At 64.1% G+C, this 230,686-nt stretch carries 186 protein-coding genes, 3 tRNA genes and 18 pseudogenes (2 of these 207 running past the window's edge); 55 read left to right on the plus strand and 152 right to left on the minus strand.

From position 1 onward, the window contains the following. The 17 genes and pseudogenes from IPM73_10460 to IPM73_10540 all read right to left on the minus strand — a co-directional run. Nucleotides 1-125, minus strand: the beginning of a protein-coding gene (locus IPM73_10460; GenBank protein ID MBK8918450.1) for a hypothetical protein. It extends 1,798 nt beyond the left edge of the window; 125 of the gene's 1,923 nt are visible here — the first part of the coding sequence; the start codon lies at nt 123-125; its stop codon lies beyond the left edge, outside the window. Then, a complete protein-coding gene (locus IPM73_10465) occupies nt 125-1,231 on the minus strand; it encodes a hypothetical protein (GenBank protein ID MBK8918451.1) in 1,107 nt (368 codons plus the stop codon). The genes IPM73_10460 and IPM73_10465 overlap by 1 nt, the downstream gene beginning before the upstream one ends. Continuing rightward, nucleotides 1,224-3,206 carry an HAD-IIB family hydrolase gene (locus IPM73_10470; GenBank protein ID MBK8918452.1) on the minus strand — a complete coding sequence of 661 codons (1,983 nt, stop codon included), beginning with the start codon at nt 3,204-3,206 and terminating at the stop codon, nt 1,224-1,226. The genes IPM73_10465 and IPM73_10470 overlap by 8 nt, the downstream gene beginning before the upstream one ends. 2 nt (nt 3,207-3,208) lie before the next feature. Further along, nucleotides 3,209-3,808, minus strand: coding sequence for an NADAR family protein (locus tag IPM73_10475; protein ID MBK8918453.1), 600 nt, complete (start codon nt 3,806-3,808; stop codon nt 3,209-3,211). A gap of 350 nt (nt 3,809-4,158) precedes the next feature. Further along, nucleotides 4,159-4,235 (minus strand) — tRNA-Pro (locus tag IPM73_10480). A 141-nt stretch (nt 4,236-4,376) separates the two neighbouring features. Next, nucleotides 4,377-4,646, minus strand: a pseudogene (locus IPM73_10485) (MerR family transcriptional regulator). Continuing rightward, nucleotides 4,630-4,932 (minus strand): integration host factor subunit alpha, encoded by a 303-nt coding sequence (locus IPM73_10490; GenBank protein MBK8918454.1) that lies wholly within the window; start codon nt 4,930-4,932, stop codon nt 4,630-4,632. Before IPM73_10490 ends, IPM73_10485 begins: the two are co-directional and overlap by 17 nt. Before the next feature lie 12 nt (nt 4,933-4,944). Further along, nucleotides 4,945-7,320 (minus strand): phenylalanine--tRNA ligase subunit beta, encoded by a 2,376-nt coding sequence (locus IPM73_10495; GenBank protein MBK8918455.1) that lies wholly within the window; start codon nt 7,318-7,320, stop codon nt 4,945-4,947. Beyond that, nucleotides 7,317-8,360: pseudogene (pheS, locus tag IPM73_10500) on the minus strand (phenylalanine--tRNA ligase subunit alpha). The gene IPM73_10495 and the pseudogene pheS overlap by 4 nt, the downstream one beginning before the upstream one ends. Nucleotides 8,361-8,525: 165 nt before the next feature. Next, a complete protein-coding gene (gene rplT, locus IPM73_10505) occupies nt 8,526-8,885 on the minus strand; it encodes a 50S ribosomal protein L20 (protein MBK8918456.1) in 360 nt (119 codons plus the stop codon). Between the two features lie 25 nt (nt 8,886-8,910). Then, nucleotides 8,911-9,093 (minus strand): 50S ribosomal protein L35, encoded by a 183-nt coding sequence (gene rpmI, locus IPM73_10510; GenBank protein MBK8918457.1) that lies wholly within the window; start codon nt 9,091-9,093, stop codon nt 8,911-8,913. A gap of 83 nt (nt 9,094-9,176) precedes the next feature. Next, entirely contained in the window at nt 9,177-9,707 is a 531-nt protein-coding gene (infC, locus tag IPM73_10515; protein MBK8918458.1) for a translation initiation factor IF-3, read from the minus strand. A gap of 27 nt (nt 9,708-9,734) precedes the next feature. Continuing rightward, nucleotides 9,735-11,650, minus strand: a pseudogene (gene thrS, locus IPM73_10520) (threonine--tRNA ligase). Between the two features lie 133 nt (nt 11,651-11,783). After that, a tRNA-Val gene (locus IPM73_10525) sits at nt 11,784-11,860 on the minus strand. 232 nt (nt 11,861-12,092) lie between these two features. Beyond that, nucleotides 12,093-12,599, minus strand: coding sequence for a hypothetical protein (locus IPM73_10530; protein ID MBK8918459.1), 507 nt, complete (start codon nt 12,597-12,599; stop codon nt 12,093-12,095). Next, entirely contained in the window at nt 12,596-13,168 is a 573-nt protein-coding gene (locus IPM73_10535) for a hypothetical protein (protein ID MBK8918460.1), read from the minus strand. Before IPM73_10535 ends, IPM73_10530 begins: the two co-directional genes overlap by 4 nt. Continuing rightward, a complete protein-coding gene (locus IPM73_10540; GenBank protein MBK8918461.1) occupies nt 13,150-13,494 on the minus strand; it encodes a PilN domain-containing protein in 345 nt (114 codons plus the stop codon). Before IPM73_10540 ends, IPM73_10535 begins: the two co-directional genes overlap by 19 nt. Before the next feature lie 107 nt (nt 13,495-13,601). On the opposite strand from IPM73_10540, the gene IPM73_10545 reads away from it, so the two are divergent. Beyond that, a complete protein-coding gene (locus IPM73_10545; GenBank protein MBK8918462.1) occupies nt 13,602-14,402 on the plus strand; it encodes a type I secretion C-terminal target domain-containing protein in 801 nt (266 codons plus the stop codon). 148 nt (nt 14,403-14,550) lie between these two features. On the opposite strand, the gene IPM73_10550 is transcribed toward IPM73_10545, so the two are convergent. The 36 genes and pseudogenes from IPM73_10550 to gyrA all read right to left on the minus strand — a co-directional run bounded on the left by IPM73_10550 (nt 14,551) and on the right by gyrA (nt 53,771). Further along, nucleotides 14,551-15,717 (minus strand): nucleotide sugar dehydrogenase, encoded by a 1,167-nt coding sequence (locus tag IPM73_10550; GenBank protein MBK8918463.1) that lies wholly within the window; start codon nt 15,715-15,717, stop codon nt 14,551-14,553. A 78-nt stretch (nt 15,718-15,795) separates the two neighbouring features. Then, nucleotides 15,796-16,596, minus strand: coding sequence for a 3'-5' exonuclease (locus tag IPM73_10555; protein MBK8918464.1), 801 nt, complete (start codon nt 16,594-16,596; stop codon nt 15,796-15,798). Nucleotides 16,597-16,717: 121 nt separating this feature from the next. Further along, nucleotides 16,718-17,616, minus strand: a pseudogene (gene cysM / locus IPM73_10560) (cysteine synthase CysM). After that, complete coding sequence (gene rfaD / locus IPM73_10565) at nt 17,609-18,607, minus strand: ADP-glyceromanno-heptose 6-epimerase (protein ID MBK8918465.1); 999 nt, start codon at nt 18,605-18,607, stop codon at nt 17,609-17,611. Before rfaD ends, cysM begins: the two are co-directional and overlap by 8 nt. A 54-nt stretch (nt 18,608-18,661) precedes the next feature. Further along, a pseudogene (gene rfaE1 / locus IPM73_10570) lies at nt 18,662-19,667 on the minus strand (D-glycero-beta-D-manno-heptose-7-phosphate kinase). Nucleotides 19,668-19,700: 33 nt separating this feature from the next. After that, a pseudogene (gene lapB, locus IPM73_10575) lies at nt 19,701-20,875 on the minus strand (lipopolysaccharide assembly protein LapB). Then, the gene (locus IPM73_10580) at nt 20,872-21,141 is read right to left on the minus strand and encodes a LapA family protein (GenBank protein MBK8918466.1); all 270 of its coding nucleotides are present in this window, start codon (nt 21,139-21,141) and stop codon (nt 20,872-20,874) included. The pseudogene lapB and the gene IPM73_10580 overlap by 4 nt, the downstream one beginning before the upstream one ends. 88 nt (nt 21,142-21,229) lie before the next feature. Next, nucleotides 21,230-21,511 (minus strand): annotated as a pseudogene (locus tag IPM73_10585) (integration host factor subunit beta). Next, nucleotides 21,511-23,145: pseudogene (gene rpsA, locus IPM73_10590) on the minus strand (30S ribosomal protein S1). The pseudogenes IPM73_10585 and rpsA overlap by 1 nt, the downstream one beginning before the upstream one ends. 210 nt (nt 23,146-23,355) lie before the next feature. Beyond that, nucleotides 23,356-25,202: pseudogene (locus IPM73_10595) on the minus strand ((d)CMP kinase). A gap of 29 nt (nt 25,203-25,231) precedes the next feature. Then, nucleotides 25,232-26,980 (minus strand): annotated as a pseudogene (locus tag IPM73_10600) (polysaccharide biosynthesis protein). A 58-nt stretch (nt 26,981-27,038) separates the two neighbouring features. After that, nucleotides 27,039-27,659 (minus strand): sugar transferase, encoded by a 621-nt coding sequence (locus tag IPM73_10605; GenBank protein MBK8918467.1) that lies wholly within the window; start codon nt 27,657-27,659, stop codon nt 27,039-27,041. Beyond that, entirely contained in the window at nt 27,643-28,590 is a 948-nt protein-coding gene (locus IPM73_10610) for an SDR family oxidoreductase (protein MBK8918468.1), read from the minus strand. The genes IPM73_10605 and IPM73_10610 overlap by 17 nt, the downstream gene beginning before the upstream one ends. After that, on the minus strand, nt 28,587-29,351 hold the full coding sequence (locus IPM73_10615) for a glycosyltransferase family 2 protein (protein MBK8918469.1): 765 nt from the start codon (nt 29,349-29,351) through the stop codon (nt 28,587-28,589). The genes IPM73_10610 and IPM73_10615 overlap by 4 nt, the downstream gene beginning before the upstream one ends. After that, nucleotides 29,344-29,907, minus strand: coding sequence for a class I SAM-dependent methyltransferase (locus IPM73_10620; protein ID MBK8918470.1), 564 nt, complete (start codon nt 29,905-29,907; stop codon nt 29,344-29,346). Before IPM73_10620 ends, IPM73_10615 begins: the two co-directional genes overlap by 8 nt. Beyond that, nucleotides 29,904-30,632 (minus strand): glycosyltransferase, encoded by a 729-nt coding sequence (locus tag IPM73_10625; GenBank protein MBK8918471.1) that lies wholly within the window; start codon nt 30,630-30,632, stop codon nt 29,904-29,906. The genes IPM73_10620 and IPM73_10625 overlap by 4 nt, the downstream gene beginning before the upstream one ends. Nucleotides 30,633-30,970: 338 nt before the next feature. After that, entirely contained in the window at nt 30,971-32,125 is a 1,155-nt protein-coding gene (locus IPM73_10630; protein MBK8918472.1) for a glycosyltransferase family 4 protein, read from the minus strand. Next, the gene (locus IPM73_10635) at nt 32,125-33,345 is read right to left on the minus strand and encodes a hypothetical protein (GenBank protein ID MBK8918473.1); all 1,221 of its coding nucleotides are present in this window, start codon (nt 33,343-33,345) and stop codon (nt 32,125-32,127) included. Before IPM73_10635 ends, IPM73_10630 begins: the two co-directional genes overlap by 1 nt. Before the next feature lie 96 nt (nt 33,346-33,441). Then, nucleotides 33,442-34,614 (minus strand): acyltransferase, encoded by a 1,173-nt coding sequence (locus tag IPM73_10640; protein ID MBK8918474.1) that lies wholly within the window; start codon nt 34,612-34,614, stop codon nt 33,442-33,444. A gap of 10 nt (nt 34,615-34,624) precedes the next feature. Continuing rightward, on the minus strand, nt 34,625-35,377 hold the full coding sequence (locus IPM73_10645) for a class I SAM-dependent methyltransferase (protein ID MBK8918475.1): 753 nt from the start codon (nt 35,375-35,377) through the stop codon (nt 34,625-34,627). A 146-nt stretch (nt 35,378-35,523) separates the two neighbouring features. Further along, the gene (locus IPM73_10650; protein ID MBK8918476.1) at nt 35,524-37,086 is read right to left on the minus strand and encodes a hypothetical protein; all 1,563 of its coding nucleotides are present in this window, start codon (nt 37,084-37,086) and stop codon (nt 35,524-35,526) included. Beyond that, complete coding sequence (locus IPM73_10655) at nt 37,076-38,638, minus strand: hypothetical protein (protein MBK8918477.1); 1,563 nt, start codon at nt 38,636-38,638, stop codon at nt 37,076-37,078. The genes IPM73_10650 and IPM73_10655 overlap by 11 nt, the downstream gene beginning before the upstream one ends. After that, the gene (locus IPM73_10660; protein ID MBK8918478.1) at nt 38,635-39,369 is read right to left on the minus strand and encodes a hypothetical protein; all 735 of its coding nucleotides are present in this window, start codon (nt 39,367-39,369) and stop codon (nt 38,635-38,637) included. Before IPM73_10660 ends, IPM73_10655 begins: the two co-directional genes overlap by 4 nt. Then, complete coding sequence (locus IPM73_10665; protein ID MBK8918479.1) at nt 39,366-40,271, minus strand: dihydrodipicolinate synthase family protein; 906 nt, start codon at nt 40,269-40,271, stop codon at nt 39,366-39,368. The genes IPM73_10660 and IPM73_10665 overlap by 4 nt, the downstream gene beginning before the upstream one ends. 13 nt (nt 40,272-40,284) lie before the next feature. Next, nucleotides 40,285-41,013 carry a hypothetical protein gene (locus tag IPM73_10670; protein ID MBK8918480.1) on the minus strand — a complete coding sequence of 243 codons (729 nt, stop codon included), beginning with the start codon at nt 41,011-41,013 and terminating at the stop codon, nt 40,285-40,287. Continuing rightward, nucleotides 41,010-41,963 (minus strand): hydroxyacid dehydrogenase, encoded by a 954-nt coding sequence (locus IPM73_10675; protein MBK8918481.1) that lies wholly within the window; start codon nt 41,961-41,963, stop codon nt 41,010-41,012. The genes IPM73_10670 and IPM73_10675 overlap by 4 nt, the downstream gene beginning before the upstream one ends. Beyond that, on the minus strand, nt 41,960-42,829 hold the full coding sequence (locus IPM73_10680) for a methyltransferase domain-containing protein (GenBank protein ID MBK8918482.1): 870 nt from the start codon (nt 42,827-42,829) through the stop codon (nt 41,960-41,962). The genes IPM73_10675 and IPM73_10680 overlap by 4 nt, the downstream gene beginning before the upstream one ends. Before the next feature lie 19 nt (nt 42,830-42,848). Beyond that, nucleotides 42,849-43,997 carry a UDP-N-acetylglucosamine 2-epimerase (hydrolyzing) gene (gene neuC, locus IPM73_10685; protein ID MBK8918483.1) on the minus strand — a complete coding sequence of 383 codons (1,149 nt, stop codon included), beginning with the start codon at nt 43,995-43,997 and terminating at the stop codon, nt 42,849-42,851. After that, on the minus strand, nt 43,994-45,001 hold the full coding sequence (locus IPM73_10690; protein ID MBK8918484.1) for an N-acetylneuraminate synthase family protein: 1,008 nt from the start codon (nt 44,999-45,001) through the stop codon (nt 43,994-43,996). The genes neuC and IPM73_10690 overlap by 4 nt, the downstream gene beginning before the upstream one ends. Nucleotides 45,002-45,012: 11 nt before the next feature. Next, nucleotides 45,013-45,971: pseudogene (locus IPM73_10695) on the minus strand (GDP-L-fucose synthase). 13 nt (nt 45,972-45,984) lie between these two features. Continuing rightward, a pseudogene (gene gmd / locus IPM73_10700) lies at nt 45,985-47,070 on the minus strand (GDP-mannose 4,6-dehydratase). Nucleotides 47,071-47,072: 2 nt separating this feature from the next. After that, on the minus strand, nt 47,073-47,942 hold the full coding sequence (locus tag IPM73_10705; protein ID MBK8918485.1) for a prephenate dehydrogenase/arogenate dehydrogenase family protein: 870 nt from the start codon (nt 47,940-47,942) through the stop codon (nt 47,073-47,075). Continuing rightward, nucleotides 47,942-49,028 (minus strand): annotated as a pseudogene (locus IPM73_10710) (histidinol-phosphate transaminase). Before IPM73_10710 ends, IPM73_10705 begins: the two are co-directional and overlap by 1 nt. 9 nt (nt 49,029-49,037) lie before the next feature. Then, nucleotides 49,038-50,129 (minus strand): prephenate dehydratase, encoded by a 1,092-nt coding sequence (gene pheA, locus IPM73_10715; GenBank protein ID MBK8918486.1) that lies wholly within the window; start codon nt 50,127-50,129, stop codon nt 49,038-49,040. Further along, complete coding sequence (gene serC, locus IPM73_10720) at nt 50,126-51,220, minus strand: 3-phosphoserine/phosphohydroxythreonine transaminase (protein MBK8918487.1); 1,095 nt, start codon at nt 51,218-51,220, stop codon at nt 50,126-50,128. The genes pheA and serC overlap by 4 nt, the downstream gene beginning before the upstream one ends. After that, nucleotides 51,220-53,771, minus strand: a pseudogene (gene gyrA / locus IPM73_10725) (DNA gyrase subunit A). The gene serC and the pseudogene gyrA overlap by 1 nt, the downstream one beginning before the upstream one ends. A gap of 100 nt (nt 53,772-53,871) precedes the next feature. Between gyrA and IPM73_10730 the strand changes: the two are divergent. The 4 genes from IPM73_10730 to IPM73_10745 all read left to right on the plus strand — a co-directional run bounded on the left by IPM73_10730 (nt 53,872) and on the right by IPM73_10745 (nt 57,384). Then, nucleotides 53,872-55,221, plus strand: coding sequence for a TRZ/ATZ family hydrolase (locus IPM73_10730; GenBank protein MBK8918488.1), 1,350 nt, complete (start codon nt 53,872-53,874; stop codon nt 55,219-55,221). A 44-nt stretch (nt 55,222-55,265) separates the two neighbouring features. Continuing rightward, nucleotides 55,266-55,949, plus strand: a complete 684-nt coding sequence (locus tag IPM73_10735; GenBank protein MBK8918489.1) for an OmpA family protein — start codon at nt 55,266-55,268, stop codon at nt 55,947-55,949. Nucleotides 55,950-56,036: 87 nt separating this feature from the next. Continuing rightward, a complete protein-coding gene (gene ubiG, locus IPM73_10740; protein MBK8918490.1) occupies nt 56,037-56,735 on the plus strand; it encodes a bifunctional 2-polyprenyl-6-hydroxyphenol methylase/3-demethylubiquinol 3-O-methyltransferase UbiG in 699 nt (232 codons plus the stop codon). Beyond that, nucleotides 56,728-57,384, plus strand: coding sequence for an HAD-IA family hydrolase (locus IPM73_10745; GenBank protein MBK8918491.1), 657 nt, complete (start codon nt 56,728-56,730; stop codon nt 57,382-57,384). The genes ubiG and IPM73_10745 overlap by 8 nt, the downstream gene beginning before the upstream one ends. Before the next feature lie 24 nt (nt 57,385-57,408). On the opposite strand, the gene IPM73_10750 is transcribed toward IPM73_10745, so the two are convergent. The 4 genes from IPM73_10750 to IPM73_10765 form a co-directional block, all read right to left on the minus strand. Beyond that, nucleotides 57,409-60,717, minus strand: a complete 3,309-nt coding sequence (locus tag IPM73_10750) for an EAL domain-containing protein (protein MBK8918492.1) — start codon at nt 60,715-60,717, stop codon at nt 57,409-57,411. A gap of 67 nt (nt 60,718-60,784) precedes the next feature. Further along, nucleotides 60,785-62,791: an acyl CoA:acetate/3-ketoacid CoA transferase gene (locus IPM73_10755; GenBank protein MBK8918493.1), complete on the minus strand. Its 2,007-nt coding sequence runs from the start codon at nt 62,789-62,791 to the stop codon at nt 60,785-60,787. Nucleotides 62,792-62,927: 136 nt separating this feature from the next. Then, complete coding sequence (locus IPM73_10760) at nt 62,928-66,737, minus strand: PAS domain S-box protein (GenBank protein MBK8918494.1); 3,810 nt, start codon at nt 66,735-66,737, stop codon at nt 62,928-62,930. 31 nt (nt 66,738-66,768) lie between these two features. After that, nucleotides 66,769-67,833 carry an ABC transporter substrate-binding protein gene (locus IPM73_10765; protein ID MBK8918495.1) on the minus strand — a complete coding sequence of 355 codons (1,065 nt, stop codon included), beginning with the start codon at nt 67,831-67,833 and terminating at the stop codon, nt 66,769-66,771. Nucleotides 67,834-67,958: 125 nt separating this feature from the next. Here IPM73_10765 and IPM73_10770 point away from each other — a divergent pair, with 125 nt between their 5' ends. Then, a complete protein-coding gene (locus tag IPM73_10770; protein ID MBK8918496.1) occupies nt 67,959-68,363 on the plus strand; it encodes a flagellar basal body-associated FliL family protein in 405 nt (134 codons plus the stop codon). Between the two features lie 465 nt (nt 68,364-68,828). On the opposite strand, the gene IPM73_10775 is transcribed toward IPM73_10770, so the two are convergent. Next, entirely contained in the window at nt 68,829-69,173 is a 345-nt protein-coding gene (locus IPM73_10775; protein MBK8918497.1) for a hypothetical protein, read from the minus strand. A 123-nt stretch (nt 69,174-69,296) separates the two neighbouring features. On the opposite strand from IPM73_10775, the gene modB reads away from it, so the two are divergent. Together modB and modC are read left to right on the plus strand one after the other, a co-directional pair. Beyond that, entirely contained in the window at nt 69,297-69,980 is a 684-nt protein-coding gene (modB, locus tag IPM73_10780) for a molybdate ABC transporter permease subunit (protein ID MBK8918498.1), read from the plus strand. Further along, a complete protein-coding gene (gene modC, locus IPM73_10785; protein MBK8918499.1) occupies nt 69,977-71,059 on the plus strand; it encodes a molybdenum ABC transporter ATP-binding protein in 1,083 nt (360 codons plus the stop codon). Before modB ends, modC begins: the two co-directional genes overlap by 4 nt. 107 nt (nt 71,060-71,166) lie before the next feature. Here the strand turns inward: modC and IPM73_10790 are convergent, their stop codons facing one another. Then, entirely contained in the window at nt 71,167-71,418 is a 252-nt protein-coding gene (locus IPM73_10790; GenBank protein MBK8918500.1) for a hypothetical protein, read from the minus strand. A 174-nt stretch (nt 71,419-71,592) separates the two neighbouring features. Here IPM73_10790 and IPM73_10795 point away from each other — a divergent pair, with 174 nt between their 5' ends. Beyond that, nucleotides 71,593-72,177, plus strand: a complete 585-nt coding sequence (locus IPM73_10795; GenBank protein MBK8918501.1) for a cytochrome c oxidase subunit 3 family protein — start codon at nt 71,593-71,595, stop codon at nt 72,175-72,177. After that, the gene (locus IPM73_10800) at nt 72,174-72,467 is read left to right on the plus strand and encodes a hypothetical protein (protein ID MBK8918502.1); all 294 of its coding nucleotides are present in this window, start codon (nt 72,174-72,176) and stop codon (nt 72,465-72,467) included. Before IPM73_10795 ends, IPM73_10800 begins: the two co-directional genes overlap by 4 nt. Nucleotides 72,468-72,493: 26 nt before the next feature. Here the strand turns inward: IPM73_10800 and IPM73_10805 are convergent, their stop codons facing one another. From IPM73_10805 to IPM73_10865, 13 genes are all read right to left on the minus strand, one after another. Beyond that, a complete protein-coding gene (locus tag IPM73_10805; protein MBK8918503.1) occupies nt 72,494-72,721 on the minus strand; it encodes a hypothetical protein in 228 nt (75 codons plus the stop codon). After that, nucleotides 72,718-73,428 carry a hypothetical protein gene (locus IPM73_10810; GenBank protein ID MBK8918504.1) on the minus strand — a complete coding sequence of 237 codons (711 nt, stop codon included), beginning with the start codon at nt 73,426-73,428 and terminating at the stop codon, nt 72,718-72,720. The genes IPM73_10805 and IPM73_10810 overlap by 4 nt, the downstream gene beginning before the upstream one ends. Nucleotides 73,429-73,526: 98 nt before the next feature. Continuing rightward, nucleotides 73,527-74,642: an AFG1 family ATPase gene (locus IPM73_10815; protein MBK8918505.1), complete on the minus strand. Its 1,116-nt coding sequence runs from the start codon at nt 74,640-74,642 to the stop codon at nt 73,527-73,529. A 116-nt stretch (nt 74,643-74,758) separates the two neighbouring features. Further along, the gene (gene lpdA / locus IPM73_10820) at nt 74,759-76,183 is read right to left on the minus strand and encodes a dihydrolipoyl dehydrogenase (protein ID MBK8918506.1); all 1,425 of its coding nucleotides are present in this window, start codon (nt 76,181-76,183) and stop codon (nt 74,759-74,761) included. 74 nt (nt 76,184-76,257) lie between these two features. Continuing rightward, complete coding sequence (gene odhB / locus IPM73_10825; protein ID MBK8918507.1) at nt 76,258-77,496, minus strand: 2-oxoglutarate dehydrogenase complex dihydrolipoyllysine-residue succinyltransferase; 1,239 nt, start codon at nt 77,494-77,496, stop codon at nt 76,258-76,260. A gap of 24 nt (nt 77,497-77,520) precedes the next feature. Then, nucleotides 77,521-80,358 (minus strand): 2-oxoglutarate dehydrogenase E1 component, encoded by a 2,838-nt coding sequence (locus tag IPM73_10830; GenBank protein ID MBK8918508.1) that lies wholly within the window; start codon nt 80,356-80,358, stop codon nt 77,521-77,523. Nucleotides 80,359-80,467: 109 nt separating this feature from the next. Beyond that, nucleotides 80,468-81,766, minus strand: coding sequence for a citrate (Si)-synthase (gene gltA / locus IPM73_10835; protein ID MBK8918509.1), 1,299 nt, complete (start codon nt 81,764-81,766; stop codon nt 80,468-80,470). A 77-nt stretch (nt 81,767-81,843) separates the two neighbouring features. Next, on the minus strand, nt 81,844-82,086 hold the full coding sequence (locus IPM73_10840) for a succinate dehydrogenase assembly factor 2 (protein ID MBK8918510.1): 243 nt from the start codon (nt 82,084-82,086) through the stop codon (nt 81,844-81,846). Between the two features lie 110 nt (nt 82,087-82,196). Further along, nucleotides 82,197-82,907: a succinate dehydrogenase iron-sulfur subunit gene (locus IPM73_10845; protein ID MBK8918511.1), complete on the minus strand. Its 711-nt coding sequence runs from the start codon at nt 82,905-82,907 to the stop codon at nt 82,197-82,199. 12 nt (nt 82,908-82,919) lie between these two features. Beyond that, nucleotides 82,920-84,704, minus strand: a complete 1,785-nt coding sequence (sdhA, locus tag IPM73_10850; protein MBK8918512.1) for a succinate dehydrogenase flavoprotein subunit — start codon at nt 84,702-84,704, stop codon at nt 82,920-82,922. Between the two features lie 2 nt (nt 84,705-84,706). Next, nucleotides 84,707-85,054 carry a succinate dehydrogenase, hydrophobic membrane anchor protein gene (gene sdhD, locus IPM73_10855; protein ID MBK8918513.1) on the minus strand — a complete coding sequence of 116 codons (348 nt, stop codon included), beginning with the start codon at nt 85,052-85,054 and terminating at the stop codon, nt 84,707-84,709. Beyond that, nucleotides 85,051-85,437, minus strand: coding sequence for a succinate dehydrogenase, cytochrome b556 subunit (gene sdhC / locus IPM73_10860; protein MBK8918514.1), 387 nt, complete (start codon nt 85,435-85,437; stop codon nt 85,051-85,053). The genes sdhD and sdhC overlap by 4 nt, the downstream gene beginning before the upstream one ends. Before the next feature lie 129 nt (nt 85,438-85,566). Beyond that, the gene (locus tag IPM73_10865) at nt 85,567-86,322 is read right to left on the minus strand and encodes a GntR family transcriptional regulator (GenBank protein ID MBK8918515.1); all 756 of its coding nucleotides are present in this window, start codon (nt 86,320-86,322) and stop codon (nt 85,567-85,569) included. A 174-nt stretch (nt 86,323-86,496) separates the two neighbouring features. On the opposite strand from IPM73_10865, the gene IPM73_10870 reads away from it, so the two are divergent. After that, a complete protein-coding gene (locus tag IPM73_10870) occupies nt 86,497-87,483 on the plus strand; it encodes a malate dehydrogenase (GenBank protein ID MBK8918516.1) in 987 nt (328 codons plus the stop codon). Between the two features lie 59 nt (nt 87,484-87,542). On the opposite strand, the gene IPM73_10875 is transcribed toward IPM73_10870, so the two are convergent. Together IPM73_10875 and IPM73_10880 are read right to left on the minus strand one after the other, a co-directional pair. Beyond that, on the minus strand, nt 87,543-87,977 hold the full coding sequence (locus IPM73_10875) for a DUF302 domain-containing protein (protein ID MBK8918517.1): 435 nt from the start codon (nt 87,975-87,977) through the stop codon (nt 87,543-87,545). A gap of 626 nt (nt 87,978-88,603) precedes the next feature. Beyond that, nucleotides 88,604-90,853 (minus strand): TonB-dependent receptor, encoded by a 2,250-nt coding sequence (locus IPM73_10880; protein MBK8918518.1) that lies wholly within the window; start codon nt 90,851-90,853, stop codon nt 88,604-88,606. A gap of 567 nt (nt 90,854-91,420) precedes the next feature. Between IPM73_10880 and IPM73_10885 the strand changes: the two genes are divergently transcribed. Next, a complete protein-coding gene (locus tag IPM73_10885) occupies nt 91,421-92,113 on the plus strand; it encodes a hypothetical protein (GenBank protein ID MBK8918519.1) in 693 nt (230 codons plus the stop codon). A gap of 48 nt (nt 92,114-92,161) precedes the next feature. After that, nucleotides 92,162-93,130 (plus strand): hypothetical protein, encoded by a 969-nt coding sequence (locus tag IPM73_10890; protein ID MBK8918520.1) that lies wholly within the window; start codon nt 92,162-92,164, stop codon nt 93,128-93,130. Nucleotides 93,131-93,293: 163 nt separating this feature from the next. Here IPM73_10890 and IPM73_10895 read toward each other — a convergent pair whose 3' ends face one another. The 7 genes from IPM73_10895 to IPM73_10925 form a co-directional block, all read right to left on the minus strand. Continuing rightward, nucleotides 93,294-94,127, minus strand: coding sequence for an HDOD domain-containing protein (locus tag IPM73_10895; GenBank protein ID MBK8918521.1), 834 nt, complete (start codon nt 94,125-94,127; stop codon nt 93,294-93,296). Nucleotides 94,128-94,235: 108 nt separating this feature from the next. After that, complete coding sequence (gene pip / locus IPM73_10900) at nt 94,236-95,198, minus strand: prolyl aminopeptidase (GenBank protein ID MBK8918522.1); 963 nt, start codon at nt 95,196-95,198, stop codon at nt 94,236-94,238. A 2-nt stretch (nt 95,199-95,200) separates the two neighbouring features. After that, nucleotides 95,201-95,818, minus strand: a complete 618-nt coding sequence (locus IPM73_10905) for a response regulator transcription factor (protein MBK8918523.1) — start codon at nt 95,816-95,818, stop codon at nt 95,201-95,203. A 26-nt stretch (nt 95,819-95,844) separates the two neighbouring features. Next, nucleotides 95,845-97,203 carry a HAMP domain-containing protein gene (locus tag IPM73_10910; GenBank protein MBK8918524.1) on the minus strand — a complete coding sequence of 453 codons (1,359 nt, stop codon included), beginning with the start codon at nt 97,201-97,203 and terminating at the stop codon, nt 95,845-95,847. 161 nt (nt 97,204-97,364) lie between these two features. After that, the gene (locus IPM73_10915; protein ID MBK8918525.1) at nt 97,365-98,069 is read right to left on the minus strand and encodes a TonB family protein; all 705 of its coding nucleotides are present in this window, start codon (nt 98,067-98,069) and stop codon (nt 97,365-97,367) included. Next, a complete protein-coding gene (locus IPM73_10920) occupies nt 98,056-99,003 on the minus strand; it encodes a quinoprotein relay system zinc metallohydrolase 1 (GenBank protein MBK8918526.1) in 948 nt (315 codons plus the stop codon). The genes IPM73_10915 and IPM73_10920 overlap by 14 nt, the downstream gene beginning before the upstream one ends. Then, the gene (locus IPM73_10925) at nt 99,003-99,764 is read right to left on the minus strand and encodes a quinoprotein dehydrogenase-associated SoxYZ-like carrier (GenBank protein ID MBK8918527.1); all 762 of its coding nucleotides are present in this window, start codon (nt 99,762-99,764) and stop codon (nt 99,003-99,005) included. The genes IPM73_10920 and IPM73_10925 overlap by 1 nt, the downstream gene beginning before the upstream one ends. Before the next feature lie 382 nt (nt 99,765-100,146). On the opposite strand from IPM73_10925, the gene IPM73_10930 reads away from it, so the two are divergent. Beyond that, nucleotides 100,147-101,928 (plus strand): PQQ-dependent methanol/ethanol family dehydrogenase, encoded by a 1,782-nt coding sequence (locus tag IPM73_10930; protein MBK8918528.1) that lies wholly within the window; start codon nt 100,147-100,149, stop codon nt 101,926-101,928. A gap of 158 nt (nt 101,929-102,086) precedes the next feature. On the opposite strand, the gene IPM73_10935 is transcribed toward IPM73_10930, so the two are convergent. Genes IPM73_10935 through IPM73_10945 form a run of 3 tightly spaced genes read right to left on the minus strand, consistent with a single transcriptional unit; the run spans nt 102,087 to nt 105,139 of the window. Beyond that, the gene (locus tag IPM73_10935) at nt 102,087-102,575 is read right to left on the minus strand and encodes a c-type cytochrome (protein ID MBK8918529.1); all 489 of its coding nucleotides are present in this window, start codon (nt 102,573-102,575) and stop codon (nt 102,087-102,089) included. Between the two features lie 18 nt (nt 102,576-102,593). After that, nucleotides 102,594-103,226, minus strand: coding sequence for a pentapeptide repeat-containing protein (locus IPM73_10940; protein MBK8918530.1), 633 nt, complete (start codon nt 103,224-103,226; stop codon nt 102,594-102,596). Between the two features lie 44 nt (nt 103,227-103,270). After that, nucleotides 103,271-105,139: a methanol/ethanol family PQQ-dependent dehydrogenase gene (locus tag IPM73_10945; GenBank protein ID MBK8918531.1), complete on the minus strand. Its 1,869-nt coding sequence runs from the start codon at nt 105,137-105,139 to the stop codon at nt 103,271-103,273. A 248-nt stretch (nt 105,140-105,387) separates the two neighbouring features. Here IPM73_10945 and IPM73_10950 point away from each other — a divergent pair, with 248 nt between their 5' ends. The 3 genes from IPM73_10950 (at nt 105,388) to IPM73_10960 (ending at nt 107,851) form a co-directional block, all read left to right on the plus strand. Continuing rightward, nucleotides 105,388-106,698 carry a sensor histidine kinase gene (locus IPM73_10950; protein ID MBK8918532.1) on the plus strand — a complete coding sequence of 437 codons (1,311 nt, stop codon included), beginning with the start codon at nt 105,388-105,390 and terminating at the stop codon, nt 106,696-106,698. Then, nucleotides 106,695-107,342 carry a response regulator transcription factor gene (locus IPM73_10955; GenBank protein ID MBK8918533.1) on the plus strand — a complete coding sequence of 216 codons (648 nt, stop codon included), beginning with the start codon at nt 106,695-106,697 and terminating at the stop codon, nt 107,340-107,342. Before IPM73_10950 ends, IPM73_10955 begins: the two co-directional genes overlap by 4 nt. A 119-nt stretch (nt 107,343-107,461) precedes the next feature. Continuing rightward, nucleotides 107,462-107,851: a c-type cytochrome gene (locus IPM73_10960; GenBank protein ID MBK8918534.1), complete on the plus strand. Its 390-nt coding sequence runs from the start codon at nt 107,462-107,464 to the stop codon at nt 107,849-107,851. A 200-nt stretch (nt 107,852-108,051) separates the two neighbouring features. On the opposite strand, the gene IPM73_10965 is transcribed toward IPM73_10960, so the two are convergent. Then, a complete protein-coding gene (locus IPM73_10965) occupies nt 108,052-109,896 on the minus strand; it encodes a sigma-54-dependent Fis family transcriptional regulator (protein MBK8918535.1) in 1,845 nt (614 codons plus the stop codon). A 605-nt stretch (nt 109,897-110,501) separates the two neighbouring features. Here IPM73_10965 and IPM73_10970 point away from each other — a divergent pair. Then, nucleotides 110,502-110,819, plus strand: a complete 318-nt coding sequence (locus IPM73_10970; GenBank protein MBK8918536.1) for a c-type cytochrome — start codon at nt 110,502-110,504, stop codon at nt 110,817-110,819. A gap of 272 nt (nt 110,820-111,091) precedes the next feature. Here IPM73_10970 and IPM73_10975 read toward each other — a convergent pair whose 3' ends face one another. The 3 genes from IPM73_10975 to pedF all read right to left on the minus strand — a co-directional run bounded on the left by IPM73_10975 (nt 111,092) and on the right by pedF (nt 113,034). Then, nucleotides 111,092-111,628 carry a cytochrome b gene (locus tag IPM73_10975; GenBank protein MBK8918537.1) on the minus strand — a complete coding sequence of 179 codons (537 nt, stop codon included), beginning with the start codon at nt 111,626-111,628 and terminating at the stop codon, nt 111,092-111,094. A gap of 94 nt (nt 111,629-111,722) precedes the next feature. Further along, nucleotides 111,723-112,565, minus strand: a complete 843-nt coding sequence (locus IPM73_10980; protein MBK8918538.1) for a transporter substrate-binding domain-containing protein — start codon at nt 112,563-112,565, stop codon at nt 111,723-111,725. Then, complete coding sequence (gene pedF / locus IPM73_10985) at nt 112,555-113,034, minus strand: cytochrome c-550 PedF (protein ID MBK8918539.1); 480 nt, start codon at nt 113,032-113,034, stop codon at nt 112,555-112,557. The genes IPM73_10980 and pedF overlap by 11 nt, the downstream gene beginning before the upstream one ends. A 202-nt stretch (nt 113,035-113,236) precedes the next feature. On the opposite strand from pedF, the gene IPM73_10990 reads away from it, so the two are divergent. After that, nucleotides 113,237-115,243 (plus strand): sigma-54-dependent Fis family transcriptional regulator, encoded by a 2,007-nt coding sequence (locus IPM73_10990; protein MBK8918540.1) that lies wholly within the window; start codon nt 113,237-113,239, stop codon nt 115,241-115,243. 33 nt (nt 115,244-115,276) lie between these two features. On the opposite strand, the gene IPM73_10995 is transcribed toward IPM73_10990, so the two are convergent. Beyond that, nucleotides 115,277-118,309: a response regulator gene (locus IPM73_10995; GenBank protein MBK8918541.1), complete on the minus strand. Its 3,033-nt coding sequence runs from the start codon at nt 118,307-118,309 to the stop codon at nt 115,277-115,279. 216 nt (nt 118,310-118,525) lie between these two features. On the opposite strand from IPM73_10995, the gene IPM73_11000 reads away from it, so the two are divergent. After that, on the plus strand, nt 118,526-119,515 hold the full coding sequence (locus IPM73_11000; GenBank protein ID MBK8918542.1) for a CoA ester lyase: 990 nt from the start codon (nt 118,526-118,528) through the stop codon (nt 119,513-119,515). A 9-nt stretch (nt 119,516-119,524) separates the two neighbouring features. Next, a complete protein-coding gene (locus IPM73_11005; protein ID MBK8918543.1) occupies nt 119,525-120,247 on the plus strand; it encodes a pseudouridylate synthase in 723 nt (240 codons plus the stop codon). On the opposite strand, the gene IPM73_11010 is transcribed toward IPM73_11005, so the two are convergent. Continuing rightward, complete coding sequence (locus tag IPM73_11010; GenBank protein ID MBK8918544.1) at nt 120,241-120,681, minus strand: CBS domain-containing protein; 441 nt, start codon at nt 120,679-120,681, stop codon at nt 120,241-120,243. The genes IPM73_11005 and IPM73_11010 overlap by 7 nt on opposite strands. 192 nt (nt 120,682-120,873) lie before the next feature. Here IPM73_11010 and IPM73_11015 point away from each other — a divergent pair, with 192 nt between their 5' ends. The 7 genes from IPM73_11015 to IPM73_11045 all read left to right on the plus strand — a co-directional run bounded on the left by IPM73_11015 (nt 120,874) and on the right by IPM73_11045 (nt 130,639). Continuing rightward, a complete protein-coding gene (locus IPM73_11015) occupies nt 120,874-121,464 on the plus strand; it encodes an excisionase family DNA-binding protein (GenBank protein ID MBK8918545.1) in 591 nt (196 codons plus the stop codon). Beyond that, nucleotides 121,461-122,615 (plus strand): hypothetical protein, encoded by a 1,155-nt coding sequence (locus IPM73_11020; GenBank protein MBK8918546.1) that lies wholly within the window; start codon nt 121,461-121,463, stop codon nt 122,613-122,615. The genes IPM73_11015 and IPM73_11020 overlap by 4 nt, the downstream gene beginning before the upstream one ends. Nucleotides 122,616-122,641: 26 nt before the next feature. Beyond that, complete coding sequence (locus tag IPM73_11025; GenBank protein ID MBK8918547.1) at nt 122,642-123,031, plus strand: response regulator; 390 nt, start codon at nt 122,642-122,644, stop codon at nt 123,029-123,031. Between the two features lie 18 nt (nt 123,032-123,049). Next, nucleotides 123,050-125,953, plus strand: a complete 2,904-nt coding sequence (locus tag IPM73_11030; protein MBK8918548.1) for a CHASE domain-containing protein — start codon at nt 123,050-123,052, stop codon at nt 125,951-125,953. 16 nt (nt 125,954-125,969) lie between these two features. Continuing rightward, on the plus strand, nt 125,970-126,770 hold the full coding sequence (locus tag IPM73_11035) for a hypothetical protein (GenBank protein MBK8918549.1): 801 nt from the start codon (nt 125,970-125,972) through the stop codon (nt 126,768-126,770). Between the two features lie 103 nt (nt 126,771-126,873). Then, complete coding sequence (gene prsT, locus IPM73_11040; GenBank protein MBK8918550.1) at nt 126,874-129,660, plus strand: PEP-CTERM system TPR-repeat protein PrsT; 2,787 nt, start codon at nt 126,874-126,876, stop codon at nt 129,658-129,660. Between the two features lie 175 nt (nt 129,661-129,835). After that, on the plus strand, nt 129,836-130,639 hold the full coding sequence (locus tag IPM73_11045) for a PEP-CTERM sorting domain-containing protein (GenBank protein ID MBK8918551.1): 804 nt from the start codon (nt 129,836-129,838) through the stop codon (nt 130,637-130,639). Nucleotides 130,640-130,896: 257 nt separating this feature from the next. Here IPM73_11045 and IPM73_11050 read toward each other — a convergent pair whose 3' ends face one another. From IPM73_11050 to hemN, 8 genes are all read right to left on the minus strand, one after another. Next, a complete protein-coding gene (locus tag IPM73_11050; protein ID MBK8918552.1) occupies nt 130,897-131,391 on the minus strand; it encodes an ankyrin repeat domain-containing protein in 495 nt (164 codons plus the stop codon). 276 nt (nt 131,392-131,667) lie between these two features. Further along, a complete protein-coding gene (locus IPM73_11055) occupies nt 131,668-132,546 on the minus strand; it encodes a hypothetical protein (protein MBK8918553.1) in 879 nt (292 codons plus the stop codon). A gap of 168 nt (nt 132,547-132,714) precedes the next feature. Beyond that, the gene (gene selD, locus IPM73_11060; protein MBK8918554.1) at nt 132,715-133,770 is read right to left on the minus strand and encodes a selenide, water dikinase SelD; all 1,056 of its coding nucleotides are present in this window, start codon (nt 133,768-133,770) and stop codon (nt 132,715-132,717) included. Continuing rightward, nucleotides 133,767-133,973, minus strand: a complete 207-nt coding sequence (locus IPM73_11065) for a heavy-metal-associated domain-containing protein (GenBank protein ID MBK8918555.1) — start codon at nt 133,971-133,973, stop codon at nt 133,767-133,769. The genes selD and IPM73_11065 overlap by 4 nt, the downstream gene beginning before the upstream one ends. Nucleotide 133,974: 1 nt before the next feature. Further along, nucleotides 133,975-135,882 carry an EAL domain-containing protein gene (locus IPM73_11070; protein ID MBK8918556.1) on the minus strand — a complete coding sequence of 636 codons (1,908 nt, stop codon included), beginning with the start codon at nt 135,880-135,882 and terminating at the stop codon, nt 133,975-133,977. A 211-nt stretch (nt 135,883-136,093) separates the two neighbouring features. Beyond that, nucleotides 136,094-138,247, minus strand: coding sequence for a cadmium-translocating P-type ATPase (gene cadA / locus IPM73_11075; GenBank protein ID MBK8918557.1), 2,154 nt, complete (start codon nt 138,245-138,247; stop codon nt 136,094-136,096). 21 nt (nt 138,248-138,268) lie between these two features. Then, nucleotides 138,269-138,940 carry a sulfite exporter TauE/SafE family protein gene (locus IPM73_11080; GenBank protein ID MBK8918558.1) on the minus strand — a complete coding sequence of 224 codons (672 nt, stop codon included), beginning with the start codon at nt 138,938-138,940 and terminating at the stop codon, nt 138,269-138,271. Between the two features lie 71 nt (nt 138,941-139,011). After that, nucleotides 139,012-140,406 (minus strand): oxygen-independent coproporphyrinogen III oxidase, encoded by a 1,395-nt coding sequence (hemN, locus tag IPM73_11085; protein MBK8918559.1) that lies wholly within the window; start codon nt 140,404-140,406, stop codon nt 139,012-139,014. A gap of 85 nt (nt 140,407-140,491) precedes the next feature. Here hemN and fnr point away from each other — a divergent pair, with 85 nt between their 5' ends. Further along, entirely contained in the window at nt 140,492-141,235 is a 744-nt protein-coding gene (gene fnr / locus IPM73_11090; protein ID MBK8918560.1) for a fumarate/nitrate reduction transcriptional regulator Fnr, read from the plus strand. Here fnr and IPM73_11095 read toward each other — a convergent pair. The 7 genes and pseudogenes from IPM73_11095 to IPM73_11125 all read right to left on the minus strand — a co-directional run bounded on the left by IPM73_11095 (nt 141,220) and on the right by IPM73_11125 (nt 148,137). Next, entirely contained in the window at nt 141,220-141,603 is a 384-nt protein-coding gene (locus IPM73_11095) for a SirB2 family protein (protein MBK8918561.1), read from the minus strand. The two genes, fnr and IPM73_11095, sit on opposite strands and share 16 nt — an antisense overlap. After that, entirely contained in the window at nt 141,600-142,781 is a 1,182-nt protein-coding gene (locus IPM73_11100; protein ID MBK8918562.1) for an NnrS family protein, read from the minus strand. Before IPM73_11100 ends, IPM73_11095 begins: the two co-directional genes overlap by 4 nt. Further along, nucleotides 142,781-144,079, minus strand: a complete 1,299-nt coding sequence (locus tag IPM73_11105) for a hypothetical protein (protein ID MBK8918563.1) — start codon at nt 144,077-144,079, stop codon at nt 142,781-142,783. The genes IPM73_11100 and IPM73_11105 overlap by 1 nt, the downstream gene beginning before the upstream one ends. A gap of 169 nt (nt 144,080-144,248) precedes the next feature. Next, a complete protein-coding gene (locus IPM73_11110) occupies nt 144,249-144,479 on the minus strand; it encodes a DUF2249 domain-containing protein (protein MBK8918564.1) in 231 nt (76 codons plus the stop codon). After that, nucleotides 144,476-144,921, minus strand: a pseudogene (locus IPM73_11115) (hemerythrin domain-containing protein). Before IPM73_11115 ends, IPM73_11110 begins: the two are co-directional and overlap by 4 nt. Before the next feature lie 95 nt (nt 144,922-145,016). Continuing rightward, a pseudogene (locus IPM73_11120) lies at nt 145,017-146,275 on the minus strand (nitronate monooxygenase). A 116-nt stretch (nt 146,276-146,391) separates the two neighbouring features. Then, on the minus strand, nt 146,392-148,137 hold the full coding sequence (locus IPM73_11125) for an alpha/beta fold hydrolase (GenBank protein MBK8918565.1): 1,746 nt from the start codon (nt 148,135-148,137) through the stop codon (nt 146,392-146,394). Between the two features lie 182 nt (nt 148,138-148,319). Here IPM73_11125 and IPM73_11130 point away from each other — a divergent pair, with 182 nt between their 5' ends. Continuing rightward, nucleotides 148,320-148,763, plus strand: a complete 444-nt coding sequence (locus IPM73_11130) for a universal stress protein (protein MBK8918566.1) — start codon at nt 148,320-148,322, stop codon at nt 148,761-148,763. Nucleotides 148,764-148,943: 180 nt separating this feature from the next. On the opposite strand, the gene IPM73_11135 is transcribed toward IPM73_11130, so the two are convergent. Together IPM73_11135 and IPM73_11140 are read right to left on the minus strand one after the other, a co-directional pair. Beyond that, entirely contained in the window at nt 148,944-149,921 is a 978-nt protein-coding gene (locus IPM73_11135) for an IS5 family transposase (protein MBK8918567.1), read from the minus strand. A 318-nt stretch (nt 149,922-150,239) separates the two neighbouring features. Then, nucleotides 150,240-150,740: a hypothetical protein gene (locus IPM73_11140; GenBank protein ID MBK8918568.1), complete on the minus strand. Its 501-nt coding sequence runs from the start codon at nt 150,738-150,740 to the stop codon at nt 150,240-150,242. Nucleotides 150,741-151,329: 589 nt separating this feature from the next. Between IPM73_11140 and IPM73_11145 the strand changes: the two are divergent. Both IPM73_11145 and ftsH read left to right on the plus strand, forming a co-directional pair. Then, nucleotides 151,330-152,268, plus strand: a pseudogene (locus IPM73_11145) (TerC family protein). Between the two features lie 101 nt (nt 152,269-152,369). Next, nucleotides 152,370-154,160 carry an ATP-dependent zinc metalloprotease FtsH gene (ftsH, locus tag IPM73_11150; protein MBK8918569.1) on the plus strand — a complete coding sequence of 597 codons (1,791 nt, stop codon included), beginning with the start codon at nt 152,370-152,372 and terminating at the stop codon, nt 154,158-154,160. An 18-nt stretch (nt 154,161-154,178) separates the two neighbouring features. Here the strand turns inward: ftsH and IPM73_11155 are convergent, their stop codons facing one another. Further along, nucleotides 154,179-155,078 (minus strand): LysR family transcriptional regulator, encoded by a 900-nt coding sequence (locus IPM73_11155; GenBank protein ID MBK8918570.1) that lies wholly within the window; start codon nt 155,076-155,078, stop codon nt 154,179-154,181. A gap of 119 nt (nt 155,079-155,197) precedes the next feature. On the opposite strand from IPM73_11155, the gene IPM73_11160 reads away from it, so the two are divergent. The 3 genes from IPM73_11160 to IPM73_11170 all read left to right on the plus strand — a co-directional run bounded on the left by IPM73_11160 (nt 155,198) and on the right by IPM73_11170 (nt 156,486). After that, on the plus strand, nt 155,198-155,383 hold the full coding sequence (locus IPM73_11160) for a hypothetical protein (GenBank protein MBK8918571.1): 186 nt from the start codon (nt 155,198-155,200) through the stop codon (nt 155,381-155,383). Nucleotides 155,384-155,479: 96 nt separating this feature from the next. Continuing rightward, nucleotides 155,480-156,061 carry a phosphatase PAP2 family protein gene (locus tag IPM73_11165; GenBank protein ID MBK8918572.1) on the plus strand — a complete coding sequence of 194 codons (582 nt, stop codon included), beginning with the start codon at nt 155,480-155,482 and terminating at the stop codon, nt 156,059-156,061. Continuing rightward, complete coding sequence (locus IPM73_11170; GenBank protein ID MBK8918573.1) at nt 156,058-156,486, plus strand: diacylglycerol kinase; 429 nt, start codon at nt 156,058-156,060, stop codon at nt 156,484-156,486. Before IPM73_11165 ends, IPM73_11170 begins: the two co-directional genes overlap by 4 nt. Here IPM73_11170 and IPM73_11175 read toward each other — a convergent pair. The 4 genes from IPM73_11175 to IPM73_11190 form a co-directional block, all read right to left on the minus strand. Beyond that, on the minus strand, nt 156,465-157,085 hold the full coding sequence (locus tag IPM73_11175) for a hypothetical protein (GenBank protein ID MBK8918574.1): 621 nt from the start codon (nt 157,083-157,085) through the stop codon (nt 156,465-156,467). The two genes, IPM73_11170 and IPM73_11175, sit on opposite strands and share 22 nt — an antisense overlap. A 122-nt stretch (nt 157,086-157,207) precedes the next feature. Further along, nucleotides 157,208-158,074: a hypothetical protein gene (locus IPM73_11180; protein ID MBK8918575.1), complete on the minus strand. Its 867-nt coding sequence runs from the start codon at nt 158,072-158,074 to the stop codon at nt 157,208-157,210. 215 nt (nt 158,075-158,289) lie between these two features. Next, complete coding sequence (locus IPM73_11185; GenBank protein ID MBK8918576.1) at nt 158,290-159,522, minus strand: hypothetical protein; 1,233 nt, start codon at nt 159,520-159,522, stop codon at nt 158,290-158,292. Next, a complete protein-coding gene (locus tag IPM73_11190; GenBank protein MBK8918577.1) occupies nt 159,467-160,810 on the minus strand; it encodes a DUF11 domain-containing protein in 1,344 nt (447 codons plus the stop codon). The genes IPM73_11185 and IPM73_11190 overlap by 56 nt, the downstream gene beginning before the upstream one ends. Nucleotides 160,811-161,194: 384 nt before the next feature. On the opposite strand from IPM73_11190, the gene IPM73_11195 reads away from it, so the two are divergent. After that, a complete protein-coding gene (locus IPM73_11195; GenBank protein ID MBK8918578.1) occupies nt 161,195-164,827 on the plus strand; it encodes a PAS domain S-box protein in 3,633 nt (1,210 codons plus the stop codon). Between the two features lie 890 nt (nt 164,828-165,717). Beyond that, entirely contained in the window at nt 165,718-166,014 is a 297-nt protein-coding gene (locus tag IPM73_11200) for a hypothetical protein (GenBank protein ID MBK8918579.1), read from the plus strand. 192 nt (nt 166,015-166,206) lie between these two features. Here IPM73_11200 and IPM73_11205 read toward each other — a convergent pair whose 3' ends face one another. The 6 genes from IPM73_11205 to IPM73_11230 all read right to left on the minus strand — a co-directional run bounded on the left by IPM73_11205 (nt 166,207) and on the right by IPM73_11230 (nt 170,361). After that, nucleotides 166,207-166,527, minus strand: a complete 321-nt coding sequence (locus IPM73_11205; GenBank protein MBK8918580.1) for a hypothetical protein — start codon at nt 166,525-166,527, stop codon at nt 166,207-166,209. Between the two features lie 367 nt (nt 166,528-166,894). Beyond that, nucleotides 166,895-167,050: a hypothetical protein gene (locus tag IPM73_11210; protein MBK8918581.1), complete on the minus strand. Its 156-nt coding sequence runs from the start codon at nt 167,048-167,050 to the stop codon at nt 166,895-166,897. 26 nt (nt 167,051-167,076) lie between these two features. Next, on the minus strand, nt 167,077-168,387 hold the full coding sequence (gene hflX / locus IPM73_11215; protein MBK8918582.1) for a GTPase HflX: 1,311 nt from the start codon (nt 168,385-168,387) through the stop codon (nt 167,077-167,079). A 39-nt stretch (nt 168,388-168,426) separates the two neighbouring features. Then, entirely contained in the window at nt 168,427-168,789 is a 363-nt protein-coding gene (locus IPM73_11220; GenBank protein ID MBK8918583.1) for a hypothetical protein, read from the minus strand. Nucleotides 168,790-168,951: 162 nt separating this feature from the next. Continuing rightward, nucleotides 168,952-169,155, minus strand: coding sequence for a cold-shock protein (locus IPM73_11225; protein MBK8918584.1), 204 nt, complete (start codon nt 169,153-169,155; stop codon nt 168,952-168,954). Between the two features lie 849 nt (nt 169,156-170,004). Continuing rightward, nucleotides 170,005-170,361 (minus strand): hypothetical protein, encoded by a 357-nt coding sequence (locus IPM73_11230; GenBank protein ID MBK8918585.1) that lies wholly within the window; start codon nt 170,359-170,361, stop codon nt 170,005-170,007. 293 nt (nt 170,362-170,654) lie between these two features. Between IPM73_11230 and IPM73_11235 the strand changes: the two genes are divergently transcribed. Beyond that, nucleotides 170,655-171,032: a hypothetical protein gene (locus tag IPM73_11235; GenBank protein ID MBK8918586.1), complete on the plus strand. Its 378-nt coding sequence runs from the start codon at nt 170,655-170,657 to the stop codon at nt 171,030-171,032. 248 nt (nt 171,033-171,280) lie between these two features. On the opposite strand, the gene IPM73_11240 is transcribed toward IPM73_11235, so the two are convergent. The 6 genes from IPM73_11240 to IPM73_11265 form a co-directional block, all read right to left on the minus strand. Then, nucleotides 171,281-171,955, minus strand: coding sequence for a transposase (locus tag IPM73_11240; GenBank protein MBK8918587.1), 675 nt, complete (start codon nt 171,953-171,955; stop codon nt 171,281-171,283). A gap of 73 nt (nt 171,956-172,028) precedes the next feature. Next, complete coding sequence (locus IPM73_11245) at nt 172,029-172,529, minus strand: hydrogenase maturation protease (GenBank protein ID MBK8918588.1); 501 nt, start codon at nt 172,527-172,529, stop codon at nt 172,029-172,031. A 33-nt stretch (nt 172,530-172,562) separates the two neighbouring features. Further along, a complete protein-coding gene (locus IPM73_11250) occupies nt 172,563-174,086 on the minus strand; it encodes a Ni/Fe hydrogenase subunit alpha (GenBank protein MBK8918589.1) in 1,524 nt (507 codons plus the stop codon). Between the two features lie 132 nt (nt 174,087-174,218). Beyond that, complete coding sequence (locus IPM73_11255) at nt 174,219-174,773, minus strand: NADP oxidoreductase (GenBank protein MBK8918590.1); 555 nt, start codon at nt 174,771-174,773, stop codon at nt 174,219-174,221. After that, nucleotides 174,773-175,477 (minus strand): (2Fe-2S)-binding protein, encoded by a 705-nt coding sequence (locus tag IPM73_11260; protein ID MBK8918591.1) that lies wholly within the window; start codon nt 175,475-175,477, stop codon nt 174,773-174,775. Before IPM73_11260 ends, IPM73_11255 begins: the two co-directional genes overlap by 1 nt. Next, nucleotides 175,474-177,333 (minus strand): NAD(P)H-dependent oxidoreductase subunit E, encoded by a 1,860-nt coding sequence (locus IPM73_11265; protein MBK8918592.1) that lies wholly within the window; start codon nt 177,331-177,333, stop codon nt 175,474-175,476. The genes IPM73_11260 and IPM73_11265 overlap by 4 nt, the downstream gene beginning before the upstream one ends. 285 nt (nt 177,334-177,618) lie before the next feature. Between IPM73_11265 and IPM73_11270 the strand changes: the two genes are divergently transcribed. Both IPM73_11270 and IPM73_11275 read left to right on the plus strand, forming a co-directional pair. Continuing rightward, nucleotides 177,619-179,034: a bifunctional enoyl-CoA hydratase/phosphate acetyltransferase gene (locus IPM73_11270; protein MBK8918593.1), complete on the plus strand. Its 1,416-nt coding sequence runs from the start codon at nt 177,619-177,621 to the stop codon at nt 179,032-179,034. Then, complete coding sequence (locus IPM73_11275) at nt 179,034-180,209, plus strand: acetate/propionate family kinase (GenBank protein MBK8918594.1); 1,176 nt, start codon at nt 179,034-179,036, stop codon at nt 180,207-180,209. Before IPM73_11270 ends, IPM73_11275 begins: the two co-directional genes overlap by 1 nt. A gap of 85 nt (nt 180,210-180,294) precedes the next feature. Here the strand turns inward: IPM73_11275 and IPM73_11280 are convergent, their stop codons facing one another. Both IPM73_11280 and IPM73_11285 read right to left on the minus strand, forming a co-directional pair. After that, nucleotides 180,295-180,819, minus strand: a complete 525-nt coding sequence (locus IPM73_11280; GenBank protein MBK8918595.1) for a hypothetical protein — start codon at nt 180,817-180,819, stop codon at nt 180,295-180,297. Nucleotides 180,820-180,826: 7 nt separating this feature from the next. Then, the gene (locus IPM73_11285; protein MBK8918596.1) at nt 180,827-181,177 is read right to left on the minus strand and encodes a hypothetical protein; all 351 of its coding nucleotides are present in this window, start codon (nt 181,175-181,177) and stop codon (nt 180,827-180,829) included. Between the two features lie 261 nt (nt 181,178-181,438). Between IPM73_11285 and IPM73_11290 the strand changes: the two genes are divergently transcribed. The 4 genes from IPM73_11290 to IPM73_11305 all read left to right on the plus strand — a co-directional run bounded on the left by IPM73_11290 (nt 181,439) and on the right by IPM73_11305 (nt 187,755). Further along, entirely contained in the window at nt 181,439-182,389 is a 951-nt protein-coding gene (locus IPM73_11290) for a hypothetical protein (GenBank protein ID MBK8918597.1), read from the plus strand. Between the two features lie 204 nt (nt 182,390-182,593). Continuing rightward, nucleotides 182,594-185,503, plus strand: a complete 2,910-nt coding sequence (locus IPM73_11295; GenBank protein MBK8918598.1) for an adenosylcobalamin-dependent ribonucleoside-diphosphate reductase — start codon at nt 182,594-182,596, stop codon at nt 185,501-185,503. A 606-nt stretch (nt 185,504-186,109) separates the two neighbouring features. Beyond that, entirely contained in the window at nt 186,110-186,445 is a 336-nt protein-coding gene (locus IPM73_11300) for a transcriptional regulator (protein MBK8918599.1), read from the plus strand. Beyond that, nucleotides 186,442-187,755, plus strand: coding sequence for a HipA domain-containing protein (locus IPM73_11305; protein MBK8918600.1), 1,314 nt, complete (start codon nt 186,442-186,444; stop codon nt 187,753-187,755). Before IPM73_11300 ends, IPM73_11305 begins: the two co-directional genes overlap by 4 nt. A gap of 386 nt (nt 187,756-188,141) precedes the next feature. On the opposite strand, the pseudogene IPM73_11310 reads toward IPM73_11305, so the two are convergent. The 3 genes and pseudogenes from IPM73_11310 to rnr form a co-directional block, all read right to left on the minus strand. Then, nucleotides 188,142-189,605, minus strand: a pseudogene (locus IPM73_11310) (N-6 DNA methylase). Nucleotides 189,606-189,620: 15 nt separating this feature from the next. Beyond that, nucleotides 189,621-190,355 (minus strand): 23S rRNA (guanosine(2251)-2'-O)-methyltransferase RlmB, encoded by a 735-nt coding sequence (gene rlmB, locus IPM73_11315; GenBank protein ID MBK8918601.1) that lies wholly within the window; start codon nt 190,353-190,355, stop codon nt 189,621-189,623. Nucleotides 190,356-190,438: 83 nt separating this feature from the next. Beyond that, entirely contained in the window at nt 190,439-192,979 is a 2,541-nt protein-coding gene (rnr, locus tag IPM73_11320; protein MBK8918602.1) for a ribonuclease R, read from the minus strand. 39 nt (nt 192,980-193,018) lie between these two features. Between rnr and IPM73_11325 the strand changes: the two genes are divergently transcribed. Further along, nucleotides 193,019-193,103: transfer RNA gene (locus IPM73_11325), tRNA-Leu, on the plus strand. 129 nt (nt 193,104-193,232) lie between these two features. On the opposite strand, the gene IPM73_11330 is transcribed toward IPM73_11325, so the two are convergent. Beyond that, nucleotides 193,233-193,952 carry a Crp/Fnr family transcriptional regulator gene (locus tag IPM73_11330; protein ID MBK8918603.1) on the minus strand — a complete coding sequence of 240 codons (720 nt, stop codon included), beginning with the start codon at nt 193,950-193,952 and terminating at the stop codon, nt 193,233-193,235. Between the two features lie 20 nt (nt 193,953-193,972). Here IPM73_11330 and IPM73_11335 point away from each other — a divergent pair, with 20 nt between their 5' ends. Continuing rightward, the gene (locus tag IPM73_11335) at nt 193,973-194,665 is read left to right on the plus strand and encodes an SRPBCC family protein (GenBank protein MBK8918604.1); all 693 of its coding nucleotides are present in this window, start codon (nt 193,973-193,975) and stop codon (nt 194,663-194,665) included. A gap of 142 nt (nt 194,666-194,807) precedes the next feature. On the opposite strand, the gene IPM73_11340 is transcribed toward IPM73_11335, so the two are convergent. The 19 genes from IPM73_11340 to IPM73_11430 all read right to left on the minus strand — a co-directional run bounded on the left by IPM73_11340 (nt 194,808) and on the right by IPM73_11430 (nt 213,541). Then, the gene (locus IPM73_11340) at nt 194,808-196,115 is read right to left on the minus strand and encodes an adenylosuccinate synthase (GenBank protein ID MBK8918605.1); all 1,308 of its coding nucleotides are present in this window, start codon (nt 196,113-196,115) and stop codon (nt 194,808-194,810) included. A gap of 6 nt (nt 196,116-196,121) precedes the next feature. Then, nucleotides 196,122-197,276 carry an ATP phosphoribosyltransferase regulatory subunit gene (locus IPM73_11345; GenBank protein MBK8918606.1) on the minus strand — a complete coding sequence of 385 codons (1,155 nt, stop codon included), beginning with the start codon at nt 197,274-197,276 and terminating at the stop codon, nt 196,122-196,124. Further along, a complete protein-coding gene (locus tag IPM73_11350) occupies nt 197,273-197,458 on the minus strand; it encodes a DUF2065 domain-containing protein (protein ID MBK8918607.1) in 186 nt (61 codons plus the stop codon). The genes IPM73_11345 and IPM73_11350 overlap by 4 nt, the downstream gene beginning before the upstream one ends. Beyond that, nucleotides 197,455-198,351, minus strand: coding sequence for a protease modulator HflC (gene hflC, locus IPM73_11355; GenBank protein MBK8918608.1), 897 nt, complete (start codon nt 198,349-198,351; stop codon nt 197,455-197,457). The genes IPM73_11350 and hflC overlap by 4 nt, the downstream gene beginning before the upstream one ends. Next, nucleotides 198,348-199,649 (minus strand): FtsH protease activity modulator HflK, encoded by a 1,302-nt coding sequence (gene hflK / locus IPM73_11360; protein ID MBK8918609.1) that lies wholly within the window; start codon nt 199,647-199,649, stop codon nt 198,348-198,350. Before hflK ends, hflC begins: the two co-directional genes overlap by 4 nt. A gap of 42 nt (nt 199,650-199,691) precedes the next feature. Next, on the minus strand, nt 199,692-200,834 hold the full coding sequence (gene hflX, locus IPM73_11365; GenBank protein ID MBK8918610.1) for a GTPase HflX: 1,143 nt from the start codon (nt 200,832-200,834) through the stop codon (nt 199,692-199,694). 57 nt (nt 200,835-200,891) lie between these two features. Beyond that, a complete protein-coding gene (gene hfq, locus IPM73_11370; protein MBK8918611.1) occupies nt 200,892-201,131 on the minus strand; it encodes an RNA chaperone Hfq in 240 nt (79 codons plus the stop codon). A gap of 67 nt (nt 201,132-201,198) precedes the next feature. After that, nucleotides 201,199-202,530: a ribosome biogenesis GTPase Der gene (gene der, locus IPM73_11375; GenBank protein MBK8918612.1), complete on the minus strand. Its 1,332-nt coding sequence runs from the start codon at nt 202,528-202,530 to the stop codon at nt 201,199-201,201. A gap of 34 nt (nt 202,531-202,564) precedes the next feature. Next, a complete protein-coding gene (bamB, locus tag IPM73_11380; protein MBK8918613.1) occupies nt 202,565-203,716 on the minus strand; it encodes an outer membrane protein assembly factor BamB in 1,152 nt (383 codons plus the stop codon). A gap of 11 nt (nt 203,717-203,727) precedes the next feature. Continuing rightward, nucleotides 203,728-204,381 carry a tetratricopeptide repeat protein gene (locus IPM73_11385; protein ID MBK8918614.1) on the minus strand — a complete coding sequence of 218 codons (654 nt, stop codon included), beginning with the start codon at nt 204,379-204,381 and terminating at the stop codon, nt 203,728-203,730. A 5-nt stretch (nt 204,382-204,386) separates the two neighbouring features. After that, nucleotides 204,387-205,676, minus strand: a complete 1,290-nt coding sequence (hisS, locus tag IPM73_11390; protein MBK8918615.1) for a histidine--tRNA ligase — start codon at nt 205,674-205,676, stop codon at nt 204,387-204,389. Then, a complete protein-coding gene (gene ispG, locus IPM73_11395) occupies nt 205,673-206,899 on the minus strand; it encodes a flavodoxin-dependent (E)-4-hydroxy-3-methylbut-2-enyl-diphosphate synthase (protein ID MBK8918616.1) in 1,227 nt (408 codons plus the stop codon). The genes hisS and ispG overlap by 4 nt, the downstream gene beginning before the upstream one ends. Before the next feature lie 6 nt (nt 206,900-206,905). Beyond that, nucleotides 206,906-207,859, minus strand: coding sequence for a helix-turn-helix domain-containing protein (locus tag IPM73_11400; GenBank protein ID MBK8918617.1), 954 nt, complete (start codon nt 207,857-207,859; stop codon nt 206,906-206,908). Continuing rightward, nucleotides 207,856-208,620, minus strand: coding sequence for a type IV pilus biogenesis/stability protein PilW (gene pilW / locus IPM73_11405; protein MBK8918618.1), 765 nt, complete (start codon nt 208,618-208,620; stop codon nt 207,856-207,858). Before pilW ends, IPM73_11400 begins: the two co-directional genes overlap by 4 nt. 38 nt (nt 208,621-208,658) lie before the next feature. Further along, on the minus strand, nt 208,659-209,750 hold the full coding sequence (rlmN, locus tag IPM73_11410; protein MBK8918619.1) for a 23S rRNA (adenine(2503)-C(2))-methyltransferase RlmN: 1,092 nt from the start codon (nt 209,748-209,750) through the stop codon (nt 208,659-208,661). Nucleotides 209,751-209,820: 70 nt separating this feature from the next. Then, nucleotides 209,821-210,249 (minus strand): nucleoside-diphosphate kinase, encoded by a 429-nt coding sequence (gene ndk / locus IPM73_11415; protein ID MBK8918620.1) that lies wholly within the window; start codon nt 210,247-210,249, stop codon nt 209,821-209,823. Nucleotides 210,250-210,389: 140 nt separating this feature from the next. Continuing rightward, nucleotides 210,390-211,673: a TRAP transporter large permease subunit gene (locus IPM73_11420; protein MBK8918621.1), complete on the minus strand. Its 1,284-nt coding sequence runs from the start codon at nt 211,671-211,673 to the stop codon at nt 210,390-210,392. Continuing rightward, nucleotides 211,670-212,452, minus strand: coding sequence for a TRAP transporter small permease (locus IPM73_11425; GenBank protein ID MBK8918622.1), 783 nt, complete (start codon nt 212,450-212,452; stop codon nt 211,670-211,672). Before IPM73_11425 ends, IPM73_11420 begins: the two co-directional genes overlap by 4 nt. An 84-nt stretch (nt 212,453-212,536) precedes the next feature. Continuing rightward, the gene (locus IPM73_11430; protein MBK8918623.1) at nt 212,537-213,541 is read right to left on the minus strand and encodes a TRAP transporter substrate-binding protein; all 1,005 of its coding nucleotides are present in this window, start codon (nt 213,539-213,541) and stop codon (nt 212,537-212,539) included. 141 nt (nt 213,542-213,682) lie between these two features. Between IPM73_11430 and IPM73_11435 the strand changes: the two genes are divergently transcribed. The 6 genes from IPM73_11435 to IPM73_11460 all read left to right on the plus strand — a co-directional run bounded on the left by IPM73_11435 (nt 213,683) and on the right by IPM73_11460 (nt 220,687). After that, nucleotides 213,683-215,665: a PAS domain S-box protein gene (locus tag IPM73_11435; GenBank protein MBK8918624.1), complete on the plus strand. Its 1,983-nt coding sequence runs from the start codon at nt 213,683-213,685 to the stop codon at nt 215,663-215,665. After that, nucleotides 215,662-216,258 (plus strand): response regulator transcription factor, encoded by a 597-nt coding sequence (locus tag IPM73_11440; GenBank protein ID MBK8918625.1) that lies wholly within the window; start codon nt 215,662-215,664, stop codon nt 216,256-216,258. The genes IPM73_11435 and IPM73_11440 overlap by 4 nt, the downstream gene beginning before the upstream one ends. A 161-nt stretch (nt 216,259-216,419) precedes the next feature. Further along, nucleotides 216,420-216,746, plus strand: coding sequence for a thioredoxin TrxA (gene trxA / locus IPM73_11445; protein MBK8918626.1), 327 nt, complete (start codon nt 216,420-216,422; stop codon nt 216,744-216,746). A gap of 132 nt (nt 216,747-216,878) precedes the next feature. Then, nucleotides 216,879-218,138 (plus strand): transcription termination factor Rho, encoded by a 1,260-nt coding sequence (rho, locus tag IPM73_11450; protein ID MBK8918627.1) that lies wholly within the window; start codon nt 216,879-216,881, stop codon nt 218,136-218,138. Between the two features lie 640 nt (nt 218,139-218,778). Beyond that, nucleotides 218,779-218,997, plus strand: a complete 219-nt coding sequence (gene rpmE / locus IPM73_11455) for a 50S ribosomal protein L31 (protein MBK8918628.1) — start codon at nt 218,779-218,781, stop codon at nt 218,995-218,997. A gap of 58 nt (nt 218,998-219,055) precedes the next feature. Then, nucleotides 219,056-220,687, plus strand: coding sequence for a hypothetical protein (locus tag IPM73_11460; protein MBK8918629.1), 1,632 nt, complete (start codon nt 219,056-219,058; stop codon nt 220,685-220,687). 4 nt (nt 220,688-220,691) lie between these two features. Here the strand turns inward: IPM73_11460 and orn are convergent, their stop codons facing one another. Continuing rightward, nucleotides 220,692-221,255, minus strand: a complete 564-nt coding sequence (gene orn, locus IPM73_11465; protein ID MBK8918630.1) for an oligoribonuclease — start codon at nt 221,253-221,255, stop codon at nt 220,692-220,694. A 47-nt stretch (nt 221,256-221,302) separates the two neighbouring features. Between orn and IPM73_11470 the strand changes: the two genes are divergently transcribed. The 3 genes from IPM73_11470 (at nt 221,303) to IPM73_11480 (ending at nt 226,448) form a co-directional block, all read left to right on the plus strand. After that, the gene (locus tag IPM73_11470) at nt 221,303-222,571 is read left to right on the plus strand and encodes a M48 family metallopeptidase (GenBank protein MBK8918631.1); all 1,269 of its coding nucleotides are present in this window, start codon (nt 221,303-221,305) and stop codon (nt 222,569-222,571) included. Between the two features lie 37 nt (nt 222,572-222,608). Beyond that, entirely contained in the window at nt 222,609-223,475 is an 867-nt protein-coding gene (rsgA, locus tag IPM73_11475; GenBank protein MBK8918632.1) for a ribosome small subunit-dependent GTPase A, read from the plus strand. Between the two features lie 129 nt (nt 223,476-223,604). After that, nucleotides 223,605-226,448, plus strand: coding sequence for a PAS domain S-box protein (locus tag IPM73_11480; GenBank protein MBK8918633.1), 2,844 nt, complete (start codon nt 223,605-223,607; stop codon nt 226,446-226,448). Nucleotides 226,449-226,648: 200 nt separating this feature from the next. On the opposite strand, the gene IPM73_11485 is transcribed toward IPM73_11480, so the two are convergent. Both IPM73_11485 and IPM73_11490 read right to left on the minus strand, forming a co-directional pair. Next, nucleotides 226,649-229,696 carry an EAL domain-containing protein gene (locus IPM73_11485; protein MBK8918634.1) on the minus strand — a complete coding sequence of 1,016 codons (3,048 nt, stop codon included), beginning with the start codon at nt 229,694-229,696 and terminating at the stop codon, nt 226,649-226,651. After that, a protein-coding gene (locus IPM73_11490) for an FIST C-terminal domain-containing protein (protein ID MBK8918635.1) crosses the window boundary here: on the minus strand, nt 229,693-230,686 show its 3' portion. Its footprint extends 86 nt past the window's final position; 994 of the gene's 1,080 nt are visible here — the last part of the coding sequence; its start codon lies off the right edge, out of view; it ends in the stop codon at nt 229,693-229,695. The genes IPM73_11485 and IPM73_11490 overlap by 4 nt, the downstream gene beginning before the upstream one ends.

Below are 230,686 nucleotides of genomic sequence, written 5' to 3' on the forward strand. Positions count from 1 at the left end.
CCACCCTTGAAGGCGTCTTCTGCTAACTTCTCCAGTATCTTCGGAGAGAACAGCCGAACGAATTCGAGGTCTGACGTCGTGCGCTCCGACATGCGTTCCAAGAACGGATTGGTGTGATAGGCCATCAGAATTCTCGATGCCGACTGACGCGTGGAAACAGACCGAAGGGCTTGTACGATTCCGGTCCCCACAGTATGTAGATAGAGTTGTTTGGGGAGTTGTGTGAAAGCACCACCGGCAACGCACAGCCGGCGAAGCCCATACGGGCATCTGACGTCCCCCCTACTTCGATGTGCTTGTCAGTCGCTCTGGCGTCGTAGTAGTCGGCTTTTTCCAGTAGCGCACGGATCTTTAGATCGGGCTCCCGCTTGAGTGAGATTTCTTGTTCGATCGGGCATAGCACCCGCACCTGCAGCGGTTTGTAACCTTTTTCGGACGTAAAGCGTTCGGACCAGTACTCGATGTGATCAATGGCCTGACGGGTGGCGGTATAGAGAAGAAGGAAAACTTCGTAGTGGGATGGGTCCACAAGATCGCCACGATGAAGGCGTTCGAATATCTTCTTGATCTTCCCTTTGAATGCTCGTTTTTCGCTGTCATACCGGATATAAGTATTACCACTCCCGGAAAAATCATCAAGTAGCCAGATTAAGTTGAAACGGGGCTGCTCGAGCTTGAATCCGGAGTCGGAGAGAGAGGCCTTCAATTCCTTGAGCATGTCGTCAGCCTTTTCGTGGCTCAGTTCATAGGCCTGCCATATCTGCTCGTTGGTGATGTCACCACCGCTTGCGCGCCGCAACTCGTTGGTGCGCGCGCCATCGCTCAATCCCAGATAGAGAGACTTGAGTCGAAGCTCCTTGAAGCGAGGATGGCGTGAAATCTTTCCTACGAGATGTGCGGAGATGTCGTGCTCTTCTGAGACGAGACGCATGCGCTCTTGAACAATCAGGTCGGGGTATGCAGTGGTAACCAAGTGGGTGAATTCGGCATCTGAGAAGTACACCAGCCTGCGAGTCACAAGTTCAAGCGCCGCTTCGCGATCATCAGGACTGAACTGGTCGAGCCAAAGTGCCAGGCTCTCGATAAAACGACGCCCCGGCCCAAACCGCTGATAGTGGTCGTATTTATAGTCTGCGAGCAACTGCAACGTCGGTAGGAACAGCGGAGGGGCGTCAAGATCACGCCAGTCCATGACCTTGGCAAGCAGTTGCGCGGCGTTGTGGTCATGCATAGTCGGATGACCCAGTTTGGGTTGGCAGCGAAAGGCGCACAGCAAAAGCTCCCGCACCGTCTTCGATGAGACGTTCCAGATACCAGAGCGAGGCATCCACATCACGTCGATGAGGCGGTGCAAGCTTCCAACCGCGATCGAGCCTGCGCGATGGAACGTCCACACTAAGTGAGAACCTGTGCTCGAGAAGTGCGGAATCGTTACCGGGCCACGCACCTTGGTCCCCCAGCGTCAAAATCTCATAAGGGTCGATCTTGAAATTCTGGATGATGTGCGCGATGAGCCGTGACTTGGTGATTCCGGCAGCCAGTATGTCGACCGAATGTTTGCTCTTAACCATGCTGGAGAGATCAAGACCAGCCTGACGCAGTGCGTCAGCCACGACGAACCACATGTTGTCCGTTGGCAGGCCCTCTCGAAATCGAACGCTAACTTGGTAGGGGTGAGTAGTCTTGTGTTCGTGGATTGGCACGCCGAGAGCCTTTAGGCGCACGATGATTCGCGTGACGTGGCTAAGGAATTCACTGGTCTCCTGTTGTTTGACAGGCGTGGTCGCTGCATCTGCCAGTGAGCCGCCGTTGTAGAGGCCAAGCTGAATTCCCTTCAATACTTCGTTGGGCAGACACTTCTCCAAGCACTCCTGTACAGATCCTCCGCGGCCTGATGCGATGCCGACTACAACTCCCGACCGGACGAGCCGTTCCAGATGATCAAGAATGGCTTTAGGAGGAGTGCTGTCAGTTCTCTGTGAACTGCTTAACGTGCCATCATAGTCGAAGACGACAGCACGAAAGCGCTGCTTCTCCAGCGAATAGATGAACTCATCTTTGGCCCTGCGCATCGAGCCGTGATTGCATGGAGATGGCCATCTTGCGCCAAGCACTTCGTACTTAGATCGCTCTATGCCGTCCACTTCTTCTACAGGGACGGGAATAACATCCTGAAGCTTGATGTAATACAGTTCGCGGCCGAACTGGGGAACCACAGGCCTGCCCGGATCTTGGCCAAGGCAATTGGCGATCGCTGAGACGAGGTACATTTGCGCCACTAGGCCTGCTATCAGGTCGCGTGGCGTAGCGCCTGCAAGTCCCATGGTCAGCGTTGGCACATCGCTAGGGAAGAACGTCTTCATGCTCCCCCAAAGGTCACCGAGTGACGGTTCAGTAAGTGCAATAACCGCACAGTCTTGAGACCGATTGGCAAGCCAAAGATGCCTGCCGTGCGCGTACGACCTTAGATCCGTAAATTGGGTATGTAGCAATGCTGCCTCTGACAGCTTTGATTCCAGGTCAGCAGCGATAGGCTTCAACAGCGGCGAATAGATTACGGTTACAGCGCCACGTGAAACGCATTCAACTACGAATGACTGCGCTTCCGCCACCCAATCCTCCAACGTCTGCGTGCCAATCCGAAGATCAGAAAACTGGGCTGGCAAGTGATCCCGAGTTTGATTCAACTCACCGTATGCACGAGCGAACAACACGGCATCTAGCAGCAAACTGTTCGTCGCGAGATACCCATCTTTTTCGGCAAGTTCGTAGACATGAGTACTGACGTCCGTCAACTGTTCGACCTGGTGCATCAAAGGAGAGTCGGCGCGGTTAGTCACCACATGTACAGGTCGAGCGCTATGCCGGCGGGCGCGCTGCATCGCTTCAACGATGTCCGGATTTTTGCCCTCGGCGGAAATAAGAAATACAGGGCTGGAGGCGGCGAGCGTCGGATTACAAATAATTTCCAACGGTGTCGAAGGCCGGGAGACTCGCCCGGTATAGGCTTCATGGAGGTTACACAGCAGTGAGGCCACCGTAAATGAACCTCCTGACCCCACGCCGATGACGCTGGATTCGCAGGCGCCAGCAATGGCCGCCTTGAGGCGCGATACATCCGCCCCCATGGCAGCACTGTAGGTCGCAGTCAGATTTTGCAGTTCACGGCCGTATTGGGTGAACGGCATTTTGTTGTCGTGAAGCATCGTCAATTTACTTCTGCGAGCTTGTTCTCTTGTCGCGCAGCTTTTCCACGAACTTGTACTTTCTTTTTGCGAGCAGTCAATTTCTCGGCCTGCCTCAACTCCGTCCGAATTTCCATGAGCAACACGCCGAGCATATTGAGCCCCTTGCCCTTTACTTCTCCCCAGGTCCTGTTGACTGGATTGTCCGTGCGGCACGATTCAACCAGCCGCGCTTCGCCAGTAGACAAAAGCAGTGTTCGCAAGTCCTCGTGTTGTGTGTATTTGGCTCGCAGGACTTCGCGCATTCGATCGAATTTTATTTTTGACCAATTCGGAACGATGTCCCATGTATAGAGACCGTGTGCAGCCATTGCCACCAATGAAGGCGTTGGCGCACTCAATATCCATTTGCGCACAGCCTCTTTGCGAGCTTTGCCAGCTTGATACGCGTGCTCTGCCGTCGGAAATTCGACTCCTTCAAATGCGATGGCGCGCCTGAATAAGTTACTAAAGACCCCATACGGTTTCTCATTGGATCGATAGAAATGTATCTCGGTCAAGGGCGGCTGATCTTGCTCGATCAACGATATGGATTGCGCTCGTTCCTTTTTGATTTTGTTCATGTGGATTTTTCCTTCACGGGCGGCGTCAACGGATAAAGATTTCTTTGCCGTGGCAAGCGGCGGAGGAGAGAGTGCAATTATGCCTGCGCAAGAGGGACTGGGAGAGGCGACATTGCGGCGCCTTATCGCCCCCCTACTGTGGAGACGCCCAAAGTCAGTCAGCACCTAGACATACGCAGAATCGGCGGCATCCGGTTGCTACGGCAATTTACAACACTTCACGAAAGCTACAAAAGTGGTCCCATATCAGCCCACGAATCTGTGGGGGGAAATGTGGGGGGAAATTTCAAAAATTGGCACTAGAAAGTACTTAGGCCAATCCGAAGATTGGCCTAAGTACTTGATTCTATTGGTCGGGGCGGCGGGATTCGAACTCGCGACCCCTTGCACCCCATGCAAGTGCGCTACCAGGCTGCGCTACGCCCCGACGAGCCGCGCATTATACCCACAACGCGCCCGGAGTCAAAGGCTGAGAACGTCGATTACGGCGAGGGATTTCGCTGCGCAAGTTAGGGGCTACCGCCACCGGTTCCGGGGCGACGGATACGGGCTCATCCGAGGCAGGATCGTCAAGGCGATTGCGGGCGCCGCTGATGGTGAACCCCTGGTTGTAAAGCAACTCCCGGATACGCCGCACGAGAAGCACTTCGTGGTGCTGGTAATAGCGTCGGTTGCCACGCCGCTTGACCGGCTTCAACTGGGTGAATTCCTGCTCCCAGTAACGCAGCACATGGGGCTTGACGCCACACAACTCGCTCACTTCGCCGATGGTGAAGTAGCGCTTGGCGGGAATGGGCGGAAGTTCTTCTCCGCCCCCAGACTTAGACCTGGGTTCCATCGTAGGCCAGTTCCACGTCGCCCTTCAGTTTCTGGCTGGCGTGAAAGGTGACGACCCGACGTGCGGTGATGGGAATTTCCTGCCCGGTCTTGGGATTGCGACCGGGGCGCTGCGGTTTGTCGCGCAACTGAAAATTGCCGAAGCCGGAGAGCTTGACCCCGTCGCCGGTCTCGAGGGCATTACGAATTTCCTCGAAAAAAGCCTCCACCATGTCCTTGGCCTCGCGCTTGTTCAATCCCACCTTCTCGAACAGAAGATCCGCGAGTTCAGCTTTGGTTAGCGTCATTGTTGTTGTCCATCAGGCGCGCAAGTGAGCGGCATGGTTCCGCTCCAGGAAAAGGGTCATTTGCTGCACAGCAGCATCGACTTCCGAATCTTGCAAAGTGCGTTGAGTATCTTGCATAACTATACGGAACGCAAGACTTTTTTTGTTTTCAGGAACCCCCTTTCCGGCGTACACATCGAACAGTTGGACGTCCTGCACGATGGCCGGAAGCTGCCCTTTCAAGCCATCCAGGAGGGCCTGCAGAATCAGCCCCTGATCCACGACGACGGCCAGGTCGCGCACCACCGGCGGGAACTTGGACACCTCCTGATACACCGGAATCGTGGCCGACTTGACACTGTCCAGTTCGAGTTCGAAGACCACCGGCGAATGGGGAAGGTCATACTTTTGGACCCACTCGGGATGCAATTCGCCAACGACACCGAGTTCATGCCCATCGAGCACGAGGCGGGCCGAGCGCCCAGGATGCAGCGCAGGGTGAGCGGCCTTCTCGAAACGCACGGCACGGGGCGCCAACAGGGCCTCCAGATCACCCTTGACGTCGTAGAAATCGACCTTGCGGCCACCGCTGCCCCAGCCTTCGGGCAAAGCGCCCCCGTAGGCCAGGCCGGCCAGGCGCCAGGGCTGGCGGAAACCGGGCACCGGGCCGCCCTGGGCATCGCGGTGAAAGGTACGCCCGGTCTCGAAAAGGCGAACGCGGCTCTGCTTGCGTTTAAGGTTGGTGACCAGATTGTCCACCAGACCGCCGATCAGGCCGGCGCGCATGACCGCCATTTGGCTGGCGATGGGGTTGGCCAGACGGATCGGGGTCTGATTGTTGGCGAAATCCGCTTCCCAGGATTCTTGCACGAAGGCGTAGTTGACGACCTCCTGGTAGCCCCGATCCACCAGAACACGGCGCAAACCTTGCACCGAGCCCTCGTTTTCCGATTGCGGCAGCATGGACAAGGGACCGCGGGGAGCCGGGGCCGGGATGCTGTCGTAGCCGTGCAGGCGGGCAATTTCCTCGATCAGGTCTTCCTCGATTTCGAGGTCGAAGCGCCAGGTTGGCGGCGTCACCAGAAAATCGTCACCCTCGCGGGTAAAGGGAAGCCCTAAACCGGCGAACAGCCTGCCGATTTGCTCGGCACTGAACGCCATGCCGATGACGCGGACTGCACGGGACGTCCGCAGACGCACCGGTGTGCGCTCGGGCAGCGCCGCCGCGGCCTCGACCACCGGACCGGCAGCGCCGCCACAAATATCCAGAATCAGCCGCGTCGCCCGCTCGATGGCACGTTTGGCGCCACCGAAATCGACGCCTCGCTCGAAGCGGTGGGAGGCATCGGATGAAAAACCATAGCGCCGCGCCCGACCGGCAATCGCCTTGGGCGCAAAGAATGCGGACTCCAGGAAGAGCTCGCTGGTTTCCAGGTTGATGCCGCTTTCTTCGCCCCCCATGATGCCTGCCATGGCCAGGGGCTTGGCGTCGTCGGCGATCATCAGCACGTCGGCATCGATGGCAATGGTCTGCTCGTTGAGCAGCAGCAGTTGCTCGCCGGGGATTGCCATGCGGGCATGAACCGCACCTTCCAACTTGGTGTTGTCGAAAGCGTGCAAAGGTTGTCCCAACTCCAGCATCACGTAGTTGGTGACATCGACGAGGGCGGAAATGGCGCGAATGCCGCTCCGTTCCAGGCGGCGCTTCATCCACTCCGGCGTCGGCGCCTTGGCATTGACGCCCTTGACGATGCGACCGCAGTAGAGGGGGCACGCGTCCGGGGCGTCGAGAACCACGGCGCGGGTGTCGGCGATGGTGGCCGGCACGTCAGGCACTTGCGGCAGTTTAGCCGGCGTGCCGGTGATGGCCGCCACTTCCCGGGCGATGCCCAGGATGGACAGGCAATCGGCACGATTCGGCGTCAGCTTCAGGGTATACAGTGCGTCGTCGAGATCCAGGTAATTGCGAATCTGTTGGCCCAGGGGCGCATCGTCCGGCAGGATGAGCAGGCCGGAAGCGTCTTCGGCGATGCCCAACTCCTTGGGGGAGCACAGCATGCCCGAGGATTCGATGCCGCGGACCTTGGCGGTCTTGATGGCGAAGTCGCCAGGCAACACGGCCCCGGCCAGGGCACACGGCACCCGCAGCCCGGGCGCGACGTTGGGGGCACCGCAGACGATGGTCAGCAGTTCGTCTTCACCCACATCGACCTTGCAGACGTTGAGGCGGTCGGCATCCGGGTGCTTGTTCACCTCGATGACGCGGGCGATGACCACCTTGTCGAAGGGCGGCGCCACCGGGTCCAGTTCCTCGACTTCGAGGCCGGCCATGGTCAGCAGATGGGACAGTTCGTCGCTCGACAGTTGCGGATCGACGAGGGTTCTCAGCCAGGATTCGGAGAATTTCATACGAATTGCCTCAGGAAACGGAGGTCGCCCTCGAAGAAGAGGCGCAGATCATTGACCCCGTAGCGCAGCATGGTCAGGCGGTCGGGGCCGAAGCCGAAGGCGAAGCCGGTACTTTTCCGGATCGATGCCGGCGATGCGCAGCACGTTGGGGTGCACCATGCCGCAGCCGGCAATCTCCAACCAGCGTCCCTCCAGGGCGCCGCCTCGAAAGCCACGTCGATTTCGGCGGAAGGCTCGGTGAAGGGGAAGAAGGACGGTCGAAAACGGACCTTGAGGTCGTCGCTCTCGAAGAAGCGGCGCAGGAAATCAGCCACCACGCCCTTCAGGTCGGCGAAGGAAACGCCTTCCCCGATCCACAGGCCTTCCACCTGGTGAAACATGGGGGAATGGGTGGCGTCGGAATCGACTCGATAGACGCGCCCAGGGGCAATGATGCGAATTTCCGGCATGTGCTCCAGATGGCCGTACTTGGCCACGTGGGCCTGCATGTAGCGAGCCTGGATGGGGCTGGTATGGGTGCGCAGCAGGATGCCGTCCGCCACTTGGCCAGCGTCATCCTGCAGGTAGAAGGTGTCGTGCATCGAACGGGCCGGATGATCCTCCGGCGTGTTCAAAGCCGTGAAATTGTGGAAATCGGACTCGATCTCAGGGCCATCGGCCACTTCGAACCCTATGGAGCGGAACAGCGCCTCGATACGCTCCAGGGACCGCGTCACCGGGTGAAGGCCACCACGGGTTTCCGCTCGACCCGGCAGGGTCACATCGAGGGCTTCCTCGGCCAGGCGCGCCTCCAGGGCGGCCTTGCGGATGGCCTCGCGGCGGGCGTTGAGGGCGACCTCGACCGCTTCCTTGGCGCGGTTGATGGCGGCGCCGGCGGTTTTCTTCTCTTCGGGCGGCAGCTTGCCCAGGCCCTTCAGAAGTTCGGTGATCTGGCCGCTCTTGCCCAGAAAACCGGCCTTGGCCTGCTCCAGGGCATCGGGATCGGAAATGGCGGCGAAGGCCTGTTGCGCTTCGCTGACGATTGAATCGAGATTGTCCATGCTGGGGCCCAACACTTCACGACGGTGGAACAAAAAAGGAGGCTTGCGCCTCCTTTTCGAAATTTCCATGCCGCATTCAGGTCAAGACGGGAAGACGGCGCGCAGACAGTACGGGTTGTACGGCAAGCGACGTCGACAAAGTATTGGCCTGGAGGCGGTGCGGAATCAGGCGCCGAGTTGGGCTTTGGCTTGATTGGCCAAGGCCGCGAACGCGGGCTTGTCGAACACGGCCAGATCGGCCAGAACCTTGCGGTCCACTTCGATGTTGGCCTTCTTGAGGCCGTTCATGAAGGTGCTGTACTTCAGGCCCAGCTCGCGGGAAGCAGCGTTGATACGAGCGATCCACAGGGCGCGGAACTGGCGCTTCCTTTGACGACGGTCACGGTACTGGTACTGACCGGCCTTCATCACCGCCTGCTTGGCGATGCGGTATACGTTCTTGCGACGACCGCGGTAACCCTTGGCCTGGTCGAGAACCTTTTTGTGACGGGCATGCGCCGTTACACCACGTTTGACTCTGGACATCTTCTGTCTCCTTACGCGTAGGGCATCATGGCGCGGACGGAAGCTGCGTCGCGCTCAGAACACCAACGGCACCGCGCAGGTGACGCTTGTTCTTGGTGGTCTTCTTGGTCAGGATGTGGCGCTTGAACGCCTGGCCGCGCTTGATGCTGCCACCGGCGCGGATCGAGAAACGCTTCTTGGCGCTGCTCTTGGTCTTCATCTTGGGCATTTTCTGCTCCTTAATGACATGCCGTCAGGTGGTTCCCGGCGGGAACGCTTCGAGGACCCGTAGGCACTTATGGGTGCTGCAAACTACTTTGTTACGACTTTCTTGGCCGGGGCGATGATCATGATCATCTGGCGGCCTTCCATCTTCGGCATCTGCTCGACCAACCCGAGGGCATCAAGATCGGCCTTGATCCGTTCCAACTGGCGCATCCCGAATTCCTGGTGCGCCATTTCGCGGCCCTGGAAGCGCAAGGTCACCTTCACCTTGTCGCCGTCTTCCAGGAAGCGCGTCATGTTCCTGAGCTTGATCTGATAATCGTTTTCGTCGGTACCGGGCCGCAGTTTGACTTCCTTGACCTGGACCTGCTTCTGCTTGAGTTTCGCCTCGTGGGCCTTCTTGGCTTCCTGGTACTTGAACTTGCCGTAGTCCATGATGCGGCAGACCGGCGGCTTCGCCAGGGGAGCGATCTCGACCAGATCGAGTTCTGCTTCCTCCGCCATTTGCAGGGCGGCTCTGATGCTAACTACGCCAACTTGTTCGCCCTCTTCCCCAATGAGACGGATTTCCGGCACCGTGATTTCTTCGTTGAGGCGATTCGCCTTGTTCTGAGCGATGGTTCAAACTCCCGAAAACGACAAAAGTTAAGCCGTGCCACTTCGCGCCGCGACTTCCCTCCGAAGTCGCTCGATCAGGTCATCAACGGGCATCTGCCCCAGATCCTGACCGCCGCGGGTACGCACGGCCACCAGTCCGGCTTCCTTTTCCTTGTCGCCAACGACGAGCTGATAAGGCAGCCGGTTCAAGCTATGTTCCCGAATTTTATAGGTAATTTTCTCGTTGCGCAAATCGGCATCGGCCCGAAAGCCCGCCTGATGCAGCTTCTGTGCAACATCGGCCGCATACTCGGCCTGTTTTTCTGAGATATTGAGGACCACCGCCTGCACCGGGGCCAGCCAGAGCGGCAAGGCGCCGGCGAAGTTCTCGATGAGGATGCCGATGAAGCGCTCCAGCGACCCCAGAATGGCGCGATGGAGCATCACCGGCGGGCGCCGGGTGTCGTCGCCTGCGACATACTCGGCGCCCAGTCGGCCAGGCATGGAAAAATCCACCTGCATGGTGCCGCACTGCCAGGAACGCCCGATGGCATCCTTGATGTGGAATTCGATCTTTGGCCCGTAAAAGGCACCCTCCCCCGGCAACTCCGTCCATTCCAGACCGGAGGCGCGCAGGCCCTGACGCAGGGCGGCTTCCGCCTTGTCCCACACCGCGTCGGAACCCACCCTGCCCTCCGGACGCAGGGCCAGCTTGACCGCCACCTCGTGGAAGCCGAAATCGGCGTAGACCTTCTTCACCAGGGTATTGAAACCCGTTACCTCGGCCTCGATCTGGTCTTCGGTACAGAAAATGTGGCCGTCGTCCTGGACAAACCCACGTACCCGCATCAGGCCGTGCAGAGCCCCTGAGGCCTCATTGCGATGGCAGGAGCCGAACTCACCGTAGCGCAGGGGCAAATCGCGGTAGGAGCGCAGGTGGGAGTTAAATACCTGGACGTGGCCGGGGCAGTTCATGGGCTTCACCGCGTAATCCCGGTTTTCCGAGGACGTGGTGAACATATTGTCCTTGTAATGCTCCCAATGGCCGGATTTCTCCCACAGGCTCCTGTCGAGAATCTGGGGGCAGCGCACCTCCTGGTAGCCGTTGTCGCGATAGACGGCACGCATGTACTGCTCGATCTCCTGCCACACGGCCCAACCCTTGGGGTGCCAGAAAACAAGGCCCGGCGCTTCTTCCTGCATGTGGAAAGGTCATACTGCTTGCCTAGGCGGCGATGGTCGCGCTTTTCCGCCTCCTCCAGCATGTGCAGGTAGGCCTCCAGATCTTCTTTCTTCGCCCAGGCCGTACCGTAGATACGCTGCAGCATCTCGTTCTTGGCGTCGCCACGCCAGTAGGCACCGGCCACCTTCATGAGCTTGAAAACCTTGAGCTTGGCGGTAGTCGGCACGTGGGGACCGCGGCAAAGGTCGATGAAATCACCCTCCCGGTAGAGGGAAACCTGCTCGCCGGCCGGAATGGCACCGATCAGTTCGGCCTTGTATTTCTCCCCCTGACCGAGGAAGAACTTGACCGCCTCATCCCGCTCCCACACCTCGCGGTTCACAGGAATGTCTTGCCTGGCCAGTTCGGCCATGCGCTTTTCGATGGCTTCCAGGTCCTCCGGCGTAAACGGGCGCTTGTAGGCGAAATCGTAGTAGAAGCCATTCTCGATCACCGGGCCGATGGTCACCTGGGCGTCCGGGAAGAGTTCCTTTACAGCGTAGGCGAGCAGGTGGGCCGTGGAGTGACGGATGATTTCCAGGCCTTCGGCGTCGCGGTCGGTGACGATGGCCAGTTCCACGTCACGGTCGATGAGGAAGGAGGTATCGACCAGTTTGCCATCCACCTTGCCAGCCAGGGCGGCCTTGGCCAGGCCGGCACCGATGCTGGCGGCGACTTCGGCCACCGTCGGCGAATTGGGATAGGAGCGGATGGAACCATCAGGCAGTTTGACGTCGGGCATTTTCCGGGCCTCGGGCAAAAAAAAAGTGCGGGCGAGCCGCACTTTTTTGTTCAACGACAGCGAACTCGATCAGGGCTTCAGAACAGCGGTGCTGCTAGTTCGGAAAGTCATGGAATCGCTCCGTCAAGGAATTTGGTAGGCGCAAGTGGATTCGAACCACCGACCCCCACCATGTCAAGGTGGTGCTCTAACCAACTGAGCTATGCGCCTGAGGAGCCGCGCATTATACGGGAGGAAGGATCGAAGTCAAGCAAGCGATCCCAGGCTTGCTCGACCGCCTGGGGCCGCACGAAATATGCCGGTAGCCGTGCGACTGCCCAACTGGTCATGCCAGGCAGAGCGTCGATAGAGCAAGACCAGCCGCTGAACCGTGGCAACCGGACCCGGCGCCCCAGTGGAACCAAGGGAACAGGAAGGAGCGAGGCCGCCGACCGGGAAGCGCTCAGCGCGCAAACCCGAGCACCTGGCGTTCGCCCAGAGGCTTGTAGATGAACTCCACGTTGGCTTCGCCGATCTTTTCGACGCTGTAGACCCCACTGATCTCGTCGCCGACCGCCACCATGATGTTCCGGTTCTGGTGCGCAAGAAATACGCGCGTCACGCCGTCTTCGGACAGCATCCCCAGATAGCGAAAGGGCAGCGTCGGTGCCGTGGGGGGACTTGGCGGCGGCGGCGGGAGCGGGACGTGCCAACTCTTACTGCGAAACGGATCGACCGTCTGATCGACGGGAAGGGACGGGGGCGCCGCGGGCGGGTGAAACCATGGCGTGGTCGCGGCCACCGCCGCCCTATCGGCCCCCGCTGCGCTCGAGGATCGGCTGGCCCGCGGACGATCCCGGGCCTCCGGCCGGGACAAGGCAGCGTCGTCCTCGACCAGGGCCACGGCGAGCAGGGTGGCCGTCAGCAGGCCTCCAAGGGCCATGCGACGATGCATGGGCGTCAGGGTCATGGCCTTCCGCCCCGGCGGCCGAAGACGACGAAGCGTATCTGGGCTTCCAGACCCGCCGCAGAAACGGCTTCACGCCGCAGGACGACCTCCTCGACCGCCAGGTCCGGGAACTTGGCCCGCGCTGCACTCAGATAGCGACGCAGGTCGAGATAATTCGCCCGGGCAGGAAGATTGAGCACGTAGCGTTCGAGCGGGCTTGCGCCGGATGCGACCAGACGGTAGTCCCCTGACGGCACCTGGACCTGGTTTTCGGCCGCCAGGGTGAGCAGGCTTCCCAGGGTCGCGTTCAACGTTTTCTCTTCCTGGAAGCGCTCGAGCACGCCCTTGCGGGTCGCCGCCGCATCGACCTGACCGTCGGAAGTCCCCAGAGCGTCGCGTCGCACCTGCCGTTCCAGGAGCGCCAGGCGACGCTCGCCAGCTGCAATCGCCGCTTCGGTGCGCGGCACCAGAACGGTGTGCACGGTGGCCGCCCCGAGGGCGAGAACAAGGGCCACAACGGGCACCACGGTGAGGGAGGACACACGATGCCGGAGCCAGGGGTAGACCCGCTTCAGATTGCGCCGTGCCATAGGGCTCCGATCTCAAACACGATGGGTTTTTGCGGGTCGCTCTGCTTGACCTGATGGGAGGCCAGCACGACCTGGGCGAGCGGCGCGCGGCGCAGCGCCTCGACGAAGGCGAGAACGGCGGCCATGTCCTTTGCCTCCCCACTGATGTGCAGCGATTTTTGGGACACGCTGGGGCGAATGGCGGTGAGCGCAACCTCTTCGCTCGTCGCGCCGTCGATCGCCGCGAACAGACGCTCCCAATCGATGGCGATCGCCTGCAAGGCGGCGTTGACCGCCGCAGCCTCCTCCGGCGCCAGGGCGTTTTCCGGCCGGCTTTCGCGCCGCATCCCCTCCTGACGATCCAGACGACGCTGGGCCGCATCGCCGCGGCTGCCCGAGCAGCGCTGCCGATCCCGACGCCGACCAGGGCGACGGCCAGGGCTGCTGGAACGCCCTGCGCGTCGAGCAGGCCCAGGCCCTGCGCAGCTTCGCCAGCGCCCGCGCGGCCGCCGTCGGCGACTCCGACACGCTGCTGATTGGCGATTTCAACGCGTACGGCAAGGAAGACCCGATCCTGGACCTGACTGCCAACGGCTTCGTGGATCAGAGCGAGCGCTTTGAAACCGCGCCCTATTCCTACGTCTTCGACGGCGAGGCCGGCCGCCTCGACCACGCCCTGGCCAGCGCCGGCCTGTCGGCCCAGATCGTGGGCGCCCACCACTGGCCCATCAACGCCGACGAGCCGGCGATGCTCGACTACAACCTGGAATTCAAGCAGCCCGCTTGCGCCACCTGCGGCCCGGACTACTACGGCGCGACGCCTTACCGGTCGTCGGACCACGATCCGGTGATCATCGGCCTCAAGCTGTTGAAGACGGTCAATGGCACGGCCGGCCGCGACACGCTGATCGGGACGGCGGGGGACGACGTCATCACCGGCGGCAAGGGAGGCGACACGCTTGCCGGCGGCGCTGGCGCGGACCATTTCGTTTATACGAGCCTGCAGGAAGGTATCGACAGCATCACCGACTTCGAGCCGGGCCAGGACCGCATCGTCCTCACCCAGCTGCTCGCCTCCCTGGGCATCGGCAGCGCCACTCCCCTGGCCGACGGCTACGTCACCTGCCGGGCAAGCGGCACCGACGCCATGATCGGCATCGACCCGGACGGCCCCGGTAGCGCCGCCATCCGCAACCTCGTCCTGCTGCGCAACCGCAGCTGCAGCGTCGCCGTCCCGGGGAATTTCGACTTCTGATCCCGGGCAGTACGGGTGGCGCTTCGGGGCGCGGCAGTTTCCCTGCCGCGCCCCGGGGGAAGACCACTGGCGTCCGGACGCCCTGCCCCCTTCCCGCCGGCCAGGGCGACGGCTGAGCACAGACGGAGGTCGTTTTTTACGGGGCGCCTCAGTCCTTGCCGAAAAGATCGCGGGTATAGACCTTTTCGGCGACGTCGGCCAGATCCTCCGTCATCCGGTTGGCCACGATCACGTCGGAACGCGCCTTGAATTCAGCCAGGTCGCGCACCACCGGGGAGCGGAAAAAATCAGCACCTGCCAGAACCGGCTCGTAGACGATGACCTCGACGCCCTTGGCCTTGATGCGCTTCATGATGCCCTGGATGCTGGAAGCGCGGAAGTTGTCGGAGCCGGCCTTCATGATGAGGCGGAAGATGCCGACCACCCGCGGGTTGCGGCGCAGGATGCTGTCGGCGACGAAATCCTTGCGCGTGGTGTTGGAATCAACGATGGCGTTGATGAGGTTCTGCGGAACGTCGCGGTAATTGGCCAACAGCTGCTTGGTGTCCTTGGGCAAGCAATAGCCGCCGTAGCCAAAGGAGGGATTGTTGTAATGCTTGCCGATGCGGGGATCGAGGCAGACGCCGTCGATGATCTGGCGCGTGTCGAGGCCATGGGACGCCGCGTAGGTGTCGAGCTCGTTGAAGTAGGCGACCCGCATGGCGAGGTAGGTATTGGCGAAAAGCTTGATCGCCTCGGCCTCGGTGGAGTCGGTCAGGAGCACGGGGGCATCCTTGCGCTCCGCCCCCTGCAGGAGCAGCTCGGCAAAGCGCCGGCCGCGCTCGGAGCGCTCCCCGACGACGATGCGCGACGGATGGACGTTGTCGTAGAGGGCCCGCCCCTCGCGCAGAAATTCCGGGGAAAAGATCAGGTTCGCGCAAGCGGTACGCTCCTGCAGCCGGCGGGTGAAGCCCACCGGCACCGTGGATTTGATGACGACCACGGCCTCCGGGTTGGTGGCCCGCACGTCCGCCACCACCGCCTCCACGGAACTCGTATTGAAGAAATTGCTTTGCGGGTCGTAGTCGGTGGGGGTGGCGACGACGACGTACTCGGCGCCGCGATAGGCCTCCCCGCGGTCCAGGGTGGCCCGGAAGTCGAGGCGACGCTTGGCGAGGAAGTCCTCGATTTCAGGATCCACGATGGGCGAACGGCGTTGCATGAGCATCGCGACCCGGTCGGCATCGATGTCCAGGGCGACGACTTCATGGTGCTGGGCAAGCAGGAGAGCATTGGAAAGGCCCACGTAGCCAGTGCCGACAACGGCGATTTTCATGCTGGATCGACCTCCATGAAGTTCTCCCGGGGTGCGGCCCGGGAGGGCAATGATGCGGCGTACAAGTGCGGCACGGGCCTACGTCGAAGCGTGCTGGAAGGCGGCGAGAAACTCTGCCCAATGGGGCGCTTCGATGGCGGCAAGCTGACGGCGCACGAAGTCGACCTCCGCCGCTTCCTCTTCTGCCTCCAGGTCGCCGCTGAGGCGACGAAAGCGGTTATACACGAGGTAGGTATTGACCACATCGGTCTCGCAATAATCGCGGATTTCTGCCTGCCGCCCCTGCTGCCAGGCCTCCCACACCCGGGCGCCGTCCATACCCACCTTGCCGGGAAAGCCCAGCAGGCGGGCCATTTCGTCCAGGGGCGCGTTGGCCCGCGGCTGGTAGAGGGCCAGCAGATCCATGAGGTCGGTGTGGCGGGTATGGTAGCGGCTGATGTAGTTGTTCCACTTGAAATCGCGGCTGTCGGCGTAGCTGCCTTCGCCCAGATCCCAGTAGCGGGGGGCGCAGACCCCGTGCAGCAGGCCACGGTAATGCAGCACGGGTAGATCGAAACCGCCGCCGTTCCAGGACACCAGGCGCGGCGTGAATTTTTCGATGCCGTCGAAGAAGCGCTGGATGATCTCGCCCTCGCCCTGGGCCGGCTCGGCGAGGGACCAGACGCGGAAGGTCTCTCCCGCCCGCAGGAGGCAGGAGATGGTGACGACCCGATGCAAATGGTGGGGCAGGAAATCGCTGCCGTTGCGCGCCCGGCGCTGCTGGAAGGCAAGTTCGGCCACCTCGGCGTCGGAAAGGGCATCGGGCAGATCGTGAATGCGCCGCAGCCCCTCCACGTCGGGGATGGTCTCGATGTCGAAGACGAGGATGGGTGCGTGCATCACTGGCGCTGGGGTGCCCCGTCCGCCTGGGCTGCCGATGCCCGGGAGACAGGAGGAGGTTTGAGGAAGCGGGCAAGCATGGTCGCGTCCGTCGGCACGGAGGGAAGCGGGAGCCCGCCCATCAAGCCGGGAAGACCCCGGTGGACAGGTAGCGGTCGCCCCGGTCGCAGACGATGGTGACGATGACCGCATCGTCCAGGGCGGCGGCGAGGCGCAGGGCGACCGCCACGGCACCCCCGAGGAGATGCCGGCGAAAATGCCCTCCTCCCGGGCCAGACGCCGGGTCATCGCCTCGGCGTCGGCCTGGCTGACGTTTTCCACCTGATCGACGCGGCTGCGGTCGAAGATTCGGGGCAGATAGGCTTCCGGCCACTTGCGGATGCCGGGAATCTGGCTGCCCTCCTCGGGCTGGCAGCCGACGATGCGTATCGCCGGATTCATCTCCTTGAGGTAGCGCGAGGTGCCCATGACGGTCCCGGTGGTGCCCATGCTGGAGACGAAATGGGTGATCCGCCCCCCGGTGTCGCGCCAAATTTCCGGGCCGGTACCTTCGTAGTGCGCCAGCGGGTTGTCCCCGTTTGCGAACTGGTCGAGGATGATGCCCTTGCCTTCGTCGCGCATCTTTTCGGCCACGTCCCGCGCGAGTTCCATGCCACCATCCCGCGGGGTGAGGACCAGTTCGGCGCCGAAGGCGCGCATGGTCTGGCGTCGTTCCAGACTCTGGTTTTCCGGCATGACCAGGATCATGCGGTAGCCCTTCATGGCGGCGGCCATGGCCAAGGCGATGCCGGTATTGCCCGAAGTAGCCTCGATGAGGGTAGTGCCCGGCCTGATGTCGCCCCGGGCTTCAGCGTGGCGGATCATGGACAGGGCAGGCCTGTCCTTGACCGACCCGGCCGGGTTGTTGCCCTCCAGCTTGGCGAGGACCACGGTGCCGCGGCGCTCGATTTCGGGATCGGGGATGCGGGCCAGACGGACGAGGGGCGTATTGCCGACGTAGTCTTCCAGGGTCTTATACATGGGCCTGCAACCATTCGACGTACTGACTCACCCCTTCTTCGACCGTGGCCATGGGCGCGCTGTAGCCGGCTTCACGCAGGCGGGCTAGATCGGCCTGGGTGAAGGCCTGGTACTTGCCTTTCAAGGCCTCGGGAAAGGGAACGTACTCCAGCAGGCCGCGCTGGCGGATCTCTTCGAGGGTCAGCGGGGCTTCGCCGCCCAGGCGACGACAGCCGTTGACGGTGGCCACCGCCACGTCATTGAAGCTCTGCGCGCGGCCCGAACCGACGTTGAAGATGCCCGATTTTTCAGGATGATCGAGGAAGAAGAGATTGACCTTGGCCACGTCGCCGACGAAGACGAAGTCGCGCTGCTGCTCGCCATTGCCGTAGCCGTGGGAGGCCTCGAAGAGCTTCACTCTGCCTTCGGCGCGCAACTGGTTGAAGTGATGGAAGGCCACCGAGGCCATGCGGCCCTTGTGGGTTTCCCGCGGGCCGTGGACATTGAAATAGCGGAAACCGACCACCTGGGACGACGCCCCGCCGGCCAGGCGCTGGCGCACCACCTGATCGAAGAGGAATTTGGAATAGCCGTAGACGTTGAGCGGCCCCTCGGCCTCCCGCTCCTCCCGGAAGACGCTGCCGCCGCCGTAGGTGGCCGCGCTGGAGGCGTAGAGGAACTGCACGTCCTGATCCAGGCACCAGTCGAGGAGGATGGTCGAATAGCGGTAGTTGTTCTCCATCATGTAGCGGCCATCGCTTTCCATGGTGTCGGAACAGGCGCCCTGGTGGAGGATGGCGTCGATCTCGCCGTCGAAATGGCCGGCCTGGATGCGTTCGATGAAATCGTGTTTGTCCAGGTAGTCGGCGATTTCGCAATCGACGAGATTCTTGAATTTGTCGGCCCGGGTGAGGTTATCCACCGCGATGACGCGGGTCACACCCCGCTCGTTGAGGGCCCGCACGACGTTGGCGCCGATGAATCCGGCCGCGCCGGTGACTACGGTATACATGCTGCTTCTCCTTGGCCGGCCCCAGGGCCGGCGATTGCCTTTTTCCCGCCCCTGTCAGAGGGCCGCTTCGAGTTCCTGGCGGGTGACCACCGCGGTGCCCAGTTTGCCCACGACGATGCCGGCCGCCAGGTTGGCGACGCGAATCGCCTCGTCCCAGGTGGCGCCGGAGGCAATGAGGATGGCCAGGGTGGCGATCACCGTGTCTCCCGCGCCCGAAACGTCGAAAACCTCCCGCGCGCGGGCCGCCTCGTGGATGACCTCGTCGTCGCGGAAGAGGGTCATCCCCTCTTCGCTGCGGGTCACCAGCAGGGCATCCAGTCCCAGGCGGCGGCGCAGTGTCTGGGCTTTGGCGGCCAGTTCGTCCTCGCTGGACCAGCGCCCGACCACCTGGCGCAATTCCCCTCGATTGGGGGTGATGAGGGTGGCTCCGGCGTACTTGCTGTAGTCGTCGCCCTTGGGGTCGACCAACACGGGCTTGTCCGCCGCCCGCGCCAGCCGGATCATGTCGCCGATGTGGGCCAGACCTCCCTTGCCGTAATCCGAGAGCACGACCACGTCGCAATCTTCGACACGGCGCTCGAAATCCTCCAGCTTTTCCCGCAAAACTTCGTGGGAAGGCGTGGTCTCGAAGTCGATGCGCAGCAATTGCTGCTGCCGGCCGATGACGCGCAGCTTGACCGTGGTGTCGATGTGGCGGTCCTACCAGGGCCGCGTCTATCCCCGCTTCCGCCAGCATGCGGGAAAGGCTGCGACCGGCCTCGTCGTCCCCGACCACGGAGAGCAACGTGGTGGAACCGCCCAGTACCGCCGCGTTGCGCGCCACGTTGGCGGCGCCGCCGAGGCGCTCTTCCAGGCGCTCGACCTTGACCACCGGGACGGGGGCTTCCGGCGAAATGCGGCTCACCTCGCCGAACCAGTAGCGGTCTAGCATCACATCGCCCACGACCAGGAGGCGACAACCGGTCAGGGCGTCGAGATTGCGTGTCACCGGCGGTCTCCGGCGCTGCGCAGCAGACCGCCGCCTCCGCCATTTCCGGCGGGGCCGGGGCGCGCCGCGCATCTCAGGGCAATTCCTTGGGGCATCATCATTTTCCTATAGCGTAAGGTCGAATTCCTCGCTGCGTCGGGGCGGATAGGTTTCCCAACCGCCGCAGGCGGGGCAGCGCCAATAGAACTGGCGCGCCTTGAAGCCGCAGGAATTGCACTGGTAACGGGAGAGGCGCTTGGTGTAGCTCTGCACGATGGTCTTGGCCATTTCGAGATCGGCCCGGGTTTCCGGCGCCACCAGGGGCAGGCGGGCACTCATCAGCTTTTCCAGGCCCAGGAGGGTCGGGTTGCGCTGCAATTCGTCGCGCACGAGCCTATAGGCGGCCTCGGACCCACCGGATTCGAGGACCAGTTGATAGACGACGTCGAGCAGGTCGAGGGAAGGATAGCGCTCGAGGTAGCCCCGCAGCAGCGCGATCCCGGCGTCGCGTTGATCCAGGGCACGATAGGTTTCCAGCAGGCGCTGGGCCACCAGGGACAGGTAGGCGGGATCCTGCTGCTCGATGCGCTGCCAGGCCTCGATGGCGGCATCGGGGCGCCCCTTCCTGGAGGAGCAGATCGCCCTTGCAGAAGACTGGCGCGCACGCACTTGCGATTGTGCTGCACGGCGGTTTCCAGAAAGGCCCGCGCGCCATCCGCGCGGGAGCGCATGATCTCGCCTGACGCCAGCTCACAGTAATACTCGGCAATGTCCTTCTGGGAGGCGACGCCAGGCAGTTCCCGCGCGGTGTCGATGGCCTTCTGCCACTCTTTCTCGACCTGATAGATTTCCAGCAGATTGCGCTTGGCTTCCTCGTCCCGGGGAGTGCCCAGAAGGCGGTTGAAGATCTCCTCCGCCCGATCGAGCAGACCGGCCTTGAGGTAATCCTGCCCCAGTTCCAAGAGGGCCTGCAGGCGGAAGGCTTCGTCCAGGTCGGCCCGTTCGATGAGGTTCTCGTGCATGCGGATGGCCCGCTCGGTCTCGCCGCGACGCCGGAACAGATTGCCCAGGGCAAAGTGCAGTTCCACGGTCTGGGGATCGACCTTGGCCACTTCCAGGAAGGAATCGATGGCCTTGTCGGGCTGCTCGTTGAGCAGGAAGTTGAGGCCTTGGAAATAGGAGCGCGGCAATGCCCGGGATTCGTGCACCACCTGACGGATGTCGATGCGGGCGGCGGCCCAGCCCAGCCCAAAGAAGAGCGGGATGAGCAGAAGCTGCCAGTAATCGAAAAAATCGCTCATTGCGGGGCCGGATCCAGCGGGGTGGCTTTGGCCGTCGCGCCTTTCAGACGACGGATTTCCCGCCGCTGGCGGTAGAGAACCCCCACCAGGGACAAGGCCCCCAACAGCCCTCCGGCAGCGAAGAAACTGAGCAGGACGACGACCAGCGGGGCCTGCCATACCTGGCCGAGAACGAAATGCACCACCACCGGTTCCGTATTGGTGACGGCGAAGGCGAGAAGCAAAAGAAGGATGGCAGCCCGCAGGCCCCAGGCAAGCGCTTTCATGACGGCATAAAAAAGGCGGTGGCCTGAAAGCCACCGCCCCGAATCTACCACATTGCGCCAAGACGCGCTTCAGATGGCCTTGTCGACCCTTTTCGCGCAATTCCTTGCCGGCCTTGAAGTGGGGTACCCACTTGGCCGGGACGCTGACCTTGTCCCCCGATTTGGGATTGCGCCCGACGCGGGGGGGGCGGTAATTGAGCGCAAAGCTGCCGAATCCACGGATTTCGATGCGATCACCACGAACCAGGGCTTCGGACATCGCGTCGAGGATCATCTTCACCGCGAAATCGGCGTCCTTGGTCACCAACTGGGGAAATCTCTCCGCCAGCCGGGCGATGAGCTCGGATTTGGTCATGCCTTGCGCCTTCATCAGCCTTGTTGGTTCAGCTTGGCCTTGAGCAGGGCTCCCAGATTGGTCGTGCCGGATGCAGCGGAAGACGTCTCGGAAGCGAGCTTCTGCATGGCTTCATGCTGCTCGGCCTGATCCTTGGCCTTGATCGACAGATTGATACCGCGGGACTTGCGGTCGACGTTGATGATCATGGCTTCGACTTCGTCGCCCACCTTGAGGTGCTGGGACAGATCCTCGATACGCTCGCGGGAGAACTCGGAAGCGCGCAGGTAGCCTTCGGTGTCGCCGTCCAGGCCAACCACGGCACCCTTGGCGTCCACCGACTTGACGGCGCCGCGCACGATGCTGTTCTTCTCGTGGGTAGCGATGAAGTTGGTGTACGGGTCGCCCTCGAGTTGCTTGATCCCCAGGGAGATGCGCTCCTTCTCGACGTCGATGCCGAGAACGACGGCCTCGACTTCGTCACCCCTTCTTGAAGTTGCGGATGGCTTCCTCGCCCGTGGCGGACCAGGAGAGGTCGGACAGATGCACCAGACCGTCGATGGCGCCGGAGAGACCGATGAAGATGCCGAAGTCGGTGATGGACTTGATGGCGCCCTTCACCTTGTCGCCCTTCTTGTGGTTCTGGGCGAACTCTTCCCAGGGATTGGCCTTGCACTGCTTCATGCCCAGGGAGATGCGGCGGCGGTCTTCGTCGATTTCGAGGATCATGACTTCGACTTCGTCACCCAGTTGAACGACCTTGGACGGGTGGACGTTCTTGTTGGTCCAGTCCATTTCGAGAGACGTGCACCAGGCCTTCGATGCCCTGCTCGATTTCGACGAAGGAGCCGTAGTCGGTCAGGTTGGTGACCTTGCCGAAGAGGCGGGTACCGGCCGGGTAGCGGCGGGCGATGCCCACCCAGGGATCTTCGCCCAGTTGCTTGAGGCCCAGGGAAACGCGGTTCTTCTCGGCATCGAACTTGAGAATCTTGGCGGTGACTTCGTCGCCCACGGCGAGCACTTCGCTGGGGTGACGGACGCGGCGCCAGGCCAGGTCGGTAATGTGGAGCAGGCCGTCGATTCCGCCCAGATCCACGAAGGCGCCGTAGTCGGTGATGTTCTTGACGATGCCCTTGACGACGGTGCCTTCCTTCAGGTTTTCCATCAGCTTTTCGCGATCGGCGTCGGCGGTGGCTTCCAGCACGGCACGGCGGGACAACACGACGTTGTTGCGCTTGCGGTCGAGCTTGATGACCTTGAATTCGAGGGTCTTGCCTTCGTAGGGGGTGGTGTCCTTGACCGGACGCATATCCACCAGGGAGCCAGGCAGGAAGGCGCGCACACCGTTGGACATGACGGTGAGACCGCCCTTGACCTTGCCGGTGATGGTGCCGGAGACCAGCGAGCCTTCGTTGAGGGCCTGTTCCAGGAAGTTCCAGGCAGCGATGCGCTTGGCGCGATCGCGGGGAGAGGCGGGTCTCGCCATAGCCGTCTTCAAGCATCTCGATGGCGACCTGGACGAATTCGCCCGGTTGCACTTCGAGTTCGCCCTGGTCGTTGAGGAACTCCTCGACCGGGACGTAGGATTCTGATTTCAGGCCGGCGTTGACCACCACGAAATTCTGGTCGACGCGCACCACCTCGGCAGTGATGACTTCGCCTTGACGCATTTCCTGGCGAGCCAGGGATTCTTCAAAAGTTGAGCAAAGATTCCATTGAGGGAAAGACTCGGAGTTTGCCGCAAAGCGGCGGTTGGTTGATGAACATCGGCGGCCCACGGCCGCCGACACCCTGATCCACCGGGAGCGGTGGAAAGGGGCGGATGATAACCCGGAAAAGGTTTGCGATCAATCGTTTATTGAGCACTCGCCGAGGGGCGCTCACGGCTGCGCCGAGGCGAACCAGGACAATACTTGCTCCACCGCCTGATCGATGGTGAGGCCGTCGGTATCGAGGAGAAAGGCGCCTTCCGCCTGGCAAAGGGGCGCGACGCTGCGCTCGCTGTCCCGGGCATCGCGCGCTTTGAGATCGGCGACGATGCGCTGGGGATCAGCGGCCACCCCCGCCGCGGCCAGTTGCTTCACCCGCCGCTCGGCGCGGACTTCCGCACTGGCGGTGAGGAAGACCTGGAGCGCGGCCCGAGGGAAAACCACCGAGGCCATGTCCTTCCATCCGCGACCAAGCCGGGCGCCCCGGCGTAGGCCCGCTGGCGAAAGAGCAGGGCCTCGCGCACCGCCGGCCAGGCCGCCACCCGGGAGGCGCCGCCGGGAGATGTCTTCGCTGCGGATGGCAGCGCTGACTTCGTCGCCGGCGAGGAAGATTCCACCGTCGGCGAAGCGCGCGTCCAGGCCTGCCGCCAGCGCGGCGACCCCCGCTTCGTCGTCCCAGGACACCCCGCACCGCTTGGCGGCCAGGGCGGTCAGGCGATAGAGGGCGCCGGAATCGAGGTAGGCGAAACCCAGGGCAGCGGCCACCCGCCCGGCGACCGTGCCCTTACCCGAAGCCGAGGGGCCGTCGATGGCGATGACGGGTACCGCCCGCGTGACCGCCTCGAAGCGGGCGAAGTAGTCCGGAAAGGTCTTGGCCACACACTTGGGATCGTTGATGCGCAGCGGCGTCCCGAAAGCGGCCAGGGAGAAGCACATGGCGACACGATGGTCATCGTAGGTATCGATGGCCGCCGCGTGCAGGGGGGCCGGCGTGACGGCGATCCAGTCCTCGCCCTCCTCGACCGTGGCGCCCAGCTTGCGCAATTCCGTGGCCATGGCGACGATGCGGTCGGTTTCTTTCACCCGCCAGCTGGCAATGTTGCGCAGCGTGGTCTTGCCCCAGGCAAAGAGCGCCGTGGTGGCCAGAGTCATGGCAGCGTCAGGGATGTGATTGCAGTCGAGGTCGATGCCGACCAGGCCCGCGGCCGGCGCCCGCGACTCCATCCAGTTGGGCCCGGTTTCCCCCCGATGGCGCCCAGGGCCAGGAAATAGGAGGCTGAGGATGCATCGCCTTCGACATAGATCGTCCCCGGGGAAACGTAGCGGCTTCCGGCAGGTACCGTGAAGCGCTGCCAGCCCTGCCGCTGCACTTCCACGCCAAAACGGCGCATGGTGGCGAGGGTGATTTCGATGTAGGGGCTTGGAGATCAACTCCCCCACCACCTCGACCACGGTTTCCACACCGGTGAGCGGCAGGGCCATGAGCAGGCCGGTGAGAAACTGGCTGGAGACGTCACCGCGCACCCGGACCACACCGCCCGGGCGAATGCTGGCCGGAGCGAGCCGCAGGGGCGGGAATCCTTCGTTCTCGAGGTAGTCCACCTGGGCGCCCAATTGGCGCAGGCCATCGACCGAGGTCGCCGATGGGCCGCTCGTGCATGCGGGCGACGCCGCGCAGGGTATAGTCGCCGCCGGCAGGCAAGCGCCGCCGTCAAGGGCCGGAGGGCGGTGCCCGCGTTGCCCAGGAACAGATCGGCCTGCTTGACCGCGAAGCGCCCGCCGCAACCCGCCACCTGCCAGTGCCCCCCCTCCAGGGCCGTGACGCCCACACCCAAGGTGCGGAGGGCGTCGAGCATGCGTGCAGTGTCGTCGGACGCCAGGAGATCCCGCACCTCGGTTTCCCCTTCCGCCAGAGAGGCGAGGAGCAGAACCCGGTTGGAGATGCTCTTGGAGCCGGGGAGACGGACGGTGCCGGCAGCAGCCGTGCGGCAGGAAAGGTCGAGGTGTTCAGCAGTCACGGGCTACTCCGGAATTCAGGGGCGACCGCTCAGGCCGCGGCATATTCAGGGACAAAACGCTTGAGATCGCGGCGCACTTCCGCCGGAACACGAACCCCGGCCTGAAGCCAGGCGAGAATTTCGGCGTACTCGGCCTCTCCGAGAGCATCGGCAAGGCGGGCGATGCGCAGCTTGGGGTGAGGCGTGGCGAGCGTGGTCTCGTCGTTGGCCAGCAGTTCTTCGTAGAGTTTTTCGCCCGGACGCAGGCCGGTGAAGTGGATGGGAATGTCCTCTTCCGAAAAACCCGACAAGCGAATCATGTCCCGGGCCAGATCGACGATTCGCACAGGCTCGCCCATGTCCAGAACGAAGATTTCCCCCCTGCCCCATCAATCCCGCCTGCAGCACCAGTTGGGCAGCCTCGGGAATGGTCATGAAGTAGCGCACGATGTCCGGGTGAGTGACCGTCACCGGTCCGCCCCGGGCGATCTGGTCACGGAACTTGGGGATCACGCTGCCGTTGCTGCCAAGCACATTGCCAAAGCGGACGGTGACGAACTTCGTCCCGCCTTCGGCCTGGACGGCACGGCATAGACGTTCGGCCAGGCGCTTGCTGGCCCCCATGACGTTGGTCGGGTTGACCGCCTTGTCGGTGGAGATCAGCACAAACCTTCCCACACCCGCCTCTCGCGCGGCCCTGGCCATGGTCAAGGTGCCCAGGGCGTTGGTCCGCACGGCCTGCCAGGCGTTGTCCTGCTCCATGAGGGGCACGTGTTTGTAGGCGGCAGCGTGAAAGATGACGGCAGGCTGCTCCGCCGCAAGGATTTCCGCGACCCGTTCCGCATCCCGGACATCGGCCGCCCAGCAGCGCCGGTCCAGCCCGGGGAATGCGAGGCCCAGTTCCTCGTCGATGCTGTAGAGGGCAAACTCGGACGATTCCAGGAGAACGAGACAGCGAGGCGCAAAGCGGGCGATCTGGCGGCAAAGTTCCGACCCGATGGAGCCTCCCGCACCCGTCACCAGGACGACCTGCCCGCGCAAGAGGTCACTCAGGCCGGCATCATCGAGAGAGACCGCCTCCCGGCCCAGCAGATCTTCGAGTTCGACGCGGCGAATGCTGGAAACCGAGACTCGCCCGGCGAGGAGATCGTCGTAGGACGGCATGGTCATGACGGTCAGCCCGGCTGCAGCAGCGACCTCCGCGGCCTGACGCCGCTCCGCTGCCCGGGCACCGGGCATGGCCATGATGACGTGCTTGACGGAATAGCGCGCAGCAACCTCGGCCAGGGTCGCGAGGGGGGCGAAGACTGGCAGCCCGTGGAGGCGCCTTCCCTGATTTCCCGGCTTGGTACTCACCAGGGCAACGGCGTACCAGGTTCCGCTGCGATTCAATTCGCGCAGGAGCGAATCGGCCGCCTCTCCGGTCCCGAGCACGATGACCGGCTGCCCGCGCATGCGCGCCGGACCATAAAGCCGGTGTTCCTTCCAACTGCGATAGGCGAAGCGGCTGCCCCCATGAACATGATGAGAAGCACCGGGTACATCACCAGGACCGAACGCGGAATGACTCCAGGACGGAAGAACACCACGACCAGCACGACGAGGACAATTCCGGAGAGCACGGCACCCAGAATGTGGCGCATGTCGGACAGGCTCGCGAAGCGCCAGACGCCGCAGTAAAGCCCGAAAGCGTAGAACAACGCGGCGAACAGCGGGACGACCCAAAGCGAAGAGCGCTGGGCGGTCAGCACGAATTCCGGCGGAATCTCAAAATTGAAGCGCAACCAGAACGCCAGCATCCAGGCGACGGCGACGGCCACCAGGTCATGCAGAAAGCGGCTGGCGTTCTCGGATTGCTCATGCTCGTGACGCCGCTCGCTCTTTGGCCATTTGAAAGCCGGGCATTTTATCCCGGATCGGGGCGTCAGAGTTCCGGACACGATCACCGCCCCCACGGCCGGCGACCGTGAGGAAGAGGTACCGGAAATAATTTTTCAGACCGAGGTCGTCGAGCATCCTGCGGTCCGTCTCTGCGAGAAGCCTGGGCGTGGACATGTCGATTCCGCTGACTTGGGCAAGCCCGGTGATACCGGGCCGCGCCTCATAGACCCCGCGCTGGGCCCTCTCTTCGATCAGTTCCTGCTGGCTGAAGAGACAGGGGCGCGGCCCCACGAGGCTCATGTCGCCAGTGAGCACGTTCCACAACTGCGGCAATTCGTCGAGCTTGGTACGCCGCAGGAATCCCCCAAGCCTCGTGATGGCCGCTGCATCGGCAAGATGGGAGGCAACATGCGGCGCATCCGGCCGCATGGTGCGAAACTTGAGCAGCACGAAGGGGCGCTGGTGGCGTCCGACCCGTGTCTGGCGGAAGATCGGCAATCCGGTGTCCAGATACCCGAACGCAAGGATCGCGACCAGCAAAGGGAGCGACACCACGAGCCCGCAAACGGCGAGGATGAGATCAAGAATCCGCGTCACGACTCATCATTTTCTTCAACTGCTCGTCAAGGGTCGTCGGCGGACACCAGCCGAGGAGGCGTTCCGCTTTGGATCCATCGACGACGAGACTACCCAGGAGGCGATCCGCAACCGATGCTTTGCCCAAAACCCGTGCCCCCAGATTCAACCAGGTTTCCGGAATGGAAATCAGGCAAGCACGACCCCCGGCTGCCGCCGCGATCCTGCACAGCAATTCTGGCGTAGATACTGCGTGGCAGTCAGCAACGTGGAAGACTTGATTCGACGCCCCGGGTGAGCGATCTCTGTCGGCACAGAGCGCCACGAAATCGATCAGATTGTCGAGCGCAAGCAGGGAGCGCAGGTTGCGAACTCCGCCCAGGGGAAGCGGCACGCCACTCTGTGCCAGTTTCACCAAGGACGGAAAGTTTCCTCTGACCCCAGGTCCATACACGAGCGGAGGCCTGATCACCACGATCTCCATGCCCGTCTCGCGCCCAAGCGCCCACAGCGCCCCTTCCGCCTCGAATTTTGATAGCGCGTAGGAGTCTTGTGGGTGCGGCCGATCATCTGGCGCGAAGGCACATCCGGGGCGTGTCGTCTCACCACAAACCTTGATTGAACTGAGGAAAATAAACCGCTTCACCCCTGCCTCAGCCGCCTTCCGAGCCAGGCCGGTCGTTCCTTCGACATTGACCGAACGGAATTCCTGCAAGGGATCGCGTGCGCAATCGCGCATTTGATGGACCCGAGCGGCAAGATGAATCACCACGTCAGCGCCTCCAGCCAACGCCAGGGTCCAATCGGTGGTCGGGCCAATATCGCCCACGTCAAGATCTGAGGCCGGACCAACTCCGCGACCAGATCGGATCAGGCTGTGGCCGGATGCAATCAGATGTTTGCACAACGCCGCGCCGACAAACCCGGATGCGCCGGTGACGAGCATCCTCATGCGCGGACCCCGGTACTGGGCAAGCGCCCGAAGTGCTTGAAAAAGTAACGGGCCATGCTCGACAAATGCCAGACCATATAGCGAATTCGCTTCCGGCTGTCCCTGCGGGCTGAATGGATTACCGTCACCCCTGGATGGACAAGCACCCTGAGTCCCGCTTTCCACAAACGGACGCAAAGATCGACATCCTCGTAGTAGAGGAAATACCCTGCATCGAAACCGCCAAGGCGACGAAACGTTTCCGACCGGAACACCAGGAACATTCCTGCCGCCCAGTCGACCGCAATCGGAAGATCCCCTGCCGCAGCCACCAGGCTTTCATCATGCCCAAACGCCTTGCCGAGCAAACCGCTCAGGGTCGGAAACCGGCGCGTACTGTCTTCTCGCCCGCCATCTGGATTGACAACGGCGGGGACCGCCACACCTGTCCCCTGATCATCCAGGACACGAAGGAGAGTCGAAAATGGGTTCGCGAGCAGGCGAACATCCGGGTTAACAACTGCAAAGCAAGGCGTTCTACACAAGGCAAACGCCTGATTGTGATTTGCTCCAAAACCGAGGGGCGCTGAATTGCGGACGACTCGCATACGGGAACGCAGCGAATCCGGGCACGCAATGTCGGGCTCCGGAACGTTCAGCGTGACGATGACCTCCGCAACTTGCGCACATTCCGCGAGATCGGCAAGCAGGTTCGCCACGAGCGATCCCTGTCCGTGACTGACCACTGAGACTGTGACCTGCCGAGTCTCGCCCTCAGACACGCTCGAAGACCCCGTAGAGGCAATATTGGCGCATACGGCGGTCAAGCCAATCGGACCGCAAAGGGGTATAAAACAGCCGACACTTCCTGAAGCCAAGCGCCTCAATGGCGCTTTGCAGAGACTCGGCGGAGTACGCAAGCTTGTGATCCGGATCGCTGGCAAATCCTCGCTTGCCTGGGACCCCTATCAGGAAACGCCCGCCGGGTTGCAACACCCGACGTATATCCACTAGGAGCGCACGTGGGCTCTCCAGATGCTCCAGGACGTTATCGAGAACCACACCTCTAAAGGCCGCGTCAGCGAAGGGGAGTTCGTCCGGAATCATGATCCGGGCATCGAGCCCAAGCCCGCGGCACCACGCTACGGTCGCCGGATTGACGTCTACCCCCACAGTATCGGGACGAAAGCGAAGAAAATCGCCTATGCCACACCCGACATCGAGAACCCGACCGTCTAGATGCCGGCACAACAACGGATAGAGCCAGTAGCGCCGGTATAACCAGCCAATTCGGCTGCGGCCCTTGAGATACTCACAGTAGTCCACGGGCTCGGTCAAGGCGCTTTCTCCAGGATTTCGCGATAGTGCTGCGCTGCATGTTCCTGACGGAATGCAGGCGGGAGCAACGAACATGACGAATCCCGCTTCCTCGAGGCAATTGCCACTTGGGTCAGGGCGTGACCCAGATCGGCATCAGAACAAAACAGGGCACCCGCTTCCGGATTTGCGACCAATTCACCATTTCCGTCCACGTCGCGAAGAACGCATGGCACACCAAGATAAAGAGCCTCCAGGGCGGCCCTGGAAAGGCCCTCAGAGCGCGATGGAAGGACGAAGGCGTCCGCGCCCGCGACCAGTGGATAGGGATTGGCCACCTGCCCGTGAAGATGAACGTGCCTCTGCCAGCCCCGTTTCTCAACCAAGGAATGGACAGAAGCTCTCAACGGACCATCGCCGACCAAATCGAGGTGCCCCCCCGACTCAATCAGCCCCCCCAGAGCCTCAACAAGCAACTCGGGCTGCTTGCGCCGGGACAGAGACCCCACGAAAACCGCGCGGAGAGGCCCCTCGCGCGGGACTGAGCGCTGCCGAAAAGGGTCGAGTGAGGCTTCGTCGACAAAATTTCCAATGACGTCGGCCCGCACTCCGGCAACCCTACGAATTTGCCGAGCCATTGCACTGGTCATCGCAACAACATGATCGAACGAGCGCAGCAGCCAAAGATGGGTCGCGGCCAAGCCGAGTCCGGGCGCACCATAGTCGTGACGGTAATTCTGCGGCAAGTTTCCCCTGACACTTGCACAGATAACAGCGTCAGTCCGACAAAAGCGATTCAGGGTATCTGCCGAAAAACACATCGATATCGATGCGACCCGTGATCGCCCTCCTGCGGCTGCAAGCATCGCGCGATATGCCGCAAGCCGACCCCTCCAGCCGCCAGCCACCTCGGCAAGAGTTACGCGTTCAACCCGATCATCAAGCGCAGCATCAACCCCGGGTCCAGGCTTCAGAAAAACCAGTACGACTCGCCTTGATGGCGCGAGCGCATTCGCCAGAGCACAGGCGCCCTTCACGGGTCCCGTAGGGTGAGGCGAGGGAACGAGGATAAAGAAGCTTCGCATCAAAGACCCCGAGCTGCCTCGAGGATACGTTCGGCACGCCGAGTCCAGGTATGGTGTGCACGATATTGCGCATGGGCGCGTTCCCCGAGGGCGACCGAAAGCCCAGGGCTTCGGGCAACCCGATCCAGGGCGTCGAGCCACGATTGCGGGTCCGCGGGTGGCGCAAGGAGGCAATTGTCGCCGTCGACGAGAATCTCCCGCAGGACCGGAAGATCAGAAGAGAGAATTGGCACACCGGCCCCCAGATATTCGAACATCTTCATTGGCGACATCCAACGCGCCGTGTCGTGGCCCTTCACCCCGATAGAAACGCTTTCCTGATAGGGCATCAGAAGGACATCCATCTGCGCCATGAGCTCCCGCGCGCGGGGGTGCGGAACGTGACCCATAAAAATCAGGTTGCCCAGACGATTACCTAGTCTTCGTTCGTCCAGGTCACGCTCGGTGCCTCCATAGACCAGAAAGAGGCAGTCCGGACGGGCGCGGGAAAGTTGCTCGACAATCTCGATACCGCGGCCGGGATAGAGATGGCCAAAATACCCGCACACCATTCTCCAGGATCCCAACGCCTGGCGAACCTGCTCGCAGAGCGCCGCGCGGCGTTCCCGCGGCGAAATGGGGGTAATACCTTCGGGTGCCGCGTCATGTAGGACCAAGTGGCGACGAGGCTCTACGCCATGGTGGGCATGAAGGTATTCGACGAGGTGGTCCGAAATCGCAATGGTCGTCACCCAAGGACACCGCATCACGGCGCGCTGCATCCACTTGCGCACGCCGCTCTCAAGTTGGTGAGTTTCGAACAGCAGAGGAATGCGATCCAGCACGGCAAGCACAAATGCGGCGTAGAGGTTCCGCGACAGAATGCCCACCTCCCGCCCCTGCTGCCGAACTGCGGCAATCGCGTGGCGTGCGATTCGAAGATTGTCCCCTCGGGTCGAGGTGCTATAGACGGTGTCGAGCCGCAATGCTTTCTGCTCGACACCGTAGGACTCCTTCAGTCCGTCTGCGAGGGCAGCGGCATCCGGGATTGCCCGTTTGGCATAAAGCGAGACCTCGACTCCTGCCCGGCACAACCCGTCGCACTGCCACACCACATGTACAGAATTTGCCGCGCGGGAAGGAAGGATCGAAGGAGAAATATAATGAAAGCGCATCAAGGCAACCTACGTCGGAATCCGTTCCGCAAACCTGGGTGGTAACCGATTCCCGGATAATCGATAAATCCCCACTCATCGATGTGATCTGGATTCAGGGCGATATCGATGCGAGCCAAGGCAAGGATGCGAAACCAACTATCCCAGAGGTCTGACTCTCCCCAGCCTCGGGAATAGACGCTCCAGTGAGTGTGAATGGAATTGTGCTTGTTGCGCTGCAAGGTGATTCCATAACGGAGTCGCTCAGCCAGCAGGGGCATACATCGGCCTGCCGAGATGGCATGGGCGGCAAACCGGCACAAATTCCGGATACTCCGCGGGCGGACATAGACAGATTCGCAAAAACCACCGTCATCGCGCTGGTTGCTTGCGATGCTGGAGGCAGTTTTCACCAGGGTAGAGCGCGTGGCGATATCCTGTAATCTCCCCTCCGGAGTCAGCATGAACACCGCATCGTAGTCATAACACCCGCCGCCCCCGGGATACGGCGCGAAGTGGCCCTCGCGATCAGCCAGTCGCCTCACTGCGACCAAAGCTTCCTCCCGCCGTGGATTTTCCACTCCCAGGTATTCGAGCAGTTCATGTTGGTGGTAACCGTTCTGGAATTGGAGGTGGGTCATCGCCGTGGTTTCTCCCCAAAAGCCGAAACGGTTCATGTGGGCAAGGTGCAGCCTGACCCATTCCTCGATGGCCGCATGGGTATCGATCCCAAGATAATCCCGGGCATGAATCAGAAATATTCCGACAAACATTGCCTGGTTCCCCGATCCAGCGCGTCCTTCCAAACAACCATGGGACCCAAGTTCTAGGCCCACAGGACGCGCCAGTTGTTCCTTGACGAGGTCAGCGAGAGGATCCTGGCGCAGTTCGTCCAGGAGAGCCAGGGCACTCAGAGAGAAGGTCAGCAACTGGCGAAATGGCTTGTCGCCAGTCCTGTCGCCGCATCGTTGCCGTTCAGCCCGCACAGCAACCCGGATGGTCATCGCAAGTTCTTCGGAAGGCAGCGGAAACGGCAACTTCAGGGTATGGCAAAGAAAAACGTAGAAACAACGGGCGTAGGGACTTGGATCGGCGCGTGGGGTTAGACGGAAGTCCTGCGATCCGACTTCGGCACGCGAGAGGAAGCGAGACAGGTCGGACCGAATTTTCCCCAGACTGGCAAGCGCATTGGTGCCGCCTTGTCGTTGAGTTTCTGCTGTCAGAGGCGCTCGAGTATCCATGTGAGGAATGAATTTCGTTTATTGGCTCAGGCGAGCCGGTCTCAGGCCAGGCGGCCGATACCAGCCATGCAACGTCGTGCCGTGGATCACCCTGACCTACACACGTTCTCGCTTGCTAGGCAACGGACCAAGACAGGCCGGGCCGTCTACGCCGTCCGTGCCATCCTCGGATCCTGGACGCATGCGCGACTTGAGCCAATCGTGGCGACGCCGTTCCAGCGGCGCTTCAACGAGCCATGCTGTCAGCCCTGACACCGCGAGTGCGAGAATGCTCACGCACACGAAAGCCGCCAGATTATAGGAGTAGCGGCCCGCGCCCGGGGAGGCCCAGTGCAAAGAATCCGGAACGATCAGCACAAAGAGGTACGCACACAGCCAGTGTAGCAAATAGAGCGGGTATGACATGTGCCCAGCAAACTCGTCCAAAGAACGCAATCCGCCCCCTGCCCGTACATGCATCAGCGTACCCAATATAAGCATCAGACAGGGCAAGGACATGAGGTACGCAAGAGTCACACTCTTGGGATGAACTAGGAAAGCGCAAACAACAATGCCCAGTACACCTGCGACAATTAACGAGTGTCGTCCCCGAAAAACAGCTTCATAGCGCTGCCGCCAGAACCACATCAAGCTTCCAATCGCATAAGGCAAAAGCGCTGCGGGCAGAAAGCTGTAAAGCACCTGGCCCGCCAACGCAACCTCCCCTGCCTTCACGAGACCTCGGGCGTGCCACCAGAGCAGGGGGAACAATCCCCCAAGAAGAACCAACGTAGCCAAGGCAATACGACGGCTGCGTGCGAGGAAGAGGCAGGAGCAGAAGTACATGAGGATTTCGACATCCACCGCCCAGGACGAGGGGCTGAGCGAGACTTGAGTACGTCCAAGCCCGAACGTGGTCTGACCAACGATGAAAATATTGGCGATCCACTCGCCCAGCGCACTCGGATAGCCGAGGGCCGAATTCACCAGGCGAGCCCGGTCGAAATCCTGCGCGGCCCACAACACCAAACAGGTCAAGAACAGGCAGAACCAGTAGGTCGGATAAAGGCGGCGGGCACGACTGAGCAAGAAGCAGGCAAGTCCCCGAACATCCAGTCCATAACGTGTATTGAGGGCAGCGGTCATGAGTAGACCGCTAAGCATGAAGAAACCCCAAACCGCCGCCCCGGCAAAGAATTCGACTCCACCAATGTGCGTGACAACGACAAGCAGCGCAGCAGTCAGGCGAAAAATTCCAAACACGACGTTTTCTCCGATAATCGTACCCAACCCAACATGATCATGAGCAACAGGGCTGCTCGACCGGCCCGATCCGAAACTGCGCAAGGGCCGTGGTTCTGCCATAGGGTGACCCGAGCGCAATTGCGGCGCGCTCCGCAACGTAACGCGGACAACTCCGGAGAAGGCGAAGACCCGAGCAGGGCCGAAGACCGGCTCTGTCTATCAGCGCAAGCAAGGACGAGCGCTGAAACCCGTGCAAATGCTCGAACGGAGAAAGCATGTGCATGGCTTTCCCGTCAAACGGATATCCCCGCCACAGAGCTGTGCCAAGGCGTGCAACATCCGGTACAGAAATACGCAGTACCGTCTGGTCATGACAATACTCCCGCAGGCCACGCAAGCTGCTGACAGGATCGGGAAGATGCTCAAGAACCTGCTCCAGGTTGATGACGTCGAATGTCCGTCCAGCAAGGATACCCAGGCTACCGATAACTTCGACTCCCCCGGCGTCGCGTTGTCTTCCAGCAGACGGCTCGTACGCGGTTACCCGGAAGCCCGCACGCCGCGCTGCCACCGACCAGCGCCCAGCACCGCTGCCATAATCCAGAAGCGTCGGTTGCGGCGCTCCAGTCCTTCCAAGGCGCAACAGCCCTGTCATGGTGGCGAGCATTCTGGAAGTTGGCTGGGTCGATGGCTCCCCCCCCTTAAGACGCCGCCCCTGCGCGTACATCTGGAACAATGCGTCTTGATCTGGCTGCATGTGATGCCAGATGTGGCCACAGCGCCCGCAACGCGCCATATCGAGGGACAAGTCCTGCTCCCAACCGTCCATACAGCCCCCGTATTTTTCACGGCTCAGACGCAGGAAGGACTCGACGAGTAGTTGGTTCCGACGCTGTGGCCATTCTAGTTTCCGAGCGGCGCAGCAAGGGCAGGAGTCCACCGTCACCACACGGATCACGATTGACCGCCCTTAGCGAAGCACCCCTTGAGAATGCCTCTTAACCGCGCGCGATGTGCCGGCGATACCACAAAGCTGAAGGCGAGAATTGCAGCGAGCACTAGCGCGGGCAAGGCGATAGTCACCGTGCCCACCAGCCCCGGCGAGAGGATGGAGAACAATGGAAGCGCCCCCAAGAGAGGCAGAGAGCACAACAAGGGTCGAAGCCAGATCTCACCGTGAAGCGCGAACAGCGAAACGCCGAAATAACTCGCCAATTCCCTTGTCAAGAGCCCGCAGGCTCTGAACAGGTAGGAAATCGCCACGCCACAGGCCATGCCAACTGGTCCAAGCGCATCAATTCCCATCAATACACATCCTATGCTCAAGCCAAGTAGCGCTCCCATCAGTTCCCCTCGTGCAGCAACCCTATGCCGGCCTACGGAAACCAGAATCGTACGTGCCAGAAAGGCAGGAATCGCAGCGCAGTACCCCGCGTAGATCAAAAGGAGGGCAATGTACATCGCCCTGCCACGATCCGGCGAAAGCGCCTCAGCACCGAGCCAAGCGGGCAATGCCACGGGTGCCAGCACGAAGACCGCCACGAAGAGAAACAAGCCCGCCATCAGGGTATACCGGGCAGCGTTGACGTAGATGCTGTGGAGTACCGCTACCTGGTTACTTGCATCCAGCTGGCTCGCCACTGGAGCCATGATCTGATTGGCAATCCCCAGAAACGGGCCGAGGCTGACCACCAGCATCACGGGAAGAGCGACGAGCGCCACAGCATCTGCGCCGACAAAAAACCCCACGAGCATCGCCGACCCCTGGCGCAACAATACGGCGGAAAGTGTGACGATCATGGCGGCCAGACTGATATCAAGCAGAGCACGCATCGCTGCGCGGCGAATCAGTCCGCTCTGAAACAGCGTATATGGAGAGGACCGACCGGCGCAGAGAAACAGAGCCAGCCCCGCCAGAAATGCAGGACCGAATACCGCCAGGGAAAGCGCGATCAAGGCATGGTCCTCGACCATGGTGCAGGCGGCAATGACCAAGGTTACCCGGAGCAGGAGTGCGATTCCATCAACGCCTGCCTGAAGAGCAAATTGATGCTGACTAGCCAGCACACCTATCGCGCTCCTTAAAGGCAGGGTCATCCCGGTCAGCACAAGTGCAATCGTGAGCATCCATGCGCCCTCGGAAGCGGAATCCGGGGGCAATGAAAAAATCTGGGGGAACACCTGTCCGATTGGATAGGCCAAGAGCACGAGCACGAGCCCCATGCCCAGCAGGAGCACGATAGCCGAAGTGGAATGCTCGGAATAGGCTGCTCCATTCCTTTGCGCATGATCGCGAGAAAGAAAGCGCCCGAGGCTGGAGGCGAGCCCGAGCTCAAGCAATTGAAAATGGCTGGCCAGTTGCTGGACAAGCAACCACACGCCCAAGCCTTCGAGACCGAATCTTCGGGTCACGAGGGGAACGCTGACAAGGGCGAAAAGAAGGGTTCCGGCCTGAAGAAGCCAAGTGGCCCCGACATTGATCGCTGAACGCCGCAACCCGGGGAGCTTAGGTCCCATTTCTCTCCGCACGGGCGAGTTCGTCACGGATCCGGCTGCAGCAATACTCGGCGAGCGCCGAATAATCCTGTGCGCGGCGCTCCTCACTGGACAGACCTTCGCGACCCTCGTTGTGGCGCCCAGTCTTGGCAAGCAGGACGCTGTAGAGGTCTACCGGCACGGCACCCAAGACGTTGGCCGCAAAAAAACGTTCCAGAGCATCTTCTTCGAGGCGATAACTTGCAAGGAGGTCCCGTATTTCAGAGGCCGTGGCATGAAGCGAAACAACCTGTCGCACCATCGAGGAAGGCAGATTCCCGTAAGTGGGTATTCCAAAGGTCACCACCGGCTTGCCGAGAACGGCAGCTTCCAGGCCCGTGCTCCCGGAGATGACGGCGACGAGGGCGGCTTGGCCGATCACCGCGTGGGTGGACATCAGCGGGTCAACCATGAGGACATTGGGAATCTCGAGCAGCTTGCGGTAGTAACCGGAGGGGCGAAATCCCAGGGCCCGTGGATGCTCCTTGACGACAAGTTGCATACCAGCCGGCAAACTGAGCGCCAAATGCCGGATGAGCTCGATCTGGTTCTGAAACGGGCGTCCGAACACCTGGAGCGAAACCTCGGGTTCGAAATGCAACGGAAAGAACGTATAGGGGCGAAGCTGAACGAGATCCCGCGCGCCGAGCAGTTTCCCCCGCAGGTGCAATTGAACCCCCATCCAGCGTATCGGTTGAAGGATATGGCCATAGAGGGCGTTAAACATGGCACTCTCGACGTGGTTATCTTGCCCCACGACGGGGTGAAGGCGATTTTTCAGATCCCGTGCCAGGCCCCTGATTCCACCAAAGATACCCCTGAGCGGCCGCAGGCGCGTGGTGGACTTGAGTGCCCCCTCGTAGCGCACCCCGCGTTCCCTGATCCTGACTAGATGGCGTCTGGCAATATCCACCGCCGCCTCGGGCATCCCTTCTGGATCATCAATCCGCCGTGCAATGTGATGTGAAAGATGAATGGCATCATCGTTCAGTGCAACGTAGTTGCCGATCTTGGTGGCTTTGAGCTGCAAATAGGCAATACCCTGGGCCTTGGCAAAGCGATACAGCAGGTAGTCGCCGAAAGTTGACGTTCCAAAGCCAAGGATGAGATCGGGTCTATGGGTATCCAGGAATCCTGCGATGCGCTCAATGGCTTCCTGGATGATTCCGTACATCTGGATGTACGAGAAGCGCGGCCCGTAATCCTGACGCAACTTGCAACGCTTCCCGAAGAAAATGCGGCGATCGGCAAGCAACGCGTTCCACAGTACCGGGTCACCCAGAACGGCCTCCCATCGGCCCAGGGCAGCCCAGTCAGGCTGCCGCCGCAGTCCGTTGCCGGTGATTTCCCATTCCTTGAGCAGTGGGAACGTTCCATCGGCAAGCGCGGCCTCCTGAGATGCCAGGGCATAAAATTCCTGAGAATCTGCGACGTACGCGGAGACTTCGCTCAGGGACAAAGGCGCCTTCAGCATCTCGGAGAGACGCAGGAAGACCCTGAGGTTGCTGCCTTGGGTAACGCCAAGAATCCTCACGACCGCTCCGCGTCCAGCAACCCGTAAGCCCTCAGATCGTCCCGAAAGAACTCGGCGAGGGCCCGGGCCATGGCGAGTTGCTCCGGGCGATCAATGTCGATTTCCATTTCCGGGCGACTGAGGACAAAGCCGCGAATCCTGTGGCCAAAAAAACTGCCCTTGGCGATGGTGCGAGAGACACGAAGGATATAGAAGGAACCGGTATTCGCGTAGCGCGGGACTTCGCTCCTCCGCCTCCGGGGCAGCGGCACCTCGGGTACAAATTGGCCGCCATCCAGACGTCCGCCGAGTTCGTCGTCGAGCCTCAAGGCAAACACGCTATCTGCATCCGGATCACCGGCCATGAGCCCCATCGCTCCCGCAATATCTCCTGGGCAACGGAAGGGGTGGGTAGGCTGGAGCAGCACCAGAAGATCCGGTCTCCGCCCCCGAGCAGCCTCGATATATTCCAGGGCGTGCGCAATAACCATCTGGTTGCTCACCAGAGGATCGCAAAGACTTGCCGGTCTCAGAATTGGATGAGCGCCCCAACTCGCTCCGGAATCAAGCAATTCCTGCGATTCACTACTGACAAAGGTCTCCGCAATTCCGGGAGTATGGAGTCCAGCACGCACCGAATAAACGTACAGCGCCTGACCCCCGACCTCCTGAAGATTCTTGTTCGGAACCCTCTGGGATGTGAGCTTTGCGGGAACCAGGGCAACCGTATAGGGTGCCGACTCGGCAATCATCTACGCGCCCAGTCGAACCCAGACTCGACCAGGATTTCGCGCAAGCGCGTCTTTTCCGTATCGTTGAGTGTCCGGTAAAGCGGATTCACGGCATCGCCGCAAATTCCGCGCAATGAAAGCATGTACTTTTCTTCCGCACAATATTCGCCGTTTTCGGTTCGCGGAAACGAACGGGAAAGTCGGATCATGTCGAACTGCCTCGTCCGAGCCTCATCGAGACGCCCTGCCTTGAAGGCGTCATAGAGCTCGACGAAGCGCTCGGGATAGACCGACGCCTCGCTAGTGGTATGGGCTTCCGCACCCAAGGCAAGCATTTGAAAGAACTGCCCGCCCCCTGCCCCGATGACATCAAAGTCGTCCGAACGGTGCATCAGGGTCAGCGTCAACTCCGAAAGGTTGTAACCGCCTATCTTGATGCCTCCCACGTTGGGATGGCCTTTCACTGCGCGAATGACATTGTCGGGAATCGGCCGCCCACGTTTCGGGTTGTGATACATCCACAACGGAACAGGGAAGCGATCCGCCAAGGTCTCGACGAGGTGAATGAGGCGCGCATCGCCCATCTTCAGGTCGTAGGGGAGAACGTGCAGGCCATGGAGATCGAGGTCGGCGAGTTTGTCCGCATAGTCGAGGATGTCGCCGATGGCCGTCAAACCTGTGCCCACGACCAGGGGAATACGCCCTCGGGCTGCCGCAGCCGTTTCGCGGGCCACCACCAGCCGTTCCTTGACCGACATATTGATGTCTTCGCTCGCCGATCCCAGAACCCACAGGCCCCCAACCCCGGCCTGCACCAGAAAGTCGACAAGCCGGTGAATCCCTTCGACATCCGGACTTCCGCCCGGATGCATGGGAACGACCATCACCGGAACCACACCTTTAAGAAATTGCCTAGTTGCCATCGTGGAAGCCTCGTCAGGGTGAAGGCAAATCGTGACCAGCAGGGTCGCCGATTCGCGTAAAGATGGAGAAATACTCGTAGTCGTCTGCTAGCCTCTCGCCCATAAGCGCCGTCTCCGTGCAGTCGTAACGACCACGCAGGGCCTGCTCAAGGGCTCGCACCGTCGCATGCCGACCGTCGACGACGATGACACGTGGGGGAAAGACCCTCAGTTGTCGAAATACGTCGTCGTTGACCGCATCCTTGCGCTTTACGCCCTCAATTCGAAGTGAGGGGCCGTCGACAAAAATCAAATCGAAGTAGCGATCAGGGACGAGGCCATAGCCAACGGCAGGAACCCCATCCAGCGTTCCGACGACCGGGTCGGCATTGCGCAATTCGAAGTGACTATCGCCCACTTCAATCCCCGCCAGACGCCGCGCGTTGTCTAGCCAGGCTGCACTTTCGTCAATCGACCGCAATTGCCCGCCGTGAGTGCGTACATGGGCGGCAAAGACTGAAGTACTTGAACCCGATCCATATTCCAGAATCGATGTCGGTCTGAAACGCACAAGAATCTGTTGCAGCTGGAAAAGCTTGTAGGGCTGAAAATCATGTCTCAACCCCCCGGCATCGCGGAACTTCCTCAGTACCTCATCGATTCCGGCATAGGCAGGCGTATTTAGCCGTCGGTGGCGCTGATGAATCGCGGCAATGTTCCTGCGGCGCAACCACAGCCCAATGCGTGAAAACGGCCACATCAACGGCCCCTCCCTAGAAACTCCGAGAGTTTCCTAGCCATGAAATCCTCCGCGAGACGCATGGAATCGCCCGTTGCTCCGCCGATGTGTGGCGTTATCAATAGACGGTCTGATGTTCGTGCGAACTCTATCAACGGGTGCCCTCGCAACCAGTCCTCTCCACGCACGGCTTCGCCGGCAAGGACATCAAGAGCCGCCCCAGACAAGCGCCCACTGCGAAGGGCGTCCAAGAGCTCAAATTCATCGATCACTTCACCGCGAGAGGCGTTCACGAGGACCGCGCCTGGCTTCATCATCGAGAACTCGTGTTTCCCGATCAAGCGGTGGCTGGAATCCTGATAGCTTGGCAGCAGACAAACCACGTCCGCGGCTGTGAGGAGGTCGTCCAAGGTCGCCAATACCACATGCGGCGCGTGGGAGACGGGAACGATGTCGCTCGCTATTACCCTCATGCGAAAAGCACGGCCATACTCCGCAACCATACTTCCCAACCGGCCAAGACCCACGACACCGAGTGTCATCCCGGAGATCTGTCGCCCCTTGAATAGATCCCGATCCCAACCGGAGGCCGCAACGTGAGTGGTTGCGGCAGGAATGCGGCGAACCAGTGCCAACAGCAGGCCCCAAACATGCTCCGCCGTGGCTGTTAGACCATCCAGGAAAGTGCGCTCGCCGCGAAGACTGAGCACGGCAATTCCGCGCGCCTTGGCAGCTTCCTGGTCAATATGATTCAACCCGGTCGTCGCGGTAACGATGGCGCGAAGTTTTTTTGCCCGCCCGATGAGCTCTGCGTCAATCATGTGGCCCAGACGCACGATCAAGACATCCGCATCGGTGACACACTGCAATAGTTCGTCCCTGGTGCACTCGATTTCGACAATAGCACCCAAGCTGGCCAGAATTTGTCGCGCCTGCTCCGAATATCCGGCAGGTTCCGCGTTCAATATCTTCATTGGGAATCGAGGGGCTTGCGGAACGCAACCAGAAACGCCTGCCCCATCCGTTCAGAACAGATCCAGCCATGGCGACCGGTGAAAATGCGCCGCAGCGCGAGGACGCCTTCAAAAATCCGCGTCAGCCCCCACTCCAGCGGCGCGGGCAGCAATGAGAAAGGAAACTCCGGGCTATGGCTGACCATGGGCATCGGATACATGCCAAAAATGGTCAGGTCTCCGTAATTCAAGCCCTCCATGGCTTGAACATAGTGTTCCGACCCAAAATCGCTGCGATAGATGGGGGGTTTGGCTCCTTTGGTTTCCCGCCCCCCAAAGGATGCGAAGATTCTGAGAATGCGGTTGATCCAGTTGAAATATCGCTGCACGTTGTCCGGGCGCTCGGGCACCACGTACCCGAGAAACCATCCTCCTGGACGCAATACCCGCAACTGCTCCGACATGACCGGTCGCACATTCTCGAAATGCTCGAGCAGACCGATGCTGAAAGTCACGTCAAAACTATTTTCGGGAAAGGGAAGCTGATTGGCATCACCTGGAACGAAAGTGGCCTTGAGCCCGTGTTGTTCGAAGATACTCCGAGCCGTTTCCAGAACTGCGGGACTGTAGTCAAGAAGCGTCGAGTTCCAGCCCGCATCTGCAAAGTAACTTGAGAGGCTGCCGCGACCACAACCGACCTCAAGGACGTCGCCCCTCCGAAGAGCCAATTCGCCAATAAGCTCCTGGAAAACCTGCCAATGGGAGCGGAAGGCAAGCTGAATCTGGTTCCTGGGACGCTCCCGCGTCCAGTGCGTATAGAGCGCTTCCTTGCGGGTCCGCCAGCTCAGATCGAAGTTACCGGAGTCCCCGGTTGTACGTTGCGACATGGATGTTCCGCTCAACAATTCAGGAATGAAGTATCTTCTGGATCGGAACATCAAGCTCCGCCATCAGATCGGCAATTCGCGACGCACTGCTGCCATCGCCGTAAAGATGGTCGGGCTCATAGCGCCCGTTGGTGAGCTGGCTCAAGATCGCCGCAGTGATTTCGTCTGCATCGTAGCCGACGTCGATGACATTGCGGCCCCGTTCCCGCCGCAGTTGGCGGCTGCCGATATTGATAGTCGGCACCCCGAGGTAAGCCCCCTCCCTGATGCCGCTGGAGGAGTTACCGATCAGGCACGCGGAATGGTTGATCAGCCTGGCGTAGTCCTCGACCGAAAAATTGCGGAAGAAATGTATCGGGGCGTCGCGGTTACGCTCGCGAAACATTCTCAGCCCTTTCGAAATGTCGTCTGACCCCGCGTCGACATTGGGCCAGAGCCAGATCGTCTGGAGGCCGGACCGGTGTACGGCTTCGAGCGTATGGTTGATCTGGGCCAATCCGGAACCAAACTCGGTTGTCACGGGATGCTGTAGCACGACCACATAGGGCTTTGTCGGGTCGATGGTGTGTCCTACGCCACCGTAGCGCGAAAAGAAGTCGTCGGGCATGGCAAGGTCTATGTCAGCAATGGCATCGATGGCCGGGCAGCCCGTGTTGAAGACGTAATCCGGATTTTCCCCCATACCGATAACCCTACGGCGTGACTCCTCGGTAGCGGTGAAGTGGAGATGGGAGAGCTTCGTGATGGCGTGCCGAACGCTTTCGTCGATGGAGCCCGTGACTTCACCACCTTGGGTGTGGGCCACCCTGATGTTCATGTACGACGCTGCAATAGCGGTCGCCATTGTCTCGAAGCGATCGGCAACGGTCAGCACGATATCGGGACGCAGGTTCTCGAACTGAGTGGACAGTTCTAGCACGCCGAGACCAACCGATTTCGCCATGGTCGTCAAATTCTCGCCCTCGACAATGGAATAGATGCGAGACGTCACCTCGAATCCGTCCTGCTCTATGAGGTCAACAACCTTGCCAAAACGGTACAGCAGCGCGGAAGCCCCGACGATCAATTGAAGCTCCAGATCCGGATGCTCCTGGACAGCCCTCATGACGGCCTTGATTCTTCCGTAATTGGCTCTACTCGCGACGACAATACAGACCTTTTTTTTCATTCGAAGTCGCTCTCCAAAATAAAAGTACCCTTCATTAGATCCCGCTTCGCTCTCTTGCCCAAAAGGTCGATGTAACGTGATGGAGCAAGGCCATGGCCGGCAGGCTTCGCCGCCTCAAGATCATGGAACGAAATGGACGTTCCCTGGGGAATATCGCGGGAAGCCGTCAAAGAACGGCCGAATAGACGGCGCATCTGCTCGACCCTGGATACGTCCGATTTGGCCTGAGGATGGGCGCCGGCAAGAGCGATCTGCCTCACTCCCTCGACCAAGATTTTCAGTTCCTCCATCTCCAGTGATGACGACGCATCAGGCCCGAACATGCGGCGATCGAAGGTCCCATGAACCTCAACGAGCTCCGCGCCAAGAGCTACTGCCGCCAGGCTCGGGAAAATGGTCCCAGAATGATCCGACAACCCCACCGGCACGCCATAGCGCTCCCGCAGCAGGGGAATGAGGTTAAGCCCCCATCGTTCCGGAAGCACCGGGTACTCAGAGGTGCACTGCATGACCGTCACCCCCCCCGATGCTGCTCGAAAAAACGCGACCGCTTCATCGAGTTCGTCGAATGTGCTCATCCCGCTGGAGAGGATGACAGGCTTTCCAGTGCGGCGAATTGCCTCAAGTAGAAGGTGATTACCGATATCGCCCGATCCTACTTTGACTCTGGACGCACCGATTTCGTCGAGAACCCGTACTGCCTTCACCGAGAAAGGCGTGCAGAGAAATTCACACCCGACGGATTCACAGTGGCTCTTGATTTCCCGCCACTGAGGGACGGACAACTCCATACGCTTCCAATAGTCGAAACGTGTCGCGTCAACCCGGGAAAACTGGATTCGAAACTCATCGAAACGACTGCTTTCGGCGCCGGCGAAATGCATCTGAAACTTGATTACCGGCGCACCTGTCGACGCAATGGCATCGATGAGGGAGTGCAAAATCCCTACGCTGCCATCATGCGCTTGCCCAATTTCCACGACCACCTGAGGAGTCAAAGCCATTGTTTCCACGATCACGAGTACGCCCGATAGGTTGTCTCAAGCCCACGACACAGCGGTGTCACAGCCTTCCAGCCCAATTCCGCCAATCTTGCGCTGCACATCAGTTTTCTCGGTGTTCCGTCCGGCCGACTGCGGTCGAAGGCAATTTCTCCCGAGTAGGCCACCAAATCACGAATAAAGCCTGCCAGAGCAGCGATGGAGATTTCCTCGCCACTTCCGACATTGATTACTGGAGGAACCCCATGATTGCGGTCGGCGGCGAGCAGGGGCACGAAACGCGCATCGGAGAGATTCATCAGGTACACACAGGCGTCAGCCATATCATCGCTGTAGAGAAACTCCCGCAGCGGCGCGCCGGTTCCCCAAATGGTCACCTTCGGGGCATGGTGCATTTTAGCTTCGTGGAACCGCCGGATGAGCGCCGGAATAACGTGGCTGTTTTCGGGGTGGTAATTATCACCGGGCCCGTAAAGATTGGTCGGCATCACAGCCAGAAATCGCGTGCCGTACTGGCGGTTATAGCTCCAACACATCTCGATTCCAGCAATCTTGGCCAAGGCATAGGGTCGATTGGTTTCCTCGAGCGCACCGGTTAGTAGAGCCTCTTCCCGAATCGGCTGCGGCGCCAGTTTGGGGTAAATGCAGCTTGAGCCCAGGAAAAGCAGGCGCTCGACCCCCGCCTCGTAGGCCGAGTGGATGACGTTCGTCTGAATCGCCAGATTGTCACGGATGAACTGGGCAGGGTAGCGGTTGTTGGCCTCGATGCCGCCGACTCGCGCCGCCGCGAGGAAAACGTACTGGGGACGTTCGTCCGCGAAAAACGAGTAACTGCAGCCTGATCCGTCAGATCCAATTCGGCATGGGTGCGCAAAATGAGTTTGCGGTAACCTAGGGTCTGGAGGCGCCGCGTAAGCGCAGAACCCACCAGACCCCTATGGCCGGCAATATAGATGCGGGCATTGCTGTCCATACGTGGGTCGGGGCTATTCGTGATAATCGTAGGCCGCGTAGCCATGGGTTCGGACCAGTTCGTCGCGCTCGGCACTCTTCAGGTCTTCCCGAACCATTTCAGCCACCAGTTCGACAAATGTAGTCCTGGGAACCCACCCGAGCTTTGCCCGGGCCTTGCTGGCATCCCCCAGCAGGGTTTCCACTTCGGTCGGACGGAAATAGCGTGGGTCCACGCGAACGATGCATTGACCGTCGACAAGACCTCTCTCTTCGCTTCCCAGCCCCTCCCAGGTAACAGACATCCCAAGCTCCGCCGCAGCTAGGCTGACAAAGTCTCGTACTGTGCTGAACGCCGGTGGCGATGACGAAATCTTCAGGCTGCTGCTGCTGCAACATGAGCCACTGCATTTCCACATAATCCCGGGCATGGCCCCAGTCCCGCAGCGCACCGAGGTTTCCCAGATAGAGGCAGTCCTGCAACCCCAGCTTGATGCGCGCCAACGCCCGGGTGATTTTTCGGGTTACGAAGGTCTCGCCACGGATCGGGCTTTCGTGATTGAAAAGGATGCCGTTACAGGCGTAAATGCCATAGGCCTCACGGTAATTGACCGTAATCCAGTAAGCATACAGCTTGGCGACCGCATAGGGACTGCGAGGGTAGAACGGGGTATTTTCGGTCTGGGGTGTCTCGCGGACCAGGCCATAGAGCTCCGAAGTCGATGCCTGATAAAACCTGGTCCTGCGCTCGAGCCCGAGGATGCGGATTGCTTCAAGAATGCGCAGGGTGCCGATCCCATCCGCGTTGGCGGTATATTCGGGCGTCTCGAAACTGACCGCCACATGACTCATCGCCGCGAGGTTGTAAATCTCGTCCGGCTGAACCTGCTGGATGATGCGGATCAGGTTGGTCGAATCGGTGAGATCCCCGTAGTGCAGGATGAAATGCTTGTTCTCGACATGAGGATCCTGATACAGGTGATCGATCCGATCGGTATTGAAGAGCGAGGCGCGGCGCTTCACTCCGTGCACGACGTAACCCTTTTGAGCAGGAATTCTGCCAAATAGGCCCCGTCCTGCCCGGTGACGCCGGTAATCAATGCAACTCTGCGCTCAACCATCGCTAACGCTCTCCCGCCCAGGTCCGCCGCGCCGTCCGGGCCACGACAAACAGTTTTTCGAGGGAGGCGCCGTCCTCGTTCAAAAGGTAATCATGCATGTCCGCCAGGCGCCGGCGGTAGGCGTTCAATTCCACCAGCAGCGCTTCCCGGTTGGCGAGGCAGATGTCCCGCCACATTTCCGGATGGCTGCCGGCGATGCGGGTGAAATCCCTGAAGCCGGATGCGGCAAAGGAAAAGAACAGATCGGCGTCGGCCCGCTCGGCCAGTTCGTAGACCAGGGCGAATGACAGCAGGTGTGGCAGATGGCTCACTGCGGCAAACACCCGGTCGTGGGTTTCGGGCGGAAGTTCGTAGATGTCTGCCCCGCAGAGCGCCCAGGCGCGCTTCACCAGATCCAGCCGCTCGTCGCTGTTTTCCGTCAGGGGCGTCACCACAACTTTCTTGCCTTGGTAAAGGTCTCCTCGGGCGGCGGTGGGGCCGCTGTTTTCCGCGCCCGCGATGGGATGGGCTGGGACGAACTTGCCGATGTGCCCCTTGAAGGCGGCTCGCGCCGCCGCTACCACGTCACCCTTGGTGCTACCGCCGTCGGTCACCGTAGTCGTCGGCCCGAGATAGGGCACGATGCGCTCGAAGATTTCCGGCATCTGAGCGACCGGCGTCGCCACCAAAACCAGATCGGCGTCGCCGACTTCATGGGCAGGGTTGATGCCTGCCCGGTCGATCACGCCGAGTTCCTGGGCCAGTCTCAGGGTAGCCGGGGTACGGCCGAATCCAACCACTTCCTCCACCGCCCCTGCGTCCTTCAGCGCCAGGGCGAAGGAGCCCCCAATCAGGCCGGTGCCGAAGATGACGATCTTGCCGAATTCGGCCATTACTGGGCCTTCCCCAGGGCATCGAGGAAGCGGGCATTCTCCGGCTCCGTGCCGATGGTCACCCGCAGCCATTCGGGCATACCGTAGCCGGCGATGGGGCGGACGATGACGCCCTGACGCAAGAGTATCTGGTTGATGCCGGCGCCGTCCCCGGCCTTGAAGGTCACGAAATTGCCGTGGGAGGGAATGTGCTCGAAACCCAGGCGTTTTAAACCGCCAACGACCTGTTCCATGCCGCGCCGGTTGAGTTCGTAGCTGTCGGCGACGAAGAGATGGTCGTCGAGGGCGGCGACGGCTGCGGCCAGGGCAGGTTGTTGACGTTGAAGGGTTGGCGCACGCGGTTCATCAGATCCGCCACTTCCGGTGCTGCCAGGGCATAGCCCACGCGCAGACCGGCCAGACCGTAAATCTTGAAAAGGTACGGGTCACCACCAGGTTGGGGAAGTCGGCGATCCAGGCTGCCGTATCGACGCGCTCGGCCGGCGGCAGGTATTCGTTGTAGGCCTCGTCCAGGACCACCACCACGTTGTTGGGCACCGCTTCCAGGAGCGCGCGCACTTCCGCATAGGGCAGGAAGGTGCCGGTGGGGTTGTTGGGATTGGCGACCCAGACGATGCGGGTGTCGGGCCGGATGGCGGCGGCCATGGCGTCGAGGTCGTGGCCGTAGTTCCTGGCCGGGACGACGATCAGTTCGGCACCGGCCGACAAGGTCGCGAGGGGGTAGACGGCAAAAGCATGTTGGGCAAAAACCGCCGACCGGCCCGGTGCGAGGAAGACCCGGGCGACGAGGTCGAGGACATCGTTGGAACCGTTCCCCAGCACCACCTGACCGGTGGCGACGCCGCAGCGCTCGGCCAGGGCCTTGATCAGATCGAACTGGTCGGGATAGCGCTCGCTGCCGACAATGGCCGCTTCCACAGCCTTGCGGGCCTTCGGGCTCATGCCCAGGGGGTTTTCGTTGGAGGCGAGCTTGACGATCTTGCTCACCGGAATACCCATTTCCCGGGCCAGGGCGGTGACCGGCTTGCCCGGCTGATAGGGGGAGATGGCGCGGATATAGGGGAGTGCCTGGTCGGCGAGGCTCATGGCAGATACCTAATAGACGGCGACCGGGTAGGAACCCAGCACCTTCAGAAATGCCGCCCGCGCGCCCAGTTCGTCCAAGGCCGATTTCACCCGCGCCTCGTCGCGATGACCGTCGATGTCAACGTAGAACACGTACTGCCACAGCGCCTGCCTCGCAGGGCGTGATTCCAGGCGAGTGAGCGAAACCCCGCTGCTGGCAAAAGGCACCAGCAGATCGTGCAGAGCACCGGTGCGGTTGGTGGCCGACATGATGAGGGAAGTCTTGTCCCGCCCCGAGGGCGCCGCGTCATGCCGACCCAGGACGAGGAAGCGTGTGGTGTTGTTGGGCTCGTCCTCGATGCTGCGGGCCAGGATGGGCAATCCATAGCGCTCCGCTGCCGCCTCGCCCGCGATGGCCGCCGCACCCTCTTCCGCCGCCGCCGTCTGGGCCGCCAGGGAATTGCTGGCCATGGGCACCCGGGGTACTCCGGGCAGATTGCGGTTGAGCCACTCGTGGCACTGGGCCAGGGACTGGGCGTGGGAATAGACCTTGCTCACCCCGGTCAGGCCGGCACAGCGGGTCATGAGGTTCTGATGGATGCGCACCACCACCTCGCCACAGGTCGTCAGGGGCGTCGCAAAGAGCAGGTCGAGGGTACGCCCAACGGCCCCTTCTGTGGAATTTTCCACCGGCACCACGGCGTAGTCCGCGTGACCGGATTCGACCTCACGGAAGACATCGTCGATGGAGCACTGGGAAACGAGGCGTGCCGCGTGGCCGAAATGCTTGGCGGCCGCACTTCCGGTGAAGGAGCCTTCCGGACCCAGATAGGCCACCTCCAGGGGCTTTTCCAGGGAGAGGCAGGCGGACATGATTTCCCGGAAAAACCAGGTGATCTGCTCGTCGTCGAAGGGTCCCACGTTCTCCCCCTGGAGGCGCCGCAGGACCTGGGCTTCGCGCTCTGGCCGGTAGATGTGGCCGGCTTCGCCGTGCCGCGCCTTGATCTCCCCCACTTTTTGGGCGCAATGAGCCCGCCGGTTGAGGAGCGTCAAAAGTTCGCTGTCGATGCCGTCGATCTCGGCGCGGACACCGGCCAGTTCCTGGGAGAGGTCGTCGCTCATGCGTTGCGTCGGGCGAAATCGTTCATGAAATCCACCAGCACGCGCACACCTTCCAGAGGCATGGCGTTATAGAGGGAGGCACGCATGCCGCCCACCGATTTGTGTCCTTTGAGCGAAGCCAGCCCGGCAGCCTTGCTTGTGGCGAGAAAGGCGGCATCCAGTTCCGGGCGGGCGAGGACGAAAGGTACATTCATGCGGGAACGGCAATCGATGTCCACCGGATTCTTGTAGAAACCGCCGGAATTGTCGATGCACGCGTAGAGGAGCCGCGCCTTCTCGACGTTCACCGCTTCCATGCCCGCCAGGCCACCCTGGGCCTTGAGCCACTGGAAGACCAGTCCGGCGATGTAGATGCCGTAGGTAGGCGGCGTATTGAGCATGGAGACGTTTTCCGCCATCACCGCGTAATCCATCACCGTCGGGATATTGGCCGGCGCCCGACCGATCAGGTCGTCACGAACGATCACCAGGGTCAGGCCCGAGGGACCGATATTCTTCTGCGCCCCGGCGTAGATCAGGCCGTACTTGGCGACATCGACCGGCCGCGACAGGATGTGGGAGGACATGTCCGCCACCAGGGGCACGCCGGTCGCTGCCAGGCGGGCATCGTGGACCTCGACGCCGTGGATGGTCTCGTTGGTGCAGAGATGCAGGTAGGCGGCCTGGGGGTCGAGGCGCACCTCCTCCGCCACCGGCAGGCGGGTGAAACCCGTGTTCTCGGTGGACGCCGCGCAGCGCACCGCCCCTTCGCCCATCACCTTCAAGGCTTCCTTGTAGGCCTTTTTGGACCAGGAGCCGGTGAGGATGTAGTCGGCGCAACGCCCCCCCAGCAGATTCATGGGGATCTGGGCGAATTGCTGGGTGGCGCCGCCCTGCAGGAAGAGCACCTTGTAATTGGCCGGAACGCCCATCAGCTCGCGCAGGTCGGCCTCGGCCTGCTCCAGGATGGACATGAATTCCTTACCCCGGTGGCTCATTTCCATGACGCTGCAACCGGCGCCGTGCCAGTCGAGCATTTCCTCCCGGGCCTGGCACAGCACCGCCTCCGGCAGTACAGCCGGACCGGCGCTGAAGTTCCAGATGCGGGCCATTACTCGATCTCCAGGTCGCCTTCCGTTTCGACAACCTTTTCCAGGCCGGCCAACTTCTCCCCCTGGTCCAGCGCAATCAGCGTCACCCCCTGGGTGGCCCGGCCCAGCTCGCGGATTTCCGCCACCCGGGTGCGGATCAGCACGCCGCCGGTGGTGATGAGCATGATCTCGTCCTCGTCGCCCACCAGCTTGGCCCCCACGATATTGCCGTTGCGCGCGCTGGCGGCGATGGCCATGACCCCTGGGTGCCGCGGCCGGAATGACGGAAATCCCCCAACTGGGTACGCTTGCCGAAGCCATTCTCGGTGGCCACCAATACCGTCTGTTGCTCGTTGTCCGCCACCAGCAGGGAAATCACCGCCTGCTTGGCCTGCAGTTTCATGCCGCGCACGCCGCGGGCCTGACGGCCCATGGGACGGACGTCCTCCTCGTCGAACCAGACCGCCTTGCCACCATTGGAAACGAGGACGATGTCGTTCTGCCCGTTGGTCAGCTCGGCGCCCACCAGGTAATCGCCGTCATCCAGCGCCACGGCGATGATGCCGGCCTTGCGCGGGTTGGAGAAGTCGGAAAGCGGCGTCTTCTTGACCGTGCCCATGACGGTGGCCATGAAGATGTATTTGTCGTCGACGAATTCCTTCACCGGCAGGATGGCGTTGATCTTTTCGCCCTCCTCCAGCGGGAAGAGATTGACGATGGGCTTGCCGCGACTGGTGCGGCTGCCCTGGGGCGCCTCGTAGACCTTGAGCCAGTAGCAGCGGCCCCGGTTGGAGAAGCACAGGATGTAATCGTGGGTATTGGCCACGAACAGATGGTCGATGAAATCCTCGTCCTTGATCGCCGCCGCCTGCTTGCCCCGGCCGCCGCGGCGCTGGGCGCGGTAGTCGGAGAGCGGCTGGGTCTTGACGTAACCGCCGTGGGAGAGGGTCACCACCATGTCCTGGGGCGTGATGAGGTCTTCGATGCCCAGTTCCTGGGTATGCAGCACGATCTCGGAACGGCGCGCGTCGCCGAACTGGTCGCGGATGGCGGTCAGTTCCTCGACGATGATGGCGGAAATGCGCTCCGGGCGGGCCAGGATGTCGAGAAGGTCGGCGATCTTCTCCATCACCTCCTTGTACTCCGCGACGATCTTGTCCTGCTCCAGGCCGGTCAGGCGCTGCAGGCGCAGTTCCAGGATGGCTTGGGCCTGGGCATCGGAGAGGCGGTAACCCTGGGCGGAAAGGCCGTACTCCGGGGCCAGCCCCTCGGGGCGGTAGCTGTCGGCCGCGGCCCGCTGCAGCATCTCCTCCACCAGGGCGCTGCGCCAGGTACGCCCCATGAGGCCGCGCTTGGCATCGGCCGGGGTCGGCGCCGCCTTGATCAGGGCGATGATCTCGTCCACGTTGGACAGCGCCACCGCCAGGCCTTCCAGCACATGGCCGCGATCGCGCGCCTTCTTCAGTTCAAACACGGTGCGCCGCGTCAGCACCTCGCGCCGGTGGGCGAGGAAGCATTCCAGCATCTGTTTCAGGTTGAGGAGGCGCGGCTGGCCGTCCACCAGGGCCACCATGTTCATGCCGAAGGTGTCCTGGAGCTGGGTCTGCTTGTACAGGTTGTTGAGCACCACCTCGCCGACCTCACCGCGCTTCAGTTCGATGACGATGCGCATGCCGGACTTGTCGGACTCGTCGCGGATGTCGGAGATGCCCTCGATCTTCTTCTCGTTGACCAGCTCGGCAATCTTCTCGATCAGCGACTTCTTGTTCACCTGATAGGGAATCTCGTCGACGATCAGGGCCTGGCGGTCACTCTTGCCGATGTCCTCGAAATGGGTGCGGGCGCGCATGACGACGCGGCCGCGGCCGGTCATGTAGCCTTCGCGCACGCCCATCACGCCGTAGATGATGCCGGCGGTGGGGAAATCCGGCGCCGGGATGTGCTCGATCAACTCCTCGATGCTCATAGCCGGGTTGGCCAGCAGGGCCAGACAGGCGGAAATCACCTCGTTCAGGTTGTGGGGCGGAATGTTGGTCGCCATGCCCACCGCGATGCCGGCGGAACCATTGATCAGCAGGTTGGGGATGCGGGCGGGGAGGATCAGGGGCTCGTTTTCCGAACCGTCGTAGTTGGGGCCGAAATCGACGGTTTCCTTGTCGATGTCCTCCAGCAACTGGTGGCCGATCCTGGCCATGCGTACTTCGGTGTAACGCATGGCGGCGGCGTTGTCGCCATCCACCGAGCCGAAGTTGCCCTGGCCGTCCACCAGCATGTAGCGCAGGGAAAAATGCTGCGCCATGCGCACGATAGTGTCATAGACCGCCGTATCGCCGTGGGGGTGATACTTACCGATCACGTCGCCGACGATACGGGCCGACTTCTTGTAGGCCTTGTTCCAGTCGTTAGAAAGCTCGTGCATGGCGAAAAGAACGCGGCGATGGACCGGTTTCAGGCCGTCCCGCACATCCGGCAGCGCCCGGCCGACGATGACGCTCATGGCGTAATCGAGGTAGGAGCGGCGCATTTCCTCTTCGAGGCTGATCGGCAGTGTTTCTTTGGCGAATTGATCCATGTGTCTCTCGACGCGCCGTAGCCCGGCGTCGTGTTATTTGGTTGATCTGGGCGGAATTTGCTAGTTTACCACGCCCCACCCCTCAAGACAGAGGCAAGCCGTGACCCGAACCGTCGATCTGCTGATCGAATCCCGCTGGATCGCCCCCGTGGAACCCGAGGGACTGCTTGAGGACCATGCCGTTGCCATCGATGCCGGAAGAATCGTCGCCGTACTGCCCGCGAGCGAAGCCCGCCGCCGCTTCCGCGCCCGGGAGCGGGTCGAACTCCCCGACCACCTGCTCATCCCGGGTCTGATCAACCTCCATACCCACGCCGCCATGAGCCTCCTGCGCGGCCTGGCGGACGACCTGCCGCTCATGGATTGGCTGGAAAAGTACATCTGGCCTGCCGAAGCCGCCTGCGTCTCGGCGGAATTCGTGGCCGCCGGAACGCGGCTGGCTTGCGCCGAAATGCTCGCTGGCGGAATCACCTGCTTCAACGACATGTATTTCTTTCCCGAAGCCGCGGGCCAGGCCGCAACGGAATTCGGGATGCGGGCGGTCCTGGGCATCACGGCCTTCGAGTTTCCCACCGCCTACGGCAGCGATGCCGACGACTACCTGACCAAGGGACTGGCGGCCCGGGACCACTGGCGGGACCACCCACTGGTGCGGTTCTGCCTCGCGCCCCACGCGCCCTACACCGTCGCCGACCGGACCTTCGAACGCATCGCCACCCTGGCCGCCCAACTGCAGATTCCCATTCACTGTCACGTGCACGAAACCCACGCCGAGATCGAGGACAGCCTGACCCGCTTCGGCTGCCGCCCCCTCGCCCGGCTTGCCGCCCTGGGCCTCCTCGGCCCCGGGTTCATCGCCGTCCACGCGGTCCATCTGGCAGCCGAAGAAGTCGCCCTCCTGGCGCGCCACGGCTGCTCGGTCGCCCACTGCCCCACATCCAATCTCAAGCTGGCCAGCGGCATCGCCCCTCTCCCGGCGCTCCTCGCTGCCGGAGTCAATGTGGGTCTGGGCAGCGACGGCGCGGCAAGCAACAACCGTCTGGACCTCTTTGCCGAAATGCGCCTGGCCGCCCTCCTCGCCAAGGGGTCCAGCGGCGATGCCTCTGCCGTCCCCGCACGACAGGCCCTGGCCATGGCGACGCTCAACGGCGCTCGCGCCCTGGGCCTGGAGCGTGAGATCGGCTCCATCGCCATCGGCAAATGGGCCGACCTGTGCGCCGTGGAGCTGTCTTCCCTCAATTCCCGCCCCTGCTTCGATCCGCTCTCCCACCTGGTTTACGTCGCCGGTCGGGAGGACGTTTCCCACGTCTGGGTAGCCGGAAACTGTTGCGTATCCGGCAAACGATTGCTTTCCGTCTCGGCTGGCGAATTGGAAAATTCCGTCCGCCTATGGCAAAATAGGCTGGAAATCCGCCCAGGTTCGCAGGAAATACTGCGAGAACATCGATAAACCAAGGGCGGTTCGATTTTTTAAATCCTTAACGAGGGAAAACGATGATCACCAAGTTCGCCAAGAAATCGGTTGTGCTGGCCCTGATTGCCGGCCTGGGCGTTGCCTCCACCCTGGCCCAGGCCCAGGAGCGCGTCTATGTCATTGACCAGCGCGACGTCGTGGCCCGCAGCGGCTTCGGCCTGTGCTGGCGCACCGGCTACTGGACCCCGGCTGCCGCCGCCAAGGACAAGGCCGGTTGCGAGTGCGACAAGGATCTGCTGCCCAAGGAAGTCTGCTCTCCCACCGCCGCCGCTCCCGCCGCCGCCGCTCCCGCGGCCGCCGGCCTGAAGCCCTCCGGCGAGAAGATCACCCTGGCCGCCGACGCCCTCTTCGACTTCGACAAGGCCGTTCTGCGCCCCGAAGGCAAAGCCAAGCTGGACGAACTGGCCTCCAAGGCCGGCGCCCTCAAGCTGGAAGTCATCCTGGCCGTGGGCCACACCGACCGCATCGGCAAGGACGCCTACAACCAGAAGCTGTCCGAAAAGCGTGCCGCGGCCGTCAAGGAGTACCTGGTCTCCAAGGGCATCGAAGCCAATCGCGTCTACACCGAAGGCAAGGGCGAAAAGCAGCCCAAGACGGGCGACGCCTGCAAGAAGATGGGCGCCGAATCCGGCAAGAACAAGAAGCTGGTCGAGTGCCTGCAACCGGATCGCCGCGTCGATATCGAAATCATCGGCACCAAGTAATCCGCCGCCTGATGGCGCAAAGCCCTGCTCCGGCAGGGCTTTTTCATTTCTGCGGCCCCCCGGGGCCGCCCTACCGGGAAGTTTTCCATGGCCAACGCCGACCCCGCCGAACTCGCCAAGTTCGGTGACCTCGCCCATCGCTGGTGGGATCCGAGCAGCGAATTCAAACCTCTGCACGACATCAACCCCCTGCGTCTCGACTGGATCGACCGCAGCCTCAGCCTGGCCGGCAAGAAAGTCCTCGACGTGGGCTGCGGTGGCGGACTGCTGGCCGAAGGCATGGCCGCCCGCGGCGCCAGCGTCACCGGCATCGACCTGTCGGAGAAACCCTTGGCCGTTGCCCGCCTGCACCTGCTGGAGAGCGGCCGCCAGGTGGACTACCGCCTTATTGCGGTGGAACAACTGGCCGACGAGATGCCGGGCCGGTTCGACGCCGTGACCTGCCTGGAAATGCTGGAACACGTGCCGGACCCGGCCAGCATCGTGGCTGCCTGCGCCCGCCTGGTCAAGCCGGGCGGCCCGGTCTATTTCTCCACCCTAAACCGCAATCCCAAGGCCTACCTGCTGGCCGTCATCGGGGCCGAATATATACTCGGCATGTTGCCCCGGGGCACCCACGATTACACCAAGTTCATCCGCCCCTCCGAGCTTGCGCGTTGGGCCAAGGCCGCGGGTCTTGAACCGGAAGAATTCGCCGGCCTCGCCTACAACCCCCTTACCCGCCGCTACTCCCTGGGCCGGGACACCGCCGTCAATTATCTGGTGCGCTGCCGCCGGGATGTTTGACGCCGTTCTCTTCGATCTCGACGGCACCCTGGCCGACACCGCGCCAGACCTTGCCGCGGCGCTCAACCGGGTGCGCTCGTGCCACGGGCTCGCCCCCGTCCCCCTCACGACACTGCGGCCCCACACCTCCCGGGGCGTCCGCGGGCTGCTGGAAGCCGGCATGGCGGTCGTTCCCGGCGACCCGGAGTACGACCGGCTCGCCGGGGAATTTCTCGACCACTACGCGGCGGCCCTGTGCGTCGATACCCTGCTTTTTTCGGGAATGGACCCCATCCTGGACCGCCTGGAAGCGGAGGGCATTCCCTGGGGCATCGTCACCAACAAGCGCGCCCGCTTCACCGATCCGCTGGTCGCCGCCCTCGGCCTCGCCCACCGCGCCGGCTGCGTCGTGAGCGGCGACACGACCGCCGAGGCAAAGCCCTCGCCGCTTCCCATCCTCCACGCCTGCCGGGCGCTGGGGCGGCAGCCCCGGGCCACGCTCTACGTGGGCGACGACCGGCGCGACATCATCGCCGGCCAGGCGGCGGGGACGGCAACGGCGGCAGCGGCCTACGGCTATCTGGGCGACTCCGGTCCGCCGGAAACCTGGAACGCCGATCACGTCGTGCGCGACACGGCCGAACTCGCAGCAGTCCTGTTCGGCCGTTAGCCACCCCGAACCGGAACCCCGCGTTCAGATCGTCGTGCCGACCTGGAGCGCGATGTCTTCCGCCCGGGCGGGACGACCGTAGAGATACCCCTGCACGATGTCGCAGCCGGCGTCGGCCAGGAAAGCGGCCTGCTCCTTGCGCTCGACGCCTTCGGCCACCACTTCCAGGCCCAGGCTGTGCGCCAGGGCGATGATGGCCCGGGCGATGGCCTCGTCGTTGGCGTCGCGGCCGATGTCGCGCACGAAGGAACCGTCGATCTTGAGCCGATAGACGGGCATCTGCCGCAGGGCGGCGAGGGACGAATAGCCGGTGCCGAAATCGTCCACCGCGAGATAGACCCCTTGGCGGCGCAGTCCTTCGAGGACTTCCAGGGCCGGCCCGGACTGGCGCAACAGGGCCGATTCGGTGACCTCGATTTCCAGCTCTCCGGGGTGCAGGCCCCATTCCGTGAGCAAGTCCGCCACGTCCACCACCAGTTCTTCCCGCTCGATCTGGCGCACCGAAAGGTTGACCGCCACCCGGGGCACCTCGATGCCCTGCACGCGCCAGGCAGCCATCTGCCGACAGGCCTCGCGCAGCACCCAGGCGCCGAGTTCGACGACGAAGCCCATCTCCTCGGCGATGGCGACGAAGCGCGCCGGCGGCACGTCACCCAACTCGGCATTCTGCCAACGCACCAGAGCCTCGACGCCCACGAAACGATGGTCCTCCAGGCGATACATCGGTTGATAGACCAGATACAGTTCGCGCCGCTCGATGGCCGTCCGCAACGCGTTTTCCAGGGTCATCCGCTCCAGGGCGCCCGCCCCTAGGGAAGGCTCGTAATACTGATAGTTATTGCGTCCCAGCTCCTTGGCCTTATACAGCGCGAGATCGGCGTGGCGCAGAAGGGTGTCGATGTCCTCGCCGTCCTTGGGGAAAAGTCCGATGCCAAGGCTGGCCGTCAGGTAGAGGTCGCGCCCCGCCACGGGGAAGGGCTGCGCGAAGATTTCCACCAGCTTGCGCGCCACCGTCGACACGCTGTAGGACGACACCTCGTTCTCCAGGACGATGATGAACTCGTCGCCGCCCACCCGGGCGATGGTGTCGCTGGCGCGTAGCTGGGCGGCCATGGCCCGGGCGGCAAGCTTGAGGATTTCGTCCCCCACCGGATGTCCCAGGGTGTCGTTGATCTGCTTGAAGCGATCCAGGTCCACGAAGATGACCGCAACCCCCTGCCGATCCCGCCGGGCGCGCTGCAAGGCGTGGTCGAGGCGGTCACGCAGCAGCACACGGTTGGGCAGGCCGGTGAGAGGATCGTGGTGGGCGAGATGGTAAAGGGCTTCCTGGGACTCCTTCACCGCCGTGATATCGCTGAACACGGCCACGTACTGGGTGGTCCGCCCCTGGCGGTCGCGGACGGAACTGATGGTCAGCCACTCCGGGTAGATGTCGCCGCTCTTGCGCATGTTCCACAGTTCGCCCTGCCACTGGCCCGTTTCGGCCAGGGAACGCCAGAGCGCCGCGTAAAACTCCGCGTCGTGGCGCCCGGAACGCAGGAATCTCGGGTTGCGGCCCAGGGCTTCGGCCTCGCTGTAACCCGTAATGTTGGCGAAGGCCGGATTCACCGCCACGATGGTCCCGGCCGGGTCGGTGACCACGATGCCCTCACCGGCGGACGCGAACACGCTTGCCCACAGGCGCAGGTTGGCTTCGTTCTCGCGCCGCTCGGAAATATCGCGCACGATGGCCGAAGTCCCCGCCAGATTGCCGTCCGCGTCGTTGATGCGATAGGTCTGCAACTCCACCGGAAACTCGATGCCGTCCTTGCGTCGAAAGGTCTTTTCGTAAATGCCAGAATGCCCGAAAACCAGGACCTCCTCGCCGATGATCTCGGCCTCGGCCTCCGCCCATTGCGCCGGGGTGATGTCCCGGTAGGTCAGCTCGGCCAGTTCCTCCGCCGAATAGCCCAGAAGACCGCGGAAGGCGGCGTTGCTTTCGATGATGCGCCCGTCGATGTCCATGCGGGCATAGCCGTCGAGCATGCTGTCGTAAAGGCTGCGGTAGCGCTCCTCGCTGCGCCGCAGCGACTCCTCGCCGGCCTTGCGCTGGGTGATGTCGCGCCCGATGCCCAGAACCCCGACCAGATTGCCGGCCAGGTCGAACATGGGCGTCTTCACCGTTTCCAGCAAGGCCTTGCGCCCGTCGCTGGCGTAGATGACCTCCTCCTCGTTGGCCCGGGGACCGCCGTGGGCGGCGGCTTCGAGATCCTTGCCGCGGAAGAAATCCGCCAGTTCCCTGGGCACGAAGTCGTAATCCGTGCGCCCCACGATATCGGCCTCGGTGGCGCCGAAAAAGCGCTCGAATTCGTGATTGCACGCCAGATAGACCCCGTCTGCATCCTTGAGCCAAACCAGATCGGGCAGGGTATTGACCAGGGTGCGCAGCAGGCGCCGCTCCCTTTCCAGTTCGACGGTGCGTCGCCGCACTTCACGGCGCGAAAGCCCGATCCAGACCACCATCAGGGCGCCAACCCCCCCTGCCGCCAACAAACCCCAGAGCAGGGACTTCTCCAGGGGTTCGAGATCGACCGGCACTTCCAGCCATTTCTGTTCCAGGCCGCGAATTTCGTCCGCCGAAAGGCGCGAAAAGCCGTTTTCCACCAAGGCCAGGGTCGGCTGATCCCCGGGCCGCACGGCGCGGTGCAACTGCCCGGTAAATAACGAAAAGGCCACGCGGAACTGACGGTGGGCGCCGGCCCGATACAAGAGATACTCGGCCGGCGGACCATCCATGCAGAAAACCTTGACCTCACCGGCCGCCGCAGCGGCTACCAGGTGCTGATAGCTGGGAAAGACGGCCTGACGCTCGGCCCCCGTGGCCTTCAGGCGTTCGACGCAGGCGTCGCCGTCCTTGACCCCCACCACGAAGCCCCGCAGGGATTCGGCATCGACGATGCCGCCGATGCTGCGATGGACATAAACGTTGACCGCGATGGCCGCGTAGGGTGGCGAGAAATCGTAGCGGCCCTCGCGTTCGGGCGTACGGAAAATGGTGTCGATGACGCGAGCCTTGCCGGCGGCGAACTCCTTTTGCGCCGTCGCCCAGTCGGCCCCCGCCAACTCGACCTTGTTTCCCGTGCGGACCTCCCACAGGCGCCAGAGATCGGCGAGATAGCCCTGCAATGCGCCCTTTTCGTCGCGGAACAGGTAGGGCGGGTAATTGTCGTCGGCGATGACCGTCAGCGGTCCCTTGGCGGACTCGTCCGCGCGCAAGGGCGCCACGCCGCCCAATACCGCACAGCCGATCAGAGCCCAGAGCAGCATCCCTGCGATGCGTGCCGCCAATGTCATGTTTTCCCCGCGCCAATGAAAAGGGGCCGTTCACGGCCCCCCAATCGCCCCGAACGTTGTGCCTGGATCAATTGGCCCCCAGGTGGCTTTCCGCCTCGTCCTTGTTTTCGTAAAGATGCGCTATGACCTTCCTCCTAGTCAAGGCCTCGCCCAGTTGAGCGCGCAAAAAGCTGTTGCGCGTGTAACGCGTCACCGCCAGGTAGTAGCGCTCCGTCAGCTCCTTGACCATGGCGATGTAGGGGTCCACGAGTTGTGGCGGGATCGAGAAACGGTCGTAATTGACGACGGCGCAGACGCGGTGCCCCAGGGGCTCGAGATGCTGAGCCACGGCCGCCCGGATACGCAAGATGTCGTCAGGCCCGTGGATCACGAGGCCCTCGAAATTGACGAAGAAGACGTTCCTCTGGGGATCGTAGGACAGCCGCCTTGCGAGGGGAATGTCCAACAGGCCAGGCCGGATGCCCATGGGCTCATCGCGGAAAATGCGGGAATCCATCAGGATCGGGGGACGCGGCATGAGGGGAAGGAAGTCCATACAGTCGAGGATGTCCCTTTGCAGATCGACTCCCGGGGCGATTTCGCACAGTTCCAGGCCTTCGGGCACCAGCCGGAAGACACAGCGCTCGGTGACGTAGAGCACTTCCCTGCCCCACTTCACGGCCTGGGGACCACTGAACGTCCGGTGCTCGACTGCGTGGACGAACTTGCGCGCCTGCCCGTCCTTCAGGATGCGCAGAGCGCCACCCTCCGCCACCACCTCCAGATCGCCGGCGGTGAAGGTTCCCACGAAGACGACCTTCTTGGCGTTCTGGGAAATGTTGATGAAGCCCCCGGCCCCCGCCAGGCGAGGGCCGAATTTGGAGACGTTGAGATTGCCCTCCCGATCGGCCTGGGCGAGGCCCAGGATGGCGAGGTCCAGGCCCCCGCCATCGTAGAAGTCGAACTGGCTGGGCTGGTCGATGATGGCCTGGGTATTGACCGCCGCCCCGAAATTGAGGCCCCCGGCGGGAATGCCCCCGACGACACCGGGTTCCGCAGTGAGGGTCAGGAGGTCGATGATGCGCTCTTCGGCCGCCACGCCCGCCACGCCCTCGGGCATGCCGATGCCCAGATTCACCACCGCATTGGCCCTCAATTCCAGGGCCGCCCGGCGGGCGATGATCTTGCGCTCGCTCATGGGCAGGGCGGGAACGGCAGACATGGGGACCCGAATCTCCCCGGAAAACGCCGGGTTGTATTGCTCGATGAAGGTCTGCATGTGGTACTCGGGCTTCTCGGCCACCACCACGCAATCGACCAGAATGCCGGGAATCTTGACCTGCCGCGCGTTCAGGGAACCCCGCTCGGCAACGCGCTCCACCTGCGCGATGACCAGGCCGCCCGAATTGCGCACCGCCATGGCGATGGCCTGGGCCTCCAGGGTCAGAGCCTCCTTTTCCATGGTCACATTGCCGTCCGGATCGGCCGTGGTACCGCGGATGATGCCGACGTGGATGGGAAAGGCCTTGTAGAACAGGAACTCGTCGCCGTCCAGTTCCAGGCGGCGGACGATGTCGGTCGTCGTCCTGGCGTTGAGCTTGCCGCCGCCGAAGCGGGGATCGACGAAAGTCCCCAAACCGACCCGGGTCAGGGTTCCCGGCTTGCCCGCGGCGATATCGCGGAAGAGATGGGCAATGACCCCCTGGGGCAGGTTGTAGGCCTCGATGCGCTCGGAAATGGCCAGTTCCTGCAACTTGGGCACCAGTCCCCAATGGCCGCCGATCACCCGCCCGATCAGCCCGTCGTGACCGAAGTGGTTGAGGCCCCGGGCCTTCCCGTCCCCCTGGCCGGCCGCATAGACCAGGGTCAGGTTGCGGGGGTGGCCCAGGCCCTCGGGGTCCGCCTGACGCGATTCCAGGAAGGCGGCTTCGATGGCCACCGCGATGTTCTCCGCGAATCCGATTCCGACGAAGCCGCCCGTCGCCACCGTATCGCCATCTCGGATGAGGCGTACCGCTTCCTGGGCGGTGACGACCTTCCCCGCGTCCGCCGCGGTGGCGAGGGCGGCGATCATCGGATGGCTGGCTTGGCTCATGGCGTGTCCTCCTGCCGTCATAATGCCGCAAATGCCGTTCGGGCGGTCCTCTGGTTTACCCTCAGAACCCGTGCATTCCCGCGCTTTGGCGAACCCTGGCTGAGGCGCAGGGGCTCGAGGAATGAGCCTGGAAACCTCAGTTTCCGCCGCCGTCCAGGCGATCCCGGATGGCGCGCACCGCGGCGAGGGCGGCTTCGGTGTCGAAGGCACGCACCAGGTGCAGCAGGGTCGCGCCCTCCTCGCCCAGAGCTTCGAGGAGGAGCGGTTCCGCTTCGGCCGAGAGCCCGTAGGCCAGGAAACCGTCCTCCTCCAGGGAACGCTCCATCTGCACCAGCACGTCGCGCAGGCCGCCCGGTCCTCCGCCGCGGCCGGCAGTCAGCCAGTACAGCAAGCGGGCGAACAGCAGGGCCGGTTCAACGGGTTTGCGGATGAAGTCGTCCATGCCTGCTTCCAGGCAACGGTGGCGATCCTCGTCGAAGGCGTTGGCCGTCATGGCCAGGATGGGAACCTGGCTCCAGCCGGGCAAGCGGCGGATGACCCGGGCGGCCTCCAGCCCATCCATCACCGGCATCTGGACGTCCATGAGGGCCAGGTCGTAGAGCGCACCCCGGGCCCGCTCCACCGCTTCCGCGCCGTCGCCGGCAACCGTGACGGCAAGGCCCGCATGTTCGAGCAGGGCGATGGCGACCTGCTGGTTGACCAGATTGTCCTCGACCAGAAGTATCCGCGCGCCGGAATGGCCTTCCAGCAAGGCTCTTTCCGCTTCGGCAACGAGGTCCGCCTCCATCCGGACCTGGGGCGCGGCAACACGGGCGAAGCGGGCTGTGAGCCAGAATGCACTGCCCTTGCCGGGTTCGCTCTCAACCCCGGCTTCCCCGCCCATGAGGGTGGCGAGCCGCCGCGTGATGGCCAGCCCAAGGCCGGTTCCCCCGTAGCGGCGGGTCGTGGAACCATCCGCCTGCTCGAAGGCACTGAACAATTTTCCCTGCTGCTCCGGGGGAATCCCGATCCCCGTATCCCTCACCGTAAAGCGCACCAGAACACCCTCCGCGTCTTCCTCGACGGGCTGGGCCTCCAGGGTGACGGAACCGGTATCGGTGAATTTGATGGCATTGCCGACGTAATTGATCAGCGCCTGGGACAAGCGGGTCGGATCCCCCCGGAGAACCGTGGTACCCGCCAGTTCCGGTGCCACGGCACTCCGCAGCGCAAGGCCCTTCGCTGCGGCCCGATCGGAAAGCAGGGCGAATACGCCATCCACGAGCGCTGGGACACGGAATTCGGTGGCTTCGAGCACCATTTTGCCGGCCTCGATCTTGGAAAAGTCGAGGATATCGTTCAGCACGTCGAGCAGGTGCACCGCCGAAGCGGCAATCTTCTCCAGTTTTTCCTTGTGGGACGGGTCGGCAACACTGCGCTGGAGCAGATGGGTAAAGCCTACGATGGCATTCATCGGTGTGCGGATTTCGTGGCTCATATTGGCCAGGAAGGTACTCTTGGCGCGGCTGGCGGCCTCGGCGTCCTGGGCGCGGGAGGCCAGGCGGGCGTTGAGCTGGGCGATTTCCCGGGTTCGTTCGACGACCAGGTCCTCCAGGTGGTCCCGGTGGCGCTTCAATTCTTCCACCGCCGCCTTGCGCTCCGAGATGTCGGCGATCACTCCCACCAACCCCATGGAATTTCCTTGCAGGTCGAGCAGACGGCGCCCGGTCAGCCGCCCCCAGAAAACGCTGCCGTCCTGCCTTTGATAACGCCGTTCGAGATCGACGCTCTCGATATGACTCGCCATGAGTTGCAGCATGCGGTCCCGGCTGGCGTCCCTTTCCTCCGGGTGCACCAGCGCCACATACTCCATGCCGATCAGAATGGCGCCTTCGTAGCCGAACAGTTCCCCCATGCGTGCATTGGCGTGGCTGATGCGCCCTTCCATGTCCACCAGGAAAATGCCGACGCTGGACGCGTCGAAGAGCGTGCTGAGGAGCCGCTCCCGCTCCGCCAGCGCCAGTTCGGCGGCGTGGCGCTCGCTGATGTCCTCCTTGACGCCCAGGAAATGAGTCGTGCGACCGGCGCCATCGACCACGGGCGAAATGCGCAGGGATTCCCAATAGAGAATGCCGTCCTTGCGCCGGTTTTGCACCACGCCCTGCCAACTCCGCCCGGCCAGAACGGTTCGCCAGAGATCCTCGTAGACTTCCGGCGGTGTCGCCCCGGAACGGAAGATGCTGGCTTCCCGCCCCCGCAGTTCGCTCGCGGAATAGCCGCTGCTCGCTTCGCAGGCCGGGTTGACATACTCGATGCGCCCTTCGGGGTCGGTGATCACGATACCCACCGGCGACTGCTCCACTGCCGTGGACAATTTGCGCATTTCCTGGGACGACTCGTTCAAACGACGCTCGAATTCCAGGCTTTCGGTCATGTCCAGACCCGAGGCGAGCAAGCCTTCCGCCTCGCCGCCCTCGCCCCGCAGGACGACGGTGGACCAGGCTACCGTGCGACTGACGCCGAAGCGCGTCCGCAGTTCCGTACGTTCGAAACGCCGTTCCGGTGAGCGGGCGGCCAAGGCCGCGACAAAGGCTTGGCGCTGGGCCTCGCGTGTCGCTTCGGGAACGAACTGGGCAAACCAGTCGGCGCCGACAATCTGATCCTCCCCCGCGTGCAGGAGCTGGCAGCCGGCGCGATTGATGCGCAGCACGGTTCCCCGGGGATCCAGCACGAGAATCATGACCCCCGCAACTTCGAGATAGCGCTGGACCAGGGATTTCTCCCGTTGCAGATCCCTGGTGCGGGCCTCGACCTCCCGGGCCAGGGATTCGTGCCACCCTTCCACTGTCGCGGCCATGTCGTTGAAACTCTCGGCCAGGGTGCGCAATTCCTCGCCGCCGCGGATTTCCGCAGTCTGAACCCTGGCGCCCAGGTCGCCGGCGCTGACCCGCCGCGCCGCTTCGGCCAGGGCGCGCACGGGCGCCGTGGCGCGATGGACGATGAGGGCCACCGCCAGGAGCGTGAGAACGAAGCAGACCAGGCCAAAAAAAAGGCCGCGGCGGAACATGTGGTCGGATTTTTCCAGGGCCTCGCCCAAATCGCGGCGCACGACCAGGGTCCACACGTCACCGGCGCCAATGCGCAGCAGGCGATAGGTGGCGACGAAGGACCGCCCTTCGCGCCCTGGCTCGATGAAACTGCCCTCGACGCCGCTACGGGCGGGGGCGCCGTCCGATCCGCCCAGCACCCAGGATTGCGCCGGCCGAAAAAGGGCCAGACCGTGGCTGCCGGCGTCGTAGACCGCGAGGCTGCCGCGGGAACCCAGGATGGTCTCGTCGCTGCGCGAGAGATTCCCCAGCAAACGGCGGACATCGACGTGGGCCACCAGAAGCACGCCCCCGCGGACGGCAGCATCCACCATCTGGCGAACGACGAGCAACTGGGCATCGCTTCCGTCGTGCTCCAGGCTGATGGTCTCCAGATTGCCGATCGCCCGGGCGGTTTCCATCCAGGGCCCCGCCACTGCGCTCCCGATTTCCAGGGAATCGCTGGAAGCGAGGATGCGACCGCCCTCCCGATCCACGATGCGAATCTTGCGGTAGCGCTCCGGATAGGCCCGGTCGAGGGTCGCAAAGGCGCGCAGCACCGTGGCCTGAAGACGTGCCGCGCCCTCCTGCCCCTGCCGTACGGCAATACGCTCCCGCAGCAACTCGGATTCGGCCAGGCTGAGCACATCCCCGCGCCGCTCTTCCAGGCTCGCGGTAATGGCTTCCACCCGGGCCTCGGCCAGAAGTTCCTGGGAATCGATGGCGTCCTGCACGCGCACGTCCTTGGCCCCCGAGATCCCCAGGGCCGGAACCCCGCCGTACCAGGCAAGCACCAGCACGAGTACGGCCAGACCGACACAGACGGCCAGCATCAGGCCGATACGCCCGGCGATGGTGCGCAGGTTGAAGGGACTGGTCACGATGGGGACCCCGACACGATTTCGCTCGCGCTCAAGGGTCGTAGTCGAAAACGCCGATCCGGTAACGCTCCGGTGCCGCCAGGGCCTCCTCCAGACCGCGGTAGGCGAAGGCGCCGGCGACCGGTTCCCAGGCCGCACCCCCCGGGATCTTGCCGATCTGCTGCAAGAAACGGAACTGACCCCGCAAGGGAGCCTCGCCTTCCGCGCGGGCCGGCACTTTCGGCGCCGAAGGAATGTCGAGGAGTTCCCGCCGCACGATGCGGACCGCTTGCTGCATGGCAAGCCCCCCGGCCCTGCCGCTCAAGTGCTCGCCATCGGCCAGGGTCCAGCGCACGGCGCGCTCGATGTTGGCGCCGTTCTGCCGCAGCCACGCGACGGCCCGGGCCAGGGCCGCGGCCAGATGCCGGACGGCCTCGGGGTGCCGCGCCTCGAAACTGCGGGAGACCACCAGAAAATCCGAACTGGGACTGCGAAACACGACCCGATGCGCCACCGACCGCTCCAGCGCAACGGCTGGGGCCGGCTCCCAGGCCGCAAAGGCGGCGATGCGGCCCTGGGCGAGGGCATCGGGCATTTCGTCAACCCCCATGGGGACCAGCTCGACGTCCTTCTCGGCGAGCCCCGCCGAAGTGAGCCCCTGCAACAGGGCGTAGTGGGCACTGGAACCTTCCACGTAGGCGACCCGCTGGCCGCGCAGGGCCGCCATCTGGGCCGCTTCCCGGGATACGACCGAGGTAAAGGTCTGCTTGGCCAGCCCCACCACCCACACCGGCTCTCGCAGCGCGGCAGTCAGGGTCGGCATGTCGCCCAGGAGCCCGGCTTCCAAACGCCCGCCTCCCAGGTAGGGAACCATGTCCGGCCCCCGCCGGAAGGGCAAGGCGCTGAAGCCTAATCCCAGCTGCCCAAGTTCAGCCCGGAAGATGCGGTCCCGCCGCAGCACTGCGCCCAGAACGCCGGTCGGAAAGCCCAGGGGCTGTACCCCCAGATCGAGGCGATCGTCCCGCGGCGTCAGATCGTAGCGATCCGTATAGGCCTCCGCCAGGACCGCGCCCGAGGCGGAGACGAGGAACAACCAGAGAAGCGCGCCGCGGATCATGTCATCTGCCTGATTTGGCCAACTTTCCAGCATGATAGAACACGGGAGACCGTGGCGCCGAACAATCCCGGTTCGGCACAAGCACGGGCATAATGGCCGTCCCCACCCAGACAGTCCTCCGCCCGATGAAATCCCTCCCCGCCCTGTGCAGGCCCTGCGCCGCCCTCGCCCTGGTTCTCGCCTTGAGCAGCCCCACACCGTTGGTCCTGGCCAACGAGGGCGCCGCTGCCCCGGAGCCAATCAAACTGACGGTGAATCTCGGCGACCCCGCCCGGGAAGGCCGTTATCTGCAAGTCGAATTGGTTCTGGAAGGCGCCGCCGAGGTGCTGCACGCCGTCACAGCCCACAAGCCCAAGGTGCTCCACGAACTCATCCTGATCCTGTCCAGCCAGGAAACCGGCCGGCTGCTCACCCTGGAAGGAAAACACGCCCTCGCCGAGGCCATCGTGTCAGGAATCAACAAGGTACTGCACGAGAGCCCCAAGTCCGGCCTTCAGGATGTGCTGTTCACCAGTTTCATCATCCAGTAGGCGGGTCCGAAGACCGGCTGGAGAGGCCGGAAAACCCGCCAGGCTCTGCTGGCGCCCTCCCTGTCAAGGCGGCATTTCCTTGTGCCAGGCTATTACTTATGGCATAAGTACGGCCCATGTACGACTTTTCGGGCGCTCCCCATGCCGAGCCGGACCCACACGCCAGAACGCCGCCAGAGAATCGACCGCCGTCACGAGGATCTGGGGCCTCCACCGGGCCACGAAGAAAGGCGGCGCGCTCCTGAAAGGCGCCATCCCCGCGTCGAGCACGTCGAATTCGACGAACACATCGATGTCCCTCCGGTGCGGGAGAACCCCCGCCCCCCGGAAAGGTGAGGCGCGCCTCGCGCCCAAGTCTTCGCTGAAAGGCACGCTGCGGTCTTCCGTGCGTGCCCTTTGCCGCAGGACCGGGGTGGTCAACAGGTCTCTGGCCCGACGTTCCAGGACGGCCGGGATGCTCGCCTTTCAGCCGATCGCGGTCGTATTGGCCCTTCCGCCCGCCAGACAGGCATAGCGAGAGGGGAGAGAACCCGGCAAATCCCGGCCCAGCAGGAGCGCCTCGGCGTCCGCCAGAGGTGCTCCGCTGGCCAATACCCATTCCGCCAGGTGCGCGAAGGCGGCCAGACGCATCCAGAACAGCGCCTCTTCGTTCAAGCGAATCGTCATCGCCGCCCTCCCCAGCCTGTAGCCGCCTTGGGCGGGCGAGAAGGATGATGCGGGGTCCGGCCGCATACAGTTTTCCGGGCCATGCTGCACCTCCGTCACTGTCAGTTTCCCGACAAAACGCCGGGTACGAAGGCTATCGAGCAAGAATCGCTCCCGGGAAGAGTGCCGGGAATCAGGTCCGTCCAGGCCGCTCTTTTGATGCATGGTCATGCCCCTTGCGGCGAGGCTGTGTAAACTGCCTCCTGGTCTCCTTCTCACGGATGTTTCATGGATCACGCCCTAGGACCGGATCTCGCTGCCGTCTGGTTGACCCTGCGGCTCGCCACGGTGGTCACGGCACTGCTCCTCATCCTCGGCACCCCCCTGGCCTGGTGGCTGGCCCGTACCCGCTCGCCCTTGAAGAGCACGATCGCCGCGGTGGTGGCGCTGCCCCTCGTTCTGCCGCCCACCGTCCTGGGTTTCTACCTGCTGGTCGCCCTCGGCCCCCACGGACCGGTCGGACGCCTGACCGAGGCTCTCGGCATCGGCCTGCTGCCCTTTACCTTCCCGGGGTTGGTGGTGGGTTCGCTCATCTATTCGCTGCCTTTCGTCGTCCAGCCGGTCCAGAACGCCTTCGAGGCCATAGGCGAACGCCCCCTGGAGGCCGCGGCGACGCTGCGGGCGAGTCCCTGGGATACTTTCTGGTCCGTCGCATTGCCCCTGGCCCGCCCCGGACTGGTGAGCGGCGCAATCCTGGGCTTTGCCCACACAGTGGGCGAATTCGGCATCGTGCTGATGCTGGGTGGCAATATCCCCGACAAGACCCGCGTCGTCTCCGTTCAAATCTACGACCACGTCGAGGCCCTGGAGTACACCCAGGCCCACTGGCTGGCGGGAGGAATGGTGCTGTTCAGCTTCATCGTCCTGCTCGCCCTCTATACCCTCAACCGGCCCAGGAATCGGCAGGCGTGAGCAACGCATCGATCCACGCCCGCTTCCGCATCCCGCGCAAGGATTTCGTTCTGGATGTCGATCTCGTCCTGCCCGGCAACGGGGTGACTGCCGTATTCGGCCCTTCCGGTTGCGGCAAGACAACCCTGCTGCGCGCCCTGGCCGGCCTGGAACGGACTCCCGGGGGCTACGCGGCCATCGGAAACGAAGTCTGGCAGGACGACTCCCGCGGAATTTTCGTTCCCCCCCACCGCCGCGCCCTGGGCTATGTCTTCCAGGAGGCGAGTCTGTTCGACCACCTCTCGGTCAGACAGAACATGGAATTTGGATTGGTGCGTACCCCATCTGCACACCGCGCCTTCCGCACGGAAGAGATTGCCGAGTTACTGGGGGTAGCGGGACTCCTGGACCGGTGGCCCGCCGGACTTTCCGGCGGTGAGCGCCAACGGGTCGCCATCGCCCGTGCCTTGCTCAGCACACCACGCCTCCTCCTCATGGACGAGCCCCTGGCGGCCCTGGACCTGAAGCGCAAGCGGGAAATTCTTCCTTACCTGCAACGCCTGCACGCCGAACTGTCGATCCCGGTGCTCTACGTGAGTCATGCCCCCGGTGAAGTCGCGCGCCTGGCGGATCATCTGGTTCTGCTTGACGGGGGACGCGTGGCCGCCCATGGCCCCCTGGGCGACACCCTGGCCCGCATCGATCTGCCGGCTGCATTTTCGGACAATGCGGGCGTCGTTCTCGACACCGTCCTCGCCAGCCATGAGCCGGATCACCTGTCCCGACTCGAATTTCCCGGGGGTCACATGCTCGTTGCCCAGCGGCCGGAGGATGCCGGAACCCGCCTGCGCTGCCGCATCTACGCCCGGGATGTCAGCCTGGCCCTGGATCGCCCCCTGGGTACGAGCATTACCAATTTGCTCCCGGCCACCGTGGTCGCGGTCGCCCCGACCCACCAGCCCGGTCACGTGCTGGTACAACTCCGTCTGGGCGATACCCTTCTGCTGGCACGCATCTCCGAGCGCTCTCGCCGCGAACTGGCCGTGGAACCGGGACTACGCCTCTGGGCACAGATCAAGGCCGTAGCCCCCCTGGCCTGAACTCCGGCCGGCACCGTGCACCGTGGTCAAACCGCGCACCACCATGCCGTGCCGCAGGCCAGGCGATTACGTGCACAGGCCACCCGGGACAGCAACCCCGGCGGGAGTCAGGCAGCGAAGGTGTAACCGTGCTGCATCTTTTCCAGCCGGCTGATTTCGGCCCGCAGAGCCGCCTGCTTGCCCGCGGTGATCATGCACGTCCCATTGCGCCATTCGAAACGCACGAGGTGGGGACGGACCCCGGCCCTGTAGAGGGCATAGGCGACCTTATCGATGCCCGGCTGCTCCAGGCGCCGACCATCATTGAGTTCGGCAATGAATTCGTCTTTGAACCACACCACATTTGCGCTGAGTGCCATAGCCGTACCTCCTCTTCCATGCGTAGCTTAAGTCCACGCCCCCCAGCATGCCTGTGAGAGATTGCACAGTTGTTGCGACTCGACTTTGCCCAACCGCGCATTTCCTGAAGACAGATCAAAGTCCGCCGGGTCGCGGTTCTGGCATGTTCAGCACTTCCCTTCGCCGCTTTCAGAATGTCCCACGCTGCGCAGATGTCCGGTACCGCCCGTCGCTTTCCCGGCAACAAGGGGATCTGGGTGGGAATCAGTTGCGAATTTCTGGAATTCGCGGTGATGTTCGCCCTGTACTTCATCGCCCGCGCCCACCATCCCGAGGCCTTCGTGGCCGGGGCAGAGCGTCTTTCCCGGATTGCAGGCACGGCCATCACCCTGGTGATGGTGAGCAGCAGCTTTCTCGTGGCAGCATCGGTCGATGCCTTGCGTGCGGGCTTGCGCCCCAGAGCCCTGGCCTGCCTCAGCGCAGCGCTCGTTCTCGCCCTGGCTTATCCGCTGGTGAAGTTCCTGGAGATCGGGTGGAATCTGGACCAGGGTATCGGCGGGAATTCCGGGATTTTCTTCACCGTCTACTACTACCTGACCTTCAACCATCTGGTCCATGCCTCCTGGGGCATCATCGGCATGGTCTGGGTTCTCGCCCGCCTGGCCTGGGGCGCCTATACGCCTGAAGAACACTCCGGCCTGGAAGCCCTCGGCAGCTACTGGCACGCGACCGACATCATCTGGCTGGTGATTTTTCCCCTTTTCTACGTCGTCAATTGAACGTCCGCTCGCGACTCCCTTCCCTCACGCTGGTCTGGCTGGCCCTCGTTGCCCTTTCCCTGGGTAGCCTGGGCTTGGGAGGCTGGCTGCACGGTTCGCCCTGGCTTCCACTACTGGTGGCGGCGATCGTTTGGTGCAAGTGCTTTCTGGTCGCACGATGCTTCATCGAGGTGGGGAGCGCCCACCCCTTCGTGGCGCGGGTCGTGGCGGTCTTCATCGCCCTGGCGCCGGCAGCCCTGGTACTGACCTCATTCTTTGGTGACGCCATCGCCCGCTGGGCGAGCCTGTAGCTTCGCCGCCGCCTGGCAGGGTTGGCTCAGGAGTCTTCTTCTTGCGGAAGCGGCGGCTGGGGACGGCTCATGACGTAGAGCACGCCAGAGCAGCAGAGCAGGAATGCCACGCCGGCCAGGGCGCTCGGTGCCCAGCTGTCGGCGAGTCCGCGAGTCTGCAAGAGCCAGACGAAGAGCGCGACGACGGGCAGGGCAAGGAGCGCGCAGAAAATTGCGGTGGCCAGGGCAATCTGCTGCCCGACGTGGCGTTTCATGGCACTTCCTCCACCTGGAGCCAGACGGAGCGGGACTCGCTCACGTCCTGGGTTGAAAGATTGACGCCGCTCCGGTCTCCCGCTGCAGCCCGACGGCCGCCGCCGCCCAATTCGATCCACTCGCCCAGACGACCGCTGACGGTGGTGCTCAGGCGTTGGGTGGCCACGCTGCCTCCGGGACCGGCCGCATCGGCCTGCTGGCTGATGTCCAGCGTCACGCGGTCCCCTGCGAGACGGGGTATGGCATAGAAGCCCTGTCCCACATCGCGAAACACCGTGGTTTCACTGGCGACGACGCCCCCCGGTCCGATGACGACCTGGCGCAAAGGAATGGCCAGGGAGCGACCGATCTGAATGAAAGCGGACGCGCCTTCGAGCGTCTGCACGCTCTGTTCGCCGGAGTCCCGCCGCACGCTGCGGGTATCCCACACCTGCGCACCGGCTTCGACACGACGGGTACTGCCCAGGGTGACCTGGGCGCTCCCCGACGCACCGCGGCGTTCGATTTCGGCCTGCCTGTTCTGACTGACGCGGATGATCAGACGCCGCGCGGGGGTGTCGATGGCGGCCAGGGCGCGCTTGATTTCCTCGCGGTTGCGAGGGCTGGCGCGCAGGAAGAGCTGATTGTTCATGCCGCTCAGCGATCCTCCAGGCTCGACCAGGGGCAGCAGGACAGGTAGCACCTTGTCCACTGTCTGGCTGCGCAAAGGGATGACTTCAAGCTGTTGCTGAGCCCAAGCGGAACTGCAAACGAACAGAAGAAGACAAAACAGGCGCTGGAACATGGGGGGGCGATCGCGCAAAGTCAGGCGGTATTGTGGGCCAGGGCGAGGTATTCGCGGGAGTTCATTTCGGTCAGGCGGCTGACGGTGCGGACAAATTCGCCGGCCTGTGTTCCTTCCGTATAGAGATCCCGCGGCGGGACGGTCGCCGTGGCGATGAACTTGACCCGGTGATCGTAGAAAACATCCACCAGCCAGGTGAAGCGACGGGCTTCGGAAGCCTGGTGGACGGTCATTTTTGGAATGTGGGAGAGCAGCACCGTATGGTAGCGGCGGGCGATCTCCAGGTAGTCGTTCTGGGAGCGGGGGCCGCCGCACAGGGTCTTGAAATCGAACCAGATGACGCCGTTGGCCCGGCGCAGGGTGTCGATGTCGCGGCCCAGCACCTCGATCCTGCCCCCCTTCTTTCCTTCTTCTCCGGCCACCCTGCGAAAAGAGTCGAGCATTTTTCGCTCCGCCTCACCATCGTCGGGGAAATGGTAAATCTCCACCTGTTCCAGGGTACGCAGGCGGTAATCGATTCCGGCGTCCACCTCGACGATGTGCATGCGCTCCTTGAGCAGCGCGATTGTCGGCAGAAAACTCTCGCGGTGCAGGCCGTCGGGGTAGAGCTTGTCCGGCGGATAGTTGGAGGTCATAACGAGGATGACTCCCCGTTCGAAAAGGCCGTCCAGCAGCCGCCCCAGGATCATGGCATCGGCGATGTCGGAGACGTGGAATTCGTCGAAGCAGAGCAGGCGCACGTCCTTGGCAATGTGCTCGGCCACCTTGAGCATGGGGTCGGCCTCGCCTTTGCAGGCATCCAGATCCCGGTGGATTTGCTGCATGAAGGCGTGGAAGTGGACGCGCTTTTTGCGCCGGTACGGGACAGCGTTGAAGAAACAATCCATGAGAAAGCTCTTGCCCCGTCCGACCCCACCCCAGAAATAGACACCCCGGGGTGGCTTGGGCGGCGCCAGCAGACGCTTGAAGGTGCTGCCACGGGCGACCTTGAAGTCCAGCAGGTCACCGTAGAGGCGCTGCAGGGATTCCGCCGCCGCCTGTTGGGCGGCATCGGCCACGTAGCCGAGGCTCTGCAGCAGCCCAAAATAGGCGTCAAGCATGCCGGTGGCGGAGACATTGAGTTTTCGGTGGGGCATGAGTTCTTGTCGTGGGGCCAGTGCGGCATTCTGCCAAAGAAAAAGGCGGGTGCGTCGCCGCCACCCGCCTTGTGCGTCGCCGCCACCCGCCTTTTCAGGCGCTACGTGCTTCCGATTCAGAAGTGGATGGCGCGCTTGTCGCAGGCCAGGGCCGCTTCGTGGGTGATTTCGGAGAGCGTCGGGTGGGCGTGGCAGATGCGTGCCAGGTCTTCCGAGGCACCGCCGAATTCCATGGCCACCACGGCTTCGGCGATCAGCTCGGAGGCATTGGCGCCGATGATGTGCACGCCGAGGATGCGGTCAGTCTGGGCGCAGGCCAGGATCTTGACGAAGCCGGTGGGATCGCCCATGCCCAGGGCCCGGCCGCTGGCCAGGAAGGGCACCTTGCCGGCCTTGTAGGCGACTCCGTCGGCCTTCAACTGCTGCTCGGTCTTGCCGACCCAGGCGATTTCCGGGCTGGTGTAGATGACGAAGGGAACGGTGTCGAAGTTGCAGTGACCGGCCTGGCCGGCGATCAACTCGGCGACCATGATGCCTTCCTCGGAGGCCTTGTGGGCCAGCATGGGGCCGCGCACCACGTCGCCAATGGCCCAGACGCCCGGCAGGTTGGTCTGGCAGTGGCCATCGACGTCGACCATGCCGCGGTCGGTGAGCTTCAAGCCCACGGCTTCGGCATTCAGACCGTCGGTATTGGGGATGCGGCCGATGGAGACGATCAGGCGATCGGCGTCCAGTGTCTGGGCCTTGCCATCCTTATCGGTATAAGCGATGGAGACGCTCTTCTTGGTGGTCTTGATGTCGCCCAGCTTGACGCCAAGTTTGATGTCGAGACCCTGCTTGGCGAAGACCTTGGCGGCCTCCTTGGCTACATCCTGGTCGGCGACGGAAAGGAAGTCGGGCAGAACTTCCAGGATGGTGACTTCGGACCCCAGACGACGCCAGACGGAGCCCATTTCCAGGCCGATGACGCCAGCGCCGATGACGGCCAGATTCTTGGGAACGGATTCCTGATCCAGGGCCCCTTCGTTGTCCATGACGATCTTGTTGTCCACGGGCAGGCCGGGCAGATGGCGGGCCTTGGAACCGGTGGCGATGATGACCTGCTTGGCCAACACTTCCTCATTGCCGACCTTGACCTTCCAGCTGTCGCCTTCCTGGGCGACAAAGGAGCCGTGGCCGGCCAGGAAGGTGACCTTGTTCTTCTTGAACAGGCCCTTGATGCCGGAGGTGAGCTGATTGACGATGGTGTCCTTGCGGCCCTTCATGGTGGGCACGTCGATGCTGGGCTTGCTCACCTTGATGCCCTGGGCGGCGAAGGCGTGGCCGGCTTCCTCGAACAGGTGGGAGGTATGCAGCAAGGCCTTGGACGGGATGCAGCCGACGTTCAGGCAGGTGCCACCGAGGCGGGGCTCGCCCTTGGGGTCGGCGTAGGGATTGGATTCACAGCAGGCGGTATTGAAGCCCAACTGGGAGGCGCGGATCGCCGCCACATAGCCGCCGGGACCGCCGCCGATGACGAGCACGTCAAATTGCTTGGACATGGTTCAACCTTTCGATGTTCGGATGTGCAAAGCGCCAGCGCCCTTGTGAGACGCTGGCGCCCGAGCGACGTCGATTAGACGCCGAGGAGCAGACGAGCCGGATCTTCCAGCGCTTCCTTCATGGTCACCAGACCGAGGACGGCTTCGCGGCCGTCGATGATGCGGTGGTCGTAGGACATGGCGAGGTAGTTGATCGGGCGCACCACGACCTGACCATTCTCGACCACGGCCCGATCCTTGGTGGCATGAATGCCGAGGATGGCCGACTGGGGCGGGTTGATGATCGGGGTGGAGAGCATGGAACCGAAGACACCGCCATTGGAAATGGAGAAGGTGCCACCGGTGAGTTCTTCGATGGACAACTTGCCGTCCTTGGCCTTGTTGCCGAATTCGGCGATCTTTTTCTCGATCTCGGCCACGGTCATCTGGTCGGCGTTGCGCAGGATGGGCACAACCAGACCGCGGGGCGAGCCGACGGCAATGCCGATGTCGATGAAGCCGTGGTAGACGATGTCGTTGCCATCGACGGAGGCGTTGAGCACCGGGAACTTCTGCAGGGCAGCGCAGGCGGCCTTGACGAAGAAGCCCATGAAGCCCAGGCGGACGCCATGGGTCTTTTCGAACTTTTCGGCGTATTGCTTGCGCAGGGCCATGATGGGCCCCATGTTCACTTCGTTGAAGGTGGTCAGGATGGCGTTGGTCGACTGCGATTCGACCAGACGCTGGGCGACCCGCGCGCGCAGCCGGGACATGGGCACGCGCTGCTCGGTGCGGCTGGCCTGCACATCGATGCCCGAGGTGGGAACCGGCAGGGTCGCGGCAGCGGCAGCGGCCGGGGCAGCAACGGGGCCGGCGGCGGGCGCGGCGGCCTTCTGGGCGCCAACGGCGTCTTCCTTGGTCACGCGACCGCCACGGCCCGAGCCCGAGACGTCGGAGGCAGCGATGCCCTTTTCGTCCAGGATCTTGCGGGCGGCGGGGCTGGCCGTACCGGCAGGAGCCGCGGCGGCGGGTGCCGGAGCGGCAGCCTTTGGCGCGGCCGCCTTGGCGGCGGGGGCCGCGGCGCCGGCCTTGGCTTCCGTGTCGATCCGGGCGATGAGTTCGCCGGAGGTGACGGTTTCGCCGTCACCCTTGATGATTTCCACCAGGACACCGGCGTCCGGGGCGGGAACTTCGAGGACGACCTTGTCGGTTTCGATGTCGATGACGATCTCGTCACGGGCAACGGCTTCGCCGACCTTTTTCTTCCAGGACGCCAGCGTGCCTTCGGCAACGGACTCGGAGAGCTGGGGGACTTTGACTTCGATAATGCTCATGATGGCTCCACTCGTGCAGTGTTATCAGTACTCGATCTTGCCCAGGGCGGACTCGACCAGAGCTTTTTGTTGCTGGTTGTGCTTGGCGAGATACCCTACCGCCGGCGACGACGAGGCGGGACGGGACACCAGGAGCAGTTTCTGGGTGCCGCCCAACTGGGTATCCAGATGGTGGCGGGAAGCGATCCAGTACCAGGCGCCCTGGTTGCGCGGCTCTTCCTGACACCAGACGATTTCCGTCGCCTTGGGGTACTTGGCGAGTTCCTTGGCCAGGGAATCCTGGGGGAAGGGATAGAGCTGCTCCAGACGCACGATGGCGATGTGGTTGAGCTTCTGCTCGCGGCGGGCGGCGACCAGGTCGTAATAGACCTTGCCGCAGCACAGGACAACCCGGGTTACCTTTTTGGCGTCGAGTTTGTCCACTTCACCGATGACGCGCTGGAATTCGCCGTTGGCCAGATCTTCCAGGGGCGAGCAGGCGTCCTTGTGGCGCAGGAGGGACTTGGGCGACATGACGATCAGCGGCTTGCGCTGCATGCGGACCGCCTGACGCCGCAGCATGTGGAAGACCTGGGCGGCCGTGGTGGGCACGCAGACTTCCATGTTCAGCTCGGCACAGGCCTGCATGTAACGTTCCAGACGGGCTGAGGAGTGCTCCGGACCCTGGCCCTCGTAGCCGTGGGGGAGCAGCATGACCAGGCCGCAGGCCCGGCCCCACTTGGCTTCGCCGGAGGAGATGAACTGGTCGACGACCACCTGGGCGCCGTTGGCGAAGTCGCCGAACTGGCCTTCCCAGATCACCAGTTCATAGGGGTTGGCGGAGGCGTAACCGTAGTCGAAGCCCAGGACAGCCTCTTCCGACAGCACCGAGTCGTAGCACTGGAAGCCGGCCTGCTTCTCCTGCAGGTGCTGCAGGGGATAGTAGGTGCCTTCGTTCCAGTTCTCGCGGTTCTGGTCGTGGAAGGCGGCGTGGCGGTGGAAGAAGGTGCCGCGGCCGACGTCTTCGCCGGAAATGCGCACGCCGTAGCCAGAAACCAGCAGGGAGGCGTAGGCCAGGTTCTCGGCCATGCCCCAGTCGACCGGCAGCTTGCCGTCGCCCATGGCAGCGCGATCCTCGACGATCTTCTTGACCCGGGAGTGCAGGGTGAAGCCGGCTGGAAGCGTGGTCAGGCGCTGGGCCAGACGCTGCAGATCCTTGGCCGGTACGCGGGTGTCGCAGGTCTCGATGTAGTTCTTGGCGAGGAAGGGCATCCAGTCGATGGTATTGGGATGCTTATAGCCGGCCAGGACCGGGTTGTAGAGCAATTCGCCCTTGTCGAGGTGATCGCGGTACTGGGCGATCATCTGGTCGGGACCGTCTGCCGGCAGCACGCCCTCGGCGATCAGCTTGTCGCCGTAGAGCTTGCGGGTGCCCGGATGCTGGCCGATCTTCTTGTACATCAGCGGCTGGGTGACCATCGGCTCGTCCTGCTCGTTGTGGCCGAGTTTTCTGAAGCAGACGATATCCACCACCACATCCTTCTGGTACTTCTGGCGGAACTCCATGGCCACCTGGGTGGCCAGCGCCACGGCTTCCGGATCGTCTCCATTGACGTGGAAGATGGGCGCTTCCGCCATCTTGAAGATGTCCGTGCAGTACAGGGAGGAGCGGTAGTCACGGGGATCGCTGGTGGTGAACCCGATCTGGTTGTTCACCACGATGTGCAGGGTGCCCCCGGTGCCGTAGCCGCGCGTCTGGGCAAAATTGAGCATTTCCTGATTGACGCCCTGCCCTGCCACGGCAGCGTCGCCGTGCACCAGAACCGGCAGAACCTTCTGCTTGCCCACCGCGCCGCGCCGCACCTGGCGGGCGTAGACCGAGCCTTCCACCACCGGATTGACGATTTCCAGGTGCGAGGGGTTGAAGGCCAGGGTCAAGTGGCAGGGGCCGCCCGGGGTGTAGACGTCGGAGGAGTAACCCAGGTGGTACTTGACGTCGCCGGCCGAGAGATCGCTCTTCTTCTTGCCTTCGAACTCGTCGAAAAGCATGGCAGGAGCCTTGCCCAAGGTATTCACCAGCACGTTCAGGCGACCCCGGTGGGCCATGCCGATGACCACTTCATCGACCCCCAGCCGGCCACCGGTACGGATGGCTTCATCCATGGAGACGATGAGGGACTCGCCCCCTTCGAGGGAGAAGCGCTTCTGACCGACGTAGCGGGTATGCAGGTAGCGCTCCAGGGTCTCTGCGGCAGTCAGTCGCTCGAGCAGACGCTTCTTTTGCTCCGGGTTGTAGGAGCCACGGGAGCGAATGGTCTCCAGCCGCTCCTGCAACCAGCGCTTCTCGCCGTAGTCGCTCATGTACATGTATTCGACGCCAATGGAGCCGCAGTAGGTCTGCTTCAGGGCCTCGACGATGTCGCCCAGCTTGGCGTTCTCCGGCGTGCCTTTGAAGGAACCGGCGTTGAAGGTCTTGTTCAGGTCGGAATCCGAGAACCCGTAGAAGGAGAGTTCGAGTTCGGGGATCGCCGGGCGGGGCATGCGCTTGAGGGGATCCAGGTCGGCCCAGCGGGTGCCGAGAAAGCGATAGACGTTGATCAGTTGGATGACGCCGACCTGCTTTTTGCCGTCCTCGCTGGACACCGGGGATGCGGGCCGGAACCCGCCGTCCTTGGCCAGTTCCGCAAAGGCGGCGATGACCGGTGCGTGGGGCACGTCGCGGGCGACGTAACCCGGCATCTGGGTCAGGCGGTCGAAATAGTCGCGCCACTCTTCGGGCACGGCGGTCGGATTATTGAGATAGTTCTCGTAAAGCTCTTCGACGAAGGGCGCGTTGCCGCCGAAGTACATCGAACTGTCGAACAATTGCGTCATCGTGGTCATGAATGTCCCCTATTGGGTGTTATGGCTACCCGCGTGCCGGCCTTGAGGTGACACCGCGGCTACTGCTTGAAAAAAAGGCGACCCGCAGGCCGCCTTTTCTTGGTCGCGCTCAGGCGCGCTGAGCGAGCGGTACGACGTCGCGCTTGGCAGCGCCAATGTAGAGTTGACGGGGCCGACCGATCTTGTACTCGGGGTCGGTGATCATTTCTTCCCACTGGGTCATCCAGCCAACGGTACGGGCGAGGGCGAAGATGCAGGTGAACATCTCGGTGGGAATACCGATGGCCTTCTGGACGATGCCGGAATAGAAGTCCACGTTCGGGTAGAGCTTCTTCTCGACGAAGTAGGGATCTTCCAGGGCGATCTTTTCCAGTTCCATGGCCAACTTGAACAGGCGGTCGTTCTGCAGACCCAGTTCCTGGAGCACGTCGCCGCAGACCTTGCGCATGAGCTTGGCGCGGGGGTCGAAGTTCTTGTAGACGCGGTGACCGAAGCCCATGAGCTTGAAGGAATCGTTCTTGTCCTTGGCGCGATTGATGTATTCGCCCACGCGGGACACGTCGCCAATCTGTTCCAGCATCTGCAGGCAGGCCTCGTTGGCGCCACCGTGGGCCGGGCCCCACAGACAGGCGATACCCGCGGCGATACAGGCGAAGGGATTGGCGCCGGAGGAACCGGCCAGACGCACCGTGGAGGTGGAGGCGTTCTGCTCGTGATCGGCGTGCAGGGTGAAGATGATGTCGAGGGCGCGGACCAGCACCGGGTTCGGCACGTACTTCTCGCAGGGGTTGCCGAACATCATGCGCATGAAGTTGGAGGTGTAGTCCAGCTCGTTATCCGGATAAATGAAGGGCATGCCGGTGCTGTACTTGTAGGCCATGGCGACGATGGTCGGCATCTTGGCCACGAGGCGATTGAAGCTGACGTTGCGGTGATCGACGTCGGAGAAGTCCATGGCGTCGTGGTAGAAGGCAGACAGGGCGCCGACCACCCCGGTCATGACGGCCATCGGGTGGGCATCGCGACGGAAACCGGAGTAGAACTTGGTCAGTTGCTCGTGGACCATCGTGTGGTTCTTGATGGTCTTCTCGAACTGGGCTTTCTGGGTGGCGTTGGGCAACTCGCCGTTCTTCAGGAGGTAGGTGACTTCCAGGAAGTTGCACTGTTCCGCCAGTTGTTCGATGGGGTAGCCGCGGTAGAGCAGTTCGCCCTTGTCGCCGTCGATGAAGGTGACGCGGGATTTGCAGCTGGCGGTGGAGAGGAAGCCCGAGTCATAGGTAAACAAACCGGTCTTGGCGCCAAGGGTGCGGATATCGACACAGTCGTTGCCGTGGGTCGGAGACATGATCGGGAAATCGACGGGAGCCTGTCCATCGATGCTCAGGGTTGCCTTGCGTTCGGTCGTCATGGTTACTTCCCTTTTTCAGGTGTGGTCACTTCGCTGCAAAAAAACGGCAAGCCCCTACTGTAGGGGGCCTACCTTACTCAACTCTTACGTAACAGAGCCACGATGGGGGCGAAACGGAGATCATGACATTCGGCCTGACCGCTAATCAAGTACCAAAGGTCGTGATCCTCCATCAGGACTAGTTCTTCGAAGACCAATTGCTGCTGTTCATCAAGCTTTTCGAAGCCGTCGTCGAGAAAACGCGTCAGCGCAATATCCAGTTCCAGCAGAGCCCGCCGAACACATCGCCAGCGCATCCGCTCGTATCGCGCGCGATCCATCATCAGTCTGCGATCCGTCTGACAGCCGGGGCGAGGGGCGATGTCCGACCGCTTGCCACGGCAGCACGGCAAACGAGTTCAGTACGGCACCACCTCACCGGGAACATGGATCAGACGGCGCGGCGGACCATCATGTCCTTGATCTTGCCGATGGCCTTGGTCGGGTTGAGACCCTTCGGACAGACATCGACACAGTTCATGATGGTGTGGCAGCGGAACAGACGATACGGATCCTCGAGGTTGTCGAGGCGCTCGTTGGTGGCCTGGTCGCGGGTGTCGGCGATGAAGCGGTAGGCGGCCAAGAGGCCGGCCGGGCCGACGAACTTGTCCGGGTTCCACCAGAACGACGGGCAGGAGGTCGAGCAGCAGGCGCACAGGATGCACTCGTAGAGGCCGTTCAGCTCTTCGCGATCTTCCGGCGACTGTAGGCGCTCGCGCTCCGGCGGGGGGTCGTTGTTGATGAGGTAGGGCTTGATCGAGTGGTACTGTTTGAAGAACTGGGTCATGTCCACGATCAGGTCGCGGATGACCGGCAGGCCGGGCAGCGGGCGCAGAACGATGGGCTGCTTGAGCTCGTCGATGTCCTGCAGGCAGGCCAGGCCGTTCTTGCCGTTGATGTTCATGGCGTCGGAACCGCAGACGCCTTCACGGCAGGAGCGGCGGTAGGACAGGGTGTCGTCCTTGGCCTTCAACTTGGTCAGGGCGTCCAGCAGCTTGCGGTCGGTGGGTTCGAGTTCCACCGAGATGTCCTGCATGTAGGGCGCGTCGTCCTTGTCCGGATCGTAGCGGTAGATGCTGAATTGAACCGTACGCTTGGTCATGTTTTTCTCCGATCAGTAGGAGCGCGTCTTGAGCGCGATGGGTTCGACGGACAGCGGCTGCATGGTCACCGGCTTGTAAACGATTGTGTTGTCAACCGGGGAGAACAGCGTGTGCTTGAGCCATTCCTTGTCGTTGCGGCCGTTGGGGAATTCCGGGGTATCCGGCGCATCGTCACGGACGTGGGCGCCGCGGGATTCCTTGCGGGCTTCGGCAGAGATCATGGTGGCCTTGGCGACTTCGATCAGGTTTTCCATCTCGAGGGCTTCGGTCCGGGCCGTGTTCCAGGCCATGGATTTGTCCTTGATCTCGAGTTGGCGAGCGGCCTTTTCGACTTCCAGGATCTTGCTCACGCCCTGCTTCAGCATGTCGCCGAAGCGGAAGACGCCGGCGTGGTCCTGCATGGTGCGCTGCATGGCCAGACGGGTTTCATGCACGTTGGCGCCGCCCTTGCGGTTGTCGATGGCGCTGATGCGGGCCAGGGACTTTTCGGCGGCGTCCTTGGGCAGGTCGCGGTGGGCCTTGCCGCCCTTGAGGTCTTCCACGGCGGAATCGCCGGCGGACTTGCCGAAGACCAGGAGGTCGAGCAGGGAGTTGGTGCCCAGGCGGTTGGCGCCATGGACGGAGGCGCAGGCGCACTCGCCGCCGGCGTAGAAGCCGGGGACCACGGTGTTGGCGTTGCCGTTCTGGGGCACGACGACACGGCCGGAGTAATGGGTCGGGATGCCGCCCATCTGGTAGTGACAGGTCGGCACCACCGGCAGCGGTTCCTTGATGCAATCGACGCCGGCGAACTGGATGCCGATTTCGCGGATGCCCGGCAGGCGCTTCAGGATGGTGGCGGGGTCGAGGTGGGTGATGTCGAGCAGGACGTAGTCCTTATTGACGCCACAGCCGCGGCCTTCCTTGATTTCGGTAGCCATGGCGCGGGAAACCACGTCGCGGGACGCGAGATCCTTGGCGTTCGGCGCATAGCGCTCCATGAAGCGCTCCTTGCTGCTGTTGCGCAGGATGCCGCCTTCGCCACGGACGCCTTCGGTAATCAGCACGCCGGCACCGGCCACGCCGGTGGGGTGGAACTGCCAGAACTCCATGTCTTCCAGCGGGATGCCGGCACGGGCCGCCATACCCAGGCCGTCACCGGTATTGATGAAGGCGTTGGTGGAGGAGTAGAAGATGCGGCCGGCACCGCCGGTCGCGAAAATGGTGGCGCGGGTGTGGAAGATCACCACCTGGCCGGTTTCCATTTCCATGGCGGTGACGCCGACGACATGGCCTTCGGCGTCGCGGATCAGGTCCAGGGCCATCCATTCCACGAAGAACTGGGTGTTGGCCTTGACGTTGCGCTGGTACATGGCGTGCAGCATGGCGTGACCGGTACGGTCAGCGGCCGCGCAAGAGCGACGCACCGGCTTTTCGCCGAAGTTGGACATGTGGCCGCCGAAGGGACGCTGGTAGATCTTGCCGTTGTCGGTACGGTCGAAGGGCATGCCGTAGTGCTCGAGCTCGACGACCACTTCGTTGGCCTTCTTGCACATGAACTCGATGGCGTCCTGGTCGCCGAGCCAGTCGGAACCCTTGACGGTGTCGTACATGTGCCACGTCCAGTGATCTTCCTCGGAGTTGCCCAGGGAGGCCGCGACGCCACCCTGGGCGGCGACGGTGTGGGAACGGGTCGGGAAAACCTTGGACAGGACGGCGGTCTTGAGGCCGGCCTCGGACAATTGAATGGCCGAACGCAGACCGGCGCCACCGGCACCGACGATGACTGCATCAAACTTCAGAACAGGAATACTCACGCTTACAGCCTCCAGAGAATCGCAGCAGCCCACGCGGTGTAGCCCACCAGCGCGGTCGCGGTCAGCACGTGCAGGGTCAGACGCAGGCCGGTCGGCTTGACGTAGTCCATCCAGATGTCGCGCACACCGATCCAGGCGTGGTAGAACAGGCTGACGAAAAAGAGGAAGGTCACGAACTTGATAAAGCCGTTGGCGAACACACCTTGCCAGGCTTCGAAGGTGCTCGGACGACAAATCAGCAGGACAGCGGCCATCAGCACCGAGTAGACGGCCATGATGACGGCGGTGGCACGCTGGACGATCCAGTCCTTGAGGCCGTAGTGGGCCCCGACGACGATACGGTTGATCACAGCAGCGCCCCCCACAGGATCAGGGTGAGCGGGATGCTCACGGCCAGAACCGCCGCGGCGGACTTGCTGGCGCCTTCCTTCTCGATACCGATGTGCAGATCGAGCAGCAGGAAGCGGATGCCGGCGCAGAAATGATGGCAGTAAGCCCAGATCAGGCCCGCCAGGACGACCTTGGCCGGCAGGGTCGAGGCCACGGCCTTGAAGGTGGCGAAGGTTTCGGGAGACGTCAGGCTCGCACCGAACAACCACAGCACAACGGGCAGGCACAGGAAAAGACCGGCGCCACTCACCCGGTGCAGGATGGAGACCTTGCCCGGCAAGGGCAGTCGAATCGTCGTCAAGTCCAAGTTCTTTGGACGCTTCTTGATGGTCATTTCTGCCATGAACGTCATCCCTCGCGAAGTGTGCGGTAGTCCGCTTTTACGTGGTTTAAAAGTCCGTAATTATACATTCAAAACCGGGAGGAAGCCCCTGAAAACGGCGCCAATAAAGCTAAGCCGTAAGGATTAGGCTCACCCCAGTTCGTTCAGATAATGATGCCTGCGCGTGCTGTAAAGACCCCGCCGCCACTCGACGGGCTTGTTGCCGTAGGTGAAGGCCGTACGCTCGATCAACAGGAGCGCGCTCCCCTCCCCGACGGCAAGAAGTTTCGCACTGTGCGCATCGGCGGAGACCGCCCTAAGACGCTCTTCGGCCCGGATCATGCGGACTCCGTAATCATTCTCGAACAGGCTGTAAAGGGAACGCTCGGAAGCGCGCAGGCGCTCCAGGGTCAAGCCGGGGAAAAGCTCACCGACCAGGTATATCTGATCCAGGACGACCGGCTCTCCTTCGAAGCGCAGCAAGCGCTCGACCGCCACCACCGGATCGCCGGTCGCAATCTGCAGGGCTGCGGCCACCTCGGCCGAAGCCGCGAGGTTGCGGCACGACAAGGGCTCGCTCACCGAGTGTTCGTTGGCGCCGCTGTCCGGGATCAAACGCAGAAAACGGTAGGCTGAACGGGGGTCGTCATGGGTGGCCACGAAGGTCCCCTTGCCCTGGCGGCGCACCAGGAGGTTTTCGGCCGCCATTTCGTCGATGGCTTTTCTGACCGTTCCCTGGCTGACGTTGAAGTGTGCGGCGAGTTCGGCTTCGCTGGGAATCGCGTCCCCTGGGCCCCATTCGCCCTCCTCCAGGCTCTTGATCATGAATTCCTTGATCTGCCGGTAGAGGGGGCTGAAGGTGGGCGAGGGCGAGCGCGTGACCGGGCGGGAAGCTTCGCGATTCATGGGAGGAATTTCATCACAAATCCCCCGGAGCGTCCATAAAAAGTTGTCTTATATAAGACAGATGACGAATTGACACTCCGACGCGAAGCTTCTAACATCTGCCGTCTCCGCGCCCGCCCGGGCGTTCGAGGTTCCGCCCCTTATCCACGCATCCCACATCATCAGGAGAGACATATGTCCAAAGCTCCCATGCGCGTCGCCGTTACCGGCGCCGCCGGCCAGATCGGCTATAGCCTGCTTTTCCGGATCGCTTCCGGCGAAATGCTTGGCAAAGACCAGCCGGTCATCCTCCAGCTGCTTGACCTGCCGCAGGCCCAGCAGGCCGTCAAGGGCGTGATGATGGAGCTCGAAGACTGTGCCTTCCCGCTGCTGACCGGCATGGTCGCCACCGACGACCCCAACGTTGCCTTCAAGGACGCCGATGTCTGCCTGCTGGTTGGCGCCCGCCCCCGCACCAAGGGCATGGAGCGTGCCGACCTGCTGACCGCCAACGGCGCCATTTTCACCGTCCAGGGCAAGGCCATCGCCGAGAACGCCAAGGAAGACGTCAAGGTTCTGGTCGTCGGCAACCCCTGCAACACCAACGCCTACATCGCCGCCGCCGCCGCCAAGAAGGTTGGCCGCACCAACCCCAACAACTACCACGGCATGCTGCGCCTGGACCACAACCGCGCCCTGTCCCAGCTTGCCGGCAAGACCGGCCGCGCCGTTTCTTCCCTGAAGAAGCTGGTCGTGTGGGGCAACCACTCCCCCACCATGTACGCCGACTACCGCAGCACCACCTCCAACGGTGACAGCGTCAAGGCCCTCATCAACGATCAGGCCTGGAACAACGACGTCTTCCTGCCCACCGTCGGCAAGCGGGGCGCCGCCATCATCGAAGCCCGGGGTCTTTCTTCCGCCGCCTCCGCCGCCAACGCTGCCATCGACCATATCCGCGACTGGGTGCTGGGTTCCGACGAATGGGTCACCATGGGCGTTCCCTCGGACGGTTCCTACGGCATCCCCAAGAACATCGTCTTCGGCTTCCCCTGCGAGTGCAAGGGCGGCTCCTTCAAGATCATCCAGGGCCTCGAAATCGATGCCTACAGTCAGGAGAAGATCAACCTGACCCTGAAGGAACTCACCGACGAGGCCGAAGCGGTCAAGGACATGCTGTAAGCGTCCTCGAACTTCGACCCCTCAGAAACCGCGGGCCCGTCCCGCGGTTTTTTTTGCCCCTACCAACCCAGGTGAACCAGTTCCGCCACCTTGGCAGCCAGACTCGCCAACAAGGCATCCCCCGCCCGCCGACCGGGCGTTCCATCACCGGGGGTGCGATAGGCCAGGACCACGGTCGCCGGAGCGGCGGTACGCTGGTATACGACCATGGACATCGGGCACAGGGCGACCTGCGCAGCATCTTCCTCGACCAGTTGCCATGCCAGCCTGGCGCTACAGAACTGAACCACGAGGGCATCGGAAAACGGGCTCTCGCGCCGCCCCAGGTCCCCGGCAGTTCGCTCCAACATGCGATTGAACGGAATCGTTGCCGTCACCACCAGTCCGGAACCCTCGATGGATTCGACCAGCGCCTCTTTCACGCCCCCGAAACTCGCCCCCGGGAACTCGATGCGCCTGACCACCGCATCCTGGGCCACGCTCTGGAAAGGCAAGGCGCTGAGCAGGGCAAGGGAAAAGGCAAAAAAAAGCGCCCTGACGGGCGCAAATGGCAGATGAGGGAAGACATCTGACGCACGAAATGCGAGTCGAAGCTTGGTCGAATCCACAGCAACCGGCCGTCTGGCCAGGAGCAACTCCCTGCCCCCTACCCACGCTCCGGTCAGGAACTCGCGGCGGCCCCCTTTGCCACCGTTGTCCGCATTCGATCGCATTCCACCCAATCTTGCGAGTGTCGTGCCAGCCTTACCCCGGGTGACCGCAGTGTCCAAACCCCACGCTTTTTCGGGCGTTTCCACCCAGCCGGAAGATTTGGAGCCGCCCACGCGGAAAAATCTCTGCGTCCAGAATCGCAACACTTGACTGCTCCACTGCACCGTAAAGGAACACTCGCGATGTTACCGCGCCAAAGACAAGAAAAACGCCCTCCGAAGAGGGCGAAAACAAGGGCTTAAGGAGACCGTCGGTACACCAGGGTGCCGAGTAGGGCGCAGATTATGGCGCAGACGGTATCGGCCGACCCGGGAAATTTTCCCGCCGGGATCCACAGGGGGCCACGCCGCTTTGGTCAGGCGCCCTCGCTGACCGGATCTCGCAGGGGCATGAAGACCCTGCCGCGAGATCAGAAGCTGTAGGCGAAGCTTCCCCCAGCAAGCCAGTTAATTCCAGGCGCCGATTCGTAAAAGCGCCCGTTGCCGTCACCGACGATGACCGACCCGACGTACTGCTTGTCGAACAGGTTGTCGACGCGCAGAAAGCCCTTCATCAGCCAGGGTCCGACCCGTCGATCCAGGCCAAAACGAAGGTTGGCGACCGTATAGCCCGGCGCGGGGCGGGCTCTCCCGTCTCCGGGATATCCTGAAACCACGGCTTTGCCGTTGGTGTCATCCACATAGACCTTGCTGCGCGCCACGATTTCCAGGGCGGTATGAAAGCCGCTCGCCGCGTGACGCCAGGCAATTTCGCCGAACAGGCTGGACGCGGGAATGCCGGGCAGACGATTTCCCTTGGGAATGAGCACCGCCGAGGAGGGTGTCCCGGCCCGGGTGACGAAACTCTCCTCGTAGGTCGCCCGCAGGGCGGTGTACGCGATTCGGGTGCTGAACCCGTGGGCCCAGATGGAATCCAGACCCAGTTCGAAGCCGCGGCGCCTGGTTTCCCCGGCGTTGCGGAAACTGGTCCGCCCACCGGAGGATTGATCGACCACCAGTTCGTCTTCCGTATCGACCCGGAAGAATGCGGCATCGATGCGGGTCGCCTCCCCCAGAAAGGCTTTGAGGCCGATTTCCCGGTGGCGACTGGTGGCGGGCTCCAGATCGAAGGCGAAACTGCCGTCCGTACCCGAATAGAACAGTTCGTTGAAAGTGGGCGCCTCGAACCCCCGGGCGAAGCTCGCGTAGAGATTGGCCGCAGGCGACAGCTTATAGGTGACCGCCGCAAGGGGGGTGGTGCGTCGGTAGGCAACCGATCCGCTGTCGTCGAGATTGTTGCTCGACGCGGCATCGATATAGTGATCGCGCACACGGAAGCGGATGGAGCTGTGCCTGACCCCGGCGGTGAAACCCCAATGCTCCCCCTGCCATTCGGACTGCACATAGGGATCGGTCGTCGTCACCCGGTCGGTCTCGTCCCGGCGCAAGCGCCCCCTGACCCCACAGACCGTCCCTCCCACGCCACAAGTCAGCGCTGAGCTGAGGCTGACGCTATCGGTGGCGGTAAAGTTTTCGAATCCACGACGATCATCCGTGGCCGACTCGTGGTCGATCCCCAGGGTCGTGGACAGCTTGCCCCCCGCCAGGTCATGGCGCAGTATCCAGCGCGCGCTCAGGCCCGAAAATTCGCGGTCGAAGTCGATCACCCCTCCGGAGTGCTTGCGCAGAGCAGAGCCCGCTGCGGTCCCGACCCGCACCCGCTGGGAGGCGAAGGGAATCGACTGATACTGGATCACCGAGCGCTGCCCCGCGTAGGCCGAAAGCTGCAGGGAGTCTGAACCGAACTGCCTTTCATAGTGAGCCCCCATCTGCAGATGGTCGATGCTCTTGCGGGTGTTGTAATCCGTCGCATTACTGACCACCGAGCGCGGATCGTCCCGGTAGGCATCCCAGTCGAGGCCCAGGGGATCCTTCGTGTCCGGCTGACGAAAATTGTTGACCACGATATTGAGCTTGCTGACCGCATCGGGGCGGAAAGTAAGCTTGGCCATCTGCTGGTCCCGGGTCACCGCACTATGGTCACGGTAGCCTTCGCTGGCAAAGCGCGAGGCATCGATGACGTAGCCAACGCCCGCCGCCTCGCCCTGGCTGGCGACATCCACCTTCCAGGACGCGAAACTCCCTGCCGACAGATGGCTTTCGACCACCGGCTTGCCCGACCCTTCCGGCGTGAACACCTGGATGACCCCCCCGGCATGGTTGCCATAGACGGCCGACAGCGGACCGCGCAGAACCTCCATCCGCTGCGCCCGGTCCAGATTGAAGGTCGCCGCCTGCCCCTGCCCGTCCGGCATCGACGCCGGAATACCGTCACTGATCAGGCGGATGCCGCGCACCCCGAAGGCGGAGCGCGCCCCGAAGCCGCGGGAGGATATCTGCAAGTCCTGGGCATAGTTCTGGCGATTCAGGGCACTGATCCCCGGCACCGCGGCCAAGGCCTCGGAGGCATTGACCCGGCCTCGGTCGGCGTCGATGCGCGATCGATCAACCACGTCGATGGCCGCAGGCAGGTCGAAACTGCTGTGTTCGACGCGGGACCCCGTCACGACGACCGGGTCAAGGGTGAGCGCCGGAGTCTCCGCGCGGGGGGTGAGGGGAAAGACGAAGGCAAGGGCAAGCGCCAGCGGCGACTGGCGGAACAAGCGGGGGAATCGAGGCATGATCGAACGTTTGAATGACTGCGCCGCATCTCGCGGCAAAGGTCCACTTGGCGCTGGCCGCCCCCTGCCGCAAGCGGCACGGCGGGCCTGCAACCCGCTGGAAGGGAACCCCGGCGCCCCTTGGAAAGTAATCACAGTACTCTGGACCGGTCCTGGACCTGAAGCCGCCTGTGACGCCGGGCGAGAGACTGCAGCCACCGCCCAATGGCGGCCGGAAGGGAACGTTTCCGGCCGCGGCGGTGATAGTGCCCGATGCGAATCCTGGACCGGCGGCCTCGGGCTTTCCACCGGCTGCATCGACGAGCGGATTGTCGCCCCTGGACAGCAGCGGCGCACCGGGGAAATCTTGGCAAGGCCCTCATGGTTTTCTGGAGCGCTGTGCCACAATGCCGGCACGGAATCCCACAAGCCGTCATAGAACGGCGAAAGCGGCCAAACTGACTTTGGTTCTAGGCCAAAAGTACTATGGCACATAACGTGCTTTTTGATCTCGGTCATAAGAGCTCGGATAAAACGAAGCCAATTCAAGGCGGTTCCGTCGAAATTACTTAGGAGGAAGCAAGGCTCATGAAATCGGAAGATCTATTGCGATCGGTCCTCGAAGTGGAGGCCCCCTGGCAAATCGTCAAGGTCAGGGACGATCTCGGCAAGCGGCAGGTGGATGTCTGGGTTGCCCAGCAAACGGGGCGCAGCGGGTGGTTTTTTGGCTCGAAGGCCACGGTTCCGCAGGATAGGGAACAGGTCTGGCGCCATATCAATCTGGGCGGCTCACGCTGCCTGATTCACGCCGTTCCCGCCGTTATGCCAGGCGGCCAGGCTCCCCTGTGGTGCGGCGATGGCGACCTCCCCTTCACCCGGGCCATGTCCCGCCAGATCGCCTCGATGCTTCTGGAAGGGGTCAAGTTCCAGAGCATTTGCTCGATCCTCGACGTCACCGTGGCCGACCTCTGGAAGTTCAAGCACAGCCTGGATAGCGGCAAGGCCGGCCTGTCTTCGGCCCCCCCGCCGCCTCCGGCCGCCGCCGCTCCATCCACGCGCGTGCCCGAGGCCGACGACCCGGTCTGGGAGAAACTCCTCGACGGCTCGACCAATATCGATATCCGCGTGCTCAGCCTCAAACTCCTGCTCACCAAGCTGCGTGAGCAGATGCGCGTGATCACCGATGCCGAGGTCCGCGTCCTCAAAGCCTACGAATTGCAGCGCTACTTCCTGCGTTACGAGCAAATGCTGGGTCACGAACTCGGCCAGTTGGGCCGTTAAACCGGCGGCCAGAAAAGGATAACAAGCGTGAATACCAAAGATGGATTGATGCCCGTCGCTCAGGCCGCAGACCTGATCCGGGCAGGGAAGTACCTGTGCATCGCCGGCGACGAGCAGGCCCTGCGCCAGCTCCCTGCGGGCAACTGGATTGGCGGCACGATTCCCTACTTCATGACCCGGGACGGCGGCAAGATCAGCCGGGATCAGGTCTTCGTGAACGAAATCACCGGCTTCTCAGCCCCGCCGACCCTGCGCCTGTACGACAGCGATGCCCTGCCCCAGCTCTGTCGCAATGCGCCGGAAAACGGCTACACCATCCTCATCGTTCCTGCCTTCAGCGACTGCCACGGCAGCTTCGCCCAGAATGCGCCCAATTACGAAGACATGTACATGAAACCGGTGATCGGCTGGATCGCGGGCGTACACCTCGACGACCTGGGCAAGGTGACCCCCAAGGCGGTCCTCGGAACCACAGGCGAATTCAGCGAACAGCAGTCGGTGGCCATGGATGTGCCTCTGCCTCCCAACAAATTTGCCCGCATCGACATCGTCAATCTTTTCCAGCCGGGAAGCGGCGATACGATCACCTTCTCCGAGACGGGATTCGCAGTCACGAACTGCCAGATCAATGGCAAACCGACCAATCTCGCCGACTATCTCATCGGCAACGGGACCGATACGCGCCTGCCTCTTGTGGCGGATTATTGCGGCGCCATGGTCAACGTCAGCATCAAGGGCATCGACGCCAACGCCCGCCGGGTGGATTTCTACGCGCCGGTCTTTCCCGGGCTGGACTACAAGATTGCCGCCCCGGTCACCGACTACGTCACGAGCTTCCAGGCCGCACTCCCCAGGATCGAATCCGGCATGTCCTTCTCGTGCAACTGCATCCTGAACTTCCTGTACTCGGGACTGGAAGGCAAGCGTACGGCCAATGTCACCGGACCCATGACCTTCGGCGAAATCGGCTACCAGTTGCTCAATCAGACTTTGGTCTATCTGACGGTCGAAGGCTGAGCGTCGCCAGACGCCGCCGCGAAGCCCGCTGCGGGGTTATCCCCGCAGCGGGCTTTTTTGCCTGACCCGGGAGGGCGTAATCCAGGGCGCTCACGGCAGCCACCGGGTGCCGCAAAATGTCATCCCGTGACCGATTCGGTCACGTCGATCCCGGAAGCTGGGCTCAGCAATCGGCGTCCCAGGCTCTTTCCGCAGCGGCCTCGGCGGCAAGGGCGTCTGCTGCGGCCTCGTCGATGCCCAGTACGGCCAGGCAAGCGGTACCCAGCTTGGCCCACTCGGCCGTCTTGCCCCGCCCCGTTCCCAGAAAGAGGATGTGCTCCGCCAATTGGCCCAGGGCAACCATCCTGGCCGGACGCGTGTCGAGCCCGCCCGCCTCCAGGGCAACGGGATCGTGATGATGCTGGATGGCCTGCGCGACTTCCCCGGGCAGCAGCCATCCCTCTGCCAGTTCCGCTCCCACCACGGCGTGATTGATCGAGAGCAGTTCGTCCTCGACCTGGGTGAATCCCTTCTCCTGATCGGCGTTGGCCACCTTCAGAATCGCTTCGTACTCGGGAAAGGGAATCATCAGCAGAGGGATGCCACAGTCCCGGAAGAGACCGAAGGTATAGGCGTCCTCGGGACGCAGGCCCACCTCGCTGCGCAACTTCTGGGCGAGCCACCCGGCCAGGCAGGCGGTCTTGGCTGAAACATCCCAGAAGCGCTCCAGACGCGGAGCGTCCTTGAACATCCCTTGCAGGGAGAGGCCGGCGATGGTCCGGACGATGGACTTCAAGCCCAGGAGCAGGAGCGCTTCCTGGACCGTGCGCACCTTTTTCCCCAGGCCGTAATAGGGTGAGTTGGTGGTTTTGATGAGGCCGGCGGCCAAGGCAACGTCGGAACCGATGAGACGGGCGAGACGGGAGAAATCGGGGGCGTCCCGGGCCATTTCGCGATCGATCTCGTCCAGAATGGCGGGGCGCGGCGGGATGCCGATATCCTTGAGTTCGACGCGCATGCGGCCCTCGAACTGCTGCGGGTTTCCACCCCCGGATCCCACTGTTGTCTGCGCGCTGCTCTGCTCCCCCACGCCACTCTCCCCCGAAAAGGCGCCATTCTAGCGAATTCAGCCCTCCCTCGGCGGATGCATCTCCACCCGCGCGGCGACGTGGGCCAGGGCCTCGATGACCGCCGCTGCGATGGCACTGCTCAGGCCTCCGTGCCCCCCTGCCGCGACGGGCGACCACTGGGCTTCAGGCCAGGCCCTCGCCAGGGCCTGCGCCACCTCCGGCGGGCACACCGGGTCTGCCATCCCCTGCACCAATACGGTGGGAAGATGCCTGATCTGGCTCACCCCCCGAAGGAGTTGCTCCGGCGCGAGGAAACAGTCCTTGCACAGATAGTGCAGTTGCACGCGCACCTTAGCCCGGGCGGTTTCGTCCGCAACGCCCTCCAGGGGCCCCTCGCCCATGAAGGCTCGCTCGTAATTCAGCCAGGCGCCGGCAGCCGCAAGAACCTCTGCCTCGCTGCCGGAACGGATCTGCTGGCCAAAGGACTCCAGGAGGTTTTCCGCATCCCGCGCCGCAGCCGCCAGGGCCGCCCAAGCCTCCGGCCGGGCCTGCCGCGAAAGGTAGCGTGTCACCTCGGCCCCGCTGCCGAGAAAGATGCCGCGCAGCACCAGACCGGCGACCGATTCCGGATGGGCCTGCGCATAGGCAAGGCCAAGGGCACTACCCCAGGAACCGCCACAGACGATCCAGTGTGCGATGCCCAGTGCCCGGCGGAGTTTCTCCAGATCGGCCACCAGGTGTGCGGTGGTGTTGTCCGCAGTTTCCCCCAGGGGGCGACTCCGCCCGCAACCCCGCTGATCGAAAAGCACGGCGCGAAAACGCCGCGGATCGAAGAGCCGCCTTTGGGCGGCATTGCACCCGCTGCCGGGTCCGCCGTGCAGGAACACGACGGGAAATCCGTCGCGGGGACCGCACTCTTCCCAGTACAGTTCGTGCCCTTGCCCCACCGCCAGGAAGCCACTCGCCCGCGGCACGACCGGGGGAAACAGGCCATCGGGCGAAAGACCCGCCGTCGCCACGATCAGGATTCGATCAGGCCGTTGCGCATGGCCACCAGGGCGAGCTCGGCGGCATTCTGGACATTGAGCTTTTGCTTGATGTGGTAAAGATGAGTGCCCACCGTGCTGGGACTCACGCAGAAGTCCTTGGCGACTTCATTGACGGTCTTGCCCTGAGCCAGTTGCAGAAACACGGCCAGCTCCTTTTCGGTCAGGGCCTCGACCGGGTTGGCCGAAGCGGAAAGTTGAGCCAGTGCCACCGCCGGCGCCAATTCGGGATCGATGTAGCGCTGGTCGGCGAAGACGGTCCCCACCGCCCGCAGGAATTCCTCCGGCGCCGCCCGCTTGCACAGATAGCCCCGGGCGCCCAGACGCAAGGCCCGCACGGGAACGATGTCGTCGTTGTGGGCCGAGAGCATGAGCACCCGCGCTTTCGCCTCCCAGGCCAGAATTCGTTCCAGGGCACCCAGTCCACCGATCCCCGGCATGGACACGTCCATGACCAGGACGTCCGGCTTCAGTTCGCCAAACATGCGGGCGGCGGACTCCCCGTTCTCCGCTTCGCCCACCACGGTGGCTCCGGCACCTTCGAGCAAGAGCCGGAACCCCAGCCTCACCATGGCGTGATCGTCGGCCAGCATCACCCTGGCCCCTTGCAATGTCCTGCTCACAGCTTCTCCTCCACGGCGGGGCCCGGAAAATCTTCCGGAATCCTCGCGACCAGACGACAGCCTCCAGCTGCAGGCGTCTCCAGCCGCAGCACCCCTCCCAACAATTCGACCCGCTCGACCATCCCGGTCAGACCCAAGCCACTGCCCGCCTGAGCAGAGGGCTCGCCGCCCAGACCGACGCCATCGTCCGCCACGACAATTTCCAGGTCGCCACTCCTGCGCCAGACACGGACCTCGGCGTGGCGCGCCTGAGCATGGCGCACGACGTTGGTCAGCCCCTCCTGCACAATGCGCAGCGCGCACCCGGCCAATTCGTCCGACAAAGGGGCGTCCCCCAATTCGTACACCCCTTCCAGCTCGATCTCCGGATGCTGCTGCCGCCAGGCGGCCAGGTTGCGCTCCAGGCTGGCAAGAAGCGGTTCCGCTGCTGGTTTGCGCAGCCGGTGCAGAATGGTGCGTATGCCGTCCTGCATCTGCCCCGTCACGCTCACGATATTGCCGGCGTAGCCCTGCACGTCGGGCTGCGCCTCGGTCCGCTGCGCGATCGCCCCGGCGAGCGCCCGTACGGCGGTGATGCCCTGCGCCAATTCGTCATGCAATTCGCGCGCCACCGCACGGCGGTCCGCTTCCAGGCTTCCCTGCATGCGCCGCGCCACCTCGCGCTCCGCCTCGAGACAGACGTTCTCATCCACCGCGTGGGCCAGACGGTCCGCCATGCCGTTGAAGGCCCGCGACAGACTCCCCAGTTCGGGGACTTCGAATACCGGCAGGCGCGTGTCGAATCGCCCCTGCCCCGTGCGATCCAGCGCCGCCATCACCAGGTCCAGGGGACGGAGTGCCTTGGCCAGGGCGACGCGCACCCCAAGAAAGAGTATGGCCAACACGCCCAGGGCCCAACCGACCATCCCGGTCACATCATCCCAGGCGTCGAGAACTGCCCGCGAGGCGTCGGGACGGATCACCACGTCGAGTTCACCGATGGCGACCCAACGCGGCGCGAAGTCTGCGGAAAGAAGGCCTGAAAACCACTCGGGAGCCCCCCTGCCGGCCTTGTAGGTCGGCGCCGGGGAGCGGTAGATCAGGCCCCCCTGGCGGTCCAATATCTCCACGCCGTTGGCGCGGATACGCCCCAGGGGCTGAATGGCAGCCAGCGTCCTGGTGGCCAGGGTCTCGTCGGCCCCTTTGCGCAATTCGATTCCCAGAGCCACCAGCCACTGCTCGGAAACCCTTGCCGCCGCCTCGATTTCCTCGTTGATCGCCGCCCGGGTTCCGTGAACCCACAGAGCGGCAAGGACGAGCAGCAACCCGGCTGCCAAGGCAGTCAGCACCAGGCTGATACGGGTATGCAGACTCAAACCACTGCCCATCGGATTGCGCACCAAAGGATCGACGGGTGTCCCGACCGCCGCGCACTCCCGCGCCGTAGACACCGCGAGCCACCTGAAGCCCGGGCGGCGACTTGCAAGACGGATTCAGGCGCTTCCAGCATAGGTCGAAATGAACTCGGCCCACGCCCTCAGGCGGGCCGCCTCAGCTTGTAGCTCACCGGGATCACCACCTGGATCTCTCCGGATTCGAGTTCGTCGGGCGGCGGCGGGAAAACACGCAATTGCTCGACCATGGCCCGGGCGTGCTGATCGAGAACCTCGAAACCGCTGGAGCGCTCGACCGAAACACCGAGAAGCCCCCCTTTGCGTGCAACCCGCAGACGAAGCTGCACCTCGCCTTCCCAGCCCCGCATCTCGGCCACGCGCGGATAGCTGTGATGGCGCGCCAGGAGGTCGGACAAGCGACGTCCGTAGCCGTCGAGCAGGCGATCGAGATCGACGGCGGGGCGTGGAGGTGGAGGCAGATCGGCCACTACGCGCTCTCCGGGCGCTTCGGCCAGCGGCAGGTTTGCCGTTGCGGCAACCTGCGGCACCGACACCGCTGCAGGCGCAGGTTCCGCCGCCAGCGCAGCAGGCACCGACACAGTCTGACGGCCCTCCTCCCGCGCCTTCACGGGAGCAGGCGGTGCCGGCTCGCTCGGTACCAAGGGTGCCGGTACTTCCGCGGCGGCAACCTGCACGCGGAGTTCCGCCTCCAGCCGGGGCATGGAACGGCTCACCGGCGGCGTCCCTGCGAATCCCCACAGCACAAGGCCGTGCAGACAGGCGGAGAGGGCCAGCAACCGCAGGAAGCGACGATCCTCCGCGAGGAGGAAAACCTCAACGGGCGGCACCGCGACCCAGCGCCTTCTGTTCGGCCGCGGGGAAAAGATGCCCCACCGACCGCCGGTATTCCGTGGCCACCACGCCCAGTGCCGCAAATTCCGCGGGAATCGGCCGGGCCAGAACCTCGTTCATGTCGAGACCTGCCGCAGCGGCCTCGGCAAACTCGCGCTCCAGCCAGCGCAAGTAGGCGCGCGTCTGGGCGATGGGTGCGGCGTCCTGCGCCACCTCGCCGTGGCCAGGGACCAGCTTGCGGAACCCGGGCTCTCGGGTAATGGCCTCGAGCTGGTCCAGGGCGGCGTACCAGGCGGACACTTCGGCATGGGGCGTGGTCGGCGCGCGCCCATTGAAGACCAGATCGCCGGCGAAAAGCACCCCCGAGGTCTCGTCGTACACCGCCAGATCGGCGTCGGTATGCCCCTTCAGCGCGATAAAGCGCAGGCGCCGCCCGGCGAATTCACGAATGCCCTCGGCCAGTTCGAGTGTCGGAGGGACGCTCTCGGTTCCCAGCATCCAGTCCCCCGCCATGCGGAACAGATTTTCCGCAAAGGCATTGCCATCCCGTTCGATTCCCGATCGGGTCGCCGCCAGTGCCCCCAGGGGGCGATCCGCGAAGGCCTGGTTGCCCAGGAAATGGTCTGGATGAAGGTGAGTGTTGAGCACGAGCGCGATCGGAGCTTCCGTCTTGGCGGCGATGGCGGCGCGCATCTGCCGCCCATAGCGCAGCGAAGGACCCGTATCGACGACCACGACGCCCCCCGTGCCGACGATGAATCCGGTATTGACGATATTGCCGCCGTTGCGGGTGGAAAAATCCTCCGTCGTGCCGACGAAGACATAGACCCCCGGTGCAAGCTCCCGCGGAACGAGTCCATAGTCGAAGGACACGCCCCCTCCCGGAACGGCGAACAGCAGGAAGGCAAGACAGGCAAAAACGCGGCGCATCACGGTTCGATCCAGGCTTCAAAACGATTGCCGTTATTATCGCGCCCCATCGTCCGCACGCGGCCCGGCGCTCCTTGCTGCAAGGTAAAGACCGGGTTCTCGCTCACCGGCTCGAAGGGCTGGACGCGCATCAGGAGCACGCCCTCCGCAGAGAGGAATTCCAGTTCGTCCAGAAAAAAGGCCGGGATGCCCGCGACGAGTCCGGTGTCCATGGGATGCACGATGCGCATCCTGACACGTCCCGCCAGGGGCCCTTCCGACCACTGCCGGCCACTGACTTCGTTGAGTCTGCGTTGCCACTCGGGGGAGGTGGCCGCAGCCGAGGGGGCCGTACATCCCCCCCCAACGGTATTGACCCAGGTTCCCCCGACATGCCAAACACCGTCGCCGGTGCGGACCGCCGCCCGCACCGGCGACGACTGCTGCAGCTTGATGCGAAACCCCAGGTATGCGGAAGCGCGCTCCGGGTAGAAGCGCAGTACCTGAATGATGGGATTGAAATCCGCAAAAACGAAAACCTCTCGCGCGTCGCTCAGCTCGGCGGCGTCAACGGTCACGGGAACCTGCATGGGATTCTCGGCATCCAGCGGCGCGACGACCTTGACCCGGGCGTCGAAAACCACCGGCTGATCGGCGAAGAAAGCCCTGCGCATGTCCCCCCAGCGGGCCGACTCAAGGGGATCCGCGGCGTCGACCGGAGCGGCAAGCACCTCTCCGAGCATGACCACCGCCAGCACCAGCGCCGCCATCAGCCTTCCCATAAGCACCCCAAGCCCGCCGCAACGTTAGAACGCGCTTATTATCTCAGAAAAAACCCGATGCCGCGCAGCACTGCCCACAAAACGGAAAAACAGTGCAGAATATGCCTCCGCGGGAGGGGAGAAGCAGGCCACACCCGCTGAAGCATACGGAAGTGTGCAAGTTTGGAACAGGTGGTGACAATTGAAACAATTGTTTTCCGTAGCCTGAGCTGAATCCCGTAGCACTCTGGAAGTCTTGCCAAATGGGCTTTTCCCCGGGAGGCGCTTCCTGAAAGCAGGCTGGCACGCCCCTTGCAGTTGTGGGCGCTGGCAGGGGAGCTGGCTCAGGGAACGGAGGACAGCCACCCAACCAATTTCATGGACAACAAAGGAGACCTAATCCATGCATCGACACAACTTTTTCCGCCGCACCGCCATTGCCAGCGCCGTGATCGCCGCCTCGGCCTTCATGGGCAGCCAGGCCATGGCCGCCGTATCTGACGCCGACATCCTCAATGACGCCTCCACCAAGGGCGACGTCGTCAGCTTCGGTCTCGGCACCCAGGGCCAGCGCCACAGCCCGTCCACCCAGATCAACACCAACACGGTCAAGAACCTGGTTCCCGCCTGGTCCATGTCCTTCGGTGGTGAAAAGCAGCGTGGTCAGGAATCCCAGCCGGTGATCCACAACGGCAAGATGTTCGTCACTGCTTCCTACAGCCGTCTGTTCGCCATCGACGCCAAGACCGGCAAGAAGCTGTGGAAGTACGAACACCGTCTGCCGGACGGCATCATGCCCTGCTGCGACGTGATCAACCGCGGCGCCGCTCTTTATGACAATCTGGTCATCTTCGCCACCCTGGACGCCAATCTGGTCGCCCTGGATCAAGACACCGGCAAGGTCGTCTGGAAAGAGAAGCTGGAAGACTACGCCGCTGGCTACTCCGCTTCCGCCGCTCCCATCATCGCCAAGGGCAAGCTGATCACCGGCGTGTCCGGCGGTGAGTTCGGTATCGTCGGCCGCATCGACGCCCGCGATCCCAAGACCGGCAAGCTGCTGTGGACCCGTCCCACGGTCGAAGGTCACATGGGCTACAAGTTCGACGCCTCCGGCAACAAGACCGACAACGGCATCTCCGGCACCACCAACGCCACCTGGCCTGGCGACCTGTGGAAGACCGGCGGCGCCGCCACCTGGAATGGCGCAACCTACGACCCCGAAACCAACCTGATCTTCGCGGGTACCGGCAACCCGGCGCCGTGGAACAGCTGGACCCGTCCGGGCGACAACCTGTTCTCCTGCTCCACTGTGGCCATCGACGCCGATACCGGCAAGATCGTCTGGCACTACCAAGGCACCCCGCACGACGGCTGGGACTTTGACGGCGTCAACGAATTCGTTTCCTTCGACTTCAAGGACCCGAAGACCGGCAAGACCATCAAGGCTGGCGGCAAGGCCGACCGTAACGGTTTCTTCTTCGTCAATGACCGCACCAACGGCAAGCTGCTGAACGCCTTCCCGTTCGTCAAGCAGATCACCTGGGCCAAGGGCATCGACCTCGCCACCGGCAAGCCGATGTACAACATGGAGAACTACCCTGGCGATCCCGCCAAGGGCGCCGACGGCAAGAAGGGTGCTGTGGTCTTCGCCGCTCCGTCCTTCCTCGGCGGCAAGAACCAGATGCAGATGGCCTACAGTCCTCAAACCGGTCTGTTCTACGTTCCCTCCAACGAGTGGGGCATGGACATCTGGAACGAGCCCGTCTCCTACAAGAAGGGTGCCGCCTACATGGGCGCCGGTTTCACCATCAAGGCTCTGCATGACGACCACATTGGCGCCATGCGTGCCGTCGATCCCGCCACTGGCAAGATCGTCTGGGAAAACAAGAACTACGCTCCCCTGTGGGGCGGCGTCCTGACCACCGCCGGTGGCCTGGTGTTCTACGGTACCCCGGAAGGCTTCCTGAAGGGTGTTGACGCCAAGACCGGCAAGGAACTCTGGTCCTTCAACGTCGGTACCGGCATCGTCGCTCCCCCGGTCAGCTGGGAACAGGACGGCGAGCAGATGATCGCCGTGACCGCCGGTTGGGGCGGCGCCGTTCCCCTGTGGGGCGGTGACGTGGCCAAGCGCGTGAACTACCTCGAGCAGGGCGGTTCCGTCTGGGTCTTCAAGCTGCACAAGTAAGCCGAGGATTGGCTCCAACCGTTGCCGGCGCCTGAGGGCTCCGGCGCGGTTTGAGGCACGGGCGTTCCTGAAAGGGGCCCCGTGCCTTTTTATTTGCGCCCTGCGGGCCGCTGGCCGGATCGACCCTGCACCCTGGCGGGGAACTTGACTGGCCGCCATCATCGCGGCACCTGAGCGTCGCCGTGGGGTGAATCGATATAGGCCTTGAGTGCCCAGAGCACTTCCTGGCTCAGCACCCCTTCCCAGGGCGGCATATGGACCACACCGACCCGGGTTTTTCCCTTCAGCACCGACTTGACGAAATATGCATCGTTGTCGCCGAAACACTCCCGCTGCAACGACGCGTCGACGATACGCTTGCAGTAAGCGCTGAGGCGCCTGAGGTTCGGCCCTGGGCCCTTGCCCAGTGCATCCGGACCATGACAGCGCTGACAGGCCTGAACGAATGCCTGCCGCCCCACCTCGATGGCAGCCGCATCGTCTCGGTAAGGGTTTTCGTTCAGCCAGGATGCGCCAAGATTCTTGAGCGCTTGGATATCGACCACCGGTGGCACGGCCTCGCCATTGCCGGGTTGCCCTTCCGTATCGCCCGAGAAAGCCAGTGCCGGCAAGAACAAGGCCATGGGCAATATGGTCAGCAGCTTCAAGAAAATTGGCATCCCGGCTCACCACAACGCTGGATCAGGACATCCCGTGCATCCCTCGAAGGACGAATCGGGAAAAATCGTGTATTTGAATAACGCGCCCTCAAGGTTGGCCCGGCGCAGGTTGGTGGTGACAAATTTAGTTTCCTGCAGATTCGCGTTGGTCAGCCGAGCACCTTCCAGCCACGCAAAGTTGAAACGAGCCATTTCCAGATTGGCAGCAGTCAGGTCCGCACCCGAGAGGTCGCTGCGCATCAGACGCGCAAATTCCAAATCGGCCCCCACGAGCTTGGCGTTGCGAAAGCTCGCACCAGGAGCATTCACTTTTTGTAATTTGGCGGCGGTCAAATCGGCCCCATCCAGAATGGCACCCGCCAGATTGGCGACTCTCAGATCGGCGCGGCTCAGATTCGCTCCAGTGAAGTCAGCGCCGGCGAGATCCCGCGCCGAGAGATCCGCGTGTCGGAGATCGGCACCCGGACAGCGGGCGTAGGGCCAAAGCTTGCAGCCATTCACCACTAACGGCTCTACCGGCCCCTTGCTGGGCTCGGCATTCCCGGTCAGCGAGACGACCGCAGCGATGCTGCCGGCCAGGAAAAGCCCGGCCCGTGACGTAAAACCGCTTTTCGTACGAATGCAGAAATTATTTGTCATGGTGTCGCCTCGGGGGGCCGCCGAAGCGGACCCCCGAGAGCCTATCAGCGGCTCGACTTGGGCAGTTTGAACACCCACATGGAGGAACCCTGGGTGACTTGCTTGGTCAGGTCAGCCATGTCCCCGCCCCACAGCGGAACAGCACCACCGTAGCCGGAACTGATGCCAAGGTACTGCTCGCCATCCTGCTCCCATGTGATGGGGACAGAAACGATTCCGGAGCCGGTCTGGAACTTCCACAATTCCTTGCCGTTCTTGGCGTCAAAAGCCTTGACGTAGCCATCCGACGTGCCCGTAAACAACAGGCCGCCAGCAGTCGTGAGCGTCCCGGCCCAAAGCGGGAAGGTTTCTTTCTGTTCCCACACGATCTTGCCCGTCTTGGGATCGATCGCGCGCAAGGTTCCCACATGGTCGTCAAAGAGCCGCTTGATGCGGAAACCTTGGCCGAGGTAGGCGGCTCCAGCCTTGTAGGTCAGGTTTTCGGTCCAATAATCCATCGCCCAGTGGTTGGCAGGAATGTAGAACAGCTCGGTCTGCGGGCTGTAACTCATGGGCATCCAGTTGGTCCCTCCCAAGAAGGGCGGCGACACGAAGATGGATTCACCCTTGTCGGCTCCCGCCTTAGGCTTGGGCGGATGCTGGCCTTGCACGATATTGGGCTTGCCAGTCTTCAGATCCCAGCTCTTGGCCCAAGTAATGCCTTCCACAAAGGGCCAGGCACCAATCAGGGAAGTCGGCTGGTTGGGGTAGCCGGCGCCGGAAGAAAGCTTTTCCCGATCGGTCACGAAGAAATAGCCATTGCGGTCGGCGTGGGCCGACGCCTTGACCATTTTTCCAGTCTTGGGATCCTTGTACTCGAAGAGCACCACGGAGTTGTTGCCGGAGAAGTCCCAAGCGTCGTTCGGGGTGTGCTGGAAGAAGCCCTTAAGCTCGCCAGTGCTGGCGTCCACATAGGCCTGGCCGGAAGTAAAAAGGCTGTCCCAATTGCGCGGATCGTCGCCTTCCTTGGTGCGGTGCCAAGTGTTCCAAGGCGCCGGGTTACCGGTACCGATGACCACCATGTTCTTTTCCACGTCGAAGCTGGCGGTCTGCCAGGGGGCGCCGCCGCCGTGGTTCCAGGCATCCACCAACTTGCCGTCCTTGTCGCGAGGCCAGGAGGGCGCTTTGGCGTCGCCAGTCGGCGTGCTTTCCTTGCCGTTCAGGCGACCCATGTGGCCTTCGACCATGGGACGAGCCCAGACTTCTTCGCCCGTTTCGGGATCGCGCGCAAAAAGGTAACCCACAACACCGAATTCGTCCCCGGAGGAACCATGCACCAGCAGAACACGGCCGCTCTTCTGGTCCTTGACGACGAAGGGCGCGCCAGTCATGGTGTAGCCGATCTTGTGGTCGCCCCACTTCTTGCTCCAGGCGACTTTGCCCGTATCCTTGTTAAGAGCCACAATACCGGCATCCAGAGTGCCGACGTAGATTTTGTCGCCGTAGAGGGCCGCGCCCCGGTTAACCACGTCGCAGCAGGGACGAATATCTTCGGGCAGGCGATGCTGATACTCCCACAGGCGCTTGCCTGTCTTGGCATCGATGGCGAAGACGCGTGAATAGGAGGCCGTCACGTAGATCACACCATCGTGAACCAGGGCTTGCCCCTCCTGTCCGCGCTGCTTCTCGCCACCAAAGGAGAAACTCCATGCGGGAACCAGGTTAGCCACGTTGGAGGTGTTGATCTTACTGATCGTGCTGTGGCGCTGGGCCTTGAGCCCCAAGCCGTAGCTCAGCACGTCGCCCGGGGACTTGTCGTCATTGAGGATGTCCTCCCAAGTGACCTTGCTCCCGGCAAGGGCCGAACCACAGAACAGCGTGGCGACCAGGGCGGCCACCAGGGTTGGGCGGGTATTGAAGCGGATCGCGTCCATTTAAGTTTTCGTCTCCTGAATGAGGTTCTTGATCGGCCCTGCGGCAGGACCGGCTCGCCGTTAAGAAAAGCCGGGCCAGTATAGAAAGGCCCATCCTCCCCGGTCTCGGGACGAAAGCACCGATTGGCCAGGACTCCTTCCCCGCTAAGTCCGGAAATCTTCCCGCCCTGTCGGGATTTCTTCCCCCTGAGGAAGCGTGGGATGAAACTTGCTGCACAATGCAGGCTTCGCAAAAACCAGGACATGCCATGGACCTGAGATGGCGTCTGCTCGGTTCCCTCGGCATTCTGCTGACGGGGCTCATGCTGATGGCGATTGCCATCAATCTTTACTCGCTCAAGGGCGATATTCGCAACGAGATTGCCGCGTCGGAAAATCTCGCACGAGTCCTCCTAGAGGCTAGCCGCATGGCCTCCGAGACTCCAGCCCAGGAGGTGGAAGCCCAACTCTCCGCACTGCTGCAGGAGAGACCCTTGCGGCACCTGACCCTGGCAGTAAGCGGCATGCCTCCCCCCGGCCAAGAGGAGTCTGCCTTCCTGCGCCAGCTTGCCCTCTGGCTGGGTTTCGATCCCGCCCCCCAGAGCGGCCAGGATATCCGCCTGGGGGGGCAAGTCCTGCGCATCGCCGCCAATCCGACTTCGGAAATCGAGGAGCGCCTGACCGACACCCTCAGGCTGTGCGTCACGCTCGCCCTCTTCTCCGCCGCGACGCTGGCGGTGGCCTGGTGGTCGGCCCACCGGGCGCTGACCCCGGTCCGGGAACTGGAAGGCGGACTGCAAAGACTGGCTCGGGGCGAGGATGCCGCTGCCCTGCCCGCATTCGCCCTCAAGGAATTCCGCCGCGTCGCCGCGGCCATCGACGAACTGGCGGCCGCCCTGGCTGCCTCCCACGCCGCGCAACACCATCTCGCCCGCCAGCTCATCTCCGCCCGGGAAAAAGAGCGTGCCTCCCTGGCCCGGGAACTGCACGACGATATGGGTCAAAGCCTCACCGCCATCAGCGCCACGGCGGGTTTCCTGGAACGTCACGCAGCGGATCTCGATGCGGAGCGGGTCGGCGAGTGTGCCCGCGATCTGGGACGCGATGTCCGCGCCAGCCGGGAGCAGCTCCGCACCATGCTACGTAGCCTGAGGCCTCACGGACTCGACATTGCCGGTCTCCCGCATGCTCTGGAAGAACTCTTGGATCATTGGCGTCAACGCAGCCCGGACGTGGGCTTTCGCCTGGAAGTCCGCTCACCGCTTCCGGATGCCCCGGAAGCCGCGTGCCTCGCCCTTTACCGCATCGCCCAGGAAGCGCTCACCAACACGGTCCGGCACAGCAAGGCCACGACCTGTCTCGTCGCCCTGACGGGAAGCGCTGAACACCTCGAACTGCGCGTCGAAGATAACGGCAAGGGACCGCCGCGATCCGGCGTCACCCGAGGGACGGGCTTGCTGGGCATGGAAGAGCGGCTGGCGATGGTCGCTGGTCAATTGCACCTCACGTCCGCGAGCCCGAGGGGGTTTTCACTGCGCGCCTCGATTCCTCTTCCTCTAGCCACGGACGAAACCCGATGATTCGCATTCTTCTGGTCGATGACCACGCTGTCGTACGCAACGGTTACCGCCGGCTGCTCGACGCCGAATCCGGCCTGCGCGTCGTTGCCGAAGCCGCCAGCGCCGAGGAAGCGAACGCTGCCGTCGCCCGGGAAAAACCGGATATCGCCCTGGTGGACCTCACCCTCAAGGGCAGCAGCGGCATCGAATCGATTCGCGGCATGCTGGCACGGCGCCCTGAAATGAGGATACTCGTGCTCTCCATGCACGAAAGCGCCAGCCACGTCACCCAGGCCCTGCGCAGCGGCGCCCATGGCTACCTGACCAAGTATTGCGAACCTCTCGAAGTCATCGAGGGAATTCGCAAAGTCATGGCCGGGCGGCGCGTCTTTTCCCCCGAGATCGCCGAGACCCTGGCCCGCCAGGCCGTGGAGGGCGACGGCGATCTTTCCCACCTCACACCCCGCGAATTCGAGGTGCTTCGCCTGCTGGTTCAGGGTGAAACGCCGACCGGAATTGCCACGTCCATGCACCTCAGCCCCAAGACCATCCTCAATTACCTCTCGATCATCCGTCAGAAACTCGACGCCGACACCGACTTCAAACTGATTCAACTCGCCGCCCGCCACGGACTGGTGAACATCGCCGACCAGCGGGGTTCCTGACAGCCTGCGCAGCACCTGTCCGAAACGCCCATCCCTTCGCTAACTAGTCATTTCAGGCTAAGATGGCGGGGTGACTCAATGTCCATTCCTGCAACACCCTCAATCCACTGGAGAATCTCATGTTCACTCGCTCCGTCAAATTCATCCTTGCCAGCGCCTTCTTTGCTGCCAGCGTCGGAAGCGCCTTCGCCGACGCCGCCAATGACGAAAAGATGAAGAAGCTCGCCACCAACGCTGGCTGCTTCACCTGCCACGCCGTGAGCGGCAAGGGCCCCATCGCCCCCGGCACGGACAAGCCCATCGGCCCCGCCTGGCTTGATGTCGCCAAGATGTACGGCGGCAAGCCCGGTGCCGCCGACTTCCTGACTCGCGTCGTCCTGGAAGGCTCCAACCCCTACTCGAGCCACTGGAAGAACAAGGTCACGGGCGTGGCCATGCCGCCCAATACGGCTGCCATTTCCGAAACCGACGCCCGCTCCCTCGTCTTCTGGATTCTGTCCATGAAGTAAGACCGGGAGCCCTGTTCCGGGCAGCGTGCGAACCCGATTCGCACCCCGGAGGCCTTCCGTTGCGCCACGCCCCGCCCCGTCGCGGGGCGTTTGCATTGCGGGGAGTGAAGAGGATGCTCCCCTGCATCCACGGGCATACCGCGTCCAGGGCATTCGGCGCCCCCTCACCAGTCCAGCGAGGCTGCGCCGATACCCGGGAGTCAAGCCCCCTCGGTACCCCGATCCTCGCCCGACCCCTGCGACACCCCAAGTTTGCGGTACAGCGTTGTCCGCGTAATCCCCAGTTCTCGCGCCGCAGCGGAAATGTTGCCGCGGTGCCGTGCCACTGTTTCCCGCACCAGGCGGGCCTGGACGGCCCGCAGGTCGGCGCTCGTGGCGCGAACCCTCGACCCCCGAATCTCAGTCGGGACGTGGGTAAGGCCGAGGGTCTCCTCACCATCAAGCAAGGCAATCGAAAGCCGCAGCACATTGCGCAGTTGCCGGAGATTCCCCGGCCAGCTATATGCCCGCAGCGCACGGAGAGCCTCGGGATCGATACGGATGCGGCTCGACCCGGCCTCATCGACGAGCATGCGGCGCACGATGGCATCGAAATCGCTTCGCTCACGCAGTGCGGGCAGGGTGACGGTCATTCCCGACAGGCGGAAAAACAGATCGGCGCGGAACGCCCCCCTGGACACCAGATCCTGTAGAGACTGGTGGCTGGCGCAAACCAGGGAAATGTCCACCGGATATTCCCGCACGCCGCCCAAGGGGAGCACCGTCCGGGTCTCCAATACCCTCAACAGAACCGCCTGCAGCGGCAAGGGCATATCGCCAATCTCGTCCAGGAAGAGCGTCCCGCCGTTCGCTTCCCTGATCTTCCCCAGCGCCCCCGTACTCTTTGCATCCGTAAAGGCGCCCTCGACGTAGCCGAACAATTCGGCCTCGATCAGCCCCGCGGGAATGGCGGCGCAGTTGACCGCGATGAACGGCCCTTGCCGCCGCCCCCCGGAAGCATGGAACGCCCTGGCAAACCACTCCTTGCCGGAACCCGTTTCTCCCTGAATCATGAGCGGGATATCACGATCAAGGATGCGGCCCGCCAAGCGCGCCGCTTCCGCCAAGCTACCGTCGCCACTGTCCAGATCCGAGAGCCCCCGCTGAGGCACGAGCGGGTCCGCCTCCGCGGCATCCGATCCCCCTTGTCCCCTTGGCCGGGAAAGGCGGGCAAAGCAGACATTTCCTCCCTGCCCCGACACGGCAATGGATTCCTCGGGGAAGTCTCTTCCTCTTCGCAGCAACTCGCTCCACGACAGGCCCCAGCGCTCGCTCCACGAACACCCGGGCAAGGCCTCCAGGGGCAAAAGCGCCGCCGCCGCGCGATTGCGAGCCATAAGCCGTCCCGTCGCAGAAAAAACGGCAAGACCGTCCAGGGGGGAGCCAAACAAGTCCCTGCTGCTCTGGAGGGAAATGGTCCAGGCATTCTTGGGGACAGCGTCGACCAGACGATCCTCGATCAGCGAACGATGCATCTCGACCAGCGCCCTGCCGCAAGCCAAGTCCAGGCGATGGGCTGCCCCGATAGCCAGCACCCCCACGATGCGATCATCGATTCCAAGGATCGGCGCAGCGACACAATAGAAGGACTGGTTCTGGGCAAGAAAATGCGAGGGCCCCAGTATTTCCACCGATACCCCCTCGGAAAGGCACGTCCCGATGGCGTTGGTTCCCGCAACCCCCTCCGACCAGCGTGACCCGACCACCAGGCCCAGGCCCGTGCCCATCCTTCTGGCTGCGTCATCGCCAAGACAGGCGAGCACCGAGCCCGTGGCATCCGCCAAAACGACGAGGGTCGCTGTTCCGGCCAGCAGCCGGCCCAAGGACTCCAGAACGGGCAGGGAGAGTCGTGACAGGGGCGCGTCGAGCCGGGAGGGAAGTCCCTGAATTTCCGCCGAATCCGCCTCGGCAAGTCGCTTCCCGACGAGCAAGCCCGCGGCACGGCAGCGCTGCCATGAACGCTGAATCGCGTCGGGGGGAAGGGAGGGGAATGTCTGTCCTTGCATGCCGCAACCTATGCACATTCCATGCCGATTGGGAGCGCCCCTATACACGGGCGATGACCCCGCGAAACTGCTCCATGCCTGAACAACTGCTGCGCACTTGACCATGGCCCTGACCTCGACAAAGGTCTTAAGCACTTTGGCAGCATGCACGCCAGGCAACTGTTTTAATTGAATTTTATGTATCATCCAGGGTGCCTCGAAACTTGGCACGGCCCATGCTGGAGGAGCCTACCGATCGCCAGGCCCGACTGGCCGTGGGCGTCGGGTGTTTCGCCCCCTCATGGGGCGACATCCGAAGCATCGCCCGCCCGACCAGTTTCCAAGACTCCGTTTGTAAGAGATTGTCAGCAGGGGTAACCGCAACACAATCCCGGTCAACCAAGACTCGAACGACACGCTATATCCTCACCACCGTTCAAGGCATCATGATGCGACCCGTTGTCCCCGGCCCTTATCCGACGATCCCGGTTCCACCGCAGTTGAGAAGTCATGGCCCCATCGGTGGAGAAAGTGCGTCGGCAGTTCCTCAATCACTATCAGATGCCAGTTGGTCCGCACCTGCGGCCCACGGCGTTGTTTGACCCACCCTAGAAAGGAAAACAACCATGCTGCAGAAAGCCCTCGTTCCCCTGGTTCTCGCCGCCGCCTGTGTCGCCATCCCCGCCCAGGCCTCCGAAGCCATCGTCAAGAAAGCACGCTGCGTCGCCTGCCACGCCGTCGACAAGAAAATGGTCGGGCCGGCCTACAAGGATGTCGCCGCCAAGTACAAGGGTGATGCCGGCGCCGCCGCCAAGCTGGCGGAAAAGGTTCGTGCCGGCGGTACGGGTGTCTGGGGCCAGATTCCCATGACCCCCAATGGCCCGGACAAGATCAGCGATGCCGATCTCGCCGAAGCCATCAAGTGGATTCTCTCGCTGCAGTAAAGTGCCACACCCCTGGGGCGGGTCTTTGGTGCCCGCCCCAGACCTCGAACGCGCTCTATCGAATCCCTGCGGAAAATCGCGGGCCTAAGGCGGCTACCGCTTGGACAACCGTCCGGCAAGGCAATCGCGGTCTTCGTGCATTAGGGACCGGACCTACTTTTCCCAGCACGCCGTGCCCGCTGGGAAATCCGGGAAGCCTCACAACGGCGCGACGCGCCGTTCACACGCCACACTCCCCACACCACAGTCCGTGGCGCTAAAACCAGGACAGTCTATTTCTCCTGCCCGGCGGCCCCCGGAAGCATCCGACCGAGAACGCCGTCGCGCTTGACCCCATGCGCCAGGGCCGCAGCAATGTGAAGCGCAGCCAGGCCGGCGCCAGCCCAGACGAAGACCCAATGGGCACGCTTGAAGAGTTCGTTCAAATCCTTGTCCGGCCACCCGGCCTTGGGCAGATCGATGCCGAAGAACTTCATGGGAAAGGTCGTGAACGAAGACGACAGGTACCCGGCCACGGGAGCCAGGACCAGGAAGAGGTAGAGCGCGTGGTGCACCGACCGCGCCGCCAGAACTTCGAAGCGTGACCCGGGCAAGGCCGGCGGGCTGTTGAGCCGGCGCCAGAAAAGCCGCAGCAGAACCAACAGAAAGGCCAAAATCCCCAGGGACTTGTGCAGGCTGAAGGCCGCACTCCTCTCGGGGCCTTTGGGGAGATCCAGCATGGTCCATCCGAGCCAGAACAGCCAGAAAATCACGGCGGCCTGCAACCAGTGCAGCGCGATCGCCGGGGTACCGTAGCGAGGACTCGCCATATGCTCTTACCGGTTGAAGCGGCCCACCTTGGGCGGGGCCGCGGGGAGGGATCGCTGGTCCGCGCACAGCCCGGACCAGCGCGAAACGCGAGCGTCAGCCCGGCTGATAGGTAGCGTTGTGGCGCTTGAAAATCGCCGCAAGCGTTCCATCCGCCTTGAGCTCTGAGACTGCCCGGGTCAGAGCTGCCGCAAGCTCCATCTCTTCGGCCTTGACGGCCATCCCCAAGGACCAGCCCGACACCCGCAGTTCGGGCATTTCGACGGCGTCGACGACGAATTTCGACTGCCCCTGCATGACAGCCTCCAGTTCGGTCCGGGGCCCCATAATGGCCGCGATCTGTCCATTGGCGAGAGCCTTTGCAGCCTCGGTGTGGGACTTGAAATGCGCAACGTTTTCCCGCAGCCGCCCATTGAGGGCCGCCAACAGAAAATGGTCGGAAAGCGTGGCGATCTCGACGCCAACCTTTTCGCGGGTGAATACCTCAAGGGCCACCGCGGCGGAACCAACCAGCTTTTGAACTTTGGCCGGATCACGGGCCACCGCGATGGTTTCGCGGTGATAGGGAGCAAAGATCCGGACCTTGTCGTTCTGGCGGGCAAGGTGCTCGTCCACCGGAACATGCATCATGACGTCGGCAGGCTGGGTCCCCAGGTAGTGCCCCTTCCAGACCATATTGCGCAGATCGTCGTTCATGTCCTCGTCGGCATTGAACCCGACGACTTCCGCCGTAAGACCGAGTTTCTCCGCCAGCGCACGGCCGATATCGGCATCGATGCCCTTGGCGTCTTTTGAATAGGGCGGGAAGTCGTTGTAAACCGCAATCCGGAGGCGACCCCGCTTGCGGATCCCCTCCAGATCGGTTGCCGCCGCCGGCAAGGCACCGGCCAGCGGCAAGGCAGCAATGGCCTTCAGCCAGAGACGACGATCACTCGACATGCACGGTTTCCAGATACGCACGGATGGCCCACATGGCTTCCTGAGCGAAGGTCCCCTCGAACGGAGGCATGTACACGCGACCGTCACGAACCGAGCCCTTGCGAATGCGCTGCATGAAAATTTCGTCGCCATCGTCACCCTGGGGCAGGTAGCGCAGATCGGGGGCGATACCGCCCGAAATGGCCTCGATACCATGGCAACGGGCACAGTTCTGGTTGTAGGCGGAGGTGCCGACCTTGATGGCGGTGGCGTCCTTGCGGTACGGGTTGCTCTTCAGCCATTCGGCTCCCACGGGTTTGAGCCCGGTCGTATCGACGGCCTGGGGAACCACGTCACCGTGGGCGAACGCCGGGGCGGAAGCAGCGGAAACCCAACAGGCGACCGCCAGAGACGACAGAAAGCGGAAGGAAATTTTCACATTAGCTCCTTTTATGAGTATGCGGACAACGGCAAAAAATCCCTGGACCATAGCAATTTCCATTCCACCACCGGGGCCAGGAAGGGGACTCCGAGTTTACACGGGTTAACGGGCGAAATGGAATCCGGGCATACCCTGGCGGGAGAAAATCCTTGCTGCGACCGGGGGGACTATTGCTAATAAAATGGGCAGGTGTTACGTTATTAAACACAATCTCGAATAACACTATAACAACAGCGTGGAGCAGCAGCAGATGGGACAACTACAGCATGCGGGCGACGGGCACGGCGCTCGCCTGAAATTGGCGCGTGAACTTTTTTTTGTCAGGGGCGATCTCCCAGAAGGGCTGGTGGACCCCCTGATTCTCCGGTCCTGGGAGCGTTGCCGCCGCTTCGGTCTGGTCGAAACGGGATTCGCTCCCACGTCGGACTCCCTGGACCGGATGGCGCTGAAGACCGAGTTGGAACGCCAGCGCGATCTCGTGGCCATCGGCAAGCCGATCATGGAGCATGTCTTCGAACAAATCCGGGAGTCCAGCAGTATGGTCATCCTCGCCGATGCGAATGGCCTTCTGCTCCACACTCAGGGTGATCCGGACTTTGTCGACCGCGCCCACCGCGTCACGCTCTCCCCGGGCGCGTCCTGGGACGAGACTTGCCGGGGCACGAACGCGATCGGCACCGCCTTGGCCGAGGAGTTGCCGGCTGCGATCTTCGGGGCTGAACACTTTCTCGAACACAACGCATTTCTGACTTGCTGCGCGAGCCCCATCTTCAGCCCCGACGGAAGAATGCTCGGCGTCATCGACATTTCCGGGGACTATCGCAATCATCAGCGGCACACGCTCGGTCTGGTGCGCCTGGCATCCCAGTTGGTCGAGCGGCGCCTTTTCGAGCACCTCCATTCGCGCGACGTATTGCTCAGTTTTCATCGCCGCCCCGAATACCTGGGCAGTCCCAAGGAAGGCTTGGCGGCGGTTTCCCACGATGGGCAAGTCCTCGCCATCAACCAGGCGGGCCTCGAACAGTTGGGTATCCGGCGCGTCGACGTGGTGCGGCGCGATTTCTCCATGGTGTTCGAAACCAATTTCTCCACATTGATCGATCGACTCCGGTCCGATACCCAGGCGATGGGGGAAATTTCGGTCGGGGGGCACCGATTCTGCGTCCAGGTGCGCGGACAGTTCCCCGTGATCTCAGGTTCCGGACGTATCTTCGAAGAACCTGCGCTCAGTGCCAAACCCGCCCGCCGACCCGATGGATCGGGTTCAACCGGCGGTCCCACCCTCGACACGCTGAATGCCGGCGATGCCCAGTTCCAGTCCGCAATCGAGCGGGCACGTCGCATCCTGGGCAAGGACATTCCCATCCTGATTCAGGGGGAGTCGGGCGCCGGAAAGGAAATGTTCGCCAAGGCCTTCCACAATTCCGGTCCCCGGCGCAGTGGTCCCTTCGTGGCACTCAACTGCGCCGCCATTCCCGAAACGCTGATCGAATCCGAGCTGTTCGGCTACCAAGGTGGCGCCTTCACCGGAGCCCGCAAGGAAGGAGCTCCCGGCAAGATTCAGCAGGCCCACGGAGGGACGCTGTTCCTGGACGAAATCGGCGACATGCCGCTCAACCTGCAGGCCCGCTTGCTGCGCGTGCTGCAGGAACGCAGTATCACGCCGCTGGGGAGTTGCCGCGCCGTCCAGGTCGACATTTCCCTGGTTTGCGCCACCCACCGCAAGCTGCGGGAGGAAGTCGCGCGGGGCGGGTTCCGGGAAGATCTCTACTACCGTCTTAACGGCCTCTGTGTCACTCTGCCCGCCCTGCGGGAGCGCCACGACCTGAGGGAGCTGGCCATGACCCTGGTCCGTCACGAGGCGGGCCGGCGGGAGAACCTGCGCTTCTCGGAGACGGCTCTGCGCACCATGGAGCTTTACTCCTGGCCCGGCAACATTCGGCAGTTGAACAATGTGATTCGCGTTGCCATCGCCTTGCTGGACGACGACGAAGACACGATTACAGACGCCCACCTCCCCGAGGAAATGTTCGAGTCCAGCATGGCCGGCAAGCCCGGCCCCTGCCGGGTGCCGGACAGCGTCGCCGGGTCCGCAGCCAGCGAACAACCCGCAGTTGGAAGCGCGCGCAGCCTCGAAGAAATCGGCCGCCAGGCCGCCCTGCGGGCACTTGACGCCGCCGGAGGCAACATTTCCGCTGCGGCGCGCCAGTTGGGTATCAGTCGTAACACCCTGTACCGCAAACTCGGGCGCTTCTGAACGAGCAGGCGCCGCCCGACTGCCCAAGGGGCCTCACCGAGGGGCTTTCCCCTGGGCGGCTCCCGGTGTCGTCTCCGGGGCCGGGGCGGGCGCGAGCCATTTGGCCAGGACGATGTACAGGGCGTCCGGGTCGACCGGTTTGCTCACGAAATCGCTCATCCCCGCAGCCATGCAGGCAGCCTTGTCTTCAGGAAAAGCGTTCGCGGTCATGGCCACGACCGGCGTGTGCGCCCAGCCTGGCAAATCCCTGATTCTTCGGGTTGCCTCCAGGCCGTCGACGTGGGGCATTTGCATGTCCATCAGCACCAGATCGTAAGGATTTCCGGCGGCAAGAACGACCGCTTCCTCACCGTCGCAGACAATATCGACGGTCAGCCCCACATCGGCCAAGAGTTCGACAGCGACCTCCTGATTGATCGGATCGTCCTCGGCCAGGAGGATTCGGGTACCCGGACCCCGGGCACGCAAACGCTCTTCGGCACCGGCCGGGTTCGCCGCCCGTTCCGTAAGCACGGCGGCTGAAGGAGGGCCCGCATCCAGCGCCTGGGCGAGGGTCCGCGTACTCAGGGGCTTGAGGAGGACGCCCGCCATGCCGGCCTTGCCGGCCCGCAGTCCGAGGCTTTCGTCGCCGGACGCCGTCACCAGGAATCCGGCGGGCGACGCGGCTCCGGCGGCTTCACGAATGAGCTGGAAGGTTTCGATACCGTCGATATCCGGCATGTGGAAATCGAGCAGAGCGTAGTCGAAATCGCGACCGGCGCTCCGAGCGGCGTGATAGGCGGCGACCGCCGCAAGCCCCGTCCCGACGGCCTCACACTCCATCTCCATGCCAGTGATCAGGCGTTCCAGGACGCTGCGGGTGATGGGAAGGTCATCGGCCACCAGAACCCGTTTCCCGGCAAAGTGCTTCGCCCCTGGTGCAAGGATCTCATGGGACACGACGCCCAGCCGCAGCGTCAGCCAGAAGGTGCTACCAACCCCCAGAGTGCTACTTGCCCCGGCGTCTCCGCCCATCAGGCGGGCAAGGCTGCGGGTCACGACCAGACCCAGCCCGGTCCCGCCAAAGCGGCGCGTCGTGGAGGAATCAGCCTGCTCGAACGGTTCGAACAGCCGTTGCATATGCTCGGCTGAAATGCCGATCCCGGTATCCTGCACCTCGAAGCGGGCCAGCACGCTCCTGTCGTCCTGTTCCAGCACGGAAGCGCGCAGGATCACGCTCCCCGCCTCGGTAAACTTGACCGCATTGCTCAGGTAGTTGAGCAAGGCCTGGGCGATGCGGGTCGGATCCCCCTCCACCGCATGGGGCAGGTCTTCGCAATCGACCACCAGTTCCAGGCCCTTGGCCTGTGCCCGCTCCACGATCATGGTGCAGACCCGGTCGACCAGGGCTCGCGGTTCGAAGCGCGTCCTTTCCACCTGCAACTTTCCCGCCTCGATCTTGGAAAAATCCAGGATGTCGTTGATGATCGCCAGGAGATGGTCGGCGGATGCGGCAACCTTGGCCAGACGCTCGCCCTGCTCCGGGGTGGGATGGGTTTTGCGCAGGCGATGGGTCAGCCCGATGATGGCGTTGATCGGCGTGCGGATTTCATGGCTCATATTGGCCAGAAACTGACTCTTGGTCCGGGTGGCGGTCACCGCATGCAGGCGGGCTTCCTCCAGATCCCGAGTGCGCTCTGCAACCATGTCCTCCAGATGGTGACGGTGAGCCTCCAGTTCGAGTGCAACCCGTTTCTGCTCGGTCATATCCCGGCAGGAGCCGAGAAGATTTCCATCGGGCAGGACGATGGCATTCAATTCCACCGGTACGCGGGAGCCATTCTTGCGCAGCAAGACGAGATCGCTGCGCAGGTGCCGCTCAGCCCGAATTTTTTCCACTCCGGCCCTTACCTCGTCCAGGCGCTCGGGGGGCACCAGTTGCCACAGCAGCATCCCCAGCAGGTCGCCTGGTGTGCGGCCGACCAGTGCGCCTGCCTGGCGGTTGGCGTACACGCAGCGGTAGTCGCTTCCGATGATGAAGACACCATCGGCCGACTGATCGAGGATCCCCTGGAAGGCCCGCTCCCGCTGCGCCAGGCGTACCGCCGCGAGCAGGCGCTGCTGCCGCAGGAGCAGCAAGAGGATCGCCGCAGCAGCGAGGAGCACCCCGAGCGCCGCAAAGGTCGTCTGCAGGGCAAGGTCGCGCAGATCGCCGAGAACCTCGTCCCGATCGACCTTGGCGATCATGACCCAGGGGGTTCCGTCGATCGCTTCCGCGACGGCGAGGACGGGGATTCCCCGGGAGTCGATCCCGTCGATGATGCGCTTGCCCTGAAACAGGGCCTGGACCACCGGAAGTTGGGTCTGCGTCCGCTCGATGCGGCGCGGTGCCGCAGAGATATCTTGGTCATCGTGCCCGAGCAGGACCAGCGCGTGATCGCCCTGGCGTTCCACGAGATGGGTCCGGGCACTGCGCGTGGGCGCGGGCCAGGTGCGCAGGGCTGGGAACAGGGTGGCGCTCGGGTCGATATTGAGCAGCACCACGGCAGCGAGGGTCGTGCCACCGGGGGTCGTGGAATGCACCCCCACGGCAAAGGACAACTCGCTGCGATGTTGCGGCGCGGTGGCCGACGGCGAAAAATCGATGAGCACCGGCTCACCGCTCTCCCGCAGATCCCCTTGTACGCCGGAGTGGAGGTCCAGCCGGTCGTGCCAGGGTTCGCCAATGTACAAGCGGCGCCGCCCCTGGGGGTCGAAGACCTCGATGCCGGCGTAGCCGTAGTAGTGCCGTACCAGATTGAGGCGAACCAGGATATCCGCCGCCCGCCTCCCCTCGGGACCTGCAAAGAGTCGGGAGAGCTCCTCCGCATCCAGAATGCCCTGGGCAAGAACCTTGGCGTCCCCACGCCGCTCCCGCAGCCATTCCTCGATCTGCCTCGCCTTGAGCACCGCAACCGACTCCAGCCGCCCGACCTCGCGCCGGTGCAACTGGCTCGCCTGCAAGCCATACACGGCAGCGCCCGCCCCGCAGACCAGAACTGCGATGACCAAGAACAGGACTGCGAAGCGGAAATCGGACCGCTGCATTGCGCTCCATTAAGGTGGTGGGAGCCCCGACACCCCAGGCCACGTGCCTGAAATGGGGGATTGCGGAACAGGGTATCCGGCTTGAGGCCGATGCGACAAGCGCCGGAAATCCTGCCGCTCGCCACCAACAAACCAAATTTGTTAATTATTGCATTTTTGGCATTCAAGTCAAGCCCGGAGTCCCGCGGTAATATGATGTCTTTTTCCCGCCCCCCCATGAAATCGCCCGCCCAAGTCCTGTTCAGCGGGGAAACCCCCTTCCCGATTCTGCCAGCCGTCGACCACTACGCCGGCTCCGAGCGGCTCATCCTGAAAGCGCTCGACCTCCAGGCCCAGTTGGGGCCCATTTTCGACATCACCTGCGATTGCGAAGACGGCGCCCCCGCCGGGGCCGAAGCCGCCCACGCCGAGATGGTGGCCGGACTGATCGCCTCCCCCGGCAATCGCTACGACCGCGTCGGGCTACGCATCCACGACATCACCCATCCCCACTGGCGACGGGATCTGGAAATCACCCTCCCCCGCTGCGGTGACCGGCTTCCCTTCATCACCCTGCCCAAGGCCTGCCGACTCGACGACGTGCGGACCCAGATCGCCTCCCTGCGACAGATCGAAGCGGCTTTAGGCATCGAGCGGCCCATCCCTGTCCATGTGCTGATCGAAACCCACGGCGCCCTGCGCCAGGTCTGGGACATCGCCGCCCTGCCCGGCGTCGAGAGCCTGGATTTCGGCCTGATGGACTTCGTTTCCGGCCACCACGGCGCCATCCCCGCCTGGGCCATGACCAGCCCGGGGCAGTTCGAGCATCCCCTGGTCGCCCGGGCCAAGGCCGAAATTTCCGCCGCCGCCCTGGCCAACGGCATCGTCCCCACCCACAACGTAACCACGGAACTGAAGGATATCGAAGTCATCCGCAACGACGCCCGGCGCGCGCGGGAACAGTTCGCCTACCTGCGCATGTGGAGCATCCACCCCAACCAGATCCTCCCCATCGTCGAAGCCTTGCGCCCCGATTTTTCCGAGGTGGAGACTGCCATGGCCATTCTGACGGCGGCCCAGGACAACGCCTGGGGCCCGATCCAGCATGCCGGCAAACTGCACGACCGGGCGTCCTATCGCTACTGGTTCGACCTCCTGGCCCGGGCCCGGGTCACCGGCATGGCGCTGCCCGAAGCCGCGCGGCAACGCTTCTTCCCCACGTCCTGATCGGTCCCCATGCTGCGGCTGCTCTACCGGGACGACCGGGTCGCCATCATCGACAAACCCCCGGGCCTCCTGGTCCACCGCTCCCAGGTGGACCGCCGGGAAACCCGCTTCGCCATCCAGTTGCTGCGCGATCAGATCGGGCGCCGGGTCTGGCCGGCCCATCGCCTCGACCGGGGCACCTCCGGTGTCCTGGTCTTCGCGCTGGACGAGGAAGCCGCGCGCTGTCTCGGCACCCAGTTCCAGGCAGGCCGGGTAAGCAAGACCTACCGGGCCATCGTCCGGGGCCACCCCGCGGAATCCCTGATCATCGACCACCCCTTGGAGCCCATTGACGATCCTTACCTCCGCTCCCCCGACGCGCAAGCCTCACCGGCCAGAAACGCCCTCACCCACCTGAAGCGCCTGGGGGTCTTCGAACTCGATATCCGCGTCGATCGCTACCCGAGCAGCCGCTACGCCTACGTCGAACTGGAGCCGGAAACGGGCCGCCGGCACCAGTTGCGCCGCCACCTCAAGCACATCGCCCACCCCATCATCGGCGATTCCACCTACGGCAAGGGGCGCCATAACCGCCTGTTCGCAGAACGCTTCGGCGCGGGCCGGCTGCTGCTCGCCTGTACTGCCATCACCTGGCAACACCCGGACGACGGGCGCCCCATAAAAACCGAAGCGCCAGTGGGCGACAGCTTCGCCGCCACACTGGCGCTTCTGGGCTGGGGCGGCGATCAGTAACCGATCGACGACTCGAGCTGCTCCTGGCGTTTGAGTTCCCGCTCCAGTTCCACCAGATCTGCCCCCAAAGCATCCCGGGCAGATACCATCCCCACGGGGCGGCCTTGGTCGTCCAGAACGGGAACATGACGAAACCCGCCTTCGGCCATCATGTGCAACGCATAGGCGAGGGGCTTTGAAGGCCGGATGGTCTGAAGATCCGCAACCATCACTTGAGCGACCTTCGTTTCATCCGGATCAAGGCCCGCGGCAAGCACCTTGTTCAAGGCATCACGCTCGGTGAAGATGCCCGCCAGCCGGTCACCCTCGACAACCAGCAAAGCTCCAATTCTGTTCTGCGCCATGACCCTGCATGCGTCACGGACCGTGTCGTTCTTGTGGCCGGTAATCAAGGTGCGGCCGGAAATAATGTCTGCAATCAGTCTTCTTGGCATGGTTGTCTCCTCTGTGGATACCTCGACCTCATGGTGATCGACTTTCGTGCGCTTGGCAAGGTTGCTCCTGATCGCTTCCAGCGGGGTTCTTACGGGTTTTCCCCAGCCGGCGACGCCCACGAATAGCACCATTGCTATTTTTATTGTTTTTGCTATATTTGTCGTACCAGACATTTTTAGCCGCGTATCGCCATGCCCAATCTGCTGACCTGTACGACACGCCAAGCCGCCAGAACCCTCGGCATCAGCGTGGGAACGGTCCAGTCCTTGGTAGAGGATGGACGCCTACGGGCCTGGAAGACCCCGGGGGGACACCGCAGAATTTTTCTGGATTCTGTCGCCGCACTGCTTGCCGCGCCAGGAAACCCCGGCCTGCCCAGTAAAGCCTTCGAGATCCTCATCGCTGCCGAGACACCTGATGAGGGCCGGATCCTTGGCGCCGCCCTGGCGACAGGCATCGCCGAGGCCGCAATACGCGTGGCGCACGGGGGATATGAGGTACTCCTCAGGCTGGGCGAGCGCCGCCCTGACGTGCTGGTCGTTGACCTTGCGCTTGCCGACATCGACGGCTTCCAGCTTCTCTCCGCACTGAATCACCATCCGAACGCGCGTCCGGGACAAGTCCTTGCCCTGAACGGCCTGTGCAGCAGCGAGGTGAAGCGCCGTGGCGGGCTCCCGGCCGGCATTCCGATCTTTTGCAAGCCGGTCTCCGAGCCAGCCCTGATGGAACTGATTGCAGCATTCCGGGATACATGGCTCATCAACATGGGAGTCCGGCGATGAACCCGACCATGGCGGCTTTTTTCGACGCGCTTAACGACGGGGTGGTGATCGTCAATCCCCAGGGCAGGGTTCAATACGCCAATGTCGCCGGAAGCGCCTTACTCAAAGCAGTTCCCGGGCAGAACTTTCCCGACGCCCGGGTCCTGAAAGGATTGATCGACCTCGTCGCCGGCTACCTGAAACCGCCGGTAAGCATCGCTATCGCTCCCGCGGCCGGTGCCCAGGACGGGCAGATTGCCACGATCAGCCCCTTGCCGCTGCCCGGAACCTATGCCATCACGATCCACAATGTGCAGGAAAAATCCTTCTACGAGACGACGCTGCGGAATTTCTTCGACTTCCTCGACATCGATCTGGCGGCCCCCATCGAACGCTTCTCCCGCGGCCTCGAATCCTTGCGGCACCAGATCCCGGTCGAGACCGAAGACAACCCTGGCGAGTCGGTACTGGCCGAGGGGCGTGCAATCAGCCTCTGCCTGCAGCGCCTGAAATTCCTTGCTGTGCTGATGAAGACCAAGGCCCTGGTCGACCAGGAGCGCTTGCCAATTGCGGAAATGGTCCGCGACGCGCTGGAGGCCTGCTCGGCGAGGGTCGCAGCGCGACGCCTCAGCGTGCATGTCGACGGCCTGGACAAGGAACTGCCCCCCGTATACGGCAGTCGGTCCTGGCTCACCCGTGCCCTGGCAGAGCTGATCGACAACGCCACGCGCTACAGTCCCGAGACCAGCGCCCTCGAAATATCCCTGCGCTGCACGGGCACCCATGTGCTGGTTCACTTCCGCAACCACGGCAAGTTCCTGCCACGGCACCTGGGGAGTCATCCGGTGTTCGTTCCTTTCCACATGGTGGCGCTTTACTTGAAACAGAAGCGCATGCCTCCCCGCGCTCTGGTCGGCCGCGAACCCGATCCGACGCTCTCCAGTGGCCCCGGCCTGGGGCTCCCGATGTGCGAGAGGATCGTCGCCCTGCATGGCGGAAAAATCCAGGCACCCAATCTCGAGGACGAAAACGTCGAATTCGTGCTCGAAATCCCGACCGGCGCCCCCACTCACGGCGACGAGGTCCTGGATATCCGGCAAGCCCAGAGGTATGCAAAGGACATGGCAACCATCATGCAACGCATGCGCCATAGGCGCGAACGGTCAGGATGACCCAACCACACTTCAAGGAGAACCACATGCGCCACCGTATCCTGATCGTCGAAGACCAACCCGACATCCGCAAATTGATCACCATGACCCTGGAGTTCGGCGATTACGAACTTCACGAAGCGGAAAATGGTGACGACGGCTACCACAAGGCCATCGCACTCCAACCCCACGTGATGCTGCTGGACGTCATGATGCCCGGAAGCATGGACGGTCTGCAGGTCTGCGCTAAGCTCAAGCAGGCCCCCGGCCATCGCGGAACCCGCATCGTCATGCTCACCGCTCGCGGCCAGCAGACCGACATCGAGGCCGGGCTCAAGGCGGGCGCAGACGCTTATCTGATCAAGCCCTTCAGTCCCCTGGAGCTGATGGACCTGGTCGAGGATTTCATTGCGGCGCCCACTGAGGCGGCGGCCTGACTCCCGAGGCCCGCACCCATGAACCCGACCCTCTATCTCAGTCCCGCACTCCGGGCCCTGAAGCTGGTTCCGCCCTGGCTGATCGCCGCTGGAGTTCTCGTCGGCGGATTGGCAATCACGGGCGTCGCTGGCCTCTACAGCCAAGAAAGCGGCCATGCAGCGGCCCAGGCCCGCTTCGACGGCGCCGTTGCCCAGGCGATCCAGGCGGTGGAACGACGCATGATGAATCAGGAACAACTGCTTCGGGGCGGTGCCGCGCTTTTCAATCTCAACGGTACGGTATCCCGTGAACAATGGCGTGCCTATGTCGGCGGAATCAAGCTGGACGAAACCTACCCGGGCCTTCTTGGCGTGGGCTATACGCAAAGAATTCCGGCTGGCGAGATGAACGCCCACGTTCGTGCCATCCGCAGCGAAGGCTACCCGGAGTACGCCATCCGCCCTGACTCACCCGTGCGTGAGGAGTACTTCTCCATCATTTATCTCGAACCGTTCTGGGGCCGCAATCTGAAGGCCTTTGGCTACGACATGTTCACCGAACCGACCCGCCGCCAGGCGATGGAGCGGGCCCGCGACAGCGGAGAAGTCGCCCTGAGCGGCATGGTCACCCTGGTTCAGGAAGCCAAGCGGGACGTGCAACCGGGTTTCCTGGTCTACATGCCGGTTTACCGCCGGGGGCTGCCGCGGGCAACCGTATCCGAGCGCCGCGACGCGCTCCAGGGATTCGTCTATACCCCGGTTCGCGCCCGGGACTTCCTCAGCAACGTACTGGAATCGTCGATCCGCGACGTTGCCATCGAGATCTACGATGGGGAGACCGCAGACCCTGCACGGCTGCTCTACCAGAGTCAGCGCATCGACGGGAACGGCGGCAGCCTGAGAACCGTGCACCAGCTCCCCCTGGCGGGACAGATCTGGACCCTGCGCATTGCGACCCTGCCGGCATTCGACGCTGCGTTCGCCCACGGACAGACATCCATGGTGGCCGCCATCGGCGCCATCCTGAGCAGCCTCCTGGCCTATCTGGTCTTCAACCTCACCACCAACCGCAACCGGGCATATGACATGGCCAGATCCATGACGAGCCAGTTACGAGACAGCGAATCGCGCCTGCGCAGCGTGCTGTCGTCCGCCGCAGACGGCATCCTGACCATAGACGCGTCTGGAACCGTCGAATCAGCCAACCCTGCCGCACTGCATATCTTCGGGCACTCGAGCGAGACCATGCGAGGTGCTCTGTTGAAGGATCTGATCGACGGCCACGACGCGGACCACCTGGAACACATTGTCCTGACCCAGGGGAACGCAGTCACCGGCAGTACCCGCTTCGAGGCCCTCGCCCGGCGGGCAGGGGGAGAATCCTTCCCTGTCGATGTCTCCCTGGGCATCACCACGTCTGACGGCCAACGCTGCTATACCCTCATGGTGAGAGACATCACCGACGCCAAGATGGCCGAAGCCATGCTCCTGCTGCGGGAAAGGGCGATCGAGTCGTCTACGAACGGTATCGTCATCGTCGACATGAACCTCCCCGACAATCCGGTCATTTACGTCAACCAAGGATTCGAGCAGATCACCGGGTACACCTACGGCGAGGTGATCGGCAGAAACTGTCGCTTCCTGCAGGGGGAGGCAACCTCCCAGTCCGCGATCAAGGAGCTTTCAAGCGCGATTCGCGAGAGCCGTCCGACAACCGTGCTGTTGCGGAACTTTCGCCGGGACGGCTCGCCCTTCTGGAATGAACTCACCATCTCCCCCGTTTTTGACGATGCGGGCCGTTGCACCCACTTCGTCGGCGTCCAGAACGACATCACCACCCGCATCCGCGCCGAGGAAGAGCTTCAGGTCCGCACTGCCCGGTTAGATGCCATCTTTGCCGTATCGCCGGACGGATTCGTGGCTTTCGACGCCAGTGGCAGCATCACCGACGTCAATCCTGCGTTCCTGCGCATGACCGGCCTCGAAACCCCTGCACTTCTGGGCACCCGGGAAGACGATTTCGACACGCTGATGGCATCGCTTTGCGATCCGGCGACCCCCTATCCCCCCCTCGGTACCGGTGAGCCTGCGGGAGAGTCCTCGGTCTCCCGTCAGATTCTGCGCCTGCGTCGCCCCGGGGAGCGCATCCTGGAGCGCTCAATCCGCATGGACCCCGGGGGAAGTCTCGAAAAAGTCGCCTACTTCCGGGACATCACACGGGAGAGCGAGGTTGACCGCCTCAAAAGCGAGTTCCTTTCGACCGCCGCTCATGAATTGCGGACCCCCATGGCCAGCATTTACGGATTCTCCGAACTTCTGCTGCGACGGTCCTATGGGGCGGATAAACAACGGGAAATGATCGGAACCATCAATCGCCAGGCCTCCATACTCATCAACCTCATCAACGAACTCCTGGATCTGGCGCGAATCGAAGCGCGCGCCGGAAAGGATTTCAAGTTCTCGCCCCAGTCGCCGCATACCCTGATTGTCGAAACTGCCTCCGCCCTTCGCGGCACGACAGGCAATGTGCAGATCCAGCTCGACGTCCCGGAGGAACTGCCGGAACTGAATATCGACGTGGAGAAAATCACCCTCTGCCTGACCAACGTCCTGTCCAATGCCGTCAAGTATTCCCCGGGTGGCGGGGAAATCGTTCTGGACACACTCTGCCAGGGACGAGAAGACAGTACGCGATTTGCGATTCGCGTCCGTGACCGGGGGATCGGCATGACGCCCGAGCAACTCGCCCGGGTCTTCGAGCGCTTCTACCGCGCCGACCCCTCCGGGAACATTCCGGGAACCGGCCTGGGCATGTCCCTGGTAAAGGAGATCATGGAATTCCATGGGGGGACGGTCGAGCTACAGAGCGTGGCAGGCGAGGGAACGACCGTCACCCTTTGGTTCCCGGTTGCCGAGGGTGAAATTCTGCGCCTCGCCGCCTGAACCGGGTTCGGACACCATGGTCCTCGCCATCTTCCTCGGCATTCCCCCGGCCCCCCGCAACCTTGGCCTGGGTTCAGGGCAGCAGCCCAGCGGGGAAGTTCGCGCCGCCTACGCGCAATTACACAGAGCCCTGGCCGATCTGGGCGCCTTGGCCCGGCTCCAGCGGCAGACCGAATGCCGGCTGGAGCAGCCTTACCACGAAGCTGCACTGCATCTTGCTCTGGCGGCGGACATGCGCATGGGCGGTCGGGGGGAGCGCCTGGTACGCGTGGGCCAGTTTGCCGCATGCCTGGGAACAGCGATCGGACTGAAGCAAGATACGGTCGCGCTGCTATGTCGCGCAGCCGCATTGCAGAACGTCGGATTCGCCGCACAGGCCGCACCGCACCCCGCCGCTCGTCTGGCCCCACCACGGACGCAAGGGCGCTGCCATACCCTGCTCGGCGCGGAGGTTCTTGCCGGATGCGACCACCCGTTGTTCGCCCTGGGCCAGACCATTGCACTGGCCCACCACGAACGCTGGGATGGCCAAGGCTATCCCCTTGGCCTCTGCGGACGGCACATTCCCCTCGCAGCCCAGATTGCGGCCATGGCCGACACCCCCGAGAGTGCGCTCCGCCCCCCTTTTCCGGCGATCGGGCGCGAGAGGCTGGCAGAGCAACTCACGGCGGATGCAGGCCATTTCGACCCGGGCCTGTCCCGGCTTTGCTCCCTGGCCGCAGAGGAACTTCTGGCACTTGGCGAACGTATCAGCAGGCGCTTTGCTGACCCCGGCGCCGCTCCCGCAAATGGTGCCGATTTCGATCTACCCTCTTGAATCTCCGGTGGACGTTAAGGAATTCACGAGGAGCCCGGGAGGCGGGCTTCTATAATCCGCCATCCTCGCCCGCCGCGGCGCTTTCCCTATCGGCAGAACGCCCATGCGCCCAACACTCATCCCGCTCATTTTCGCCGCCCTTGCAGCCTGCGCCCAGGCCGCGGACCCCAAGGCCTCCAAGTATTACGAAGACGCCCTGAAGCGCTACGAAGCCGAGGATCTGGCGGGCGCCATCATCCAGCTCAAGAACGTCCTGCAGATCGACCGCCAGATGCTCGCCGCCCACGTCCTCATGGGTCGCGCCATGCTCGACAACGGTGACCTGCCCGGCGCCGAAGCCGCTTTCGAGGAAGCCCTGCGTCTGGGAGTCAGCCGCGGCGAAGTCGCCCTCCCCCTCGGCCAGGTCTACCTCCTGCAGGGCAAGCACGAGACCCTGCTCGAACGCATCACCCCGGGGGGCCTTGCCCCCGCCCTCCAGGCCGAAGTGCTCATCCTGCGCGCCAACGCCCAGAGCGAACGGCGCATGGTCAGCGCCGCGACCCGCTCGCTGGAAGAGGCCCGCGCCATCGATCCCGGGTCCATCAATGCCCGCCTTTCCCAGGCTTCCCTGGCCATCCGCACCGGCGATCTGGTTCGGGCCGGCGAACTGAGCGACGAAGCTCTCAAGCTCGCCCCCCAGGATGCCGGCGCCTGGAACGTGCGCGCCTCCATCCTGCATCTCAAGGGCGACATTCCCGGCGCTTTGGCCGCCTACGGCAAAGCCGTCACCGCCAACCCCAAGTACATCGATCCGCGCCTGGCCCGTACCGGCCTGTTCCTCGACCTGGGCCGTCTGGGCGAAGCCGACCAGGAAGTCGCCGAACTCGACCGCATCACCCAGCGCGAACCCCGCACTTACTATCTGCGCGCCCTCATCGCCTCCCAGCGCGGCGACGCGGAAGCGGCCCGCAAGGCGCTCGCCGAGCTGACCCGGGTGCTCGATTCCCTGCCCCCCAACATCCTGACCGCCAACCGCCAATTGCTCTTCCTGGCCGGTCTCGCGCACCACGGCCTCGGCAACCGGGAAAAGGCCATGGACAATCTCACCGTCTATCTGCGCCAGTACCCCGGTGACCCGGGGGCGACCAAGCTCCTCGCCAGCCTCCATCTCGATCGGGGCGAAGCCACCCGGGTGATGACCCTGGTCGAACCCCTCCTGCGCGGCAATCCCAACGACCCGCGGGCCCTGGCCCTGCTGGCCAGCGCCTACATGCAGGAAGGCAACCACCGGCGGGCGGCCGAACTGCTCGACCGGGCCGTCCAGCTTTCCGGTGGCGACGCCGGGATGCGCACCGATTTCGCCTTCAGCCTCCTGGGCAGCGGCCGCACCGAAAAGGGCCTGGAGCAATTGCAGCTCACCCTGGCCAAGGATCCCAAGCAGGCCCGGGCAGGCCTCGCTCTGGCCACCCACCACCTGCGCAGCGGGCAGCCCAGGAAGGCCATCGAAATTGCCGAGAAGCTGGTCAAGAACGACCCCGCCAATCTCACCGCCGCCAACCTGCTCGGCGTCGCCCGGCTGGCGGCGGGAGACATCGCCGGCGGCCGCAAGGCCTACGAACAGTTGGTGGCCAAGGATCCCACTTATCAACCCGCCCTCATCAATCTGGCCCGCCTCGATCTGGCGGAGGGCAAGGTCGACGCTGCCCGGCAAAGACTGGTCAGGATGATCGGCAGTGAACAGAAGAACGTCGAAGCGATGATCGAACTCGCCGCCCTGGAAGAAAAGCAGCGCCGCCTGCCGGACGCCATCCGCTGGCTGGAAAAGGCCCGCGCCGAACCTGCGGGCCAGATCCCCGCCGGGCTGCGCCTCACCGACCTCCATCTGCGCAGCGGCAACCCGGCGGAGGCGGTCACGGTCGCCCGCGAAATGGTGTCCAAGAGCCCGGAAAACCTCCGCCTCCTGGATGCCCTGGCCCGGGCCCAACTGGCCGCCGGCGAGCCCCGGGCCGCCCGCCAGACCCTGGCCGACATGACCCGCTACGCCAATTACGACGCCGAAGCCCAACTCCAGGTGGCCCGCCTCCAGGTCGCCGCCGGCAATCCCTCCGGCGCGGTCTATAGCCTGGAGAAGGCCCTGGGCAGCCAACCGGACCTGCTCGCCGCGCAAATCCTGCTGGCCGAAGTTTCCATCGACCAGAAGGATTTCCCCAAAGCCGAGCAGTTGCTCCGCCAGATCGGCGAACGGCAGGGCGGCGCCGCCGCTGCCATCCGCCTGCAGGGGGACATCCAGTTGCGCCGCGGCCAGCCCGCGGCGGCCATCGCCAGTTATCAGGCCGCGCTCAGGAAGGGCAGCACGCCCGACATCGCCCTGCGCATCTTCCAGGCCCATCTGGCCGCCGGCGATCTGGCCAAGGGCACGGCTTTCCTGCAGCAGTGGCACAAGGACAATCCCGGCCACTACGGCGTCCTGCGCACCATCGCCGATGCCCAGTTGCAGGCCGGAAACCTGGCGGCTGCCCGCAGCAGCTACGAGCAACTGCTCAAAATGCGGCCGGACGACGCCGACGTGCTCAACAACCTGGCCCAGACCGCCTACAAGCAGAACGACAAGACCGCCGCCAGCCACGCCGAAAAAGCCCTCGCCCTGCGCCCCCAGGACGCAAACATCCTCGATACCCTGGGCTGGATTCTCGTCCGCCAGGGGCAACTGGACCGGGGCCTGGCCCTGCTGCGCGACGCCCGCCTGCGCGCACCGGACAACCTGGAAATCCGCTACCACCTGGCCCACGCCCTGCATCGATCGGGCCGCAGCACGGAAGCGCGGGACGAAATCGCTTACGCCCTGAAAGGGGGGGGCAACTTCGAAGGCATCGACGATGCCCGCCGCCTGCAAAAGGAGATCGGCAAGTAAGCCCCCCGGGGCGTCGCAGCCGCATCTGTCGGTGAAACTTACACATGGCTCCTGCGCGCGCCGCGCAAATACACACAACCTAATGATTAAAAACGCTTTGTTAAAACTGGCCCGTTCATTGCTTAGAACTTGGCAACTCAATCTCTACCGCAGCTAATTCAAGAAAAGGCGCGCCATGAAACTCAACAAGATGCTCTCCGCCTCGCTCCTCGGGGCCTCCCTCGTCGCCCTGGCCTCGTCCGCCCAGGCGGCCACCAGTTGGTCCTTCGGAAGCAGCGGCGCCAATAACGGCAGCGCTTCCGCCTACGCGGCCACCAACAATTCCGGCGGTTCCGCCACCGGATCCCTGGCCACTACCACCATGACGTCCTGGGGCGGCGGTCTCGGAGCGGGCGGCGAAGGGTCTTCGCCACACCACGGGGTGGATAATCGAGGATCGACCGAGGGCATCCTGCTGAATCTGGGTGGCAGCTACTCCCTCACCGAGTTTTCAGTCGGATACTCCCGCAACAAGACCAACACCAGCACGATGTCTCCGACTTATGCCAATGGTGCCGACGTTTCGGTCTTCGCCTACGTCGGAACCAACGCAGCGCCGACGCTGGCCGGCAACACCTTCGCCCAACTGCTCAATCCCCTCAACGTCACCAACGGTTGGGTATTGATCGGCAACTACGGCAACGTGGGCAGCGCCGGCGTCGACGGTGCCGGCACTCAGGCCATCTCCACCACGGTGAGTTCCAGCTACTGGCTCGTCGCCGCCTACAACAGCGTTTTCGGCGGTACCTGTAGTGGCTGTACCGCTCTCGGATCAGGTTACCAGGGCACCGACTACTTCAAGCTGTCCGGCGTCGCGGGCAACCAGCCCGGCGGCGGTGGCGGCGGCAACGCTCCTGAACCCTCCACGATGGCACTCCTCGGCATTTCCATGCTGGGTGCCGTCGCCCTGCGTCGGCGCCAGAACCCCGCCGCAGTCTGAGCCGGAGGGCTCATGCAAACGGCCCGCACCGCGGGCCGTTTTTTTTCGCTTGCAAATTCCCTGCCGGCCCCTGGCAAGCCGGACGCAGGCTGCTGCGAGTTCGTCCGCTTGGGGTGCGGTCCGGCCGGAATGGGCTCGGCCTCTAAAGGAGAACCGCAGGGGCTCGCACCCCTGCGTGCGCGGTGGGAGAGAGAGCAAGCCCGCCGGGCACGCAGGCGCAGTCGCCCGAGGCGTCCCGATTGCGACGCCCAGGCGCCTCAGCAGGGCTTTCCGGCCTTGCAGCCCTTCAGGATCCACAGGGAAATCACGCCGGCGGCTTCGTTGGCCATGGCCTTGCGCGCCATGGAGCCGGCGTCCCGCCCGACGTTGGTCTTGAGCAGCGGGTCTGCGCCGGCTTCGAGCAGGAGCTGGGTGTGCCTGGCGTTCTGGGTGTAGGCCGCCATGTGCAGCGGCGTGGCACCTTCCTTGTCGCGGGCATTGGGGTCCGCTCCGGCGGCCACCAGGGCCTTGAGGGCGCTCAAATCCGGGTTGGTGGCCGCCAGATGGAGCGGCGTCGAGCCCAGGCCGGTGCGGTAATCCCGCGCCGCGGGTTCGGCCTTGAGCAGAACCTGGACCTGAGCCCCCGTGCCGATGCGGGCGGCGTCGTGGATGGGGTGGTCGTGGGCTCCCAGGGTTTCAGCCCGGACGGTTCCCGAGCCCAGAACCACGGCTAGGGCGGCGACGCGCAACAGGACGTTCAGGGGGGAAGGCATGGCAGGCTCCGGGCGGACAAAAGCGCAGTCTAGCCGCAAGCGCCCGGGCGCAAATTGACCGATTGCAATTTCGACGCAGCGCCGAAGCGGGGTCCCGGCCGATTCAGTGGGCTGGTTCAGCGGCCCGAGTGCCTTGGCCGATCGCGTAGGCCGAATCGGCTGGCCGGCGTCGGCCGCCCTTCATACGGCGGCTTCCGCCGCAAGTGCTTGCTGCCCTCGCACCGGAAGGTCAGCGCGCCGCCCCTGCTGCGGCTGGGGCTCCCGCCACAAGCTGACCTACTGGCCCGGAGCGCCCTTGCGTCGGCGCAGCGCGACCAGGCCCACCAGGGCTCCGCTCACCAGGGCGAGGCCCCCGGGTTCGGAAACCGGCGCGGGGGGTGGATCGACCAGGATGCTGTCGTTGGCGCAGAGTTCCGTCCAGTGGATGTTGAAGGCGCTCTGACCGTCCCAGCCCGCGGCGTCGAGCAGGGCGAGGTCCAGGCCGATTTCGTAGAAGTAGTGCTTGTCGCCGGGGGTGTTGCCCCAGCCGCTCTGGCCGACAAGGGTGTAGGCCACATCCGCCATGCCGAGCAGGGTGCCGGCAGCCAGGCTGGTGGGATGCAGGGGATCGGCGTGGGCCGGGTCGTAGTTTCCGGCGGCGTTCCACAGACCCAGGTTCCAGGTGGGGCTGCCATACACGCCGTTGCGGGCCGAGAAGACGTTCCCGGCCACGGCAGCGTTGGACTGGGCGCCAAAGCTCTCGTGGGTATAAGTCTGGGTAGCGCTGCTGTAGCTCAGGGCGTGCTTGATATTGACCCCCACCTCGTAGCTGCCGTCCCGGCCGAAGTCGAGGGCGAAGTCGCCGGCGCCGAAGGAGTTGGACGAGGGCTTGTTCAAGGTTCGCGGGTTGTGGCCGGTCACCAGGGCAATGTAGAGGCGGTTCCCGGAAATGGTGGCGTAGAGCGCCTCGGCGTCGTAGGCCTGGCCCCCGTAACCCGGAAAGAGCCGGGTTCCGCCGCCACCGGTCTGGTCCTCGACGGTGGAATGAACCCCCGCCGCGGGTATCCAGGATGCGCCGCTCACCCCCCAGTCGGCCAGATTGCCATCGACAGTGATGGGGAGTGCGGCGGCGGAACCGGCGAGGCCGGCGAGCAAGATGCCCAGTAGCGATTTCATGACCGTTCCAAAGAGAATTTTTGATGAACGGAGTCTAGAGACCTCGCCCGGCGGGCACGAGGAATTCCATCACGAATCTATGACTTAGGGCCTAACTGCACCGTGCTGCTGACCCGCGCAGCGCCGGCGCTGGCGGCAAAGGAGCCGCCGGGGAGACTGATTTGGGTTTCAAGCGACCCGAATTTGCGCTTCCCCTTGCAGGACCTCGCCCACGGTCGAGACGTGGCTGAAGCCCTGCTGCAGGAAGATGGACAGCACTTCCGTAGCGGCCTCGGGCGCACAGGCGACCAGGAGCCCGCCGGAGGTCTGCGGGTCGCACAGGAGGGCGCGCTCGCTGTCCCCCAGGGCCGCGGCCAGATGGACGCTGCCCCCGTAGGCGGCCCAGTTGCGGCCGGAGGCTCCCGTCACGTAACCCTCCCGGGCAAGCTGGGCGGCGTGGGGGAGCAGGGGCAGGTCGGCGTAGCGCAGTTGCGCCGCGACGCCCGATCCCTTGCAGACTTCAAGCAAGTGCCCGAGGAGGCCGAAGCCGGTGACGTCGGTCACGGCGTGGACACCGTCCAGACAGGCGAACAGCGGGCCCGGGGTGTTGAGTTGGGTGGTGTTGGCGATGAGAGCCTCGTAATCCGCCGGGGGGAGTTTTCCCTTTTTGTAGGCGGCGCTGTAGATGCCTACCCCGAGCGGCTTTCCGAGGATCAGCCGGTCGCCGGGCTGGGCGCCGCTGTTGCGCTTGACGTGGGCCGGGTCCACCAGGCCGATGGCGACCAGGCCGTAGATGGGCTCGACGGAATCGATGGTATGCCCGCCCGCCACGGGAATTCCAGCCGCGCGGCAGACCGCTTCGCCGCCGGCCAGGATGCGGCCGATGGTCTCCACCGGCAGGGTATTCACCGGCATGCCCACCAGAGCCAGGGCGAACAGCGGCGTTCCGCCCATGGCATAGACATCGGATATGGCGTTGGTGGCGGCGATGCGCCCGAAGTCGAAGGGATCGTCGACGATGGGCATGAAGAAATCGGTGGTGGCGACGATGGCCTGGCGCTCGTTGATCTGATAGACCGCCGCGTCGTCGGAGGTCTCGATGCCGACCAGGAGCTGGGGCGGCACGAAGCCCCGCGCATTCTGGGCGAGGATGGCTTGCAGGACGCCGGGGGCGATCTTGCAGCCGCAGCCCCCGCCATGGGCGAGCTGGGTGAGGCGGGGAACGACCGGGGCAGAGTCGCTCATCGCGCGTCGAAGCCCGCGTCTTCGATGGCGCCGACCAGCGCTTCCCGGGTAATCCGGCCGGGTTCGACCCGCAGCCGCGCTTCGCCGGCCTCCAGGCTCACCTCGGCGCCGAGGACCCCGGGGAGCGCCGCCAGCACCCCGGTCACGTTACGCACGCAGCCCTGGCAGCTCATGCCGTCGACCTTGACGATCCATTCTTCCACTTCACTCTCCCTCGAGAAACGGTTGTCGCCGCAGGAGTTCGGCCATGTCGTCCGGCGGCAACGGCATGCTGAAAAAGTAGCCCTGGGCAAAATCGCAGTGCTGGGAGCGCAACCATTGCAGTTGCTCCGCAGTCTCGACGCCTTCGGCCAGGGTCTTGAGGCGCAGGCTCTTGCCGATGCCGACGATGGCCGAGGCAATGGCTTGATCATCCGCGTCCTCGGCCACGTGCCGCACGAAGGACTGATCGATCTTCAGCTTGTTGACCGGAAAGCGCTTGAGATAGGCAAGGGACGAATAGCCGGTGCCAAAGTCGTCCACCGCCAGCTCCACCCCCATGCGGTGCAGGGATTCCAGCGTGCCCAGGTTGATTTCGGCGTCGTGCATCACGGTGCGCTCGGTCAGTTCGAGTTCCAGAAAGGCAGGGTCGAGGCCGGTATGGGCGAGGGCCCCCGCAACCACTTCGACAAAGGCGCTCTGGCGAAACTGGACCGGGGAAACGTTCACCGCCACGGTCAGGGGCGGGATTCCTGCCACCTGCCAGGCCATGGCCTGGCGGCAGGCTTCGAACAGCACCCAGTCGCCGATGGCGCTGATGATGCCGGTATCCTCGGCCACGGGGATGAAGCGGGCCGGTGAAATCATGCCGATCTGGGGATGGCGCCAGCGGATCAGGGCTTCCACCCCGACGATGCGGCCGCTCTCCAGGGACACCAGGGGCTGATAGAAGAGCAGGAGTTCGCCTTTGGGCAGCGCATTGCGCAGGTTGCTTTCCAGCATCAGGTGCTCCAGGGTGGCGACGTTCATTTCGCTGGAGTAGAACTGGAAGCCGTTGCGGCCCGCCTCCTTGGCCCGGTACATGGCCGCATCCGAGTTACGCAGCAGGGTCTCGAAATCCTTGCCGTCGTCGGGGTAGAGGCTGATGCCGAAGGAAGGGGTCACGGTCAGCTCGTGTTCCCCCACCCGGAATGGGCTGGCAAAGACCTCGATCATGCGCCGCGCCACGTCCGCCGCGTCGCCCGCGTCGATCCCGGGCAGGAGGACGATAAACTCGTCGCCCCCCAGGCGCCCGAGAGAATCGACCTTGCGCACCACGGATCCCAGGCGCTCGGCCACGGAACAAAGGAGTTCATCCCCGGCGCTATGGCCCAGGGAATCGTTGACCCGCTTGAAATGGTCGATATCGACGAAGAACAGCGCCACCGTCGTCCGGTCCCGCTCGGCGGCGACCAGGCACTGGCGTACGCGATCCTCCAGGAGCCGCCGGTTGGGCAGGCCGGTGAGGGAATCGTAGTAGGCCAGTTCGTGCAGTTGGGCCTCGGCCCACTTGCGCTCGCTGATGTCGATCAGGGTACCGACCGAGGCGGGCTGGTTGCGATAGGTACTCGGAGAACCCAGAACCATGGCGGCAAAGACGCCGCCGTCCTTGCGCAGTGCGGTCACCTCGTAGCTATCGCCGGGTTCTCCTGCCGCCCGCCGCCGCACCTGATCGGCGATGCGCTCGCGCTCTTCGGGAATGACCAGATCGACAGGCCCCAGGCGGTCGACGATTTCCTCCTCGGCATAGCCGAACTGACACAGGATCCAGGGATTCACGTAGCGGAACTTGCCCTCTTGCAGGACGAAAATTCCCACCTGGGAGGCGCCCATGGTGGCACGGAACAGCGCTTCACTTTCCCGCAGGGCCTTCTCCGCCTCCCAACGCGCAGTCACATCGCTGGCAATGCCGTAGCCCCGCCGGGGCTGGCCGTCGCTGCCCGCCACCACCTTGAGGGAATCGCAATAACGGCGGCGACGGCCGCTGGCGTCGGTCACGCAGTATTCGACGCTGAGCGGCGTCGTCTGCCCCGGATGGGCGGCGCAGCAGGCGGTGATGCGTTCCCAGCAATGGCGCCGGTCGTCGGGGTCCATGAAGGTACCCATGGCCTCGTAGCCCCGCTCGATCAGGGCCTCCTGGGCCACCCCCAGCATGCTGGCGGCACCGGGGCTCATGTAGGCGAAGCGGCCGCTGCTGTAGTCGATGTGGTAGACGAAGTGCTCGACGTTGTCGAGAACCTCGTCGAGGCGCAGGCCGTCTGCGCTACCGGGCTGCTGGCCGGAGGGGCTGTCTGCTCGCGTCAAATCAATCCTTGGGCCGCCAGGCCCGCAACAGGAGGGAATTGGTCACCACCGAGACGGAACTCATGGCCATGGCGGCCCCGGCGATCACCGGATTGAGCCAGCCCAGAGCGGCCAGGGGAATCCCAAGAACATTGTAGATGAAGGCGAAAAAGAGGTTGGCGCGAATTTTCCGCAGGGTGGCCCGGGAGAGGTCGATGGCGTCGTCCACCCCCCGCAGGTCGTTGCGCACCAGGGTGAGGTCGGCAGCTTCGATGGCGGCATCGGACCCCGCTCCCAGGGCGAAGCTCACATCCGCCGCGGCCAGCGCCGGCGCGTCGTTGATGCCGTCGCCCACCATGGCGACCACGCCCTGGCCGCGCAACTCGGCGACGGCCGCAGCCTTGTCCCCGGGCAGGATGCCGGCACGGAACTCGTCCACTCCCGCTGCCCGGGCGATGGCGGCCGCCGTGTCGGCGTGGTCGCCGGTGAGCATCACCAGGCGGATGCCGCGGGCCTTGAGGCGGGCCACCGCTTCCCGGGAAGTGGGGCGCAGGGGATCGGCAATGGCCAGGTAGGCCAGGAGCACGTCGCCTTCGGCCAGGGCGACGACGGTCTTGCCCTCCCGGGCCAGCCGCGAAGCAGGTTCGGCCTCGGCGCCGACCCAGGCCGGGGAGCCCAGGCGCAGCTTGCGGCCCCTCACCGTCCCGCTCACCCCCTTGCCGGCAAGGGCGGAGAAGTCCGTCACCGGGTCGGGCCGCCGGCCCTCCAGCCGGGCGAGGATGGCCCGCGCCAGAGGATGTTCCGACCCCTGCTCCAGAGCGGCCGCCAGGGCCAGGGCTTCTTCCTCGCCCGCAGCGCCCGGGACGACGTCGGTCAATTGCGGTTCCCCCAGGGTCAGGGTGCCGGTCTTGTCCAGGGCGATGACGGCGATGCGCTCGGCCCGCTCCAGGGCTTCCGCGTTTCTGACCAGGATGCCGGCCCGGGCACCCTGCCCCGTGCCGACCATGACCGCTGTCGGCGTCGCCAGGCCGAGAGCGCAGGGACAGGCGATGACCAGGACGGCCACGGCATTCACCAGGGCCTCGGCAAAGGGGGCGCCAGCCAGGAGCCAGCCCCCCAGGGTCACCGCCGCGACGGCGCACACCGCGGGGACGAAGACCGCCGCGATGCGGTCGGCCAGCCGCTGCACGGGCGCCTTGGACCCCTGCGCCTCCGCCACCAGACGAATGATCCCGGCCAGCAGCGTGTGCTCCCCCACCCCGGTGGCACGACAGCGCAGCATGCCCGATGTATTGGCGGTGGCGGCGAAGACCTTGTCGCCTGCCCCCTTGTTCACCGGCATGCTCTCGCCGGTGAGCATGGCTTCATTCACCGCCGAGGCGCCCTCGATCACCGCGCCGTCCACCGGCACACTCTCGCCGGGGCGGACGATGAAAACATCGCCCGGCATCAGACTATCCACCGCCACCTCGACCAGGGCGCCATCCCGCTCGACCCGCGCCGTGCGGGGGCGCAGTCGCACCAGGGCCTCGATGGCTTCCGAGGTCCGCGTCTTGGCCCGGGCTTCCAGCAGTTTCCCCAGCAGGACCAGGGTGATGACCGCTGCCCCACCCTCGAAATAAACATGCCCCGGCAGGTTTGCCACCGTCATCACCGCCGAATAGGCCCAGGCCATCGAGGTGCCCAGGGCCACCAGCACGTCCATGTTGGCACCGCCCCCGCGCAGGGCCTTGTAGGCGCCGTCGTAGAAGCGCCAGCCGATCCAGAACTGGACCGGGGTCGCCAGGAGAAGCTGGAGCCAGCGGGGCAATTCGGCGCCATGACCCAGGCCGAACATGAGGCCCATCTGGGCGACAAGGGGCGCCGTCAGCAGGGCGGCGATCCAGAAGCGCTGCAATTCACTGCGGTAGCGGGCCTGGCGCTCCTCCCGTTCTGCTTCGCGGCTGCGGGAATCGGCCGGCTGGGCACTGAAGCCAGCCCTGGCCACGGCAGCGATGACCGCGGCCTCGTCGGCCGCCCCGGTCAGCCTCACCCGGGCCCGCTCGCTGGCAAGATTGACCGCAGCCTCGATCCCCGGCTGCTTGTTGAGCACTTTTTCCAGACGGGCGGAGCAGGCAGCACAGGTCATGCCGCCAATCGCGAACTCCACCACCCGGCCGTTTTCCTCACCTGCCATCCCCACGCTCCCGTTAACGCCCTACGCCTGGCCGATGGCCAGTCGGACCGCAGCAAACAGTCCCCAGAGGCCGAATGCGACGATCAGAAGACCGGCGGCGGCACGCACCGCAGGCCGCTTCAGAAAGCCATCCAGGCGCCCGACGAAAAGTCCTGCCAGAAGGAGATTGGGCAGGGTACCCAGGCCGAAGGCGGCCATCATCAGGGCGCCGCGCCCGGCGGATCCCGCCGTGAGTGCGCTGGCCAGGGCGCTATAGACCAGCCCGCAGGGCAGCCAGCCCCACAGGATACCGAGCGGGAAGGCTTGGCCGACCGAGCGGGCGGGCAGGAATCGCCGGGTGTGGGGCTGAATGCGCCGCCACAGGCCGCCGCCCGCCGTTTCCAGCGGCGCCAGGAATCGGGTGATTCCGAGCAGGTAGAGTCCCAAGGCGATGAGCAGCAGGTTGGCCAGGACATAAAGCAGCAGGCGGACGGGCCATTGGCCCGCCAGCGCCGCCCCGGCCCCGAGCGCCCCCGCCACGGCACCGGCCGCAGCGTAGGAGGCGATGCGTCCGCCGCTGTAGGCGAGATGCAGGGACCAGCGAGGCGGCCCGCCCAGGGAAAGCGCTCCGACGATGCCCCCGCACATCCCGACGCAGTGGGTTCCCCCCAGAAGACCGACGAGAAAGAGCGCCAGAACGGCGGAATCAGGCATTCAGAACGGCACGAGAAACAGGACAGGGAAGTGTACCGGGTTTTCCCTTTGCCTCTTCCCTTCCGCCTGCTTCAAATCACCTTCGAATAGCGGGTGCGCTGACGGTCGGCCCGCAGATAGCGGTCGAACACCATGGAAATGACCCGCACCAGCATGCGGCCTGGCGGCAGGACGGTGATCCAGTCCCGGTCGACGCGCACCAGCCCAGCCCGCGCCATGTCCTTGAGATCGTCGAGTTCGTCGGCGAAGTAGGTCCGGAAGTCGATCAGGTGAGCCGATTCGATGGACTCGATGGACAGCTCGAAATGGCACATGAGGGCCTGGATGATCGAACGCCGCAGCACGTCGTCGGCGTTGAGTTCGATGCCCCGGAAAACCGGCAGCATCTGGCGATCGAGGCAATCGTAGTATTCGTCCAGGGTCTTGACGTTCTGGGCGTAGGTGGGCCCCACCTTGCTGATGGACGAAATGCCGAAGGACAGCATGTCGCAGTCGGCATAGGTCGAGTAGCCCTGGAAATTGCGGTGCAGGCGGCCCTGACGCTGGGCGACCGCCAGCTCGTCGTCGGGTTTGGCGAAGTGGTCCATGCCGATGAAGACATAGCCGGCGTCGGTGAGCTTCTTGATGGCCAGGGAAAGAATCTGCATCTTGGCGTCGGGCGAGGGCAGATCTGGCTCGGCGATGCGCCGCTGGGGCTTGAACAGGGTGGGCAGGTGGGCGTAGTTGTAGATCGAGAGACGGTCCGGATCCATGGCCAGCACCCGCTCCAGGGTACGGTTGAAGCCCATGACGGTCTGCTTGGGCAGGCCGTAGATGAGGTCGATGGAAATGGACTGGAAGCCGTTCGCCCGGGCGTTGCGGATGACGTCGGCGGTCTCTTCCTCGGTCTGCAAGCGGTTGACCGCCTGTTGCACCCGCTCGTCGAAATCCTGCACGCCGACGCTCATGCGGTTGAAGCCCAGTTCGCCCAGAAGCGCCACGGTGGCCGCATCCACCTTGCGGGGATCGACCTCGATGGAGTACTCGCCGCCGTCGAGAAGCTTGAAGTGGCGCCGGGTCGCTTCCATGAGCTGGCGCATTTCGTCATGGGAGAGGAAGGTCGGCGTCCCGCCGCCCCAGTGGAGCTGGATGACTTCGTGCTCGCCGTCGAGAGACTCGCTCTGGAGCGCCAGTTCCTTGGCCAGGTACTTCAGGTACTTGGCGCTGCGCCCGTGATCCTTGGTAATGATCTTGTTACAGGCACAGTAATAGCAGATGGTATTGCAGAAGGGGATGTGGAAGTATAATGACAGCGGCCGGCTGAACGCCCCGATGTTGCGCTTTCCCAGCCAGGCACGCGCGGCCTCGGCCCCGAAGGCTTCGACGAAGCGATCGGCGGTCGGATAAGATGTATAACGCGGTCCATTGACGTCGAACCGGCGAATTATCTGGGCGTCAAAAACGAAGTTCTCTGTTGCGATGTTCATCAAGCACGTCACCCATGGGTAGGCGGATTATGGTCAGATGGCACAGTAACACGGTTGACTTGGATCAAGCGAAGACAGGTTGAAAATGCCCCCACAGACTGCCGTTCAGGAAGTTTCGCTGTCGGTTTTGAAGACCGCCTGCTCCAACTGCAACCTGCGGGAGCTATGCCTCCCGGTAGGTTTGACTGTGGACGAGATGCAACGTCTCGACGATCTGGTCTCCACCCGGCGTCGGGTCAAGCGGGGCGATCATCTCTACCGTGCCGGCCAGGGCTTCGATGCCATCTACGCGGTGCGCAGCGGCTTCTTCAAGACCGACGTCCTGCTCGAGGATGGTCGCGATCAGGTCACCGGCTTCCAGATGGCAAGGGAACTCCTCGGCCTCGACGGCATCAGCACCGAGCACCACACCTGCAACGCCATCGCCCTGGAGGACAGCGAAGTCTGCTCGATCCCCTTCTCCCGCCTGGAAGGGCTTTCACGCGAGATCCACAACCTCCAGCACCATTTCCACAAGGTCATGAGCCGCGAAATCGTCCGTGACCACGGCGTCATGATGCTGCTTGGCACCATGCGGGCCGAGGAACGGCTGGCCGCCTTCCTGCTCAACCTCTCCCAGCGCTTCACCTCGCGCGGCTTCTCTCACTCCGAGTTCTACCTGCGCATGACCCGGGAAGAAATCGGCAGCTACCTCGGACTGAAGCTGGAAACCGTCTCCCGCGCCTTCTCGCGTTTCCAGGAGGAAGGTTTCATCGCCGTGCAGCAGAAGCACATTCGCATCCTCGACATCCCGGGCCTCAAGCGCCTGATGAATCACCAGGCCAAGTAGGGGCTGCGCGTCAGCGCAACGCCGACGATATAGGCAAAAGCCGCCAGCGCGGCGACCAGGAAGCCCAGGCGGATGCGCGGCGTGCGCCCGCGCTTCAGGGCCATCGTCCCACAGCCGATGTAGACCAGCAGCCCGCAGACCTTGGCCGTGAGCCAGGGTGCCACAAAGGGATACTGGCCACTCCACACCGCGAGGGTCAGGGCACTCGCCAGCAGGGTGGAATCGATCAGGTGGGGCGCGACACGCACCCAGCGCGCCCCCAGGCGGGGGGAGCCGACAAGCATCCATGCCCCACGCAGGCAGAACCCCACGCCGCTCAGGACGACGCAGGTGACGTGCAGATGCTTGATCGCAAGGTAGGTGATCATCCTGTCTGCCCGTCCGGTCTTGGGCGAAGGTACATAGGGAGATACACCCCTGCCAGAATCCCGAAGACGGCCAGCCAGCCCAGCGCAGCGGCGACGTTTGCGCCAGGGAAGAATTCGCCCAGAAGCCGCAGAACGACCACCCCCTGGAACAGCCGAAACAAGGGCCAGGCCCAGCGATCATCGGCGATGGGACGCCCCGAGTGCCCCCGGGTGACGCGGGCGGCCATACCGATGAGCACCGAAGTGAAAAACCCGGCCCCGACGGCGTGCAGCGGCAGCAGCCCTCCCCAGACGACTCCTGCGAGCGCAAGCAGCGACTGGAGGGCATAGAGCCCGAAGCCGACCCCCAGCCACAGGGCTCCCAGGTGCAGCATGGCCAGCATGGGCGCCTTGAAACCGGCCCGCAACTGCCATTGCCAAGACAGTCGGAGAGCCGCAGCGGCCGCCGCGCCGTCGCAGAGCCAGCGCCAGGAGAACAGGTACAGCGCCTGGGCCAGACCGTGCCCCAGGAGCGCCAGGAGCAGAACGACCAGCAGGGCGAAGGACGCGTCGCAGCGATAACGGGGGACCACGGCCCCGGTGAAGAAGGGCAGCATACGATGCAGGACGGTGACGAACACTGGCGCCACACAGCCCCAGAGACCCGCTTCGATTGCCCAGCGGAAAAACCCGGCATCACCGCGCACCAGAGCCCAGGCGTAGAGCAGTTCGGCCAGAACGCCAATGGTGAGGGCGGCGACGACCAGACTTGCATGGCCCCGATCGCTCGCTGAACGTCGCAGGAGCGCTACGAGACCCGCCGTCCCCACCGCCTGCCCCAAGGCCGCGAGGACGACGCCCGGGGCGAGCAGGAACGGCAGAAACAGGCCCAGGAAGAACGTCGCCCAGCCCGCCGCTAGCAGGAAAAAAGCTGGCAGATACTGACGCGCCTCCAGGGGCGGCGCCGCCATCCACTTGGGTAGCGCCGTCATCAGGAAGCCGAAGATGAAAAGGGGAAAGACACCGAAGACCAGGCTTCCCCCATGCACCCAGGCGGGGGGCACCCCAAGGGCAAGCGGGGGAACAGCCACACCGGCCCGCAGCAGCAGCTCCGGCAGCCACAACGCCATGGCGACGACCAGCTGCACGCTGCCGGCGGCGAACATGACGCGGTGGGGCGCAGAAAGAAAGACCGGCATCAGGCGCCTTGCGTCGGCGCAGCCGACATCTCGCCGCGCACCCGGTGGTAATGGCGCAGTACGGAAACCAGGTTGGCTTCGAGCCAGAGGGCAGCCACCAGCAGCGCCAGGCCCGCCGCACGCGCCGCCAAGTCGGGCGCCAGCGCCGCCAGCGCCAGGAGGACCACCGCCACGCCGTGGGCCCCCGCCTGGGCAAGGGCGCGGGATTCGGGCAGAAGCTTGCTCACCGACGGCACCGGCCTCCCCTGGGAGTCATTGCGCAAGTGCAGCCAGGCGAGGAAGGGAACGATCTTGTACAGCATGCCAATGATGAGGGACATATAGCCGCCCACCCCGATCAGAACGGCAAACAGCGCGGTCCACCCCGCCAGGGCCGCAAACGCGGGAAACAGGGCATCGGCGACCGCCAGGGCCAGCGCGGCAAGCAGGGACACGAGTCCCAATTGCCACAGGCGATAGGTCGCGTCGGCCCTCGCCCGTCGCCGCTTGCCTTGCAAGCGCAGGGTGTAGGCCGCAATGAAAATGCCGGCCAGGGCCGCACAACCCTCCGCAACCCTCGCCAGGAGCGGCAGATCGAGCACGACGGCGGCGCTCCACAGGAGCAGCAGAACAAAGAGCGCCCAGGGGAAGACCCTGCTCAGGCGGGCGGGGTATCCCGGAGTCAACTGGAACATGGGAACGACCACGTAGGCCAGCGAAGCGAGCAGGATTCCCACCCAGGCGGCGAATCCCCAGCCGGCATGGAGATCGGTCAGGGCCACCAGGGGCAGGTTGGCACCGAAGGCCAGGGCCCCGAGCAAAAGCACGCCGAGACCGCCAACTGCGGCCAGGCCGCCGAAGGCCAGCTTGAGTCCGACGATGGTCGGGCTGGTCGAGGGAACCCGGAACAGCGCGCCTCCCGCCACGACCAGAAAACCCGCCACACTGGACCCCAGCAGCACGGCCGCCAGGAGGTACAGGCGGGGATCGGGCACCAGGAAGGCAAGGACCAGGGCAATCGCCCCCAGGGTCAGGCCCCCGTGCAAGGGAACTGCCAAGGCGAGGGGACGCGGCACATTGGCCCCCGCCACCACCGGCAGAATCTGGATCAGCGCCCCCAGCATGACTTGCAGGAAGAACCCCACGGTCACGAGGTGGGTCGCTGCCAGGGCCGCGGGAGACCAGCGCGAGGAGAAGACATCGGAGCCCTGAAAAAGGAGCAGGAGGCCCAGCGCCGCGACGAAGAGCGGCGCCGTCACCAGAAAGCGCAAGGGGGCCGCCAGGGGCGGCGCCCGGTCGAAGGAGAGAAGGGCCTGCACGCGGGAGTCGGGGAGCGCTTAGCGGGAAGGACGCGAAGCGTCTCTGTTGCATCCCCTCGCCCGCAGCGCGCGGGGGGAACCTGCCCTGCCAGCGTTAGAGAAGCCGGAAGCGTGTATGAGGGGCATGGCAGCGCTCTTCATCGCAAGGATTTGCCCGGCGAAATAGCTCTCAGGCCCGCCAGATCAGGATCTCGAAGGTTCCGTCGGCCACCTGGTCGGTCTCGTGCCGGTAACCGTTCTGTTCCAGCACGCGATAAAGCGGATGGGGTTCGCGATAGAGGAGCAGAAGCAATCGCGCTCCCTCCGGCAGGGTATCCAGCGCCTCCATCGTCTTGACGAAAGGTTCCGGCGGTTCCAGATAACGGGCGTCGACGACGTGGGGGGACTTGGGGTGGCTCATGCTTCGGTGAGTTCGCTTTCGAGTTGCTCCACCAGCGCTTCGGCCTGCCCTGCGAGCTGCTGATCGCACATGGGATAGAGCACGTTCTCCTCCTTGAGGTTGTGCTGCTGCATCATGATGAGGAGCGTGTCGGCTTGGCCCAGATAGGAATCGACGTCCCCTCGGCCAGCGCAGCCAGAGCGTCGTCGAGCAGTGCGCGCATCTGGAGATGTTCCTGGCGCATGACCTGGGTCGGGCCCATGGACATTCCGGTGCGCGCTTCGAAGGCGGGGAAGAGGGTCTTTTCCTCGCCGTCGAAATGGGCCAGGGTCGCGCCACGGAAGTGTTCGAACGCGGCCCGGGCAGCAGCAAGATTCTTCTTGGCGACGGCCTGCTCGGCCTCGGCGAAGAGATCGTCGCAGCGACGATGGTCTTCGGTCATGAAATGGCGGATGGAAGACATGATCGGGGTTCTCGGTTGGGGGGTGGCCCATTTTCCGAGGCGTCCCCGAACAGCACCTTGACCCTCGTCAAATCCGGGCACCCGGCCTGGCCAATTTATGGCGTGGGGATATCCCCCGGCAAGGCGATGGTGTTTTCCTTGCTGTAGAGGTAGTCCTGGAAGACATGCTCGGCCGAAAGCAGGCGGTAGCTGCCGTCGCCCTCGAGCCGAGTCGTGTCCTTCAGCCGATAGGCCATGTGGCCGCAGGTCCACAATTCGAAATTGCGCATCTGGGTATACAGACAGGTCTTGTCCGGCACGGAGATGCGCCGGGCACCAGGATGGGCGGCGATTTCGCGATTGTAGGCATTGATGTAGGCGCAATTGCCCTTGGCGTCGAGCAGATAGCCGTAGGCCTCGCAATTGGGCCGGATGCCATCCCCGATGGCCGGGCTGTTGGACAGCATGCGCATCGGATAGCCGGTGGGCGAGATCATGTTCACCACGATCTGGTCTTCGCTGGCTTTGAAATATTCCTGCTTGACGTCGTCCGGCAGGCCGCACTCGTGGGTGACGGTGAAGCGTGTCGCGACCTGCACCGCCCCGGCGCCCCGTTCGAGGAAATTGACCGCGTCGCCGCCGGTGAAGATGCCGCCGGCGGGAATGAGCGGAATATCGAGCTGTTCCGCCTGCAGGAAGGCGTGGATTTCGGCGACGATGGTCGCCAGGTCGTATTCAGCCCAGTCCAGGCCGAAACCCAGATGGCCCCCCGCCAGCGGCCCCTCGACGACGATGTAGTCGGGCAGACGCTCGGTGCGTGCCGACTTCTTGAGGAAGAGTTGCAGGGCACGCAGCGAGGACACGATGATGCCCAGCTTGGCGTCGCGGAACCTGGGGTGATCCTCGATGAGCGCGAAGGATCCGAGATGCAGGCCCGCCGCCAGGGTAATGCCGTCGATACCCGCATCCAGGGCCGCCCCCATGCGGACCCGCAGCGTTTCCCTGGGGGCGTTCATGGTGAGCTTTTCCATGCAGTTGATGAACACCATGCCACTGCCCTGCTTGGAGCCCATGGCGGCGTCGACGTGCAGGCGGGTGGCCTCGGCCAGGCGTCCCAGGTCGAACTGGACGGCCGATTTGTCCGGATTGGCGACGTTCTGCTTGTAGAGCTTGAGCTTTTCCTTGACGAACTTGGTGTTGTAGCGGCGGTCAGCCACCGTTTTCACCATGGCGTCGGAGATGTGCCCGATGCCGCCCAGGCGGGCGGCCTCCAGGGCGAGGTCCACGGTCGAGATGTCGACCCCATTCCGCCGATCATGAGGGGCACCAGTTCGTGCCTGCCGAGCCTCAGGCGGAAATCATCCACGCACTTCATCTGTCAGTCTTCCCCAGGGCGCCGGCTTTTGCCGCCGGTTCGCGCAATTCGTTCGAGGGCGCCATTATCCTCTAACGCCAGGCGGCTTGCAGGAAATTTGCTCACCGGCGCGGCGCTCATTTTTCCAGGACGTAGGTCCCCGGCGCCGGGGCCAGGGCGGGGTATTTGCGGCAGGCGGCCCCGTAGGCCGGAACGCGCGCGCCAGTCCTTTCCCCCAGCCAGGCGATCCAGTCTTCCCACCAGGTCCCGGAATGCCGTTCGGCTTTCTCGACCCACTGTTCCCAGTGCTCGTTGCGCTCCGGCTCGGCCACCCGGTAGGCGCGCTTGGGAGGATTCGCCGGTGGATTGACGATCCCCAGGATGTGCCCGGACGTCGAGAGCACGAAGCGCACCGGCGCCTTGACGTTCACGTACTTGCGGATGCGGTAGCACTGCTTCCAGGGAGCGATGTGGTCGTCCTCCGCCGTCACGGCGTAGAGCGGCTGCACGATGCGATCGAGGTCGATGGTCTCCCCGGCCACGGTCAGGTGATCGCGCTTGACCAGATTGTTGGCCAGATAGAGTTCCCGGAGGTACCAGGAATGCATGGCCTGGGGCATGCGGGTGGTGTCCATGTTCCAGAAGAGCACGTCGAAGGGCGGCAGCGGCTCGCCCAGAAGGTAGCTGTGGACCCAGTAGTGCCAGATGAGCGGGTTGGAACGCAGCATGCGGAAGGCCGAAGCCATCTCGCCGCCATCCAGGTACCCCTTGCGAGCCATGGATTCCTCCAGGGCGCCGACGCAGGCTTCGTCGATGAAGACATCAATGTCCCCGGGGTGGGAGAAATCGGTGAGGGTCGTGAAGAGCGTCCAGTGGGCCACGGGCACCTCCCCGGCCGCAAAGTGCCGATTGGCCCAGGCCATGTAACTCGCCACCAGCGTACCGCCGATGCAGTAGCCTGCCAGATGGACCTTCGGCACCTTGCAGAAGTCACAGGCCACGCGCACCGCCTCGCCAGCCCCCTCGCTCAGGTAATCGTCGAAGCGCACCGCGGCCATGTCGGACCCGGGGTTCTTCCAACTGGTGATGAAGACGGAAAAACCCTGGTCCACCAGGTGCTTGACGAGACTCTTCTTGCTGGTCAGGTCGAGGATGTAGAACTTGTTGATCCAGGGCGTGATGATGACGATGGGCGTCGCCCGCACGGTTTCCGTGGTGGGCGCGTAATGAATCAGTTCCAGCAGGCGGTTGCGGAAGATCACCTTGCCCGGCGTGGTGGCCAGATCCTTGCCCACGTCGAAGGCGTCGGGCTCGACCATCTGGATATTGCGCGCTTCCAGGTCGCGGAAGAAATTGACCGTGCCTTGGTAAAGGCTCTCCCCCTGGGTATCGACGAAGCGTTGCAGGGCCACCGGATTGCCGAAAAAGAAATTGGTCGGCGCCATCATGTTGAGCCACTTGCGCAGCCAGAAGGCGGCCCGGCTCCTTTCCTTGTCCGACAGGCCCGGCGTGTCGTAGAGCATGTCCTCCAGGCGGTGGGTGAAGGCCAGGTAATACTCCTTGACGATGTCCCAGGTGGCCGACTCCTTCCAGATCGGATCGGCAAAGCGGGCGTCGTCGGCGTTGGGTTCGATGACGTCCTCGGAGGGCATGCCCAGGGCGCGCAGCAGGACGTGGGTCTGGAGCGCCGCCAGGTCGCCGGTGAGCGAGTGGGCGGCCCGCATCAGTTCCTGGGGATGCATCAACCAGGCAGCCTGGGCGTTCAAGAGCGAGGTGGTGACGCCAAAGGGATCGAGAACCTTGCTCATGGCCTTGAACGCGGCCTCGGCAGGATTTTCGCAATCGACGCTGAATCCGTGGGGGTTACTGGAACCGCTGGACATGACGCTCCCTTTCGACAAGTGACGGCCTGCATGCGGAAAATGAGCCCGGCAGAAGAATTCTGCCCCCCGACCCGCGGCTTTTCGCAGTGCTTGAAAAGCTTTCCGCTTGGCGTAGCATGAGCCTTGACGGGGCGGCTGACAAGCCGCCCGCCCACAAATCAAGACAATAGCGGAGGCCATGCATGTTCAAGCACATTCTCGTCCCCACCGATGGTTCCGAGCTTTCCCGCCAGACGGTGCGTCGCGCCGTCTCCTTCGCCCGGGAGGCGGGCGCGCGCGTCACCGCCTTTTTCGCCAAGCCCGAATACCCCATCGCCTACTTCGGCGAGGGCGCCCTGATCGACCCGACCACCCCGGAGAAATTCGCCGAAATGGCCGATCAGCAAGCCAGCGACTACCTGGAGGAAGTCCAGAATCTCTGCGCGGAAGCGGGCGTCGAATGCGACGCCGTGGCAGCGACCAGCGACATTCCCTACCAGGCCATCATCGACGCGGCCAGCGCCGCCGGCTGCGACCTGATCTTCATGGCCTCCCACGGCCGGCGCGGGCTGAGCGGCTTCCTGCTGGGCAGCGAAACCAACAAGGTGCTCACCCACTCCACCATCCCGGTCCTGGTTTATCGCTGAGAGGTAGTGGATAAATCTACTGCGCAGCCCGATGGCTTCGTTGGGCGGTACGCGCTCCTCGCCTAGGGATTCTCTGAATAACCGGCTATTTCCGCGCAGGCTGTCATAAAAAAGATGAAAAACAGGCGATTTTCGACCGTTGACCGTGAAATCCAGGGAGTTTTCCCTGCATTTCCCGTTTCACGGGCGCACCTCGCCCACCAAGGGCAACAATCGCTTGCGAGCCATCCACAAATTTGCCAGCGCAAACAGCGTCACGATCTGCCCCGTATTCTTCGCCAGACCACGGTAGCGAACTTTCACAAAGCCAAACTGGCGCTTCACTACCCGGAACGGATGTTCAACAATTGCCCGCACCGCCGAGAGCATCCGGTTGAACGCCTTCTGCTCCTCAGTCAGCGCTCCGCCAGCCGGCTTCTTGGTCGGTGTCAGAACAGACAGATTGCCTTCCTTCTGGAACTCGTCAATCGTCCGGTTCTTCTTGTGATAGCCGCGATCACCGAGCGCAATGGCTTCTTCCCCGTGCAGGCACTTCTCCATCATCGCAATGTCCGCAACCTTGGCCGTCGTGCATTCCACGGTATGAATCAAGCCGCTGTCGGCATCGACGCCAATATGGGCTTTCATCCCGAAGTGCCACTGATTGCCCTTCTTGGTCTGCGTCATTTCTGGATCACGCTTCTTGTCTTCGTTCTTCGTCGAACTCGGTGCTGCAATCAGCGTTGCATCGACTACCGTGCCGCGCTTCATCGACAGCCCTTTCTCCGACAACACCGCGTTGACCTCGGCAAAGATCGCCACCGCCAGGTCATGCTTCTCCAGCAGATGGCGGAAGCGCAAGATGGTGCTTTCGTCTGGCATCACATCCTCGAAGGCATCCAGTCCGGCAAACTGGCGCAGCAGCGGCACGTCGTGCAAGGCTTCTTCCATCGCCGGGTCCGAGTAACCAAACCACTGTTGCATGAAGTGAATCCGCAGCATCGTGCCCAGCGGCATCGGCGGGCGGCCGTTTCCCTTTTTCGGGTAGAACGGCTCGATCAGCGACTCAAGACGCGACCACGGCACCACCGTTTCCATCTCCGCCAGGAACACTGCCTTGCGGGTTTGCTTGCCGGCTTTCGGCAAAAAACCCGTCTCGGCCAGGCTCAGTTGCTTCATCGGTTTCATCTGTCTCATCAACTCAATGACAATGCCGTCATTTTCTCAAATTGCGCTGCATGATGGTTACTTATGCAGAGTTTCCCTAGTAGTCAGTCAGATAGGTTTGCGTCGATGCCGAGGCGCGCCTCCGCGCCCCGATCGCGCGAAGCGAACCGCAGCCATAGCCGAAGCTATGGCGAGGATGAGCGACAAAGCGAGCGGGGATGCGGGGCGTGCCGAACATAGCTGAACCTATCTGACTGACTACCAGCGCTCTGATAGGTCTCGTCGCTGCGCTCCGTCCGCCTCGCACTCGGGCCGCTCGCCACGATTTCTTCACTGCCTCTGAGGCTGCGGCCGCAAGACGGCCAGCACGGCGCCGTTTTCCTGATCCACGAAGCGGATTTCCAGCAGTTCCGCCATCAGATAGCGCTTTTTGAGGCTGAAATCCACCGGCTTCCGGTAAGTGGCCTTCCAGAAGGTGCTGCTTTCCCGGGTCCACGGCTCCACCAGACGGGCCATGGCGCGCAAGCTGACGTGGCCGGCGCGGGCCGCCGGGACCAGGGCGGCGAAGCCGGAATCGTCGTCGGTCGAGCGGGGGTAGAAATCGTAGAGATTGGCGAAGGCCAGAAAATAGTCATAGCGCCAGACGACCCTGCGGTGCTCGACTTCGCCGATCTTGTCCTCGCCGTCGTACTCTCCGCGTTCCTCGACGATGGACTGAAGGGGCAGGTACTTCCAGGTGTAGTAGTCCTCCACCTCCGGCCTGGCGAGCGGATTCCAGTTCCAGCCTTCGGCGATGTTGTTGAAGGCCATGGGATAGCGGACTTCGGCCATTCCGTCCTGCGCGGACACCATCAAACCCGCAGCTGTTTCCGGGCTGGACCACGACTTCCACGATTTCGGCCGCGACCGTGCCGACGGCCCCGGCAGCGCGGACCCGCTCGAAGCAGTGGGCGGCGGACTCTTCCGCCTGAGCGGAAAAGAAAATAGCGACGGCCGAAGCCGCCGCTAGCAAATGTCCGATTCGTGGGTTTCGGGACATGATTCCATGGTCAAGGAGACAAGGCCGGCAGGAAGCGGCACCGGCCTGACACCGCCCGCATCTTCTCCCACCGGCAAGCCGTAGGCCTATGATGCAAATCAACATTCCGGCGCGGCAAGAAAAATCGTTGACCAAATTAGTCGGATAAATTAGTCTGCACCTGTCCCAAGGGGGAGTAGCTCTTAAGCCGCAGCGTCGTCACCACGGGCAGGTTCGCCTGCCCCGGCGCTCCGGGTGGTCATCGGCAGATGCCCACGAGCAAGACCTTTGCCGCGCTGGCAAAGGTTCCATTTCAGTCGCACCTGTGCCATGCCGGACAAGGTCCGTGCCCGGCGCACCTACGCCGCCACGTCGCGCAACGCAACTGAATTGGAGCAAAACATGGCAACCATCGGTACCCCCGGGATGTGGGCAGCCTTCTTCGCCATCGTCCTCGTCATGCTGGCCATCGACCTCTTCGTGGTCGGCGGCGGCAAGGAGCATCGCGTCAGTCTCAAGGAGGCGGCCACCTGGTCCGTCGTCTGGGTGGCGGTATCCCTGGCCTTCGCCGGCCTCCTCTGGTGGCACCTGGACGGCAGCCTGGGCCGCGAGATCGCCAACCAGAAGACCCTGGAATACATCACCGGCTACCTCATCGAGAAATCGCTGGCCGTCGATAACGTCTTCGTCTGGCTGATGCTCTTCAGCTTCTTCGCCATCCCCGCCGAATTGCAGAAGCGCGTGCTGGTCCTCGGCGTGCTGGGCGCCATCGTCCTGCGCACGGTGATGATCTTCGCCGGCGTCTGGCTCATCGCCCAGTTCCACTGGCTGCTCTACGTCTTCGGCGGCTTCCTGCTCATCACCGGCATCAAGATGTGGTGGTTCGCCGACGCAACCCCGGACCTCGCCAAGAACCCGCTGGTCCTCTGGCTGCGCGGCCACATGAAGATCACCGACACCCTGGAGGGCGAACGCTTCTTCGTCCGCCGCCAGGAAGACGGCCGCTGGGTGCGCTACGCCACGCCGCTCTTCCTCGTCCTGGTGCTGGTGGAGTTTTCCGACGTGATCTTCGCGGTGGATTCGATTCCCGCCATCTTCGCCATCACCACCGACCCCTTCATCGTGCTGACTTCCAACATCTTCGCCATCCTCGGCCTGCGCGCCATGTACTTCCTGCTGGCCGACATGGCGGACCGCTTCTCGCTGCTGAAGTACGGTCTGGCCCTGGTGCTGGTTTTCATCGGTGCCAAGATGCTGCTCATCGACCTCTACAAGATCCCGGTGCTGTTCTCCCTGGGCGTGGTGGCCGCCATCATCGGCACCTCCGTCGTGCTCTCCTGGCCAGGCGATCCCGGGAGCTGGCGCGGGCATCGTCCGAAAAGCACGTGTCTTGAGGCGAAGATCATGGAAAAAAGACCCAATTCTCCCTCTGGTATTTCGGCCTGGCCCTCCTGGCCGTGGTCCTCATCCACGACTTGTGGCAGGGTGCCCGATCGACTGCCGCCATTCCCTACAGCGATTTCCGCACGCAACTGAAGGAAGGCCGCATCGCCGAAGTCGCCATCGGTAGTGACCGCATTCTGGGCACCTACAAGGAACCCGTGGAAGGCAAGAGCCGATTCGTGACTACCCGCGTGGATGGCGAACTGGCCAAGGAACTGGCCACCCACGAAGTGAAGTTCACGGGCCTGGTCGAAAACACATGGCTGGCGGAACTCCTGGGCTGGGTCATCCCCGCGGTCGTGTTTGTCGCCATATGGATCTTCGCCATGCGCCGTTTTGCCGGCAAGCTCGGCGCCGGCGGGGGTTTCATGTCCCTGGGCAAGAACAAGGCCAAGGTCTATGTGGAAGCCGACACCGGGGTCAAGTTCTCCGACGTCGCTGGCGTGGACGAGGCCAAGGACGAACTGACGGAAATCGTGGCTTTCCTGCGCGACCCCGCCCGCGCCGGGCGCCTGGGCGGGCGCTCGCCCAAGGGGGTACTGCTCGTCGGTCCGCCAGGAACCGGCAAGACCCTCCTGGCCAAGGCCGTGGCCGGGGAGGCCGGGGTTCCCTTCTTTTCCATCTCGGGTTCCGAATTCGTCGAGATGTTCGTCGGTGTCGGTGCCGCCCGGGTGAGGGATCTTTTCGAGCAGGCCCGCAGCAAGGCGCCGGCCATCATCTTCATCGACGAACTCGATGCCCTGGGCCGCGCCCGCAGCGCCGCCGGCGCCCTCGGCGGCCATGACGAAAAGGAGCAGACCCTCAACCAACTCCTGGTCGAATTGGATGGCTTCGACTCGACCAGCGGCGTCGTTCTTCTGGGCGCCACCAACCGCCCGGAAGTCCTGGACCCTGCGCTGCTCCGGACCGGCCGCTTCGACCGCCAGGTCGTGGTGGATCGCCCCGACCGCCTGGGCCGCGCCGCCATTCTGGAGGTCCACATGCGCAAGCTGTGCCTGGCCCCGGATGCCGACAAGGTCAGGATCGCCGAGCTGACCCCCGGCTTCACTGGTGCCGAACTCGCCAATCTCTGCAACGAAGCGGCCCTGGCCGCCACGCGGCGAAATGGCGAAGCCGTCGGACTCGACGACTTCACCGTGGCCATCGAGCGCATCGTCGCCGGCCTGGAGAAGCGGAACCGCGTGCTTTCCGCCCGGGAACGGGAAACCGTCGCCCATCACGAAATGGGCCACGCCCTGGTGGCCATGGCCCTGCCCGGGAGCGACCCGGTGCACAAGGTCTCCATCATTCCCCGCGGTGTGGCCGCCTTGGGCTATACCATTCAGCGGCCGACCGAGGAACGCTATCTCATGACCCGGGCCGAACTCGAAAGCCGCATGATGATCCTGCTGGGCGGCCGCGCTTCCGAAGAGATTGTTTTCGGGCACGTGTCGACCGGGGCTGCCGACGATCTTCAGCGCGTCAGCGCCATGGCCCGGGCCCTGGTCACCCGCTACGGCATGGACGCGGATATCGGACCCGTGGTGTTGGAAGCCGAAAAGCCGGGCTTCCTTGGCACTCCCCTGGCCTCCCCGCCCAAAACCTTCAGCGAGGCGACAGCGCGGGAAATCGATCTCGCGGTGCGCCGCCTGGTCCAGGACACTTACCGAAGCACCCTGGATCTGCTCCGCGCACAGGAAGGCCTGCTGCGGGAGTCGGCCCGGCATCTGCTCGCCGAGGAAACCCTCGGCGAAGATGCCCTGGAGGCGATTCGCCAACGTCTGGACGGAACCGCTCTCGCAGTCCGATGACGCCGCAGGCGGCCGGGCTCAAGCGCCTGCCTTTCCGGCCCCCTCTCGCAGCGCGAGAATCGCCGGATGCTGGATGCGGCGTGGAACGACCACGCCGTACCAGGACTCCCGCACTCCCTGGAGCGTGCCCAGGCTCAAGGCATCGTAGGCACGATGGATTTCGGCCGCCAGCCCGGCGGGTGCCGGGAACAGCCCCAGCCCGCCGCTGCCGAAGGTCTTCAGCAAGGCACTGTCGGTGAATTCCCCGACCACCTCGGGGCGTAGTCCCCGGGAAACGAACCAGTGATCCAGGGCATCCCGCATCGGATGGGTCCGGGCGGGGAGCAGCACGGGAGCGCCATCGAGGCGATTGGGGAAATCCGCAGCCCATGCGGCATGCAAAGCCTCCACTCCATACAGGTCCACCGCCATTTCACCGAGCCGGAAATCCTCCAGCTTCTGGTTGGCCCGGCGTGGCGCCGACTGGTCCGCGATCACCAGGTCCAGGCGGTTCAGTTGCAACTCCCCGAGGAGATGCCCGATTTCCCCCTCACAACACTCCAGGCGGACGGCGAGCGGAGGATGGAGGAGCGGTGCCAGGAGCCGGAAGGCCACCAGTTTGGGCACGGTCTCGGCGATCCCCACGGCGAATCTCGGCCGCAAATCCCGGCGACTGCGCAAATCGTCCACCAGCAGATCGCCCAGGTGAAAAATCCGTTCCGCGTACTGCAGCGCAACTCGCCCCGCTTCCGTGAGGACCAGGGACCGCCCCTGGGGCGCGAAAAGAGCCTGTCCCAATTGCTGCTCCAGCAACCCCAGTTGCGTGCTCACAGCCTGCACCGACAGATCGAGGCGTTCCGCGGCACGGGTGACGCTACCTTCCTTGGCCACGCTCCAGAAATAGAGCAGATGGCGGAAATTGAGTTGGTCCGGAGCCATGCGTTCGTCCAATTTTTTGGGATATACGCATCAATATAAATCCATTTATATAGAACATAAAGGCTCCTATTCTTGCGCCATGCCCACGCCACTGCTGGGCAACCCTCAAGGAGACCAAGATGATCACCCTGGAAGACTGCAAGGCTTTTTGCGATGCCCCGGCCGAGAAGGTCGACACGGTGGGCCGGGAGCACAACCTCGTTCCGATCGTCGCCCTCGCCTGCGCCCATGCGCGCAGCGGCAAGCGCAAACCGACCCCGGCCCCGCGGCGCTCACCGGAACCCGAATGGCCTCTGGCAGCCTGACGCTCCGCGACCCAAGCCCCGATGGAGGCGAACGACACCCAGGCGCACCGACCTGGCCCGGCATGGGCCTGGATTGGGCCCTGGGTCATGGCTGGGATGTCGCTTGCCATCCTCCTTCTCGGCGGCCTTTGGCTCTGCCCCCAGGGCGCCTGCCGTGTCCCCGCGGCAGACCTCGCTACGGCAATCGCCGTCGGTCATGGTCTGCCACCCGGGACCCAAACCTTTCTGACCGGGATTACCTGGCTGGGCTCCCTTGCCGTATTGCTCCCCCTCGCCCTGGTCACCGTCCTCATGCAACCGCAACGGTCCCGGCCCCGACGGCTTTTCGTACCCGCTGCCCTGGGTGCCGCGACGCTGCTCGCTCATCTGACGAAGCTCGCTTTCGACCGTCCCCGCCCCCTGCTTGAAAATCTGACGGCCCTGCCCCCGGACGCGAGTTTTCCCAGCGCCCACGCCATGCAGGTCACTGCCTTCGCCCTGGCGCTGCTGTGGTCCTCGGCGTCCCGACCTCCCCCGCTTGCCTGGGCGTTCGCCGGCGCGCTCATTGTTTCCGTTGGCTTTTCTCGGGTGGCCTTGAATGTCCATTTCGCCACGGATGTCATCCTGGGAACGGCCGCCGCCGTCTGCCTGAGCTGCGCCCTGCGCGGCTGGCTCGTGAAATTGGAGTCGCAGCCATGAGAAACAAGTTTCTCGGCATCGGTGAGCCGGGATATCACCCCCTGCGCAAGATTCGCAATGCCTACGCCGGTATCCGGGATGCGGTGATCTACGACGCATCGGTCGCCTACAAGCTCGTCCTGTCTATATTCGTGCTCACCGGCGCCTTTGCCCTGCGGGCCTGGGTGGACTTTCTCATCATCCTGCTCGCCACGGGATTCGTGATTGCCATGGAAATCGTCAACAGCGCCATCGAGGCGCTCTGCGACTTCGTGGAGACGCGGCACAACGAGAAGATCCGTGTGATCAAGGATATGGCCGCAGCGGCTGCGGGCGTTGCGATTCTGGTCTGGCTCACGGTACTCACAGTGGAAATCAGCGAATTCGCACGCCACTGGGTCAATGCAGCCTTGCTCCCTTACACTCAGGTTCCGCAGGCCCCATGACAGCGATCGTAGGTTTCCTGGCACCCGGCTCCGGAACCCTTGCCGGGACAGCGGTAGAGACTGTCGCCGCACTGGCGCACGCAGGCGTCCCAATCCCGCTGCCGGGGTGTCGCCGGCCTGGCCTCGGGCAGAAGCAAAGCGCCGGAGCCGGAACAGGCGGCGAAATCGAAGCGGCGTCGCGGCCCCGGGAGTTGCTCCCAGGTCTCCTCCGCAAGGCTCAGGTCGGCTTGCAGGCGGGCCAGAGCGGGCTCGCCTTGGCCCAGGATTCCTTCTTCCCGCAGCATCTGGAGGGCGGCACAGTCGGCACGGCGCACGGCGTCCGGGCGGTTTCCGGCCAGGAGTCTCGCGCAGGCCTGGGCGTAAAAGAAGGCTTTGGCCGCCGGGGCGAGTTGGGGCAGCAGGTCCGGGTTGTAACGCAGCACGCGCCGGCCTTCCTGGCGCCCTGCCTGGACCAGGACGGGCAGATTCGCATCGGCCAGTCCCTCGATACTTTTTCCGGCGGGGTCGGTGCAGGTCGTGAGGTCCAGGGCCTGCCCGGAGAACGGCATCGCTGCGAGCGCCAGTAGCAGGGCCGTGGCGAGGATCGAGGAGGATTTCATGGGTATGTCTCCAAAGCGGACCAACTTAGCACGAAGTCCCATGCTCCTCAGGCCCGTGCCGGTAGGCGGGGCCGGAGGAGCGCAAAGGGCATGGACGGTTCACGCGTGGTCCTGAGGGGTCGTCAATAGCGTTCGCGGCTGTAGATGATGGGCGCCCGCGGACCGCAGGCGCCGAAGCAGGCGCGCACGTCGCCGGGCTGGAGCAGCCAGGCCGGGACGTTGAGCTTGGACGCGACGATATCCACGTACCCGAAATTCCCCGCCCCCGGGGCCGAGAGGGACAGCAGGGCGTCGCCGTTCACCAGGCGTCCGGCGGGCGTTCCCCCCATGCTGGCGACGGTTTCCCCGGCGGCAAGCTGGTTGCGGGTCGTCTGCGTGGCGAAGACCAGGCCACCGTTGGCGCTGCTGGGAACGGTGAGCTGGGTGCAGGTGTCGGCCGTGTTCCTGACCCAGCCCGCGGCGCTCCAGTACTGGGCGTAGGCCGGAATGGGCAGCTTGAGGAATTCGTTGCCGTAGGCGTTGCCCAGCCGGAAGGCTCCGCTGCGCAGCGCAACGGCCTGTTCCCCGTGGGTGGCCGAGGTGACGCCATCGGTGTCGGTGGCCCGGGCCTGAATGGAGGTCGGAGGCGTGGTGCGACTGGCAAAGGTGTAGGCGATGGTCGAGGCGGTCCCCACGCCGCTGGCGAACCCGGTGGCGGCGATGGTGTTGTTGGTGAAGGCGCCCAGGCTGCCGCCGGCGGCGTCGCTCAGGGTGACCAGTTTGGCCCAGGTGGCGCCGGCGTAATTGGCCGTCACCCCCGCCCCGGCGGCCCGGGCGGTGACCGTCGCGGCAAAGGGCTGGCCGGAATAGGTGAAGGTGCTGCACCCCTGGGTGACCGTGGTATCGAAATAATCCGGCTTGAAGCGCCCGACATCAGCCTGGCTGCCGCTCGCATCCAGGCCGGACCCCAGGTAATTGATGGTCGAGGCCGTCAGGTCGATGGTGCCCACCTCGCTCCAGGTCAGGCTGGCGCTGGCCTGCCCTGCGCTGAAGCCGCCCAGGGACTGGTTGATCGCCGTGGCGTTGCCCAGGCCGGGAAGCGGATTGCTGGACGCCAGGGTGACCGTCGCCGCACTGGGCGATTCCTGGCCGAAATTGGGGGTGGCGGCCGGCGTGGCGCACTGGTTGAGGGCGGTGACGGTGACGTTGAAGGGCGTTCCCGCCGTCAGGGCGCGGCGGGAATGCCGTTCAGGCGGAAGCTCCTGGGCGCCGCGATGAAGGTATTGCCCGACACCGCCGCCAAGGAGAGCCCGCTGTCCCCGGTAGCGTTGCTCCCGGAATAGCTCGGATAGAGGGCAAGCTGACCCACGTCCTGGTAAATGAAATTATTGAGGGTGGCGGTGCCGTTGGCGTCGAAGTAGAGGCTGGTCAGCACCGTGGGACTGGCGGAATTGGTGGACAGGGCCGCCACGCTGGCCGTGGCCCCTCCCGTACTGGTCACGTAATTCAGGCTGGGCGCCAGGCTTCCGCTGGCCGGATTGACGTAGGCGGCGTAGAGGGAAACGTTGCGATTGACCCCGGCGAAGGCCGGCACGCAGGCGTTGCCGGTGGCGTCGGCCTGGACCGCCTGCAGGGTGACGCTCTGGGGCGCGCAGGCATAGTGGTTGGGCGCATTGACGAGGAAGCCGGCCGCCGCAAAGCTGATTTCGCAGGCACTGCCCGAATCCGTGGCGCCGGTGCCGGTGTGGGTGCACTGCACCGTGGTGTTGGTGGCGCCGCTGGCGGTTCCTGCCAGGGTGTCGGTGCGCACGTTGTGTTCCTTGAGGTACACCGTTCCGCCGTTGGCGACGCTCACCGAGCCGGTGATGGGCGAGGCACAGAGGGCGTCGCTGCACCACTGGGCACCGGCGATGGCAGTGGGCGTGAAGCTCACCGCACCGCTGGTCTGGGAGGCGGGAACACCGTTGCAGGACGCGCTGGACGTGCAGCCCAGCACGGTGATGGCCTTGGCGGTACAGGTGAGTCCGGCGCCGTTATGGACGAGTTCGACATGGTCTATGGTCGAGCACAGGCGGGTTCGGGTCATGAGGGCCTGGATGGTCGCCTGGCTGAGGACGCCGGAAAAGATTTCCAGCTCGTCGATATTGCCGTAGAAGTGCCACGCCGCCTGGCGTCCCTCGGTGGATGCCGCACTTTCGCCGCCGATGGCCGCGAGGCCGGTGCCGTCGGTCCAGGTGCCGGAGAAAGCGCTGCTGGTGGTCGCCAGGGGATTGCCCGAAGCGTCGAAGACGTAGAGGGTGACCTGCTTGGCGACCGTGTTGATGGTCACGGCGACGAAGTGCCAGGCGTTGCTGGTGATGACCGGGTTGGTATCGAGGCAGAAGACGCCACAACCGGGGTTGCTACCCTGCCCCGTCACGCTGCCGCTGTTGCTGATGTTGCGGTTGAAGAAGCGCAACTTGGCCCTGGCCGGTGCCGTCGGCCAGACTGAAGCCCCAGCCGTTCTGGGCGTCGTCCCGCACCAGGATGCGCTGGTGGTGGGAACTGGCCGCGGTGGAGCGGATCCAGGCCATGAAGGTGAAACTGGTGGGCAGGGCCGGAATGGTAGGCAGTTCCACATAGGTGTAGCTGCGCACCGTCGCCGTGGTTTTGTCGAACTCGCCGTAATTGCAGGTGCTCTGGCCGCCGCTGCTGTAGGCAGGCGTCCCGGAGGCAGCCGTAGGCCGGGCCGAAGAACCGTTGGCGATCTTGGCCGTGCCGTGGTGGCCGTTGCCGCTGCTGTCCAGAACCTCCCCGGACGTACCGTTCCAGGAGGTTTCGTCCATGCGCCAGTCGGCCAGGGGCGCGAGGATCGTTACCGTCGGCGCCGAGGCCGTGATGGCCGGGCTGCCGATATTGGAAACCAGGGTATTGGTCACCGTTCCAGCGCTGGTGCCGCTCACCGTGAGGGTCGCCGTGTAACTCGTGTTGGCCGCCATGCTCCCGACAGTCCAGGTCACCACACCGCCGGAGTAGGAGCAGGTTCCCCGGCTGGTGGTGCAGGAAACATAGCTCAGCCCGGCCGCTGCCAGATTATCGGTGATGGTCACGCTGGCGTGGCTGCTCACCGCCGTCTGGCCATTGACCGCATGCAGGGTGTAGCTGAAGTTCTGCCCTACCGCCGCCGTCGTCGTACTGGTGGTCTTGGCCAGGGAGAAGGTGCCACCGTTGACGTTGTCCGCACAGAGGGAATTGGCCGTGTTGCTGGTGCTCGTGCCCCCCCAGTTGCCCGTGCCGTCCGGATTGCGGTACCAGTCCTTGACCGAACTGCCACTGCCCCGCTGGGCATCGTAATAGGTGTTGCTCGACCCCGTGGCGGGCAGCAGGCTTTCGATGGCAGGGCAACTGCCGTAGGTGCTGCCGGCGCCGTAGAAGGAGGTGACGTTATTGCCCAGGCGGAGGATGTCGATGATCTGGTTGCTGGACGAATCGTAGAGCACCGCGTTGAAGGGCGGGCTGCGGGTGCGCAGGAAACTGAGGGCGGCATCGGAAAAGCGAATCCAGGGCGACGCCGTGCCGCAACTGTTGATGCTGCTGCTGGTGTAGCCGGAATCGACGTTGGTGTTCTGCTTGGTGGCATTGTCGCCGGCGTAGAGGTCGATCTTCCAGTTGGCGAAATTGCCGCTGGCGCTGACCACCGTGGGATCGAGGACGCGCAGCTCCAGGTAGCCCGCGCTGCTGGGCAGGTGCACTTCGTTGAACACCACCTTGCCCTGGTACGAGGAACAGGCCCCCAGGCAGCAGGGCTGGCGCCGAGGAGGAGTGCCAGCAGCAGGCCAAACCCCAGGGCGCCGGGCAAGGGTCCGAATTTCATCGGGGATTCCTGAAGATGCGGCGCATGGCCCATATTCCCATCAATAGTGCATGGACTTCAACTGGGCAAGGCACCGACTCGCCGTAAAACTCCTGCACGCATTTTTGGCCGTCCCATTTTTGGCCGTCCCTTTTCGCCACCCCCAATCGCTGGGCGCACCGCCCTGTTGGTGGTCGGCGACGCCCAAGGGCCTTGGCGCTGGGGCTTTGCGCCTTTTCTTGCCTGCCCGGCGGCTGACGCCTAGAGTGTGCGCGATCGATTCCCACGAGGCTTTCTCATGCGCTTCAGCGCGCTGAACTGGCAGTCCCTCAAGGTCAGGCTGACGAGCCTCACGCTCGCCATCCTGCTGGCAACCTTGTGGTCACACTCCTTTCTCAGCTACCGCAACTTGCGCGACGACCTCGAACGCGTCCTGGGCAATCAGCAGGTTCAGTCGGCGGCCATCGTGGCCAACGAAATAGACCAGGGGCTCAGCCATCGACTGAGCACGCTGGAGACCATCGCCAGCGGCATTCCCACCGACCAGTTGTCGAATCCGCAAGGCTTGCAGGCTCTGCTGGAAAGCCGGCCGATCTTCGGGGAACTCTTCAATGATGGCGTCCGCATCGTCGCACCGGATGGACGGCCGCTGGCTTCGCTGCCCCCCACCCCCGAGCGTATGGCGCCGCTCGATCCGCTGGAGGCCACCCTGGTTGCGGCGCTGCGCGAGGGTCGCAGCAGCGTCGGCCGTCCGGCCATCGGCAAGGGGAGCGACGCCCCCACGCTGGGGATGGCGGCGCCGATTCGCGATGGCTCAGGCCGCATCGTCGCCGCCATCACCGGCAGCACCCGTCTCGGGCAAGCCAGCTTTCTCGACCGCTTGATCGCCCGGCGCAGCGACTCGCAGATCGGCTTTCTGGTCATCTCACCCCAGGACGGAGTCTTCGTCACCGCCACCGACCCCTCGCGCGTCGCCAAGCCGATTCCAGCACCCGGCATCAACGCCATGCATGACCGCTACATGAGCGGTTATCAGGGCTACGGCGTCGCGTTCAATTCCCGCGGGGTGGAGGAGCTGTCAGCCGCCCAGCGGGTGGCCACCACGGCCTGGTTCGTGGTCAGCGTACTCCCTACGGAAGAAGCCTTTGCCCCCATTCATGACCACCGGCGCCAGATCTGGCTGGTCACCCTGTTCCTCTCGGTTCTGGCCTGCGCGCTGACCTGGTGGGTCACGGCGCTGTTGCTGCGCAAAAGGCTCAAGCCCATCCTGGCCGCGGCCCATCAGCTCGAAACGCCCTCCGAGCACCCGACGCTGCCGAACCATCTTCCCATCGTGTGCACCGACGAAATTGGCGAACTGGTCGCGGCGTTCAATGGACTCCTCGATACGGCCCGCGATCGCGAAGCGATGCTGCGCCAGAAAACCGATGACCTGGCGCGGGAGCACCAGATTGCCGACGCGTATGCCAGTCGCCTGGCCGAGGTGAATGCCCAACTCAAGACGCTGATCGAGAGCCTGCCCGACCTCCTGTGGATGAAGGACGCCGACGGCCTCTACCTGGCTTGCAATACGCGCTTCGAGCAGTTCTTCGGCGCCCGCGCGGCGGACATTCTGGGAAGGACAGACTACGATTTCGTCGACCGGGAACTGGCCGATTTTTTCCGCGAGCACGATCGCCGGGCCATGGCCAAAGGGGGACCATCGGTCAACGAGGAATGGATCACCTTCGCCAGCGACGGCCATCGGGAATTGCTGGAGACCACCAAGGTCCCGGTTCATGATCCCCAGGGCAGGCTGATCGGCGTGCTCGGGATCGGCCACGACATCACGGAGCGCAAGCGGAGCGAACTGCTGCTGCTGCAGAGTGAGCAGCGCTACCGCAACCTGCACGAAAGCCTGCGCGACGCCTTCGCCCGCTGCGATCTCACCGGCCGCATCGTCGAGTGCAACCACGCCTTTCTCGATCTGCTTGGCTACGACGAGTCCGAACTCACCGGCCTGAATTTTCGCCAGATCACGCCGCCCCGCTGGCACGAATCCGAAGAGCGCATCCTGCAGGAGGAGGTCTTGGCTTCGGGGGCTTCGCGCGTCTACGAGAAGGAATACGTGCACAAGGATGGCCATCCCATCCCGGTCGAAATACGGACCTGCCTGCTGCGCGACGAGCATGAACAGCCCGTGGGCATGTGGGCCATCATCCGCGACATTTCCGAACGCAAGCACCAGGAAAGCGTCCTGGCAAACCACCGGCAGCATCTCGAGGCCCTGGTCGCCGAGCGGACCTCGGAACTGGTCCTGGCCAAGGAGGTGGCCGAGTCCGGCAGCCGCGCCAAGAGCACCTTCCTCGCCAACATGAGCCATGAACTGCGCACGCCGATGAACGCCATCATGGGCATGACGGCAAGCGCCCTGCGGCGCAGCACGGACCCCGAGATTCGATCCCGGCTGGACAAGGTCATCCAGGCGTCGAAACACCTGCTGACGGTCATCAACGACATCCTCGACCTTTCCAAGATCGAGGCCGAGAAGATGGTGCTCGAGCGCATTCCCTTCACCTTGCGCGGCCTGGTCGACGAACTCGACGTTCTGGTGCGCGAAAAAGCCGATGAAAAGAACATCGAGCTGCGCTTCGTCACCGCCTCGGATTGCGCTGCGGAGACCTTGCACGGAGACGCGGCCAGGCTGCGGCAAATATTGTTCAACCTGCTCGGCAATGCCATCAAATTTACCGATCCCGGCGGATCGATCACGCTGCGCATCGAGTGTCTCGAACGCCACGGGGCCGAGGCCCTTTACCGCATGGAAGTCAGCGACACCGGCATCGGCGTTCCCGAGGACATCCTGCCGCGGCTGTTCAACGCTTTCGAGCAGGCCGACAGCACGACGACCCGCAAATACGGCGGTACGGGCCTGGGGCTCGCCATCTGCAAGCGCCTGGTGCAGCTGATGGGAGGACAGATCGGCGTGCACAGCACGCCTGGCCAGGGCAGCACCTTCTGGCTCACGGCGCGCCTGGGCGTTGGCTCCCCATCAACCGAGGATGGCCCCCCCGGAGGGCGACGCGGCAGCCGAACTCAGCGCCCGCTACGCCGGAACCCCCATTCTGCTGGCCGAAGACGAACCGCTCAATCAGGAAGTGGCGGTCGAACTGCTGACCGGCGTGGGACTGCACGTCGACGTGGCCGGAAATGGCCTGGAGGCCGTCGAACGGGCTCGCGCAAAACCCTACGCCCTGATCATTCTCGATGTGCAAATGCCCCTCATGAGCGGCAACGCCGCCGCCCGGGAAATTCGCACCCTGCCCGGCTACCGGGACGTTCCCATTCTCGCCATGACCGCCAACGCCTTCAGCGAAGATCGCCAGGAGTGCCTGGACGCCGGCATGAACGACCATATCGGCAAGCCCGTCGATCCGGACATGATGTACCGCATTCTGCTGCACTGGCTGTCCGCCGGAGATGGGGGGCAATCCGGGCCGGCGGGCCCTTGATCGGCGGGAAGCCGGACGGACACTGGCACCGGTTGCAAGCCCGCACGACGCGCGGACGCGAGGGCCAATCACCGCAGCCAGACTCCGGCGCATCGAGCCGGACCAATTTCGCCATCGGCTTTCTCTCTCAGCCCCGCAACTTCCGGCTCAGATCGGCCAGTGCCCGCATCTGGGCGGCAACCTGGCCGATCAGCCGGGTGTCGATCAGGTTGCCGTCGGCATCGAAGGCGCCGCCAAAGGCGCTGGCGAAGACTTCCGGCTTATTCACCCCATGCAGGTCGAGGTACACGCAGACCTGGCGCAGGTGGTATTGCGCCCGCGAGGTCCCCATGCCCCCGCCAGCGCCCATGATCGCCGCAGCCTTGCCCGCAAGCAGCGCGTTGTCCGGCTCGCGCGACAGCCAGTCGAGCGCGTTCTTGAGCGCCGGCGCGATCGAGTAGTTGTATTCCGGGCAGGCGAAGACCAGCGCGTCGGCGGCGCGGGCCTGGTCCATCAGCCGCTGCACTGCGGCCGGCCGCTCGGCCAGATCGGCGTTGTAGAAGGGCACCGCCGAGAGGTCGGCGATTGCCATCGTGACGCCCTCCGGCAATTCGGCCATCGCCGCCCGCAAAAGACCCGCGTTGGTCGACTGGCGGCGCAGGCTGCCGCAAATACCCAGCAATTTCAATTCGCGCATGTTTGGTTTCCTGTTCTTCAGTTGGACGAGATCGGGGTGCGGGGACCGCGACCGGGAGGCGGAGTCCCTCGCAAGGATAGGCATGCAAGGGCCACCGAGCGAGTGTCTTCGCTCCCGCAAATCTGGGTCAAGCTGGAAGCTGGGGATGCGCATGCCGATGTTTTGGCTTCGTCATCACCAATCAACCTCGCTTATAGATCAGATTGAAGGGATCGCTACCGGCCCAATGGTAGGGAGCCACATGGGGTATCCGGGATTTTGGACGATACGAAGAATTGGACTTCGCTTGCCATTCGGATGTGTTTATTTCTCGATGGACTGACGGCAGTCCGATACTTTGCCGGGGGATGGAAATTCAGCAGCCATCGATGAAATATCCTCGCTCCTGTAAAGCATCGCCAAAAGGATAGGAAATTCAACCGCCGTCGGTGATGCGTCCTCGCTCCTGCACACCATCGTCAACCGGGCATTTGCGCGAAATCGCTCTTTGCGCCGCGGAACATCCGCCGCCCTGTCACGCCTGAGGCGTGAGCGCTCTCGCGGGGCGGCTTCAGCAACCCTCTCCGGGCGCCGGCTTTGTGTGTGCCCCAGCGTACCGAACTGCTGAGGGGCGGCGTGTAGTCTGGACTTATCCCCATCCCCGAGGAGACACAGATGAATACCGCAACCTTCAAACCGACACCGGAAAACACCCAGCCGACCTGGAAATGCGAGGATTACAAAGGCAAGCAAATGCATGTCTGCACCCAGAGGAGCGTCCATGAAAACGCCAGCCTTTCCGGACACGGCGACCAATGGACCTTCAGCGTCAAGATCACCAACCAGAGCAACATTCCGATGCCCTACAAGAGCGCTAGCGCCGCCTCGGACCCCGCACTTTTCTACACCACGCAAGCCATTGCCGAAGACATGGGTTTCCTGAAAGGCCGGGAGTTGATCGACGGAGCCTGAAAAAGGATAGGAAATTCAACCGCCGTCAGTGATGCGCCCTCGCTCCTGCACACCGTCGTCAGCCGGGCATTTGCGCGAAATCGCTCTTTGCGCCGTGGAACATCCGCCGCCCTGTCACGCCTGATCACTACCCGGCCGCCTCCCACAACGGCGGGATCAGCACGGCACAGAAATCCAGAAGTTCGAGGGGCGTCAAAACCGCTGGCGCTCCCGCCCTTGCCGGTCCTCGCCTTCGCTACGCACGCTGGCGTCGAGGGCGAAACCGCCGCCGTGCTCGCAGGGGCGCAGGGCTTCTCCATCGGCCTTGTCCAGCAGGCCGCGCCGGATGAAGAGGCTCACAACTCGGTTGGCGAGGGTCACCTGGAGTTGTGCCTGCGCCTCCGGGGTCAGGCGTGCCTGCAGTTCGGCGTCGCCAAGGTGATAGCGCAACCGTTTGGGGAGGGAGAGAACCCCTTGCCGGACCGGCAAAGCGGGGAAAACCTGATCGACCAGATGGGCCGCCGTTTCAACCATGCACCGGGGGGTGCAGGAGGAGGAGACACCTCGACCCTTGCAGGAATAGGCGCGGGGCGATTCGACACCCGGGAGTTGTCCTGGCTGCGGTCGTGGTAGAAGTCCGCCAGGTCCGGCAACTGCGCCTGGTAGAAGGCTTCGATGGCCGCCAGCTCACCGTCCCGGAGCGGCTGGTGGAAGGTCTGGACCAGCAGGGCGTCGCCCTAGTAGTCAGTCAGATAGGTTCAGCTATGTTCGGCACGCCCCGCATCCCCGCTCGCGTTGTCGCTCATCCTCGCCATAGCATCGGCTATGGCTGCGGTTCGCTTCGCGCGATCGGGGCGCGGAGACGCGCCTCGGCATCGACGCAAACCTATCTGACTGACTACTAGCGGTCGATGGCCAGGCCGTCATAGCCCTCGGCGCTACCGTGGAACAGGCGGTAGGCAGTGGTGCCCTCGCCGGCGCAGCGGGCAAGGAGCCCCTGGCGGGCGGCCAAGGCGGCGGCCAGGCGTTCGGGGAGGTCGACGGGGGATGAGGACAAGGCGGTTCCTTGGGGCACGGCGGCGTTCATGAGGGCAGGCGGAATTGTGCCTGAAGCTGGCCCACCGCATCGGCGGCGCCGCGCACCCGGAAAAAGGCCCCCTCGCCATCTGCGCGCTCCTCCAGCACCTGGCAGCTCCGGTAGAGCTGGCCGCGGAATTCCTGGGCGGACCAGGGAAGGAAGATCTCGGCTTCGACCAGATCCTGCTGGAAGAAGGCGACGATGGCGCGATGCAGCTTCGCCACATCGTCGGGCCGGCGGGCGCTCATGACGATGCAGTCGGGGTATTGGGCGCGCAATTCCGCTTCCCGTTCAGCCTGGGCGGCGGCGTCGCCGACGTGGTCGATCTTGTTGAAGACCCGTAGGCGCGGCACGGCATCGGCGCCGATTTCTTCCAGCACGCGGTCGGTAACCTCCCGCTGCCGCTCGCAGCCGGGATCACTGGCATCGATGACGTGCAGGAGCAGGGAAGCGTCGAGGGCCTCGTCCAGGGTGGATTTGAAGGAGGCCACCAGCCCGTGGGGCAGGTTCTTGATGAAACCGACCGTATCGCTGACCAGCACCCGGGGAACGCTTTCCGGGTACAGGGTGCGTACCGTGGTATCGAGGGTGGCGAAGAGCTTGTTGGCCACCAGCACCTCGCTGCCCGTGAGGGCCCGCATAAGGGTGGACTTGCCGGCGTTGGTGTAGCCGACCAGGGCGACCCCGGCCAGCCCCTGGCGCTCCTGGCGTCGGGCGCGCTGGGTCTTGCGCTCAGCGTCCATGGCAACGATTTCCAGCTGCAACTCGGCGATGCGGTCGCGAATCTTGCGGCGATCCAGCTCGGTGTGGGATTCGCCAGCCCCGCGGCCGCCGACCCCGCTCCGCTGCCGCCCCTGGGAGCCGGCCAGCTTGGCGGCTTCGCGCAGGCGGGGCGCCATGTAACCCAGGCGGGCGATTTCCACCTGGGCCTTGGCGGCCCGGGAGCGGGCGTTGCGATGGAAGATTTCCAGGATGACCATGGTCCGGTCCATCACGGCGCAGCCGGTTTCCTTTTCGAGGTTGCGGGCCTGGGAGGGGGAAATCTCGTGGTCGACAAGGATGGCGTCGATGCCGCCGGGCTCGGCCTCATCGTTGATGAAGGCGCTGATTTCCTCGCGCTTGCCGACGCCGAGATAGGCGGTCTGGTCGAAGCCCTGGCGCTTCTGGACGAAAGTCCGCACCACAATAAAGCCGAGAGTCTTGGCCAGCTCCCGCAACTCGGTCAGGGAGGCGTCGAATTCGGCGTCGCTGACGGTGGGTAGCTGGACGGCCGCTACCACCGCTTGGCTGGGTTTCTCGTTACCTTCTCGTTGCATGCCGGTCGTTTTTTCTCGCGTGTACCGCCGAGGCACGGGTCATTCGATTGGGGCAAATCCGTAGTACGAACCGTAGGCTGACGGAGACGGCTCGTAGGCGGCAACCTTGATGGCGTCGGCCAGGGTGACCTGGTTGGTGAAGCCGTCGACGCCGCCTTCCTCGCCCAACCATCGCGCTTCGACTTCGCTTTCGCTCAGGCCGTGCAGGTTGAGATTCCTGTCGAAACGCTCCGAACGGTACTCGAAAGCCATGTCATGGGCGATGAACAGGGTGTGGGGGCAGGCGGTGATGCGCGTCTCGTCCACCGGGTCGGCACCCATGACCCGGGTGCCGCAAAAGGGGCAATGCACGGGGGTGTAGTAGTAAGTCTTGAGTTCGGTTCGCTGGATGGCGTTTTTCATGGGGTACTCCTTCTCGCTTTGGCGCAGCCGGCATTGGCCGCCGCTGCGGTCAATGCCGGGCAGCGTGCCGGGCCGGCGTCAGCCAGCCTGTTTGAGGTTTGTCGCGGTACGACTGGGATGCGCTGGACGCGCGCCCCGACGGTGGTCAGGGCAGCGGGAAGGTCAGGCCGGCTGGATATTGCTCGCCTGCTTGCCCTTGGGGCCGGTGGTCACATCGAAACTGACGCGCTGACCTTCGGCCAGGGACTTGAAGCCCGCCGAATTGATCGCGGAAAAGTGGGCGAAGAGGTCTTCGCCGCCACCGTCCGGGGTGATGAAGCCGAAACCTTTTGCGTCGTTGAACCACTTGACGATGCCTGTTGCCATGTCTTGAATCTCCAAAAAATAAAAGGGTTGTTCCCCTGAGAGGGGCGCGATCAAGACGGCGAGGTAAGGCTGGGGGAGTGGCGACGCTGAAAGGCGAGGGCTAAACCGACGAGACAACAACACTACTTGAAATTCGCTGCGCTGCACAATACGCGCTATTGGGGCGAATAGCAAACCGTGCGCAGCAAAAATCCTTTGTAGACAAATAAATAGCGCCTATTGCGGACCATTTGAGCGACGCGCCGACGGTCCGCTTGCCGGGCGCCGGTCGAAGAGCGGTATACCTGGGGCTTCGACCAGCTCAGCCCGAACGGAGTGGCGGATGGCAGGCGTTCTGGTGCGGGGATGGGCGACGGGCATGGATCGGCTACGAGCGGCTGGCTATGTTGCGAAACGAAAGGCAAACGCCGCATTCCAACGCGCCTGGCATGTGTTGGCGCTACGAGGACATCACCACTGGCAATCGCGGTCGGTCAGAAAACTGAGAAATCGGGGAAGATCAGGAATTTCTTGCCTTCGCGAGCACATCAATGCGGAACACAAGACGTTGCCCCGAGCGAGGGAAAGGACGGGCTCTCTCTTACGCAGAATCGTGGTCCGTCCCCGGAAATGCCGCGTCCCCGGAAATGCCGCCCGGAAATGCCGGAAATGCGCGTCCCCGGAAATGCTATCCATCAAATTCCAAGACTGAAATTATCGCCGATCGCGGAAAATGTCCGACAGGCTGCTAGCGGTGTCGGCAGCGTTGGGCGCGCGCCCCCTGCCCGGCCAAACCGGACTGCCAAATGCTACGGTCGGTGGCAAAAACAGGCAATAACCGAAACCGGGCGTTCGGCAAAGGCCAAACAGTCAGCAGACGTTGACCCGGCAATCGATGCCCTGGCTTGCACCGGCCGAGCTCGTTAGCCGACCGCCGGGATCGCTCGCGCCAGCAGTTGCCTCTATCAAGGAGGCAAACTCTGCCGGCGACAGCCGGGCGGGGCGAAGGGCCGGTAGCGATGCCGCCGTTTCGGCCAGCGACCGTATCTGCCCGGCTTCACACAAATTCCGATCTCGCTCCGAACGATCGGCGCAGTTTTTCTGGGCCTGCAATTTGGCCATCTGGCCCAGCCCGAGCAGGCTTGTCGGTGCTTGATTCCGGATTTCGTGGGCGGCCGATGCGCCAGCCATGCCAAGCAATAACATCAAGACCAGGATTTTCGTCATTGAATTGACCTCTTTATCGATGACTACCTGCCTGTGTTCGGGCGAAAAAGCCGCGCACAGGCTTGAGCGTTATTCAGCATCGACCGTGCCACGCCATGCCACCCCATGAAATCAGCCACTTGGAATCGATTCCAACTATCCCAGCGCGCAAACGGGGCATAAACCCAAACCCAGCGGGTGATTTCGCCCGGTTTTCCCCAACGGCATTGCCGCTACGGGTGCACGCGCAAGGCCCTACAATGCCGACTCAACCTCCCCGAGCAATCGCCGGATTTGTACCCCGCAAGGAAATCATGACCAAACCATTCGCATCAATGCTTCTTGCCGTGACGACGGCTTTCTGGATCGGCACTGCCGCTGGCGACGAACATGGGCACGCGCATCCGCATTTCTCGCCGGACGTCGATGCCTTTCATTCGCTGCTCGCGCCGCTGTGGCATGCCCGTCCGGGCAAGACGCGCAGCCAGAACGCCTGTAGCAGGGCGGGAGATTTGGCTAAGAGTGCGGCGGATATCCGCTCGGCCAACGCGACAGCGCTGGTCGCCGCCATCCACCGCCTGCAATCCACCTGCAAAGGCAGCAAGCCGGCCGCGGTCGATGCGGCCTTCTTCGACGTCCATGAGGCCTTTCATCACCTGATCGATGCCCAGCCATCAGGCTCGGCAGGCTGATCTAGGTCTTGCCGGTGCCATCCGGTCAATCGGCTGAAGGATAGCGAATTCAACCGCCATCGATGAAATATCCTCGCTTCTGCAAACCATCGTCAACCGGGAATTTGCGCGCAATCGCTGTTTGTGCCGTGCAACATCCGCCGCGCTGTCAGCGCTGTCACGCCCGAGGCCTGCGAGGCGCCGGTTGTTGGGCGTTTCGCGGGCCTCAGGCGTGAGCGCTCCCGTCGGGCGGCTTCAGCAGCCCTCGGCTACCAGGCGATGCGCTGATCGAATTCGAACTCCGGACACGGCTGCGCCAGCGGATCGGCGTCGCGCTGTCCGGCCGCCTCCCACAGCGGCGGGCCGTGCGCCGGGGCCAGTTTGGGCGGCGCTATCGCCTCGCCCAGGTGAAGCAGGATCTCCCGGATCGCCTCGCCATTGTCGATGAAGGCGATGATCCGCATGGCGCCGCCGCACTTCGGGCAGATGAGGGGAAACACTTCATAAATGCGCGCCAGCAAGAGTGCCCACGCATAACGCGCCGCCCGGCAGGCGCCACTTTCCTCCGCCACGGCATTCGCCTCGGCCGGCACTGGCTTTGGCGCCCCCGCCAGCGCTGTGACAGCCTCTCGCAGCGACGCATTGGGCGCCAGCACACCGTAGTAACGATGCGGGTGGCGCCGGGGCGGCGGGATCAGCGCGGCGAGGCGGTCCAGAAGTTCGAGGGGCGTCAGAACCTGGCTGACGCGCCCATCCGGCCCCGGCTTGGGGCTCTCATAGACGAGGTGGTCCGCATCGATCTGCCGCAGCCGTTCCTGCGCAAAGGCCGGGCGGGCGCAGTAGCGCAGCAGGCGCTCCCCCTTGCCGGTCCTCGCCTTCGATGCGCACGCTGGCGTCGAGGGAGAAACCGTCGCCGTGCTCGCAGGGGCGCAGGGCTTCTCCATCGGCCTTGTCCAGCAGGCCGCGCCGGATGAAGAGGCTGACGCTGCGTCAGGCGTTAAAACGCCACGACAGCCCTCAACTGCCCGGCAACTCGCAAGCCTCGGTCCATGTCGCGGACTCGCGCTGCGACATCAGTCTCTCAAGCAAGTCCCAAGCCTGGTCTGCATACCCCGCGGCGGCGGCGCTCACGCCCTCCCCCAGTTCGAAGCGCTCTCCCCGCACGCAGAGGACGAAGCACTCCGGCGCCGGCCCCCGGCAGGTTTGGTTGAAAACCCGCAGGACGGCGCCGGGTTCCAGGGCGTGGGTGCTGCTGCCGAGATCGGCGGCGGGTTGCAGGCGGGTGAAGGTGTGGGGAGCTGGGGTGCCGCTGCCGGCGTCGATGAAGAGGGCCAGGCGGCGGCCTTCCAGGTCGAGGGCGTGCTCGATGTTGAGCTGGAAGTCTTCGATCAGTTCCACCTCGCCGGCCCGGCCGTTGGCCTGGAGCCAGGTTTCGAGGCGCTCCAGCAGCAGGGGGCCGAGGGCGTCGTCGCCGCGGCTGGGGTTGCCGACGGCGATGACGACGACGGGGGCGGTCATGTCTGTCTGGCGAGCGGGAATTCGCTTGCCCGGTCAGGCGGGCGGGGCATCCTGCGCTTCGACAGGCTCAGCCCGAACAGAGGTTGGCTGGTCCGCGCCCCGGCTCAGACTATGGACCACGCTGCCGTCCGCATCGACCAGTTCCACCTGCAGCGGCATCTTGCCCAGGGCATGGGTGGCGCAGGAGAGGCAGGGGTCGAAGGCGCGGATGGCGACTTCGATGTGGTTGAGGAGCCCCTCGGTGACTTCCCGCCCGTGCAGGTAGCGGCGGGCCACATGGCGCACGGCTTCATTCATGGCCTGGTTGTTGTTGGTGGTGGAGACGATGAGGTTGGCCATGGTGACGATGTCGTTTTCATCCACCCGGTAGTGGTGGAAGAGCGTGCCGCGGGGGGCTTCGATGACACCCACGCCGTCGGTCTGGCGCTCGCCCTGGACCATGAGCTCGCTGCCCAGGATGTCGTCGTCGTGGAGCAGTTCCTTGATGACTTCGACCGCGTGCAGCATTTCGATCATGCGCGTCCAGTGGTAGGCCAGGGGCGCGTGCATGGGGGTGCCGCCGGCGTAATCGACGAATTCCTTGCGTTCGTGCTCGGCGAAGGGGGTGGGGATCTGGTCACAGTTCTGCACCCGGGAAAGCGGCCCCACCTTGTACCAGCCATGCTCCTTGCCGATGGCCCGCAGGTAGGGAAATTTCATGTAGCTCCAGGGTTTCACTTCTTCTTCGATGTACTTGCCATACTCCTGGTAATCGACGCCGTCGAAGAGGATGGCGCCGTTGTCGTCCCGGGTGCGCAGGGTGCCGTGGTAGAAGTCCAGGTCGCCGTCATGGCCGACCAGGGACATGAAGTTGGAGCGGAAGATGCCGAAGCTGTTGTAGAGCCCCGGGTCCTGCATGTGCACTTTCTGGATGAGATGCACGGCGTCCCGCGCCCAGCCGATGATGGGGTAGATGTCCTTGAGCAGGCCGTCGCGCTCGGCGACGGTGAGGGATTTGTTCACCCCGCCCGGCACCGAGCCGGTGCCGTGGATGCGTTTGCCCGCGGTGACGCGAATCACCTCCTGGCCGAACTTCCTGAGCAGTACCCCCTGGCGGGCGATCTCCGGGTGCTCCTGGGCGACGCCGACGATGTTGCGGCGGGTGAGGTCGGAATCGAAGCCGAAGAGCAGGTCCGGGGAGCACAGGTGGAAGAAGTGCAGGGCGTGGGACTGCATCATCTGGCCATAGTGCATGAGGCGGCGGATCTTCTCGGCGGTGGGCGTCAGTCGCTTGGCGCCGACGATGACGTCCATGGCCTTGGAGGCGGCGATGTGGTGGGACACCGGGCAGATGCCGCACAGGCGCTGCACCATCACCGGCACCTCCCAGTAGGGGCGGCCCTGGATGAACTTTTCGAAGCCCCGGAATTCGACGATGTGCAGGCGCACCTGGTGCACCTTGTTCTGGTCGTCCAGCAGCAGGGTCACCTTGCCGTGGCCCTCGACGCGGGATACGGGGTCGATGGCCACCCGGCGGAGTTTTTCGGGGTGTTGGGCGGTTTCGAGTTGGTAGGTCATAGGGCCTCCATGATTCTTTCGGTAACTGAGCATGCTGATGCCGTTCGCCCCGAGCCTGTCGAAGGGCGGTTCATCCCGGGCTTCGACAGGCTCAGCCCGAACGGGGAGCAACCTAAGCGCGTTGGAGTCAGCTCAGTCATAGTGCATCAGACCGTGGCCCAACTCGGGTTCGCGGCCCGCCAGCAGGTCGGTGAGCACCTTCCAGATGGCGTCGCCGGAGGGCGGGCAGCCGGGGATGAAATAGTCGATCTTCACCACCTCGTGGATGGGGTGCACCTTGTTGAGCGGCAGGGGCAGTTCCGGGTCGTTGGGGATGAGGCCGTTGGCCAGCCCCGGGCTGGTGTGATAGACCTCTTCCAGGATGGTGGACAGCGGCAGGTGGTTGCGCTGGGCCGGCAGGCCGCCATTCACCGCGCAGGCGCCCAGGGCGATGAGAATCTTGCAGTGCTTGCGGAACTCCCGCAGCACATGGACGTTCTCGGCATTGCACAGGCCGCCTTCGATGAGGCCGATGTCGCAGCCCTCGCTCACGGTCTTGATGTCGGTCAGCGGCGAGCGGTCGAACTCGATGTGCTCGAGCAGGGTGAACAGCCGCTCGTCGATATCGAGGAAGGACATGTGGCAGCCGAAGCAGCCGGCCAGCGACGTGGTGGCGACGCGCAGCTTCTTTTTGACCGGGGCGTCCATCAGTTTTCCTCCTTGACCAGCACTTCGCCGATGGGCGCCTTGTCGAAGGTGCGCTCGCCGATGGGCACCGCGAAGCCGCGGCGCTTTTTCAGAATCACCCCCACCGGGCAGACGTGGGCCGCCTTGTCGGCGAGGGTGAAATCGGTATCGGCCAGGCGACCGGACTTGGCATTGACGATGAGATGGGTCTTGATGCCCCGGCCCGAGAGGGCGAAGACGTTCTTGCCATCCACGTCCCGGCTGGCCCGCACGCAGAGGGAGCAGAGGATGCAGCGATTGAAGTCGAGCAGCACCTCGGGGTGTGAGGCATCCACCGGCCGGTCGGGAAAGAAGTGGTCGAAATGGGGCGACATCATGCCCAGGTGGTAGGCGGTGGCCTGCAGCTTGCAGTCGCCGCTCTTCTCGCAGGAGGGGCAGAAGTGGTTGCCTTCCACGAAGAGCATCTGGGTCAGGGCCCGGCGCTCGGTGTTGAGTTCTTCGGAGTCGCTTTCCACCCGCATGCCGGCTGCCGCCCGCATGGTGCAGGAGGCGGTCTGGCGGCCGTTGACCTTGACCGTGCACAGCTTGCAGGAGCCGTGGGGCTTGAATTCCGGGTGGTAGCAGAGGTGGGGAATGAACACCCCGGCCTTGCTGGCGGCCTGGAGGATGGTTTCGCCGTCTTCGAAGGGTACGGCCTTGTCGTCGAGGGTGAAGGTCTGGCTCATGATGTTTTTTCCTCGCCGAATGCTTCGGGAACGATGTGGGCCCCCGGGTCGTCGCGGCCCGTCATCTGGCGGGCCGCAGCCAGGGCCCGGTCGAGGTCGAAGGCCGGGGCGAAGTCGGTGTGCTCCAGGCGCCGCTCGTAGGCCGGGCGGAACTTGGCGATGGTGTCCAGCACCGGGTTGCAGGCGGTGTGGCCCAGGCCGCAGTGGCTCATGGAGAGCAGAATCTGGTTGAGCTTTTCGATCTCGGTGAAGTCGTAGGGCGAACCGTGGCCGTTGTGCAGCTTGTCCATGAGGTTCTTGAGGAGCGAGGTGCCCACCCGGCAGGGGGTGCAGAAGCCGCAGCTCTCGTGCTGGAAGAAATGCACGAAATTGCGCGCCACCTCGAACATGTCGCGGCTGTGGTTGAAGACCATGAAGGCGCCGGCGGTGGGCAAATCCTCGAAGCCGATGCGCCGGTCGAACTCCTCGGCACTGACGCAGATGCCGGAGGGGCCGCTGATCTGCACGGCCTGGACGTCTTTCGCCCCGCAGTCTTGCAGCACCTGGCGCACGGGAACGCCGAAGGGGTATTCGTAGATGCCGGGCCGGGCACAATCGCCGGACACCGAGAGAATCTTGGTCCCCGCCGACTGTTTGGTGCCGATGCCGGCATACCAGTCGCCACCGTTGAGGGCGATGAGGGCGGCGGCGGCGTAGGTCTCGACGTTATTGACCACCGTCGGCTGGTCCAGATAGCCGTTGGTCACCGGGAAGGGCGGGCGGTTGCGGGGGGTGCCCCGCTTGCCTTCCAGGGATTCGATGAGGGCCGACTCCTCGCCGCAGACGTAGGCGCCGGCACCGAGGTGGATTTCGAGGTCGAAATCGGCGCCGGGAATCCCGAGGATGTCGGCGCCCAGCAGCCCGGCCTCCCGCCGGCGTTGCAGCACGGCGTTGAGGGGGTCGAGGAGGTAGCGGTATTCGCCGCGCAGGTAGAGGAAGCCGCGGCGGGCGCCCAGAACGTAGGCGGCCACGGTCATGCCCTCGAACACCAGGTCGGCGTGGGCGGTGAGGAGCACGCGGTCCTTGAAGGTGCCGGGTTCGCCCTCGTCGGCATTGCAGACGACGAAGCGCTGCTGGCCGGCCTTGAGGGGCGCGTTGCGGCAGGCCTCCCACTTCAGGGCGGTGGTGAAGCCGGCACCGCCACGACCCCGCAGATTGGAGCGACGGATTTCCTCCAGCATGGCGGCGGCCCCGCCTTCGCTCCTGCCGGGGGCGCGGGCGACCATGGCCTGGAGCGCGGCGCCGGGGGCCGGGTTGGGCCCGAGGAGCAGATCGGCCCGCTGCACGTTGTCGGTGACGGCGAAGAACTCCGCCGGCCAGTCGGCCAGGGGCGCGCCATCGCGCACCAGGTCGGCGATGGCGTCGATGCGCGCTTCGGTGAGCCGGGTGATGGCCAGGTTATTGACCAGCATCGCCGGTCCCTGGTCGCACATGCCGGTGCAGGAAGTCTTGTCGACGCTCACCAGACCGTCTTCGGACACCTTGCCGGGTTCGATCCAGAGGGCGGCGCACAGGCGCTCCATGAGGGCCATGTTGCCCCCCATGCGGTCGGTGATGTTGTCCGAAAAGAGGATGCGGTAGCGGCCCCGGGGCCGGGTGTAAAAGAAGGAATAGAAGCCGGCGACCCCTTCGATCTTGGTGCGCGGCACGCCGAGAACAACCTGCAGGCGGTCGATGGCTTCCGGGGGGATCCAGTCGCAGGCTTCCTGCACTTCGCGCAGGATCTGCACCAGGCAGGTGGGATCCCGCCGGTAGCGCTGGGCGACGCGGTCGACGATGCCGGCGACCGCCGCGCCGTGGAGTTCGGGCCATGCCATACCAACCTCCCTGGGAATCAGTTCTTGTGTACGAAAACCTAGCAGTTTCCGGGCCTGATATCTTGGGCCAGATCAAACCGGCTCCTGTTCGCCGACCCGCTTTGCCTTCGGCATGGATTGTGCACCACGGATGCCGGGTGTTTGAAGAAACATTGAAGACGTATCGATGACACACCGATGAAATCCGGCGCCGCTATCCTGCCTCCGGCCGTTGTTTGCTGCATCGCAGCACCCTATACTTGAAGCAGAGAGGCGCCGCGAGCGCCGCCAACCAGGGAGAAGGCCATGAGCCAGAGCACCACGGAACGACGCTACCTCGTCAACAAGACTTTCGACGAGATCAATATCGGCGACCACGCCACCCTGCAACGCACCTTGCGCCCCGAGGACGTCAAGCTCTTTGCCGTCATGACCGGGGATGTGAACCCGGCCGTGGTCGATCCGGAATACGCCGAAAGCGGCATGTTCCGCGAGGTCATCGCCCACGGCATGTGGAGCGGCTCTCTGATCTCGACCGTCCTCGGCACCCAGTTCCCGGGGCCGGGCACCATCCTCGTCGATCAGACCCTGCACTTCGCCCGCCCGGTGACCATCGGCGACACCATCACCATCACCATCACGGTGCGCCAGAAATTCGCCCATAACCAGCACGTCCTCTTCGACTGCGTCTGCACCAACCAGGAGAATCTGCAGGTGGTGAAGGGCACCGCCGAGGTGCTTGCCCCCAGCGAAAAAATTTCCCGCTTCCAGGAAATCCACATGCCCGACGTGCGCATCGACGACAAGCACGAGCGCTACGAGCACCTGCTTTCACGGGTGAAGGGCCTGGAGCCCATCCCCACCGCCGTGGCCCACCCCTGCGACGCCGAGTCCCTCAAGGGGCCGGTCATCGCCTACCAGGAGGGCATCATCGAACCCATCCTGGTCGGGCCGGAAGCCAAGATCCGCGCGGTGGCCGAAGAGAATGGCCTCGACCTTTCCGGCATCCGCATCGTCAATTCCAAACACAGCCACGATTCGGCGGCCATCGCCGTGTCCCTCGTGCGCAACGGCGACGCCGAAGCCCTCATGAAGGGCAGCCTGCACACCGACGAACTGATGAGTGAAGTGGTGTCCCGGGCCAACGGCCTGAGGACGGCGCGGCGCATCAGCCACGTCTTCCTCATGGACGTGCCCACCTACCACCGGCCGCTGCTCATCACCGACGCCGCCATCAACATCGCGCCGACCCTGGAAGATAAGGTGGATATCATCCAGAACGCCATCGACTTCGCCCAGATCATCGGCATCCCCGAGCCCAAGGTGGCCATCCTCTCGGCGGTGGAAACGGTCAATCCCAAGATTCAATCGACCCTCGACGCCGCCGCCCTGTGCAAAATGGCCGACCGGGGCCAGATCAAGGGCGGCATCCTGGACGGCCCCCTGGCCTTCGACAACGCCGTCTCCATCGTCGCCGCCAAGACCAAGGGCATCCGGTCCGCCGTGGCCGGCCATGCGGAGATCCTGGTGGTGCCCGACCTGGAATCCGGCAACATGGTGGCCAAGCAGCTCGAATACCTGGCCAACGCCCTCACCGCCGGCATCGTGCTGGGCACCTCGGTGCCCATCGTGCTCACCAGCCGCGCCGATACGGCCGAAACGCGCACCGCCTCCTGCGTCATCGCCGCCCTCATCGCCCACAGCCGCCGAAAGCCCCTCTGATGAATCGCGGCATCCTGACCATCAACGCCGGCTCCTCGTCCATCAAGTTCGCCCTCTTTCCCCTGGGGCAGGAGCTCTCGCCCCAGGCCGAAGTCGCCGGGCAGATCGACGGCCTGGGCACCGCCCGAGCGCTCTTTACCGCCCGGGACCGGGACGGAGCCCCCCTGGCCGAGATCGCCATACCCGGCGAGAACGTCGATCACGGGCGGGCCTTCGATTTCCTCCTGCGCTGGTTCACCGACCATGAAGCCGCCTGGCAGATCGCCGCCGTCGGCCACCGCGTCGTCCATGGCGGCGAGCACTTCGCCGAGCCGACGGTCATTGACGCCCCCATCCTGGAGCGCCTGGCCGGCTACGTCACCCTCGCCCCCCTGCACCAGCCCCACAACCTGGCCGGCATCCGAGCCCTGCAAGCCCTGCTTCCCGGCGTCCCCCAGGTGGCCTGCTTCGATACCGCCTTTCACCGCAGCAATCCCGCCGTGGCGCAGACTTTCGGCCTGCCCCGGGCGCTCACCGCCGAAGGCGTGCGCCGCTACGGCTTCCACGGCCTTTCCTACGAATACATCGCCCGCGTCCTGCCGCAGCACAGTTCCAGGGCCGACGGCCGGGTGGTCGTCGCCCACCTCGGCAACGGCGCCAGCATGGCGGCCCTGGTCGCCGGCCGGGGCGTCGCCTCGACCATGGGTTTCACCGCCATCGACGGCCTCGTCATGGGCACCCGTACGGGCGCCCTGGACCCGGGCGTACTGCTCTACCTGATGGACAACAAGGGCCTGGGGGTCAAGGAGCTGACCCGGTTGCTGTACAAGGAATCCGGCCTCCTGGGTGTCTCCGGCCTTTCCCAGGACATGCGCACCCTGCTTGCCTCCGACCGGCCCGAGGCCGCAGAGGCGGTGGACCTCTTCTGCTACCGCATCGTGCGCGAACTGGGATCCCTGGCCGCCGCCGCCGGCGGCGTGGATGTCCTGGTGTTCACCGGCGGCATCGGCGAACACGCCGCCGAAGTGCGCCGCCGCGTCTGCGCCCGATGCGCCTGGCTGGGCATCACCCTGGACGACGGCGCCAACGCCCGCAACGCCCTCCACATCGGCAGCGGCCCCACCGAAGTGCTGGTCATCCCCACCAACGAGGAATGGATGATCGCCGACCATACGCGGAGTGTGCTGGGGCTCTGAGCCCCGGTGGCAGACCCGACAAACCGTGCAAAACACACATTCGTGCTCGATATGCACGGATGAATCCGCGATTTGCGCGGCCGACTTACAGCGGAAATTTCAGCGTTGAAAAAGCCCGCCCTGCCTGCACTGCGCGGTGTTCGATGGCTGATGCGGACACAATCCAGCCTTTCTGTTCAAGAAAGATCAGAAAGGCGCGTGTGCTGATCTTCTGACAGGAGTCGGGGATCAGAAAGCTCGTGCGGGCAATCCTGTGATCCTCGAACAGGAACACGCCAAGCTTTGGCGGCACCACAAGGGCGAAGGCGTTCATCGTTTCTTGAACGGCCAACTCGCCCAGGTTGTTCTTCCTCGGAGCAGGGTTCGCCGCACTGGCCTGCTGAAAGTGCGCAAAGGTCTTGGTTGGCAGGATGGGTATCTGCCTGGCGGCGGCCCATTCAGCCAGTTTGTTGCTGGTCGGCGTCTGGTTGCGGGTGACTTCGTGCAGCACCATGTCGACCAGCATGACCGTCCAGCCTGGCTTGAACAGGACATCGAGCGCGTCGGCGTAGGCGAGCGTGATGAGCGGCCCGGCGTCGGGCAACAAGGCAACATCTTTGGGGGACGGCACGGTGGGTTCAGGCTGTCGGCAAGGACTTCAACTGCTCCACCATGTCCTGCGTCGTCGCGTCGGCCAGCCTCGGCATCGGCAAGTGGGCCTGTGCCATGAGCAGGAACAGGTCTTCCTCGCTGTCGATGCCCAGTGCCCGCATGGCTTCGTCGTCCGCTATTCGGCCTAGCGAAAAATCGAGCAGCACCTTGAAGTTCTGGTTGGCGGTCGACTCCGATGCCTCAAAGGTCTCGACCAGATAGCGCAGTTCGGCGTTGAACAGGGCGTTGATCGAGGTATCGGACTTGGCGGCGATCACCTTGGCGCGCCTGAGCAGGTCGCGATCAACGGAGCCGGTGAAATTGACGGTGTTGGCCATGGGGGGCCTCCCGGGGCGAGTTAACACATGAGTAAGTGTAGCACGTAATAATGTGCCGCCTGAGCCGCAAGCGTCTCGGCGGGCTCGCCACTCCGACGCCAAGCCCCCGTTCCTGGCCGCGTGCGCTGGCCGCTGTGACTCGCACCAGGAAAACCGGGGCTTAGTCCCGGTCTTGCCGCCTGCGACAATCTGCCGCAGCGCCGAAAAGCCGCCCCCCCTTAAAATGCGGGACTCCAGCTTCCCGGTCCGCGCAAGCCCTCCATGCCCTCCCCTCGCCTCACCCTTGCCCTCGGCGGCCTTGCCCTGGCCGCCAATGCCCACGCTTCCTGCGGGTCCGCCTTCTGTGTCCTCAACACCGACTGGGACGTGGTGGCCGCCCAGACCACGCCGGGTCGCGCCAGCGTCGATCTGCGCTTCGAGTACATCCCGCAGAAGGCGCTTTTCTCGGGGAGTTCGCGGATTTCAAGACGTTCGGTGGTCGATGAGGAAGCCGTCGAGACGCGCACCCTGAACCGCAATTTTTCAGCCTCCCTCGACTACGCCCTCACGGCCAACTGGGGTGTGATGCTCACCCTGCCCCTGGTGAGTCGTTCCCATAGCCATGTGGCGGAACCCGACGTAGATCCCCATCGCGAATCCTGGGATTTCTCGCGCCTGGGCGATGCCCGCATCCTCGGCCGCTACCAGGCGCCCCTGGGGGAGAACACCAGCGGCGGCATCCAGTTCGGCTTCAAGCTCCGCACCGGCAGCACCCACCTGGCCAATGGCGACGGCGACCGGGCCGAACGCTCCCTGCAACCGGGCACCGGCAGCACCGATGCCGTCCTGGGGGTGTTTTACGCCTACCGGCCCAAGTTCGTCGGCCTGAGCTGGTTTGCCCAGGCTCAGGTCCAGGCGGCGGTGGCCACCCGGGACCACTACCGCCCGGGCAGCCAGTTTTCGGCCTCCCTGGGATTTTCCGCCCCCCTCGGGGAGCGGGTGTCCTTCCTGCTCCAGGGCAACGGCCTGGTCAAGGGAAGGGATACCGGCGCCCAGGCCGAGCCGGAGCTGAGCGGCGGCCGCTATCTTTTCCTCAGCCCGGGCATCGGCGTCAACCTGAGCCCGGCAAGCCGCCTCTACGGCTACCTCCAGGCCCCCCTCTACCGCCACGTCAACGGAATTCAACTCACGGCGGACTGGTCTGCGGTACTGGGCTACACCCAGCGTTTCTGACCCGCCCCACCCTCCAGAGCCTCCCGTCCCCAGGATGGGAGGCTTTGTTTTTGTGGCCTTTTTTTCGCACCAGCCACACGTCCCTCCGCCTGCCAAAAGCGCAACATCTAGTCAACGTCTTGCATCGACCTACTAGATATAGTAGCTTAGAAAAAACGGGCCAGCATGAGTCCGTCATCCGATAAACCACCTGGAGGAGCGACCATGAGTCCTGTTGCCGAACAACTTTCCCTCACCGACATCCCCGCCGCACCGGCGATTCCTCCCCTCCAGGAGCAGGAAATTTCCGGCGAGGTGCTGATCGAGAAGTACGCCAAGGGCAAGGAAACCAACGTTCACGACGTGCGCAAGCGCGTGGCCTGGGCCCTGGCCCAGGTGGAGGTCGAAAAGGACCGTGGCCCCTGGGAAGCCAAGTTCCTGTGGGCCCAGGAAAACGGCTTCGTGCCTGCCGGCCGCATCAATTCCGCCGCCGGAACCGACCTCCAGGCCACCCTGATCAACTGCTTCGTGCAGCCGGTGGGCGATTCCATCGTCGAAACCACCGACGGCAAGCCCGGCATCTACACCGCTCTGGCCCAGGCCGCGGAAACCATGCGCCGGGGCGGCGGTGTCGGCTATGACTTCTCCAGCATCCGTCCCCAGGGCGCCCATGTGAAGGGCACCCAGTCCCGCGCCTCCGGCCCCGTTTCCTACATGCGCGTCTTCGACCGCTCCTGCGAGACCGTGGAATCGGCCGGCGCCCGCCGCGGCGCCCAGATGGGCGTGCTGCGCTGCGACCACCCGGACATCGAGGATTTCATCCACGCCAAGGACAAGGGCGACCTGACCAATTTCAACATCTCCATCGGCGTCTCCGACGCCTTCATGCAGGCGGTGGATGGCGACGCCGACGTGGAACTGCTGCACCGCGCCGAGCCCAATGCGGAAATGAAGTCCTCCGGCGCCTACCAGCGGGATGACGGCCTGTGGGTCTACCGCAAGGTCAAGGCCCGCGACCTGTGGGATCAGGTGATGAAATCCACCTACGACCACGCCGAACCGGGCATCCTTTTCCTGGACCGCATGAACAAGGACAACAACCTCAATTACTGCGAAGTGATCGAGGCCACCAATCCCTGCGCCGAACAGCCCCTGCCCCCCTACGGCTGCTGCTGCCTGGGATCCATCAATCTGACCCTGTTCGTCAAGGATGCCTTCTCCGACAAGGCCGCCTTCGATTTCGACGCCTTCGGCGAAGTGGTGCGCGTCTCCACCCGCATGCTGGACAACGTCCTGGATGCCACCCACTGGCCGCTGGAGCGTCAGGCCCAGGAAGCCGCCAACAAGCGCCGCGTCGGCCTGGGCTATACCGGCCTGGGCGATGCCCTGGCCATGCTGCGCCTGCGCTACGACAAACCGGAAGCCCGCGCCATGGCGGCGCGCATTTCCGAGTACATGCGCGACACCGCCTACCTCTATTCCGTCGATCTGGCCAAGGAGCGGGGCGCCTTTCCGCTGTTCAACGCCGAGCTGTACCTTTCCGGCGGCAATTTCGCTTCCCGCCTGCCCAACGACATCAAGACGGAAGTGAGAAAGCACGGCCTGCGCAACAGCCATCTGCTGTCCATCGCCCCCACCGGCACCATTTCGCTGGCCTTTGCCGACAACGCTTCCAACGGCATCGAACCCCCCTTCTCCTGGACCTATAGCCGCAAGAAGCGCATGCAGGATGGCACCCTCAAGGAGTATTCGGTCGAGGACTACGCCTGGCGCTACTACAAGCACATCGGCGGCGACGTGAGCAAGCTGCCCGACTACTTCGTCACCGCCCTGGAGATTTCCGCCAAGGCCCACGCCGACATGGTCGCCGCCGTGGCGCCCTTCATCGACACCTCCATTTCCAAGACGGTCAACGTCCCCGCAGACTACCCCTACAGCGACTTCCAGGATCTCTACATGCAGGCCTGGAAGGCCGGCCTGAAGGGTCTGGCCACCTACCGGCCCAACAGCGTGCTGGGCTCCGTGCTCTCCGTCGAATCCGCCAACAGCGCCGCCAAGGCCGAGGCCGCCCCGACGCAGGACGCCAAGGCGCCCCAGGATTTCGTCACCACCGACGCCAACCGCCGCCTGGAAATCAAGAACCTGCCGGCCCCCGTGCTGGCCAGCCTGCGCTGGCCCGGCCGCCCCAGCCTGCCGGAAGGCAACCTGTGCTGGACCTACATGATCGACTCGCCCATCGGCAAGTTCGCCCTCTTCGTCGGCCATGTGGAATCGGAAGGCCGCACCTGGCCCTTCGAAGTGTGGGCCAACGGCCCCGCCGAACCCCGCGGCCTGGGCGCCGTCGCCAAGACCCTGTCCATGGACATGCGGGCCAACGACCACGGCTGGCTGGAGATGAAGCTCGAAGCCCTGGCCAGGACCCCCGGCGATTCTTTCGAACTGCCCATGCCGCCCTACGGTGAAAGGAAGCGCGTGCCCTCCGTGGTTTCCGCCATGGCCCAGATCATCCAGTGGCGGGTCGAGCAGTTGGGCGCCCTCAGGCACGACGGCCCCACCCCGGTGAAGGACGCCCTATTCAGCACCAAGGAACCGAAGACCGGCACCGACGGCACCCTGTCCTGGACGGTCGACGTCAGCAATGCCTCCACCCAGGAAGACTTCGTCCTAGGCCTCAAGGAAATCACCCTGCCCGACGGCGTCACCCGTCCCTACTCCATGTGGCTGGCAGGCAACTACCCCCGCGCGCTCGACGGCCTGTGCAAGCTCCTCGCCATGGACATGCGCGTCCTCGATCCGGCCTGGATCGGCATGAAGCTGCGCAAATTGCTGGACTACCCCGAGCCCCTGGGTCACTTCATGGCCTTCATCCCGGGAACACGCAAGCAGCAGACCTACCCCTCCACGGTGGCCTACATCGCCCGCCTCATCATCCACCGCTACGCCATGCTCGGTATCCTCGACGAGGAAGGCTTCCCCCTGCAGCAGATGGGCATCCTCAAGGCCCCGGAAGACGCCAGCAACAGTGTGCTCCCCACCCAGGGCAAGCTGTGCGGCGAATGCGGCAACCACACCATGATCAGGAAGGACGGCTGCGACTTCTGCACCGCCTGCGGCGCGGTGGGGAGCTGCGGCTAAGCGGTCTGCACCGACAGAGCCCTCCCGACCGGGAAGCCCCAAGGCGGACGCCTTGGGGCTTTTTCATGCGGCAGCGCACCTTACTGTGTCATTGCACAATCGCTATTGCACGTCACCATGATTTCGTAGCAGGTGCTTCCTGCCCGATTCGGCGAGCCCCAAGGCATTCCCGAAGCGTATAACTTTTGGCTTATTGCATTCCAAAGAAAACCCTACGCGGCAGCCGGATTGGGGCCTGCTCTATGATGCGGATGGTGGCATCAAGGGCTTGTTCAGCCTTCACGATGGCCAGCCCATCAAGCAGGGGAGCTTTCGCCCCGCCGACGCGATTCTCTCCGGGGCTCGCAGCTTCCGGGACTGGCATTTCATCTACGAACCCCCAACGCCTCAAGCGACCCCAGGCAACGGTGCCGCAGTTCCTTCTGGAAAACCGGCGGGTTTGCCTTGAAATGGGACTGATTTATCCATGCAAATCGATTCGTTCGCATCGATTATGGCATTCGTGGCATCGACACTAACAGAAACGAAGCGATAGCATCGTTTTTGTTGACATTTGCTCACAGCCCGCCAAGAATCGATGCATTCAAATCGATTTTCGAGGCGATCATGCTCGTTCCCATTCCCTCCCCCCAGGAGCTTGGCCTCGTGCTTCGGGCCACCCGCAAGGCCCAGGGCCTGCGCCTCGACGACCTGGCTGGAAGCGCCAGCGTAGGCCATGTGTTTGCGCGGGAAGCCGAACATGGCAAGGAAACCCTACAATTGGGCAAAGTGCTCGCCCTGTTGGTGGAACTGGGCATCCGCCTCCAGGCCGACATGCCCGACACCGCCATTGAAGAGCTTTTGCGACTGCGCCAAACGGGCCTGCGGCCCCTCAAGCGCCAGCGGCTCAAGCAGGCGACGCCAAAACACAAAGGCACGCCCAAGCCGCCAGTGAAGCCATGACCCCGCGGGAACTGCTGGTTTCGGTGAATGACCGCCGCATCGGCGTTCTGCGCGAAGCTGACGATCTCTGGGCCTTCGCCTACGATCCCGAGTGGATCGCAGCGGATGACGCCTTCGATCTCTCTCCAGCACTGTCCCGTTCCCAAGCGGAGCACGTTGATGGCGCCAGCCAGCGCCCGGTACAGTGGTATTTTGACAACCTGCTGCCGGAAGAAGCGCTCCGTGCCATTCTCGCCAAGGAAGCCGCGCTGCCCGCCGAGGACGCCTTCGGTCTCCTGGCCTACTTTGGGGCCGAATCGGCAGGTTCCCTCATCCTGCGCCACCCCGCTATCCCCGTGCAGGAGGCTTCGGGCCTGCGGCCCCTGCCGCCAGCGGCCCTCAGCGAGCGCATCCGCCAGCTTCCCCGGGCTTCTCTCAACCAGCGAGCGGCCAAAAGGATGTCCCTCGCCGGTGCCCAGCACAAGATGGTCGTCGTGCTGCGGGACGGTGAGCTCTTCGAGCCCCTGCCAGGGACGCCTTCGACCCACATCCTCAAGCCGAACCACCCTGCGGCGGAATACCCTGCTTCGGTGATCAACGAGTTCTTCACCATGCGGCTCGCCCATCGCCTGGGCTTGGCGGTTCCCTCGGTCGCGCTGCGCTATGTTCCCGAACCTGTCTATATTGTCGAGCGCTTCGACCGGAACTCCGGCCTTGCGCCAGAGCGCCACCACATCATCGATGCCTGCCAGCTCCTCAACAAGGCCCGCAGCTTCAAATACACCGCCGCAACCCTGGATACCCTTGCCGCAATCGTCGCCCAATGCCGCGCCCGGGCCGCCACCCGCCTGCGGCTCTTCCGCTGGCTGCTGTTCAACACACTGGTCGGCAACGGCGACAACCACCTGAAGAATCTGTCCTTCCACGTCACTCCCGCCGGCATCGACCTCGCTCCGGCCTACGACCTCTTGAGCACTGCAGCCTATACCACCCGGGCCTATGCCCACGAGAAGGAGACCTGGCCCCAGGTCGAACTGGTGCTTGCCATCGGAGAAAAGCGTTTTTTCTGCGATCTCGACCGGCAGAGTTTCGTCGAAGCGGGCTTCCGGCTTGGGCTACCGCGGCAGACCGCCGCACGCGAAATCCAGCGCATGGCCGGAACCATCCTGCAACAGGCACGAGCACTGGCTGCTGCGCTGGAAAGCGAACTCGACGGAGCGGCAGGGGCAAGCCCTGATCCCAAGGTCGCAGCCCGCTTCGCCGCCGCGGACCGTCAGCTGCTGCGCGTCGTAAACCACATCGTCATCCCCGAGATGGCCGCACGCTTCTGACTGTCCTGGGGATTCTTGGACCAGTTGAAACTTGGGCGGATTCACATTCCAAGCGCACCACGGCTGGCTTCCTGAAAGACTTCGTGAGGTGATCGGTAGCCGAGGCATTTGCGGGGTGATGATGATCTTTTTAACTTGCCGGGATGCACAGATATCGCCCCCAGGCCTCACATAAATGTTGGAATGCAAGACTTGACCCCGACGCCTGACCCCGACGCCATTTTCAACGACTCAGATTCGGTCAGTGGGGTACTCCGGGAGGTTGAACTACATTGTCACCGAATCTGGCGACCTGGTAATCGGGCGAAGTGGGCACCTGAGTCTTTCCGGTGGCGCTGATGTGGCGGCCGCCGGAGAGGCAAGATTTGTTAATGGTGAGCTTCGGTCTTGGGATGGCAGTTGGTTTGCAGGCCCTTGAGCGTTTGCGTGGTGCGCTCGCGCCAGTCGGCGAACAGGGCGTTCATGCCGTCGATGAAGGTGACGAATTCCGGGTGTTCGTAGAGGGTCGGCTTGATGGCCTGTTTGGCGACGGCCAAATCGAGATAGCCGGGGCGGCTGGCCTTGAATAGCGCCTGCCGCACTTGCGGGCAGACGGTCCAGTAGGCTTGCAGGGCATCCACGTCGCGGCGGGGAATGCCACCTTTCAGATGGCCTTCGATGTCCTGGATGTCCTCGGCCTGCTGGCTGTCGATGTAGCGCGGGATGTTGAGGTTGAAATCGTTCTTCTCGATTTCCTCGATGCTGACCATCCGGGCGTATTTTGGATTGCTGTCGTCGCGGCGGTTGAATACGTCGACGATTTGGTGGATGTCACAGTCGCGCAGGCGGTTCTTTGGACCGTCCTTCATGAATCCGGCACTGGCGTCGATCATGAAGATGCCCTTGCGGGTGTGGGCGTTTTCCTTGTCGATGACGACGATGCACGCGCCTTTGCCGGCACTCTTGAGCGAGCGAATGATGTGCAGCAGGTAGGCGTAGTCGCCCTGCTTGGCGGGCGGGGTGCCGTAGTGCTTGAAACGCTCATGCGGATCATTGAGCGCGTCGAGGCCGGTGCTCCAGCGCATGTCGCTGAACGGGGGGTTGGCGACAACGAAGTCGAAGGTTTTCAGTTGCCCGTCGTCGCCGGTGAAACGCGGATTGGCGAGCGTGTTGCCCTGCTTGATTTCCGCCGTCGGGTTGTTGTGCAGGATCATGTTCATCCGCGCCAAGCCGGACGTGGCGGCATCCTTTTCCTGCCCGTAGAGCGTGACCTTGGCTTTCGCCTCGTCGCCGACCTTGAGCAGCGGCGAACCCGAACCGCAGGTCGGGTCGTACACCGTGGTGTCGTTGGTGGTGACCGCCTCGTGGATGCCGATGATCTGCGTCATGATGCGGCTGACTTCCGCGGGGGTGTAGAACTGGCCCTTGCTCTTGCCGCTTTCGGCGGCGATGGCGCATCAGGTAATCGTAGGCGTCGCCGAGAATGTCGTCGCCGTCGGCGCGGTTCTTGGAAAAGTCGAGCGCCTTGTTCTCGAAGATCGAAATCAGGCTGGTCAGCCGGTCGACGATTTCCTGACCGCTGCCGAGCTTGCCCGGATCGTTGAAGTCGGGCATGTCCGACAGCTTGTTGGCGTTCGCCAGTGGTCCGATGATCTTCTTGTTGATCTGATGCCGATGTCGGACTTGCCCTTGAGCGCGACCATGTCCTTGAAGCTGGCGCCCTCGGGAATGGTGATCGGCGCGTAAGGCACACCCGCGTACTTGTCGAAGACGTATTTGACGAACAGCAGGACGAGTACGTAATGCTCCACTCGTCGCCCAAACCGATTTTCCCACTCCCAACAGCCGGGAAGCTCCAGCCCCCCCGGCAACCCGGAACGCCCGCTTCACCCCCGCCGCCGCCGCGCCTCGAAGAGGCAGACGCCGGCCGCGACGGAAACGTTGAGGCTTTCCACGGCGCCGTGCATGGGGATGCGCACGAGTTGATCGCAGGTTTCGCGCGTGAGGCGGCGCAGGCCTTCGCCTTCCGCCCCCAGCACCCAGGCGGTGGCGGCGGGCCATTGGGCGGTGTAGAGGTCGCTTTCCGCTTCGCCAGCGGTGCCGACCACGGTGATGTCCCGCTCCTTCAGTTCCCGCAGGGTACGGGCCAGGTTGGTGACCATGACGTAGGGGACCGTCTCGGCGGCGCCGCTGGCGGTCTTGACGGCCACGTCGGTGAGGCCAACGGCCCGGTCCTTGGGGGCGACCACGGCGTGGGCGCCCGCGGCGTCGGCCACCCGCAGGCAGGCTCCCAGGTTGCGGGGGTCGGTGACGCCATCGAGGATGAGGAGAAAGGCGGGTTCTTCCAGGGTATCGAGGACGTCGTCCAGGTGGGCCACCTGCCGCCCGCCTTCGATGCGGGCGATGACGCCCTGGTGGCGGGCTCCGGGCACCATGCCGTCGAGGCGCCTGCCCTCGCTGGCCACGACCTTGACCCCCTGCAGCTCGGCGTGCCGCAGCAGATCCCGGGCGCGGGCGTCCTGGCGAGTGGCGTCGATGAGGATTTCCTTCACCGCCTCGGGGTCGTGGCGTAGCTTGGCGGTGACGGCGTGGAAGCCGTAGATGAAGCGCGAGGAGGACATGGCGGCGGGAGGAAGGGAGCGAGGGCGCGAGTCTACCACCGCCACCGACCCCGGGCGGCGGCGAGTGAATCATGACCGGGCACTCAGCCCCGGGGGCGGCCCTTGCCTGCTGCCTTGCCTGCTGCCTTGCCTGCTGCCTTGCCTGCTGCCTTGCCGTCGGTCTTGCCCCCGGCCTTCCTGCTGGCCTTGGCGGCGGTCGGCGCCTTGCCGGTCTTGACCGCTACCTTGCTGCCGGCAGCCTTGCCCGAAGAGGACTTGGCCTTGGCGGTGGTCGGCTTGGCTGCGGGGGTGGCGGGAAGCTTCTTGCGTGGTTTATCCGCGACCGCCAGGGCGGCAGCCTCGGCCTTGCGCCGGGCGGCCACGTCGCCCGGGGTGGCCGGCGCCCACTCCACGCCAGCAAGGCCGTCGGCGCGATCCGCGCCCTTGCTGCGTTTCCCACCCGCCGGGGCTTCCTGGGCGAGGACGAAGTCGATCTTGTTGCTCTCCAAGTCGGCCCGCACCAGTTTGACCCGCACCCGGTCGCCAAGGCGGAAGCGCTGGCCGGTGCGCTCGCCCAGCATCTGGTGCTTGATGGGGTCGAACTGGAAGTAGTCGGCGCCGAGTTCCGACACGTGCACCAGTCCTTCGATATAGACGGCGTCCAGGGCCACGAAGATGCCGAAGGCGGTGACGGCCGAGATGGTGCCGCTGAAGACCTCGCCGATGCGTTCCTTCATGTAGTAGCACTTGAGCCAGTTTTCCACGTCCCGGGTGGCCTCGTCGGCACGCCGCTCGGTGGCCGAGCAGTGCAGGCCGATGTCGTCCCAGTTGCCCGCCGGACGGTACTTGCCGCCGGCCAGCACGGCCTTGATGGCGCGGTGCACCAGCAGGTCCGGGTAGCGGCGGATGGGCGAGGTGAAGTGGGTGTAGTGCTCGTAGGCCAGGCCGAAGTGGCCGACGTTGTCGGGGCTGTACATGGCCTGCTTCAGGGAGCGCAGCATCACCGTCTGCAGCAACTGGAAGTCCGGCCGCGGCTTGACCTTTTCCAGCAGGGCGCCGTAGTCCTTGGCGTGGGGATCGTCGCCGCCCCCCAGGGCAAGGCCGAATTCGCCCAGGAAGGAGCGCAGGTTCTTGAGCTTTTCCGCCGACGGCCCTTCGTGGATGCGGTAGAGGCAGGTCTGTTCGTGCTCGGCGAGGAAGTCCGAGGCGCAGACATTGGCCGCCAGCATGCATTCCTCGATCAGGCGGTGGGCGTCGTTCCTGACCACGGGCACGATGTTGTCGATCTTGCCCCGGTCGTTGAACAGCATTTGCGTCTCGGTGGTCTCGAAATCGATGGCGCCGCGCTGGCCCCGGGCCTTGTGCAGGATCTGGTAGAGCTTGTAGAGGTTCTGGATGTGGGGCTGCAGGGCCACGTGAACGGCGCTCTCGGGCTTCGCCGCGCCGGACAGCCAGTGCCACACCTGGGTGTAGGTCAGCCGCGCCCGGGACTGGAAGACCGCCGGATAGAAAGTGTAGGCGCCGATCTTGCCGGCGGCGCTGATGGACATGTCGCAGACCATGGCGAGGCGCTCCACCTCCGGGTTGAGGGAGCAGATGCCGTTGGAAAGCTTCTCCGGCAGCATGGGGATGACCCGGCGCGGGAAATACACCGAGTTGCCCCGTTCCATGGCCTCCTTATCCAGGGCCATGCCCGGCTGCACGTAGTGGGACACGTCGGCGATGGCCACCACCAGGCGCCAGCCGCGGCCCTTCTTCTCGCAGAAGACGGCATCGTCGAAATCCCGCGCCGTCTCGCCGTCGATGGTAACCAGGGGCAGGTCGCGGATGTCGGTGCGGCCCTTGAGATCGGTTTTCCTCACCTTGAGGGGGGTGGCCTCGTTTTCGTCCAGGGCCGCCTTGGAAAATTCGAAGGGCAGGTCGTGCTTACGCAGCGCGATTTCGATCTCCATGCCCGGGTCGGCGTAGGTGCCCAGCACTTCGCTGATGCGGCCGATGGGCTGGGAATATTTGGTGGGCTGCTCGACGATATCGACCATCACCACCTGGCCGACCACGGGTCTCACCTTGGGTTTTTTCTCGGGCGGCACCAGGATGTTCTGGGCGATACGGCGGTTTTCCGGCACCACCAGCACCACCCCGTGCTCGATGAGCACACGCCCCACCACCCGGCTGTTGACCCGCTCGGTGACCTCGACGATGCCACCTTCCGGTCGGCCCTTGCGGTCGATGCCGGTGATGCGCACCAGGGCCCGGTCGCCGTGCAGCACCTTGCCCATCTGACGCTGGTCGAGAAAGATATCGGGGCTGCCGTCGTCGGGGATCAGGAAGCCGTAACCGTCGGGATGGCCCTGCACCTTGCCGGCGGTCAGGCTGGCCCGCTCGGGCAGGATGTAGGCGCCCTTGCGGTTCTTCAAGAGCTGGCCTTCCCGCTCCATGGCGGCCAGCCGGCGCTGGAACATGTCCCGCTCCTGACCCGCGATGTCGAGGAGGGTGGCGAGTTCGTCGAAGGGCACCGGGCACCCGGCGTCCTCCAGGGTCTGGACGACAAATTCCCGCGAGGGCAGCGGTGTTTCGTAGCGCTGCGACTCCCGGGAGAGGAAGGGGTCGCTGCTGCGGGTCTTGGACAGCTTCTTGCTTGACATCCTGAGGTTTTCCTTTAAAATTCGGCCCTCTTCGCACCTGCCCAGGTGGCGGAATTGGTAGACGCACTAGTTTCAGGTACTAGCGCTTAACGGCGTGGGGGTTCGAGTCCCTTCCTGGGCACCAGATACAAAAAAGCCGGCTTGTGCCGGCTTTTTTCATTTGTGCACCGGAGGCCGACGACGGGCCTGTTCAGGGCAGGATCATACCATCGCGGGGTCGGCAAGCAGGCCGGAACCGCCGCGGATCGTTCCGTCACGCGGCCTGCTGGCAGGCCGTACAGAGGAGATGGACGAAGGCCGGCCGGTCCGCGATGCGGATGCGTCGGCCGCAGCGGGAGATCACCCCCGCGTCCTCCAGGTTGCGCAAGGCGCGGGACAGGTGCGGCTGACTGGTTCCCAGACGCTGCGCCAGCTTCATGTAGGGCAGCGATAGGGCGTATTCCTCGCGCAGGGGCTCACCCCGCCGGACACGCCCTTCCCCGCAATGCAGGTAGCAGGCCAGGCGTTCCAGGGTGCTGCGGTTCTGCAAGCCTTCCAGTTCTTCGTAGAGATCGGCCACATCGTCGGCCAGGAGATGCATGAGCCGCCGCGAAAAGATCGGGGAAGCTTCGATCCAGGCCCCCAGCGTGGCGCGGGGAACGAAGATCAGGCTGGCCTCGGTCAGGGCACGCAGGGCATAAGCGGCGGGCGTTTCGCCCAGGGCGTTCTCCAGACCCACGCAATGGCCGGCGCGCGCCAGACGGACCACGTGCTCGACGCCGCGGGCATTGCTCAGCACCAGTTCCAGGATGCCATGCACCACGATGAACATGCCCTCCGGCGCGGCGCCCTTGGCGAGCACGGTCTGGCCGCGGCCGTGGCGCTGGTGCAGGGCGGGATCGCCCAAGGTGGCCACGAAGGGCGGCAGCGCCACCAGGCCTTTCAACAGCCCCCCACAGGCCAGGGCAGACAACTCGCAGGACGACAGGGCCACGGGGGAACCTTCACAGAAAAATGAGCGCCCACGCTATCACCCGCATCCATGATGCTCCTATAGAACAGAAGGATTACGCCTTGCGCCGCAGGCAGCGGAATTTTCGCGGCTATACTTCCTGCATGATCCGGCTTCTCACCTCCACCGCGCTCTGCCTCGCAGCGCTCCTGTTTGGCCTCCCCGACCCGGTCCAGGCTGCGGCGACCCCGACCCTGCTCGACGACGATGTCGAAGTCAGCTTCGACCAGGGCACCTACTTCGGTCACCTCAACATCCTGCTCCCCGTCCCACCGGGGGTGGCCTGGGACGTTCTCACCGACTTCGAACATATGGCGAGTTTTGTCCCCAACCTGGAGGAGAGCCGCGTTCTCAACCGGGATGCGCAGGGGGCGACCATCGCGCAGAAGGGGCGGATTCGCTATGGGATTCTCAGTTTCGCCTTCGAATCGGAACGGCGCGTTGAATTCCATCCTCAGGAGGGGCTCCTACTCGCCCGCGCGCTCTCGGGAACGGCCCGGCATATGGCCAGCACCCTGCGCCTGCAGGCGGAAGGTCCGGGAACCCGGCTCGACTACCGGGTGGAAATGATTCCCGGCCGCTGGGTTCCGAGCAGCTTGGGAAAAAGCGGCATGCGCCACGAAATGGCGGAACAGTTTTCAGCCATCGCCGTGGAGATGCAGCGCCGCGCGGAACGGCCGACCACGCCGCACTGAGCCCGCGCACTGAGCCCGTCCTCCGCCCGCGGCTGAGCGATATTGGGGGCACCCCCGGAGTGCCTGCCCCCTTCGGCCTTGCAACCCATCGGCCCAGCGGGCGCATCGCAAGCCCTCACGCTGCGCTGCCGGGAAAATCAGGTCAATTGAAGGGATGGCGGCGCAGGATGGTTTCGTCGCGCTCCGGCCCGGTGGAGACGATGGCAATGGGGACGCCGCACAGGGCTTCCAGACGATCCAGATAGGCCCGGGCATTGGCCGGCAGGGCTTCCCAGCGCTTGGCGCCGAAGGTCGTCTCCTGCCAGCCGGGCAGGGTTTCGTACACAGGCTGGCAGCGCGCCACTTCGTCGGCGCCGACCGGAAGCAGATCGATGGCTTCACCGTCCAGGCGGTAGCCGGTGCAGATGTTCAATTCTGGCAGCCCGTCGAGGACGTCGAGCTTGGTGATACACAGGCCGGAAAGGCCGTTGATGCGGGCCGAGCGGCGCAGGGCTGCGGCGTCAAACCAGCCGCAACGGCGCTTTCTGCCCGTGACGGTGCCGAACTCACGCCCCACCTGGGACATCTGGTAGCCCGGCGTGGCGGCAGTTTCGATATCGAGCTCGCTGGGGAAGGGGCCCCCGCCGACGCGGGTGCAGTAGGCCTTGGTGATGCCCAGCACGTAGTGCAGCATGCCGGGGCCGATGCCGGAACCGGCAGCGGCCTGCCCCGCCACGCAGTTGCTGGAGGTGACGAAGGGGTAGGTGCCGTGGTCGATGTCCAGCAGGGTGCCCTGGGCGCCTTCGAAGAGCAGATTGCGCCCCGCCCGGTTGGCGGCGTAGAGGGCAGCGGAAACGTCGGTCACCAGGGGGCGGATGCCTTCGGCGTCGGCCATGGCCCGGTCGTAGACTTCCTGGAAGGCGACGGGGCTGGCCTTCAAGTACTGGGTGAGCACGAAGTTGTGGTAATCGAGGATTTCGCCCAGCTTTTCGGCGAAGCGCTCGGGGTGGAACAGGTCATAGACCCGCAGGCCGCGCCGGGAAACCTTGTCTTCGTAAGCGGGGCCGATGCCCTTGCCGGTGGTGCCGATCTTCTTGTCACCGGCCTTGGCGGCTTCGCGGGCCTGGTCGATGGCGGCGTGGTACGGCAGGATGAGCGGGCATCCCGGACTGATCTTGAGGCGGGAGCGCACGTCGATGCCGCCCTTTTCCAACTCGGCGATTTCGGACAGCAGGTGGTGAATGTCGAGGACGACGCCGTTGCCGATATAGCACTCGACGCCCGCGCGGACGATGCCCGAGGGCACGAGATTGAGCTTGTAGACCTTGTCGCCCACCACCAGGGTATGGCCGGCGTTATGGCCGCCCTGGAAGCGCACCACGCCCTGGGCGTGGTCGGTGAGCCAGTCGACGATCTTGCCTTTTCCTTCGTCGCCCCACTGGGTTCCGACGACGATGACGTTCTTGGCCATGTTCCCTTAATCCTCGTTGATTGCTTCAATGATCCAGGCGCCACCGACACGGACCAGTTTGCGGTCGCAGCGCGGCGCTTCGCAGGCGGTCTCGCCGGGCAGCAATTCGACCACCGCTTCGCCCTGGGCACGCAAGGCTGCCACCACCCGCGCCAGATCGTCGTCCCCTTCGCCGTGCGGCGCGAGGACGGCCCCTGGTCCCGCCACCCCGGGGGCGAGCCGGACGACTTCGCGCAGGTCGAGGGAAAAACCGGTGGCCGGCCGGGCACGCCCGAAGGCTCTTCCGGCGCCGTCGTAACGTCCGCCCTGGGCGAGCGCCGCGGGGTACCCCTTGCCGTAGGCGGCAAAGACGACACCGTTGTGATAGTGGTAACCGCGCAGGTCGGCGAGATCCACCGAAAAAGCCAGCTCCGGCGCCCCCTGCACCAGGTGGGTCAGGGCCGCCAGAGCGGCAGCGATGGCGGGGACGGCGGGCAATTGGGCCGCCGCCCGGGCGAGGGTTTCAGTTCCGCCGTAGAGTTCCGGCAGGCGCAGGAAGGCGCTGCGGTAAGGGTCCGCCAGGTCGGCGCAGGCATCTTCCAGGCCGGGCACGTCCTTCTTCTGCAGCAACCCCAGGAGGGCATCCTCCGCCTCGGGGGCCAGCCCGGCGGCTTCTGCCAGGGCGCGGAAAATTCCCACATGGCCCAGGTCGATGCGCGCAGCGGGGACGCCGATGCCATCCAGGGCCGAAGCCATGAGGCGGACGATTTCAAGGTCGGCGGCGATTCCGGCATAGCCGTAGAGTTCGGCGCCCACCTGGAAGGGCTCGCGGCTGGCCACCACGCTCGCCGGCAGGGTATGCACGACGCTGCCGCAGTAGCACAGCCGGGTCACGCCGGCATGGTTGAGCAGGTGGGCGTCGATGCGGGCAACCTGGGGCGTGATGTCGGCCCGGACGCCCAGGGTGCGACCGGAAAGCTGGTCCACCAGCTTGAAGGTCTTGAGTTTCAGATCCTGGCCCGCCCCGGTGAGCAGGGATTCGAGGTACTCCAGGGTGGGGGGCATGACCAACTGGTAGCCACGGCCACGGAAGTGGTCGAGCAGACGGCGGCGGGCAGCCTCCAGGGCCAGGGCCTCGGCAGGCAAGGCGTCGGCGAGGTATTCAGGGAGCAGCCAGTTCATTGGAAGAGGACGATGAGGACGAGGCCGACGACCATGGACGTGAGGCCGATAAAACGAATCTGGCCGTCGTTCATGCGGGTCAGGCGAATGAAGGTTTCACGCCAGGCCCGGGGAGCGATGAAGGGCATCACGCCTTCGAGCACCAGCATGAGGGCGAAAGCCAGCAGCAGCGTGGAGCTCATCGCTGCTTGCCGTCACCGTCGCCGCCCCGGCCCACGTTTTTCATGTACTTGAAGAAGTCGGACCCGGGCTCGACCACGAGAACGTCGCTCTTGTTGCGGAAGCTGTTGCGGTAGGCTTCGAGGCTGCGATAGAAGGCGTAGAACTCGGGACCCTGACCCATGGCCTGGGAGTAGATGGCCGCAGCTTTGGCATCCCCCTCGCCTTTGACCTTCTGGGCATCGCGGTAGGCCTCGGCGACGATCACTTCCCGCTGCCGGTCCGCATCTGCGCGAATCTTCTCCGCCTCCGCAGCACCTTCGGACCGCAGTTCGTTGGCCACCCGCTTGCGCTCGGCCTCCATGCGGCGATAGACCGCCTCGCTGACCTCGGTGGGCAGTTCCACCCGCTTGAGCCGCACGTCGACGATCTGCACGCCGATCTTGCGGGCGTCGGCGTCAGCCTTGACGACCATGTCGGCCATGATCCTGTCACGCTCGCCGGAAACGACATCGTGGACGGTGCGCTTGCCGAACTCTTCCCGCAGGCCGGCATTGACCGTCTGGTTGAGCCGGGTGCGAGCCCGGGACTCGTCACCGCTCACCGAGATGTAGTAGAGCTTGGGATCGACGATGCGCCACTTGATGTAGGAATCGACCAAGACATTTTTCTTTTCCGAGGTGATGAAACGCTCGGGGTCGGAGTTGTCCAGGGTGAGGATGCGCTTGTCGAAATAGCGCACGTTTTGTACGAGAGGCACCTTGACGTAGAGGCCGGGCTCGGAAACGACGTGCCGTACCTCACCCAATTGGAAGACCAGGGCAAACTGGCGCTGATCCACGGTGAACACCGCCATGGCGAGCACGGCGAGCAGGGTGGCGAAGATGAAGCCGATCAGGCCGAAGGAAGGTCTCATGGCCGGCCCTCCCGCTCGCGACCCCGCAAGGTGTCGCGGTCCCGTGCGCCGGAGGAGGAATAGACCTGCGGCGTCTTCTCCAGTTGAGGCGGCGACTCGTTGGAAAGCGGCGCCGCCCGCACGGCGGTGCCCGAGGCGTCAGCCGCCGGTGCGCCGGCGGCCGCCGCAGTGGCCCCCGCGGCCTGCATGAGTTTGTCGAGGGGGAGATAGAGCAGGTTGCCGCCCTGCCCCCTGGTGTCGATGAGCACTTTGCTGGTGTTGGAATAGACCTGCTGCATGGTTTCCAGATAGAGACGTTGCCGGGTGACTTCCGGGGCTTTGGCGTATTCGGTCTGCAATTGCTTGAAGCGCGACGCATCACCCTCGGCGGTGGCGATGAGGCGCTGGCGGTACCCGCTGGCCTCTTCGAACAGCCGGGCCGCAGTACCCTTGGCCCGGGGAATGACGTCGTTGGCGTAGGCCTGGCCTTCGTTCTTCTGTCGCTCCCGGTCCTGACCGGCCTTCACGGCGTCATCGAAGGCCGACTGGACCTGCTCGGGCGGCTGGGCGTTCTGCATGGTGACCTTGGAAACCAGGATGCCGCTCTTGTAGCGATCCAGAATGTCCTGCATCAGCTTGGAGGCCTGGGTGGCGATCTGCTCGCGTCCCTCGTAGAGCACATAGTCCATCTTGCTCTTGCCGACGATCTCGCGCACAGCGGCCTCGGCGGCGCCCATGACGGCATCGTCGGGGTGGCGGTTGTTGAACAGGTATTCGACGGGATCCTTCAGGATGTACTGGACGGCGAACTGGATGTTCACGATGTTCTCGTCGTCGGTCAGCATCAGGGCTTCCTTGAGCACCTTGTTGCGTTCGCTGCCGCGATAGCCGATCTCCACGGTGCGCACGCCGGACAGATTGACCAGTTCGTGGGATTCGATGGGGTAAGGCATGCGCCAGCGCAGGCCGGCTTCGGTGGTTTCGTTGAAACTGCCGAAGCGCAGCACCACACCGCGCTGGGACTGGTCGACGATGTAGAAGCCGGAGGCGAGCCAGACCGCGACGATCAGCCCGGCCAGGAGCCCCAGACCACCGCCCAGGAAGCGCGGATTGAAATCGATCTGCGGCATGCGTGGACCGTCCCCGCCACCATTGCTGCCCCCGCCCCCCTTCTTGCCGAACATTCCCGAGAGCTTGCGATTGAAGTCGCGCCAGAGCTCTTCCAGATCCGGCGGCCCCTGATTGGGCCGGCGCGGCCCGCCTGAATCGCCGCCGTCGTTACCGCCGCGGTTGCCCCACTGGGGGTCGTTGAGCGACATGAGAATGCCAAGGGTTGGAATCATGGGCGAGTGGAGGTGTGTTTAGGAAACTTGCAGAGTGGCGGCGCCGTCGAGGGCAGCCTGACGGGCGGCGGACTTTTGGCCAGCGGCCTCCGCCAGCGCCCCGCGCAGGAGACCCAGGCCTTCGCCGCTGCGGGCACTGACGCGGACGCGGCGGATTCTATCATATTCGTCCCTCTCGACCCCGGAACCGGCCTCGGTGAGGTCGATCTTGTTCCACACCAGGATCTGGGGCACCCGATCGGCGCCGATTTCGGCCAGAACCTTGTTGACCTCGGCGATCTGATCGTCCCGGGCATGGTTGGCACTGTCGACCACGTGGAGCAGGATATCGGCCGCGGCGGTGGCCTCCAGGGTGGCGTGGAAGGCCGCCACCAGGGAGTGGGGAAGATCACGGATGAACCCCACCGTGTCCGAAATGACGATATTGCCGGCGCCTTCGACCCACAGTTTGCGCGACGTGGTATCCAGGGTGGCGAAGAGCTGGTTGGCCGCATAGACGCCGGCCTTGGTGAGGGCGTTGAACAGGGTCGACTTGCCCGCGTTGGTGTAGCCCACCAGGGAGACGTTGAGCACTTCGCCCCGCCCCCGCGCCTTGCGCTGCACGTCCCGCTGGCGCGAAAGGCGCTCCAGGCGCTCCTTGAGGGTCTTGACCCGGTTGCCCAGGAGGCGGCGGTCGGTTTCCAGTTGGGTTTCCCCCGGACCGCGCAGGCCGATGCCGCCGCGCTGCCGTTCCAGGTGGGTCCAGCCCCGCACCAGGCGGGTGGAGAGATGCTCGAGCTGGGCGAGTTCTACCTGGAGCTTGCCTTCGGCGCTCTGGGCGCGCAGGGCGAAAATGTCGAGGATGAGACTGGTGCGGTCGATCACCCGGCATTTGAGTTCCCGCTCCAGATTACGTTCCTGGGCCGGGGACAACTCGTGGTTGAAAATCACCAGGTCGGCTTCCGCGGCGGCCAGGAGGGCGGCGATTTCCTGCACCTTGCCCTTGCCGGCAAAGGTCTTGGGGTCGGGACTGTGCCGCCGCCCACCCACTTCACCGCACACCAGTCCGCCCGCGGATTCGGCAAGCAGACGGACTTCCTCCAGTTGGTCGTCGAAATCCCGCTGACCGAAATCGAGCTGGACGAGCAGCGCCCTTTCACCGGCGGCGGGACGCTCAAGCACGGAAGCGGGAAGAAAGCAGGTGACACCCCGCCCGGACGGGCAGGCAGAAAACTGAGCTTATTCGGCGGCCGCCTGTTCCTGCTGGATATTGACCGGCCGAGCCGGAACGACGGTGGAGATGGCATGCTTGTACACCATCTGGGTCACGGTGTTCTTGAGCAGCACGACGTACTGATCGAAGGATTCGACCTGCCCCTGGAGCTTGATGCCGTTGACCAGGTAGATCGAGACCGGTACGTGCTCCCGGCGCAGGGCGTTGAGGAACGGGTCTTGTAGCATTTGCCCTTTGTTGCTCATGGTATGGACTCCACGGATGTTGTTATGAAACGCAAGGGTACCGAATTTCGATTCGGCTGCCAAAACATTATTTCTTTTTGTCGTCGGCGTAGGGGTTATGGCCCGCGACGAACTGGATACGCAGCGGAGTTCCCTGCAATTTGAAGGCCTCGCGGAAGGTATGTTCGAGATAGCGGCGATAGCTGTCGCCGATATGGTCCACCGCACTGCCGTGAATCACCACCACCGGGGGATTGGATCCCCCCTGGTGGGCGTAGCGTGGCTTGGGGCGGAAGAGCCCGTGGCGCGGGGGCGCCTGGCGGGCAACGGCATCGGCCAGAACCCGGGTGAGACGCGGCGTCGACAGCTTGGCCATGGCGGCACCGAAGGCGCTATCCACCGACTTGAAGAGTGCGTCGAGGCCGACGTTTTCCTTGGCGGAAATGAAATGAAAGCGGGCGAAATCGAGAAACTTCAGTTTTCGCTCCAGCACCGCCCGGGTCTGCTCCCGCACGTAGCGATCCAGGCCGTCCCACTTATTGATGCCCACCACCAGGGCGCGGCCGGACTGGACCACGAAATCGGCGATGTGGGCGTCCTGGTCGGACACATCCTGGCGGGCGTCGACCATCAGGATGACGACCTGGGCCTCCTCGATGGCCTGCAAGGTCTTGACCACGGAGAACTTTTCCACCGCCTCGAAAACCTTGCCGCGGCGGCGCATGCCCGCCGTATCCACCAGCACGTAGCGCCGGCCACGACGTTCGAAATCGACGGCGATGGCGTCCCGGGTAGTGCCAGGAGCGTCGAAGGCAATGACCCGCTCCTCGCCCAGAAGGGTGTTGATGAGCGTGGACTTGCCGGCATTCGGCCGCCCCACGATGGCCACCCGGACGGCGGCGTCGGCGTCCTCGTCTTCTTCCGGCTCGGGGAAACTGTCCAGGGCGAGGTCGACGAGGCCCCGCACGCCCTCGCCGTGGGAGGCCGAGATGGCATGGGGATCGCCCAGGCCCAGTTCGTGGAATTCGGCCTCGACCATACCCCGGTTCATGCCTTCGGTCTTGTTGACGGCGACGAGTACCGGCCGCTGGAGACAGCGCAGGCGATTGGCAATTTCCTTGTCGTGGGGGGTGACGCCGTTGCGCCCGTCGACCACGAAGATCACGGCATCGGCCTCGGCGATGGCCTGTTCGGTCTGGCGGGCCATCTCGTGCAGGATGCCGTCCTTGACCAGGGGTTCGAAGCCGCCGGTATCGACCACCAGGTAGGGCTTGCTGCCCAGGCGGCCATGGCCGTAATGGCGGTCGCGGGTCAGGCCGGGAAGGTCGGCGACCAGGGCATCCCGCGATCGGGTCAGGCGGTTGAAGAGGGTGGACTTGCCCACGTTCGGGCGCCCCACCAGGACGACGGTCGGTTTCATTGCCGGCTCCGCCGGGTTTCAGCCATGGCCATCCTCACTCGACCGCCAGGGCGGTGACGCCGCCGCCGACCGTCTGGACGAGGAAGCTCGCCCCCACCACCTGGGGCGCCGCCACGATGGCGCCGCCATCGGTGTTGTGACGGGCCGCGAAGGATCCATCCTCCCGGCTCAGGAAATGCACCACGCCCTTCACGTCGCCCACGGCGACCAGGCCCCGGCGGACCGCCGGTGCCGACACCCGGCGATTGAGGAGCTTGTCCTGCTTCCAGACGGAAGCGCCGGTGGCCCGATCGAGGGCATGGACAGCCCCGCTGTCGTCGGTCAGAAATAAGTAACGCCCATCCAGGGCAATGCCGGCAGCGGAGGAAAAGTCCCGCGCCCAGACGAGATTGCCCCCCTGCCCCAGGTCGAAGCAGGCGACGCGTCCCTGATAGGCGACGGCGCACACCGTCCTGCCATCCACGACCGGCGGCGCCACCACGTCGGCCACCCGGTCGAGTTCGGTGGTCCCGCGGGGGATGGCCACCGTGCCTTCCCAGACCGTTCCCCCGTTGTTCAATGCCAGCGCCACGAGTTTGCCCCCCGGGAAGCCGACGAAAATGAAGCGATCGGCAAAAACGGGCGCCGCGATGGAGCGCAAGGACAGGGAGGGCGTGGGGCGCTGATAGACCCACTTGCGCTTGCCGTCGGCCGCGTCGAGCAGGAAGACGCGGTTGTCGCCGCTGCGCACGGCAACGCCCTGCTCACCCACCGCGGGGGGTGCAAGGACTTCGCTGCTCACTTTGGTCTGCCAGAGGGGTTTGCCGTCCGCGGCAGAAAAAGCCAGTACATCGCCCTTGGCCGTGCCGACCACGACCAGCTTCCCGTCGCTGCCGACGCCGCCGGACAGGGACTGCCCGGCGTTCACCCGCCAGACCTGGACCCCTTCCTCGAACTTGGCAATACCCCCGTCGCCGCCCGCGACGAACACGGCGTTGCCGACAACCGCGGGAACGAGGGCGTAATGGGCAGCCTTGCCCATGCTGGTGGTCCACGCGGTCTTGAGGTCCACGGTGGACGTGAAGGGGGTGAGTTCGGCCATTTTGGGGCCGGAGGAGGAGAAGGGATTTACCGCGTCGATGGCGTCGGAAATCGTCGCGCATCCACTCACGAAGACGAGGCTGGCGGCGGCCAGGGCCGCGCCCAGGCGCTGCGGCTTCACGCGGCATCCCCCAGGGCGTCGACTTTCTGCTGCACGATGTCGCGGTAGGGACTGCCCCCCTGGGCCTTGGACTTGCTTTCCATGCTTTCCAGGGCGGTCTTGTAGGCGGCGCGGGCCTCGCTCTTCTTGCCCTGGGCGGCCAGAACGTCGCCGCGGAGTTCGGCAAAGCGGCCCGCGAAGGCCGCGCCCTGACCGCCAGCAAGGGTCTTGAGGGCTTCGTCGTAGGCCGCTTCGTCGAGCAGGACAGCGGCCAGGCGCAGGCGACCGATGTCCTTGAGTTCCTCCTTGCCGTTCTCTGCCACCCAGGCAAGCTGGGCCTTGGCAGTCTTGGCGTCACCCGCTTCGAAAGAGGTCTTGGCGGCCAGGAGGGCGGCCAGGGAAGCGTAGGGGGTACCGGAGTATTTTTCGGTCAGTTCGCCCGCCACGGTCTTGACCCGCTGCATGTCGCGAGACGTCACGGCCTGCTCGAGGGCGGCAAAGACCGCCGAAGCCTGGGCCACCTGACCGCGCTGGTACCAGTTCCAGCCCTGCCAGCCAACCACGCCCAGGGCGACGGCCAGGGCAAGCCCGGTCACCAGGTTACCGTACATCTTCCACCAGGTCTTGAGGGTGTCGATCTGTTCCTGTTCTTCGAGATCGTAGTGCGCCATGGTCCTTATTCCTCGTCTTCGCTATCGAACATCTGCCCGATGATGGCCTCGGCCAGGTCATCGACCTTCATTTTTGTCTGCCCGCCGCCTTCCTGCCGCAGGAACTTCAATTGGGCCTCGCCGCCCGCTGCCTCGTCGTCGCCGATGACCACGGCGAACGGCGCGCCACTGGTATCGGCCTTCTTCATCTGCGCCTTGAAGCTGCCACCGCCGCAATGGAGCAGGACGTTGATGCCCTGGTCCCGCAGGCCCTCCGCGGCGCGGAAGGCGAGCCGCGAGGCGGCCTCGCCCTGATGCACGACATAGACATCGGGAGCCGGGGCAGCCGGTTCTCCGCCGCTGTCCCGGATGAGGGCCACCAGGCGCTCGACGCCCATGGCGAAACCGCAGGCCGGCGTGGGCTTGCCTCCCAACTGGGCGACCAGGCCGTCGTAACGGCCCCCGGCACACACGGTTCCCTGGGCACCGAGACGGTCGGTCACCCACTCGAACACGGTGAGGTTGTAGTAGTCCAGACCGCGCACCAGGCGGGGATTGAGGGTGTAGGGGATGCCCGCATCCTTCAGGATCTGCTGTACGCCAGCGAAGTGGGCCAGGGATTCGGCGCCCAGGAAATCGATGAGGCGGGGCGCCGCGGCGCACAGATCCTGCAGGGCCGGATTCTTGCTGTCGAGGATACGCAGGGGATTGGTGTAGAGGCGGCGGCGAGCGTCTTCGTCCAGGAGATCGACGTGTTGCTCGAAATGGGCGATGAGGGCCGCCCGGTGCTGGGCCCGTTCTTCCGGCTGGCCCAGGCTGTTCAACTGCAACTCGATGCCGTCGAGGCCCAGGTCGGCCCACAGACGGGCGCCCATGAGGATCATTTCGGCGTCGATGTCCGGCCCGGCGAAACCCAGGGCCTCGACCCCCACCTGGTGAAACTGGCGGTAGCGGCCTTTCTGGGGCCGCTCGTGGCGGAACATGGGGCCCAGGTAGTAGAGCCGCTGGGGCTGCTGGGCAGCGAGGTTGTGCTGGATGACGGCCCGCACGCAGCCGGCGGTGCCCTCGGGCCGCAGGGTCAGGGGTTCGCCGTTGAGGCTATCGACGAAGGAGTACATCTCCTTTTCGACGATGTCGGTGACCTCACCTATGGCCCGCTTGAAGAGGGGCGTCGGCTCGACGATGGGCATGCGGATGGGGCGGTAGCCGTAGGCTTTCAGCCAGGAACGCACGGTGTCTTCGAACAGTTCCCAGAATTCGGCTTCGGCGGGCAGGATGTCGGGCATGCCGCGTACCGCCTGGAGGGTTTGACTCATGACTTGAGCTTCTTCTGATAGGTGCGCTCGACGTAGCGCTCGATGATGGCCTTGAATTCGGCGGCGATACCCTCGCCCTTGAGGGTAACGGTCTTGACACCGTCCTCGAAGACCGGCGCCGACGGCGCTTCGCCGGTCCCCGGCAGGGAAATGCCGATATTGGCGTGCTTGGATTCCCCGGGGCCGTTCACGATGCAGCCCATGACCGCCAGGGTCATGTTTTCAGCACCGTCATAGTGCAGGCGCCACTCCGGCATGCGGGCGCGGACGAAATCCTGCACGTCTCCCGCCAATTCCTGGAAGAAAGTGCTGGTGGTGCGGCCGCAGCCCGGACACGCCGCGACCATGGGCGTAAAGGCGCGCAGGCCCATGGTCTGAAGGATTTCCTGGGCGACGATGACTTCCTGGCTGCGGGAGCCCCCGGGTTCCGGGGTAAGGGAAACCCGTATGGTGTCGCCGATCCCCTCCTGCAGCAGCACGGCAAGGGCGGCGGTGGAGGCGACGATGCCCTTGGACCCCATGCCCGCCTCGGTCAGTCCCAGATGGAGGGCGTAGTCGGCGCGACGCGCCAGCTCGCGATAGATGGCGATCAGGTCCTGCACGCTGGATACCTTGCAGGACAGGATGATGCGTTCTCCCGGCAGACCGAATTCCTCGGCCCTCGCCGCGGACTCCAGGGCCGAGGTGACCATGGCGTGGCGCATCATTTCGGTGGCGTCCCGGGGTTCGGCCTGACGACTGTTCTCGTCCATGAGGCGGGCCAGCAGTTCCTGATCGAGGCTGCCCCAGTTGACGCCGATACGCACCGGCTTGTCGTAGCGGCAGGCGAGCTCGACCATGCGTGCGAACTGCTCGTCCTTCTTCTTGCCGAAGCCGACGTTGCCCGGGTTGATGCGGTACTTGGCCAGGGCCTCGGCACAGGCCGGTTCGTCGCTCAGCAGGCGATGGCCGTTGTAGTGGAAATCGCCGATGAGGGGCACCGCGCAGCCCATGCGGTCGAGGTGCTCCCGTATCCTGGGCACGGCTGCGGCAGCCTCGGGGGTATTGACGGTAATGCGGACCAGTTCCGACCCTGCCCGGGCCAGTTCGGCGGTCTGGATCGCGGTGGCCAGGACGTCGGCGGTATCGGTGTTGGTCATGGCCTGGACGACCACCGGCGCTCCGCCGCCCACCACGACGGGGCCGATGCGGCAGGACCGCGTGGACTTGCGCAGGAGCGTCATGGCGGTTTATTCCAGGGTCAGGCGAGCGACTTCACCCCGGGTATGGGGGGCGAGATCCACCGCCTGGCCGCGGAAACTCAGCCGCACGCCAGAGGCATTGCCGATGACCAGCGCCAGACGCCCGCGGCCTTCGACGCTATGCTCGCTGCCTGCCGGAAGTTTCTGGGAAAGGAGCAGATTCCCCTCGCCGTCCTTGACCTCGACCCAGGACTCGCGCTCGACCACCAGGCGCAGCACTCCCGTCGCACCGGTCGCCGCGGTGGAAGCTGCCGCGGAAGGCGCGACAACAACGGCAGACGGCGCCGCCAGCCCGGCGGGCGCAGGAGAAGCACTTTCCCCGGGAGCCGCCGCAGCTTGGGGGGCATTGCCCGCGTCCCCAACCGGAATCGCCTGGGGGTTCAGGACCTGCTGGGGCGTGGCGCCGGGAGGAAGCACGGGCTCGGGCACCGCCGCAGGGGATGGCGGCACCGTGTCCTGCGGCGCTTCGCGCTGGACCAGGCCGCGCAGCGCCTCCAAGGCCCGACCGAAATCGGCCGGCAGGACAAAGTAGAGCAACAGGGCCAGGACCACCAGCCCCAGGCCAAAACCGACGACGGCGAAGTCCCGGCGACGCCCGGCGGTGGGCGCCGGCATGGGAGTTTGCGGACCATGGGGTCGGTCGAGGCGCGGCGCGGTAAGGTCGAGGACGCCATCCAGTTCGACCATCAGCGGCGCCGGGTCGATTTCCAGCAAACGCGCGTAATTGCGCGCAAACCCGCGTATGAAGGTCGCGCCGGGCAGCGCATCCCAGCGCCCTGCCTCCAGGGCTTCGACCTGCCGCACGCCCAGTTTGAGGGCTTGTGCCACGTCGCCCAGGGTCATGCCCTTCGCTTCGCGGGCAGCCCTCAGGCGCGCGCCCACGCTGGGGGACGGTGGATCTTCGGCTACGGCGACAGTCTCTTCGCGAACTTCCGCGTTCATTCGAAATTACCCTTCAAAAACTCCTGATATTCCCTGGATTCCTGGTAACGCCCCCGCAACTGCGCGGCAAAGGAGCTTTCGGCCTCGCGATTGCCCAGTTTTCGCTCGATGCGCAGTCCGAGCCACAGGGCGTCCGGCGTCGGCGGCTCCATGACCCGCAGGGCATCGGCAAGCACCTTGCGCGCCTCCCCCAGGTTGCCCTTGGCGTACTGGAGGTTGGCCATGTGGATACGGGAAGCCAGGGCCGCGGGGCCGTTGAGCCGTATGGCGGTGGTGAGGTAATTCTCGGCCCCCTCCAGATCCCCGGCCTTGACCGCGCAGGAGCCTGCGTTGGCATAGGCCAGGTCGGGCGTGGTGTAGAGGGGATTCTTGATGGCGTTGAGGAAATACGAAATGGCCTGGCGGGGCTTGCCGTTCTCGCACAGGAACCAGCCGTAGTTGTTGTTGATTTCGGGATCGTTGGACGCAAGGCCGAGGGCCTTCTTGAAATCTTCCTCGGCCAGGGTCAGTTCGCGCAGATAAGCCCGCACCAAACCGCGGACGTTGTACGCCGGGGCATAACCGGGGTCGGCATGGATGGCGACCCCAAGTTCTTCGAGGGCCACGGCGAGATTGCCATCCTGGAAATAGAGCGAGGCCAGTTCGGTATGAATCTTTGCCCGGGCCCGCGGATCGGTGCCGTAGGCCGGGCGCTGCGACTGCGCTTCGACGGCCTGCTGGGCGAGAGCGGGAAGCGCGGCACCGCCCGCCAAAATCACCATGAGGAGCACCGCCGCCACGCCAGCTGTTTTTCTGTCGCTCAAAGCCTGACCTCCTTTAGTGGAATGCTGCGCCCGGCTGTGCGCCGGGTCTTGTCGCGCACCTGCCCCGCCAACTGGCCGCAGGCGGCGTCGATGTCGTCGCCCCGCGTCTTGCGCGTGGTGGTGACGATACCGGCCGCCATGAGAATCTCGCCAAAACGGCGCAGCCGTTCGGCCCTGGACCGCCGGAAGGGCGAGCCGGGGAAGGGGTTGAAGGGAATCAGATTGAACTTGCAGGGCACCATCCTGACCAGCGCCAGGAGTTCGCGGGCGTGGGCATCGCTGTCGTTGATGCCGTCGAGCATGACGTACTCGAAGGTGACGAAGTCGCGCGGAGCCTTTTCCAGGTAGCGGCGGCAGGCCGCCATCAGCTCGGCCAGGGGATATTTCTGGTTGATCGGCACCAACTGGTCGCGCAGGGCGTCGTTGGGCGCGTGCAGGGAAACGGCCAGGGCCACGGGGCATTCGTCGCGCAGGCGGTCCATGACCGGCACCAGGCCGGAGGTGGATACCGTCACCCGGCGCCGCGACAGGCCATAGGCATTGTCGTCGAGCATCAGGCGCAGGGCGGTGACCGAATTGTCGAAATTGGCCAGGGGCTCACCCATGCCCATGAGGACAACATTGGAGATGACCCGCTCGTCGCCATGCACCACGCCCAGGGCCTCGTTGGCCCGCCACAACTGGCCGATGATCTCGGCCACGGTGAGGTTGCGGTTGAAGCCCTGCTTGCCGGTGGAACAGAAGGCGCAGTCCAGAGCGCAGCCGGCCTGGGTGGAGACGCACAGGGTGCCGCGGTCGTCCTCGGGGATGAAGACCGTCTCGACGGCATTGCCACCGCCGACGTCGATGAGGAACTTGCGCGTGCCGTCGTCGGACAGCTTGTCGGATACGACCGCGGGGGGCGCCACCACCGCCTTCGCCTTGAGCTTTTCGCGCAGACTCTTGGCGATGTCGGTCATGGCGTCGAAATCCGCCACCCCCGACCGATGCATCCAGCGCAGCACCTGGCGCGACCGGAAGGGCTTTTCGCCCTGCTCGGCGAACCAGGCGGTCAGGCCATCGGCATCGAAATCGAGGAGATTCTTCATTGTGAGGGGTGAGGCAGGGTGCGAGGGGCAGGGCCGAACGGCACCTGAGCCCCCCTCGCTCCTCGCCGAATCAGCGTCCGCTGTAGGTATTCATGCCGGGGAAGAAGAAGGCGACTTCCACGGCAGCGGTTTCGGGGGCGTCGGAACCATGGACGGCGTTGGCGTCGATGGATTCGGCGAAGTCGGCGCGGATGGTGCCCTTGTCGGCCTTCTTGGGGTCGGTGGCGCCCATCAGCTCACGGTTCTTGGCGATGGCGTTCTCGCCTTCCAGGGCCTGGATCATCACTGGGCCGGAGGTCATGAACTCGACCAGATCCTTGAAGAAGGGGCGCTCCTTGTGCACGGCGTAGAACTGGCCAGCTTCCTGGGCGGAGAGCCAGGTCATGCGGGCGGCGATGACCTTGAGGCCGGCGGCTTCGAAACGGGAGTAAATCTGGCCGATGACGTTCTTCTTGACGGCGTCCGGCTTGATGATGGAAAGGGTGCGTTCGATAGCCATGCTAAAACTCCAAAATACAAGGGGTTAGTGAAGTAAAACGGGAGATTTTAGCAGCTTTTGAAAGCGTTCTCCCGAGGCACCAAGAAAAAAGCGCGCCGCGGTTTCCCGTCGGCGCGCCCAAGAGGTACTACGAGGAGACGCTACATCATGCCCAGGGTCTTCGGCAGCCAGGTGGACATGGCCGGCCAGTAGGTGACCACCATCAGGAAGCCGAGCATGGACAGCAGCCAGGGCCAGACCGCAACCGTCAGCTCGGTAATGCCCATCTTGGTGATGCCCGAAGCCACGTAGAGATTGAGGCCCACCGGCGGATGGCACATGCCGACTTCCATATTGACCACCATGAGGATGCCGAAGTGCACCGGGTCGATGCCCAGCTTCACCGCCACCGGGAAGAGGATGGGGGCGAAGATCAACACGATGGACGACGGTTCCATGAAATTGCCGGCCAGGAGCAGCAGGATATTCACCATCAGCAGGAAGGTGATGACCCCCAGCCCGTGGCCCAGCATCCAGTCGGCCAGCGCCTGGGGGATGTTCTCGTTGGTCATGATGAAGGAGAACAGCACGGCGTTGGTGATGATATAGAGCAGCATCGCCGACATGTTGGCCGAGTTGAGCAGCACCTTGGGCACGTCCTTCAGACCCATGTCCCTATAGACGAAGACCGCGACGATGAAGGCGTACACCGCGCTCATGGCCGCCGCCTCGGTCGGCGTGAAGATGCCGGTATAGATGCCGCCCATGACCACGACGATGAGGAGCAGGCCCCAGACCGACTTGACGAAGGCGTCCCAGCGCTGCTTCATGCTGGCCTTGGGCTGGCGCGGGTAGTTGAATTTCTTTGCGCGATACCAGGTGACGCCGCCCAGCACGCCGGCGAGCGCCAGCCCGGGGATGACGCCCGCCATGAACAATGCGCCCACCGAGGTGTTGGTGGCCACGGAGTACATGACCATGACGATGGACGGCGGAATGAGGATGCCCAGGGCGCCCGAGGTGGAGATGACCCCCGCGCCGAACTTGTTGGGGAAACCCGCCTTGACCATGGCCGGCAGCAGGATGGAGCCGATGGCCACCACCGTCGCCGGGCTGGAACCGGACACCGCGGCGAAGAGGGCGCAGGCCAGCACGCCGGCGAGGCCCAGGCCGCCGTACCAGTGGCCAACCATGGAGGTGGCAAAGTTGATCATCCGTTTCGCCACCCCGCCGTGGGTGAGGAAGTTCCCGGCCAGGATGAAGAAGGGGATGGCCATGATCTCGAACTTCTCGATGCCGGTGAAGAGCTTCAGGGCCACCGATTCCAGGGGCACCTGGGTCATGGTGAAGAGGAAGGTCAGCACCGTGAGGCCCAGGGAAATCGAGATGGGCATGCCGGTGAGCATGAGGACGGCCAGCAGGCCGAAAATCACCAGGGCGTTCATTGCTGGTCTCCTTGCTTGGTTTCGGGATGCCGACGCTCCGAGGCCTTGCGCCTGTCCTCATCGACCACCATCTCCCACTGGCGACGTTCTTCCCCGCTGCGCCTTTCGCCGACCATGGGGTGTTTGAGGTCGTGCATGTGCAGGTTGTCGTTCATGGAATACACGTCCACATCCACCGGGGGCACCTCATCCTCCAGGCCATCGACGTGGCCGTGGTCGTGGTGGGGCAGTTCGCCGGTGCGGATGAACGCTACGGCGACCTGCAGAAAGCGGTAACACATCAGGGAAGAGCCGAGGGGAATGGCGCTATAGACAATCCAGGTCGGCCACTCCAGGTCCGGCGTGGTGGGGCCTTCGGGAACGTCGCCGGGATCGAGTCCGAGGACTTTGAAAATGGCGTAGTGGGCCCCGTTTTCCCAGACGAACTGCCCGCCCAGCGTCGCCACGACACCCGTAAAAAGCGCGCCCGCCAGCAGGCCGAAGACGATGAACTTGGCCCGATTACTGTCGTTGAGCCGATTGATGAGGACGTCGACGCCCACATGGATGCCGGTACGCACGCCGTAAGCGGCGCCGAACTTCGCCATCCACACGAACATGATGATGCATAGTTCCTGGGCCCAACTGAAATTGAGCCCCAGCAGCCAGTCCTGCAGGCCCGGGATATTCACCCCGGCCAGGTAGCGGTGCGCGACCGCCAGGAAGATGATGACGGTCGCCGCTCCCATGAGGAAGGTGACCAGCAGCTCTTCGAGATGATTGAGTGCCTTGTTGATCATGATTGATTCGCTTTCCCGGTCGGGTTTGGCCGGCAAAGCCGGCAAGGGGAAAAGGTCCGGCGGCGGTGCGCCGGACCGGTGCGATTAAAGGCCAGCCGGATCGAAACCGGTTTCCTTGTACACCGACTGGATGATCTCCTTGCCGATGCGCGACTCCATCTTCTGATGCACCGGCACCAGGGCTTTCTTGAAGGCCAGACGCTCGTCCTTGGTGGGCGAATAGACCGCGGTCTTGCCGCTGGCCTTGACGGCTTCCAGATCCTTGTCGTTTTGCTCCTTGGCGATCTTGTTGGCGTAGACGGTGGATTCCTTCATTGCCGTTTCCAGTTGGCCACGCACGTCAGCGGGCAACCCTTCCCAGAACTTCTTGTTCACGATCACCGCGTAACCCAGGTAGCCGTGGTCGGTGAGGGCCAGGTGCTTCTGCACTTCGTGCATCTTCTGGGTGTAGAGGTTGGAGATGGGATTCTCGGTCCCATCGACGACTCCGGTCTGCAGCGCCTGATAGACCTCGGAGAAGGCCATCACCTGGGGCAGCGAGCCCAGGGTGCGCATCTGCTCCTCGAGCACCTTGGACGACTGGATGCGCATCTTCTTGCCCTTCAGGTCGGCCGGGCTCTTGATCGGGGTATTGGCGGAAAAAGCCTTGAAGCCGTTGTCCCAGTAGGCCAACCCCTTGATGCCCTTGGGATCGAGCTTGGCCAGCAGCTGCTGCCCGACGGCGCCCTGGGTGACTTTGTGCAGTTCGTTGTAGTCGTCAAAAATGTAGGGCAGGTCGAAAACCTCGAACTCCTTCACGCCCAGGGGGCCGAACTTGGCCAGGGACGGCGCCAGCATCTGTACGGCCCCCAGTTGCAGGGCTTCCATTTCCTCCTTGTCCTTGTATAGGGTGGAGTTGGCGTACACCTCGACCTTGACCTTGCCCTTGGTCAACTCGTCCGCCTTCTTGGCAAAGAAATTGGCGGCCAGCCCCTTGGGGGTGTCCTGGGCCACCACATGGCTGAACTTGATGACGATGGGTGAATCCGCCAGGGCGGCGGCGGAAAAGGCGGCCATCACGAGGCCTGCCAGCAGCTTGGAAAATTTCATGGACTCCTCCGTTATAGAAAACTCGCCCCCACCTTGGCGGCGAATGAAGTCAGTATGGTCACTGGCAGCCCCAGCGGAAATTGTGGATATCCACAGTCCACCGCCCCCTCGTGCCGCGCAGCCCCGGTGTACCATCCCGGCATGAAATCGCCCCCGCACTCCGCCCAGTACGCGCGACGCATGCGCTGGCTGCTCGTGTTGCCCAAGCTGGGCATCGTGCTGCTGCTCGCGGCGGTTCTCGCCCTGCTTTGGCTGCTGCACCGCAACGAGGCGGAAGAAGAGCGCAACGCCCTCATCAAGGACGTGCTCTGGCTGGAACAGAACGTGCGGTTCCATCTCACGGGCACCGAGGAGCATCTGCAACAACTGGCCCTCGAACTGGCCTCGCGACCGGCCGGCCGCCCGCTTTTCCGCCTGCGGGCGGAAAGTCTGTTGCGCAACAACCCGGAACTGAAGCAGATCCGCTGGCTCGATACGGCGGGAACGCCTGTGGACGCCCTCCCCTCGGCCCAACCCACCGAAGTCGTGCCGGGAACCGGAACGCCATCCGTCACCCAGGAGGCTTATGGCAACGCGCTGCTCCTGGGCAAGCGCACCTACAGCCCGGTGTACCTCGCCCCCGACCGACGGGGCTATTTCGAGGTTGCCGTGCCCCTTTTCGTCGACGGCAAGGCGACCGGGCTCCTGGTCGGGGTATATCCGGTGGATGCACTGCTGAAGGAATTCGTCCCTTGGTGGTTTGCCGAGAAATACCTGGTCCAGGTGGTCGACGACAACGACGTCCTTTACGGCGCCAAGTCCAATGTCCAGGGCAAGCCGGGCCAGACCTACGAATTGCCTCTGGACCCCCCGGGGTACGGCGTCAAGCTGCGGGTTCTTGCCTACCAGGGCAGTGCGGCGGCGCTGCCGCGTCTTCTGGCCGCCACCATCGTCCTGCTGGCCGCCGGCGTCTTCTGGAGCCTGTGGGCGGTGCGCGGCCTGATGCAGAAGCGTCTGGCCGCCGAGGAAGCCCTGGGCACCGAGCACGCCTTCCGCCAGGCCATGGAAGATTCGCTCACCGTCGGCATGCGGGCGCGGGACCTGGAAGGGCGGGTCATCTACGTCAATCCGGCCTTCTGTCGCATGACCGGCTTTGCGCCCGAGGAACTGCTCGGCCGCCTGCCGCCCATGCCCTACTGGCTGCCGGACATGATCGACGAAACCCTGGCCCTGCACCGCGCCGTCCTGGCGGGCGAAGCGCCAGCCGACGGCTTCGAACTCAGTTTCCAGCGCAAGAATGGCGAAATCTTCCACGCCCTCATCTACGAGGCCCCGCTGATCGACGCCCGCGGCCGCCACACGGGCTGGATGGGCTCGGTCCTCGACATCACCGAGAGAAAGCGTTCCGAGGAACTCGCGCGGCAGCAGCAGGAAGCGCTGCAATTTACCGCCCGCCTGGTGACCATGGGGGAAATGGCCTCAACCCTGGCCCACGAACTCAATCAGCCCCTGTCGGCCATCGCCAGTTACAACGCGGGCTGCCTCAACCTTCTGGAGGACGGCAAGTTCGACGCCGGTGAATTCCGCTACGCCCTCGAGAAAGTCGGCGTCCAGGCCCAGCGGGCGGGCCGCATCGTGCGCCGGGTGCACGATTTCGTGAAAAAGAGCGAGCCCCGCCGCGCCCCGTGCAACCTGGGTGAGGTCATCGCCGAATGCGTGGGCTTCATCGAAATCGACGCCAGGAAACGGGAGGTCACGCTGGAAAGCCGCATCGCCGACATTCCCCCTCTCCTCGCCGACCGGCTGATGCTGGAGCAGGTGCTGCTCAACCTCCTGCGCAACGGCATGGACGCCATGGCGGAAACGCCACCCGAGCAGCGAGACCTCTGTGTTTCCGCCACCATCGAAGGCGAGGAGGTGGTGGTCCGCGTCGCCGACAACGGCTGCGGCATTTCCGAGGCGGTGCGGGAAAAGCTCTATACCGCCTTCTTTTCCACCAAGCCCCAGGGCATGGGGGTGGGGCTGTCGATCTGCCGCTCGATCGTCGAATTCCATCGCGGCCGCCTGTGGGCCGACCCCAACCTCGACTCCCCCACCGGCAGCGGCACCCTGTTCACCTTCACCCTTCCCCTGGAGTCCCCATGAGCGAATTCAAAGCCCACCTGGTGGACGACGACGAGGCCATCCGCGACGCCCTGGCGTGGCTGCTCAAGTCCCGCGGCATCCCGGCCACCGCCTACCCCTGCGGCGAGGACTTTCTCGCCGCCTGTACGCCCGCCACCGCCGGCTGTGTCGTCCTCGACATGCGCATGCCCGGCCTGAGCGGACTGGATGTCTTCGATGCCTTGATCGGCCGGGGTTCCGACCTGCCCGTCATCTTCCTCACCGGCCATGGCGACGTTCCGCTGGCCGTCAGCGCCCTCAAACGCGGCGCCTTCGATTTTTTCGAAAAACCCTTCAACGACAACGAACTCGCCGACCGCATCGGCGAAGCCATGGCACACCACGCCCGGGCCCGTGCCGCCAGCGCCAGCGCCGGGTCCGTCAATGCCCGCCTGGAGAGCCTCACCACGCGGGAACGCCAGGTGATGGACCTCGTCCTGGCCGGCAAGTACAACAAGGTCATCGCCGACGAACTGGGCATCAGCATGCGTACCGTCGAGGTCCACCGGGCCAATCTCTTCGACAAAATGGGGGTCAAGACCGCCGTGGAACTCGCCAACCTGCTCAAACCCTGACCCTGCGGCGCCTCCCTTCCCATCGTCGCGAATTTTCGCTAGCATTTGCCGACCTTCCGGAAAGTCTCCGGCCCCCGAGGTTCCTCTCCAGGCCCTCCCCCAATCCCCGCAGACGGCAATCCCGGTTCCACCCCAGTCCACCCCGATTTCACGAGGCCTTCATGAGCGAGCACATCCATTACGTCACCGACGACACCTTCGATTCCGAGGTGTTGCAGTCCCCCCAGCCCGTGCTGGTGGATTACTGGGCGGAGTGGTGCGGCCCCTGCAAAATGATCGCCCCCATCCTCGACGAAGTGGCTGCCGAATACGCGGGACGGCTCAAGGTCGCCAAGCTCAACATCGACGACAACCAGGCCACTCCGGCCAAATTCGGCATCCGCGGCATCCCCACCTTGATGCTGTTCAAGAACGGCAATGTGGAAGCCACCAAGGTCGGCGCCCTGTCGAAGTCCCAGCTCGCCGCCTTCATTGACAGCAACCTGTAATCGCCTTACTCTGCGGGCCTGAGGAGCGCGGTCTGCGCCCTCGGGCGAACCGCCCTCCCCTTCCCCCCACAACAAGACGCGCCCCCTGCCCTCCCCGGGCCCCCCCGCTTTTGGGCGCCACGCACGAATCCCATGCAACTTTCCGAACTCAAGACGTTCCACGTCAGCCAATTGCTGGAAATGGCCACCGAGGCGTGTATCGAGAACGCCAACCGGATGCGCAAGCAGGAGCTCATCTTCGCGCTCCTCAAGGCCAAGGCCAAGAACGGCGAGACCATCTACGGCGACGGCACCCTGGAAGTGCTCTCCGACGGCTACGGTTTCCTCCGCTCCCCCGAAACCTCCTACCTCGCCAACACTGACGACATCTACGTCTCCCCTTCCCAGGTGCGGCGCTTCAACCTGCGCACCGGCGATTCCATCGAAGGCGAGATCCGCACCCCCAAGGACGGCGAACGCTACGTCGCCCTGACCAAGCTCGACCGGATCAACGGCCAGCCCCCCGAGGCGACCAAGAACAAGATCATGTTCGAGAACCTCACCCCCCTGCACCCCACGCGCATGCTGCGCCTGGAGCGGGAGATCAAGGCCGAGGAAAACATCACCAGCCGGGTCATCGACATGATCGCCCCCATCGGTGCCGGCCAGCGGGGTCTCCTGGTTGCCCCGCCCAAGTCGGGCAAGACGGTGATGCTGCAACACATCGCCCACGCCATCACGGCCAATCACCCCGAGGTCATCCTCATCGTCCTGCTCATCGACGAGCGCCCCGAGGAAGTGACCGAAATGACCCGCACGGTCAAAGGCGAAGTCGTCGCCTCCACCTTCGACGAACCCGCGACGCGCCACGTCGCCGTCGCCGAAATGGTCATCGAAAAAGCCAAGCGCCTGGTCGAGCACAAGAAGGATGTCGTCATCCTGCTCGACTCCATCACCCGCCTGGCCCGGGCCTACAACACCGTACAGCCCGCCTCCGGCAAGGTCCTCACCGGCGGCGTCGACGCCAACGCCCTGCAAAAGCCCAAGCGCTTCTTCGGCGCCGCCCGCAACATCGAGGAAGGCGGCTCCCTCACCATCATCGCCACCGCCCTGATCGAGACCGGCTCCCGCATGGACGACGTCATCTACGAAGAATTCAAGGGCACCGGCAACATGGAAATCCACCTCGACCGCAAAATGGCCGAGAAGCGCATCTACCCGGCCATCAACGTCAATCGCTCCGGTACCCGGCGCGAGGAACTGCTCCTCAAGCCCGACGTACTGCAAAAGATGTGGGTCCTGCGCAAACTCCTGTACCCCATGGACGACCTGGAGGCGATGGAGTTTCTCCTCGACAAGGTCAAATCCACCAAGGGCAACAACGAATTCTTCGACGCCATGCGGCGGTGCTGAATTCGCCGCCGAGCCTGCGGGCCGCAAGGCTGCCGCGCTCGCGGGTGTGACGGGGGCGCGTTGCGGGATATCCGCGGGTGACGCGCCCCTTGTCTTGCGTGCTTTGGCAGTCTCAGCGTGGGGAATGAGCTTGAAGTGGTACGGCCTTTCAGCCGACCGCTTCTGGGCCCCTTGAGAGGAGCCGAGCAACGCAGGGGGCTTGGGGGAAGTCGGCTCGCGTTGTCTGAGCCCCCGAGAGGGGGCGAGTTTAGCGAGCCGCCCAAGCCCCCGAGTTGCGCAGGGTACCCCGCAACGCGGGGCTCCGACCCAGCTGTCATGTGACGAAGTGCGCATCTCGCCGGCGCAGGGTACCCCGCAACGCGGGGCTCCGACCCAGGGGTGGCTTTTTCTTTGGCTACTTTCTTTTTGCCACCAAAAAGAAAGTATGCCCGCGCCTCCAGCGCGGCACCCATGGGTTCAGAAAAACGGACAGACCGGGGAGCGCCTGATCAATGAGACCCGCTGCTTCAGAAAAGCGAATCCGAACCACGACGCAAGCCAAACCCCCACAACCCTATTGCACCAAAGCCCCTAATCAAAGATAATCCCCGGTTTCCCAGATCGGCCACATCCGCCGGTCGCCAGACTTAAAGGACTGATCATGAAAGCCGGAATCCACCCCGACTACAACGAAATTCAGGTGACCTGCTCCTGCGGTCACACCTTCACCACCCGTTCCACCATGAAGAAGGCCCTGCACGTCGAAGTCTGTTCGGCCTGCCACCCCTTCTACACGGGCAAGCAGAAGATTGTCGACACCGCCGGCCGGGTTGAGAAATTCAACCAGAAGTTCGGCTCCATGCGCGGCAAGGCCGCCTGAGTTCGAGCGCCTGGACGGTGAGAAGGCAGCCCCCGGGCTGCCTTTTTCATTTCCCCCCATGCCCGACCTGATCGCCCCCCTGCGCCGCGGCGTACGGCTCCCGCCCTCGGGTTGGGCGCTGGCCGGCATGCTCGCCTTTTACGTCGTCGCCGGACTCTTCGGCCGCGACCCCTGGAAGGGCGAGGACGCCATCCACATCGGCACGGCCTGGCACATCCTTTCCTACGGCGATTGGCTTTCGCCGGACCTCGCCGGACGGCCGTTCAACGAGCCCCCCCTCTACTACTGGAGCGCCGCCCTCACGGGGAAGCTGCTGGGATGGCTGCTCCCCCTGCACGACGCCATGCGCTTCGCCAGTGGCGTCTGGGTGGCCCTGGCGCTCACCGGCATTTACTATGGGGGCCGCGAACTCTACGGGCAGCACGCGGCGGCGGCGAGTCCCATGTTGCTGGCCGGCTGCTGCGGCTTGCTGCTGCACGCCCACGATGCCCAACCCATGCTCATTGCCCTGGCAGCCTACGGGGGGGTTCTGGGCGCCCTTGCCGCGTGCCCGCGCAAACCCCGCATGGCCGGCGTCTTTTACGGGCTCTCCCTGGGTGCCTGCCTGCTGGGGGCTGGCGTGGCGCCGACTCTGCCCTTGCTGGCTGCTGGCCCTCTGGCCCTGGCCCTTTACCCGGAGCGGCGCCAGGCCCTCATCACCCTCGGAGTCGCCCTGCCCCTGGCCCTGGCCATCGCCCTGCCCTGGCCCCTGGTCCTGCAGGCGGTCGAACCTGAACGCTTCGCCGGCTGGGTCGAGGCTGAGTCGGCCCAATTGTCGGCCGGCATCTTTCCTGTGCAGGGCGCCGCGCTGTACCTCTCCCATCTCACCTGGTTCGCCTTCCCGGCAAGCCCTATCGCCCTGTGGGCCCTGTGGCTCCGGCGCCGCACGCTGGCTGCCCGCCCCCAGTCGCTGCCACTGCTTTTCCTGGCGCTGACGCTGGCCCTGCTGGCCGTGGCCTATCGCCCCAGGGAAATTCCCGCCCTGCTGCTGCTGCCGCCCCTCGCCCTCCTGGCCACCCCCGGCGCCCTCAGCCTGCGGAGGGGCGCTGCGAATGCTTTCGATTCCTTCGCCATGATGACCTTCACCTTCTTCGCCGCCCTGGTCTGGGTCGCCTGGTCAGCCATGGCTCTGGGATGGCCCGAACGGCTGGCGGGCAGAGTGGTCGCGCTGCGCCCCGGTTTCGTCGGCCAATTCGACGTCCTGGCGTTCTCCATCGCCGCGCTGGCGACGGCCTGGTGGCTGTGGCTCATTGTGACGGCCCCCCGCTCGCCCTACCGCAGCCTCACCCACTGGACCATGGGATTCACCACCCTGTGGCTGCTGGCCATCGCCCTGCTCTTGCCCTGGGTCGATTACGGCAAGAGCTACCGCCCGGTGGCGCAAGCCGTCGCGCGGCATCTGCCCGACCGGGCGGACTGCCTCGCCGAGCGCGGCTTGAACGGCACCCAGCGGGCCTCCTTCGCCTATTTCGCCGGGCTGGAACCCCTGGCCCTCGCCACGCAGGCCGGACGCAAATGCCGCTGGCTCCTGGTCCAGGCCGATACCCGCGCCGAACTTGCTCCACCGGCCGGCGCGTGGACCCAGGTCTGGGAGGGCAATCGCCCCGGCGAGCGGCGGGAGAAATTCCGCCTTTACCGGCGCGGGGAATGAATGCCTACCCGGCGTCCGGCGGTGTGAGCCGCAGGAAGTGCTCGCGGTAGTACTTCAGTTCGTCGATGGATTCGTAGATGTCGGCCAAGGCAGTGTGGCGGCTCTTTTTCTTGAACCCCTTGTAGATCTCCGGCGTCCAGCGCTTGCACAGTTCTTTCAAGGTGCTGACATCGAGATTGCGGTAATGGAAGAAGACTTCCAGTTGCGGCATGTGGCGGGCCATGAAGCGGCGGTCCTGGCAGATGGAATTGCCGCACATGGGGGAATGGCCGGCGGAGGAGTATTTCTTCAGAAACTCCAGGGCTTCCGCCGCCACCTGGGCCTCGTCCTGGGTGGACGCCTTCACCCGGTCGATGAGGCCGGAACGTCCGTGGGTTTTCTGGTTCCAATCATCCATGGCGGCCAGAACTTCATCGCTCTGATGCACGGCCCAGGCGGGGGATTCCGCCACCATGCGCAACTCGGCGTCGGTCACCACCATGGCCAGCTCGATGATGCGGTCCCGGTCGGGGTCCAGCCCGGTCATTTCCATGTCCAGCCAGACGAGGTTGTTGGCGTTGCCTGCCATATAATTCTTCGCTTCTTTGCCCAAAGCGCGCATTGTCGCATAGCTCCATGATCGCCAGCCTTTCCGCCACCACCTTCACGGCCCTCTTCGTCGCCGCCCTCGCGACGACCCTCGTCCTGCGCCTCTGGCTCGCCACCCGCCAGGCGGCCCACGTCGCCCGCCACGCCAGTACCGTTCCTGCCCAGTTCGCCGGGCGCATCGGTCTCGATGCCCACAGGAAGGCCGCCGCCTACACCGTCACCAAGACCCGCTTCGGCATGACGGCCGCCCTTGCCGATGGGGCCCTCCTTGCCGCCCTCACCCTGGGCGGAGGCATCGCGGCTCTGGACGCCCTGTGGTCCGGTGTATTCGGCGGCCACGGCCACGCCTACGGTCTGGCACTCATTTTCAGCGTCTTTGCCATCCAGGCCCTGATCGACCTGCCCTTCTCCCTCTACCGCCAGTTCATCATCGAGGCGCGCTTCGGCTTCAACCGCATGACGCTCGGCCTGTTCTTCTCCGATGTGCTCAAGCAGGCGCTCCTCGCCGCCGTGATCGGCGCGCCCCTGCTGCTCGCGGTGCTGTGGCTGATGGGCAACCTGGGTTCCACCTGGTGGCTGACGGTATGGGTATTCTGGTGCGCCTTCTCCCTCGCCCTGCACTTCATCTACCCCACCTGGATCGCCCCGCTGTTCAACAAGTTCTCCCCCCTGGCGGAAGGCGAAATGAAGGCCCGCATCGAGGCCCTCCTCGGGCGCTGCGGCTTCCGTTCCAGCGGGCTGTTCGTCATGGACGGTTCCCGCCGTTCCAGCCACGGCAATGCCTATTTCACCGGCTTCGGCGACAGCAAGCGCATCGTCTTCTTCGATACCCTGCTCGAACGCCTCGCCCCCGCCGAGGTGGAGGCCGTCCTGGCCCACGAACTGGGTCATTTCCGCCGCCGCCACGTGGTCAAGCACATCGCCCTCAGCTTCCTCCTGTCGCTCTTCTTTCTCTGGCTGCTGGGAATGCTGCTCGAATCCCCGGGGTTCTACGCCGGGCTGGGTGCCCCCGGAGACAACACGGCCCTGGCCCTGGTGCTCTTCTTCCTGGTCATCCCCGTTTTCACCTTCCCCTTCCATCCGCTGACCAGTTCCCTGTCCCGGCGCCACGAATTCGAGGCCGACGCCTACGCGGCCGACCACGCCAGCGCCGACGATCTGGTTCGCGCCCTGGTCAAGCTCTATCAGGACAATGCCGCCACCCTGACGCCGGACCCGCTGCACTCCCTGTTCTACGACTCCCACCCGCCCGCCGCCCAGCGTATCGAGCACCTCAACCGCCTGAGGCCGGTCTGAGAAGCGGTCGCCCGTTGCTCCACGGCAGCGAGGGTCAATGAGCGACATCGGCCGCGTCGTCGCCGCCCACGGCCGCCAGTACGTGGTCGAATTTCCGGACGGCCGGCGCCTGGTCTGTGTCCCCCGCGGCAAGAAGAGCGAAGTCGCCTGCGGTGACCGGGTCGAGGTCGCGCTCACCTCCCCCGACCAGGGGGTCATCGAGGCCATCCAGCCCCGCCGCAGCCTCCTCTACCGCTCCAACGACCTGCGCCAGAAGCTCATCGCCGCCAATGTGGACCTGCTGGTCCTGGTCGTCGCCACCGAACCCGCCTTTTCCGACGAATTGCTCACCCGCGCCCTGGTCGCCGCGGCCTGCGAGGATATCGCCCCGCTCATCGTCCTCAACAAGGCCGATCTCGCCGACCGTCTGCCCGCTGCCCGGCAGCGCCTCGCCGTCCTGGCCGGCCTGGGATACCCCATCGTCGAACTCTGCGCCCGGGCCCACGCCGAAGCCCTGCGCCCCCACCTGACCGGACGCACGGCGGTTCTGGTGGGCCAGTCGGGCATGGGCAAATCCACCCTGGTCAATGCCCTCGTGCCCGGCGCCGCGGCCGCTACCCGGGAAATCTCCGCCGCCCTGGATTCGGGCAAGCACACCACCACCCACGCCTGCCTCTATCGCCTGGATGGCGAGAGCCAGATCATCGACTCCCCCGGCCTGCAGGAATTCGGCCTCGCCCACCTGGATATCCCTGCCATCGAGGCCGCCTTCCCCGAATTCGCGCCCTGGCTGGGCCAGTGCCGCTTCCGCAATTGCCGCCACGACCAGGAACCGGACTGCGCCCTGCGCGCCGCCGTTGCGGCAGGCGCCGTGGACGCAGGCCGCTTCGCGGCCTATCATCGCATCGCCCTGCACAGGCGGTGATGGGCGTGGTCCAGCGCTTGCACGTGAGGGGAGCTTTCGGGGTCGATTCCCCTTTCCCCGGCGGCGCCCCCGCGATAGGCGGGAGGGATCAAGATGTCACATCCATACCGCTTCCACCGTAGTCTCCCGATGGCATCCGATTCCTCTTCCACCCCCCCTTCGCACCCGGAGGCGCCCGCCGCCCTGGGGCTCTTCGCGGCTTCGTTCTACGAAAGCCCGGTCATCATGACCCTGTCCCGGCTCGACGACGGCGTGCTGCTGGACGTCAACGAGAGCTTCACCCGCACCTTCGGCTGGCCCCGGGATGAAGCCATCGGCCGCTCGTCCCTGGAGCAGGGGCTGTGGGTCGACCCCCTGGCCCGCCGCGCCATGCAGGACGCGGTGACCCGCCACGGCCGGGTGCGTGACGTCGAACTCGTCGGCCGCACCCGCGGGGGCGAACTGCGCATCTGCCGTCTGGCAGCAACCCTCATCGAGGCCGGCGAACAACGGGTGATTCTCAGCAATATCGTCGATTGCACCGAAGAGCGCCGCAAGGAGACCCTCATCCGCGACTTTCGCCAGCGCATGGAAGTCGCCTTCGGCGTCAGTCCGGTGGCGATTTCCATTTCCGAGCTGGAAACCGGCCGCTACATCGATGTGAACGAGGCCTACGCCAGGACCTTCGGCTGGTCCCGCGAAGAGGTTCTGGGACGCAGTTCGCTGGACATCGGTCTCTGGGCCGGCTCCACCGCCCGCGATGTGTGGAAGGAGCGCTTGCGCCGCGAAGGCCGGGTAGGCGACTACCTGACCGAAATGCGCGACCGGGCGGGCCGTCCCCACTGGATTCGCCTGTCCGCCCAAACCGTCGATTTCGACGGAAGCTTGCGCGTCTTTGCCTATCTGCTCGACGTCACCGAAGAAACCCGGGCCGAGGAGGCCCTGCGCAAGGTCAGCCTGGCCGTGGAGCAGAGCCCCAGCGGCGTCCTCATCACCGACCTGGAACGCCGCGTCGAGTACGTGAACGACGCCTTCCTCAGGGCCACCGGCTACAGCCGCGAAGAACTGCTGGGACGCACGCCCCGCATGCTCCATTCCGGCCTCACCTCCCCCCAGACCCACGCCGACCTGCGCACCGCCCTGGACGCCGGACAGGACTGGAAGGGAGAATTCGTCAATCGCACCAGGGACGGCCGCCACATCGCCATGGCGGCCCACATCTCTCCGGTGCGGCAGGCGGACGGCAGCATCAGCCACTACCTGGCCATCGAGGAGGACATCACCGAGCAGAAAAGCCTGCTGGCCGAACTCGAGGCCCATCGCCACCGCCTGGAAGAACTGGTCACCGCCTGCACCGAGCAACTCGCCGAAGCCAAGGCCGTCGCGGAACAGGCCAGCCAGGCCAAGAGCGCCTTCCTGGCCAACATGAGCCACGAAATCCGCACGCCCATGAACGCCATCATCGGCCTCACCCGGCTGGCTGCCCGCCAGGCCGAAAACCCGGAGCAGCAGGACCGTCTGCGCAAGGTGGGCGAAGCGGCCCAGCACCTCCTGTCCATCATCAACGACATCCTGGACATTTCCAAGATCGAATCGGGCAAGCTCACCCTGGAGTCGGCCCCCGTCTCCCTGGCCGACTGCTTCGCCCGCGCCCGCGTCCTGGTGGCCGACCGGGCGGCGGCCAAGGGACTGCGGCTGCGCCTCGATCTGGACCCGGCCCTGCCGCCGGTACTGCTGGGCGATGCCCTCCGCCTGGGGCAGATCCTCATCAACTTCGCCAGCAACGCGGTCAAGTTCACCGACCAGGGCGAGGTCTGCCTGGGTGCCCGCCTGCTGGGTGCGGACCCAACCCACGCCCAGGTACGCATCCAGGTCAGCGACACCGGCATCGGCATCGCCTCGGCGGATTTCGGCCGCCTCTTCCAGGCCTTCGAGCAGGCCGATTCCTCGACGACCCGCCGCTTCGGCGGCACCGGCCTGGGGCTGGCCATCAGCCGCAAGCTCATCGAACTCATGGGCGGCCGAATCGGCCTGGACAGCCGGCCCGGCGTGGGCAGCACCTTCTGGTTTTCCCTCTCGCTCCCCATCGCCAGCACCATGGCGCCCCCTCAAGTCCCTTTGCCCTCCCCGGCCGACGCGGAATTTCGCCGCCAGGCCAGCGGCGTCGCCCTCCTTCTGGTCGAAGACAATCCCATCAATCAGGAAGTCGCCGGCGCCCTCCTCGCCGAGGCGGGCTTTAGCGTCACCACCGCAGACAATGGGGCCGAGGCCGTCGACAAGGCCCTCTCCGGCCACTACGCCCTGGTGCTCATGGATATCCAGATGCCGGTCATGGACGGCCTCGAAGCGACGCGGACCATCCGCTCCGCCCCTGGTGGAGCAAGTCTGCCCATCATCGCCATGACCGCCAACGCCTTCGGAGAAGACCGGGAGCGCTGCCTGCAAGCCGGCATGAACGATCACGTCGCCAAACCGGTCGACGCGGCGCTCCTCTTCGCCACCCTGGCCCGCTGGCTACCCCGCCGCAACGCGGCCACCCCCAGCCCTGCCCCCAGTTCCCCGGCCGTGCCACCGGAGGCCTTGCCGCCGGCCGAAGGGGATGAGGCCGCCGTTCTCCAAACCATCCCCGGCCTGGATGTCGATCTTGGCCTGAAGAGCGTCCGGGGCAGGGTTACCAGCTACCGGCGCATGCTGGTCAAGTTCGCCGCCAACCATCGCGACGACCCCCACAAGCTGCGGCAGGCCCTGGCCGCTGGCGATGGCGGCGAAGCCCGGCGCGTGGCGCACACCTTGAAGGGCGTCAGCGCCATGCTGGGTGTGGTCGAAGTGCAGGCCCACGCCACGGCCATCGAACTCGCCTGCCGCGAAGAACGCCCGACCGCAGAGATCGCCCCCATGACCGACGCCCTGGAGGCCACGCTGGGCGCCACCTGCGCCGCCGTGGACGCCTTGCCCGCGGAGACGGCACCCCCGGGGAACCTCACGCCGGGCTGAACCACCGAGGAACCCCTCGGGCGTTGCTCAACGTCTTCCATGGGGGGACAGGCTTCCGGACTCAAAATCCGGGTCGGCGGCCTTGGCTAACTTAGTTCGGAGCGTGGGTGAGAGGCGGTTGAACCGTTCAGCCCGACCGCTTCTGGGCCCCTCGAGAGGAGCCGAGCAACGCCCCCACGGTGCAGCGGGGGCTCCCGGGCTCACAGGTACCAGTCGTAGGGCGACTGGCTATGGGGCGTGCGCACGAAGCGCTCGAACTGGAGCGGTTCCACTGGCCGGCTGAAGAGGAAGCCCTGGGCCACGTCGCAGCCGCAGCTGCGCAACAGGGCGACCTGGGCGGGCGTTTCGACCCCCTCGGCGACCGCCTTCAGTTCGAGCACGTGGGCCATCTGGGTGATCATGCGCACGATGGCGGTGTCCTCCTCGTTGGCGCTGGCGCCGACGATGAAGGAGCGGTCGATCTTGAGCTTGTCCACGTTGAAACGGCTGAGGTAAGCCAGGCTGGAATAGCCGGTGCCGAAGTCGTCGATGGCGATGCTGCTGCCCAGGGATTTGATTTCGCGGATGACCTCGCGCACGGCCTGGCTGTCCTGCATGAGGGTCGATTCGGTCAGTTCGATCTCGATCAGGGAGGGGGATATGCCGGCTTCCCGGGTGGCGGCGGCCAGGAGTGCAGGAACGTCGGCGCGGTAGATCTGCTGGCCGGAGACATTCACCGCAATGCGCGCCGGCAAGCCCGAATCGAACCACAGGCGGGCCTGGCGACAGGCCTCCCGGAGCGCCCATTCGCCGATGGGCAGGATGAGCCCGGTCTCCTCGGCGACGGGAATGAAATCGACCGGGCTGATGGTGGCGCCGTCGGGCTGGATCCAGCGCAGCAGGGCCTCGCTGCCCAGCATGGCGTTGTCGGCGATGCCGATCTGGGGCTGATAGTGGAGACGGAATTCACCGGAGGACAGCGCCCGGTGCAGGCTATTGACCAGGGTGTGGCGGCGCACGGCGTCGTCGTTCATCTCCTGGCGGAAGAAGCTGAAGCTGCCGCGCCCGCGCTCCTTGGAGTGGTACATGGCCATGTCCGCCTTCTGCAGCAGGGCGTCGAAATCGCTGCCGTCGCTGGGGGCCATGGCGATGCCGATGGAGACCGAGGTATTGATGAGCTGGCCGCCTATCTGGAAGGGGTGGCTCATGGCGTCGATGATCTTGCCGGCCGTGGCGGCCGCGGCGACCGGGGTGTCCATGTCGTTCAGCAGGACGATGAACTCGTCGCCTCCCTGGCGGCTGATGGTGTCGCATTCCCGCAGGCAGGCCTTGAGGCGCCGCACCACGGCGATGAGCAGGTAATCGCCCACCCGATGGCCGAGGGAATCGTTGATGCGCTTGAATTCGTCCAGGTCCAGGAACATGAAGGCGAGACTGCGGCCGCTGCGTCGGGCGGCTTCCAGGGCCTGACCGAAGCGGTCCCGCAGGAGAAGGCGATTGGGCAGGGCAGTGAGGACATCGTGGTGGGCAAGAAACTGGATCTTTTCTTCCGCTGCCTTGCGTTCGGAAATGTCCTGGAAGGAGCCGATGAACTGGGTCGGCGCGCCAGATTCGTCGTATACGGCCGTGATCGACAGCCACTTGGGATAAATCTCGCCGCTCTTTCTGCGGTCGATGATTTCGCCATCCCAGCGGCCGGCCTCCAGCAAGATCTTCCACATGTTCGAGTAAAACTCCGGGGGGTGGGCGCCGGACTTGAACAGGCTGGGATTCTTGCCGAGAACGTCGTCCACTTCGTAGCCGGTGATGGTGGTGAAGGCTCGGTTCACGTCGATGATGCGGCCGTCGCTGTCGGTGATCATGAGGGCGTCTGAACTGTGCTCGAAAACGGTGCGGGCCAGCCGCAACTGGGCCTCCTGGGCGCGCCGTTGGGTGATGTCGGCGAAGACCCAGATCGATCCGGCCTGGGGAGAGGTCTTGTCCAGGGGCCGGCCGGTGCGGTGGCACCAGATGGCCTGGCGGTCGCGGCGGACGAAGCAGTACTCGTGGTCGCTGTACCCCGCCCCCGCCAGTTCGCCGTAGGCCAGGGCGCCGTCGGTTTCCCACTCCTCGCGAGAGGGGTAGAGCAATTCGGTCGTCTTGCCGATCAACTGGGCCGGTGACTCCCAGCCGAACAGTTCCGCCATGCGGGCGTTGGCGCTGACGATGACGCGATCGCGCAGATGGACGATGCCCACGTGGGCGTTCTCGAAGGTCAGGCGCAGTTCGTCGAGGAGTTCGCGGATACGACTTTCCTGGCGACGTCTTTCCGTGACGTCGCTCAGAGTGAGGACCGTCCCTCCGTCGGGGAGGGGGGCCTGCCGCAGTGCCAGGATGCGGCCATCGTCCAGGCGAATCTCGCGGGGGCCGTCGGCGGGGTCCGATTCCCGGGGCGCAGCGAGGGTGGCGGGCAGGGCTGCCCGGGCAGCCCCCCGGGCCAGGGCCGACTCGTCGAGGCGCAGCATGTCGGCGCAGCGGTCATTCCAGGCCACGAGGCAATCCCGGGCGTCGAAGACCACGACCCCCTGGGCCAGATTGTCCAGGGTGGTTTGCAGCAAAAGGGCCTGGGCTGCCAATTCCTCTTCGCGGCGGCGGGTCTCGCTCTCCTTGATGTCGCTGATGTCCGCGTAGGTGCCGACGACACCGCCTTCCGCGGTGGGGTGCTCGGAAATGTGCAGCCAGAAGCCCTCGCTTACCTGAATTTCCCGCCGCACCGGGGTGCCGGATTTGGCCAGCGCGTGAACCTCCGCCCAAGTGGCGAGCCAGGCGCACTCGCCCTGCGGGTGGCCGAGGGCGGCGAGGACTTGCGCGAAGCTCATGCCGGGGACGAGGGCCGCGCCCGGGCCGGTTTTCTCCCAAAGGGCGAGAAATTCCGGATTGGCCATCAACAGCCGGTCGTCGGCGTCGAAGAGCACAAAGCCATCGGCACTGGCGCCGATGGCTTCGAAGAGCCTTACCCGGGCCGCTTCCACCGCCCGCTTTTCCTCGGCCAGGGCCGCGTTGCTCTTTTGCAGGGCGGCCATGGCGCGGTCGAGCAACTGGGTCCGCTCGCGGACCTGCTCCCCCAGGAGCACCGAGGCCTGGAAAAAGCTGTAGTCGGAGCCCTGGGCGTCCATGCCCAGTTCGACCCGGTCCATCAGGACGTGGATGATCTTGTCCCGCCGCGCCAGTTCATCGGCCACCTCGGCCGGCAGCGCGGCGCGTTCGAAACCGGGAGCGTCGCCGATCATGGGCGGGCCTCCTGTGTGGGCTGCCCGAAGGCGACCCCGGTGAAGGTCTGGTTCACGTGAATTCCCTTGTGCAATTCGCCGAAGGTGGAGAACCCGACGACGCGATGCCGACGCAAGGCGGCCGAGATCACTTCGGTGAGGCCCTTCTGCCGAAATTCGAGATTACGCAGGATGCAGTCGCAGGCCAGGACGGCCTCGGGCTCGCCGATCTCCTCCTCCACCCGGGCGAGGGCGCTTTCCAGGTTGGCCAGGGCGTCGAGCCCCTGGGCGCGGGAAAGGACGATGCCTTCGTCGATGGCGCAGTAGAACGACAGGCTGTGGTCGGGATTGACCTTCTGGATCGAGCGCACGTACTCGCTGCCGCCGATACGCACCACCACCGGGTAGGCCGCGAAGGCCATGGGGTCCAGGTTGGCGACCGGAACGCCGACGATGCGGGCGTACTCGAGGGCGGCGGGAAACCCGTTGATCTCCGTCACCACCCGCTCCGCCGGGCGGGCGCCGGTGACCACCATGCGTTCGTCGGTACGCTGGAAGTGCTGCGTCTTGACCACCCGGAAGGGCAGGTCGGTGCTGATGAGGGCGAGTACCGCCGCGTCGCTTTGGGCGCTGCCGTCGTGAAAGACCTGGGTCTGGCGAAAGTGCAGGGAATCCCCGGCTGAGCCGCCGACGACCGGAATGTCGCCCAGGACGAGCTGGACCGCACGGCCCACCGGCTCCTCGCGCAGGGAAAGGCCGTCCACCAGCAGGAAGGCCAGGGAATTTGGAAAACCGAGGGCTTCGCGCTGCAGGGTGCTGCGGTGCAGGGTATCTTCCACCCGCCGCTGGCAGTCGGCCAGATCGAAAGCAGAGAGCCCGGGAATCAGGACCGTGGCGGCGGTGAAATCGGCGGCGGCAAAGCCTATGGCGACGACACTGTCGTTGGTGTAACCATCGGGGCCGATCTCGCCCGCCGTGGTACAGCCCGCCAAGGCCACCGGCGGAGGAAAG

It is taken from the genome of Betaproteobacteria bacterium, assembly GCA_016720065.1.
Classification (GTDB): Bacteria; Pseudomonadota; Gammaproteobacteria; order Burkholderiales; family Rhodocyclaceae; genus SSSZ01.

What these genes read in the sequence shown, in the direction of transcription:
- IPM73_10465 (MBK8918451.1), bottom strand. Translation starts at nt 1,231, where the DNA reads ATGCATGACCACAACGCCGCGCAACTGCTTGCCAAGGTCATGGACTGG.
- IPM73_10470 (MBK8918452.1), bottom strand. Translation starts at nt 3,206, where the DNA reads ATGCTTCACGACAACAAAATGCCGTTCACCCAATACGGCCGTGAACTG.
- IPM73_10475 (MBK8918453.1), bottom strand. Translation starts at nt 3,808, where the DNA reads ATGAACAAAATCAAAAAGGAACGAGCGCAATCCATATCGTTGATCGAG.
- IPM73_10490 (MBK8918454.1), bottom strand. Translation starts at nt 4,932, where the DNA reads ATGACGCTAACCAAAGCTGAACTCGCGGATCTTCTGTTCGAGAAGGTG.
- IPM73_10495 (MBK8918455.1), bottom strand. Translation starts at nt 7,320, where the DNA reads ATGAAATTCTCCGAATCCTGGCTGAGAACCCTCGTCGATCCGCAACTG.
- rplT (MBK8918456.1), bottom strand. Translation starts at nt 8,885, where the DNA reads ATGTCCAGAGTCAAACGTGGTGTAACGGCGCATGCCCGTCACAAAAAG.
- rpmI (MBK8918457.1), bottom strand. Translation starts at nt 9,093, where the DNA reads ATGCCCAAGATGAAGACCAAGAGCAGCGCCAAGAAGCGTTTCTCGATC.
- IPM73_10530 (MBK8918459.1), bottom strand. Translation starts at nt 12,599, where the DNA reads ATGACCCTGACGCCCATGCATCGTCGCATGGCCCTTGGAGGCCTGCTG.
- IPM73_10535 (MBK8918460.1), bottom strand. Translation starts at nt 13,168, where the DNA reads ATGGCACGGCGCAATCTGAAGCGGGTCTACCCCTGGCTCCGGCATCGT.
- IPM73_10540 (MBK8918461.1), bottom strand. Translation starts at nt 13,494, where the DNA reads ATGCGGCGCGAAAGCCGGCCGGAAAACGCCCTGGCGCCGGAGGAGGCT.
- IPM73_10550 (MBK8918463.1), bottom strand. Translation starts at nt 15,717, where the DNA reads ATGAAAATCGCCGTTGTCGGCACTGGCTACGTGGGCCTTTCCAATGCT.
- IPM73_10555 (MBK8918464.1), bottom strand. Translation starts at nt 16,596, where the DNA reads ATGCACGCACCCATCCTCGTCTTCGACATCGAGACCATCCCCGACGTG.
- rfaD (MBK8918465.1), bottom strand. Translation starts at nt 18,607, where the DNA reads ATGTATACCGTAGTCACCGGCGCGGCCGGATTCATCGGCGCCAACGTC.
- IPM73_10580 (MBK8918466.1), bottom strand. Translation starts at nt 21,141, where the DNA reads ATGAAAGCGCTTGCCTGGGGCCTGCGGGCTGCCATCCTTCTTTTGCTT.
- IPM73_10610 (MBK8918468.1), bottom strand. Translation starts at nt 28,590, where the DNA reads ATGAGGATGCTCGTCACCGGCGCATCCGGGTTTGTCGGCGCGGCGTTG.
- IPM73_10630 (MBK8918472.1), bottom strand. Translation starts at nt 32,125, where the DNA reads ATGCGCTTTCATTATATTTCTCCTTCGATCCTTCCTTCCCGCGCGGCA.
- IPM73_10635 (MBK8918473.1), bottom strand. Translation starts at nt 33,345, where the DNA reads ATGGATACTCGAGCGCCTCTGACAGCAGAAACTCAACGACAAGGCGGC.
- IPM73_10650 (MBK8918476.1), bottom strand. Translation starts at nt 37,086, where the DNA reads ATGGGACCTAAGCTCCCCGGGTTGCGGCGTTCAGCGATCAATGTCGGG.
- IPM73_10660 (MBK8918478.1), bottom strand. Translation starts at nt 39,369, where the DNA reads ATGATTGCCGAGTCGGCACCCTATACGGTTGCCCTGGTTCCCGCAAAG.
- IPM73_10665 (MBK8918479.1), bottom strand. Translation starts at nt 40,271, where the DNA reads ATGGCAACTAGGCAATTTCTTAAAGGTGTGGTTCCGGTGATGGTCGTT.
- IPM73_10675 (MBK8918481.1), bottom strand. Translation starts at nt 41,963, where the DNA reads ATGAAGATATTGAACGCGGAACCTGCCGGATATTCGGAGCAGGCGCGA.
- IPM73_10680 (MBK8918482.1), bottom strand. Translation starts at nt 42,829, where the DNA reads ATGTCGCAACGTACAACCGGGGACTCCGGTAACTTCGATCTGAGCTGG.
- neuC (MBK8918483.1), bottom strand. Translation starts at nt 43,997, where the DNA reads ATGAAAAAAAAGGTCTGTATTGTCGTCGCGAGTAGAGCCAATTACGGA.
- IPM73_10690 (MBK8918484.1), bottom strand. Translation starts at nt 45,001, where the DNA reads ATGGCTTTGACTCCTCAGGTGGTCGTGGAAATTGGGCAAGCGCATGAT.
- IPM73_10705 (MBK8918485.1), bottom strand. Translation starts at nt 47,942, where the DNA reads ATGGCCGAATTCGGCAAGATCGTCATCTTCGGCACCGGCCTGATTGGG.
- pheA (MBK8918486.1), bottom strand. Translation starts at nt 50,129, where the DNA reads ATGAGCGACGACCTCTCCCAGGAACTGGCCGGTGTCCGCGCCGAGATC.
- serC (MBK8918487.1), bottom strand. Translation starts at nt 51,220, where the DNA reads ATGGCCCGCATCTGGAACTTCAGCGCCGGTCCGGCTGTACTGCCGGAG.
- IPM73_10735 (MBK8918489.1), top strand. Translation starts at nt 55,266, where the DNA reads ATGATCACCAAGTTCGCCAAGAAATCGGTTGTGCTGGCCCTGATTGCC.
- ubiG (MBK8918490.1), top strand. Translation starts at nt 56,037, where the DNA reads ATGGCCAACGCCGACCCCGCCGAACTCGCCAAGTTCGGTGACCTCGCC.
- IPM73_10745 (MBK8918491.1), top strand. Translation starts at nt 56,728, where the DNA reads ATGTTTGACGCCGTTCTCTTCGATCTCGACGGCACCCTGGCCGACACC.
- IPM73_10750 (MBK8918492.1), bottom strand. Translation starts at nt 60,717, where the DNA reads ATGACATTGGCGGCACGCATCGCAGGGATGCTGCTCTGGGCTCTGATC.
- IPM73_10755 (MBK8918493.1), bottom strand. Translation starts at nt 62,791, where the DNA reads ATGAGCCAAGCCAGCCATCCGATGATCGCCGCCCTCGCCACCGCGGCG.
- IPM73_10765 (MBK8918495.1), bottom strand. Translation starts at nt 67,833, where the DNA reads ATGATCCGCGGCGCGCTTCTCTGGTTGTTCCTCGTCTCCGCCTCGGGC.
- IPM73_10770 (MBK8918496.1), top strand. Translation starts at nt 67,959, where the DNA reads ATGAAATCCCTCCCCGCCCTGTGCAGGCCCTGCGCCGCCCTCGCCCTG.
- modB (MBK8918498.1), top strand. Translation starts at nt 69,297, where the DNA reads ATGGATCACGCCCTAGGACCGGATCTCGCTGCCGTCTGGTTGACCCTG.
- IPM73_10790 (MBK8918500.1), bottom strand. Translation starts at nt 71,418, where the DNA reads ATGGCACTCAGCGCAAATGTGGTGTGGTTCAAAGACGAATTCATTGCC.
- IPM73_10795 (MBK8918501.1), top strand. Translation starts at nt 71,593, where the DNA reads ATGTCCCACGCTGCGCAGATGTCCGGTACCGCCCGTCGCTTTCCCGGC.
- IPM73_10805 (MBK8918503.1), bottom strand. Translation starts at nt 72,721, where the DNA reads ATGAAACGCCACGTCGGGCAGCAGATTGCCCTGGCCACCGCAATTTTC.
- IPM73_10815 (MBK8918505.1), bottom strand. Translation starts at nt 74,642, where the DNA reads ATGCCCCACCGAAAACTCAATGTCTCCGCCACCGGCATGCTTGACGCC.
- lpdA (MBK8918506.1), bottom strand. Translation starts at nt 76,183, where the DNA reads ATGTCCAAGCAATTTGACGTGCTCGTCATCGGCGGCGGTCCCGGCGGC.
- odhB (MBK8918507.1), bottom strand. Translation starts at nt 77,496, where the DNA reads ATGAGCATTATCGAAGTCAAAGTCCCCCAGCTCTCCGAGTCCGTTGCC.
- IPM73_10830 (MBK8918508.1), bottom strand. Translation starts at nt 80,358, where the DNA reads ATGACCACGATGACGCAATTGTTCGACAGTTCGATGTACTTCGGCGGC.
- gltA (MBK8918509.1), bottom strand. Translation starts at nt 81,766, where the DNA reads ATGACGACCGAACGCAAGGCAACCCTGAGCATCGATGGACAGGCTCCC.
- IPM73_10840 (MBK8918510.1), bottom strand. Translation starts at nt 82,086, where the DNA reads ATGGATCGCGCGCGATACGAGCGGATGCGCTGGCGATGTGTTCGGCGG.
- IPM73_10845 (MBK8918511.1), bottom strand. Translation starts at nt 82,907, where the DNA reads ATGACCAAGCGTACGGTTCAATTCAGCATCTACCGCTACGATCCGGAC.
- sdhC (MBK8918514.1), bottom strand. Translation starts at nt 85,437, where the DNA reads ATGGCAGAAATGACCATCAAGAAGCGTCCAAAGAACTTGGACTTGACG.
- IPM73_10865 (MBK8918515.1), bottom strand. Translation starts at nt 86,322, where the DNA reads ATGAATCGCGAAGCTTCCCGCCCGGTCACGCGCTCGCCCTCGCCCACC.
- IPM73_10870 (MBK8918516.1), top strand. Translation starts at nt 86,497, where the DNA reads ATGTCCAAAGCTCCCATGCGCGTCGCCGTTACCGGCGCCGCCGGCCAG.
- IPM73_10880 (MBK8918518.1), bottom strand. Translation starts at nt 90,853, where the DNA reads ATGCCTCGATTCCCCCGCTTGTTCCGCCAGTCGCCGCTGGCGCTTGCC.
- IPM73_10885 (MBK8918519.1), top strand. Translation starts at nt 91,421, where the DNA reads ATGAAATCGGAAGATCTATTGCGATCGGTCCTCGAAGTGGAGGCCCCC.
- IPM73_10890 (MBK8918520.1), top strand. Translation starts at nt 92,162, where the DNA reads ATGCCCGTCGCTCAGGCCGCAGACCTGATCCGGGCAGGGAAGTACCTG.
- IPM73_10895 (MBK8918521.1), bottom strand. Translation starts at nt 94,127, where the DNA reads ATGCGCGTCGAACTCAAGGATATCGGCATCCCGCCGCGCCCCGCCATT.
- IPM73_10905 (MBK8918523.1), bottom strand. Translation starts at nt 95,818, where the DNA reads ATGCTGGCCGACGATCACGCCATGGTGAGGCTGGGGTTCCGGCTCTTG.
- IPM73_10920 (MBK8918526.1), bottom strand. Translation starts at nt 99,003, where the DNA reads ATGCGCCGCGTTTTTGCCTGTCTTGCCTTCCTGCTGTTCGCCGTTCCG.
- IPM73_10925 (MBK8918527.1), bottom strand. Translation starts at nt 99,764, where the DNA reads ATGGGAAGGCTGATGGCGGCGCTGGTGCTGGCGGTGGTCATGCTCGGA.
- IPM73_10930 (MBK8918528.1), top strand. Translation starts at nt 100,147, where the DNA reads ATGCATCGACACAACTTTTTCCGCCGCACCGCCATTGCCAGCGCCGTG.
- IPM73_10940 (MBK8918530.1), bottom strand. Translation starts at nt 103,226, where the DNA reads ATGACAAATAATTTCTGCATTCGTACGAAAAGCGGTTTTACGTCACGG.
- IPM73_10945 (MBK8918531.1), bottom strand. Translation starts at nt 105,139, where the DNA reads ATGGACGCGATCCGCTTCAATACCCGCCCAACCCTGGTGGCCGCCCTG.
- IPM73_10950 (MBK8918532.1), top strand. Translation starts at nt 105,388, where the DNA reads ATGGACCTGAGATGGCGTCTGCTCGGTTCCCTCGGCATTCTGCTGACG.
- IPM73_10955 (MBK8918533.1), top strand. Translation starts at nt 106,695, where the DNA reads ATGATTCGCATTCTTCTGGTCGATGACCACGCTGTCGTACGCAACGGT.
- IPM73_10960 (MBK8918534.1), top strand. Translation starts at nt 107,462, where the DNA reads ATGTTCACTCGCTCCGTCAAATTCATCCTTGCCAGCGCCTTCTTTGCT.
- IPM73_10965 (MBK8918535.1), bottom strand. Translation starts at nt 109,896, where the DNA reads ATGCAAGGACAGACATTCCCCTCCCTTCCCCCCGACGCGATTCAGCGT.
- IPM73_10970 (MBK8918536.1), top strand. Translation starts at nt 110,502, where the DNA reads ATGCTGCAGAAAGCCCTCGTTCCCCTGGTTCTCGCCGCCGCCTGTGTC.
- IPM73_10975 (MBK8918537.1), bottom strand. Translation starts at nt 111,628, where the DNA reads ATGGCGAGTCCTCGCTACGGTACCCCGGCGATCGCGCTGCACTGGTTG.
- IPM73_10980 (MBK8918538.1), bottom strand. Translation starts at nt 112,565, where the DNA reads ATGTCGAGTGATCGTCGTCTCTGGCTGAAGGCCATTGCTGCCTTGCCG.
- pedF (MBK8918539.1), bottom strand. Translation starts at nt 113,034, where the DNA reads ATGGTCCAGGGATTTTTTGCCGTTGTCCGCATACTCATAAAAGGAGCT.
- IPM73_10990 (MBK8918540.1), top strand. Translation starts at nt 113,237, where the DNA reads ATGGGACAACTACAGCATGCGGGCGACGGGCACGGCGCTCGCCTGAAA.
- IPM73_10995 (MBK8918541.1), bottom strand. Translation starts at nt 118,309, where the DNA reads ATGCAGCGGTCCGATTTCCGCTTCGCAGTCCTGTTCTTGGTCATCGCA.
- IPM73_11000 (MBK8918542.1), top strand. Translation starts at nt 118,526, where the DNA reads ATGAAATCGCCCGCCCAAGTCCTGTTCAGCGGGGAAACCCCCTTCCCG.
- IPM73_11005 (MBK8918543.1), top strand. Translation starts at nt 119,525, where the DNA reads ATGCTGCGGCTGCTCTACCGGGACGACCGGGTCGCCATCATCGACAAA.
- IPM73_11010 (MBK8918544.1), bottom strand. Translation starts at nt 120,681, where the DNA reads ATGCCAAGAAGACTGATTGCAGACATTATTTCCGGCCGCACCTTGATT.
- IPM73_11015 (MBK8918545.1), top strand. Translation starts at nt 120,874, where the DNA reads ATGCCCAATCTGCTGACCTGTACGACACGCCAAGCCGCCAGAACCCTC.
- IPM73_11020 (MBK8918546.1), top strand. Translation starts at nt 121,461, where the DNA reads ATGAACCCGACCATGGCGGCTTTTTTCGACGCGCTTAACGACGGGGTG.
- IPM73_11025 (MBK8918547.1), top strand. Translation starts at nt 122,642, where the DNA reads ATGCGCCACCGTATCCTGATCGTCGAAGACCAACCCGACATCCGCAAA.
- IPM73_11030 (MBK8918548.1), top strand. Translation starts at nt 123,050, where the DNA reads ATGAACCCGACCCTCTATCTCAGTCCCGCACTCCGGGCCCTGAAGCTG.
- IPM73_11035 (MBK8918549.1), top strand. Translation starts at nt 125,970, where the DNA reads ATGGTCCTCGCCATCTTCCTCGGCATTCCCCCGGCCCCCCGCAACCTT.
- prsT (MBK8918550.1), top strand. Translation starts at nt 126,874, where the DNA reads ATGCGCCCAACACTCATCCCGCTCATTTTCGCCGCCCTTGCAGCCTGC.
- IPM73_11045 (MBK8918551.1), top strand. Translation starts at nt 129,836, where the DNA reads ATGAAACTCAACAAGATGCTCTCCGCCTCGCTCCTCGGGGCCTCCCTC.
- IPM73_11050 (MBK8918552.1), bottom strand. Translation starts at nt 131,391, where the DNA reads ATGCCTTCCCCCCTGAACGTCCTGTTGCGCGTCGCCGCCCTAGCCGTG.
- IPM73_11055 (MBK8918553.1), bottom strand. Translation starts at nt 132,546, where the DNA reads ATGAAATCGCTACTGGGCATCTTGCTCGCCGGCCTCGCCGGTTCCGCC.
- selD (MBK8918554.1), bottom strand. Translation starts at nt 133,770, where the DNA reads ATGAGCGACTCTGCCCCGGTCGTTCCCCGCCTCACCCAGCTCGCCCAT.
- IPM73_11070 (MBK8918556.1), bottom strand. Translation starts at nt 135,882, where the DNA reads ATGGACCCCGACGACCGGCGCCATTGCTGGGAACGCATCACCGCCTGC.
- cadA (MBK8918557.1), bottom strand. Translation starts at nt 138,247, where the DNA reads ATGGCAGGTGAGGAAAACGGCCGGGTGGTGGAGTTCGCGATTGGCGGC.
- IPM73_11080 (MBK8918558.1), bottom strand. Translation starts at nt 138,940, where the DNA reads ATGCCTGATTCCGCCGTTCTGGCGCTCTTTCTCGTCGGTCTTCTGGGG.
- hemN (MBK8918559.1), bottom strand. Translation starts at nt 140,406, where the DNA reads ATGAACATCGCAACAGAGAACTTCGTTTTTGACGCCCAGATAATTCGC.
- fnr (MBK8918560.1), top strand. Translation starts at nt 140,492, where the DNA reads ATGCCCCCACAGACTGCCGTTCAGGAAGTTTCGCTGTCGGTTTTGAAG.
- IPM73_11095 (MBK8918561.1), bottom strand. Translation starts at nt 141,603, where the DNA reads ATGATCACCTACCTTGCGATCAAGCATCTGCACGTCACCTGCGTCGTC.
- IPM73_11100 (MBK8918562.1), bottom strand. Translation starts at nt 142,781, where the DNA reads ATGCCGGTCTTTCTTTCTGCGCCCCACCGCGTCATGTTCGCCGCCGGC.
- IPM73_11110 (MBK8918564.1), bottom strand. Translation starts at nt 144,479, where the DNA reads ATGAGCCACCCCAAGTCCCCCCACGTCGTCGACGCCCGTTATCTGGAA.
- IPM73_11125 (MBK8918565.1), bottom strand. Translation starts at nt 148,137, where the DNA reads ATGTCCAGCGGTTCCAGTAACCCCCACGGATTCAGCGTCGATTGCGAA.
- IPM73_11130 (MBK8918566.1), top strand. Translation starts at nt 148,320, where the DNA reads ATGTTCAAGCACATTCTCGTCCCCACCGATGGTTCCGAGCTTTCCCGC.
- IPM73_11135 (MBK8918567.1), bottom strand. Translation starts at nt 149,921, where the DNA reads ATGAAGCAACTGAGCCTGGCCGAGACGGGTTTTTTGCCGAAAGCCGGC.
- IPM73_11140 (MBK8918568.1), bottom strand. Translation starts at nt 150,740, where the DNA reads ATGGCCGAAGTCCGCTATCCCATGGCCTTCAACAACATCGCCGAAGGC.
- IPM73_11155 (MBK8918570.1), bottom strand. Translation starts at nt 155,078, where the DNA reads ATGGCTCCGGACCAACTCAATTTCCGCCATCTGCTCTATTTCTGGAGC.
- IPM73_11160 (MBK8918571.1), top strand. Translation starts at nt 155,198, where the DNA reads ATGATCACCCTGGAAGACTGCAAGGCTTTTTGCGATGCCCCGGCCGAG.
- IPM73_11165 (MBK8918572.1), top strand. Translation starts at nt 155,480, where the DNA reads ATGTCGCTTGCCATCCTCCTTCTCGGCGGCCTTTGGCTCTGCCCCCAG.
- IPM73_11170 (MBK8918573.1), top strand. Translation starts at nt 156,058, where the DNA reads ATGAGAAACAAGTTTCTCGGCATCGGTGAGCCGGGATATCACCCCCTG.
- IPM73_11175 (MBK8918574.1), bottom strand. Translation starts at nt 157,085, where the DNA reads ATGAAATCCTCCTCGATCCTCGCCACGGCCCTGCTACTGGCGCTCGCA.
- IPM73_11195 (MBK8918578.1), top strand. Translation starts at nt 161,195, where the DNA reads ATGCGCTTCAGCGCGCTGAACTGGCAGTCCCTCAAGGTCAGGCTGACG.
- IPM73_11200 (MBK8918579.1), top strand. Translation starts at nt 165,718, where the DNA reads ATGAATACCGCAACCTTCAAACCGACACCGGAAAACACCCAGCCGACC.
- IPM73_11205 (MBK8918580.1), bottom strand. Translation starts at nt 166,527, where the DNA reads ATGGTTGAAACGGCGGCCCATCTGGTCGATCAGGTTTTCCCCGCTTTG.
- hflX (MBK8918582.1), bottom strand. Translation starts at nt 168,387, where the DNA reads ATGCAACGAGAAGGTAACGAGAAACCCAGCCAAGCGGTGGTAGCGGCC.
- IPM73_11220 (MBK8918583.1), bottom strand. Translation starts at nt 168,789, where the DNA reads ATGAAAAACGCCATCCAGCGAACCGAACTCAAGACTTACTACTACACC.
- IPM73_11225 (MBK8918584.1), bottom strand. Translation starts at nt 169,155, where the DNA reads ATGGCAACAGGCATCGTCAAGTGGTTCAACGACGCAAAAGGTTTCGGC.
- IPM73_11230 (MBK8918585.1), bottom strand. Translation starts at nt 170,361, where the DNA reads ATGACGAAAATCCTGGTCTTGATGTTATTGCTTGGCATGGCTGGCGCA.
- IPM73_11235 (MBK8918586.1), top strand. Translation starts at nt 170,655, where the DNA reads ATGACCAAACCATTCGCATCAATGCTTCTTGCCGTGACGACGGCTTTC.
- IPM73_11240 (MBK8918587.1), bottom strand. Translation starts at nt 171,955, where the DNA reads ATGGAGAAGCCCTGCGCCCCTGCGAGCACGGCGACGGTTTCTCCCTCG.
- IPM73_11245 (MBK8918588.1), bottom strand. Translation starts at nt 172,529, where the DNA reads ATGACCGCCCCCGTCGTCGTCATCGCCGTCGGCAACCCCAGCCGCGGC.
- IPM73_11250 (MBK8918589.1), bottom strand. Translation starts at nt 174,086, where the DNA reads ATGACCTACCAACTCGAAACCGCCCAACACCCCGAAAAACTCCGCCGG.
- IPM73_11255 (MBK8918590.1), bottom strand. Translation starts at nt 174,773, where the DNA reads ATGGACGCCCCGGTCAAAAAGAAGCTGCGCGTCGCCACCACGTCGCTG.
- IPM73_11260 (MBK8918591.1), bottom strand. Translation starts at nt 175,477, where the DNA reads ATGAGCCAGACCTTCACCCTCGACGACAAGGCCGTACCCTTCGAAGAC.
- IPM73_11265 (MBK8918592.1), bottom strand. Translation starts at nt 177,333, where the DNA reads ATGGCATGGCCCGAACTCCACGGCGCGGCGGTCGCCGGCATCGTCGAC.
- IPM73_11270 (MBK8918593.1), top strand. Translation starts at nt 177,619, where the DNA reads ATGAGCCAGAGCACCACGGAACGACGCTACCTCGTCAACAAGACTTTC.
- IPM73_11275 (MBK8918594.1), top strand. Translation starts at nt 179,034, where the DNA reads ATGAATCGCGGCATCCTGACCATCAACGCCGGCTCCTCGTCCATCAAG.
- IPM73_11285 (MBK8918596.1), bottom strand. Translation starts at nt 181,177, where the DNA reads ATGGCCAACACCGTCAATTTCACCGGCTCCGTTGATCGCGACCTGCTC.
- IPM73_11290 (MBK8918597.1), top strand. Translation starts at nt 181,439, where the DNA reads ATGCCCTCCCCTCGCCTCACCCTTGCCCTCGGCGGCCTTGCCCTGGCC.
- IPM73_11295 (MBK8918598.1), top strand. Translation starts at nt 182,594, where the DNA reads ATGAGTCCTGTTGCCGAACAACTTTCCCTCACCGACATCCCCGCCGCA.
- IPM73_11300 (MBK8918599.1), top strand. Translation starts at nt 186,110, where the DNA reads ATGCTCGTTCCCATTCCCTCCCCCCAGGAGCTTGGCCTCGTGCTTCGG.
- IPM73_11305 (MBK8918600.1), top strand. Translation starts at nt 186,442, where the DNA reads ATGACCCCGCGGGAACTGCTGGTTTCGGTGAATGACCGCCGCATCGGC.
- rlmB (MBK8918601.1), bottom strand. Translation starts at nt 190,355, where the DNA reads ATGTCCTCCTCGCGCTTCATCTACGGCTTCCACGCCGTCACCGCCAAG.
- rnr (MBK8918602.1), bottom strand. Translation starts at nt 192,979, where the DNA reads ATGTCAAGCAAGAAGCTGTCCAAGACCCGCAGCAGCGACCCCTTCCTC.
- IPM73_11335 (MBK8918604.1), top strand. Translation starts at nt 193,973, where the DNA reads ATGAGCGCCCACGCTATCACCCGCATCCATGATGCTCCTATAGAACAG.
- IPM73_11340 (MBK8918605.1), bottom strand. Translation starts at nt 196,115, where the DNA reads ATGGCCAAGAACGTCATCGTCGTCGGAACCCAGTGGGGCGACGAAGGA.
- IPM73_11345 (MBK8918606.1), bottom strand. Translation starts at nt 197,276, where the DNA reads ATGAACTGGCTGCTCCCTGAATACCTCGCCGACGCCTTGCCTGCCGAG.
- IPM73_11350 (MBK8918607.1), bottom strand. Translation starts at nt 197,458, where the DNA reads ATGAGCTCCACGCTGCTGCTGGCTTTCGCCCTCATGCTGGTGCTCGAA.
- hflC (MBK8918608.1), bottom strand. Translation starts at nt 198,351, where the DNA reads ATGAGACCTTCCTTCGGCCTGATCGGCTTCATCTTCGCCACCCTGCTC.
- hflK (MBK8918609.1), bottom strand. Translation starts at nt 199,649, where the DNA reads ATGTCGCTCAACGACCCCCAGTGGGGCAACCGCGGCGGTAACGACGGC.
- hfq (MBK8918611.1), bottom strand. Translation starts at nt 201,131, where the DNA reads ATGAGCAACAAAGGGCAAATGCTACAAGACCCGTTCCTCAACGCCCTG.
- der (MBK8918612.1), bottom strand. Translation starts at nt 202,530, where the DNA reads ATGAAACCGACCGTCGTCCTGGTGGGGCGCCCGAACGTGGGCAAGTCC.
- IPM73_11385 (MBK8918614.1), bottom strand. Translation starts at nt 204,381, where the DNA reads ATGGCGCACTACGATCTCGAAGAACAGGAACAGATCGACACCCTCAAG.
- hisS (MBK8918615.1), bottom strand. Translation starts at nt 205,676, where the DNA reads ATGAGTCAAACCCTCCAGGCGGTACGCGGCATGCCCGACATCCTGCCC.
- ispG (MBK8918616.1), bottom strand. Translation starts at nt 206,899, where the DNA reads ATGACGCTCCTGCGCAAGTCCACGCGGTCCTGCCGCATCGGCCCCGTC.
- IPM73_11400 (MBK8918617.1), bottom strand. Translation starts at nt 207,859, where the DNA reads ATGAACGCGGAAGTTCGCGAAGAGACTGTCGCCGTAGCCGAAGATCCA.
- pilW (MBK8918618.1), bottom strand. Translation starts at nt 208,620, where the DNA reads ATGGTGATTTTGGCGGGCGGTGCCGCGCTTCCCGCTCTCGCCCAGCAG.
- rlmN (MBK8918619.1), bottom strand. Translation starts at nt 209,750, where the DNA reads ATGAAGAATCTCCTCGATTTCGATGCCGATGGCCTGACCGCCTGGTTC.
- ndk (MBK8918620.1), bottom strand. Translation starts at nt 210,249, where the DNA reads ATGGCTATCGAACGCACCCTTTCCATCATCAAGCCGGACGCCGTCAAG.
- IPM73_11420 (MBK8918621.1), bottom strand. Translation starts at nt 211,673, where the DNA reads ATGAACGCCCTGGTGATTTTCGGCCTGCTGGCCGTCCTCATGCTCACC.
- IPM73_11425 (MBK8918622.1), bottom strand. Translation starts at nt 212,452, where the DNA reads ATGATCAACAAGGCACTCAATCATCTCGAAGAGCTGCTGGTCACCTTC.
- IPM73_11430 (MBK8918623.1), bottom strand. Translation starts at nt 213,541, where the DNA reads ATGAAATTTTCCAAGCTGCTGGCAGGCCTCGTGATGGCCGCCTTTTCC.
- IPM73_11435 (MBK8918624.1), top strand. Translation starts at nt 213,683, where the DNA reads ATGAAATCGCCCCCGCACTCCGCCCAGTACGCGCGACGCATGCGCTGG.
- IPM73_11440 (MBK8918625.1), top strand. Translation starts at nt 215,662, where the DNA reads ATGAGCGAATTCAAAGCCCACCTGGTGGACGACGACGAGGCCATCCGC.
- trxA (MBK8918626.1), top strand. Translation starts at nt 216,420, where the DNA reads ATGAGCGAGCACATCCATTACGTCACCGACGACACCTTCGATTCCGAG.
- rho (MBK8918627.1), top strand. Translation starts at nt 216,879, where the DNA reads ATGCAACTTTCCGAACTCAAGACGTTCCACGTCAGCCAATTGCTGGAA.
- rpmE (MBK8918628.1), top strand. Translation starts at nt 218,779, where the DNA reads ATGAAAGCCGGAATCCACCCCGACTACAACGAAATTCAGGTGACCTGC.
- IPM73_11460 (MBK8918629.1), top strand. Translation starts at nt 219,056, where the DNA reads ATGCCCGACCTGATCGCCCCCCTGCGCCGCGGCGTACGGCTCCCGCCC.
- orn (MBK8918630.1), bottom strand. Translation starts at nt 221,255, where the DNA reads ATGGCAGGCAACGCCAACAACCTCGTCTGGCTGGACATGGAAATGACC.
- IPM73_11470 (MBK8918631.1), top strand. Translation starts at nt 221,303, where the DNA reads ATGATCGCCAGCCTTTCCGCCACCACCTTCACGGCCCTCTTCGTCGCC.
- rsgA (MBK8918632.1), top strand. Translation starts at nt 222,609, where the DNA reads ATGAGCGACATCGGCCGCGTCGTCGCCGCCCACGGCCGCCAGTACGTG.
- IPM73_11480 (MBK8918633.1), top strand. Translation starts at nt 223,605, where the DNA reads ATGGCATCCGATTCCTCTTCCACCCCCCCTTCGCACCCGGAGGCGCCC.
- IPM73_11485 (MBK8918634.1), bottom strand. Translation starts at nt 229,696, where the DNA reads ATGATCGGCGACGCTCCCGGTTTCGAACGCGCCGCGCTGCCGGCCGAG.